At 68.3% G+C, this 230,686-nt stretch carries 189 protein-coding genes and 3 tRNA genes (2 of these 192 running past the window's edge); 103 read left to right on the forward strand and 89 right to left on the reverse strand.

Going from position 1 to position 230,686, the window contains the following annotated elements; translation table 11 throughout:
* The 4 genes in view from ACRWNM_RS00275 to ACRWNM_RS00290 are tightly spaced (each overlapping or abutting the next) and all read left to right on the forward strand, a layout consistent with a single transcriptional unit that may run on beyond the window.
* Positions 1 to 6,145, forward strand: the end of a protein-coding gene (locus ACRWNM_RS00275; RefSeq protein WP_431962188.1) for an amino acid adenylation domain-containing protein. It extends 7,598 nt beyond the left edge of the window; the window shows 6,145 of its 13,743 coding nt (coding positions 7,599-13,743); its start codon lies beyond the left edge, outside the window; it ends in the stop codon at positions 6,143 to 6,145.
* On the forward strand, positions 6,142 to 7,113 hold the full coding sequence (locus tag ACRWNM_RS00280) for an ATP-binding cassette domain-containing protein (protein WP_431962190.1): 972 nt from the start codon (positions 6,142 to 6,144) through the stop codon (positions 7,111 to 7,113). Before ACRWNM_RS00275 ends, ACRWNM_RS00280 begins: the two co-directional genes overlap by 4 nt.
* The gene (locus ACRWNM_RS00285; protein ID WP_431962192.1) at positions 7,110 to 7,928 is read left to right on the forward strand and encodes an ABC transporter permease; all 819 of its coding nucleotides are present in this window, start codon (positions 7,110 to 7,112) and stop codon (positions 7,926 to 7,928) included. Before ACRWNM_RS00280 ends, ACRWNM_RS00285 begins: the two co-directional genes overlap by 4 nt.
* The gene (locus ACRWNM_RS00290; RefSeq protein WP_431962194.1) at positions 7,928 to 8,740 is read left to right on the forward strand and encodes an ABC transporter permease; all 813 of its coding nucleotides are present in this window, start codon (positions 7,928 to 7,930) and stop codon (positions 8,738 to 8,740) included. The genes ACRWNM_RS00285 and ACRWNM_RS00290 overlap by 1 nt, the downstream gene beginning before the upstream one ends.
* A 68-nt stretch (positions 8,741 to 8,808) precedes the next feature.
* Here the strand turns inward: ACRWNM_RS00290 and ACRWNM_RS00295 are convergent, their stop codons facing one another.
* The gene (locus tag ACRWNM_RS00295) at positions 8,809 to 9,672 is read right to left on the reverse strand and encodes a helix-turn-helix domain-containing protein (RefSeq protein ID WP_431962196.1); all 864 of its coding nucleotides are present in this window, start codon (positions 9,670 to 9,672) and stop codon (positions 8,809 to 8,811) included.
* An 85-nt stretch (positions 9,673 to 9,757) separates the two neighbouring features.
* Here ACRWNM_RS00295 and ACRWNM_RS00300 point away from each other — a divergent pair, with 85 nt between their 5' ends.
* Positions 9,758 to 10,204 carry a hypothetical protein gene (locus ACRWNM_RS00300; RefSeq protein WP_431962198.1) on the forward strand — a complete coding sequence of 149 codons (447 nt, stop codon included), beginning with the start codon at positions 9,758 to 9,760 and terminating at the stop codon, positions 10,202 to 10,204.
* A 47-nt stretch (positions 10,205 to 10,251) separates the two neighbouring features.
* On the opposite strand, the gene ACRWNM_RS00305 is transcribed toward ACRWNM_RS00300, so the two are convergent.
* The 3 genes from ACRWNM_RS00305 to ACRWNM_RS00315 all read right to left on the reverse strand — a co-directional run bounded on the left by ACRWNM_RS00305 (position 10,252) and on the right by ACRWNM_RS00315 (position 12,248).
* Positions 10,252 to 10,476, reverse strand: a complete 225-nt coding sequence (locus tag ACRWNM_RS00305) for a hypothetical protein (protein ID WP_431962200.1) — start codon at positions 10,474 to 10,476, stop codon at positions 10,252 to 10,254.
* Positions 10,477 to 10,511: 35 nt separating this feature from the next.
* Complete coding sequence (locus ACRWNM_RS00310) at positions 10,512 to 11,276, reverse strand: HNH endonuclease family protein (RefSeq protein WP_431962202.1); 765 nt, start codon at positions 11,274 to 11,276, stop codon at positions 10,512 to 10,514.
* A gap of 300 nt (positions 11,277 to 11,576) precedes the next feature.
* On the reverse strand, positions 11,577 to 12,248 hold the full coding sequence (locus ACRWNM_RS00315; RefSeq protein ID WP_431962204.1) for a phosphate signaling complex PhoU family protein: 672 nt from the start codon (positions 12,246 to 12,248) through the stop codon (positions 11,577 to 11,579).
* A 177-nt stretch (positions 12,249 to 12,425) separates the two neighbouring features.
* On the opposite strand from ACRWNM_RS00315, the gene ACRWNM_RS00320 reads away from it, so the two are divergent.
* Positions 12,426 to 12,821 (forward strand): nitroreductase/quinone reductase family protein, encoded by a 396-nt coding sequence (locus ACRWNM_RS00320; RefSeq protein ID WP_431962206.1) that lies wholly within the window; start codon positions 12,426 to 12,428, stop codon positions 12,819 to 12,821.
* 3 nt (positions 12,822 to 12,824) lie between these two features.
* Positions 12,825 to 13,079 (forward strand): NUDIX domain-containing protein, encoded by a 255-nt coding sequence (locus ACRWNM_RS00325; RefSeq protein WP_431962208.1) that lies wholly within the window; start codon positions 12,825 to 12,827, stop codon positions 13,077 to 13,079.
* Here ACRWNM_RS00325 and ACRWNM_RS00330 read toward each other — a convergent pair.
* Positions 13,036 to 13,419 (reverse strand): DUF4377 domain-containing protein, encoded by a 384-nt coding sequence (locus tag ACRWNM_RS00330; RefSeq protein ID WP_431962210.1) that lies wholly within the window; start codon positions 13,417 to 13,419, stop codon positions 13,036 to 13,038. The genes ACRWNM_RS00325 and ACRWNM_RS00330 overlap by 44 nt on opposite strands.
* A 53-nt stretch (positions 13,420 to 13,472) precedes the next feature.
* Between ACRWNM_RS00330 and ACRWNM_RS00335 the strand changes: the two genes are divergently transcribed.
* The 10 genes from ACRWNM_RS00335 (at position 13,473) to ACRWNM_RS00380 (ending at position 23,708) form a co-directional block, all read left to right on the forward strand.
* On the forward strand, positions 13,473 to 14,564 hold the full coding sequence (locus ACRWNM_RS00335) for a calcium:proton antiporter (protein WP_431962212.1): 1,092 nt from the start codon (positions 13,473 to 13,475) through the stop codon (positions 14,562 to 14,564).
* Between the two features lie 197 nt (positions 14,565 to 14,761).
* Complete coding sequence (locus ACRWNM_RS00340; protein ID WP_431962214.1) at positions 14,762 to 15,607, forward strand: ABC transporter permease; 846 nt, start codon at positions 14,762 to 14,764, stop codon at positions 15,605 to 15,607.
* Positions 15,607 to 16,473 carry an MlaE family ABC transporter permease gene (locus ACRWNM_RS00345; RefSeq protein WP_357458190.1) on the forward strand — a complete coding sequence of 289 codons (867 nt, stop codon included), beginning with the start codon at positions 15,607 to 15,609 and terminating at the stop codon, positions 16,471 to 16,473. The genes ACRWNM_RS00340 and ACRWNM_RS00345 overlap by 1 nt, the downstream gene beginning before the upstream one ends.
* Positions 16,474 to 16,476: 3 nt before the next feature.
* Positions 16,477 to 17,511 (forward strand): MlaD family protein, encoded by a 1,035-nt coding sequence (locus ACRWNM_RS00350; RefSeq protein WP_431962216.1) that lies wholly within the window; start codon positions 16,477 to 16,479, stop codon positions 17,509 to 17,511.
* A complete protein-coding gene (locus ACRWNM_RS00355; RefSeq protein WP_431962218.1) occupies positions 17,508 to 18,512 on the forward strand; it encodes an MlaD family protein in 1,005 nt (334 codons plus the stop codon). Before ACRWNM_RS00350 ends, ACRWNM_RS00355 begins: the two co-directional genes overlap by 4 nt.
* On the forward strand, positions 18,500 to 19,546 hold the full coding sequence (locus tag ACRWNM_RS00360) for an MlaD family protein (RefSeq protein ID WP_431962220.1): 1,047 nt from the start codon (positions 18,500 to 18,502) through the stop codon (positions 19,544 to 19,546). The genes ACRWNM_RS00355 and ACRWNM_RS00360 overlap by 13 nt, the downstream gene beginning before the upstream one ends.
* A complete protein-coding gene (locus ACRWNM_RS00365; protein WP_431962222.1) occupies positions 19,546 to 20,649 on the forward strand; it encodes an MlaD family protein in 1,104 nt (367 codons plus the stop codon). The genes ACRWNM_RS00360 and ACRWNM_RS00365 overlap by 1 nt, the downstream gene beginning before the upstream one ends.
* Positions 20,646 to 21,713: an MlaD family protein gene (locus tag ACRWNM_RS00370; RefSeq protein ID WP_431962224.1), complete on the forward strand. Its 1,068-nt coding sequence runs from the start codon at positions 20,646 to 20,648 to the stop codon at positions 21,711 to 21,713. The genes ACRWNM_RS00365 and ACRWNM_RS00370 overlap by 4 nt, the downstream gene beginning before the upstream one ends.
* On the forward strand, positions 21,710 to 22,666 hold the full coding sequence (locus tag ACRWNM_RS00375; protein WP_431962226.1) for an MlaD family protein: 957 nt from the start codon (positions 21,710 to 21,712) through the stop codon (positions 22,664 to 22,666). The genes ACRWNM_RS00370 and ACRWNM_RS00375 overlap by 4 nt, the downstream gene beginning before the upstream one ends.
* 223 nt (positions 22,667 to 22,889) lie before the next feature.
* Positions 22,890 to 23,708 carry a hypothetical protein gene (locus tag ACRWNM_RS00380; RefSeq protein ID WP_431962228.1) on the forward strand — a complete coding sequence of 273 codons (819 nt, stop codon included), beginning with the start codon at positions 22,890 to 22,892 and terminating at the stop codon, positions 23,706 to 23,708.
* A 54-nt stretch (positions 23,709 to 23,762) separates the two neighbouring features.
* On the opposite strand, the gene ACRWNM_RS00385 is transcribed toward ACRWNM_RS00380, so the two are convergent.
* On the reverse strand, positions 23,763 to 24,317 hold the full coding sequence (locus ACRWNM_RS00385) for a TetR/AcrR family transcriptional regulator (protein WP_431962230.1): 555 nt from the start codon (positions 24,315 to 24,317) through the stop codon (positions 23,763 to 23,765).
* 226 nt (positions 24,318 to 24,543) lie between these two features.
* Between ACRWNM_RS00385 and ACRWNM_RS00390 the strand changes: the two genes are divergently transcribed.
* Positions 24,544 to 25,767 (forward strand): cytochrome P450, encoded by a 1,224-nt coding sequence (locus tag ACRWNM_RS00390; protein ID WP_431962232.1) that lies wholly within the window; start codon positions 24,544 to 24,546, stop codon positions 25,765 to 25,767.
* Position 25,768: 1 nt separating this feature from the next.
* Here the strand turns inward: ACRWNM_RS00390 and ACRWNM_RS00395 are convergent, their stop codons facing one another.
* Positions 25,769 to 26,149, reverse strand: a complete 381-nt coding sequence (locus tag ACRWNM_RS00395) for a DUF5313 family protein (protein ID WP_431962234.1) — start codon at positions 26,147 to 26,149, stop codon at positions 25,769 to 25,771.
* On the reverse strand, positions 26,146 to 26,625 hold the full coding sequence (locus tag ACRWNM_RS00400) for a MarR family winged helix-turn-helix transcriptional regulator (protein ID WP_431962236.1): 480 nt from the start codon (positions 26,623 to 26,625) through the stop codon (positions 26,146 to 26,148). Before ACRWNM_RS00400 ends, ACRWNM_RS00395 begins: the two co-directional genes overlap by 4 nt.
* A gap of 202 nt (positions 26,626 to 26,827) precedes the next feature.
* Here ACRWNM_RS00400 and ACRWNM_RS00405 point away from each other — a divergent pair, with 202 nt between their 5' ends.
* A complete protein-coding gene (locus ACRWNM_RS00405; RefSeq protein WP_431962238.1) occupies positions 26,828 to 27,850 on the forward strand; it encodes a DUF418 domain-containing protein in 1,023 nt (340 codons plus the stop codon).
* Positions 27,851 to 27,878: 28 nt separating this feature from the next.
* Here ACRWNM_RS00405 and ACRWNM_RS00410 read toward each other — a convergent pair whose 3' ends face one another.
* The gene (locus tag ACRWNM_RS00410) at positions 27,879 to 29,096 is read right to left on the reverse strand and encodes a cytochrome P450 (RefSeq protein ID WP_431962240.1); all 1,218 of its coding nucleotides are present in this window, start codon (positions 29,094 to 29,096) and stop codon (positions 27,879 to 27,881) included.
* A 357-nt stretch (positions 29,097 to 29,453) separates the two neighbouring features.
* Positions 29,454 to 29,648, reverse strand: a complete 195-nt coding sequence (locus ACRWNM_RS00415; protein ID WP_431962242.1) for a hypothetical protein — start codon at positions 29,646 to 29,648, stop codon at positions 29,454 to 29,456.
* A gap of 160 nt (positions 29,649 to 29,808) precedes the next feature.
* On the opposite strand from ACRWNM_RS00415, the gene ACRWNM_RS00420 reads away from it, so the two are divergent.
* From ACRWNM_RS00420 to ACRWNM_RS00430, 3 genes are read left to right on the forward strand one after another with little or no spacing between them, the layout of a single operon-like run.
* On the forward strand, positions 29,809 to 30,249 hold the full coding sequence (locus tag ACRWNM_RS00420) for a hypothetical protein (protein ID WP_431962244.1): 441 nt from the start codon (positions 29,809 to 29,811) through the stop codon (positions 30,247 to 30,249).
* 37 nt (positions 30,250 to 30,286) lie between these two features.
* A complete protein-coding gene (locus ACRWNM_RS00425; RefSeq protein ID WP_431962246.1) occupies positions 30,287 to 30,442 on the forward strand; it encodes a hypothetical protein in 156 nt (51 codons plus the stop codon).
* Between the two features lie 8 nt (positions 30,443 to 30,450).
* Positions 30,451 to 30,639 carry a CsbD family protein gene (locus tag ACRWNM_RS00430; RefSeq protein WP_431962248.1) on the forward strand — a complete coding sequence of 63 codons (189 nt, stop codon included), beginning with the start codon at positions 30,451 to 30,453 and terminating at the stop codon, positions 30,637 to 30,639.
* Positions 30,640 to 30,823: 184 nt separating this feature from the next.
* Here ACRWNM_RS00430 and ACRWNM_RS00435 read toward each other — a convergent pair whose 3' ends face one another.
* The 9 genes from ACRWNM_RS00435 to ACRWNM_RS00475 all read right to left on the reverse strand — a co-directional run bounded on the left by ACRWNM_RS00435 (position 30,824) and on the right by ACRWNM_RS00475 (position 46,028).
* Entirely contained in the window at positions 30,824 to 32,188 is a 1,365-nt protein-coding gene (locus ACRWNM_RS00435) for a hypothetical protein (RefSeq protein WP_431962250.1), read from the reverse strand.
* A 71-nt stretch (positions 32,189 to 32,259) separates the two neighbouring features.
* A complete protein-coding gene (locus tag ACRWNM_RS00440; RefSeq protein WP_431962252.1) occupies positions 32,260 to 33,549 on the reverse strand; it encodes a discoidin domain-containing protein in 1,290 nt (429 codons plus the stop codon).
* Complete coding sequence (locus tag ACRWNM_RS00445) at positions 33,549 to 37,001, reverse strand: hypothetical protein (protein WP_431962254.1); 3,453 nt, start codon at positions 36,999 to 37,001, stop codon at positions 33,549 to 33,551. The genes ACRWNM_RS00440 and ACRWNM_RS00445 overlap by 1 nt, the downstream gene beginning before the upstream one ends.
* A gap of 24 nt (positions 37,002 to 37,025) precedes the next feature.
* Positions 37,026 to 39,146, reverse strand: a complete 2,121-nt coding sequence (locus ACRWNM_RS00450) for a hypothetical protein (RefSeq protein WP_431962256.1) — start codon at positions 39,144 to 39,146, stop codon at positions 37,026 to 37,028.
* Between the two features lie 17 nt (positions 39,147 to 39,163).
* Positions 39,164 to 41,962 carry a DUF6603 domain-containing protein gene (locus tag ACRWNM_RS00455; protein WP_431962258.1) on the reverse strand — a complete coding sequence of 933 codons (2,799 nt, stop codon included), beginning with the start codon at positions 41,960 to 41,962 and terminating at the stop codon, positions 39,164 to 39,166.
* A gap of 389 nt (positions 41,963 to 42,351) precedes the next feature.
* Complete coding sequence (locus ACRWNM_RS00460; protein WP_431962260.1) at positions 42,352 to 43,023, reverse strand: phosphoribosyltransferase; 672 nt, start codon at positions 43,021 to 43,023, stop codon at positions 42,352 to 42,354.
* Positions 43,024 to 43,111: 88 nt separating this feature from the next.
* Positions 43,112 to 43,837: a VIT1/CCC1 transporter family protein gene (locus tag ACRWNM_RS00465; RefSeq protein ID WP_431962262.1), complete on the reverse strand. Its 726-nt coding sequence runs from the start codon at positions 43,835 to 43,837 to the stop codon at positions 43,112 to 43,114.
* A gap of 78 nt (positions 43,838 to 43,915) precedes the next feature.
* Positions 43,916 to 45,520: a GMC oxidoreductase gene (locus ACRWNM_RS00470; RefSeq protein ID WP_431962264.1), complete on the reverse strand. Its 1,605-nt coding sequence runs from the start codon at positions 45,518 to 45,520 to the stop codon at positions 43,916 to 43,918.
* Positions 45,521 to 45,629: 109 nt separating this feature from the next.
* Positions 45,630 to 46,028, reverse strand: coding sequence for a hypothetical protein (locus ACRWNM_RS00475; protein WP_431962266.1), 399 nt, complete (start codon positions 46,026 to 46,028; stop codon positions 45,630 to 45,632).
* A 287-nt stretch (positions 46,029 to 46,315) separates the two neighbouring features.
* Here ACRWNM_RS00475 and ACRWNM_RS00480 point away from each other — a divergent pair, with 287 nt between their 5' ends.
* On the forward strand, positions 46,316 to 47,032 hold the full coding sequence (locus ACRWNM_RS00480; protein WP_431962268.1) for a hypothetical protein: 717 nt from the start codon (positions 46,316 to 46,318) through the stop codon (positions 47,030 to 47,032).
* A 23-nt stretch (positions 47,033 to 47,055) separates the two neighbouring features.
* On the opposite strand, the gene ACRWNM_RS00485 is transcribed toward ACRWNM_RS00480, so the two are convergent.
* On the reverse strand, positions 47,056 to 48,060 hold the full coding sequence (locus ACRWNM_RS00485; protein ID WP_431962270.1) for an AraC family transcriptional regulator: 1,005 nt from the start codon (positions 48,058 to 48,060) through the stop codon (positions 47,056 to 47,058).
* Positions 48,061 to 48,130: 70 nt separating this feature from the next.
* Here ACRWNM_RS00485 and ACRWNM_RS00490 point away from each other — a divergent pair, with 70 nt between their 5' ends.
* The 3 genes from ACRWNM_RS00490 (at position 48,131) to ACRWNM_RS00500 (ending at position 51,288) form a co-directional block, all read left to right on the forward strand.
* Entirely contained in the window at positions 48,131 to 49,669 is a 1,539-nt protein-coding gene (locus ACRWNM_RS00490) for a flavin-containing monooxygenase (protein WP_431962272.1), read from the forward strand.
* Between the two features lie 86 nt (positions 49,670 to 49,755).
* Positions 49,756 to 50,178: a DUF7144 family membrane protein gene (locus tag ACRWNM_RS00495; RefSeq protein WP_431962274.1), complete on the forward strand. Its 423-nt coding sequence runs from the start codon at positions 49,756 to 49,758 to the stop codon at positions 50,176 to 50,178.
* A 27-nt stretch (positions 50,179 to 50,205) separates the two neighbouring features.
* A complete protein-coding gene (locus ACRWNM_RS00500; RefSeq protein WP_431962276.1) occupies positions 50,206 to 51,288 on the forward strand; it encodes a DNA glycosylase AlkZ-like family protein in 1,083 nt (360 codons plus the stop codon).
* A gap of 25 nt (positions 51,289 to 51,313) precedes the next feature.
* On the opposite strand, the gene ACRWNM_RS00505 is transcribed toward ACRWNM_RS00500, so the two are convergent.
* The 4 genes from ACRWNM_RS00505 to ACRWNM_RS00520 form a co-directional block, all read right to left on the reverse strand.
* Positions 51,314 to 51,805, reverse strand: coding sequence for a hypothetical protein (locus tag ACRWNM_RS00505; RefSeq protein ID WP_431962278.1), 492 nt, complete (start codon positions 51,803 to 51,805; stop codon positions 51,314 to 51,316).
* Positions 51,802 to 52,866: a MerR family transcriptional regulator gene (locus ACRWNM_RS00510; protein ID WP_431962280.1), complete on the reverse strand. Its 1,065-nt coding sequence runs from the start codon at positions 52,864 to 52,866 to the stop codon at positions 51,802 to 51,804. The genes ACRWNM_RS00505 and ACRWNM_RS00510 overlap by 4 nt, the downstream gene beginning before the upstream one ends.
* Positions 52,867 to 52,899: 33 nt before the next feature.
* Complete coding sequence (locus ACRWNM_RS00515; RefSeq protein WP_431962282.1) at positions 52,900 to 53,514, reverse strand: carotenoid oxygenase family protein; 615 nt, start codon at positions 53,512 to 53,514, stop codon at positions 52,900 to 52,902.
* Between the two features lie 138 nt (positions 53,515 to 53,652).
* Complete coding sequence (locus ACRWNM_RS00520) at positions 53,653 to 54,561, reverse strand: cation diffusion facilitator family transporter (protein ID WP_431962284.1); 909 nt, start codon at positions 54,559 to 54,561, stop codon at positions 53,653 to 53,655.
* Between the two features lie 426 nt (positions 54,562 to 54,987).
* On the opposite strand from ACRWNM_RS00520, the gene ACRWNM_RS00525 reads away from it, so the two are divergent.
* Complete coding sequence (locus tag ACRWNM_RS00525) at positions 54,988 to 55,797, forward strand: SAM-dependent methyltransferase (protein WP_431962286.1); 810 nt, start codon at positions 54,988 to 54,990, stop codon at positions 55,795 to 55,797.
* 49 nt (positions 55,798 to 55,846) lie between these two features.
* The gene (locus ACRWNM_RS00530) at positions 55,847 to 57,121 is read left to right on the forward strand and encodes a diguanylate cyclase domain-containing protein (RefSeq protein ID WP_431962288.1); all 1,275 of its coding nucleotides are present in this window, start codon (positions 55,847 to 55,849) and stop codon (positions 57,119 to 57,121) included.
* 13 nt (positions 57,122 to 57,134) lie between these two features.
* On the opposite strand, the gene ACRWNM_RS00535 is transcribed toward ACRWNM_RS00530, so the two are convergent.
* The gene (locus ACRWNM_RS00535; RefSeq protein ID WP_431962290.1) at positions 57,135 to 57,308 is read right to left on the reverse strand and encodes a hypothetical protein; all 174 of its coding nucleotides are present in this window, start codon (positions 57,306 to 57,308) and stop codon (positions 57,135 to 57,137) included.
* Between the two features lie 25 nt (positions 57,309 to 57,333).
* Here ACRWNM_RS00535 and ACRWNM_RS00540 point away from each other — a divergent pair, with 25 nt between their 5' ends.
* Positions 57,334 to 57,834 carry a CGNR zinc finger domain-containing protein gene (locus ACRWNM_RS00540; protein ID WP_431962292.1) on the forward strand — a complete coding sequence of 167 codons (501 nt, stop codon included), beginning with the start codon at positions 57,334 to 57,336 and terminating at the stop codon, positions 57,832 to 57,834.
* Between the two features lie 43 nt (positions 57,835 to 57,877).
* Here the strand turns inward: ACRWNM_RS00540 and ACRWNM_RS00545 are convergent, their stop codons facing one another.
* Positions 57,878 to 58,306, reverse strand: a complete 429-nt coding sequence (locus ACRWNM_RS00545; protein WP_431962294.1) for a hypothetical protein — start codon at positions 58,304 to 58,306, stop codon at positions 57,878 to 57,880.
* 355 nt (positions 58,307 to 58,661) lie between these two features.
* Positions 58,662 to 59,318, reverse strand: a complete 657-nt coding sequence (locus ACRWNM_RS00550) for a TetR/AcrR family transcriptional regulator (RefSeq protein WP_431962296.1) — start codon at positions 59,316 to 59,318, stop codon at positions 58,662 to 58,664.
* Positions 59,319 to 59,419: 101 nt separating this feature from the next.
* On the opposite strand from ACRWNM_RS00550, the gene ACRWNM_RS00555 reads away from it, so the two are divergent.
* The 4 genes from ACRWNM_RS00555 to ACRWNM_RS00570 all read left to right on the forward strand — a co-directional run bounded on the left by ACRWNM_RS00555 (position 59,420) and on the right by ACRWNM_RS00570 (position 63,770).
* The gene (locus tag ACRWNM_RS00555) at positions 59,420 to 60,889 is read left to right on the forward strand and encodes a cytochrome P450 (protein WP_431962298.1); all 1,470 of its coding nucleotides are present in this window, start codon (positions 59,420 to 59,422) and stop codon (positions 60,887 to 60,889) included.
* Positions 60,886 to 61,080: a ferredoxin gene (locus ACRWNM_RS00560; protein WP_431962300.1), complete on the forward strand. Its 195-nt coding sequence runs from the start codon at positions 60,886 to 60,888 to the stop codon at positions 61,078 to 61,080. The genes ACRWNM_RS00555 and ACRWNM_RS00560 overlap by 4 nt, the downstream gene beginning before the upstream one ends.
* A gap of 66 nt (positions 61,081 to 61,146) precedes the next feature.
* A complete protein-coding gene (locus ACRWNM_RS00565; protein WP_431962302.1) occupies positions 61,147 to 62,568 on the forward strand; it encodes a DUF1254 domain-containing protein in 1,422 nt (473 codons plus the stop codon).
* Between the two features lie 83 nt (positions 62,569 to 62,651).
* Positions 62,652 to 63,770 (forward strand): acyl-CoA dehydrogenase family protein, encoded by a 1,119-nt coding sequence (locus tag ACRWNM_RS00570; protein ID WP_431962304.1) that lies wholly within the window; start codon positions 62,652 to 62,654, stop codon positions 63,768 to 63,770.
* A gap of 27 nt (positions 63,771 to 63,797) precedes the next feature.
* Here the strand turns inward: ACRWNM_RS00570 and ACRWNM_RS00575 are convergent, their stop codons facing one another.
* Entirely contained in the window at positions 63,798 to 65,639 is a 1,842-nt protein-coding gene (locus ACRWNM_RS00575) for an alkyl/aryl-sulfatase (protein ID WP_431963538.1), read from the reverse strand.
* Positions 65,640 to 66,016: 377 nt separating this feature from the next.
* On the opposite strand from ACRWNM_RS00575, the gene ACRWNM_RS00580 reads away from it, so the two are divergent.
* Positions 66,017 to 66,634, forward strand: coding sequence for a TetR/AcrR family transcriptional regulator (locus ACRWNM_RS00580; protein WP_431962306.1), 618 nt, complete (start codon positions 66,017 to 66,019; stop codon positions 66,632 to 66,634).
* Between the two features lie 76 nt (positions 66,635 to 66,710).
* A complete protein-coding gene (locus tag ACRWNM_RS00585) occupies positions 66,711 to 67,217 on the forward strand; it encodes an Rv3235 family protein (protein ID WP_431962308.1) in 507 nt (168 codons plus the stop codon).
* A 13-nt stretch (positions 67,218 to 67,230) separates the two neighbouring features.
* Here ACRWNM_RS00585 and ACRWNM_RS00590 read toward each other — a convergent pair whose 3' ends face one another.
* Complete coding sequence (locus ACRWNM_RS00590; RefSeq protein ID WP_431962310.1) at positions 67,231 to 68,250, reverse strand: 1-aminocyclopropane-1-carboxylate deaminase/D-cysteine desulfhydrase; 1,020 nt, start codon at positions 68,248 to 68,250, stop codon at positions 67,231 to 67,233.
* A gap of 124 nt (positions 68,251 to 68,374) precedes the next feature.
* On the opposite strand from ACRWNM_RS00590, the gene ACRWNM_RS00595 reads away from it, so the two are divergent.
* Entirely contained in the window at positions 68,375 to 69,691 is a 1,317-nt protein-coding gene (locus ACRWNM_RS00595) for a hypothetical protein (protein WP_431962312.1), read from the forward strand.
* A 10-nt stretch (positions 69,692 to 69,701) separates the two neighbouring features.
* Positions 69,702 to 70,541, forward strand: a complete 840-nt coding sequence (locus tag ACRWNM_RS00600; protein WP_431962314.1) for a DUF72 domain-containing protein — start codon at positions 69,702 to 69,704, stop codon at positions 70,539 to 70,541.
* Between the two features lie 31 nt (positions 70,542 to 70,572).
* Here the strand turns inward: ACRWNM_RS00600 and ACRWNM_RS00605 are convergent, their stop codons facing one another.
* A complete protein-coding gene (locus ACRWNM_RS00605) occupies positions 70,573 to 71,211 on the reverse strand; it encodes a TetR/AcrR family transcriptional regulator (protein ID WP_431962316.1) in 639 nt (212 codons plus the stop codon).
* A gap of 324 nt (positions 71,212 to 71,535) precedes the next feature.
* Between ACRWNM_RS00605 and ACRWNM_RS00610 the strand changes: the two genes are divergently transcribed.
* The 3 genes from ACRWNM_RS00610 (at position 71,536) to ACRWNM_RS00620 (ending at position 74,704) form a co-directional block, all read left to right on the forward strand.
* The gene (locus ACRWNM_RS00610) at positions 71,536 to 72,228 is read left to right on the forward strand and encodes a hypothetical protein (protein ID WP_431962318.1); all 693 of its coding nucleotides are present in this window, start codon (positions 71,536 to 71,538) and stop codon (positions 72,226 to 72,228) included.
* Between the two features lie 149 nt (positions 72,229 to 72,377).
* Complete coding sequence (locus tag ACRWNM_RS00615) at positions 72,378 to 73,016, forward strand: TetR/AcrR family transcriptional regulator (RefSeq protein WP_431962320.1); 639 nt, start codon at positions 72,378 to 72,380, stop codon at positions 73,014 to 73,016.
* Between the two features lie 2 nt (positions 73,017 to 73,018).
* On the forward strand, positions 73,019 to 74,704 hold the full coding sequence (locus ACRWNM_RS00620; RefSeq protein WP_431962322.1) for an FAD-binding dehydrogenase: 1,686 nt from the start codon (positions 73,019 to 73,021) through the stop codon (positions 74,702 to 74,704).
* A 31-nt stretch (positions 74,705 to 74,735) separates the two neighbouring features.
* Here ACRWNM_RS00620 and ACRWNM_RS00625 read toward each other — a convergent pair whose 3' ends face one another.
* Together ACRWNM_RS00625 and ACRWNM_RS00630 are read right to left on the reverse strand one after the other, a co-directional pair.
* Positions 74,736 to 76,433 (reverse strand): GMC oxidoreductase, encoded by a 1,698-nt coding sequence (locus ACRWNM_RS00625; RefSeq protein WP_431962324.1) that lies wholly within the window; start codon positions 76,431 to 76,433, stop codon positions 74,736 to 74,738.
* 132 nt (positions 76,434 to 76,565) lie between these two features.
* Positions 76,566 to 77,174, reverse strand: a complete 609-nt coding sequence (locus ACRWNM_RS00630) for a TetR/AcrR family transcriptional regulator (RefSeq protein ID WP_431962326.1) — start codon at positions 77,172 to 77,174, stop codon at positions 76,566 to 76,568.
* A 101-nt stretch (positions 77,175 to 77,275) separates the two neighbouring features.
* Here ACRWNM_RS00630 and ACRWNM_RS00635 point away from each other — a divergent pair, with 101 nt between their 5' ends.
* Positions 77,276 to 78,415: an acyl-CoA dehydrogenase family protein gene (locus ACRWNM_RS00635; protein WP_431962328.1), complete on the forward strand. Its 1,140-nt coding sequence runs from the start codon at positions 77,276 to 77,278 to the stop codon at positions 78,413 to 78,415.
* 3 nt (positions 78,416 to 78,418) lie between these two features.
* Here ACRWNM_RS00635 and ACRWNM_RS00640 read toward each other — a convergent pair whose 3' ends face one another.
* Entirely contained in the window at positions 78,419 to 79,546 is a 1,128-nt protein-coding gene (locus tag ACRWNM_RS00640) for an esterase/lipase family protein (RefSeq protein ID WP_431962330.1), read from the reverse strand.
* Positions 79,547 to 79,829: 283 nt separating this feature from the next.
* Between ACRWNM_RS00640 and ACRWNM_RS00645 the strand changes: the two genes are divergently transcribed.
* Positions 79,830 to 81,068: a PucR family transcriptional regulator gene (locus tag ACRWNM_RS00645; protein WP_431962332.1), complete on the forward strand. Its 1,239-nt coding sequence runs from the start codon at positions 79,830 to 79,832 to the stop codon at positions 81,066 to 81,068.
* On the opposite strand, the gene ACRWNM_RS00650 is transcribed toward ACRWNM_RS00645, so the two are convergent.
* On the reverse strand, positions 81,044 to 82,345 hold the full coding sequence (locus tag ACRWNM_RS00650) for a diguanylate cyclase domain-containing protein (protein WP_431962334.1): 1,302 nt from the start codon (positions 82,343 to 82,345) through the stop codon (positions 81,044 to 81,046). The two genes, ACRWNM_RS00645 and ACRWNM_RS00650, sit on opposite strands and share 25 nt — an antisense overlap.
* Before the next feature lie 436 nt (positions 82,346 to 82,781).
* On the opposite strand from ACRWNM_RS00650, the gene ACRWNM_RS00655 reads away from it, so the two are divergent.
* A complete protein-coding gene (locus tag ACRWNM_RS00655; protein WP_431963540.1) occupies positions 82,782 to 85,244 on the forward strand; it encodes an MFS transporter in 2,463 nt (820 codons plus the stop codon).
* 10 nt (positions 85,245 to 85,254) lie between these two features.
* Here the strand turns inward: ACRWNM_RS00655 and ACRWNM_RS00660 are convergent, their stop codons facing one another.
* Positions 85,255 to 86,175 carry an STAS domain-containing protein gene (locus ACRWNM_RS00660; protein ID WP_431963542.1) on the reverse strand — a complete coding sequence of 307 codons (921 nt, stop codon included), beginning with the start codon at positions 86,173 to 86,175 and terminating at the stop codon, positions 85,255 to 85,257.
* A 104-nt stretch (positions 86,176 to 86,279) separates the two neighbouring features.
* Positions 86,280 to 87,830, reverse strand: a complete 1,551-nt coding sequence (locus ACRWNM_RS00665) for a metallophosphoesterase (protein WP_431962336.1) — start codon at positions 87,828 to 87,830, stop codon at positions 86,280 to 86,282.
* A gap of 95 nt (positions 87,831 to 87,925) precedes the next feature.
* Here ACRWNM_RS00665 and ACRWNM_RS00670 point away from each other — a divergent pair, with 95 nt between their 5' ends.
* The 4 genes from ACRWNM_RS00670 (at position 87,926) to ACRWNM_RS00685 (ending at position 91,123) form a co-directional block, all read left to right on the forward strand.
* A complete protein-coding gene (locus tag ACRWNM_RS00670) occupies positions 87,926 to 88,195 on the forward strand; it encodes a DUF2277 domain-containing protein (RefSeq protein ID WP_431962338.1) in 270 nt (89 codons plus the stop codon).
* Positions 88,196 to 88,311: 116 nt separating this feature from the next.
* Positions 88,312 to 88,923 (forward strand): methyltransferase domain-containing protein, encoded by a 612-nt coding sequence (locus tag ACRWNM_RS00675; protein ID WP_431963544.1) that lies wholly within the window; start codon positions 88,312 to 88,314, stop codon positions 88,921 to 88,923.
* A gap of 113 nt (positions 88,924 to 89,036) precedes the next feature.
* Positions 89,037 to 90,212 (forward strand): NAD(P)/FAD-dependent oxidoreductase, encoded by a 1,176-nt coding sequence (locus ACRWNM_RS00680; RefSeq protein ID WP_431962340.1) that lies wholly within the window; start codon positions 89,037 to 89,039, stop codon positions 90,210 to 90,212.
* Positions 90,209 to 91,123, forward strand: coding sequence for an RNA polymerase sigma-70 factor (locus ACRWNM_RS00685; protein WP_431962342.1), 915 nt, complete (start codon positions 90,209 to 90,211; stop codon positions 91,121 to 91,123). The genes ACRWNM_RS00680 and ACRWNM_RS00685 overlap by 4 nt, the downstream gene beginning before the upstream one ends.
* Positions 91,124 to 91,237: 114 nt before the next feature.
* Here the strand turns inward: ACRWNM_RS00685 and ACRWNM_RS00690 are convergent, their stop codons facing one another.
* The gene (locus tag ACRWNM_RS00690) at positions 91,238 to 92,383 is read right to left on the reverse strand and encodes an acyl-CoA dehydrogenase family protein (protein ID WP_431962344.1); all 1,146 of its coding nucleotides are present in this window, start codon (positions 92,381 to 92,383) and stop codon (positions 91,238 to 91,240) included.
* 131 nt (positions 92,384 to 92,514) lie between these two features.
* Here ACRWNM_RS00690 and ACRWNM_RS00695 point away from each other — a divergent pair, with 131 nt between their 5' ends.
* Positions 92,515 to 93,228 (forward strand): TetR/AcrR family transcriptional regulator, encoded by a 714-nt coding sequence (locus ACRWNM_RS00695; protein ID WP_431962346.1) that lies wholly within the window; start codon positions 92,515 to 92,517, stop codon positions 93,226 to 93,228.
* 8 nt (positions 93,229 to 93,236) lie between these two features.
* Here the strand turns inward: ACRWNM_RS00695 and ACRWNM_RS00700 are convergent, their stop codons facing one another.
* Both ACRWNM_RS00700 and ACRWNM_RS00705 read right to left on the reverse strand, forming a co-directional pair.
* Positions 93,237 to 93,959 (reverse strand): Mut7-C RNAse domain-containing protein, encoded by a 723-nt coding sequence (locus ACRWNM_RS00700; protein WP_431962348.1) that lies wholly within the window; start codon positions 93,957 to 93,959, stop codon positions 93,237 to 93,239.
* Positions 93,960 to 94,246: 287 nt separating this feature from the next.
* Positions 94,247 to 95,002, reverse strand: coding sequence for a PaaX family transcriptional regulator C-terminal domain-containing protein (locus ACRWNM_RS00705; RefSeq protein ID WP_431962350.1), 756 nt, complete (start codon positions 95,000 to 95,002; stop codon positions 94,247 to 94,249).
* A gap of 160 nt (positions 95,003 to 95,162) precedes the next feature.
* Between ACRWNM_RS00705 and ACRWNM_RS00710 the strand changes: the two genes are divergently transcribed.
* Together ACRWNM_RS00710 and ACRWNM_RS00715 are read left to right on the forward strand one after the other, a co-directional pair.
* Complete coding sequence (locus ACRWNM_RS00710) at positions 95,163 to 96,791, forward strand: acyl-CoA dehydrogenase family protein (RefSeq protein WP_431962352.1); 1,629 nt, start codon at positions 95,163 to 95,165, stop codon at positions 96,789 to 96,791.
* A gap of 34 nt (positions 96,792 to 96,825) precedes the next feature.
* On the forward strand, positions 96,826 to 97,869 hold the full coding sequence (locus tag ACRWNM_RS00715; RefSeq protein ID WP_431962354.1) for a crotonase/enoyl-CoA hydratase family protein: 1,044 nt from the start codon (positions 96,826 to 96,828) through the stop codon (positions 97,867 to 97,869).
* Positions 97,870 to 97,873: 4 nt separating this feature from the next.
* Here ACRWNM_RS00715 and ACRWNM_RS00720 read toward each other — a convergent pair whose 3' ends face one another.
* The 3 genes from ACRWNM_RS00720 to ACRWNM_RS00730 form a co-directional block, all read right to left on the reverse strand.
* Positions 97,874 to 98,086 (reverse strand): hypothetical protein, encoded by a 213-nt coding sequence (locus tag ACRWNM_RS00720; RefSeq protein ID WP_431962356.1) that lies wholly within the window; start codon positions 98,084 to 98,086, stop codon positions 97,874 to 97,876.
* A gap of 104 nt (positions 98,087 to 98,190) precedes the next feature.
* Positions 98,191 to 100,758 (reverse strand): LuxR C-terminal-related transcriptional regulator, encoded by a 2,568-nt coding sequence (locus ACRWNM_RS00725; protein WP_431962358.1) that lies wholly within the window; start codon positions 100,756 to 100,758, stop codon positions 98,191 to 98,193.
* Between the two features lie 439 nt (positions 100,759 to 101,197).
* The gene (locus ACRWNM_RS00730) at positions 101,198 to 101,629 is read right to left on the reverse strand and encodes a GAF domain-containing protein (RefSeq protein ID WP_431962360.1); all 432 of its coding nucleotides are present in this window, start codon (positions 101,627 to 101,629) and stop codon (positions 101,198 to 101,200) included.
* 627 nt (positions 101,630 to 102,256) lie between these two features.
* Here ACRWNM_RS00730 and ACRWNM_RS00735 point away from each other — a divergent pair.
* Both ACRWNM_RS00735 and ACRWNM_RS00740 read left to right on the forward strand, forming a co-directional pair.
* Positions 102,257 to 102,640, forward strand: a complete 384-nt coding sequence (locus tag ACRWNM_RS00735) for an ABC transporter permease (RefSeq protein ID WP_431962362.1) — start codon at positions 102,257 to 102,259, stop codon at positions 102,638 to 102,640.
* 422 nt (positions 102,641 to 103,062) lie between these two features.
* The gene (locus tag ACRWNM_RS00740; RefSeq protein ID WP_431962364.1) at positions 103,063 to 103,266 is read left to right on the forward strand and encodes a hypothetical protein; all 204 of its coding nucleotides are present in this window, start codon (positions 103,063 to 103,065) and stop codon (positions 103,264 to 103,266) included.
* Positions 103,267 to 103,290: 24 nt separating this feature from the next.
* On the opposite strand, the gene ACRWNM_RS00745 is transcribed toward ACRWNM_RS00740, so the two are convergent.
* Together ACRWNM_RS00745 and ACRWNM_RS00750 are read right to left on the reverse strand one after the other, a co-directional pair.
* On the reverse strand, positions 103,291 to 104,058 hold the full coding sequence (locus ACRWNM_RS00745; RefSeq protein ID WP_431962366.1) for a GNAT family N-acetyltransferase: 768 nt from the start codon (positions 104,056 to 104,058) through the stop codon (positions 103,291 to 103,293).
* A 227-nt stretch (positions 104,059 to 104,285) separates the two neighbouring features.
* The gene (locus ACRWNM_RS00750) at positions 104,286 to 106,331 is read right to left on the reverse strand and encodes a M3 family metallopeptidase (protein WP_431962368.1); all 2,046 of its coding nucleotides are present in this window, start codon (positions 106,329 to 106,331) and stop codon (positions 104,286 to 104,288) included.
* A 265-nt stretch (positions 106,332 to 106,596) separates the two neighbouring features.
* On the opposite strand from ACRWNM_RS00750, the gene ACRWNM_RS00755 reads away from it, so the two are divergent.
* Entirely contained in the window at positions 106,597 to 108,618 is a 2,022-nt protein-coding gene (locus ACRWNM_RS00755) for a TerD family protein (protein ID WP_431962370.1), read from the forward strand.
* Positions 108,619 to 108,680: 62 nt separating this feature from the next.
* On the forward strand, positions 108,681 to 108,842 hold the full coding sequence (locus ACRWNM_RS00760) for a hypothetical protein (protein ID WP_431962372.1): 162 nt from the start codon (positions 108,681 to 108,683) through the stop codon (positions 108,840 to 108,842).
* 70 nt (positions 108,843 to 108,912) lie between these two features.
* On the opposite strand, the gene ACRWNM_RS00765 is transcribed toward ACRWNM_RS00760, so the two are convergent.
* Positions 108,913 to 109,182 carry a DUF4143 domain-containing protein gene (locus tag ACRWNM_RS00765; protein ID WP_431962374.1) on the reverse strand — a complete coding sequence of 90 codons (270 nt, stop codon included), beginning with the start codon at positions 109,180 to 109,182 and terminating at the stop codon, positions 108,913 to 108,915.
* 441 nt (positions 109,183 to 109,623) lie between these two features.
* The gene (locus ACRWNM_RS00770; protein WP_431962376.1) at positions 109,624 to 110,508 is read right to left on the reverse strand and encodes a bile acid:sodium symporter family protein; all 885 of its coding nucleotides are present in this window, start codon (positions 110,506 to 110,508) and stop codon (positions 109,624 to 109,626) included.
* Between the two features lie 583 nt (positions 110,509 to 111,091).
* Between ACRWNM_RS00770 and ACRWNM_RS00775 the strand changes: the two genes are divergently transcribed.
* Both ACRWNM_RS00775 and ACRWNM_RS00780 read left to right on the forward strand, forming a co-directional pair.
* Positions 111,092 to 111,829 carry a glutamine amidotransferase gene (locus ACRWNM_RS00775; protein ID WP_431962378.1) on the forward strand — a complete coding sequence of 246 codons (738 nt, stop codon included), beginning with the start codon at positions 111,092 to 111,094 and terminating at the stop codon, positions 111,827 to 111,829.
* Between the two features lie 419 nt (positions 111,830 to 112,248).
* Positions 112,249 to 128,610: an amino acid adenylation domain-containing protein gene (locus tag ACRWNM_RS00780; protein WP_431962380.1), complete on the forward strand. Its 16,362-nt coding sequence runs from the start codon at positions 112,249 to 112,251 to the stop codon at positions 128,608 to 128,610.
* Positions 128,611 to 128,666: 56 nt separating this feature from the next.
* Here the strand turns inward: ACRWNM_RS00780 and ACRWNM_RS00785 are convergent, their stop codons facing one another.
* Complete coding sequence (locus ACRWNM_RS00785) at positions 128,667 to 128,915, reverse strand: hypothetical protein (RefSeq protein WP_431962382.1); 249 nt, start codon at positions 128,913 to 128,915, stop codon at positions 128,667 to 128,669.
* 314 nt (positions 128,916 to 129,229) lie between these two features.
* On the opposite strand from ACRWNM_RS00785, the gene ACRWNM_RS00790 reads away from it, so the two are divergent.
* A complete protein-coding gene (locus ACRWNM_RS00790) occupies positions 129,230 to 130,375 on the forward strand; it encodes a lipase family protein (protein ID WP_431962384.1) in 1,146 nt (381 codons plus the stop codon).
* A 23-nt stretch (positions 130,376 to 130,398) separates the two neighbouring features.
* On the opposite strand, the gene ACRWNM_RS00795 is transcribed toward ACRWNM_RS00790, so the two are convergent.
* The 3 genes from ACRWNM_RS00795 to ACRWNM_RS00805 all read right to left on the reverse strand — a co-directional run bounded on the left by ACRWNM_RS00795 (position 130,399) and on the right by ACRWNM_RS00805 (position 134,084).
* The gene (locus tag ACRWNM_RS00795) at positions 130,399 to 131,436 is read right to left on the reverse strand and encodes an amidohydrolase family protein (RefSeq protein WP_431962386.1); all 1,038 of its coding nucleotides are present in this window, start codon (positions 131,434 to 131,436) and stop codon (positions 130,399 to 130,401) included.
* Positions 131,437 to 131,625: 189 nt separating this feature from the next.
* Positions 131,626 to 132,564, reverse strand: coding sequence for an alpha/beta hydrolase (locus ACRWNM_RS00800; protein WP_431962388.1), 939 nt, complete (start codon positions 132,562 to 132,564; stop codon positions 131,626 to 131,628).
* Positions 132,561 to 134,084, reverse strand: a complete 1,524-nt coding sequence (locus tag ACRWNM_RS00805; protein ID WP_431962390.1) for a flavin-containing monooxygenase — start codon at positions 134,082 to 134,084, stop codon at positions 132,561 to 132,563. Before ACRWNM_RS00805 ends, ACRWNM_RS00800 begins: the two co-directional genes overlap by 4 nt.
* A 128-nt stretch (positions 134,085 to 134,212) precedes the next feature.
* Here ACRWNM_RS00805 and ACRWNM_RS00810 point away from each other — a divergent pair, with 128 nt between their 5' ends.
* The 6 genes from ACRWNM_RS00810 to ACRWNM_RS00835 all read left to right on the forward strand — a co-directional run bounded on the left by ACRWNM_RS00810 (position 134,213) and on the right by ACRWNM_RS00835 (position 140,876).
* Complete coding sequence (locus ACRWNM_RS00810; protein WP_431962392.1) at positions 134,213 to 135,460, forward strand: PucR family transcriptional regulator; 1,248 nt, start codon at positions 134,213 to 134,215, stop codon at positions 135,458 to 135,460.
* Positions 135,461 to 135,579: 119 nt separating this feature from the next.
* Positions 135,580 to 136,131, forward strand: coding sequence for a TetR/AcrR family transcriptional regulator (locus ACRWNM_RS00815; protein WP_431962394.1), 552 nt, complete (start codon positions 135,580 to 135,582; stop codon positions 136,129 to 136,131).
* Positions 136,132 to 136,458: 327 nt separating this feature from the next.
* Entirely contained in the window at positions 136,459 to 137,757 is a 1,299-nt protein-coding gene (locus tag ACRWNM_RS00820) for a saccharopine dehydrogenase family protein (protein WP_431962396.1), read from the forward strand.
* Positions 137,758 to 137,879: 122 nt separating this feature from the next.
* Entirely contained in the window at positions 137,880 to 139,415 is a 1,536-nt protein-coding gene (locus ACRWNM_RS00825) for a class I adenylate-forming enzyme family protein (RefSeq protein ID WP_431962398.1), read from the forward strand.
* Positions 139,394 to 139,846 (forward strand): SDR family oxidoreductase, encoded by a 453-nt coding sequence (locus ACRWNM_RS00830; RefSeq protein ID WP_431962400.1) that lies wholly within the window; start codon positions 139,394 to 139,396, stop codon positions 139,844 to 139,846. The genes ACRWNM_RS00825 and ACRWNM_RS00830 overlap by 22 nt, the downstream gene beginning before the upstream one ends.
* Positions 139,839 to 140,876 (forward strand): phosphotransferase family protein, encoded by a 1,038-nt coding sequence (locus ACRWNM_RS00835; protein WP_431962402.1) that lies wholly within the window; start codon positions 139,839 to 139,841, stop codon positions 140,874 to 140,876. Before ACRWNM_RS00830 ends, ACRWNM_RS00835 begins: the two co-directional genes overlap by 8 nt.
* A 67-nt stretch (positions 140,877 to 140,943) precedes the next feature.
* Here ACRWNM_RS00835 and ACRWNM_RS00840 read toward each other — a convergent pair whose 3' ends face one another.
* Positions 140,944 to 142,008: a hypothetical protein gene (locus ACRWNM_RS00840; RefSeq protein ID WP_431962404.1), complete on the reverse strand. Its 1,065-nt coding sequence runs from the start codon at positions 142,006 to 142,008 to the stop codon at positions 140,944 to 140,946.
* On the opposite strand from ACRWNM_RS00840, the gene ACRWNM_RS00845 reads away from it, so the two are divergent.
* The gene (locus ACRWNM_RS00845) at positions 141,964 to 142,116 is read left to right on the forward strand and encodes a cadmium resistance transporter (protein ID WP_431963546.1); all 153 of its coding nucleotides are present in this window, start codon (positions 141,964 to 141,966) and stop codon (positions 142,114 to 142,116) included. The two genes, ACRWNM_RS00840 and ACRWNM_RS00845, sit on opposite strands and share 45 nt — an antisense overlap.
* A 12-nt stretch (positions 142,117 to 142,128) precedes the next feature.
* On the opposite strand, the gene ACRWNM_RS00850 is transcribed toward ACRWNM_RS00845, so the two are convergent.
* Complete coding sequence (locus ACRWNM_RS00850; RefSeq protein ID WP_431962406.1) at positions 142,129 to 142,785, reverse strand: YcnI family copper-binding membrane protein; 657 nt, start codon at positions 142,783 to 142,785, stop codon at positions 142,129 to 142,131.
* Between the two features lie 327 nt (positions 142,786 to 143,112).
* On the opposite strand from ACRWNM_RS00850, the gene ACRWNM_RS00855 reads away from it, so the two are divergent.
* From ACRWNM_RS00855 to ACRWNM_RS00875, 5 genes are all read left to right on the forward strand, one after another.
* Positions 143,113 to 143,373, forward strand: a complete 261-nt coding sequence (locus ACRWNM_RS00855) for a DUF3263 domain-containing protein (protein ID WP_431962408.1) — start codon at positions 143,113 to 143,115, stop codon at positions 143,371 to 143,373.
* A 270-nt stretch (positions 143,374 to 143,643) separates the two neighbouring features.
* On the forward strand, positions 143,644 to 144,384 hold the full coding sequence (locus ACRWNM_RS00860) for a class I SAM-dependent methyltransferase (protein ID WP_431962410.1): 741 nt from the start codon (positions 143,644 to 143,646) through the stop codon (positions 144,382 to 144,384).
* Between the two features lie 316 nt (positions 144,385 to 144,700).
* Positions 144,701 to 147,457, forward strand: a complete 2,757-nt coding sequence (locus tag ACRWNM_RS00865; RefSeq protein WP_431962412.1) for an ATP-binding protein — start codon at positions 144,701 to 144,703, stop codon at positions 147,455 to 147,457.
* Between the two features lie 114 nt (positions 147,458 to 147,571).
* On the forward strand, positions 147,572 to 147,961 hold the full coding sequence (locus ACRWNM_RS00870; RefSeq protein ID WP_431962414.1) for a peptidase inhibitor family I36 protein: 390 nt from the start codon (positions 147,572 to 147,574) through the stop codon (positions 147,959 to 147,961).
* Between the two features lie 534 nt (positions 147,962 to 148,495).
* Positions 148,496 to 148,927 carry a hypothetical protein gene (locus tag ACRWNM_RS00875; protein WP_431962416.1) on the forward strand — a complete coding sequence of 144 codons (432 nt, stop codon included), beginning with the start codon at positions 148,496 to 148,498 and terminating at the stop codon, positions 148,925 to 148,927.
* Between the two features lie 26 nt (positions 148,928 to 148,953).
* On the opposite strand, the gene ACRWNM_RS00880 is transcribed toward ACRWNM_RS00875, so the two are convergent.
* Positions 148,954 to 150,372, reverse strand: a complete 1,419-nt coding sequence (locus tag ACRWNM_RS00880; RefSeq protein ID WP_431962418.1) for an MFS transporter — start codon at positions 150,370 to 150,372, stop codon at positions 148,954 to 148,956.
* A gap of 133 nt (positions 150,373 to 150,505) precedes the next feature.
* On the opposite strand from ACRWNM_RS00880, the gene ACRWNM_RS00885 reads away from it, so the two are divergent.
* The gene (locus ACRWNM_RS00885; protein ID WP_431962420.1) at positions 150,506 to 151,408 is read left to right on the forward strand and encodes a LysR family transcriptional regulator; all 903 of its coding nucleotides are present in this window, start codon (positions 150,506 to 150,508) and stop codon (positions 151,406 to 151,408) included.
* A gap of 60 nt (positions 151,409 to 151,468) precedes the next feature.
* Positions 151,469 to 152,437 (forward strand): NADPH:quinone reductase, encoded by a 969-nt coding sequence (locus ACRWNM_RS00890; RefSeq protein WP_431962422.1) that lies wholly within the window; start codon positions 151,469 to 151,471, stop codon positions 152,435 to 152,437.
* Positions 152,438 to 152,444: 7 nt separating this feature from the next.
* On the opposite strand, the gene ACRWNM_RS00895 is transcribed toward ACRWNM_RS00890, so the two are convergent.
* Positions 152,445 to 153,224 (reverse strand): enoyl-CoA hydratase-related protein, encoded by a 780-nt coding sequence (locus tag ACRWNM_RS00895; RefSeq protein WP_431962424.1) that lies wholly within the window; start codon positions 153,222 to 153,224, stop codon positions 152,445 to 152,447.
* A 141-nt stretch (positions 153,225 to 153,365) separates the two neighbouring features.
* On the opposite strand from ACRWNM_RS00895, the gene ACRWNM_RS00900 reads away from it, so the two are divergent.
* Positions 153,366 to 153,965 carry a DUF6892 domain-containing protein gene (locus ACRWNM_RS00900; RefSeq protein WP_431962426.1) on the forward strand — a complete coding sequence of 200 codons (600 nt, stop codon included), beginning with the start codon at positions 153,366 to 153,368 and terminating at the stop codon, positions 153,963 to 153,965.
* A gap of 60 nt (positions 153,966 to 154,025) precedes the next feature.
* Here ACRWNM_RS00900 and ACRWNM_RS00905 read toward each other — a convergent pair whose 3' ends face one another.
* Complete coding sequence (locus tag ACRWNM_RS00905; protein ID WP_431962428.1) at positions 154,026 to 154,862, reverse strand: helix-turn-helix transcriptional regulator; 837 nt, start codon at positions 154,860 to 154,862, stop codon at positions 154,026 to 154,028.
* A 101-nt stretch (positions 154,863 to 154,963) separates the two neighbouring features.
* Between ACRWNM_RS00905 and ACRWNM_RS00910 the strand changes: the two genes are divergently transcribed.
* Positions 154,964 to 155,677: an SDR family oxidoreductase gene (locus ACRWNM_RS00910; protein ID WP_431962430.1), complete on the forward strand. Its 714-nt coding sequence runs from the start codon at positions 154,964 to 154,966 to the stop codon at positions 155,675 to 155,677.
* 35 nt (positions 155,678 to 155,712) lie between these two features.
* Here ACRWNM_RS00910 and ACRWNM_RS00915 read toward each other — a convergent pair whose 3' ends face one another.
* The 4 genes from ACRWNM_RS00915 to ACRWNM_RS00930 all read right to left on the reverse strand — a co-directional run bounded on the left by ACRWNM_RS00915 (position 155,713) and on the right by ACRWNM_RS00930 (position 160,121).
* Positions 155,713 to 156,279, reverse strand: coding sequence for a GNAT family N-acetyltransferase (locus ACRWNM_RS00915; RefSeq protein ID WP_431962432.1), 567 nt, complete (start codon positions 156,277 to 156,279; stop codon positions 155,713 to 155,715).
* Positions 156,280 to 156,776: 497 nt separating this feature from the next.
* Positions 156,777 to 157,835, reverse strand: coding sequence for a hypothetical protein (locus tag ACRWNM_RS00920; RefSeq protein WP_431962434.1), 1,059 nt, complete (start codon positions 157,833 to 157,835; stop codon positions 156,777 to 156,779).
* A 35-nt stretch (positions 157,836 to 157,870) separates the two neighbouring features.
* Positions 157,871 to 158,791: an RNA polymerase sigma-70 factor gene (locus tag ACRWNM_RS00925; RefSeq protein WP_431962436.1), complete on the reverse strand. Its 921-nt coding sequence runs from the start codon at positions 158,789 to 158,791 to the stop codon at positions 157,871 to 157,873.
* Between the two features lie 139 nt (positions 158,792 to 158,930).
* Complete coding sequence (locus ACRWNM_RS00930; RefSeq protein ID WP_431962438.1) at positions 158,931 to 160,121, reverse strand: NAD(P)/FAD-dependent oxidoreductase; 1,191 nt, start codon at positions 160,119 to 160,121, stop codon at positions 158,931 to 158,933.
* 137 nt (positions 160,122 to 160,258) lie between these two features.
* Between ACRWNM_RS00930 and ACRWNM_RS00935 the strand changes: the two genes are divergently transcribed.
* The gene (locus ACRWNM_RS00935) at positions 160,259 to 160,396 is read left to right on the forward strand and encodes a hypothetical protein (RefSeq protein WP_431962440.1); all 138 of its coding nucleotides are present in this window, start codon (positions 160,259 to 160,261) and stop codon (positions 160,394 to 160,396) included.
* Positions 160,397 to 160,438: 42 nt separating this feature from the next.
* On the opposite strand, the gene ACRWNM_RS00940 is transcribed toward ACRWNM_RS00935, so the two are convergent.
* Positions 160,439 to 161,326, reverse strand: a complete 888-nt coding sequence (locus ACRWNM_RS00940) for an alpha/beta hydrolase (RefSeq protein WP_431962442.1) — start codon at positions 161,324 to 161,326, stop codon at positions 160,439 to 160,441.
* Positions 161,327 to 161,404: 78 nt separating this feature from the next.
* Between ACRWNM_RS00940 and ACRWNM_RS00945 the strand changes: the two genes are divergently transcribed.
* From ACRWNM_RS00945 to ACRWNM_RS00955, 3 genes are all read left to right on the forward strand, one after another.
* The gene (locus ACRWNM_RS00945; RefSeq protein WP_431962444.1) at positions 161,405 to 162,040 is read left to right on the forward strand and encodes a TetR/AcrR family transcriptional regulator; all 636 of its coding nucleotides are present in this window, start codon (positions 161,405 to 161,407) and stop codon (positions 162,038 to 162,040) included.
* 140 nt (positions 162,041 to 162,180) lie between these two features.
* Positions 162,181 to 162,771 carry a TetR/AcrR family transcriptional regulator gene (locus ACRWNM_RS00950; RefSeq protein WP_431962446.1) on the forward strand — a complete coding sequence of 197 codons (591 nt, stop codon included), beginning with the start codon at positions 162,181 to 162,183 and terminating at the stop codon, positions 162,769 to 162,771.
* Between the two features lie 129 nt (positions 162,772 to 162,900).
* On the forward strand, positions 162,901 to 163,788 hold the full coding sequence (locus ACRWNM_RS00955; RefSeq protein ID WP_431963548.1) for a haloalkane dehalogenase: 888 nt from the start codon (positions 162,901 to 162,903) through the stop codon (positions 163,786 to 163,788).
* A 97-nt stretch (positions 163,789 to 163,885) separates the two neighbouring features.
* Here the strand turns inward: ACRWNM_RS00955 and ACRWNM_RS00960 are convergent, their stop codons facing one another.
* Both ACRWNM_RS00960 and ACRWNM_RS00965 read right to left on the reverse strand, forming a co-directional pair.
* Positions 163,886 to 164,338 (reverse strand): PaaI family thioesterase, encoded by a 453-nt coding sequence (locus tag ACRWNM_RS00960; protein ID WP_431962448.1) that lies wholly within the window; start codon positions 164,336 to 164,338, stop codon positions 163,886 to 163,888.
* A 43-nt stretch (positions 164,339 to 164,381) separates the two neighbouring features.
* Positions 164,382 to 165,434: a zinc-dependent alcohol dehydrogenase gene (locus tag ACRWNM_RS00965; protein ID WP_431962450.1), complete on the reverse strand. Its 1,053-nt coding sequence runs from the start codon at positions 165,432 to 165,434 to the stop codon at positions 164,382 to 164,384.
* Positions 165,435 to 166,021: 587 nt separating this feature from the next.
* Here ACRWNM_RS00965 and ACRWNM_RS00970 point away from each other — a divergent pair.
* Complete coding sequence (locus tag ACRWNM_RS00970) at positions 166,022 to 166,324, forward strand: putative quinol monooxygenase (protein WP_431962452.1); 303 nt, start codon at positions 166,022 to 166,024, stop codon at positions 166,322 to 166,324.
* A 284-nt stretch (positions 166,325 to 166,608) separates the two neighbouring features.
* On the opposite strand, the gene ACRWNM_RS00975 is transcribed toward ACRWNM_RS00970, so the two are convergent.
* From ACRWNM_RS00975 to ACRWNM_RS00995, 5 genes are all read right to left on the reverse strand, one after another.
* Positions 166,609 to 167,499, reverse strand: coding sequence for a bile acid:sodium symporter family protein (locus ACRWNM_RS00975; RefSeq protein WP_431962454.1), 891 nt, complete (start codon positions 167,497 to 167,499; stop codon positions 166,609 to 166,611).
* Positions 167,500 to 167,566: 67 nt separating this feature from the next.
* Positions 167,567 to 169,894, reverse strand: a complete 2,328-nt coding sequence (hypF, locus tag ACRWNM_RS00980; RefSeq protein ID WP_431962456.1) for a carbamoyltransferase HypF — start codon at positions 169,892 to 169,894, stop codon at positions 167,567 to 167,569.
* 9 nt (positions 169,895 to 169,903) lie between these two features.
* Positions 169,904 to 170,920 carry a hydrogenase expression/formation protein HypE gene (gene hypE, locus ACRWNM_RS00985; RefSeq protein WP_431962458.1) on the reverse strand — a complete coding sequence of 339 codons (1,017 nt, stop codon included), beginning with the start codon at positions 170,918 to 170,920 and terminating at the stop codon, positions 169,904 to 169,906.
* Positions 170,917 to 171,501, reverse strand: coding sequence for a cysteine hydrolase (locus ACRWNM_RS00990; protein WP_431962460.1), 585 nt, complete (start codon positions 171,499 to 171,501; stop codon positions 170,917 to 170,919). Before ACRWNM_RS00990 ends, hypE begins: the two co-directional genes overlap by 4 nt.
* Before the next feature lie 78 nt (positions 171,502 to 171,579).
* The gene (locus ACRWNM_RS00995) at positions 171,580 to 172,590 is read right to left on the reverse strand and encodes a ParB N-terminal domain-containing protein (RefSeq protein WP_431962462.1); all 1,011 of its coding nucleotides are present in this window, start codon (positions 172,588 to 172,590) and stop codon (positions 171,580 to 171,582) included.
* A gap of 850 nt (positions 172,591 to 173,440) precedes the next feature.
* Between ACRWNM_RS00995 and fni the strand changes: the two genes are divergently transcribed.
* From fni to ACRWNM_RS01010, 3 genes are all read left to right on the forward strand, one after another.
* Positions 173,441 to 174,556, forward strand: a complete 1,116-nt coding sequence (fni, locus tag ACRWNM_RS01000; protein ID WP_431962464.1) for a type 2 isopentenyl-diphosphate Delta-isomerase — start codon at positions 173,441 to 173,443, stop codon at positions 174,554 to 174,556.
* 108 nt (positions 174,557 to 174,664) lie between these two features.
* Positions 174,665 to 177,928, forward strand: a complete 3,264-nt coding sequence (locus ACRWNM_RS01005; RefSeq protein ID WP_431962466.1) for a (Fe-S)-binding protein — start codon at positions 174,665 to 174,667, stop codon at positions 177,926 to 177,928.
* A 384-nt stretch (positions 177,929 to 178,312) separates the two neighbouring features.
* Positions 178,313 to 178,462 carry a hypothetical protein gene (locus ACRWNM_RS01010; RefSeq protein ID WP_431962468.1) on the forward strand — a complete coding sequence of 50 codons (150 nt, stop codon included), beginning with the start codon at positions 178,313 to 178,315 and terminating at the stop codon, positions 178,460 to 178,462.
* A gap of 427 nt (positions 178,463 to 178,889) precedes the next feature.
* Here the strand turns inward: ACRWNM_RS01010 and ACRWNM_RS01015 are convergent, their stop codons facing one another.
* A complete protein-coding gene (locus tag ACRWNM_RS01015; protein WP_431962470.1) occupies positions 178,890 to 179,750 on the reverse strand; it encodes a haloalkane dehalogenase in 861 nt (286 codons plus the stop codon).
* 690 nt (positions 179,751 to 180,440) lie between these two features.
* Here ACRWNM_RS01015 and ACRWNM_RS01020 point away from each other — a divergent pair.
* The 10 genes from ACRWNM_RS01020 (at position 180,441) to ACRWNM_RS01065 (ending at position 193,073) form a co-directional block, all read left to right on the forward strand.
* Positions 180,441 to 181,508 (forward strand): UbiA family prenyltransferase, encoded by a 1,068-nt coding sequence (locus tag ACRWNM_RS01020; protein WP_431962472.1) that lies wholly within the window; start codon positions 180,441 to 180,443, stop codon positions 181,506 to 181,508.
* Complete coding sequence (locus ACRWNM_RS01025; protein ID WP_431962474.1) at positions 181,508 to 182,602, forward strand: aminotransferase class I/II-fold pyridoxal phosphate-dependent enzyme; 1,095 nt, start codon at positions 181,508 to 181,510, stop codon at positions 182,600 to 182,602. Before ACRWNM_RS01020 ends, ACRWNM_RS01025 begins: the two co-directional genes overlap by 1 nt.
* A complete protein-coding gene (locus ACRWNM_RS01030) occupies positions 182,593 to 185,841 on the forward strand; it encodes a thiamine pyrophosphate-binding protein (protein ID WP_431962476.1) in 3,249 nt (1,082 codons plus the stop codon). The genes ACRWNM_RS01025 and ACRWNM_RS01030 overlap by 10 nt, the downstream gene beginning before the upstream one ends.
* 65 nt (positions 185,842 to 185,906) lie before the next feature.
* Entirely contained in the window at positions 185,907 to 186,596 is a 690-nt protein-coding gene (locus tag ACRWNM_RS01035) for a class I SAM-dependent methyltransferase (protein ID WP_431962478.1), read from the forward strand.
* A gap of 71 nt (positions 186,597 to 186,667) precedes the next feature.
* Positions 186,668 to 188,095, forward strand: coding sequence for a cytochrome P450 (locus ACRWNM_RS01040; protein ID WP_431962480.1), 1,428 nt, complete (start codon positions 186,668 to 186,670; stop codon positions 188,093 to 188,095).
* A gap of 35 nt (positions 188,096 to 188,130) precedes the next feature.
* Entirely contained in the window at positions 188,131 to 188,763 is a 633-nt protein-coding gene (locus tag ACRWNM_RS01045; protein WP_431962482.1) for a methyltransferase domain-containing protein, read from the forward strand.
* Positions 188,764 to 188,822: 59 nt separating this feature from the next.
* Complete coding sequence (locus tag ACRWNM_RS01050) at positions 188,823 to 189,545, forward strand: ABC transporter ATP-binding protein (RefSeq protein WP_431962484.1); 723 nt, start codon at positions 188,823 to 188,825, stop codon at positions 189,543 to 189,545.
* Entirely contained in the window at positions 189,542 to 190,708 is a 1,167-nt protein-coding gene (locus ACRWNM_RS01055) for an ABC transporter substrate-binding protein (protein WP_431962486.1), read from the forward strand. Before ACRWNM_RS01050 ends, ACRWNM_RS01055 begins: the two co-directional genes overlap by 4 nt.
* 83 nt (positions 190,709 to 190,791) lie before the next feature.
* Positions 190,792 to 191,514: an ABC transporter permease gene (locus ACRWNM_RS01060; protein ID WP_431963550.1), complete on the forward strand. Its 723-nt coding sequence runs from the start codon at positions 190,792 to 190,794 to the stop codon at positions 191,512 to 191,514.
* Between the two features lie 44 nt (positions 191,515 to 191,558).
* Positions 191,559 to 193,073: an MFS transporter gene (locus ACRWNM_RS01065; protein WP_431962488.1), complete on the forward strand. Its 1,515-nt coding sequence runs from the start codon at positions 191,559 to 191,561 to the stop codon at positions 193,071 to 193,073.
* 102 nt (positions 193,074 to 193,175) lie between these two features.
* On the opposite strand, the gene ACRWNM_RS01070 is transcribed toward ACRWNM_RS01065, so the two are convergent.
* Both ACRWNM_RS01070 and ACRWNM_RS01075 read right to left on the reverse strand, forming a co-directional pair.
* Positions 193,176 to 194,429, reverse strand: coding sequence for an FAD-dependent monooxygenase (locus ACRWNM_RS01070; RefSeq protein ID WP_431962490.1), 1,254 nt, complete (start codon positions 194,427 to 194,429; stop codon positions 193,176 to 193,178).
* Positions 194,430 to 194,534: 105 nt separating this feature from the next.
* Entirely contained in the window at positions 194,535 to 194,849 is a 315-nt protein-coding gene (locus ACRWNM_RS01075; protein WP_431962492.1) for a hypothetical protein, read from the reverse strand.
* Positions 194,850 to 195,153: 304 nt separating this feature from the next.
* On the opposite strand from ACRWNM_RS01075, the gene ACRWNM_RS01080 reads away from it, so the two are divergent.
* Positions 195,154 to 195,558, forward strand: coding sequence for a hypothetical protein (locus ACRWNM_RS01080; RefSeq protein WP_431962494.1), 405 nt, complete (start codon positions 195,154 to 195,156; stop codon positions 195,556 to 195,558).
* Positions 195,559 to 195,602: 44 nt separating this feature from the next.
* The gene (locus ACRWNM_RS01085; protein WP_431962496.1) at positions 195,603 to 196,178 is read left to right on the forward strand and encodes a dihydrofolate reductase family protein; all 576 of its coding nucleotides are present in this window, start codon (positions 195,603 to 195,605) and stop codon (positions 196,176 to 196,178) included.
* Positions 196,179 to 196,679: 501 nt separating this feature from the next.
* Here the strand turns inward: ACRWNM_RS01085 and ACRWNM_RS01090 are convergent.
* Positions 196,680 to 196,761 (reverse strand) — tRNA-Leu (locus ACRWNM_RS01090).
* Between the two features lie 388 nt (positions 196,762 to 197,149).
* Between ACRWNM_RS01090 and ACRWNM_RS01095 the strand changes: the two genes are divergently transcribed.
* Together ACRWNM_RS01095 and acpS are read left to right on the forward strand one after the other, a co-directional pair.
* Positions 197,150 to 206,506: a fatty acid synthase subunit beta domain-containing protein gene (locus ACRWNM_RS01095; protein ID WP_431962498.1), complete on the forward strand. Its 9,357-nt coding sequence runs from the start codon at positions 197,150 to 197,152 to the stop codon at positions 206,504 to 206,506.
* Between the two features lie 131 nt (positions 206,507 to 206,637).
* Positions 206,638 to 207,075 (forward strand): holo-ACP synthase AcpS, encoded by a 438-nt coding sequence (gene acpS, locus ACRWNM_RS01100; protein WP_431962500.1) that lies wholly within the window; start codon positions 206,638 to 206,640, stop codon positions 207,073 to 207,075.
* A 16-nt stretch (positions 207,076 to 207,091) separates the two neighbouring features.
* Here acpS and ACRWNM_RS01105 read toward each other — a convergent pair whose 3' ends face one another.
* A complete protein-coding gene (locus ACRWNM_RS01105) occupies positions 207,092 to 207,712 on the reverse strand; it encodes a TetR/AcrR family transcriptional regulator (protein ID WP_357455373.1) in 621 nt (206 codons plus the stop codon).
* Between the two features lie 411 nt (positions 207,713 to 208,123).
* Between ACRWNM_RS01105 and ACRWNM_RS01110 the strand changes: the two genes are divergently transcribed.
* Positions 208,124 to 209,329: a hypothetical protein gene (locus ACRWNM_RS01110; RefSeq protein ID WP_431962502.1), complete on the forward strand. Its 1,206-nt coding sequence runs from the start codon at positions 208,124 to 208,126 to the stop codon at positions 209,327 to 209,329.
* Between the two features lie 61 nt (positions 209,330 to 209,390).
* On the opposite strand, the gene ACRWNM_RS01115 is transcribed toward ACRWNM_RS01110, so the two are convergent.
* Together ACRWNM_RS01115 and ACRWNM_RS01120 are read right to left on the reverse strand one after the other, a co-directional pair.
* A complete protein-coding gene (locus ACRWNM_RS01115) occupies positions 209,391 to 210,179 on the reverse strand; it encodes an ABC transporter permease (protein ID WP_431963553.1) in 789 nt (262 codons plus the stop codon).
* Between the two features lie 17 nt (positions 210,180 to 210,196).
* Complete coding sequence (locus ACRWNM_RS01120) at positions 210,197 to 211,168, reverse strand: ATP-binding cassette domain-containing protein (protein ID WP_431962504.1); 972 nt, start codon at positions 211,166 to 211,168, stop codon at positions 210,197 to 210,199.
* A 174-nt stretch (positions 211,169 to 211,342) separates the two neighbouring features.
* Between ACRWNM_RS01120 and ACRWNM_RS01125 the strand changes: the two genes are divergently transcribed.
* Positions 211,343 to 212,074 carry a TetR/AcrR family transcriptional regulator gene (locus ACRWNM_RS01125; RefSeq protein ID WP_431962506.1) on the forward strand — a complete coding sequence of 244 codons (732 nt, stop codon included), beginning with the start codon at positions 211,343 to 211,345 and terminating at the stop codon, positions 212,072 to 212,074.
* A 71-nt stretch (positions 212,075 to 212,145) separates the two neighbouring features.
* On the opposite strand, the gene bcp is transcribed toward ACRWNM_RS01125, so the two are convergent.
* Positions 212,146 to 212,616 carry a thioredoxin-dependent thiol peroxidase gene (gene bcp / locus ACRWNM_RS01130; protein ID WP_431962508.1) on the reverse strand — a complete coding sequence of 157 codons (471 nt, stop codon included), beginning with the start codon at positions 212,614 to 212,616 and terminating at the stop codon, positions 212,146 to 212,148.
* Positions 212,617 to 212,756: 140 nt separating this feature from the next.
* Between bcp and ACRWNM_RS01135 the strand changes: the two genes are divergently transcribed.
* Positions 212,757 to 212,978 carry a DUF3618 domain-containing protein gene (locus ACRWNM_RS01135; RefSeq protein ID WP_357403066.1) on the forward strand — a complete coding sequence of 74 codons (222 nt, stop codon included), beginning with the start codon at positions 212,757 to 212,759 and terminating at the stop codon, positions 212,976 to 212,978.
* Between the two features lie 67 nt (positions 212,979 to 213,045).
* On the opposite strand, the gene ACRWNM_RS01140 is transcribed toward ACRWNM_RS01135, so the two are convergent.
* Both ACRWNM_RS01140 and ACRWNM_RS01145 read right to left on the reverse strand, forming a co-directional pair.
* Positions 213,046 to 213,339, reverse strand: coding sequence for an excalibur calcium-binding domain-containing protein (locus ACRWNM_RS01140; RefSeq protein ID WP_357403068.1), 294 nt, complete (start codon positions 213,337 to 213,339; stop codon positions 213,046 to 213,048).
* Positions 213,340 to 213,472: 133 nt separating this feature from the next.
* Entirely contained in the window at positions 213,473 to 214,450 is a 978-nt protein-coding gene (locus ACRWNM_RS01145; protein WP_431962511.1) for a pirin family protein, read from the reverse strand.
* A 79-nt stretch (positions 214,451 to 214,529) separates the two neighbouring features.
* On the opposite strand from ACRWNM_RS01145, the gene ACRWNM_RS01150 reads away from it, so the two are divergent.
* Positions 214,530 to 214,994: a MarR family winged helix-turn-helix transcriptional regulator gene (locus ACRWNM_RS01150; protein WP_431962513.1), complete on the forward strand. Its 465-nt coding sequence runs from the start codon at positions 214,530 to 214,532 to the stop codon at positions 214,992 to 214,994.
* Between the two features lie 3 nt (positions 214,995 to 214,997).
* Here ACRWNM_RS01150 and ACRWNM_RS01155 read toward each other — a convergent pair whose 3' ends face one another.
* The 3 genes from ACRWNM_RS01155 to ACRWNM_RS01165 form a co-directional block, all read right to left on the reverse strand.
* The gene (locus tag ACRWNM_RS01155; protein ID WP_431962515.1) at positions 214,998 to 215,312 is read right to left on the reverse strand and encodes a hypothetical protein; all 315 of its coding nucleotides are present in this window, start codon (positions 215,310 to 215,312) and stop codon (positions 214,998 to 215,000) included.
* Positions 215,313 to 215,392: 80 nt separating this feature from the next.
* On the reverse strand, positions 215,393 to 216,052 hold the full coding sequence (locus ACRWNM_RS01160) for a transglycosylase SLT domain-containing protein (RefSeq protein WP_431962517.1): 660 nt from the start codon (positions 216,050 to 216,052) through the stop codon (positions 215,393 to 215,395).
* 708 nt (positions 216,053 to 216,760) lie between these two features.
* A tRNA-Lys gene (locus ACRWNM_RS01165) sits at positions 216,761 to 216,833 on the reverse strand.
* 315 nt (positions 216,834 to 217,148) lie between these two features.
* On the opposite strand from ACRWNM_RS01165, the gene ACRWNM_RS01170 reads away from it, so the two are divergent.
* Positions 217,149 to 218,363 carry a L,D-transpeptidase gene (locus ACRWNM_RS01170; protein WP_431962519.1) on the forward strand — a complete coding sequence of 405 codons (1,215 nt, stop codon included), beginning with the start codon at positions 217,149 to 217,151 and terminating at the stop codon, positions 218,361 to 218,363.
* Between the two features lie 71 nt (positions 218,364 to 218,434).
* Here ACRWNM_RS01170 and ACRWNM_RS01175 read toward each other — a convergent pair whose 3' ends face one another.
* The 3 genes from ACRWNM_RS01175 to orn form a co-directional block, all read right to left on the reverse strand.
* Positions 218,435 to 218,824, reverse strand: a complete 390-nt coding sequence (locus ACRWNM_RS01175; protein WP_431962521.1) for a hypothetical protein — start codon at positions 218,822 to 218,824, stop codon at positions 218,435 to 218,437.
* Between the two features lie 129 nt (positions 218,825 to 218,953).
* Positions 218,954 to 219,026, reverse strand: a tRNA-His gene (locus ACRWNM_RS01180).
* 55 nt (positions 219,027 to 219,081) lie between these two features.
* A complete protein-coding gene (gene orn, locus ACRWNM_RS01185; protein WP_431962523.1) occupies positions 219,082 to 219,732 on the reverse strand; it encodes an oligoribonuclease in 651 nt (216 codons plus the stop codon).
* A 494-nt stretch (positions 219,733 to 220,226) separates the two neighbouring features.
* On the opposite strand from orn, the gene ACRWNM_RS01190 reads away from it, so the two are divergent.
* Positions 220,227 to 221,945, forward strand: coding sequence for a helicase HerA-like domain-containing protein (locus ACRWNM_RS01190; protein WP_431962525.1), 1,719 nt, complete (start codon positions 220,227 to 220,229; stop codon positions 221,943 to 221,945).
* 99 nt (positions 221,946 to 222,044) lie between these two features.
* Here the strand turns inward: ACRWNM_RS01190 and lysA are convergent, their stop codons facing one another.
* The 4 genes from lysA to ACRWNM_RS01210 form a co-directional block, all read right to left on the reverse strand.
* Positions 222,045 to 223,388, reverse strand: a complete 1,344-nt coding sequence (gene lysA, locus ACRWNM_RS01195) for a diaminopimelate decarboxylase (RefSeq protein WP_431962527.1) — start codon at positions 223,386 to 223,388, stop codon at positions 222,045 to 222,047.
* Between the two features lie 352 nt (positions 223,389 to 223,740).
* Complete coding sequence (gene cmrA / locus ACRWNM_RS01200; RefSeq protein WP_431962529.1) at positions 223,741 to 224,544, reverse strand: mycolate reductase; 804 nt, start codon at positions 224,542 to 224,544, stop codon at positions 223,741 to 223,743.
* A 22-nt stretch (positions 224,545 to 224,566) separates the two neighbouring features.
* Positions 224,567 to 226,597: an FAD-dependent oxidoreductase gene (locus ACRWNM_RS01205; RefSeq protein ID WP_431962531.1), complete on the reverse strand. Its 2,031-nt coding sequence runs from the start codon at positions 226,595 to 226,597 to the stop codon at positions 224,567 to 224,569.
* A gap of 22 nt (positions 226,598 to 226,619) precedes the next feature.
* Positions 226,620 to 227,177, reverse strand: coding sequence for a PadR family transcriptional regulator (locus ACRWNM_RS01210; protein ID WP_431962533.1), 558 nt, complete (start codon positions 227,175 to 227,177; stop codon positions 226,620 to 226,622).
* A 121-nt stretch (positions 227,178 to 227,298) separates the two neighbouring features.
* On the opposite strand from ACRWNM_RS01210, the gene ACRWNM_RS01215 reads away from it, so the two are divergent.
* Positions 227,299 to 228,621 carry an MFS transporter gene (locus tag ACRWNM_RS01215; RefSeq protein WP_431962535.1) on the forward strand — a complete coding sequence of 441 codons (1,323 nt, stop codon included), beginning with the start codon at positions 227,299 to 227,301 and terminating at the stop codon, positions 228,619 to 228,621.
* On the opposite strand, the gene ACRWNM_RS01220 is transcribed toward ACRWNM_RS01215, so the two are convergent.
* Both ACRWNM_RS01220 and ACRWNM_RS01225 read right to left on the reverse strand, forming a co-directional pair.
* A complete protein-coding gene (locus ACRWNM_RS01220; RefSeq protein ID WP_431962537.1) occupies positions 228,618 to 229,556 on the reverse strand; it encodes a hypothetical protein in 939 nt (312 codons plus the stop codon). The two genes, ACRWNM_RS01215 and ACRWNM_RS01220, sit on opposite strands and share 4 nt — an antisense overlap.
* Before the next feature lie 102 nt (positions 229,557 to 229,658).
* On the reverse strand, positions 229,659 to 230,279 hold the full coding sequence (locus tag ACRWNM_RS01225; RefSeq protein ID WP_431962539.1) for a TetR family transcriptional regulator: 621 nt from the start codon (positions 230,277 to 230,279) through the stop codon (positions 229,659 to 229,661).
* 195 nt (positions 230,280 to 230,474) lie between these two features.
* Between ACRWNM_RS01225 and ACRWNM_RS01230 the strand changes: the two genes are divergently transcribed.
* Positions 230,475 to 230,686, forward strand: the 5' portion of a protein-coding gene (locus ACRWNM_RS01230) for a ferredoxin reductase (RefSeq protein ID WP_431962541.1). The gene runs 847 nt beyond the window's last position; only the first 212 of its 1,059 coding nucleotides appear in the window; its start codon is at positions 230,475 to 230,477; the stop codon falls past the right edge of the window.

A 230,686-nucleotide genomic window follows, 5' to 3' on the forward strand; every position in this document is an offset into this window, starting at 1 on the left:
CCAGGTCAAGATCCGCGGCCTGCGCATCGAAGTCGGCGAGATCGACGCCGTGCTCGCGGCCGACGACCACGTGGAATACGCCGCGACCGTCGGCATGCCTGGCCCGGCGGGGGAGACCGTGCTCGTCTCCTACGTGGTGCTCAGCGACGTGGGCCGCGAATCCCTCGGCGAGGAGGCCGAATACGACACCGAACGGCTGCGCTCGCGCATCGCGGGCGCGCTGCCCGGCTACATGGTGCCCGGCTATCTCGTCGTGCTGGACGAGGTGCCGCTGACACCGGTCGGCAAGCTGGATCGCAACGCGCTGCCCGTGCCCGATTTCGCCGCGTTCCTGCGCCGGTACCTGGCCCCGCGCACGCCGGTGGAGCAGGCGGTCGCCGAGGTGTTCGCGGAAGTGCTCGGCGCCGAGCGGGTCAGCATCGACCACTCGTTCTTCGAACTCGGCGGCAACTCGCTCAGCGCGACCAAGGTGGTGGCCAGGGTCAACGCGGCGCTCGGCGCCACGATCGCGCTGCGGGACCTGTTCGACGCCCCTACTGTCGCGCAACTGTCGGCGCGGGTGGTCCCCGCCGCGCCGGGGGCGCGGGCCCGCTTCGCGCTGGCACCGCGCATCCGGCCGGACCGTATCCCGCTCTCACCCGCCCAGCAGCGGATGTGGGTGCTCAACCGGCTCGACCCCACCTCGCCCGCCTACAACATCGCTGTCGCGCTGCGGCTCACCGGTGAACTGGACGTTGCGGGCATGCGGCGCGCGCTGCGGGCCGTGATCGACCGGCACGAAAGCCTGCGCACCATGTACCCGGCCGACGCCGAGGGGCCGCGGCAGGTGGTCCTCGGCGCCGACGCCGTGGCGCCCGAGCTCCACGCGGTCGTCACCGAACCCGGTGCGCCGCTGCGTGATCGGATCGCCGCACTGGCCGGTGTCGGATTCGACCTGGTGACCGAGCCGGCGCTGCGGGTCGGACTGTTCCGGTTGCACACGGCCGACGGCAACGGGCGCGCGACGCCGGTGCACGTCGTGGTCCTGGTAGTGCACCACATCAGCGCGGACGGCGCGTCGATGGCGCCGCTGGCCACCGACCTGATGACCGCGTACGCCGCGGCCACGATGGGCCAGGAGGCGGCGTTGGCCGCGCTGCCGGTGCAGTACACCGATTTCGCGCTGTGGCACCGGGAACTGCTCGGCGACGAGTCCGATCCGGAATCGCCGGCCGCGAGCCAGATTCGCTTCTGGACCGAATCGCTCTCGGGCGCACCGGATCTGCTGGAGCTGCCCGCCGACCGGCCGCGCCCCGCGGTGCAGTCGATGCGCAGCGCCGACCTGGATTTCGCGGTCGAGCAGGGGCTGCACCGGGCCATGGCCGAGCTGGCCGCCGACGCCGACGTCAGCATGTTCATGCTGGTGCACGCCGCCCTCGCGGTGCTGCTCGCGCGGCTGGGCAGCGCCGAGGACGTGGTGATCGGCACCGCGGTCGCCGGGCGCGGGGAGGCCGCGCTGGACGAGATGGTGGGCATGTTCGTGAACACCCTCGCGCTGCGCACACCGGTCGACCCGAACCTGACCTTCCGCGAATTCCTCAGCGCGGTGCGCTCGTCGGATCTGGACGCCTTCGGCAACGCCGACGTGCCCTTCGAACGCCTCGTGCAGGTGCTGAACCCGACCAGGTCCACCGCGCACCACCCGATCTTCCAGGTCTCGCTCTCCTTGCAGAACTTCGTCGAACCGGCGCTCGAGCTGCCCGGCCTGCGCATCGACGTGGAGGATCTGGATCGCGACGCGGCACAGTTCGACCTGACGCTCGACCTGCGTGAGCGCTTCGACGGCGCTCAGCTCGATGAAACCCAGCTCGATGAAACCCAGCTCGATGAAACCCAGCCCGAGGGAACCCAGCCCGAGGGAACCCAGCGCGCGGGCATCGATGCCACGTTGACCTATGCCACCGACCTGTTCGACGCGCCGACGGTCGACACCCTCGCCCGCCGGTGGCTCGGGGTGCTCGCCGCGGTCGTCGCCGATCCGGGGCAGCGCCTCGGCGACATCGATCTGCTGGTGCCGCTGGAGCGCGCCGAACTGGCTCCCGCGCGCGGCCCGGAATCCGCCGGGGTGCGCACTCTGCCCGAGGTGTTCGCGGCGACGGCGGACGCGTATCCGGAGCGCGCCGCGGTGGTCGCCGCGGGCGCGACACTGACCTACCGCGAAGTGGCCGCCCGCGCCGCGCAACTCGCCCGCCTGCTGATCGAGGCGGGCGCGGGACCGGAGACGGTGGTGGCGCTCGGGCTGACCAGGGGCGCGGAGCTGCTGGTCGGCATGTGGGCGGCCGCCGCGGCGGGCGCGGCCTTCCTCCCGGTCGACCCGAAGCATCCGGTGGACCGCATCGAGCACATGCTCACCGATTCCGGTGCGGTGCTCGGGCTCACCGTCGCCGCGCACCGGCCGCAGCTGCCCGAGGACACGCGGTGGCTGGTCCTCGACGACGCGACCTTCGCCGCCCGCTGGCGCGCGGCCGACGACGCACCGCTGCGCGCCGACGAGCCGCGCGTGCCGATCCTGCCGGACCACCCGGCGTGGATGATCTACACCTCGGGCTCCACCGGAACGCCGAAGGGCGTGACGGTCTCACATCGCGGCATCGCCGATCTCGTGGCCGCGCAGCGCGAGTCGCTGGCGCTGGACGAGCACGCGCGCGTATTGCAGGTCGCCTCACCGAGTTTCGACGCGTCGGTGTTCGAGGCGATCATGGCCTTCGGCGCGGGCGGCGCCTCGGTGGTCGCGCCGCCGGAGGTGTTCGGCGGGGACGCCCTGGCCGAACTGATCGAGGCCGAACGCGTGACGCACGCGGTGATCACGCCGTCGGCGCTGGCCACGGTGGATCCGGCGCGGGTGTCGAGTCTGCGGGTGCTGGCGGTGGCGGGCGAGGCGGTCGGCGCGGAGCTGGTGGAACGCTGGGCGCCGGACCGGACCATGGTGAACCTGTACGGCCCTACCGAATCCACCATCTGGGCGACGGGTTCGGGTGCGCTGTCGGTGGACGCGCCGGTGACCATCGGCGGTCCCATTCGCGGCGCGTCGGTGCTGGTGCTGGACGGGCGGCTGCGCCCGGTGCCGGTGGGTGTCGCGGGAGAGCTCTATCTCGCCGGTCCCTCCCTGGCGCGCGGCTATCACGCCCGCCCCGATCTGAACGCCACCCGCTTCGTCGCGAATCCCTATGGGACGGAGGGGGAGCGGATGTACCGGACCGGCGACCTGGTGCGCTGGGACGGCGACGGTGAACTGGAATACGTCGGCCGCACCGATTTCCAGGTGAAGGTGCGCGGCCAGCGCATCGAGCTCGGCGAGATCGACGCTGTGCTCGGCCGGGCCGATGGCGTGGAATTCGCCGTGACGCTCGGCGTCCGCGGCCCAGCCGGCGGCACCGCACTGGCCGCCTACGTGGTCCACGAATCCGGCGTCGAGCTGGACGTCGAGGGGCTGCGCGCGCACGCCGCCGCGGCACTGCCCGGCTACATGGTGCCCGCGGCCTTCGTGGTGCTCGACGCGATTCCGCTCAACGCCGTCGGCAAGCTCGACCGGAAAGCACTGCCGGAACCGGTGTTCGCCGACGAACGGATCGAGTACGTCGCACCACGCACGCCCACCGAGGAGACTCTGGCGGTGGTCTTCGCGGAACTCCTGGGCCGCGAGCGGGTCGGCGCCGAGGACTCCTTCTTCGCGCTCGGCGGCGACAGCATCCTCGCCATCCAACTGGTCTCCCGCGCCAGGCAAGGCGGCGTGACCATCACCCCGTTGCAGGTGTTCGAGCACCGCACCGTCGCCGCGCTGGCCGCCGCGGCGGACGCCGCGGGTGAGCTGGTGGTGCTCGAGGAGCTGCCCGGCGGCGGGGTCGGCGAGATGCCGCTGCCGCCGATCGTGCGGTACATGATCGAACGCGGCGGCGACTACGACCGTTTCGCGCAGACCGCGGTATTGGAACTGCCCGTCGGCATCCGCGCCGAGCAGCTGGCGGCGACGATCGCGGCCGTGGTCGACCGCCACGACATGCTGCGCGCCAGGCTGCTGCACGACCCGGACGTGCGGCTCGAGGTGTCCGAACCGGGCAGCGTCGATGTGGCGAGCCTGATCCGCCGCATCGAGTTCGCCGCCGACGCGGACACGGTCGACCTGCGCGAATACGCGCTCACCGAACTGGATTCCGCGATGAACCGGCTGAACCCGGCGCGCGGTGTGGTGTTGCAGTTCCTCTGGCTCGATCCGGTCGGCGAGGCCGGTGATCGCAGCCGGTCCGGTCGCCTCATCGTGATCGCGCACCACCTCGTCGTGGACGGGGTGTCCTGGCGGATCCTGGTGCCCGACCTGATGGCCGCCTGGGCTCAGGTCTCGGCGGGCGCGACGCCGGTGCTCGCCGACACCGGCACGTCGATGCGGCGCTGGGCGCACGCGCTGGCCGAGGAAGCGCACAGCGCCGCGCGGGTCGCCGAACTCGACTACTGGCGCGACCTGATCGACGGACCCGATCCGCTGATCGGCGGCCGCGAGCTGGATCCGGCCGTGGATCAGGCGGGGCAGCTGCGCATGGTGGAGGCGGAGGTGTCCGAGGCGGTCACCGCCGCGCTGCTGACCACGCTGCCCGCGCTGTTCCACGGCGGCGTCGAGGACGCGCTGCTCACCACGCTGGCCCTCGCCGTGCACAAGTGGCGCGCGAGCCAGGAGCGCAGCGTCCTGGTGCGATTGGAAGGGCACGGTCGTCAGCAGGAAGTGATCCCCGGCGCCGACCTGTCCCGGACCGTCGGGTGGTTCACCAGCATCTACCCGGTGCGGCTGGACCTCGGGACGGTGGACGTCGACGAGGCATGGGCCGGTGGCCCCGCGCTGGGGCAGGCGATCCGCGCGATCAAGCACCAGCTGCTCGCGGTGCCCGACAAGGGCATCGGGTTCGGCCTGCTGCGCTACCTGAATCACCAGACCGCCGAACAATTTCCGCGTCGCCTGCCGGGCCGCGTCGCCTTCAACTACCTGGGCCGCTACGCCACCGGCGAGATCCCGCCCGGCCTGGAGGGACTCGGCTGGCTGCCCACCGAGGAGCTCGGCGATCTGCCCGCGACCGAGTGCCAGGACGTGCCGCTGCAAGCCGAGATCGACGTGAACGCGGTGGTCCTCGGCGACCGGCTGCGCGCCACCTTCGGCTTCCCCGCGACGCTGCTGGACCGCGCCGAAGTCGCCGAGCTCTCCCGCCTCTGGGTCGAAGCGCTCGGTGTCGCCGCCGCATTCGCGTCCACCCCGGAGGCGCGCGCGGCGGGCGCGGAAGAGGAGCGGGCCATGGCCGAACTCGCCGCCGCCGCGGCGCAACCCGCGCCGGGCACGGCCCTCGGTCTCGACGTGCTGCTGCCGATCCGCCCGGGCGGCGACGCACCCGCGCTGTTCTGCATCCACCCGTCGTCCGGAATGTCGTGGACCTACCTGGGTCTCGCGGAGGCGCTCGCGCCAGGCCGCCCGATCTACGGTCTGCAAGCGCCGGATCTGAGCGGCCGCGAACCGTCCGTGCGCAGCATCGAGGAATTCGCCGACCGCTACGTGCGCGAGATCCGCGCTGTGCAGCCGGAAGGTCCGTATCACCTGCTCGGCTGGTCGTTCGGCGGGCTCATCGCGCACGCCATGGCCACCCGGCTCGAACAGGAGGGCGCGTCCGTCGGCGTGCTCGCCCTGCTGGACGCCGACACCGCGGACATCGACGGCGACAGCATCGAGCCGCTCACCGCGGGCTCGTTCGTCAGCACCTTCGGCGCGGTGTTCGGCATCGACGACGTCCCCGCCGATGCCACGGCGCAGGAGGCGGCCGCGCTGATCGCCGAGCGGACCGGCGGCGTGGCCCTGGTGGACGCCGACACCCTCGAGCGAATGGCGGGCTCCTACAACGCCTCGGCGCGCACCAGAACCGGGTATCAGCGTCCCGTCTACCACGGCGACGCCCTGTATTTCAGTGCCACCGTGGACAGTTCGGACATCTTCGGCCCCGAGGGCTGGCGTCCGTACGTCACCGGTGCGATCACCAACTACGACGTCGAGGTCACCCACGACGAAATGACCGCACCACACGTGCTGCCGATCATCGCGCGTGTGCTCGACGAGCAACTTGGAGGCATGCAGTGAACGACAGCGGAGTTGTGGTGGAAGGCGTGGAGAAATCCTTCGGCCCGGTGCGCGCCCTGCGCGGCGTGGATTTCACCGCCGCGCAGGGTGAGGTGCTCGGCATCCTCGGCCCGAACGGCGCGGGCAAGACCACCATGGTGAACGTCCTGTCCACGCTCATCGCGCCGGATCGCGGCCGCGCGCAGGTCGCAGGCTACGACGTGGTCGCCGATCCGGCGGCGGTGCGCCGCTCGATCATGCTGACCGGGCAGTTCGCGGCGCTGGACGACATGCTCAGCGGCTACGAGAACCTGGTCATGTTCGGCAGGCTCATGGGACTGCGCAAACCCGCCGCGCGGGCGCGCGCCGACGAACTGCTCGCCGAATTCGACCTGGTCGAGGCCGCGGACAGGCGGGTGGGCACCTATTCCGGCGGTATGCGCAGGCGCATCGATATCGCGTGCGGACTCGTCGTGCGGCCCGACGTGGTGTTCCTCGACGAGCCGACGACGGGCCTGGATCCGCGCAGCCGCCAGGGCGTGTGGGATCTGGTGTCCGGCTTCCGCAAACACGGCATCACCACGCTGCTCACCACGCAGTACCTGGAAGAGGCCGACGCGCTGTGCGATCGGATCATCGTCATCGATCACGGCGTGGTCATCGCCGAAGGCACCGCCGACGAGCTGAAGTCGCGCACCGGAGGCAGCTACTGCGAGGTGGTCCCGCTGCGGCTGGAGGATCTGCCCGCCATCGCGGCCGCGCTGGGTTCACTACTGCCCGAGGAGAATCGGGCCGCCCTCACACCGGAGTCCGACCGCATCGCGATCCCCGCTCCCGAGGGCGCGAAGACGCTCGCCGAGGCGCTGCGCAGGCTGGACTCGTCGGGCATCCAGTTGGTCGACATCGCCCTGCGCCGTCCTTCCCTCGACGACGTGTTCCTCCAGCTCACCGGCCACCTGGCGGCCACGGAGACGGGAGCGGCCGGATGACCGCGGGCACCTGGCTGACCGAGACCCGCGCCACGCCGGTCCGCGTGCAACAGTGGTGGGTGCTCACCACCAGGCTGGTGACGCCCGCGATCAAGAGCGGCGAGGTGCTCAGCTCCGTCGTCGCGCCCGTCGCCTTCACCGCGAGCTTCTACATTCCGCTGAAAACGGTGATGACCTTCATCGGCACCGGATTCAGCAGCTACGCGCAGTTCATGATGCCCATCGTCATCCTGCAGGCCTGTGCGTTCACCGCGATCGGCGCCGCGTTCCGGTCGGCCACCGACGTCGTCGCCGGGATCGACCGCCGCTTCGGTTCGATGCCGATCGGTCCGCTCGTTCCGGTCGGTGCGCGCATGTCCGGCAATGTGTTCCGGCTGTTCATCGCGATAGCGGCGGCGCTGGTCTGCGGACACGTGATCGGCTTCCGCTTCCGGCTCGACGGCTGGCACACGCTCGGATTCCTGGCCTTCTCGTTGCTCATCGGCATCGTGTTCACGCTGGGCGGCGACGTCATCGGGACGCTGGCCAAGAGTCCGGAGGCGACCACGCAGGCGTTGGTGCTGCCGCCGTTGATCCTCGGCATGCTCTCGACGGGTTTGGCTCCCGCGGACCAATTCCCCAGCTGGATCCAGCCTTTCGTGCGCAACCAGCCGGTTTCGCAGTTCGTCATCGCGTTGCGCGCGCTGGCGGGCGACACGAAAGGCAATGCGGGCGAGGTGAGCTGGGCGCTGATGGGTCCGCCGCTGCTGTGGGCGGCGGCGATTCTGGTCGTCTGTGTGCCGACGGCGATCCGGCTGAGCTCGAGGAGGGCGTGATGATTGTGACGACCCAACACCCGACGCTGTCGCACGGCGAGAGCTCGCCGGTCTCGTTGCTGCGGCACACCGCGATCCAGACCCAACGCCTGCTGGTGCGCTGGTCCCGCAGTCCGGTGGCGCTGCTGGAGACGCTGATCATCCCGTGCCTGCTGCTGTTGATGCTCGACATCGTCATCGGCAATCAGATCGCGAAGTTCTCCGGCACCGACGCGCTGTACGGGTCCGTGCCGATGGTCGCCATCGTCGGCGCGCTGAGCGGCGCGATAGCGGGCGGGGTGATGCTCGGCCGGGAACGCGACGCGGGACTGCTCGCCCGTTTCTGGGTGCTGCCGGTGCACCGGTCCTCCGGGCTGATCGCCCGGATCCTGGCCGAGGGCTGCCGGATTCTGCTCGGCACGCTCGTGGTGCTCGTCGTGGGCTATGCGCTCGGCTTCCGCTTCCACCAGGGGTTGCCGGCCGGGCTGTTGTTCGTGTTCATTCCGGTGCTCTTCGGGTTGGCGTTCGCCACCATGGTCACCGCCATCGCGGTCTTCACCGCGAAAGCGGCGCTGGTGGAGGGAATCACGATCCTCACCTCGCTGCTGATGTTCTTCAGCACCGGCTTCGTCCCGCTGATCGCCTTCCCGCCGTGGATCCAGCCCGTGGTCCGCAACCAGCCGATGTCGGTAGCGGTGGACACCATGAAGGCGCTCTCGCTGGGCGGCCCGCTGGCCCACCCCCTCACGATGACCTTCGTCTGGTCGATCGGCGCGGTCGTCGTCTTCGCGGTGCCCGCGGTGATCGGCTACCGGCGCGCCAGCCGCCGGTGAGCCGTTCCCACGTACGCCTTTCCACGCGTCACAGGGTGGTGTGCGATGACCGTGTGGGGCGGCTGGCGTCAGCGGCGGTCGGCGCGGGCGCGGAGGACGGCCGCGGTGTGGTCGTCGGCGGGGAGGAAGGCCTCCAGGTGCAGTTCCGAGAGCGTGACGTCGACGGCGGTCGCGAAGGACGTGATGGTGGTGATCAGCCGCAGTTCGCCCTCCTCGCTGCGCAACCGCAGCGGGACGGCGAAACCGAGGTGGTCGGGGCCGGGCTCGGCGGCGGGCAGATAGCCCGTCAACTCGGCGATGAAAGCGTCCAGCTCGGGATCGGGACTGCGCAGCGCGCGCCCGCGCAGTGACTCGGTCACGTGCCTGCCCCACTCCGGCAGGTTCAGCACCCGGCGGGCGAGGCCGTCCGGATGCAGCGCCAGACGCAGCACGTTGATCGGCGGGGCGAGCAGCTCGGGCGCCGCATCGTCGGTGAGCAGCTCGAAAGCGGCGTTGGCGGCGACCAGCACGCCGTACGGGCGCACCACGACCGCGGGGTAGGGCATGTGGCCATCCAGAATGCGGTCGAGCGCGGCCCGGACCGGCGCCAATTCCGGCGTGTCCAACCGTGATTCGGCGAAGACGGGCGCGTATCCCGCGGCGAGCAGCAGACCGTTGCGTTCCCGCAGCGAGAGTTCCAGCGACTCGGCGAGGCGCACGACCATGGTGCGGCCGGGGCGGGAGCGGCCCTGCTCGAGGAAGCTGAGGTAGCGCTGGGTGGTGTCGGCGCGGATGGCCAGATCCAGCTGACTCACCCGGCGCATAGTGCGCCAGCGTTTGAGCTGATGGGCGAACGCTCCGGGTTGTGCGCCCGCGCCGGCAGGTGGCTCGGCCACGGTGCCGATAGGTGGCTGCGCCACGGTGTATCTGGGTGACTGCGCCACGGTGCTCATCGGTCCTTGATATCGAACCCGGTGCGGCCGCGCCATACCCTGCGGGGAATCGCGGCGTCGCACCGCGCTCGCCAGACTCGTTCCCATGAGCATTCACCACGATGACAAAGAACCGGCCCGCTTCGCCGAGCGGTACATCGCACTCTGGAACGAGCCCGACCCCGCGCTCCGCCGCGGCCTGATCGACGAACTCTGGGCCGCCGACGGTGCGCAGGTGCTGATCGATCCCCCCGAAGCCATCCGCGACGCCGCGACCGACCTGGCCTTCCCGATCCCGCCGCTGGAGGTGCGCGGCGCCGAAGCCTTGGAGCGGCGCGTGAGCCGCGCCTACGAGATGTTCGTCGCCCCCGGCGAGCACGTCTTCGAAACCCACGGTCCGGCCACCCGGCTCAGCACGAACCTGATCGGCTTCGGCTGGGCGATGGTGACCAGGGCCGACGGCGCCGTCGCAGGCGGCGGCTACGAGGTGATCGCGCTGGACGGCGAGGGCCGAATCCGCCTGGACCACCAGTACATCGGCATCGACGCCTAGCCGATCGCGTCGCAGCGGTTCCGGTCAGCGGGATGCGCGCGAACTCGTCACGCCTCGAAGAACACCACGTTGCCCGCCGCGTCGCGGGCGCCGAGGCCTGCTTCGATGGCGGCGGCGAGTTCGGCCGTCGTCGACCAGGTGCGCGGGGGGTCACCGTCGAGATTGCCGATGGTCAGCCACGTCTCGGTATCGCGGTAGCGGACCAGTCCCTTGCCCGTCGCGTCGACAGTGACATCGAGATCGCCGGACACCGTCCCTTCCTCTTCGGTCATGACGGCGGCCCTGGCGGAGATCTCGATGATGTCGATTATCTGAATCCTCCTCGGCTGACGCAGTCGTCGACTGCGGCGCGCAGCGCGGATTGTTCGGCAGGGTCGATGGTCAAGCCGTATTTTACTTTGATCTGGAGGTAGTGACCGATATAGCCACACCGGAAGTTTCCCGGCGGCAGATAGTTCGCGGCGTCCTGATCGCCCTTCGACCTGTTGGCCGATGGGTCGGAGGCGACGAGGTTGATCGCGTCGTTCGCGATGCGGCGGCGCGTGTCCTCGTCACGGGTGGCCGCCCCGGATCGCCACGCCTCGGCCAGCGGGACGATGTGCTCGGCGTCGACACCGGACGGGTCGGTGATCCACTTGTACTCTTTGAGCTGTCCGGTCTTGCTGTCCAGGACGCCGTACTGATCGCGCCAGCCCCCGTCGGAACCGATCGTGAGCTCACAGGTTTTGGGATCGAGCCGGACCGAGCCGACGGCGTCGCGCAGCATCATCACTTCCCGCGTGGTGCAGCGACTGTATTGCGTGAAGTCAGCGCCGAAACCGTGTTCGGGCTTGTTGGTATCCCAATGCGGGAACTTCTCGCGGCTGTACCCGGTCATCGGCGCCTCCGGCGCGACAGCGAGTTTCGCGAGCAGGTCGCGGACTTCCTTGGCGGACACCGAAATCTGCTGTCCGGGCGAGGCCGGTGGTTTGCTGTCGGTGCCGCGAGAAGCGGTGCATGCGGCGGTCAGCAAGAGAGTGCAGACGATCGGTGCGACAACGGCCACCATCTTGCGGGATGCGATCCACTTCACAGCGATCCCCCATCGCACGGGATCGGCGTGGTGCCGATGACTCTCCCGGCCACCGGTTGCCAGAGGGACGATTGCCGGGCCGTGAACTTCATCGAGTTGTTTCCTAACGCCTACCTCGTGCAATTATCGCGGGCGCCAAGGTACCTTGTCTCGGCTATGTCGGAATGCCAACGCCGCGTATGAGGTTCGGCACACTCGCCGCGACGGGGTCGTTCGGCTGCCAGCGTCACGCGTGGGTCGCCGTCCTCGCGCCGAGGTCATCGGGTGAGTGGCGTCGGTACGTGGACTATCTCGCTGTGCTCAGGCCTCGTCCGGCTCCGGGTCCGCGGGCTGTGCCATCGGCGGAACTCCGGTGTCGAGGAACCGGATCAGCCGCTCGATGCGCGTGGTGTGGTCGACGCAGCGCTCCAGGTAATTGCCGAGCAGTGCGAGGTCGATCGCGGCGGTCGCCGGCTGCGTGCGCTCCGGATCGATCAACGCCGCGTGCAGGCGCGTGCGCAGATCGGTGAGCGCCGCGGTGACCTGTTCGGCGTCGGCGGACTGGTGGGCGGTGGCCACGGCCTCCCCGGCGAGGGCGGTGCGGTGCGCCGCGAACGTTCCGAGCTCGGTCAGCACGTCCAGGATGGGTTGCGGTGCCACGTGGTTCGGATGACTTCGGTAGACCTGGTCGGCGACGCGGCTGGTGAGCCAGCCGATGCGGGACAGCTCGTTGGCGATCTGGATCGCCGTCACCACATGCCGCAGATCCCTGGCCACCGGTGCCTGCAGTGCGAGCAGCACCACCGTCCGCGCCTCGCACGCGCCATACATCTTCTGTAGCTGCTCGTCGAGGGCGAAAACCTCGTAGGTGACGGCGAGGTCGGCGCCCGCGATGGCGTCGGTGACGCGCTCGACGGTGTCGTGGGCGAGTCGGCACATCAGCGTCAGATCGTTCGTCAACGCGTTGAGCTCGTGGGTGAACTGGGTCCGCACGGGGCAAATTCTCGCTTATGCCGGGGCGAGCAGGGAAACGATTCGCACTGCCCGGTATGGCGATAGCGTACGCGTCGTATCGGATGATCCGCGAAAGTGGCGGTGTGCAGTGAAAATAGCGTATGCGTATCACGTGGCCTTCGTGTCGCTCGCCCTCTCCGGTGTTACGGTCGGCGTATGCCGAAGAGGGACGATGTGCAACACCGTCTGGTGACCACCTTCCAGCGCTGGGTCGGCAATCCGATTCTGCGCAGGCTGCCGAGCCAGCAGCTGCTCGAGACGACAGGCAGGGTGAGCGGCGAGCCGCGCATCACCCCGATCGGCGGCCGCCGGACCGGCGATCAGTTCTGGCTGGTCTCCGAGTTCGGCGAACGCTCGCAGTACATCCGGAACATCAAAGCCGACAATCGGGTTCGCGTGCGGCTGCACGGACGCTGGCACACCGGCACCGCCCACCTGCTCCCCGAAGACGACGCCCGCGCCCGCCTGCGCCAACTCCCGCGCGCCAACAGCGCCGCCGTCCGCCTCGTCGGCACCGACCTGCTGACCGTCCGCGTAGACCTCACCGACTGAGGCGTGGCCGACTACATTCGCTGGCTGCGCGAGCGGGTCGGCCACGACCACATCCAATTGGCGTACGCCGCGGCATGTGTGGTGGCCGACGGGCGTGTGCTCATGCAACGTCGCAGCGACGACGGCCAGTGGGGACTGCCGGGCGGCGCCATCGAGCTGGGCGAGTCGGCCGCGTCGGCCGTCGTGCGCGAGGTCGCCGAGGAGACGGGCCCACCTAAGCGGGCTGTTTGTCGAGCACTTCGACCAGGCGCCACGTGACCGATGGTGCGTCGGCGGGTGGGTTGTCCACGGGGGTCTGTTCGATGCGCAGGCGGTAGCGGTAGCCAGGCTGAAACTCGAAATCCGTGATCGAGCCGTAGAACAACTCCCACGGGCCGTTGTGGCCGCGGCGGATCTGGAGGCAGTCCATCGGTGCGACGCCGGTGCACCGCATGGTCTGTGGCGCGACATCGATCACGAAGGTTCCGTCGCGTTCCACGGATTCGCTGGTCGTGGCTGCGGCGAGGAATGGTTGGGCCTGCGGTGCGGTGGTGCACGCGGCCAGCAGCGGGGCGAGCAGGATGCTCGCGGCGACGGCCTTGTGGAGTCGTTGCTGCATCCCCCCGATGATACCGATCGGGGTGCGCGGAGATAGCTGGGACGATGGAAGACATGATCCGTGCGTTGACAACCCGCTGGACCTCGTTCGTCCCTCTCCTCGCCGCACTCGCCTTGGTCGCCGCCTGGGGCCGAAGCCTGCCGACAGCGGGAGTGATCGTGGTCGCACTGTTTCTCGCGGGATCGGTGCTCGCCGCCGTGCATCATGCCGAGGTCGTCGCGCACCGGGTGGGGGAGCCGTTCGGATCGCTGGTGCTCGCGGTCGCCGTGACGGTGATCGAGGTCGCGCTCATCGTGACGCTGATGATCTCCGGCGGCGAGAAGTCCGCCACCCTGGCCCGCGACACCGTCTTCGCCGCGGTGATGATCACCTGCAACGGCATCTTCGGCCTGGCCTTGCTGGTCGGCGCGCTGCGCAGGCGCATAGCGGTGTTCAACGCGGAAGGCACCGGCGCCGCGCTGGCCACGGTGGCGACGCTGGCCACGCTGAGCCTGGTGCTGCCGACCTTCACCTCGAGCGTGCCGGGCCCGGAGTTCTCGCCCGCGCAGCTCGCCTTCGCCGCGGTCGCCTCGCTCGCGCTGTACGGCCTGTTCGTGATGGTTCAGACGGTGCGCCACCGCGACGACTTCCTCCCGGTGGAGGGTGACGGCGTGGTCACCGGCGACGGCGCGCACGACGCGCGGCCCTCCGTCCGGGCGACGCTCGCCAGCCTGGGGTTGTTGCTGGTCGCGCTGGTCGGAGTGGTCGGTCTGGCGAAAGTGGTCTCGCCGACCATCGAATCGGCGGTGGCGAACGCGGGCCTGCCGCCCGCGGCGGTGGGTGTGGCGATCGCGCTGTTGGTGCTGCTGCCCGAGACGCTCGCTGCGGTGCGTGCCGCGCGCCGCGATCAGGTGCAGATCAGCCTGAACCTGGCGCTGGGCTCGGCGATGGCCAGCATCGGCCTGACCATCCCGGCCATCGCTGTAGCAACTATCTGGCTACAGGGTCCTCTGGTGCTCGGACTGGGTGCGACGCAGATGGTTCTGCTCGCGCTGACGGTGGTCGTCGGCGTGCTGACCGTCGTTCCAGGTCGCGCCACCCTTCTGCAAGGTGGTGTCCATCTGGCTCTGTTCTCGGCTTTTGTGTTCCTCGCCGTCAGTCCCTAGTCATAGTGATGCGTCTCACGGATAACCGGGAGCGTTTACCTGAACGGTTGATCAGTGGTCAGCGTCACAGCATCCGAATTTTGTTGTGACGCAGAGTACCGATTAGCTTGACGGATGTTGGCATTGACGCCGGATTCGGAGAGCGCCATGAATTTCGACATCTCCCGTGCGGAAAGCGCGGCACGCGGGTCTGGTCTATGACCCCGGAAATCCGCACCGCCGATCGCGAATCCGCGACCACGATCGTTCGCAAGAATTTCTCCGACACGATGGTGTCGTCGCTGCGGACGTTCGGTCGTGCGGTGGGTATCGCGCAGGAGTCGGTCACCGGAACGGTCGGTGATATCGCGCGCCGGGAGTTCCAGTGGCGTGAGGCGATCGTGCAGGCGTGGCGGTTGATCACGGTGACGACGGTGCCCGCGATCTTGATGGCGATCCCGTTCGGAGTGATCGTCTCGATTCAGGTGGGGAATCTGATTCATACGTTGGGCGCGGATTCGCTGCTGGGTGCGACCGGTGGTCTGGGCGTGATCAAGCAGGGTGCGCCGATGGCGACGGGGTTCCTGCTCGGCGGCGCGGGGGCGGCGGCGATCGCGGCGGATCTGGGTGCGCGCACGATTCGGGAGGAGATCGATGCGTTGCACACGATGGGGATCTCGCCGATCCATCGGTTGGTGATTCCGCGGATGGTGGCGATGCTGGTGGTCGCGCCGCTGTTGAACGTGTTGATCATTTTCGTGGGTGTGCTGGCGGGATACGCGGTGGCGATCGGCGGACAAGGGGTCACGCCGGGCAGTTATTGGGCGACGTTCGGTTCGTTCACCACGGCCGCCGATGTGTGGGTGTCGTTGGTGAAGGCGTTGATCTTCGGATTCGTGGTGGTGACCATCGCGTGCCAGCGGGGGTTGGAGGCCAAGGGCGGTCCGCGGGGTGTGGCCGACGCGGTGAACGCGGCGGTGGTGCTGTCGGTGGTGTCGATCGTGTGCGTGAATCTGCTGCTGACGCAGGTGACCGCGATGTTCCTGCCCACGAGGCTGGCGTGATGGCTGTCTCCTCCTACGTCCCGAAGGGACTCGCTCCCGTCGCGCGCTACTTCCGTCGCGGCAGCCGCGTGCTGCGGGCGATCGATTCGCTCGGCTTCGTCGCGGTGTTCGTCTGGCAGGTGCTCTCGTCCATTCCGCTGACGTTGCAGCGCTATCGCGCGGAGACCATGCGCGCCATCACGAACATGACGTGGGGCCGCGGCTCCATCGTGGTCGGCGGCGGCACGGTGCCCATGATGGTCGTGCTCGGCCTGGTGATGGGCGCCTCGGTCGGCGTCGAATCCTTCGCCACCCTGGACATGCTCGGCATGGGCCCGGTCACCGGCATCGTGTCGGCCTACGCGACGACCCGCGAACTCGCCCCGATCGCGGCCGCCGTCGGCTTCGCCGCGCAGGCGGGTTGCCGGATCACCGCCGAGATCGGCTCCATGCGCATCTCCGAGGAGATCGACGCGATCGAATCGCTCGGCTTGCGGTCGGTGCCGTTCGTGGTGACCACCCGGGTGATCGCGGGCGCGCTGGCCATCGTGCCGACCTTCCTGATCGCGCTGATCCTGTCCTACCTCGCCTGCCGCGGCCTCATCACGCTGGTGCACGGCCAATCCGCGGGCGTCTACGACCACTACTTCTTCCAATTCGTGTCCGGATTCGACGTGATCGCCGCGGTGATCAAGGTCGCCATCTTCGGCACCGTGGTGATTCTCGTGCACAGCTATTACGGCTTCTTCGCGAAAGGCGGACCCGAGGGCGTCGGCATCGCGTCGGGCCGTGCGGTGCGCACCAGTTTCGTGGCGATCATCGCCATCGACATGGTGCTGTCCATCGTGCTGTGGGGTTTCAACACGGCGATCAGCTTCACGGGGTGAACATTGCCTGAGTACGGCTTGCCCGGCGTCGCCGCGGACAAGAAACGTTCGCGCACGATCGGATTGGTGATCGTCGCGCTGATCGGGGTGGTCGCGCTGACCACCGCGCTCTACCGCACCGTGCGTTCGGAAGACGGCCTGCGCATCGCGCTGCGCACCGAGCAGATCGGCGACGGCGTCACCGAGGGCACCCAGGTGCGCCTGGACGGCGTGCTGGTCGGCGAGGTGGCGCGGATCGCGCCCGCCGAGCGCGGCACCCAGCGAATCACCTTGCGGCTGGACGACTCCCGGCTGTACGGCATCGACGACTCGCTGCTGGTCGACTACGCGCCCGCCAATCTGTTCGGCATCAGCGAACTCGAACTGCGCCGCGGGCCAGGCGGTTCGCCGCTGCGCCAGGATGCCGAGATCGACCTGACCGGACCGCGCGCCGCAGGCGTCTACGACGCCACGATGGGCAGCATCCTGCGCAGCCTGTCGCAGGTGAGCGCGTCGGTCTTCAGCCCGCAGCTGGCGACCGTCATCGCGCAGGTCTCGGCGGACTTCAAGGCGTTCACGCCGCTGGTGCAGGCGCTGATCACGGTGGCGCGCACCATCGCCGACAACCAGACCATGCCCGCCTCCGAGCTGATGGGCAGGCTGGGCCCGGCCTTCGACGGCGGCGGCGACTTCGCGGGCGCGACGATCCAGATCCTGGACCAGATCCACGACATCAGGATCGTGCAGACCGACAAGGACCGCTACGACATCGGCGTCGCCGCCCTCACCGGACAGATCCTGCCCGGCCTCGCCACCACGGTGAGCACCGCGGGCGGACAGCTGGCCGAGGCCACCGACATGCTGGCCCCGCTGCTGAGCGTGCTCGCCCAGATGGTGCCGCGGCCTCAGCAGTCGGCGGCCGAATTGCGCCTGCTGCTGGAGCGTTTGCGCGCGGCGATGCCGGAGTCGCCGGACGGGCCGGTGCTGAATCTGGAGGTCGACCTGCAGGGCGTGCCCGGTATCGCGGTGCCGCTGCTCGGCCAGGGAGGTGTGCGATGACGGTGCGCGGCGCGGCATGGCGCTTCGGTCTGTTCGCCGCGGTGATGGCGGTGGTGCTCGCGCTGGTGCTCACCGCGATCAAGCGGCCGGTGTCCGGCGAGACCCAGGCGCACGACGCGCTGTTCACCGACGCCAACGGCCTGAAGGTCGGCGACGACGTGCGCATGTACGGCGTGCAGGTGGGCAAGGTCGAGAAGATCTCGCTCGACGGGGTGAAGGCGAAGGTCCATCTCACCGTCCGGACGGCGACGCCGATCTACGACAACAGCACGCTGGCCATCCGGTACCAGAACCTGACGGGGCAGCGGTACATCGATCTCCAGCAACAGCCGAATCCCGGTGTGCGCCTAGCGGCCGACGCGCTGATCGGCGCCGACATGACGGTGCCGTCGTTCGATGTGACCAGCCTGTTCAACGGTCTGAAGCCGGTGCTCGCGACGCTGTCGCCGGAAGCGGTCAACCAGTTCGCCGAGAGCATGCTCGCGGTGATCGAGGGCGACGGCACCGGCATCGGTCCCGCGATGGAGGCGATCGGCAAGCTCAGCCAGTACGTGGGCGACCGCCAGCAGGTGATCGGTCAGCTGGTGAAGAACATGTCCGACATCGCCGACCGGGTCGGCGGGCGGGTGCACTACCTGGTGCCGCTACTGGCCAGGCTCAGCGACGTCTTCCAGTCCCTCCAGGCCAACATCGGCGGGCTCGCCGATTTCGCGATGTCCGCGCCCGCGGTGCTCGGTCCGCTGGACCGGCTGCTGGCCACGCTCGGGCTCGACCCGCACAGCGGCCAGGACATCGACGCGATGATCCGCGGCCTGTTCCCCGATCCGGAGCAAGCGGTCGAGGTTTTCGGCCGGCTGCCCGGCCTGCTCCAGTCGGTGGACAACGCACTGCCACGCACCGTCGCAGGCTGGCGGCCGGAGTGCAGCAAGGGCGCGGCCGAGCTGCCCGCGCCGGTGCGCGTGCTGGTAGCAGGACAGAAGGTGGCGATATGCCAGGCGTGATTTCCCGCTGGTTCGGCGGTGACCGGCCGATCCTCGACGACGCGGCCAAGCGGCACAAGGAGATTCGGCTCGGTGTCCTCGGCGCGGCGCTCGTCGTGCTCGGCATGGTCGCGGCGGGCGTGCTGTACGCGGTGCCGTTCGGCAAGACCACCTACACGGCCGAACTGTCGGAGGCGCAGTCGGTGAAGACAGGCGACGATGTGCGCCTCGCCGGAGTCCCGGTGGGTTCGGTGGATTCGCTCGAGCTGAAGCCGGACCGGGTGGTCATGAAGTTCACCGTGAAATCCGATGTGTTCCTCGGTGACAAGACATCCCTGGACATCCGCATGCTCACGGTGGTGGGCGGGCACTATGTCGCGCTGTTCCCCGCGGGAGACGCGCCGCTGGGCAAGAAGCCGATCCCCGCGGATCGAGTCCGCCTGCCCTACAGCCTGATCCAGACCTTCCAGGACGCGACGACGCCGCTGAACGAGCTCGACGGTGACACGCTGCGGCGCAACCTGTCCGCGCTGGACGACTCGCTCTCCTCCGCCCCGGACACCCTGCGCACCACGCTGGACATGGTCGGCGGCTACATCGACGCCATCGACCGCCAGCGCGCCCAGGTCTCCAACGCCATCGCGGTGGCCGACGAATACGTCACCATGTACGACGGCGCGAAGACCGACCTGGGCAGGCTGATGGACAACGTCAACCTGCTGGAGACCGTGCTCATCGACAAGCGCGCGGAACTGCGCGAGTCGATCGCGCTGCTCAACAGCGTGGTACAGCGGCTGGCCGCGCTCGCACCCGCCTGGGACGCCACCTTGAAGCCGAGGGCGCAGCAGCTGGCCGACGCGCTGCCGCGGCTCGAGGAGATGGGCGGCAAGCTCGAACCGATGATCGCGAGCACCCAGCAGCTCGGCGAGAAGCTGCGGTCGCTGGTGATCCCGGAGGAGGGCATCGTGCTCGACCGCTCGGAGACGACGGTGCCCGCTCCCTCTGGTCTGGATCTGTCGTCGGTGTGCGTGCCGGTGCCGGGGAAGGAGTGCTGATGCTGAAGAAGCTGCTCGGCACACAGGCGTTCATGTCGATCGCGGGCGTCGCGGTCATCGCGCTGCTCGGGGTGGCCGGTTACTTCGTGGTCTTCGATCCGATGAAGAAGACCGAATCCTATTGCGCGATCATGCCCGACAGCATCGGTCTGTACCAGGGCAACCAGGTGACCATGCGCGGCATCACGGTCGGCAGCGTCACCTCGGTGCGCAACCAGGGCGGGAACGTGCGGGTCGATTTCGAGGTCGACGCCGACCACCCGGTGTACGCCGACGCCTCGGCCACCACGGTGTCCGACACCGTCGTCGCCGACCGGGAACTCGCCGTGCTGGCCAGCGGAACCAACCTGGAGCGCTGGAACAGTGCGCAGTGCATCACCAAGACGCTGACCCCGAAGAGCCTCACCGAGACCCTCACGGCGCTAGCGCAACTTTCCGACCAGATCGTGGGGCCCGACCCGTCCCAGCCCCATTCGCTGGCCAACGGGCTCACGGCGCTGGACAGGGCGACGGCGGGCACCGGCCCGCAGATCAACGAGCTGATCCGCAAGCTGGGTTCGGCGCTGAAATCGCCGGACGCCGACATCGGTCACCTCGCAGGCATTTTCGACGCGTTCGCCTCGGTCTCGCAGAAGGTGAACCAGTACTGGGGCGACCTGCAGACCATGCTGGTGCGCGTCGGGCCCGTGCTGAATCAAGCGAGCGATGACCTGCTGATCCCCGGCGCGCAGCTGTTCGACGGCTTGGCCGAGGTGCTGCCGATGCTGAACGACATCACGAACTCGTTCGGCGACCAGATCCTCACCCTGCTCGACCGGGCGGTGCCGATGCTGAAGCTGCTGCGCGCCAACGTCGGCTCGTTGCGCGAGATCGTGCTCACCACACCGGTGTTCGCCTCCGCGCTGCGCAGCGTCGCCGATCCGGAGACCGGCGCGGCGAGCCTGACCTACGCCCCGCCGAAGGTGGCGATCCCGCAGCAGAACGCCGAGCAAGTGTGTGCGGCCCTGAACGCGGCGTCGCCCGGCCGGTGCGCAGGCGTCGAGAACGGCATGGTGAACGTGGAACTGGTGCAGCTGGTGCTGGGATTGGCGGGTGCCCGATGATCGAACGGCGGAAAACCGTGCGGCGCACCGGGATCGCGCTGGCGCTGGCGGCCTCGGTCCTGCTCGGCGGCTGCGCCTTCGACCCGTCCTCGGTGCCTGTGCCCGGCACCTCGGTGTCGGGGCCGACCTACCGCGTCCGGATCGAGTTCGCGAACGTGCTGAACCTGCCCGCCCGTGCGAAGGTCATCGCCAACGGCGCGCAGGTCGGCGCCGTCGAGAAGGTCACCGTGGTGCCCGCGGCCGAGGCGCGGCAGGGCCGCGGCGGGTACGTCGTCGTGGACATCGACCTCGCGAAATCGGTACGGCTGCCGTCGAACACGATCGCGGAGCTGCGCCAGAACACGGTGCTCGGTGACATCCACATCGCGCTGACCACCCCGCCGGACGGCTTCGGCTCGCTGCTCGAACCGGGCGGCACCATCGATCTGGATCACACGAAACCTCCTGTGCAGCTGGAGGACACGATGGCGGCGATGGCGTTCTTCGTACAGGGCGGCGCGGTCGGCCAGTTGCAGGACATCATCCACCGGTTCAACTCGGTGCTGCCGCAGGACCCGAAGGAGACCGCGCGGATCGCGGGCGTGATGGGCGCCGACGCCGCCGACCTGGCCGCCAACCTCGACCAGGTGGACAAGTTGCTCTACGGTCTCGCCAACAACGCCGAAGTGCTGCACAAGGTGCAGCCGGAGCTGGACAACATCCTCAGCGCGGCGTCGGTGGACCGCCTCGGCGCCGCGACGCAATCCATCGACGGCGTGACGAAGATCTTCCACGAGCTCGGCCCGGTCGGCCAATCGCTGGTGTGGCTCGCGCCGCTCGTACAGTCCGGCGACGCGGCAGCCATGGCGTTCGTGCCGCTGGCCACCGGCGGACCGCTGGATCTGCGCAACCCCTCGAATCTGGCCATGCTGGTCGCGCTGCTGCGGGACAAGATCATTCCGTTCGTCGAGCGCGGGCCGAAGGTGAACGTCACCGGCGTGCGGGTGGACGCGAGTCCCATCGCGGAGCAGGAGCAGGTCGACCGCATCGTTCAGACCCTGCGCATGATCGGAGCTGTCCGATGAAGATCGGTTCGCTGGCCTCGCTCGGCGGCATCGCCGCCATCATGATCCTCGGCGCGGCCTACCTGACCTTCGGCGTGGTGCGGTTCGATCCGTTCGCCGACTACACCCACGCCACCATGGTGCTGAAGAACTCCGGCGGGCTCGGCGTCGGTTCGCCGATCCTGTTGACCGGCATCGAGATCGGCGACGTCACCTCGGTGGACAACACCGCCGCCGGTGTCGAGGTCGGCTTCCGCGTCGACGCCGCGCACCGGGTGCCCACCGCGAGCGTCGTCACCATCGAACATCTGTCGGCGCTCGGCGAGCCGTACGTGCAGTTCGTTCCGAAGGGCGACAGCGGACCGTACCTGCGCGACGGCCAGCGCCTGGACACCGAGGACGTCCGGACGCCGCTGTCCGTCGCCGAGGTGGCGCGCATGGTCACCAAGACCATGAACCAGCTCGATCCGGCGGTGGTCGGTTCGCTGGTGGAGACCATGAGCAAGTCCGTCACCGGCACCGAATCCGTGATGCCCGAGCTCGCCAGGTCCGGTGATCTGCTCGCCTCGACCATCATGACCAGGGCGCCGAAGATCGCCGAGCTGATCAACAGCTTCCAGCTCGCCGCCGCCGACATCGAATGGGCAGGCCCGGCGACCGCGGCGGGCGCACCCGGCCTGGTGCGCTTCGGCCAGGCGCTCGACGAGCTCGTCGAGGCGGTCGGCCGCCTGGTCACCGCGCAGGGCAGTCCGGAGAGGTACCTCGAGGGCGGCGGTGTCGTGCCCTTCCTCGAAAAGCTCACGGCATGGCTCCGCGAAGCGGGCCCCGAACTGCGCGAACTCATCCCGGGCCTGCGACCGCTCGCGGACGCGGCGACCTCCGCCGCGCCCCAACTCGACCTGAGCACCCTGATCGGCCAAGCGCTGCACAGCACCGACGACGACGCGATTCAGGTTCGCGTCGCCATCAAATAACCGGCCTCGCAAGAGGTCTCGCAGAACCGACACACGCCTCGCAGCGCGGAAGCGTCTGGCAGTTCTGCGTGGCAACCGGTGAATCGTTTCATCGGATGGCTGTTGAGCAGAGAGAACACGGGCTTCGGGTGGTTGGACTTCGTGTCAGCGACCTTCGGGTAACCTGCCGGGAAAGATCGACTACTCGTGACGGTGTTCTCTGTTCGGCAGCGAAGGCGGTGCGATGGTGGAGTCCGGCGGCGGCCCTGCGCCCTATGGCTATGACGAAGGGTCGAACAACACTCGCGTTCTCGTGATCGCGGCGGCCATCGCCGCGACACTCGCGGTGGTGGTGGCGATCGGACTCGTGCTGCGTTCGGATCCGGAATCGGACGACGGGCCGACGCCGCTGACGCCCTCGTTCACCGCCAAAACGACGGCAGCCAGTCCCACCGCGCGCACCACGCCGATGGCCACGACCGCCCGTCCGACCGCCTTCGCGTCGGCGACCCCGCAGCCCGCTCGCCGGATCGGCGACGACTGCTCGGCGGGCGGCATCACCGCGCAGTGGGATCTGCGCGAGGGGCAGTGGACGTGCGTGCCGCAGGGCCAGGGTCACGAACCGCACCGCGTCGGCGACGATTGTTCGCACGACGGGATCACCGCGCAGTGGGGCCACGCCCCGGACGGCGAGTGGGTCTGCCTGCCGCAGGAGCAGGCGCGCGAGGATCACCAGGTCGGCGACGATTGTTCGCACGACGGCATCATCGCCCAGTGGGGCCTGTCCCCGGACGGCCGGTGGATCTGCGTGGCGCAGGAACAGGGCGTGGGCGGACCGGTGCCGCCGGTCGTCGTCCCCGCGCCTCCGATCGCGCCGGGACTCCCCGCGCCACCGGTCGCGCCCGGACCCGCCGCGCCGCCTTTCGCGCCCGCGCCTGCCGGGCCGCCGGTCGCGCCCGCTGGGCCGCCGGTCGGCCCCGTGCCTCCGGTCCTGCCCCAGTTCTTCCCGTTGCCGGTCCCGGCCGCGCCGCCGGTGGTGCCGGGACCGCCTGCAGGTGAGTGAGCGAGAACGCCGTCGCGGTGCGTCGTGGCGACGATGCCGCGGTGTGCGCAGCGGTTATGCCGTGGCGAAGACCGGCACGACGAATCGATCGACCAGGGCCCGCTCCGCCGCGTAATCGCCTGCTGGCCAGAACAACAGCGACAGGACCACCCGGACGATCCACTGCCCGGCGGCGGGGTCGTCGCCGGTGGCGGTGAGCGCGGAGGCGGCCTGCGCGAGCCGCGGGTTGCTCGCCAGGAATCGCTCGACCTCGCGCGGGGCGGCGCCGTTGAGGAAGGCGACCGCGACGCGGTCGGCGCGTACCGCGTCGAGCGCGGCGAGGATCGCGCCCGCGACGCGCTCGGCGCCCGTCGTCCCGGCGATCGCGGCGGCGATGGTCTCCCCGATGCGGGCCGTCGCACCGGCGAGGACCGCCTCGCGCAGCGCCGACTTCCCGCCGACATAGCGGTAGACGGTGGCGCGTGAGCAGCCCGCCTCCGTCGCGACGCGCTCGATGCTCAGCCCGGCCATACCGTCGCGGGCGATGAGATCGGCCGCGGCGGCGTGAATGCGTTCGACCGCCAGCGCGCGGCGATCGCCACCGGCCAGCCAGTCGGGTTGTCCGGACATCGCGACCTCGTTTCTCGGCGGATACGGTCGAAGAATTTTGTCTCACGGTGAGACATCTCGCCAAGTGCGACCACGCGGGGCCGCAGCTGGAGGAGGGGGCGCGAGACGGCTTCTGACCAGGCGTTTCCGGCCGCGAATCTCACTTTTCCCAAGCCATTGACGCGGGCTGCCGCGACGGCGAAACCTGGTGTGCGACATCGCTGTCGGAGTGCGAAAGGCGGAGCGGATGACCCGCGCAGTGGACGAGATCGACCTGTTCGACCCGGGGTCGCTCGACGACCCGTATCCCCTCTACGAGCGGCTGCGCCGCACGGCGCCGGTGCACCGGGTGGACGGCACCGATTTCTACCTGGTGAGCCGCTGGGATCTCGTCGTGGAGGCGACCACCCGCCCCGCCGACTTCTCTTCGCACCTGACCGCCGCGCTGGTGCACCAGCCCGACGGCTCGGCCGCCGTCTTCGACATGGACGGCGACGGGCAGGCGGTGCACGTGCTCGCCACCGCCGACGATCCGGAGCACCTGCGCCAGCGCAAACTGGTGCTGCCCGCGCTCGTCGCGAAACGCATTCGCGCACTGGAGCCCACGATGGCGGCGAACGTGCGCCGGCTGTGGGTCGAGGGAGTGGACGGCGATCGCATCGAGTGGATGGCGGCGATGGCCGACCGTCTTCCGATGACCATGGTCGCGGGTCTGATCGGGCTGCCCGACGCGGACGTTCCGCGCCTGGTGGAGTGGGGCTACGCCTCCACCGAACTGCTCGGCGGGGTGGTCACCACCGATCGGCTCGGGATCGTGATCACCGCGGCGACCGAGCTCGCCGGCTATCTGCATCAGGCGTTCACCGCGTCGTGCGCGGCGCCCGGCGACGATCTGCTCGGCGATCTGGCGCGAGCGTGCGCCGCGGGCGATCTCGAGCCGCAGGTCGCGGTGCTGATGCTGGTGCAGCTGGTCGGTGCGGGCGGGGAGTCGACCGCGGGCCTGATCGGCAATGCCGTCCGCTTGCTCGCCGCCGATTCGGCTCTACAACAACGGCTTCGGGAGGATCCGGACCTGCTGCCGGACTTTCTCGAGGAGGTGCTGCGGGTGGAGTCGCCGTTCCGCGCCCACCACCGGCACGTCGTCGCGGACACCACGCTCGGCGGCGTCGACCTGCCCTCGGGCGCGCACCTGCTCCTGCTCTGGGGCGCGGCGAATCGCGACCCAGCCGTCTTTCCCGACGCCGATCGGCTCCGCTTGGATCGCGCCGTCCAACGCGGTCATCTCGCGTTCGGCAAGGGCGTGCATTTCTGCGTCGGCGCCGCGTTGGCCCGGCTCGAGGCGCGGGTCGCGCTCGGCGCGCTGCTCGCCGGTACCGCGTCGTTCGAGCTGGCTCCGGAAGGCGGTGCGGCCCAGTGGGTTCCGAGCGTCTTCGTGCGCAGGCACGCGCGACTCGCGCTCGTCCTCCGTTGACTCAGTGCGGGTGCTGGGCGGCGTAGCGTGCGCGTTCCAGCGCGCGCCTGCGCGCCCGCTCCGGGTTCTCCAGATCGGCGGGCAGCCCGTGCTCGGTCAGACGGTGCGCGCGGTTCATCGGCATGAACGCGGCGGTGTAGAACAGCGCGAGCAGCATGGCGAGCAGCACCATCGACCCGCGCAACCACAGCTCGCCGGGGAAGAAAAGGAACACCGCGAACAGCGGCGTGAAGGGAACCATGCCGCGCACCAGATGGCGTGCGACGGCGTGCTTTCCGGTCAGGTCCTCGCGCACCCAGTCGTGCAGCGAATCGGGCAGCCTGCGCCCGAAGGCGTAGCCGATCCACTCGACGGGGTTGGGGCGGCGGCGGGCGCCTGTCATGCGTCGGCTCCTGTCGATGCGGGGTCGGCGAGCACCGACCGGCGGGCGGCCTCGTTGACCCTGGTCAGCACGTCGCGCAGTTCTTCGAGGTCGGCCAGGGTGACGCCGAGGCGCTGCACCACCGCGGGCGGAATGCGTTCGGCCTGCGCGCGCAGCGCGGCGCCCGCCTCGGTCAGGTCGATGACCAGGTTCCGCTCGTCGCGCGGGTCGCGCCCTCGGCTGATCAGTCCGGCCGACTCCAGGCGCTTGAGCAGTGGCGAGAGGGTCGGCGAATCGAGCTGGATGGCCTCGGCGATCTCCTTCACCGACATCGGCGCCTCGCCCCACAGCGCGAGCATCACCAGGTACTGCGGGTGCGTCAGCCCGAGCGGCTCCAGCAGCGGGCGATAGACGGCGAGCACCGCGCGATTGGCCACGGCCAACGCGAAACACACCTGCCGGTCCAGCCGCAGCGGGTCCTCGATCTCGGTCTCCACGGTTCCTCCTCGGGTCCCGGCTAGGTTAACGCACAAATAGTTAGTGCGTTAAGTGCATGTGCGGGACATCTCCCTCGGACGGCTCCGCCGCTGCTCCGACGGACTTCGCCCGACCCCGCACCGTCGACGCGCATTTCCGCCGCTCCGGCCGTCCGCAGGCCGGTTGACCGAATTCCGCCGACTCCGCCGCTACTGTCGGGGCATGTACGACGTCTCCCCGCGTGAGCGCATTCGCGAACTGGACGCCGTGCGCGGGTTCGCCCTGTGCGGAATGCCGGTGGTCATCATCTGGCAGATGACCGACATGACGGCCACCGTTCCCTCCGGCGAGGCCATGGACCCGCTCCGGCACGCTCTGTCGGTGCTGGTCGAGGGGCGCTTCTTCCCGATCTTCGCGTTCCTGTTCGGCCTGAGCTTCGCGCTGTTCCTGGACCGCGCCGCCGAGCGGACCGCGCGTCCGCGACTCGCGGTGGCGCGCAGGCTGATCGCGCTCGGCGTGCTCGGGCTGGCGCACCAGAGGTTCCAGCCGGGGGAGGCGCTGCTGCCGTACGCGGCCGTGGGAGCGGTGATCCTGCTGCCCGCGTCCGCTCTGCCGCTGTGGCTGATTGTGGCCGCGGGCCTGGTGGGCACGGTGGGCGTGGCGCTCACTCTCGGCGGCGGACTCGCCCTGGTACCCGGCCTGTTCCTGCTCGGCCTGGCCGCGGGCCGTCACGGTCCCGTCGTCGACCTGCGCGGCCGCACCTGGCAGCTCGCGGCGGTCTTCGCGCTCGCGCTGCCCGCCGCGCTGGTGGCTGCCGTATGGGAGTGGCGCACACCGTATCTGGAGCTGTGGACCAGCTCCATCGAGCCGATCGCGGGCCTGTTCGGCGCGCTCACCTACCTGACCGGCCTGTTGCTCGTGCTGCGCACCGGATACTTCGAGGTGCTCGCCGAGGTGCTCGAGCCGATGGGACGCATGGCGCTGACGAACTACGTGTCGGCCACGGCGCTGATCCTGCTCGCGGAGCCGCACCTGCGTCTGGGCGGCACCACCCGCTATCCCGCGCTGCTCGGTCTCGCCGCGGGCATCGTCGTCTTCCATGCCTTCGTCAGTTACCTGTGGCTGTCCTGGTTCCGATACGGCCCGCTGGAATGGGTGTGGCGGTGCGTCACCTGGTGGCGCATCGTCCCACTCGGCAAGACCGAGCCGGAAGGCGTGGCCGCGATCGGTCTGCCGCTCAGGTGACCCGAGATCGCGCCGGGAACACTCGCGCTCAGGCGAGCGTGACCGGCAGGATCAGCGGACCGCGATGCCGGAAACCGGAGCGCCACGGGATCTCTCGCGCGGGCGTGGTCAGCGTCGTCGCAGGCCAGCGATCGCAGAAGCGCGTGAGTACCGCCCCGGCGACGCCGTGCACCAGCGCGGTGCCGAGACAGGAGTGCGGGCCGTGGCCGAGGCCGAGCTGAGCGTTGCGGGCGCGGTTCGGATCGAACCGCTCGGGCCGGTCGAACGCCGCAGGATCGCGATTGGCGCCCGCCAGACACAGCAACACGGTCTGCCCGGCCTTGACGGTGTAGCCGCCGATATCCAGATCCGTTGTAGCGAACCGGGGTCCGGCGAGCACCTGCGGTGAGAGGTAGCGCAGCAGCTCGTCCACGGCGCGCCGCCGGTCGGTGGCGGCGCGGAAAGCCCTGCGGTGCGCGGGCTCGGCGACGAGCGTGAGCGCCGCACCCGCGATCAGGTCGGCGAGCACCTCGTACCAGACGAACAGCAGGTAGAACAGCACGCCGGTGAGCTCGTCGGCCGTCGGCGAACCGGTCTCGTCGCGCGCGGCGACCAGTCGTCCGACCGCGGTGTCGGCGCCCGCCCGCGCGATCACGGCGTCGACGAGTGTGCGCATGGTCGCGAGGGTGTCCCTGGCGCGCGGCACCGTCGCGCCGGGCAGCAGCGTCGAATTCGCCCAGGCGAGCAGGGCTTCGCGTTCCGCGTCGGCCAGTCCGAGCAGCTCACCGAGCACCGCGGCGGGCAGCGGGATCGCCAGCCGTGCGACCAGATCCACCTTCGGGTCCGTGTCGGTGTCCTCGAGCAGCGTGTCGACCAGATCGCTTGCGCGCTCGTCCCATTCGGCAGCCCTGCGCGGCGCGATTTCGGCCGTGATCAGGCGGCGCAGCCGCGCGTGGGCGTGGGCGTCGGCGACGAGCAGCGCGTCCATCGGGGGCGGGACGGCGAATCCCGTGTAGTCGGTCTGCCCGGCCCAGGTGACGTCGGCGGTCAGGCGCTCGTCCGACAGCGCGGCGCGCACGTCGGCATGCCTGGTCACCAGCCAGGCGGGCGGGCCGTCGGGCGTGCGGACGCGGTGCATGCCGCCCTCACGACGCAGCGCGCTCAGCACCGGCCACGGATCCGCCGCGAAACCGGCATCGAAGATCTGTCGCACCCCAGCCCCCATCCGCTTGTCCGCCAACACTTCTCGGTACCGTTCGGTCGGCACCAAAGTACTCCGCTCGGGCCGCGTGCGCCGCTCGGGCTGGTGGGGGGCGTCCGCCGCGGTTGCCGCGACGCGGGGCGGCGATCGGGCGGGGCGTCGCTGGTGTTGCCGCCGCTGCTGTACGCGGCCGCGCGATCAGTTCCGCGGGCGTTCGGCCTGCGCCGACCCGGAGGCCGCCCACGAGGACGCGAAAGAGCGGGCCGCGCGGGACCTGCGGGGTACTGCCTGCGGACCATCCGGGCGGAGATGATCGAGGCAGGCCGCGGGGAGGCGCTCGCGGCACGGCGCGAATCCGGCGTGCCGCCGGATCTGGTCGACCAGGGGACCAAGCGCCTCGATCTCGGCCCGACTCGCTGAGCGCTACTTGGCGGGAACGCCCGCCTGCCGGATCGCGTTCAGGACCTCGCCGTAGCTGAGGGTGGTGGAGTTCACCGAGATGGTCTCCGCCACGCGGTCGACGTCGACGGAATCGACGCCGCCGAGTCCGCGCAGCGCATTCTGGGCGACGCTGGCGGATGCGTCCGAGTAATCGGTGAGGTCGAAGGTGTAGGTCATGGTGTCCGATTCTCCTTGGTTGCTGATCGATCGGTCCGGTCAGTTCTGCGCATACACCGAAACCGGGGGGCGTAAACGTTCGCGATCGCGGTGAGTTTGATCCCGCCGGAACAGGGAATAGCGAACTCGTAATACAACTTTTCAACGCACCAGGATTGTCATGATCATTCTCATAGGGCTGATCGTCCTGATCGGCGCGGTGGTCGTCGGCGTCGCCGCTGTGGCGGCGAATACCGGCGAGCTACGCACGTCGACGGGCGATTTCGCCGTTTTCGACTATCACTTCACAGCGTCCGCGGGAGAGGTGTTCCTTTACGGCACGGTGATCGGCGCGGTGGCCGCGCTCGGGTTGCTCCTCGTGCTGACCGGGCTGTGGCGCACCTCCCGCCGCGGTAGCGAGGCGCGCAGGGAGCTGCGCAGGTCACGCCGGGAGATCGCGGCTACTCGCCGCGATGCTCCGCCTCCGCAGGCACCGCCGGTCGCGCCGCCGCCGGGCAACAAGCCCGCGTGGAGCGCCAACCGATTCCTGCGCCGACCGTCCGGAACCGCGCCGCTGGCGGGCCCTCCGGGCGGCAAGACACAGGCGCCTACTGCCGGCTGACAAGTCAACGGTTGACCAAGAGGAAAGGGATGAGACCGTGATTGTTCTCGGATTGATACTGCTGATCGTGGGCTGGCTGCTCGGGATCGGGTGGCTGACCACGGCGGGCATCATCGTGCTGATCATCGGCGCGGCGCTCTGGATCGCTGGTTCGGTGGGCCGTCCGGTCGGCGGCCGCAGGCACTATTACTGAGGCCATCGATGCACGACGAAAATTACCGCAGGAACGGTCGTTTCGACCACCGAATTCAGGCCGCGCGTGGCCGTATGAAGAAATTCCTCGGACGCGCGACCGATAATCCGCGGCTGTCGGCGGAGGGACGGCGGGACCAGTTCCTCGGCAACATGAAACAGGCAGCAGGCAAAGTGCGGGACGCGTTCCGGCGCTGACCGATCGCCGATGTCGGCCGAGGTGTGCACCCGGCCGACATCGGCATGCGGCTGGACTGCGACTACTCCATCGTCACTCGTTCCGGTACTGCCGAAGGACTGGCACAGCAGTTGAGATCACTGGACGCGGTGTCCCCAGCCAGAGAGAAGCGGCATGTTGCGGAGCCAGGGATCCCATGTCGCGCTACTCCGAAACCGGCTGCCCGACTGGCGTGTCGAAGCGATCCGTCATGTGCAAATCGGTGGCTGTGGTGGAATCGGTGGTCCCATCGGGCTCATGATGGACCGGCACTCCGAACACGCTGGATGTACTGGTCACTCGCAATCTGGGTAAAGGGGTGATCGAGAATGAACGGATGGCCAGATGACGGTCGGCCGAATCACCACGCACGAATATGAGCTGGAGGTAGCGTGCTGCCAGGCCTGAGTGCTCGGTGTAGTTGAGCTCTTTCGGACTGTGGGAGGCTCTTGTCAGGTGAAAGTATTTTTTTCTGTCTGCAGACCACTCCAATGCACAGGAATTCGGTAGATGGTTCCCCGATGGATCACCAAAGCGGAGCCTGATGGAGGTCAGCGGCGGCGCGTTCTCCCCTCTGTCCACCACGAGGTATCCAACAACGGTCGTAATAGGCGATTTGCTCAGGTAATAGGTGTCAGGCGAGCCGTCGAACATGTGCTCGAAGGGATGGTCCGGTGCCGGCTCGAAGTAGTCAGCGAACGACGGCACGGTTGCGGTTTCATGCCCGACGAACAGATCGCCGCGCACAGTCAAGTGTCCGACCTCCAGATCCGGCACCCGGACGGTGATGGTGACGGCCAGTGTCCGCTCGACGGTGTCGTTGCCCGCCTGGACGGTGCCCCGCAGGTAGAACACTGTCGTCCGACTGATGTTCGGAACCGTGTAGGTGGTCTTGTTCGTTACATCGATTTCGGCGACGTCGTACAGCAGTTTCAGCGACGACACGCCACCGGCCTCCCAGGTCAGCCGCGCCGAACCGCCGTTCTCGATGATCGGATCGTCGGTGGTCAGGTTGTCGAGACGAAAGTCCGGCGGAAACTTGCCGACGTTGATCGTGACGCTTCCGGTCTCCCAGGCGCCGTCGCCGTCTACCTCCCGCCACTCCATCGCGATGGCCAGCATCGTGCTCCCGACCACCGAGTTGATGCGCGCGTCCATCAACTGGATCGTGACGCCGTCGCCGCGGTCGATCACGGTGAATTCCGTTGTCGGCGTGAAGGTGATCGTCTTCGCCGCCGGGTCCGTGCGCGGCGTCCACTCCGCCAAACTGATCTGCGGGGCGATGCTGGTGATATCCGGTGTCAGATCGCCGGAGTTGGGTCCGGTCGGCACTGTGATGGTGATCTTGCGGCATTCGATCGCCAACCCGCTGCGGCGACTGCCGACCAACACGAAATCGGCGCGTTCCGGATCGCCGCTGGACGGCGAGATACGCACTGGATCCGGATCAGTGTGCAGCTCGAAATACAGTGGTGCGCTGGAGCTCACGTGAACACCATCGGTAGCGGCGTACTGGCCGATGATCGACATGCGTGGTTCTCCTCGTTCGTCGCTGGGATCGGTCGGACGGCATCGGACGTCAAGCGGTGAATCCGAATCGGTTAGGGCTCCGTGATTCCGGATCGGGCGATCACCGGCACACTGAACTCCGCCGCGTTGTCGTCGAGAATCAGCGGCGTAGCCGGTGGATCGACCTCGAGTGACCGAATGGCCACGCCGTCCCACGCCCAGTTGCTAATCGACTCGATACCGATGTACCTAGCGATCACGGACCCTCCCGCGGCGGCCTTCCAGTGGAATTCGGTCGCGTTGTCGCTCCACGCATCGAGGGCGTTCCATTCCTTGCCATCGGTGGACACTGCGACCCGTCCCATGCGCGGCCGAAAGTTTCCTGCGCGATCACCGAACCAGAGGTCCACCGACGTGATCAGCGATCGCGATCCCCGGTCGACGATAATCAGCGTGCCGCCGAAGATCCTGTTCTTGGTCAGGAAGTAGGTATCGAGCGATCCATCGAGAATGTCCTCCATCGGGTGTCCCGGCTCGGCTTCGATACCCTGTTTCAGGCTCACCGACTGCGGCCTGCTCATCCGCACCGAGCCGTGTATTTCGAGATTGCCGATCACCAGGTCCGGAATGCGGACGGTGACGGTGGTCATGAGCGTCCGTTCGACGGTGTTGTTGCCGACCTGGACGGTGCCGCGCAGATAGAACACCGTCGTACCGGTGACGTTCGGAACCGTCCACGTGGTCTTGTTTGTGACATCGACCTCGGCGACGTCGTACAGCAACTTCACCGACGAGGCGCCCTGCGCGACCCAGGACAACCGCACCGAATCACCGTTGTCGATGATCGGCTGCTCGGCGGTGAAGTTGTCGAGAACGAAGTCCGGCGGGAACTTGCCGATATTCATCGTGGCGAGCCCGGTCTCCCAGGGATCGTCGAAACCCGCTTCTCGCCACTCCATTTCGATACGCACCGGGGCACTGCCGACCTGGGTGTTGATCCGGGCGTCCATCAGCTGGATCGAGACGCCCTCCTCGCGGCCGATGACGCCGGCGCCCGACGACGGTGTGAAGGTGATCGTCTTCGCGGCAGCGTCGGTGCGTGGCGTCCAGTCCTCGAGGCTGATCTGCGGCGCGATGCTGTTGATGTCGGACGTGAGGTCGGGTGAGTTGTTTCCGGTCGGCACCGTGATGGTGATCTTGCGGCATTCGATGCCCAGTCCGCTGCGTCGACTGCCGACCAGAACGATATCGGCGCGCTGCGGGTCACCGCCGGACGGCGAGACACGCACCGGGTCCGGATCGGTGGTCAACTCGAAATACAGTGGCGCACTGCTGGTGACCTGCTCGGTCTCGGTGACGAGGTACTCCCGGACAATCGTCATTACCGTGCTCCTCGCTCGTTGCTGGTACGGCTGTATTGGGCGGCGTCTTCGAGAACCAGGAAACCGGAACGAATTTCGGGATCGACGCCGACAGGCAGCGAGGCCGGGTCGGGGACAACGATCGGGAACTCCGACCACTCCGCGCCCACGGCCTCGGTCCACGACCACGTGCCGGTGGCGGTGGTGGGCTGGGGGAGCGTGACCGCGCCGGTTTCGGTGCGGGCGATGAGCAGCGGGCCCGCGCGGAAGTTCACCGCCATGGCGGCCAGCGCGGCGTCGGTGAAGCGTTGCGGCACAACGACCGAGGACACCGGGAGGATGTCGGTGGTGGCGTGGACGGCGGCGCGGGGGTCGAGCAGCAGGGTGACGGTGGCGCTGCTGTCGCCTTCGAACGCCAGCTTCAGACGCTCGCCGACATCGATGGGCCGCAGATATCCGCCCGAGTCGTCCGGATTGTCCAGTACCGTTTCGAAATGCTCGTAGTCCTCGTCGATTACGCAGCCGATGAGCCCGTCGTCGGTTTGCATCGCCTCGCCTAGGCGGACATTCCACCGGTAGGAGGGCATGTGCGGCGCGGGGGGATTCACCACCCGCGGCCAGGTGACGTCGGTGCGGACCGGCCCGCACAACTCCAGGTCGAGCCGGGCGCGCACCAGGGCCAGCGGACGGCCGAGCAGGAAGCCGAGACTGTAGTCCTCCGGCCCGTCGGGGTCGATGGACACGAGGGTTCGGTCGATGAGATCGCGCACGGCGTCGAGGACGTCGGGGCCCTTCTGCACGATCACCGACAGGTACCGGTGGACATGCGGGTATTCCGCTGCCACATCGTCGAATTCGGCGACCGGTGAGCCGGGGAGAGCGGTCCAGGCGACGATCTGCTGGCCGGACGCCGACAGCACCCGCCGCAGATCGCCGAGCGCGTTGCCGTCCGGGTCGTACACGGCCAACGACCGATCCAGCCGATTGTGTATCAGCCACGCGCACACCGGATTCGCGCCGGGAGTGAGTTCGGCGTCGTCGTCGGACCGTGCGGACAGGAAGTCGAAGCGCAGCCGAGCGGGTTGCAGCAGCCGGGGCCCGAGTTCCACATAGCGGTCGACTTGGGTATCACCGACGGCGTACTTCGGCGTCATGGAATCGGGCTTGCACAGCTGATCGAAATGCAACGGATTGTCGATGAGGTTGATAGCGCGGCCGAATCGGTCCACCACCGACAGCCGGATGAACAGCAGCTGCCCGGACCGCAATTCCTGGAAGTCGGACTCCGGCCAGTCGTCCCATTCGAAGACCGGCCGCGCGCCGCCGTCCGGCGATGCTCCGGCACCGGTGCCGATCAATCCGGCGATGTCGCCGGTGGGGGCCCGGTTGACCATCGAAAGACGTTGCCCGACGGCGGTGCTCAGCCCGTCCAGCCGCTGCGACAACTGGTCCAGGTCGGTCAGTTGTTCGTGCATGGCGGCGAGCACGTCGGCGCGCAGGTCGGTGCGGCCGTTGGCGTAGCTGTCGAGCTGTCCGTCCTGGTCGTACCCGCTGGTGGGCATGAGGACCTGGCGGCCGCTGACGGTGATGGCGGGCTTCAGGTGGCCCTCGCCCTCCCAGCGGTAGTAGTTCCCGTCGAAGGAAAAGCGTTCCTGGCCGGCTTCGACGAACGGGATGGCGGTGTACTCGACCTCCCACTGCAGATACAGCGGCTGCCACGGCTGCTCCCACGGAGCGGTGCCGTACTCCGGCAATGTCCCGGTCGGATCATCGAGGCTCGCACCGGTTTTGCGGGCTTGATCGATGACGAAGAATTCGGTGACCAGCTTCGCCATCGGCCCCGGCAGGTCGGTGACATTCACCTTCGCGACCTCGGCGGCAACCGTGTCGGCGGTGATGGCGCCGATCTTGGTGACGACTCGTTCCTCGACCCGGCACGGCAGGTCGGAGTCGCGGGTCAGCGGGGCGCTCAGGTTCGCGCCCTGCATCATCAGCACCGGGTCCGCGTGCTGTTCGAACGGAGCCAGGGGCACACGTTGCAGCTCGAGGCCGGTACGCAGACCGTGTTCGGCGGCGTAGGCGCGGGCCTTGGCGGCCAGCGCGTCGGCCTTGGTGTCCCACGGTATCTCGTCCCGCAGCGCCGCGACCTCGTTCGACAGCTGCGCCACCCGCCAGGCCGCCGAGTTCTCTCGCGTCGGATCGAGTTGCCTGAGGATGCCCGGCGCATAATCCTCCGGTGGTTCCGGGTCGCACGACAGCGCCCACAGAACGTAGAGCCGCTGCTGCGCGCCCGCGAGTTCGCGTTCGAGGGTGTCGAGATCGCGTTGGCGGCCATTCAAATCGGCGGTGACCTCGGCGGCGAGCCGCTGTTCGGCGGCGAGTTCGGCGACCGACAGCGCGGCTCGCGCGTCCTCGCCGCCGCGGTCGACGGTGCGCCACACGAACCCGCCCGGCACCGGCCCGAATCCGGAATCGTGGGCGGCGCGTTCGGGGAACAGCTCGCCGTCGGCACGATCGTATTCGTCGAGCACACCGAGCGCGAACGCGCGGTAGAGCTGAGCATCTTTCTCGCTCAACGCATTCGAACCACCCGACTGCTCCTGGAGTTCGCCCGCGGCCTCGCCCGCGCTGTTGCCGATCGCCACCGCGATCTCATTGGCGTGCGGGCTCGCCGACGGGTACACGCCGCCGTTGGGTCGCCAGTCGACGCCGATCGCGCTGCCGGTGTAGACCGAGCGCCGCGGCTCACCGAAGGTCGCGGCCAGCTGCCACTCCAGCCGCGACATCAGGTCGGCGAACCGCTCGTCGGCATGGTCGCCGGCCACCAGGATGTCGCTTTTCGGTTCCGAATACCAGCCTGCGACAAAGTAGCTCAGCCGGTCGTCGTTGTCGGGATGGAGGTCGTCGAGTGTGTCGTGGATGGAGAAGACGTTTTTGTTGTACGGCTGGAACACCGAGAACGTCAGGAGCCCGGGCCCGATCGCGGTGAGGAACTGCTCGCCCCCCGGCTCCTGCCACGGGCTGCCGGTGGTGAGCTCGACCAGTCGGCCGATCTTGGTGGCGGTCGCGGTGTCGGTGGTGGGGTCGAGATACGACACCGCCCCCTCACGGGAGTCGAGGTAGTCGCTGTGCACGATCCACGCGCGCACACCGCCGTTGGAGCGGCGCACCACCAGCCAGCGATTGGGCACCAGCGGGAAGTCGCCGACCTCGCCGGTCTCCTCGTCCTGCAGGCCCTCGCTGAGTGCCTCCGGCAACTGCCAGTGCAAGTACACGCCGAGACGAGACGGGTCGCCCGTCCACTGCTCGGGCCCGGCGAACGGCGCGGGCTCCGGGGCGGCGTTGTCGTTGACGAACGGGACGAAGTTCGAGGTCCAGCGCTGGATGACATAGCTGCCGTCGGCGTCGCGGGTCCGGGCGTTCACCGCGAACGCCGCCACCTCGACCGGCACGATCAGAGTGTCGTTGGGCATGAGAATCCCTCCGGATAGCGTCGATCAGGAGCGGGCGAAGGTCTGCAGTTGCGGCGCCTTGAACATCTGCAGTGCGAACTGAGCGGGGGACAGAGTCGGCAACTCGTGGGCGGCGGCCAGCGCGGGCACCAGCGCGCCCTCGACGTCGAGCACGTCGTGGGAGGGCCGCAGGAATTTACCGAACCCGGGAGGGTCGGGGAACTCCTCGATGTACTCGCCGACGACGCCGCTGAGTTTGCGCAGGTCGATGGTGTGGAGATCGCCGATGCCGAAGTGGATGCCCTGCGGCGCTTCGGCGATGGTGAAGGTGTCGAGGGTGTCCGGGTACAGCAGCATGAGCACGTTGCTGCCGAACATCGCGCGGTGCAGTGGCTCCAGTTCCGTCTCACCGTGAAAGGCGGTGTAGCGGGTACGCGGCCAGTTCGGCACCAGCAGCGAACGGATCAGCACCCCGCAGGCGGGTGGATCCGGTACTGCGGCGGCCAGCTCGTTGAGGTCCTCGTCCAGCGCGTGACCGACCCCGACACTCAGCGCGCCGTCGACCGCGGCCCGCACCCATCCCGGATCGACGTAGAAGAACCGGATGCTCTCCGGCGGAAGCATTCTCGGGTCGGGGACGAGGTGATCGAAGGGCACCATCTGCAGTGCCGCGAGCCGGTTCAGCCACTCCTGCACCGGATCCAGTTGCTCGCGGACAGCCGACCGCAGCACCGCCCTGGTGTGGGTGTCGGACACCGTGACGCGTAGCGCGTCCGCCGACAGCGCCGACAGCGCGCCGTTGCCCCGTACCGCCGCGGCGGCGGGGCGGCGCGGCGCGGTGGCCAGCTCGGCCCCGCTGCGCGCCAGTGCCAACGGCAGCCTCGACTCGAGTAGGTGATCGAAGGCGGTGCGCACCCGGCTCTCGTGCAACGCCGCTCCCGCCTCGCTCACCGCGCGTCCCGCGATCAGCTCCGGATGCGCGGCCGCCCGGCGCGCGGCCCGCCTGGCCGCTTTGCGGAATTCCAGCAGCCGATTCCGGAACGGGGCGTCGGCCAAGGCCACTGTGCGGCCGAGGCTGAAGGCGCTGGCGTAGCCGGAGTCGAAGACACCGGACTGCTTCAGGTAGATCAGCGCCTCACCGCCGGAATCGAGCCTGGGTTCACGCGGGGGAGGAAGTGGCTGCGCGGGCGTGGCGGTGAACGGTCCGCGATAGAAGGCGATGGTGCGTTCCCCCGATTCCAGGCGCTGCGGGAGCACCGTCGCGCCACCCTGAATCCGTTGCCGCGCATCGGCATCCAGTTCACCGGGCGGCACCGGCAGGCACAGCTGGAGATCGGGTTCCGCCGCCAGGTTCGCCACCAGGTCACCGAACCCGATGCCGTTGTCGTCGAGGGTTTCGAATGTCCACGTGTGCAGCGACACCATCCGCAGGCCCTCCGACGGCGCCGCCGTGTCCCGCAGGTATGGCTCGAATCCTTCCACCGTGACCAGATGCGCTACGTGCCGTGCGGCGGTCGCGGCGGGGAAGCGATTGGCGACGACGACCGCGTTGCACTCGTCGAGATTCGGTTCCGGGTCGGCGCCGCGCACGTGGTCGGCGTCCGGCCGCCCACCCTCCCTCAGGTGGGCGAGCAGCGCCGCCTCCGCGAAGGTCGGGCGGAGCTTCGTGAACAGATCCGCCGGGATGTGGATGCTGCGGCAGGCCATTTCGGCTTCGCCGTCGAGCAGGCTGTCGGTGTCGATGGCGGGCGGTTTACCCGGTCCGGCCTGCCCGCGGAGCAGTTGGGCGACAGTGGAGACGGTGACCTCACCGATCGCATGGGGGTCGTCCGGAAGTTCGCCTTCCCGGAACACCAGCAGGAACATCCACGGGCTGCCGTCGTCCTCCCCTGCGGGCAGCATCGCCCACGGCAGGCCGGGGGTGTCGAGCGTGATGTGTGGCAGGAGCTGGCTGTATTTCCCGACACCGCCCGGCACCGGGTAGCAGGCCTGCACCTCGGAGTCGCCGAGCGCGAAACGCTGGGTGCGCACGTCGAATCGCTGGTCGCGGGCCGGCAGCGGGGCGACGGTGTCGATCTTCTGCTCAACGGCGAGGGCATAGCGGCCCGCGTAGAGCGACGGGATCCGGTGGTCGAGGAATCGTGTGCGGTGCGTGGTGGTTGGCATGTCGATCCCCTCTTGTCTCAGCCGACGAGCATCGGTTCGGCCGTGAAGGCCGTCTGGCAGGCGCGGGCGTAGGCGGACAGGTCGCTGTCGACCTCACCCAGGTCGAAGCCGAGTGCGGCCAGCTGTCCGGCCAAGCGGCGGCGAGCATCGGCCTGCGCCGAGGCGGCGACCGTGCTCGCGATGGTGGCGATGACGTTCCCCGGCCGCTGCGGCACGGCCCCGACCGGGCCCGCCGCGGGGTCGAGTGGCTGACTGCCGTCGGGCGCGACGGTATCGAAGTCGAGCGCCTCCTCGTCGATGAATCCGGTGGACGTGCCGTATCGCGGTGCGGGCGAGGTGAATTGGACGCCGAGCAACTGGTTCTTCACCAGGTGGTCGTCTCCGGCGGGCAGGTCGCCAGTGCTGCCGGAACCCCACAGTTCGGCCGACACCGTCGCCATCCGGCGGCTGCGGGTCCACTGCCCGAGGTCGAGGTCCGTATCGCCCCGCGTCAACTTCACCCGCTGGGTACTGGTGACACCGCGCCATGTGGTCGGCCGCAGGTCGACGGGACTGCCGTCCTCGACAGCGGTACTCGACGTGCCGAGGTACACCTTGGTGAGCGGCACGGTGGTGTCGGTGTCGAAGGTGAATCCGTTGGCCGACACCTCCCACGAGCCGTCTCCGCCGGTCTCGCGGTTCTTGTCCATGAGCAGCCCGGCCTGCGGCAGGACGCGTACGTTGTTGCCCGCGGGCGGCAGCATGGCGGAGAACCCGGCCCAGTCCAGATCGTTGCTCGCCCCGGCGCGTCCGTTGCCGAAATTGATGGTGAACGAGATGAACCACAGCTTCACCTTGGCCCGGCCGCCGGTGGGCGGTCCCCAAACCGTCAGTCCGACACCGACTTCCACGGTGATGGTGATCCTGACGAAGATGATCTTCACCGAGGCGGACACACCCATCGACACCCGGATGCCGACGTCGAAGTAGAAGGGGTTCCATTGGACGAGGGCGTCCATCTTCGCGTCACACCAGGCGCGGACCGGACCCGCGTGGAAACGCACGGCGAGCTGCCCGCCCGCCATCGCGGCGCCCGGGGTGAACGCCAGGTACGCCTTGCCGGAGATAGTGACCGCGCCGGTCAGATCCCAGTCGAAACCGACCCGCGGCACCGACGGATACCGCTGCGGGGCACGGTAATTCTTGTGGTATCCACCCACGGTGTAGACGAAGTCGCCCGCGTGCGGACTCGGCCCGAACCAGGTGCGGAAGGCCACGCCGCCGTGCAACCGGCAGTTCGGGTCGAGGACGAACGAGTTCGGGGCGAGCGCCATGGCGAAGCCCATCTCGCCCTCGCCGGGTTTGAGCACCGCTTGCAGATTCGCCGCTACACGGGCCAGTTTCCGGCCGCCCCCCTTGGGGAATTCCGCGGCCGCGGTGCCGAGCAGGGCGACGGTGAACTCGTCACCGACCTGCACGATCGCCATCGCGCGGCCTGAGACGAATTCGGCGAGGGTGAAGCCGAGCCCGGCCGCCACCCAGAGCTCGTTCTCCCTGGGCGAGATCCACGGGTTGTCGCCGCCTATCAGGGTGCGCAGCACCGAGACGGGCTTACCGGACCCCGCGCCGATCGAACCCGGATCGGCCAGCGCCTTGACGAACGGGAAGTTCGCGACCTGCGCGACCTCGGGTACGCGGATGTGGCTGTTCCATCCGAACCCCACCGACACGCCGGTCAGTCGCAGCGCGGGGATGCCGATGCCGGGATTGCCGCCGATGCCGGCGTAGCCGAAGAAGGAGGGCTCGGCGGCACCGGACTCCGGGACCACGTACGCGCCCATACCGGTGCCGTAGATACCCGACTTCCCACCCTTGAACGAGAACATCAGCACGCCGCCGATGACCGTCTTGTATGGGGATTCCGCCTGCGTCACACCGAGTTCGCCGACGATGTGCAGGGGGTTGCAGTCCAGGGCGAGACTCGCGACGGCGCCGTCCTCGCTGAGCGTCAGCCCGAACCGGCCGTTGCCCCGCTCGGACGACGACCTGGTACCTGCCAGCAGAGCGAAGCCGTCGCTGGTCGCCACCGCGCGCACCGGGCGGTACGGCGAACCGGTGCGCCGGACGTGGGTCGAGGCCGAGGGCATCGGTCGGCCCAACCCGTCCAGCCGCGAGGGATCCGTCGGCGTCTCGGGACGCGGGGTGTCCAGGCGTACCAGGAAGCGGCATGGCTGGGGACCTGGCCTCGGGAGCAGCAACCAGGCCCCTGGCGGCAGCTCGTCGGCGAACGGGTCGGGTAGTAGGGCGCGCGAAAGACCTTCGTCTTCCAGAACTGCCAGCTCGGCCAGCCGGGCGGCAGGCAGCGATCTGTCGGTGCAGATCACCTGCCAGCCGTCGGCGCTCGCGGTGAACATGCGCTCACCGTTCTCCCGGAGCACGACCGCCACGCCCGTGCCGGTCGCCCGCACCGTCGTGCCCGCATGCTCGTCGAGACGCAGCGTGAGGGTGTCGGACGGGCCGCACGGCAGGTCGGGTAGCTCGAACCCGGCGCACCGGGCCAGCAGTTGCGCCGACGCTCCCACCCCGGGGAGCTGGACATCGAGCGCGATGTCCGCGCCGTCGTGCGCGCGGCTCAGCCGTGCAGAAGCGGGTTGGTCGGCGTAGGACACCCGCGCGATCCCGTCACCTGTCTCGATTCCCGCCGAGAATTGCAGAGCGCCGTCGGGAAACAGCGCGCGCAATCCGTCGCCGAAGCCGAACGAATCGATCGGAATTTCGACCGATTCCCCGTTCGATTCGTCGAGAAGTTTATGGAGCCACTGGATTCGGACCGTCACGAATACCCCTCCTCCTCCGACGCCCACCCGCGGCCCGAGTGGACTGCTCGCGTTCAGCGTAGGGCTGATCATCTGAGGTTGGTGACGATTCGCAATTGCCGCTGCGCACCAAGCGGTTTCGTGAGCTATTCCGTCTTTCGTGCAATGGTCACACGGAAGCCGAATATATGGGAAAAACCATCGCTGAATGGGCGCCGAAAAATAGCGAATTGCGCAGCGGGTGCGCAACGCGCCGATGACCGCTGATGACACGTCTACGGCTGCCGGATGCATTCTCGAAAATCGGCGTCGAAAGCGGGTCCTGCGGCCGAAGCAGGTGGAGAGTCGCCAGCCTAGGAGCGGGCACGTGATCCGCGCCGTGGCTGGGACAGGTCAACCTCGGACACACCCTACGGCCGGCCCGATTCGCCGGAACGCTGGCGCAGGTCGGCCGCCGCGCTGTCCAGCAGATCGCACACCTGAGCGTCGTCGACCGGGGTGAAGTCCCCGTACCACCTGGCGATCGACGTGACCACTTCCGCGCCCTCCAGGCAGACGACCTGGTCGACCCGCCCGCCGAGCGCACGGATCGCCGAGGCCGCGCCGACGGGCGCGGCGAGCGCGACGCGGGCCGCTCCCGCCGCGCGCACCACCTCGACGGCCGCGCGGGCCGTGACACCGGTCGCGATGCCGTCGTCGACGATTACCGCTGTCCGGCCGTGCAGCGCGAGTCCGGACGCGCCGCCCCGGTAGCGAATGGCGCTGCGGGCCAGGTCTGCTCGCTGTTCCGCCTCCAGCTCGGCCCGGCCCGTTTCGGAGACGAACGCGCGCGCCAGAATCTTGTCGTCGATCACCCCGACCCCGCCCTCGCCGACCGCGCCGAACGCCAGGTCCGGCCGATAGGGCACCCGCAACCTGCGCACCATCGCCACCGTGAGCGGCGCGCGCAACGCGCCCGCCACCTCGTAAGCGACCGGAACGCCACCGCGGGGCACCCCGAGCACCACCGTGTCGGCGTCGCGAAAGTGGGCCAACCGCAGGGCGAGTCGCCGACCCGCCGCCCGGCGATCACGGAAGGGCATGCTGGGCCTCCGGACTCGGACTTCGGAAAGCACCGAAGTCTACGCCCGGCCGAAACCCCTGCGGCGGGTGGGAGACTCGAGCTTCCGTTCAGATTCCGGCGACGTCGGTCAGCTGCCCGATGCCGTAGGTGACCAGCATGGCCAGCGCGCCGCCGAGCACCACCCGCAGCATGGCGCGGACGGGATCGCTGCCGCCGAGCCTGGCGCTGATCGAGCCGGTGAGCGCCAGCGCCAGCAGCACCGCGGCGACGGTCACCGGGATGCGTGCGGTGACCGGCGGCAGCAGGATCGCCACCAGCGGCAGCAGCGCGCCGAGGGTGAACGCGATCGCCGAGGAGAACGCGGCCTGCCACGGATTGGTGAGTGCGCGCGGGTTCAGGCCGAGTTCGGCCTCGGCGTGCGCGGTGAAGGCGTCGTGCGCGGTGAGCTCCTCGGCGACCTTGCGCGCGGTGTCGGGGGAGAGTCCCTTGGCGCGATAGATGGCGGTGAGCTCCGTGAGCTCGTAGTCCGGCTCGTCGGCGAGCTCCCGGCGTTCCTTGGCGAGCAGCGCGCGCTCGGAATCCCGCTGGGTGCTGACCGACACGTACTCACCGACCGCCATCGACAGCGCACCGGCCGAGAGACCCGCGATGCCCGCGGTGAAGATCGCGCTCGTGGTGGTGGTCGCCGCGGCGACGCCGACCACGAGCCCGGCCGTCGACACGATGCCGTCGTTCGCGCCGAGCACGCCGGCGCGCAACCAGTTCAGCCTGGTCGCGAATCCGCCCCCGTGCGGCTCGTGCGGATGAGAACCGCTGATCGTCGAGTCCTCCATGCCCCGCACCCTAATGGACGCTGCCGGACGAAGTCCGTCGAAAACCTACGCATGGCCGGTGCGAAAGCGGAGGTACGCCTAAACGGCGGTGGTGACCTTCGTGCGGAGGCGATCGGCCAAGCGGACCGCGAGCGCGACGATCGTTAGCGTCGGATTGGCATGGCCCGTGGTGGGAAACACCGAGCTGCCCGCGACGAACAGGTTGTCCATTCCGTGCACCAGGCAGTCGGCGTCGACGACGCCGTCGCGCGGGGCGGCGGACATCCGGGTGGTGCCGGTCGGGTGCGCCCAGTCGGTGAGGGTCGGCGGCAGCGTGCTGTCCGGTGTGGCCCAGTCGAACAGGGTCGGTCCGGCGAATCCCAGCCTGGCGAATTCCTGGACCGCCAGCGCGGCGGCGCGGCGCACGGTGGCGTCCTCCTGGGCGTGCACCCGCCAGTCCACCCGCGCCGCCGGCATCCCGAGCCGGTCGGCGCGATCGGTCAGGGTGACACGGCTGTCTCGGTTCGGGGCCTGTTCGACCATGCAGCGCAACTCGATTCGGTCCAGCTTGTGCGGCAGCCCGGTGTGCTGGAGGAGTCGCCGTCGCGCGCCCGCGAGCAGCAGTCCGGAATTGGCCAGCGCGACTTTCGCGTCGTGCCGGTCGCCGCGCCCGCGCAGCAGTTGCTTCACCGAGTCCCACGGATCGTCCGCGGCGGGCACCTCCTGTAACCACAGTGCGCAGTTCAACAGACCCTCGTCGGCCTGGATCTCAGGGGCGAGGGCCACGCCGTGCACGAAAGTGTGGCGGCCGTGCGGCGTCTTCACCACGTACTTGCCGAAGCGGTGCGTGATCGCCTCGGCCGCAGCCGGTTCCAGCGCGCCGACCGCCCCGCAGCGGTGGTCCATCAGATAGCGCCCGACCTGGTCGTTCCGGTTGCCGAGCCCCTCGGGCCGCGCCCGGCGCGAGGCGAGCAGCAGGCGGGGATTGCCGATGCCGCCGGTCGCGAGCACCACCGCGCGGACACGGACGGTGCGCGGTCGTGGGTCGGCTCCCGCCACTTGCAGCGTCTGCACGTGCGTGCCGTCCGGATCGGTGTCGAGATGGGTGACGGTCGCGCCGACGATCACCAGAACATTGGGCGCGGTGAGGCTTTCGATGTGCGCGCCGAAGCGCTTGCAGTCGAACGGGTCGGCGGGGTCGCGGCTGATCTGCCAGAAGTAGGGGCGGAACCGCCGCGGGTCGAGCGCGTCGGCCGGGCGTGTTCGTCCGGCCAGTTCCCAGAAGCCGTCGTCGGTGAAGCCGCTGCCGTGTCCGATGCCGATGTGGCAGGCGGCGCGGGGCAGGTAGGGCTCCAGGTCGGCGGGGCCGATCGGCCATCCGGAGCCGGGAACCCAAGGGCGGTCACGGAAGTCGAGTTCGTCGAGCAGCGCGCAGCGCCCGCTCCACGAGTGCGAATTGCCGCCGAGGATCCGGTCGCCCGCGATCCGGTTCGGCTGCGCCCGGCGCGCGCCGACGTTGTCGTAGTCGTCGAGCGCGTTGGTCGTGTCCGAGGATTCGCGCCCGCCGCTCTCCAGGACCAGCACGCGCAGTGCGGAATTCGCCAACTCGGCCGCGATCGTCAGTCCGGCGGGGCCCGAGCCCACCACGCACACGTCGGCGGTCAGTTCCTCGTCCCGGACCGCTGCCAATTCTTCGATCCGCACGGTCGCCCTCCCGCAAGCCAGAAACCCCGCCCGGCGGGCCGTCGGCCGGTCCGCACGTCACGTTCACTGTACGAGGCGCGCGCCGATCACACGCCGAAAACCGTTGGCGTCAACGAAGTTCGGTGTGGTTTCCGGAACGGACGCGGCGGGCACGCCGGATGGGCACGGGGTGCGGGATCAGCTTGCGGTGTGCGAACTGCATACCGCCGAGCAGCGCGAGCGCGAGAAGTGCCGTGACATAGTCGCCGAGAGCGAGTGAGAGCACCGCGAAGCCTCCGAGTAGCGGTAGTTCCAACAGGGCGCACCAGCCGAGAATCCGTAGTCGAGTGGCATTGGCGTCCAGCCAGCGCACGCCGTCGTCGATGATCTCGCCCGCCGTGACCGAACAGATCATGCCGTCGCCCACCTGAACGAAGCGATGCACTGCGTCGTCGCGGGTGAGTTCGCCCAGCCAGGCCAGGTCGATGAGCCGCTTGCCCTCTTCGGCGACTTCTCGGACTGTGTCCATGCGACCCCTTCCGAGTCGATATTCGGCCGAATTCTATGTCGACGGAACCCGGCTTCCTAGAGGTGATTCCCGCCGCCTGACCTTGTCCGCGCCGCGCCGGGCCGACCCGAGTACCCACCGGCGGATTCCGTCGAATGTCCTGCGGCGCGTACGCCCACGTGCTGCCCGCGGAGCCGGCGAGCTGCGGGTGATGAGCGCGTGGCCGAGGGCGTTTCGGCCTCTTCGCGCGCGTAGCACGGGGTGGACCGGTGCGGACGTACGGCACGGTTCCTGGCATGCTGACCGGCATGATCACACTGCGGTACTCAGGGGCACGCCTGCTGGCGGGGATTTCGGCGGGCGTCATGCTGCTCGCCGGTTGCGGCGGGAACGACGAGGCAGCGACGAGTTCGGCCGCGCCAACCACCCCGCGTGACCAGCTACTGCTGTCGGAGTCCGAATTCCCGGCCAATACCAAGAAAGTGGACCTGCCCAAGGACCGCCTGGAGACCGCCGCCGCCGATCTGGCAGGCACGCAACAGAATTCCACCATCACCCCGGCGGACTGCGCGGGCACCCAGGAGGATCTGGGAACCGCGACCAAGAACCTGCTCTCGGACGCGGCGGTCGCGGGCGCGACCGACGACAAGGCCGGGCTGATGTTCGTGGAGTTCGTCGCGGGCCGCACCGCCGATCTGGCGCAGATCACCGCGGGAAACAAGAAGTGCGGTGAGGTGAGCGCGACCTCGACCGTGGAGGGCAAGCAGATCACCTCGGTGGTCAAGGTGGAGAACCTCGACGCTCCTGCGGAGCTGAAGGGCGCCGAGGCCATCGTCTACCGCTCGGTCAGCACCTCGACCGTCGGCACCGGCAAGCCGCTCACCTCCACCGCCTACCAGGGCATGGCCGTGCTGCGCGGCACCACAGTCGTCGTGCGCGTCGCCGCGCTGAAGGACTCGCTGGACGAGGCCGCGTTCGAGAAGTTCTTCGTGGACGCGGTGGAGAAGGTGCGCAAGGCCTCGTAGTCAGCGTTCCGCGCGGCCCGCGTTCAGCGTTCCGAACGACGCAGTGCGGTGGGCGTGCGTCCCCACCAGCGACGGGAGGATCGGGTGAAGGTCGCCTGTTCGGCGAAGCCGAGGAGCGAGGCGACCTGGCTCAGCGGCATGTCGGTGGTGGTGAGGTAGCGGTGGGCCTCCTCGCGGCGCACGTCGTCGAGCAGCGCGGCGAAGGTGGCGCCCTCGGCGGCCAGCCTGCGCTGTAGCGTGCGCGGATGCGTTCTCAAAATTCTTGCTACCACGGCGATTTCGGGTGGGGTCGTGCCGAGCAGCTGGCGAAGCGCGGCACGCACCCGTGGCGCGATCGAGGTGCCGATCCCCGCGGTCTGCTCGGCGAGGAAGGCCATGGCCAGCCGGTGCAGATTCTGGTCGCCGCCGGAGAGCGGGCGGTCGGCCAGACCGCACGGCATCCGCAGGATGGCCGCGGACCGGCCCACCCGCACCGGTGCGCCGAAGAATTCCTCATAGGCGCGCAGCGGGGCGGGCGGGTGGTACGGCAGTTCCACCGACCGCAGTCCGTAGCGTTCGCCGACCAGCCGTTGGATGGTGCGGTGCAGGAAGCCGAGGCCGAGATCGGTGCCTTGGACCGGGGCGGGCACGTCCGGCGGTCCGTCGTACCGCAGGGCGATCACGCCGGGGTCGCCGTACGGGTCGGCGGTCAGGCCGAGGCTGAGCGAGCGGGCGTGCACGAACAGGTAGCGCGAGGAGCAGGCGAGCGCGTCGGCCAGGGTGGGGGAGTTGCGGATCGCCAACGCCAGCGGGCCGAGCATGGCCAGGTCCTGGCGGTAGGCGATGCGCAGTCCGAGGTCGGGGCAGTCGAGGCGGTGGGCGGCCAGCTCCAGCGCCGCCGCCATGGCATGGTCGGGGACGAGCAGATCGTCGGCGTCCAGCGCGGCCGTGGGCAGGCCCACCGCGGTCACGTATTCCTCGGCGTCGCCGCCCAGCTCTGCCACCGTGGCGCGGAAGCCGCGCAAGCCTGCGGATCGGATGACGGACATGTCGTCCAGAGTCAAATACTTGTCGCCCGAAGTCAAGAATGCCGCCGGTCGGATCCGCACACTGGAACCCATGACCGCAGTAGCACCGGAGGACAGTGATGTCCGGAACCATGATGTCCGGGACCACCTCGACGTCGTGATCGTCGGGGCGGGCCTGTCCGGCATCGGCGCCGCGTACCGGCTCCAGACCGAATGCCCCGGCAAGAGCTACGCCGTGCTGGAGGCCCGCGACGCACTCGGCGGCACCTGGGACCTGTTCCGCTACCCGGGCATTCGCTCGGACTCGGACATGTTCACCCTCGGCTACCCCTTCCAGCCGTGGCGCGACGCGAAGGCGATCGCCGACGGATCCTCGATCCTGCGCTACCTCGAGGAGACGGCGGCCGAGCACGGCATCGACCGGCACATCCGCTTTCGCACCAAGGTGCTCTCGGCCGACTGGTCCAGCGCCGAGTGCCGGTGGACGCTGACTCTCGCCGAGCGCGACGCGGCGGGCCGCACCGTCGAGCGCACGCTCACCTGCGACTTCCTCTACACCTGCGCGGGCTACTACGACTACGATCGCGGCCACGCGCCGGAATTCGCCGGCGCGGACACCTTCTCCGGGCGGATCGTGCACCCCCAGTTCTGGCCGGAGGACCTCGACTACGCGGGCAAGCGAGTCGCGGTGATCGGCAGCGGCGCCACGGCGGTCACGCTGGTGCCGTCGATGGCCGATCAGGCCGAGCTGGTGACGATGGTGCAGCGCAGCCCGACCTGGATCAGCCCCGTCCCCGGCCGGGACAAGCAGGCCGACGCGATCCGCCGTCTGTTGCCGCCGCGCCTGGCGCACCGGGTGATCCGCGCCAAGAAGATCCTGTTCGGCATCGGGTTCTACCAGTACTGCCGCCGTTTTCCCGGCTCAGCGCGCAAGCTGCTCACCGGCCTGACCACGCGGATCATGAAGGACGAGCAGGCCGTCGCCGAGCACTTCACGCCCAGCTACGACCCGTGGGACCAGCGGTTGTGCGCGGTGCCGGACGCCGACTTCTTCAAGGCGATGAAGAAGGGCAAGGCGCAGATCGTCACCGATCACATCGACCGCTTCGTGCCCGAGGGCATCCGGCTGAAGTCAGGGCGGGTGGTGGAGGCCGACATCATCGTCACGGCCACCGGGTTGCGGCTGCTCGCGTTCGGCGGCATCACTCCGCATGTCGACGGCATCCCGGTCCAGCTGTCCGAGCAGTTCGTCTGGCAGGGCGCGATGCTCACCGGCGTGCCCAACTTCGCGGTCTGCGTCGGCTACACCAACGCCTCGTGGACGTTGCGCGCCGACCTCACCTCCCGGCTGGTCTGCAAGGTGCTGCGGCACATGGACGCCAACGGCTACGCGGCCGTCGTCCCGGAACCGGACGGCGAGCTCACCGAGCACCCGCTGCTCGATCTGGCCTCCGGATACGTCCAACGCTCCATCGGCGACTTCCCGCGCCAGGGCGGGCGTCACCCGTGGAAGGTCCGCCAGAACTATTTGCTGGATTCGGCCACGACGCTGCGCACCAACCTGCACAAGACGCTCAAGCCGACGCCGCGCGCGGACCTCCGCGCTCCGGTCTCCGCTGTGGCGCGCTGATCGCGAATCCTCACCCGAAACGGGTGAGGTATTCCGCGGGCGCACCGGCTGGGATGGACATTCAGGTTTCTCCTTCGCGGAAGGGAATGCAGATGACCACACCGACACCGGAAACCCAGCACCCGGTTCGCCAGGGCATCGCGGCGGGCACCTCCATCGGCGCCGCGATCCTGCTGCTGACCGTTGGTGTACTGCAGATCTTCGAAGGCATTTCGGCCATCATCGACGACGAACTGTTCGTCGTGGGGCCCGAGTACGTGTACCAGTTCGACATCTCCACCTGGGGCTGGATCCATCTCGTGCTCGGCATCCTCCTGGTGATCTGCTCGATCGGGCTCATGACGGGAAGCACCTGGGGCAGGGTCGCGGCCATCGCCATCGCGGCGCTCGCGATCATCGCCAATTTCCTCTCGCTGCCCTACTACCCGTACTGGTCGATCCTGATCATCGCCCTGAGCATCGTGGTGATCTGGGCGGTGTCGACTTGGAAGCCGACCGACGAATACTGAGGGCGGCTCGGTCGCTACGGTGGGCCGATGGCCGAGACGATCGCCGTCGCCCGCGCCCAGTGGCTCGGTCACCGCTGGCGCCGCCACGGCCTGAACGGGCGAACGAACGGCGGGGCGCTGGACGACCTGCTGCTGCTCGGACTCCAGGATGGGCGATTCGGCGGCGCCGCGTACTCGCTGCGTCAGCGCACCGAGCGGATCGGCTCCACACCGCTCGGCCGGGCGATCGATCCGGCCGGGCCGTTGGTGAGCTGGTGGTCGATGCGCGGCGCCCCGCACGCGCACCGGCTGGCCCAGCTGGACGTCGTGCGCGACGCGCTGGCGCCGCAGGTCTCGGACGAGGGCGGCGCGGCGCAGGCCGACGCCGTCGCCGAGGTCGCCGCGGCGCTGCGCGCTGTCGTCACCCGACCGATGCCGAAGGCCGAGGTCAGCGCGGCGGTGACCGCGCGGGTCTCACCCGCGCTGGTGCGCTGGTGCGAGCGCTGCGCAGCGGAGCATGTGCCGGACGGGCTGTTCCGCGCAGCCGGATGTCAGGCGCAGATCGTGCTCGGGCCGGAGGTGAACCGGGCGACGGTGCTGTATCCGACCCCGGATCATCCCGCCGTCGGCGTGCGACAGCCGCGCCTGGCGCTGTTGCGAGCCTTCTTCCGGGTGAACGGGCCGACCACCCGTCCGCTGTTCCGCGATTGGCTCGGCGCCGCCGCCGACGAGCCGTGGCGCGCGGTGGCGGGCACGCTGGTGCGAGTGCGGGTGGACGATCGACGATACGACCTGCCCGAATCGCTGCTGGACGAGGTGCGCGGCGCACCGCCGCCGGAGGGTGTGCTGCTGGTTCCGCCCGGCGATCCCTATCTGCGCCAAGCGGATCGGTCGCTGCTCGTCCCCGACCGCGCGAGGCGGGGACAGGTGTGGCGGGCGCTGTCCGCGCCGGGCGCGGTGCTCGTCGACGGTGAGGTGGCGGGTGTCTGGCGGTACCGCCGTGATCGGCACCGGATGGCGGTGAGCCTGTTCGCGGCGCTTCCGAGCGGACGCCGCGATGAGATGGAGCGGAATGCGCAGTGGCTGACCGGAGACGACCGGTTGCGCTTCGGCTTCGATGAAGTCGGCTAGCACGGGAGGTCGTCGGACGCGATGGTCAGCTGGGAGCGGGTGCTCGCGGTTCCGTACGTCCGTCCCGGATCGCTTGCGCCACCTCTTCCACGGCCGTGCGCACTGTCGCACCGTACTCGTCGTCACCGAGCGTGCGCAGGCAACCGCGGGCGGCTTCGATCTGACGCTCGGCGGCCTCGAACGAGGCGAGGCGGCGGTAGTTGTCGGCGAGGTTCAGGTGCAGCGAGGGGTAGAAACCGCGCACGTTCAGTCCCGCGTGGTGGCGGCGCACGCGCTCGTCGGTGAGGCTGTCCGCGGCGTCGAGTGCGCGGATGTCCCAGGTGAGGGCCTGCGCGGCGTCGTCGTGCAGGTCGGCGAGGTAGTGCGCGAGGGTGCAGCGGTGCAGTGGATCGCCCTGCGGGCCGAGTTCGGTCCACAGCTCGGTCAGCATGGTGCGTGCGGTGTCGCGGTCGCCCGCGCGGCCGAGCCCGACCGCGCGGGCGATGGCGTCCATGGTGGTGTCGGTTGGATCGGTCATCGGTCGTCCTCCGTGGTCGGTACGAATGTGGGCATGACGAGGGTGGTGAGATCGCCGTCGGTCGCCGAACGGACGACGACCGGTTGGTCGGGGGCGGCGAGGTCGAACATCAGGTCCGGCCCGATCGCGCTCGCGACGGCGGGGCGCAGCACCGTCGAACGGAACGCGAGATCCATCGGTGCGCCGGTGATCACGGCGGGCAGCCGGGTGGCGGTGACGGCGCCGGAGACCGCGAGCCCGGCCCCGTCGACGGCGCAGACGACGCTCTCGTCCGTGGCCGTCTCCAGCAGGTCGAGCAGCGCGGCGCGGGCAACCAGCACCCGGGTGCGCACGGTGGGCAGTCCGTCGAGCACCGCTCGGTACTCGGGGAAGGGCTCTCCGATTCCGGCGCAGTCGTGCTCGGTGTCGCCGGAGGTGAGCGCGAGGCCGGATTCGCGCGGCGCGAGGACGACCTCCTCGATCGAGTCCAGCCACGGGCGCAGCGACGCCAGCGTCGCGGCCCCGATCACCGCTGTCCACGCGCCGCCGTTCCGCAGCGGTGCCACGGTGCGCGTCGACAGCCGGTACCGGTCGGTGGCAGTGAGCGTCAGCGCGGTCGAATCCGCCTCCACCAGGATGCCGGTGAGTACCGGGGCCGAGTCGTCGACCGCCGCGGCCGCGCCCACTTGCGCGATGGCGCGCGCCAATTCGGCCGCGGGCACCGCCGTGCCGTGCCCCGCGCCGAGAGTCCGCTTGACCTGCGCCGCGACCCGCGCGGCCGCCTTCGCCCGCCGTTCCAGCACCGCGACGTGCGCGTCGAGCAACCGTTCGGCGCGGTCCGGGTCGGCCGCGAGCACCTCGGTGATGGCCTCCAGCGACAAGTCGATGCCGCGCAGCCGCCGGATCAGCACCGCCCGCTCGCACTGCGAGCGCGTGTAATACCGGTATCCGGTCGCCGCGTCGACCTCGGTGGGCGTGAGCAGCCCGCAGTCGGCGTAGAACCGCAGCGCGCTCGTGGTCAGGCCGCTGGCCCGCGCCAGCGCCCCGATGGTGATCAACTCCTCGACCCTGGAACTCCGCACCGGGCCATCATGGAGTCTCAACCAACGTGAAGGTCAACCGCGCCCAGCCAACCGGGTCGCCGTACCCGCTCGATCAGACCGGGTACGGCTCCCGACACGACCAGCACCGTTAGATGTGATCCTGCGGCCGAAGAACAACAGCTCCCCGGTCCTCGGGCAGATCTTGGGATGGGCGGTCATCGGAGTACGCAGCGCGTCCGCGAAAGTGAACGGTCCGACGGTCTCCAATTCCGGGCTGATCTCATAGGGAAAGCCGCCTTCCTCGAGCGCCAGCAGCCGGCCCGCGTGCGCGACCACGTGGGTGTTGGCAGTGGTGACGCGGTAGTCCAGCTTCCCGGTGTCGGCGTCGACGGTCAGCGCGAGCCTGGACTGCGCGGGATGCGCGAACAAGGGGGTTCGCACGTACCGGTTGCGATACCAGCGAGCCTGTCCGTCCCGCAGCGCCACCGCGTGGATCATGCCGTCGCCCGAGAAGTAGTGCGGCGACCAGCCCGTGCGCGGATTGGGGCCGTTGCGCAGATACACCCCGTTCAAATCTTCGGGAACGGTCCCGATCACCGTGGCCGGTTGCACTGTCACCTCGTCGGTGATCGGCGCATTGTTTCCCGAAAGGTGCAAGGGCGGATCGGTGTTGGGCGGGGTCGTCATGAGCTGCTCTCCTGTTCTCAGTAGGCGGCCCAAGCTTGCGGCGACGATCCGCGAAGAAACAGTCTTGTTCTTGCCGCCGCCCTCAGCCGGTCGAAGAAGACGCAGCGCAACGGCGATGAAATTGACACCGCGCCCGTCTCATGCCCGGTGCACCGGCCCGTGCGGCTCGGCGCAGTGCAGATCCGCGCGCGGCGCGGTCGGATCGGACACGTGGTCCACCTGCAACGTCGTGTGCTCCAGGCCGAACTCCGCCAGCAGCACCCGCTCGATCCCCAGCCGCACGGCGTGGCAGTCGGACCGGTCGTCGACCAGGATGTGCGCCGACAGCGAGGGCTCGCCCGAGGTGATCACCCAGACGTGCAGGTCGTGTACCTCGCTGACCTGCGGGATGGTGACGATGCGCGCGCCGATGGCATCGGGATCGAGGTGTGCGGGCGCGGCCTCCAAGAAGATCCGCCCCGATTCGCGGACCAGCGCCCAGCCTGCCTTCAGCATCAGCGCGGCGACCACCAGCGCCGCGATGGCGTCGGCGCGGGGATAACCGGCAAGCCACACCACCGCGCCCGCGATGGCCGTGCCGATGAAGGCGTACATGTCGTTGAGGATGTGCTGGAAGGCGCCTTCGACATTGAGGCTGGTGCGGTTGGCGCGGCTGATGCACCACGCGGCGACGACGTTGACGACGATGCCGACCAGCGCGGTGACGAAGACCAGCGGGCCTGCCACGTCCGGCGGGTGGATCAGCCGGTCCACGCCTTCGTAGACGAACCACGCCGCCAGCAGCAGCAGGGTGATGCCGTTGGCTTGCGCCGACAGGATCTCCGCGCGCTTGTAGCCGTAGGTGTAGCGGCCGCGCGCGGGGCGCTTGGACAGCCGGATGGCGATGAGCGCGAGGACGATCGATGCGGCGTCGGTGAGCATGTGCGCGGCGTCGGTGATCAGCGCCAGCGACTGCGCCAGCAGGCCGACCACCACCTCGGCCGCCATGAACGCGAGGATCAGGGCGAGCGCGATGCTCAGCCAGCGCGGGTCCGAGTCCGCGGACACGCCGTGATCGTGGTGGTGCCCGCCGCCGTGGTCGTGGCTGTGATCATGGGAGTGCCGGAGCTCATCGGCGCACTCGCGTTCCCGCGTCGTGCTGTCCGCCGGTCGCGCCGGGTGCCGCGGCGACACGCAGTGATCTCCCATGAGCGAACGTCCCTTCCACGTCGGATGGCTGCCGCGCCACAGCCTAGCCTATCTTGCAGACATGCGCATGTCTGCATTTATTTGGAGGTGTAGGAGGGTTGCCGGGCGGGTACCCGCATCCGGCGTACCGCCGCGGTGCGCAACTGTGATCATGTGCAGTGCACTGTCGTTCGGACCTGCGGTTACGATGCGGACGGCGCCTAGCGGGTGATCGGCGACACCACCCGTTCGGTGCGAGCCTTCCCGGTCGCGGAAGGCCGGCTCGTGGACACAAAGGGGTATGCGATGGACAGGCCGGCGTGGGCGCCCGAGGGCGTGGATATGCAGCAGGCGAGCCCGGCACGCATGTACGACGCGCTGCTCGGCGGCTCGCATAATTTCGAGGTCGACCGCAAGGCCGCCGACTTGGGCAAGCGGCTGGTGCCCGATCTGCCGCTGGTCGCGCTGAGCAACCGCGCGTTCCTGCGCAGGGCGGTGCGCTTCCTGGTGGACGCGGGCATACGCCAGTTCCTCGACATCGGCTCGGGCATCCCGACGGCGGGCAACGTGCACGAGGTGGCGCAGCGGCTCGACCCGGAGATCCGGGTGCTCTACGTCGACATCGATCCGGTCGCCGTCGCGCACTCGAAGGCGATCCTGCGCGACAACGACCGCGCCGCGGCGATCGAAGCGGATCTGCGCAAGCCGGAGGAACTGCTCGGCAAGGTCCGCGAGACCGGATTGATCGATTTCGACCAGCCCGTCGGGCTGCTGCTGGTCGCGGTGCTGCACCTGCTCTCCGACGAGGACGCGCCCGCCGCGAAGGTCGCCGCGATGCGCGCCGCCGTGCCGAGCGGTTCCTTCGTGGCGATCTCGCACCTGACCTCGGAGCTGCGGCCCGAGGACGCCGCGCAGCTCGGTGCGAACGCGGCACAGCAGAGCAAGGTCGGGATTCACTTCCGCTCCGCCCCTGCCATCGCGGCTATGTTCGACGGATGGGACCTGGTGGAGCCGGGTGTGGTGGAACTACCCGCCTGGCGCCCGGAATCCGAGCGCGATCTCCACGAGGCGCCCGGCCGATCACTCGGTCTGGCCGGACTCGGTCACAAGGTCTGAGGCCGGAACTGTCGAGGGCGCCGGTCGGACGGGCAGGAGGTCGCGGGTAGTGGGTCTGCGCGAGCTGGCGTTGCGATGGGCGGACGCGCTGGACGGCGTCGTCGCACCCACGCTCACGCGGACCGAGACCGAGGCGATGCTCGCCGACCTGTCCGAGCTCCTTGTCGCCGCCATCCGCGGCGACGGCGATCTGCGCGACGCCCACGACGCGGCCGTGGTGCTGGTGGCCGCGAACTACCGCGACCCGCTGATGGTCAGCCGTTCGATCGCGGTGATCTGCCACGACATGGTCGAGGAGATCTGCGCCCCCGGCGACGCGGACTACGACCGGGTGCGCGATCGCGCGGTGGCCGTGGCCGCCGAGTTCGCCTCCGGTTGCACCGGCGCCTTGCGTGCGGCCGCGCTGGTCGAGCAGGAGACGACCCTCGGCGCGGCGCTGGCCGCAGCACGGGACGCCGAAGCGCGGCGCCAGCTTTCGGAGGCGAGGTTCGAGGCCGTGTTCGCGGGCGCCTCGGTCGGCATCGGCACCGTCGACGTCACCGGGCGCGTGCTCGCGGTGAACGCCGCCTTCGCCGAGATGCTCGGCCTGCCGCAGGAGCACATGCCGGGGCGCGCGGTGGCCGAGCTGCTCGGGCCCGCCAACATCGGGCACGCCTACGGACGGTTCCGGAGCATGCTGGCGGGCGAGACCGATCGCTTCCGCCTGGAGACCACGCACGTGCGCCCGGACGGCGGACTTGCTCACATCGACCTGTCGATGTCGGCGGTGCGCGACGCGGACAGGCGCATCCAGTTCCTGATCGGCGTGGCGGTGGACGTCACCGAGCGCAAGCAGCTGTCCGACCGGCTCTGGCACGACGCTCACCACGACAATCTGACCGGGCTGCCCAATCGGCTGCTCTTCTTCGATCGGCTGGCGAGCGCGGTGCCGCCGATCGGTCTGTGCTACCTGGATCTGGACGGCTTCAAAACGGTCAACGACGAATGGGGACACACCGTCGGCGACCGGGTGCTGCACGAGGTGGCGCAACGCTTGCGTGCCGCCGCCGAATCGCTCGGCGGACTGACCGCCCGCATCGGCGGCGACGAGTTCATCGTGCTGGTCGAGCGCTGCGCGGGGGAGCCGCAGCTGACCGCGGTCGCCGACGAACTGCGCGCCGCGCTGGCGACGCCGTTGTGGGTGGCAGGTCATCCGGTGCACGTCGGCGCCAGCGTCGGCACCGTGTTCGTGGTGGACCGGCCGAGCGCGATCGACGCGCTCATGCACGCGGTGGACACCGCCATGTATCGCGACAAGACGGGCCGTTCGCCGCGCGGACCGTAGACGGCCTGACGTCTCAGGCGATGTCCGCGACGGGTTCGGCCAGCGAGCTGTCCCCGGCCGCGGCGATCACCGCGCCGTGCTCACTGATCAGCCAGCGCCCGCACACACAGCGCAGATAGCTGATCTCGCCGTGCGCGGACACGACCGTGGGGGAGGGCCAGGAGCAGGAAGGGCAGATGGCGGACATGCCCTCAGCCTGATGTAATGGCTTTGTGCATTTCAACCCTTACGGCGGCACGGCCGCCGAGCTGGCCGCACGCCTGGTGAACGCCGACCCGGACGCGGACCTGCTCGCGGTGCTGGACGCGGCGGGATACAAGCCGCTGGGGTCGCTCGACGCGCGGCAGACCGCCGAATTGCGCCGCTGGATCGCGCGGCTCGGCGAGGTCTTCGACGCGCCCTCGGTACCGCAGCTCAACGCGTTGCTGGCGGAAACGACCAGTCGCCCATACATTTCGACGCACGACGGCCGCGCGCCGCATCTGCACTACGCCCATGAGGACGCGCCGACCGACGAGCGGGTGAAGGCCTACACGGCCGCCGGGCTCGCGGCCCTGTTCTGCGAAGACCCCGACCGCATCGGCCGCTGCGCGCGGCCGGGCTGCGCGCAGGTGTTCGTGGACACCTCACGCAACGGGCGGCGTCGCTTCTGCTCGACTCGCTGCTCGAATCGAGTGCACGTGGCCGACCACCGTATGCGGCGCTCGGCGTGAGCAGGCCGATTCGCGCGACCGGATGCCGCGCGCGTCGTTGGGCTCAGTTGGTGACAACGGGTCCGTGCAGCCGGAAGTGCGGATGCTCCTCGGCGCGCATCCAGCGCCCGTAGGTCGCCTGGCCCGTGTCGTCGTCGCGCTGGATCGGGCTGACCCAGGTGCGGCGCGGAATCTGGCCGCCGCTGCGCGGGCCGTGCGCGACCAGCGGGACCTGCCTGGCCACCAGGTAGTAGTCCTCGTCGGAGTGGGTCTCCGGGAGGTATTCGCACAGTTGCTCGGCGGCGTCGCCGAGATCGGCGCCCGCCACCACGCCGTGGCGCGGACTGGGCCCGTCGGCCTCGACGACGACGGCCGAGACCGTCCACATGCGATTGCCCGGCAAACGGGCAGCGGGCCCGTCCGGGTCGGTGGCGGTGCGATGACGCGGTTCGGTGGTGTCTGCCGCCTCGGCCGCGTACGCGCTCTCGATCATCCTGCACCTCCGGGTGTGGGCCGCGGGTCGGCCGGACCGAAAGGGCTGTAATCGATCATCTTGCCTCCCAACGTAATCAGAAGAGAACAGCCGGTCATAGGTCGGGACATCTTGTGTCCGGGGTCAATTCGGCAATTCGGAGGAGAACTGACCTACAAAACAGTGTATAGCCCCCGCGCGGACGCCGTGGCCGAACCGTCCGGTTGACGTGGTGAAACACGTTCCCCGGCATGATGATTCAACCGTCGAGCGGCTTTCCGGCGTTACAGGCGGCGGGGGTGCGCCGAATCGGCAAATCGCAGGCAATTGGCGTGTGTGATCGAACGTGTTCGGTTCTCCGCGCGTTCGTGCGCGATTACGCGGTGCCGTTGAGCCGCCCGGCCACCGCGGGCAGTCGATCGATCATCGCGATGGTGAAATCCGCGAGCAGATCGATCAGGCCGTCTCGGTCGACGTCCAGTCCGCCGTCCAGCCAGACGAGCACCAGTTCGGCGGCTCCGCCGGTGATGAGCTGGGAGGTCGCCGCGACCGCGGCGTCCTGACCCTCGGGCAGGTCGAGGACGATGCGGGTTTGCTCGATGATCGTCGCGGCGACGCTGCGCATGCCCGCGAAACGGGTGCGCATCAGCACCTCGTCGCCGTAGGCCTGCGCGAAGACGATCTTGGCCCGGCGCGGGTCGTCGGTGAGTTCGGTGATCAGCGCGGCCACCCCGGCGCGGATGCGCCGCGCGGGCGCGCCCTCGGTCTCGGCGATGGCCGTGCGGGCCCGGTCGAGCGCCGAACGCTGCACTGCGAGCAGCAGTTCGGAGGCCAGCGCGCCCAGGTCGGGGAACGCCTCGTAGAAGAACCGGGGGCCGACTTTGGCCTGTTCGCAGACCCCGCGCACGGTCAGCGCCGCGAGGCCCTGGGTGCCGACGATGGCGAGCGCGGCGTCGAGCAGGCGCCTGCGCCGATCCTCGCGGCGCTCGGCGCTGGACACCCCGCGATAGGTGCCGGTGAATGCTCGGGTCACCCGGCCAGCTTGGCACAGCACAAGTTGGGAAACAAACGTATACGGAAACGTACGTTTCCTATATGGTCGATGCATCGCAGCGTCGCGAAGGGAATGGGACCATGAGTCTTCTCGTGCCACAACGAGTCAGTGCGGTGTCCGACGGGGCCCGGCAGCTGCGGACCCAGCTGTCGTGGCGGGTCCAGCGGGTCGGCGTCCGTTTCGTGCAGCACTATCCGACCAGGGTGCGGACGCTGGCCGAACCGCCCGCGGGCAGCGGGCTGCGGCCGACTCTCGGCGACTTCGGACCGCCCGGCATCGGATACACGCTGCACACCCTCGCGGACCCGATCGAGTTCGCGCGCAAGCGTTTCGAACGGTTCGGCCCGGTGCAGTGGATGGGCGTCCTCGGCAGGCCGGTGGTGACCGTCGGAAGCCCGGAGGCGTTCGAGGTCGTCATGCTGGACCGGGACAAGGTCTTCTCTGCGCAACGCGGCTGGGAGTTCCTCATCGGCCCGTTCTTCCGCGGCGGGCTGCTGCTGCGCGATTTCGACGAGCACATGTTCCATCGCCGGATCATGCAGCAGGCCTTCACCCGGCCACGCCTGGTCGGCTACCTCGACCTGACCACGCCGCTGCTGCGCGCAGGCATCGAGAAGTGGCGTCCGGCCCCGGATTTCCCGGTCTACAGCGCCATCAAGAAGCTGCTGCTGCAACAGGCCACCGAGGTGTTCGCGGGCGCCGCGCTCGGTGCGGAGGGCGACCGGCTCGAGCGCGCCTTCGAGGACGCGGTGCACGGCGGGAAGGCGCTGGTGCGCGCCAACCTGCCCGGCGGTGTGTGGGCGCGCGGGCTGCGCGGGCGCCGGGTGCTCGAGGAGTACTTCCGCCGCGAGCTCCCGGTCAAGCGCGCGGGCGAGGGCAACGACCTGTTCAGCGTGCTGTGCCGGGCCAGCACCGTCGAGGGCCACGCCTTCACCGACGAGGAGGTCGTCCAGCACATGATCTTCGTGATGATGGCCGCCCACGACACCAGCACCATCGCCTCCGCCATGCTCGTCCACGAACTGGGCAGGCATCCCGAGTGGCAGGACCGGCTGCGGGCGGAATCCCGTGCGCTGGGCAAGGTTTCGCTCGGCTACGACGATCTGGATCGGCTGCCCGCGCTGGACATGGCGTTCAAGGAGGCGCTGCGGATGTACGCGCCGGTCGCCCAGCAGGCCCGCGAGACCTTGCGCGACACCGAGATTCTCGGCCACTACGTGCCGCGCGGAACGCTGATCATGTGCGGCCTGTACGCGATGATGCGCACCGACGCATTCTGGCGCGACGCGCACGCGTTCGATCCCGAGCGGTTCGCGCCGGAGCGCCGCGAGGACAAGGCGCACCGCTTCGCCTGGTCGCCGTTCGGCGGCGGGGCGCACAAGTGCATCGGACTGTACTTCGGCGGGATGACGGTGAAAGCCGTGCTGCACCAGATGCTGCTCGAGTACCGCTGGACGGTGCCCGCCGGTTACCGGGTGCCGCTGGTGGCGGGGACCGGCCCGACGCCCGCCGACGGATTGCCCGTCCGGCTCGAACGGATCGGGCGGTGAGGCTCGCGGCCGATCGCGGCCGGTGCGAAGGGCACGGCATGTGCGAGGCGCTCGCGCCCGCGCTGTTCCGCGTCGGCGCGGACGGTGTCGTCGCGCCGCTGGTCGACTCGGTGTCCCCGGCGGACGCCGAGGTGGTGGCGCTGGCCGTCGACAGCTGTCCCGTCCAGGCGTTACGGTGGGCAGAGGATTGATTGTGATCGACGAACAAGTGGCTGAACTCGCGAAACCGTCCCTCGGAGGTCCGTACGAGGAGGCTCATGAGCGAGCCGGATGAAGCTGCGTCGTCGAGTGCCGGACGCGTGATCACGCGCCGCACGATGCTCGGCTGGGCGACCACGACCGCCCTCGTCCTTGCCGCGTGCGGCCGCGACGACGAGGGTGCCGCCGCCACGAGCGAAGCCGCCGTCATCGCGGAAGACGCCTACGCCTTCGGCTATCCGCTGGTGCTGATGCACGAGACGCGGGATGCGGCGCTGAAGAGCACACCGGTCAACCACTTCCAGCACTCCGACGCGCTGCCGACGCCGGAGCGGCGCGACATAGTGCGGTTGAACGTGGACACCCTGTACTCCAGCGCCTGGCTCGATCTCTCCCGCGGTCCCATGACGTTGCAGGTCCCGGCGGTGAACCCGGGCCGCTTCTGGCTGATGCAGGTCATGGACGCGTGGACCAACACCGTCCACAATCCGAGCAGCGTGCGCCCGCAGGTGCGGCCGGGGGCGCGCACGCCGCCGTTCAGCTACGTGATCACCGGCCCGAACTGGTCCGGCGCGCTGCCCGAGGAGTTGACCCCGCTGCCGATGCCGACGCCCACCGTGTGGGTACTCGGCCGCATCCAGGTCGACGGCGTCGACGACATCCCCGCCGTGCGCGCGATCCAGCGGGATTTGCGGCTGGCCTCGCTGGACGACTGGGTCGCGGGGCGGCCCGTGCCCGTCGAGCCGATCCGGCCCGCACCGTCGCGGCCGCCCGCCGAGCAAGTCACCGAGATGGACGCCAGGAAGTTCTACGACCGGCTCTGCACGCTGATGGACACCGATCCGCCCGCGCTCGCCGACGCACCGGCGATGGCGCGGTTCGCCGAGATCGGGATCGAGCCGGGCGGCCGGGTGACGGGACTCTCGGACGCGGCCCTCACGACCGCGGCCACCGATGCGAAACGGACGATCGGCGTCTATGTCGACCCGCAGACCCGGTTGGACAACGGCTGGACCTTCGATCCGACAGCGGGCGAGTACGGCACCGACTACCTGCACCGTGCCGCGACGGCGGACAAGGGGCTGGGCTCCAACCTGGCCGAGGACGCGATCTATCCCACCTTCTTCGAAACGGCGGACACCGACGGCACGCCCAAGCGGTTCCGGCTGCGTTTCGCGCCGGGACAGACCCCGCCCGTCGACGCGTTCTGGTCGCTCACCGCGTACGGTGCGGACGGCTTCCTGGTGCCCAATCCGGCGGGCATCTATGCGGTCGGCCATCAGGAGCCGGTCGTGCCGGGACCGGACGGCGCGGTCGAGCTGGCGATTCAGCACCGGAATCCGGGACCCGCGGTGCGACAGGGCAATTGGCTGCCCATCCCGGCGGACGGCGAGTTCTCGCTCATCATGCGGCTGTACGCGCCGCGGCCCGAGGCGATCGACGGTCGCTGGCAGCTGCCCGCCGTCACGACTGCCACGTGAGCGGAGACCGCTTCGCGCTGCATACCGTCCGGGCTGCGTAGGCTGGTCGAGACCCGCCCGCCGATCCGCGACCGGAGCGCCTCGTGACCGATCCCAGTCCCTTCCCGTTGCGTGCGAGCGAGCGTGCGGCGCTCGACCGAGTCACCGAGCTGGCCGCCGAATTCGCCGCCGTCGCAGCCGATTACGACGAACGCGCGGAGATCGCGGTCGCGCATCTCACGGCGTTGCACGAGGCCGGGGTCGATCGCGCGGCGCTGCCGGAGTGGGTCGGCGGGACGGGACTGAGCTACCGGGCGTTCGGGCAGCTGGTGCGCACGCTGGCGAAGGCCGACCCCTCCACCGCGACCATCTGGACCATGCACGCGGGCGCGGGCGTGGCGCTGGCCGAGATCACCGCGGACACGCTGGGCTCGTTCTTCGCCGAGGAGTTCCTGGCGGGCAAGCGATTCGCGAACGCGCTCTCCGAACCCGCCAGCGGCAACCGGTTCCTCCAGCCGCAACAGGAGGCCGTGCCCGCGCCGGGCGGTTGGGAACTGACCGGCGCCAAGCGCTTCGTCTCCGGCGCGGAGATCGCCGACTATCTGCTGGTCAACGCCCTGGTCGACGGAGCGCCGACGTTCTTCGGCCTGGCTCCGGACGCCACGGTGTCGATCATCCCGATCTGGGACACCCTCGGGCTGCGCGCCACCCGCAGCCAGCTGCTGTCCTTCGAGCGGACCGTGCTGCGCGCCGAATACCGCGGCCGTCGGCCCGACGCCGGTGATTTCGCGGTGATCCCCGCCGGGCTGCCCGCCCTCTCGCTCGGCATCGCCGACGCGGCGCTGGACGCCTTGGTCGAGCACGCCAGGTCGCGGGTGATTCTCGGCGCGCCGCTGTCGCACCAGCAGTGGGTGCAGCACGAGGCCGCCGACGCGCAGACCAGGCTGGCCGCGGCGCACGCGCTGTACGAGCAGGCACTGTGGCAGGCGGACAACGGGATTCCGGCCTTCCTGCCGACGCTGGGGCGGGCCAAGTACCTCGCCAACAAGGTGGCTGTCGACGTCGCGCAGCTCGGCGTCCGGGTCGGCGGCGCGTCCGGATATCTCAAGCGCTCGCCCATTCAGCGGCATCTGCGCGACGCCGAGGCGGGTCAGCTCATGGCGTACTCGACCGAGGTGCTGGCCGGCGTCATCGGCAAGGAAGTACTCGGCGTCACCGACTGATCCGCCTGCGCCCCCACCGGATTCGCGTCACGGGGTGACGATGGCGAAGCCGGGATCCGGCTTGTCGAACAGTCCGGGCAGCTGCGCGAGCGCCGCCGCGTTGCCCTCGATACCGATCTCGCCGTCGCGCACCGCCGCCCGCAGATCGCCGCCCGCCACGAACGCCCGCAGCAGCGCGGGGCGGGTGAGCGTGATGGTGGCGTCCGGCGCGGGCAGCCCGTCGTCGGGGCGCCGGTCGTAGTGCACGAGCACCCCGTTGCGCAGTTCGGAGCGGTGCGTGCGATCGCCCTCGTCGCGGAAACGCCAGTCGATGACCAGCCGGGTGTCCCACGCCTTCGGCCCGTCCAGGCGCAGCGACATCGCGTCGAACGCCTGCTCCACGCTGAGCGCGCTCAGCAGGCCCGCGGAATTCGCTTGGGTGGGCGTGCCGAACGGGCCGTTGCGCAGTTCGTGCGCGCCGCTGAGGAAGAAATTGCGCCAGGTGGCGTTCTCGGATCCGTACGCGAGCTGTTCGAAAGCGCTGGCCTGCAAGTGTTTCGCGGTCGTGTCGGCCGGGTCGGCGAAGAGGGCGTAGTCGAGCAGTTGCACCGCCCAGCGATAGTCGCCCGCATCGTAGGCCCGCTGCGCCTTCTTCAGCACTTCCTTCGCGCCGCCCATCGCCTCGACGTGGCGCTCGGCGGACTCGACCGGCGGATGCTGCCACAGGTGCGCGGGATTGCCGTCGAACCAGCCCATGTACCGCTGGTAGATGGCTTTGACGTTGTGGCTGACCGAGCCGTAGTAGCCGTGCGTCGACCAGGATTTCGTCAGGCCGGGGGGCAGCTGCATCATCTCGGCGATCTCGGCCCCGACGTAGCCCTTGTTCAGCAGCCGCAGCGTCTGATCGTTGAGGTAGCCGTACAGATCGCGTTGCACCGAAAGGAATTCGACGATCCGGTCGGTGCCCCAGACCGGCCAGTGGTGGGAAGAGAACACCACATCGCTGGCGCGGCCGTAGCGATTGATCGATTCGGTGAGGTACTTCGACCATACGTGCGGATCCCGGACAAGGGCCCCGCGCAGCGTCACGATGTTGTGCATGGTGTGCGTGGCGTTCTCGGCCATGCACAGCGCCCTGCGGCCGGGGAAGTAGAAGTTCATCTCCGAGGGCGCCTCGGTGCCCGGCGTCAGCTGGAAGACCATGCGGACACCGTCGATCGTCTCCTCCTGATCGGTGCGGACGATGTCGACGGTGGGCGTGATCAGGGTGACGGTGCCGAGCGAGGTGGTCTGGCCGAGCCCGGCGCCGATCTGCCCCTTCGGGCCGCGCGGCAGGGCGGCGCCGTACATGTACGCCGCGCGGCGCGCCATCGCCGTTCCGGCGTAGATGTTCTCGGCGACAGCGTGTTCCAGGAAGCCGACGGGCGCGAGCACCGGGCAGCGGCCCGCGGCGACGTCCTGTTCGGTCGTCACGCCGAGCGCCCCGCCGAAGTGGTCGACGTGGGAGTGGCTGTAGATCAACCCGGTGACGGGGCGGTTCCCGCGGTGCGCGCGGTAGAGCGCCAGCCCGGCGGCCGCGGTCTCGGCCGAGATCAGCGGGTCGATCACGATGACGCCCGTGTCGCCCTCGACCAGCGTCATGTTCGACAGGTCGAGGCCGCGGATCTGGTAGAAGCCCGGCGCGATCTCGTACAGCCCCTGCTTCACGGTGAGCTGGGCTTGCCGCCACAAGCTCGGATGCGCGGACTGCGGGCAGGGTTCGCGCAGGAAACCATAGGAGTCGTCGTCCCACACCACCTTTCCCTGAGCGTCGGTGACGACGCCCGGGTCGAGCGCCGCGCGGAAGCCGCGGTCGGCGTCGGCGAAGTCGGCGGTGTCGGAGAAGGGCATGGTTTCGGCGGCCTGCCGGTTCGCGGCCAGGATGTGGTCGCTGGGGTCGGTCGGTGTGGCCGAGGGGCGCACCGGGTCGTCGTCCGCGCAGCCGCCGAGGCCGACGCCGACCCCGGCGGCGGCGAGCGCCGCGGCGCCGACGCCGAAGACGCCGCGCCGGGACACCCGCCGGGCCGCGGTCTCCTCGTTCTCCCGCTCGACCATGCACGCTCCTCGCTCGTCCCGTCGGCATGTGCCCGACAGCCGCCGTCCGTCGGCGTTCGGTCGACCATACGCACTATTACAGTGATACTGCAATAGTGATCTCGCCGCCGACTGCCGCCGACACCTTCCTGCCCGGTCGCCGCCGCAAGGGCGATCTGTGATCGGATGCGGTCATGGGTGAGGGCACAACCGGCGCGCGACGGCGCCGCAATCCGGAGCAGACCCGGGGCGCGATCATCGACGCCCTGCTGGCCGCAGTGAAAGAGGGCGTCTTCGCGCCGACGGCCAAGGACATCGCGCAGCGCGCGGGCGCCTCCGAGCGCAGCATCTTCGTCCACTTTCCCGGCATCGACGAGCTGCGCATCGCCGCCGTCGACCGGCAGTCCGAACAGGTCGAGGCCCTGATCCGGACCATCGACCCCGAACTACCGCTGGATACCCGCATCGATCTGGTCGTGGAGCAGAGCGCCGACATCTTCGCGCTCCAGCGCAACCCGCGGGTGCTCGGCCTGCTGGAATCGCACAGCCTGCCCGCGCTCGACGCGCGAATGCGACTGACCGACAGGCGTATTCGCGCCGCGCTCGCGCAGGCCTTCCGCGCCGAGCTGACCCGGTCCGGCGAACCCGACGAGCAGCTGCTCGACACGATCGACGCCACCGTCGGCTGGCCGTTCCGGCATCACCTGGTGGAACGGCGCGGACTCTCCCGCGCGGCCGCGTCCGCCGCCGTTCGGCGCGCCCTCGCGGCGCTGCTGCACGCGGACCATCCTGGGCGGTCCGATTTCGGGTAGTCCACTACTCAAGCGATCGCGGCTCGGGTGAGCAGAATCGGCGAGTGACAAGCTGTCCGAGATCAGGGGGTGCCGGATGTCCGACGATCACCAGGCGTTGTCGCCTGCTCCGCACAACGAGCCGCCGCTGCGCGGCTTCCACGCGCCGCCGCGACCCCGGTCGTGCCGGGTGCGCCCGCGCGGCGCGACGCCCGCGGTCGCCGGGGCGGGAGTGCAGCGTGCCGTCCGCGAGTCGCACGCGGCGGACCGGGACGAAATGGTCGTCTCGGCACGAAAGTTCGCCGAGCGCGCGTTGCGCATGACCCTGGAGGTGCTCGATCAGCGCAGGCCGATCGGCCAGCTGGCGTCCGTCGCGGACGGCGCGGTGGTGTCGGCGGTGCGCACCCTGATCGCCGGGGAGCTCGCGCCGGGACGCGGTTTGGGCGTCGCCGTCTTGGCGCGCGTCGCCGTGACGCCGGTCGACGCGCGCACCGCCGAAGTCTTCGCCGGGTACGACCGCGGGCAGCGGCGCTTCGCGCTGGCCGGGCGCATCGTCCACAGCCGCGCCTCGGGGTGGCGGGTGACCGCGCTGCGCGTCCGGTGAACCGGCGGGATGCTCAGCGGGGACCGTTGGTGTTCAGGAACAGCACCGGACCCGCGCCGAAACCGCCGTCGGCATTGCGGGCGAGCAGCGCGGCGAGCGCCTTCGCGGTGTACACCGGCTCGAGGTCGAGTCCCTCGTTGTCGTGGGCGATCGCGGCGGCTTCGGCGGCCGCGGGGATCGGATGGCCGTAGCCGGGGCCGAGCCAGTCCTTGGTGAGCTCGAGATCGTCCGCCGAGATCGCGGGCGCGTCGAATCGGGCGCCGCGCTCGCGCAGCAGGGCGATGGTGCGGTCGGCCAAGCCGAGCAGCGCGGGTGCGTCGAGGCGCAGCGTGTCGTTGACGACGACGCCGAACACGCGGGTGCGCAGCCCCGCCAGCCGCAGGCCGACAACCAGCCCGGCCGCCGTCCCGCCGGAGCCGATCGCGGTGACGACGTGCGAAGGTTCGGGCAGGATGCCCGCGCGGACCTGGGCGGCGATCTCCAATCCCGCCTCGACGTAACCGAGTACGCCGAGCGGCGCGGAGCCGCCTGCGGGCAGGTAGTACGGCGCAGCGCCCGGTCGCCAGTGCTTGGCGTACAGCAGCGGAGCGGTGAGGACGGTCCGCGATTTCGTGTGCGTGCGGTGGATTTCCGCGCCGGAGGCCGCAAGCCGGACCAGCTGTGCCCGCACGTGCTCGTCGACCGGTTGATCGATGAGTGCGAGCACTGTGTGCAGTCCGAGGTCACGCCCGTACAGCGCGGCGGCCAGACCCCAGTTGGTGCCGATGCCGCCCACTGTGAGCAAGGTGCGGCGACCGGTGCGAATCGCCTCGGGTAGCAGCCATTCCAGCTTGCGCACCTTGTTGCCGCCCCAGCCGCCGTCGCCGTAGTCGCTCTCGTCCTTCAGCCAGACCGGAGCGACGCCGGTCGTCAGCCCGGGCAGCGGCCGGACCGGTGTCGGCGCGGCGCCGAGCCGGTGGAAAGGAAGGTTGTCCCCGACCTCGGGAAGGCGCGCGTGCAGCAGCGAGGATGTTGGTCGATTGTCCAGTTTCATGGCGTATTCAGCCTACGACGCGGTGGCCGTCGGTGCGGGTCGAATCGCGCCGCTCGGTCCACTCAGTGACACGCATACGCCGGTAATCGACCGTTTGCCCGTTGACTGAACTACCTTTGACCTGGTGCGACACTGCACGGGTGCGGTCGAGCTGATCACGGCGTTCGTCGCCGCCGTGGTGGGTGGACTTGCGCTCACCACACCGATCTCGCTGGCATTGGTGGCGCACGGGACAGCGACGGTGCAGATGCAGCTGCTGGCGCACAACATGCCGAGGGCGACCGCGATCGGCTTCATCGTCGCCGTGATGGCCGCGGTCTTCACCTACACCGCCGACTCGGCGGTGGTGGCGTGGCTGGTGGCGCTGTTCGGCACGTTCGTGCTACTGACGAATCACATGTTGGGCCGCAGCTTCTCCTCACTGGCCCCGTTGACCACGCTCAACGACATCGATTCGCTGGCGGGCGGGATGCTGCTCGGCGGTTTGATGACGGCGGCGCAGCGGCACATGGTGTACGCGGGCGCGGCCACCCTCGGCGCGCTCACCAGCATCGTCATCGGCGATTTGAGCGTGCCAGGCATCGGTCATCCGGCCGAGCCAGAGGAGCCCGCAGGCTTGGTGACGGACTCGCCGCCGCTGTGGCTGCTCTGGCCGACCGTCGCCCTGGTGCTGATATGCACTCTGCTGCACCGGCACCGGCGCCGCGAATCGGTGATCGCGGTCGAGCTGCCGCTGCGGCCGATCATCGCCGTGTTGCTGACCATGCTCATCACCCTCGGAAGCTCGGAGTGGCTGGTCCGCCGGGGCTCGACGCTGTTCGAGGTGCTGCTCGTCGCCGCCATCACGGTGGTCACGGTGCTGGTCGCGGCGCTGCTGCTGCCCGGCCGCGACGGAGTGATCGTCGTCCTCAGTGCGGCCATCGCGGCGGCCGGTGGCGCGATCCTGATGACCGGTCTGTCGGGGTGGACGGTGCCGTTGCTGATCGGGGCCACGGTGGGCGGCATGATGCTCGGTTTGTACCGCCCGATGCCGATGGCCGGGCTGGCGGCCACCGCGATCCTCAGCGCTTTCGCCACGGCCGCCGCGCGGCCCGAAGGCCTGACGCCCGCGGCAACCATCACCGGCTGTCTGGCGCTGGCGCTGATCACCGGATATTGCTTCGGTACAGCGCAGCCCATCCAGAGCCCGAGCAAGGTGCTCGCCCTCTCGCTGCTGTTCGTGCCCGGCGTGGTCGTCGCGCTCCGTGGCCGCATCTTCGGCGGTGAGCTGGACATCCCGCGCGGCTACGCCAATCCCGACCGGCTGCTCGCCACGGTGCCCGGCCTGACGGCGATCTTGATCACCGGTGGTTGCACGCTCGTGGTGATGCTGCTGTACCGGCTGCGCACCGAGGAGTCCGAGGCGGAGTCCGCCGACGCCGCCCGCCCCGCCGCGCGCTAACGTCGCTGCCATGCGGCTTCACGTGGGATGTGCGATGTGGACGCACGCGGCATGGCAGGAGCGGCAGCTGGGGCCCGCGCAGCGGTTGCGCTGGTACGCCGATCGCTGCACCGCGGTCGAGGGCAACACCACGTTCTACGCGACCCCGGCGCGCCACACCGTCGAATCCTGGGCCGAGCAGACCGCGCCCGACTTCCGTTTCGTGGTGAAGCTGCCCAAGCCGATCACCCATGAGCGCAGACTCGCAGGCGCCGACCGGGAACTGCGTGCCTTCCTCGCGGCGATGGAGCCGCTCGGGCCGCGCCTGCACACGCTCTGGGTGCAGCTGCCCGGCTCGTTCGGCCCGACCGATCTCGGCGCGCTCGCCGCCTTCCTGCGCGAGCTGGCTCCGGCGTACCGGTGCGGCGTCGAGGTCAGGCACCCGGCGTTCTTCGAGGACCATCGCGCGGGCCAGGCGCTGGAGCGCGTGCTCGGCCGCGTCGGCGCGGAGTGGATAACCTTCGACACCACAGTGCTTTTCGACGGCGTCGCGGCGGGCCCCGCGGAGCAGGAGGCACGGTCGAAGAAGCCCCGGGTGCCCCGGCGCACCGCCGCGCTCACCGAACATCCGATCGTGCGATACCACGGTCGCGACGACATCGATCGCACCGTGGCGGGGTGGCGTCCGTGGCTCGACATGGTGACCGCCTGGTTGCGCGAGGGCCGCTCGCCGACGGTATTTCTGCACACCCCGGACAACGCGGGGGCCTTGGACTTGGCCAGACGCTTCCACGACGAGGTTCGCGCCCGGCTCCCGGAACTCGACCCGCTGCCCGAACCGGTGGCGGACGAGCCGATGACGCTGTTCTGAATTCCGCTGCGTCAGCGACTACTTCGCCGCTTCAGGGGATACCGAGCACCGTGGACGCGAAATCCACGAACAGCGGCGCCAATTCGGGCACTCGCGCCGGTCCGTCCGAGACCATCCTGCGGCGGGTCCGCTCGCCGATCGCCTCCGGGATGAGCGCGATCAGCTCGTCCGCCAGCTCCGGCAGGGTGGGATCGGCCGCGCGCGCCTGGTTGTAGAAGACCCGGTAGAGCTCGGCGAAGCGGTCGACGGCGAGGTCGCGGTAGGCCACGGCGGCCTGGTCGACCTTGAACGATTCCACCAGCACGATGAAGGCGAAATCCGGTTCGGCGGCGATCATTTCGCAGTAGGTGTTCACGATCGAGCGGATCTTGATGCGGGCGTCGGCATCTGGAGGGAGCTGGGCCAGTTCCTCCGCGATACGCGTCGCGACGATGTCGATGCCGGTGTGCACGGCCTCGACGAAACACTCCTCCTTGTTGGCGAAATGCTCGTAGAAGGTGCTGCGCGAGACCCTGGCCCGGCCGACGACGTCGGAGAGCGTCGTGGCCGAATAGCCTTTGGCCTGCACGCTTTCCACCATCGCAGCGATGAGCCTGCCCCGCTGCGAGGCGAGGACCGCTTGGCGGGTCGCACGGTGCCGCTCGGCGAATCCGCTTCTCGGCAGCGTCATCGGACGCATGGTCGCCTGCTCTCGGCGCATGTGTGCCTCTCTGTCGAAACGATCGAGATCGGACACGGCCCCGCCGATCGTGTCGCCTCAGCTCCCACCCGGGCGGCGACAGTTCGTGAACCACCTTGTCCGCGACCACCGCCCGTGACCGGCACGCCGTTGCGACGACGCCAACCCCACCGGTGCAGCGAGGGTACCGGAACCGGCACACGGCGTGTGCCGTGTGGTCTTCAGCCCGTCTGCGCCATTCGGCCGTCATTTTCGGCGCATCTGTGCAATCTTGTTATTGCGCAATGGCATTGATACGGAGGGTGCGGCGGAGTCATGGCGTCGAACGCGTTCGATCTCGGCGGCCGCACTGTCGCGCGTCGCGGTGCGCTGCGCCGCGGGCGGGACGCGCCGACGGTGCCGTTGTGGCCAGGCATGATTCCGCCGCAACAGGTCGGGCAGCCGCTACGAGCGCCGAAGCGCCGCAGGCCGCCGCCGCGGCGTGGACGACCGCGAAACCGGCGCCGCCCGTGGCTCTTCGGCGGCGCCACCATCTGCGCGTCGCTCGCGGCGGTGGCGGTGGTGCTGGTGTACGCGGCGGAGGTGACCGAGCCGCGCCAGTCGGCCACGGTCGCCGACCCGGTGCTCGGCGGTGGACCCGGCTGCGAGCCGACCAGATCCGATCAGCTGGTGCGCGGCAACGGCACCGGCTCGCTCGCCAGCGGACCCGACGCGATCCTGGCCTTCCAGCACGCCTACTACGTGACCAAGTCCGGCGCGAAGGCGCGGGCGGTCACCACGCCCGACGCCGCCGTGTCCCGCGTCGACGTCATCGACGCGGGCATCGCCTCGGTCCCCCCTGGCGCGCGGCACTGCGTGCTGGTGCTGCCGCTGCCGGACGGCCGCTTCGACGTCGTGATCACCGAGACCCGCCCGGACGCCGTCGTGCGCACCTACCGGCAGTTCGTGACGGTGACCCCGCGCGGCGACGACGTCCTGATCAGCAAGATCGCCCCGCCGGACCGGTAACTCTCCCTCGGGACTTTCCGCGTCGTTCCCTGTTCTCGCGCGCTCGAGCGCTGATACATTCTCGTATCGAATACACTCCTGTATCGAATACGCTGACGTATCGAACCGCGCATTCGGTATCGAACCGCGCGTCGCCGAGAGGAGTCACCATGGCGTCGTCCCCCGGGGAGACATCGGCGCGTCCGGCCACTCGAAGACGGGTGGCGACCAGGAAACGGCTGCTCACCGCCGCGTACGAGGTCTTCGCCGAGGACGGGTTCGGCCGCGCCACGGTGGAGCGGGTCTGCGAGCGCGCTGGTTTCACCCGTGGCGCGTTCTACTCGAACTTCACCTCGCTCGACGAGCTGTTCCTCGCCATGTGGGAGGAACGCTCGGCGGCGATGCTCGCCGATGTCGGCACTGCTCTCGACGACATCTCGGTCGATGGCGTCGCCGACCTCCGCGACGTGGTGGACCGCCTGCTGCGTGCCGTCCCGCTGGACGATGCGTGGTACCGCATCACGGCGGAGTTCACCAGCCACGCGCTGCGCACACCGGCGCTGCGCCGGGTGATGGCCGCCCGCGAGGACGCGATCGTCGCGGCGCTGATGCCCGCCGTGGTCGGCACGCTCGCCCGGTTCGGGCGCGCCGTGCCCGACCCGGGGGCGCTCGGCCAGGCGATGGTGGCCGTACACGACGGCACCGCGGTGCAGGTGCTGATGGAACCGCGCAGCCGCACCGCCCAGCGGCGGCGCACCGATCTCTTCTGCCACGTCGTGCTGGCCTACAGCACGCCAATCGAAGGATGAACATGACCAATTGCAGTCCCGAATTCGCGCGCGAGGCCGATGTGATCGTGGTCGGCGCGGGCCTGGCCGGCCTGGTCGCCGCCTACGAGCTGGTCAAGGCGGGCCGCAAGGTGCACCTGCTCGACCAGGAGAACCGCAACAACCTCGGCGGGCAGGCCTTCTGGTCACTGGGCGGGCTGTTCTTCGTCGACAGCCCGGAGCAGCGCCGCCTCGGTATCAAGGACTCCTACGAACTGGCGCTGCAGGACTGGCTGGGGTCGGCCGGATTCGACCGCGACGACGAGGACCACTGGGCGCGGCAGTGGGCCGAGGCGTACGTGCGGTTCGCGGCCACCGAGAAGCGGGATTACCTGCACGCCTTGGGTTTGCGGGTGACGCCGCTGGTGGGCTGGGCCGAGCGCGGCGGCGCGCTGGCCGACGGCCACGGCAATTCGGTGCCGCGCTTCCACCTCACCTGGGGCACCGGTCCCGAGGTGGTGCGGGTCTTCCAGGAGCCGGTGCTCGAAGGGGAGCAGCGCGGGCTGGCCGGCTTCAGCTTCCGGCACCGGGTGGACGAGTTGATCGTCGAGGACGGCGCGATGGTCGGCGTGCGCGGCGCGGTCCTGGAGGACACCGACCTGGAGCGGGGTAAGGCATCCTCGCGAACGGAGGTGGGGGAGTTCGAGTTCCGCGCGAAGGCCGTCGTGGTCACCTCCGGCGGTATCGGCCACAACCACGAGATGATCCGGCGCAACTGGCCCACCGAGCGGCTCGGTCCCTGCCCGGAGACGCTCATCTCCGGCGTCCCCGCGCACGTCGACGGTCGCATGCTCGCCATCTCGGAGACCGCGGGCGGCGCGATCGTCAACCGGGATCGCATGTGGCACTACACCGAAGGCATCAACAACTGGGATCCGATCTGGCCGGACCACGCCATCCGGATCATCCCAGGTCCGTCCTCGCTGTGGTTCGACGCCAACGGAAAGCGTTTGCCCGCACCGTGTTTCCCCGGATTCGACACCAACTCCACGATGAAGGAGATCCTGGCCACCGGTTACGACTACTCCTGGTTCGTGCTGACCCAGTCGATCATCGAGAAGGAGTTCGCGCTGTCGGGTTCCGAGCAGAACCCCGACATCACGGGCAAGGATCTCAAGCTCACCCTCAAGAGCCGGGTGGCCAAGGGCGCGCCGGGCCCGGTGGAGGCGTTCAAGCAGCACGGCGTCGATTTCGTCGTCGCCGACACGCTGCGCGAGCTGGTCGACGGCATGAACAAGATCGCGCGCGGACCCCAGCTGGACTACGACGACCTGGAGCGTCAGATCGTCGCGCGCGATCGCGAGATCGGCAACAAGTACGGCAAGGACGCCCAGCTGATGGCGATCACCAACGCCCGCAAGTACTTCGGGGACAAGGCGGGCCGCGTCGCCAAGCCGCACCGCATCCTCGATCCCAAGGCGGGCCCGCTGATCGCGGTGCGGTTGAACATCCTGACCCGCAAGACGCTCGGCGGCTTGCAGACCGACCTCGACTCCCAGGTGATTCGGCCGGACGGCGCCCCGCTGCCCGGCCTCTACGCCGCAGGCGAGGTCGCGGGCTTCGGCGGCGGCGGCGTGCACGGCTACAACGCGCTGGAAGGCACCTTCCTCGGCGGCTGCATCTTCTCCGGTCGCGCCGCTGGCCGGGCGTTGGCGAAGAAGCTCGCCTGACGCCCGGCGGCGACCCGGTCACCGGTGCGGCTCAGCGCACTGGTTCGATCGGGAGCCGCAACGCCGCCGGTGCGCTCGGCGGGACCACCGGGCGGCGCGGCGGGATCGGGTCCATGCGCCGGTAGGGTGCGCCGAGCGCGGGTCGCGGGTCGGCCTCACCCTTGTTGGGCCACAACGAGACCGCGCGCTCGGCCTGCGCGGTGATGGTCAGCGACGGATTGACCCCGAGGTTCGCCGAGATCGTCGAGCCGTCCACGACGTGCAGCCCGGGGTGCCCGTAGAGCCGGTGGTACGGATCGACCACGCCGGTTCGCGGCGAGTCGCCGATCACGCAACCGCCGATGAAGTGCCCGGTCATCGGGATGTTCAGGACACCGGAGGTGGTGCCGAGGGGGAAGCCGTCGATCTTGTCGGCCACCCGCCGCGCCACCTCGTGCCCGGACGGCACCCAAGTCGGGTTGGGTTGGCCCGCACCCTGTTTCGTGGTCATCGTGCGGCGGCCGAACCAGTTTCGCTTGGTGTAGGTCGTGATGGAGTTGTCCACCGACTGCATCACCAGCAGGCCGATGGTCTGCTCCGACCAGTGCCGCGGGGTGTGCGCGCGCAGCACGTCGCGGCGGTTGCGCCACAGCGCGCGCACCCACAGCCCGATGCGCGGGGTGTCGCCGCTGACCATCACGGTCGCCATCAGCGAGAGGGCGTTGCTGCCTTTGCCATAGCGCACCGGTTCGACATGGGTGTCGTCGTCGGGGTGGATCGACGAGGTGATGGCGACGCCCTTGGTGAAATCGCTGTCCCCGCGGCGGCTGCGCGCCCCGAGCAGTTCCTCGGAGTTGGTGCGCGAGAGTTGTCCGAGCATCTCCGAGATCGCGGGCAGCGAGCCGGTGTCGCGCAAGCGATGCAGCAGGCGCTGGGTGCCGAGCGCGGCGGCGGAGAAGACCACCTGCTCGGCCGTGAACTCCCGGCGTCGTCTGCGCACCGTGCGCCCGGTGCGCTGCGTGGTGATCGTGAAGCCGCCGCCTTCGCGGGGACGCACGTCGGTCACCGTGGTGAGGGGATGCACCGTGGCGCCCGCCTTTTCCGCCAGATACAGGTAGTTCTTGACCAGGGTGTTCTTCGCGTTGTGGCGGCAGCCGGTCATGCACTCGCCGCAGTGCGTGCAGGCCCGCCGGTCCGGTCCGGCGCCGCCGAAGTACGGGTCGGGCACGTCCTGTCCCGGCCGGACGCCCGCACCGCCGAAGAAGACGCCGACCGGCGTGCTGCGGTAGGAGTCGGCGACGCCGAGATCCGCGGCGACCTCGCGCAACACCCGGTCAGACTGGGTCGTCGCCGGGTTGGTCGTCACGCCCAGCATGCGCTTGGCCTGGTCGTAGTGCGGCGTCAGTTCCGCGCGCCAATCGGTGATGTGGCCCCACTGGCGATCGGTGAAGAACCGCTCCGGCGGCTCGTAGAGGGTGTTCGCATAGACCAGCGAGCCGCCGCCCACGCCCGCGCCCGCCATCACGAAGGTGTCCTTCAGCAGCGCCAGGCGCTGGATGCCGAAGCAGCCGAATCGTGGCGCCCAGAGATATTTCCTGATGCGCCACGAGGTTTCGGCGAACTCTTCGTCGGTGAAGCGCCGGCCCGCCTCCAGCACGCCGACCCGGTAACCCTTCTCGGTCAGGCGCAGCGCGGTGACGCTGCCGCCGAACCCCGAACCGACGACCACCACGTCGTAGTCGAATGTCATGGACCCGCGCCTTCCTCGTTGCCGCTCACGTTCGTGCACCAACGCTAGGAGCGAGCGGCCCGGTGACAGGACAGACCTGCGGCCAAGAAATCGACATTTCCGGCCATCGGGTGTGCGCCCGCCCGATCGGGCCTAGGTCCGGCGCAGGGCCAGTTCGACGAGGTCGGTCCAGTCGGCGAGCACCTGTTTACGACGAGCGCGGTCGCGGCCGACCATTTCGTCCAGGGTGGCGCCGCGGACGAGGTTGATGGTGAGCCAGAAGGCGGAGTCGAGGCGATCGCGGGAAATGTCGGGGCCGACAAGGGCGGCGCAGCGGTCGAGCAGTTCGACGGTGAGATCGTGTTGGACGCGCAGCATTTCGCGGCGCAGCTCGCGGTCGTTGGCGATCCCGACGTAGAGCTCGACGCAGGCGCGGCCGAGTTTGCCCGCGAAGGTGGCGGTCACCAGCTCGACGAGCACGGCGCCGGCCGCCGTCTCCGCGGGCACGGTGCGCAGGCGGCGGTGCAGCGCCTGGCGCTGGCGCTCGGTGAGATGCCCGATGGTCTGCGCGAACAGCTCTTGGCGGGTGTGGAAGTGGTGCAGCTGGGCGCCGCGGGTGACGCCGGCGCGGGCGGTGATGTCGGCGATGGAGGCGCCGCCGTAGCCCACCTCGGCGAGGCTGTCGATCGCCGCGTCCAGCAGCTGCGCGCGGGTCCGCAGACTCTTCTCCTGGTGCTTGTTCGGCGGCAGCTCGGAAACCATTCGAGCAGTATAACCGGCAAAAAGTACATGCTGCCTTGCATGCAATTGGATGTTGGCCATAATGTGTTGGCAAGCCGACCACACGCCGCGGAGATGATGAGATGCCTGTCGACCGACTGCTGCCCACCGAGGAAGCCCGCGATCTGATCGAGCTCACCAGGGAGATCGCCGACAAGGTGCTGGAGCCGCACGCGGCGGAGTTCGAGAAGCGGCAGCAGTACCCCGAGGAGGCGTTCCGCGCGCTGGGCGCGGCCGGGCTGCTGAGCCTGCCCTACCCGGAGGAGTTCGGCGGCGGCGCGCAGCCCTACGAGGTGTACCTGCAGGTGCTGGAGGAGCTGGCGGCCCGGTGGGCGGCGGTGGCCGTCGCGGTCAGCGTGCACAGCCTCTCGTGTCACCCGCTGTTCGTCTTCGGCACGCCGGAACAGCGGCAGCGCTGGCTGCCCGAGATGTTGTCCGGCAACGTGATCGGCGCCTACAGCCTCTCCGAGGCGCACGCAGGATCCGACGCGGCGGCGCTGCGCTGCAAGGCCACCGCCGTCGAGGGCGGATACCGCGTCGACGGCTCGAAAGCGTGGATCACCAACGGCGGCAGGGCGGACTACTACACCCTGTTCGCCCGCACCGGCGAGGGCTCTCGCGGCGTCTCCTGCTTCCTGGTTCCCGCGGGCACCCAGGGGCTGAGCTTCGGCAAGCCCGAGGAGAAGATGGGTCTGCGCGCGGTGCCCACCACCACCGCCGCCTACGACGGCGCCTTCCTGCCCGCCGAGCGGCTGATCGGCGACGAGGGGCAGGGCCTCTCGATCGCGTTCAGCGCCTTGGATTCCGGACGGCTCGGCATCGCCGCCGTGGCGACCGGCCTCGCTCAGCGCGCCCTGGACGACGCGGTGGCCTATGCCAAGGAACGCGAGGCGTTCGGCCACCGCATCATCGACCACCAGGGCCTCGGCTTCGTCCTGGCCGACATGGCCGCCGCCGTGGACTCCGCCCGCGCGACCTATCTGGACGCCGCCCGCCGCCGCGACGCGGGCCTACCCTATTCGCGGCAGGCCAGCGTCGCGAAACTGGTCGCCACCGACGCCGCCATGAAGGTCACCACCGACGCGGTGCAGGTCTTCGGCGGCTACGGCTACACCCAGGATTTCCCGGTCGAGCGCTACATGCGCGAGGCCAAGATCACCCAGATCTTCGAGGGCACCAACCAGATTCAGCGTTTGGTCATCGCCAGAGACCTGGCCCGCTGATCCTCAGAGGCCGCCGCCACCACCGATCAACCACGGGTTGAAGGCGCACGCCAGCTCCGACTGCGCCGCCGGGTCGAGCGCGCGCAGCGCGATCGAGGTGGAGCGGGGTGAGTACATCATGGTCAGGTGGTCGGAGATGTCCTGCTCGCAGCCCGCCTGGAGGGTGATGTTGTCCACGGTGGCGTCCGGGCCCGCCGTCAGGAAGGTCCAGTCGTAGGGGTTGGAGATCTCGTCCCAGCGCGAGCCGACGGAGGTGTAGGCCACCCCGGGGACGGTGTCGCCCACGGCGTTCAGCGTGGCGTAGAACGACGAGCCGACCGCCTGCTGAATATTCGACAGCCCGACGATGGGCTCGTAGAAGCCGAGGATGTTCACGCCGAGGTTGTTGATCGCCCTGCCCAGCGTGGCGATGCCCATCAGCGAGGTGCCGTGGTGGGTGGCGCCGAAGCTGATCAGCTTGCCGACCTTGCCCTCACCGCCGTCGAACTTCAGGTACCGATTGGCCACCGTGCCGCCCTGCGAGTGCCCGATGATGTCGACCTTGTCCGCGCCGGTCGCGCCGCGCACCTGTTCGACGAATTCGGCGAGCTGGCGCGAGGATTCCTCCATCGGCCCCACGCCGAACCGGCCCGGCAGCACCGCGCCGAGACCGCCGCCTTCCATCAGCCCGGAGCGGCCGAAGTTGAAGGCGAACACGCAATACCCGGCGCGCGCCAGCCGCGGCGACATGTAGGCGAAGGTGTCGTAGGCGTTGAGCCAGGTGCCGTGCAGCAGCACCACCGGGTTCGGGTGTGCGGCGCTCGGCTTGCAGTCCCACCGGTTCGCGCCTGCGGGCGCGGCGTCCGGGTGGGTGAGACCGTAGGCGAACGCGGCGAGCGCCGCGGTCATCTCCGGCCCCTCGCCGATGGCCGCCGAGGAGGTGCTCTTGGCCCAGCCGGAGCCGGAGCCGGTGTCGACGATCGCCTTCGGCTGCCTGCCGTCGGCCGCGGGCAGCAGCCCGGCGTCGATGGCGTCGGCGAGCGCCTGCGCTGTCGACTCGACGCTCCCCTCGACGGCCGGGTTCGCGATCGTCACCCCCGCGCCCGATCCCTGCGCCAGCGCGAGCCCCGCGATCATCGCGGCGCAGGCCATGGCACGCCTGCTTCGTTGCCTCGTTGCAAACATCTTTCGTACTTCCCATCAGCTCGACTGCCGCCCCCCGAGGGAATTACTATGGCGCAGCTCACAATTGGACGTCGTCTGTGACGCGCGCCATCTCGCGACGGCGGTGATGAAAATGTAAGACCGGATGGTCTATCGCGTCACTGCACGCCAGGACGAAGAAAGTCGACGGGCCCTTGTCGCCTGCGACAAAGTTCTTGGCCGTGGCGACGGACGCATTGTCGTCAACCCTGTCGTGGGTAACAATCGGGCCATGGCTGTCGCTTCACCCCCGGTCACCGGGGACCTCCCGCTGGTGTCCCGATTGCTGACCAGGTGGCCGCAGATCGCGGAGCGCATGCTCGCCGCGGGTCTCGGCGCCACGCCGCCCGCGTCGGAATTGCCCGCGGGCCATTTCACCGCCGAGGTGTTGCCGACCATCTACGCCTGCGGCCGCGCCGTGCTCCAGGCCATCGGCGAACGACGCGAGTTCACCAGGGCCGAGGTCGCCGGGTTCGTGGTCCCCGTCGCCGAGCGGCACGCCGAGGACCGCTTCCCGCTGGGTCTCCTGATCGAGGCGATGCACGGCTCGGCGCAGTCGGTGCTCGCCGAGGCCGCCGCGCAGGCCAGGCCCGACGAGAAGGACGAGCTGGTCGTCGTCGGCTCGCGACTGCTCGACCTGCTGATGCACATCAACATCGTCGTCGTCGAGACCTACACCGAGGTCGAGCAGTCCATCTACAACGCCGAGCGCGAGGCGCGCCGCGAACTGTGTACGGCCCTGCTGCGCGGGCTGCCCGCCGACGAACTCGCGGCTCGCGCCGATACGCCGCTGACCGATCGCTACACCGTGCTCGCCATCCACCTGCGCCCGGACGAGCAACCGCATACGGTGGCCGACCTGGTCGCCCGCCGCCGCATCCGCGTCCTGCACCGCACGCTGGACACGCTCAGCAACGGCACCGCGCTGGTCACCTTCGACGGCTCGAGCGGAATCGCCTTGCTGCCCAACCACTCCGAATCCGCCAAAGCGGATGCCGCGCGCCATCGCGGCCTCGCCACCGAGCTCGCCGAGCAGTTCGGCACCCAGGTCTACCTCGCCGAGTGTCGCGGCGTGCCGCGCGCCGATCTCCCCGGCTCCGCGGAGCAGGCCGCCGAGGTGGCGACGCTGGCCAGGCTGCTCAACCGCCCGACCGGCCGCTACCAGCTCGACGATCTGCTCCTCGAGTACCAGCTCACCAGGCCGGGCCCGGCGCGCGACCGGCTGGCCCAGCGCATCGCCCCGCTGCTGCGCAATCCGCACCTGCTGGAGGCGCTGGAGGCCCATCTGGAGTACGGCTCGGACCGCAAGGCCGCCGCCGCGTGCCTGCACGTGCACCCCAACACGTTCAGCTACCGGCTGCGCCGCATCGCCGAGCTCACCGGCATCGACCCCGCCGAACCCACCAACTCGCGGATGCTCGCCGCGGCGCTCACCATCCACCGGCTCTATCCGGCGGTCGATCGCCCCTGAGCGCTCGCGGCGGCCTTCTCGCGGTACATCGCGGTGTCGGCGTCGTGCAGGATCTCGGTGGCGGTGCGCGGATCGCCCGGCGCGATCGTGGTGACCCCGATCGAGGCCCGCATCGCGAGCCGTTGTCCTTGGGCGACAATCGGTTCGGCGACCGAGGCGGCGAGCCGCCGGACGATCGGCCCCGGGCCGATCTCGTGTCCGCAGAGCAGGACGAGGAACTCGTCGCCGCCCAGCCTGCCGACCAGATCGCCGTGTCGCACGGCCCGCCGCAGGCGCTGCGCCACGACCTGCAGGACGACGTCGCCGACCACGTGTCCGTGCCCGTCGTTGATGGCCTTGAACCCGTCGAGATCGACGAACAGCACGGCCGACAGCGTGCCGCCCGCGGGATGGGCGAGGGCGGTGTCGAGGGCGGACAGGATGGTATTCCGGTTGAGCAGCCCGGTCAGCCCGTCGTGGGTGGCCTGATACTGCAGCTCGCGCTGGCTGGCGCGGGTGGCGGTGATGTCGGTGAACGAGCTCACCACCGGCGATGTCCCGTCGGCCGGATCGAGCAGCCTGCAGCTGCCCGTCAGCCAGCGGCGGTGATGATCGGTGCCGTCCACGCCGAAGACGAAGCGGGTGACCGGCTCGCCGGTCGCCATCGTCCGCGCGACCGGATGCCGGATGGCGGGTAGCGGGACGCCCTCGGTGTCGACCATGCGCAGCGGTAGCCTGTCGAACCGGGCGCCGACGAGTTGTCCACCGCGACAACCGAATATGCGCAGCGCGGCCGGGTTGATCGATTCGATCATGCCCTGCCTGCTGATCACGATGACGCCCTCCTCCAGCTGCGAGACGATCGCGCTGAAGTGCTGCTCGGCTCGGCGTTGGGCCTGCTCGGCCGCGTGCTGCGCGCTCAGATCGTGCAGCACCACCTGGTACGCGCGCCTGCCCTGCCAGACGGTGAGCACCGAGACGGTCTGCACCGGTACGCGGCCGCCGTCGGCGTGCAGCAGCGTGAGCACGGCTCGTTCGGACGCGTCGCCGTTGCCGCGCAACCCGTCGATCCTGGCCAGGGTCGAGGCGACGGAATCAGGTGCGATGAAATCGCTGACCGGGCGTCCGACGATCTCGTCCGCGGACCGGGCGCCCACCAGGCGCACGCCGGCCGGGTTGAGATACACGACGACGCCGCGTTCGTGCACGCAAATGGCATCGGGAGAGTGTTCGACCAGCGAACGGTACCGCTCGGCCGCCTGCTCCGGATCGCCCACCATGGTCTTCTTCTCGTCCATGCGAATCCCCGTTCGACGAACGACGCGCGGTCGGTGTCCACATCAATCCACAGTGCTTGGAACCCCGCCGGGTCCGGCGATCGCCCACCCTGCCGATCCGAACGAGGTAACGGTGCTGCCATCCACTAGCCGAGAGCGAGATTATGAGACTAGTTGGTATCGAAGGTCAAGGATACCGCCCGCGGTTAATGAACAGCAATCACCGAGCTCGCGTCGCGGGGCGCCCTGACCAGCGCGCTGCTTAGCCTCGTTAAAGAGGCCGTGCCGTTCACCGGTAAGCTCGCCGCGTCGCAGCATCCCCTTGATCTATCAGTACGACACAGCAGATCGCTTGTGGCGCATGGCTTGGTCGCGCGCGAGTGCGCGCGGCCGCCGGATGCGCTTTGTTCCGAACGCAAGATCGCAACCGTTGGACGATCAGAACCAGGGCATCTACATGACCAATACGACCATCCAGGCTCCGGCGCCGACGCCGGACCTGGCGGCCGAGGCAGGCACGCAGCTGTCGCATCGGCAGATTCTCACCATCCTCTCCGGCCTGCTGCTCGGCATCTTCCTGGCCGCGTTGGACCAGAACATCGTGAGCGTCGCGATCGTGCCGATCGCCAACAGCCTGCACGGATTCGACGAACAGGCCTGGGCGACAACGGCATACCTGATCACCGCGACCATCACCACGCCGCTCTACGGCAAACTCGCCGACATCTACGGCCGTAAACCGTGGTACCTCACCGCGATCGGGCTGTTCGTGGCAGGCTCGGTGGCCTGTACCTTCGCCACCTCGATGTACGAACTCGCCGCGTTCCGCGCGTTCCAGGGTCTCGGCGCGGGCGGCCTGATGTCGCTGGCCTTCACCATCGTCGGCGATATCGTCCCGGCCCGCGAAAGGGTCAGGTACCAAGGCTATTTCATGGTGGTGTTCGGCTCGTCCACCGTGCTGGGGCCGGTGCTCGGCGGACTGTTCTCCGGCTACGACGAGCTCGCGGGCCTGGAAGGCTGGCGCTGGGTGTTCCTGGTGAACGTGCCCATCGGCGTGGTCGCTTTCCTGGTGGTCGCCAAGGTGCTGAATGTGCCGCATCAGCGGCAGCCGCATCGCATCGACTGGTTCGGGGCGCTGACCCTCACGGTGTGCGTCGTCCCGCTGCTGATCGTCGCCGAACAGGGCAGGGAGTGGGGCTGGAGCTCGGATCGAGCGCTGCTCTGCTACGGCGTCGGCGCGGCCGGTCTCGTGCTGTTCGTGCTGGTGGAATTCCTGATGAAGGACGCGGCGCTGATTCCGCTGCGGTTGTTCCGCAACTCCACCTTCAGTGTGTCCATCGTGGGCGGCTTCATCGTCGGCGTCGCGATGTTCGGCGCGATCGTGCTCGTGCCGCTGTATTTCCAAGTGGTGCGCGGATATTCGCCGACCAAGGCGGGCTTGCTGATGCTGCCGCTGGTGGTCGGGATCATGGTCGGCTCGCAGATCGCCGGGATCATCACCAAGCTCACCGGCAAGTACAAGATCCTGCCGGTGGCGGGCTGCTTCCTGATCGCGCTCGGCGCGGTGCTGCACGGCGGGGTGCGCTACGACAGCCCGCTGTGGGAGCCGCTGCTGTACGGCGGTGTGATCGGCTGCGGGCTCGGCGCCTGCATGCAGACGTTGATCATCGCCGCGCAGAACGCGGGTCCGCGCACCGACATGGGCGTCTCGACCGCCGCGGCCACCTTCTTCCGGCAGATGGGCGGCACCCTCGGCGTCGCGATCTTCCTGACCATCCTGTTCAACCTGCTACCCGGCCGCATTGTCGACGCCTTCGGCGGGCGGCTGCCGGACGGTTTCGACGCCGCCAGGCTCGGCGAGTTGCAGAGCAACACCGGCGAGCTCGCCGCCATGCCCGCGGATCTGCGCGTGCCGATCCTGGTCGGTTTCACCGACTCCATGCAGGGCGTGTTCTACGTCGCCGCCGCGGTGGCCGTGCTCGCGGGCGTCGTGCTGATGTTCATGAAAGAGATTCCGCTGCAAGACGATCCGATCGTGCCGCCGGATGGCCCCGACGGCGCGAAGGGCTCGTCGAGCTGGGAGGAGGCGCAGGTGTGGGCTGGCGCCGCCGAGGTCTTCTCCGAACCGGAACCGGTGCTCGCCGCCGCGGCCGAGTCCCGCTCGTTGTTCGGCCGCATCCAGCACGAGGACGGGCACCCGGTGCCGGACGCGGCGCTGACGTTGATCGACAAGGGCGGGCGTCAGATCGCCAGGGCGGTGGGCGACACGAACGGCTCCTACGCCATCGACGTGCCGGACGCGAGCACCTACGTGCTGATCGCGGCCGCGGCCGGACATCAGCCGACCGCGGTCAGCATCGTGGCCGGTTCGTGGCCACAGGAACTCGACGTGAAGCTGAGTGGCTCCGGTGCGCTCTCCGGGACGGTCAGATCCGCGGGCAGCGGAAATCCGCTCGGCGGCGCGACCGTCACGCTGACCGATCGGCAGGGCGAGGTCGTCGGGGCCACCGTCACCGCGGACGACGGCGCCTACGTCTGCCACGGGGTGGTCTCGGGCACCTACACGATGGTCGCGCTCGCCGAGCACATGCGCCCGCACGCGACCACGCTCACCGTGCCGGACAGCGGCCTGCTGCGCCACGACATCGACATGGAGCCGAACGCGGTGCTGGCCGGGTCGGCGCTGGCCGACGGCAGGGCGGTGCCGGACGCGCAGATCATGCTGCTGGACTTGGCGGGCGATCTCACGGCGACGGTGCGCACCGACGCCAACGGCCGCTACGTCGTGCAGGACCTTGCCGAGGGCCAGTACACCGTGGTCGCGCGCGGATATCCGCCGGTGACGAGCCGGGTGACGGTGTCGGGCGGCGAGGCCGTGCACGACGTGCGGCTCGGCTACGGCCGCGACGGTGAGGACTGAGCGCGGCCGGTCAGTTCGCCGGTTCGGATCGCCGCGCCGGATCGCCGCCGCGGCTCACCTCGTAGCCGAGCAGGAGTTCGGCCTCTTCGATGCCGCCCTGGAGGTCGCCGACGGCGTTCATCTTCGACAGATCGAGGCCGATGGTGACCAGGGTCAGCGCGATCTCCGAGGACAGGCCGGTGATGATCACGCTGGCGCCCATCAGGCCGGAGGCGTCGACGGTTTGGACGAGGTGGTTGGCGACGGTGGAGTCGATGGTCGGTACGCCGGTGATGTCGATGACGACGACCTTGGCGCGGTTGTGGCGGATGGCGCGGAGCAGCTGTTCGGTGAGCTGGCGGGCGCGCTGGCTGTCGAGCACGCCGATGATGGGCAGGATCAGCAGCTGTTCGCGGACCTGGAGCACGGGGGTGGACAGCTCGCGGATGGCTTCCTGCTGCTGGCGGATGACGCGTTCGCGTTCCTGCACGAACGAGATAGCCACGGTGCTCGCGATGCGGTTGGCCGCGGGCTCGTAGGCGTCGAGCACCCGGTTCAGCAGGTCGAAATCGGACTGGTACTTCTCGAACAGCGAGCGGGCCAGCACATCTCGCAGCAGGAGCACGATGCCGAGCACCTCGTCGGTCTCCACCCCTCGGGGGAAGATGCGCTCGGACAGGTCGCGCGCGTAGGCCTGCAGCGCCTCGACGCTACCGGTCTCCAGCACCGCCACGTAGTTGTCGTAGACCGCGGTGACCTCGGAGAACATCTCCTCGGCTGTCATCGCGGTGAGCAGCTGCGCCTCGGTGATGAGCCGCGCCCACTCCTCGCGCAGGGCGGTCCGGTTCTGCCTGAGGTGTCGCACCAGTTCCGATAACAGACCGGCCCCGCCGCCGTTCACGCCGATTTCGGTCGCGACGGGGTCGAACACATCGGACACGTGGCCCTCCATCGATTTCGCACCGAGGGGCATCAGCGGTACTCGGGAATCGTATACCCGAGCGCGTTTCGGGCGCGGGGGTTTCACCGGTGCCGCGCCATCCTCCGGACGACATGTCAAGCCCGCGTCGCGGCCAGCTCCACGACGGTGATGTCGGAGGGCGCGCCGACCCGGACGGGCGGGCCCGCCGCACCGGCCCCGCGCGTCACGTACAGCTGTGTGTCGCCGTAGCGCTCCAGTCCGGCGAGCGTCGGATTCGCCAGCGCCGCAATGAAATTCCCCGGCCAGAGCTGGCCGCCGTGGGTGTGTCCCGACAGTTGCAGGTCGACGCCGTGCGCCACGGCGTCGTGAATCTGCACGGGCTGGTGCGCCAGCAGGACAGCGGTGCGCGCACGGTCGCGATCGCCGAGCGCCTTGGCGAAATCCGGTCCGTGCCCGGTGTGTTCGCCCTCCACGTCGTTGACGCCCGCGAGATCGAAACCGGGCAGCTCGGTCCGATCGTTGGCGAGCAGGCGCAGCCCGAGATCCTGCACGTGCTCGACCCATTCCTCCGCGCCGGAGAAGTACTCGTGGTTGCCGGTGACGAAGTACGCGCCGTGCCTGGCGCGCAGCCTGCTCAGCGGTTCCACGGCGGGGCGCAGGTCCTCGACGCTGCCGTCCACCAGATCGCCGACCACCGCGATCAGATCGGGCTGGGTGTCGTTGATCGTGCGGACAACTCGCTCGGCGAATCCCCTGCCGAGAATCGGGCCCAGGTGCACGTCGCTGACGACGGTGATCCGGAATCCGTGCGCCGAACGGGGAAGCTTGGCCAGCGGCACGGTCAGTCGTTTGACCTGCGGCCCGTTCAGCACGCCGTACGTGCCGACGCCGACGGTGGTCGCCGCGGTGAGCGCGGCGGTCCCGGCCACCGCGCGGGACACGAAGATCCGCCGCGAGATCGGCTTCGGCGTGGCGGTAACCGCCTGCGCCGCTTCGGTATCGCCACTCGTACCGGTGTGCTTCCGAGCGCTCGCAGCGTCGGCGGGATCTCGGACTTGCTGCGCCGGAGCTGCCGACGCGGATGTCCGGCCTCGATCTGTTGGTGTGCCTGCTATGTCGGTGGATGCCGCGTGGCTGGTGGCCGGAGTGGCTACGTCGGTGGATGCCGCGTGGCTGGTGGCTGGTGTGGTTGCCGCCGCGGTGGATGCCGCGTGGCTGGTGGCCGGTGCTCCCTCGGTGGATGCTGCGCGGCTCTTATCCGGAGTGGTCGGCATCTCTGCCGGTCCTACGCCGGGTTCGGCCGAAGCGCTTGTCGCGTAGGCGGATTCGTCCCGCCGTGTCGAAGTGCTTGTGCCCTCGGCGGATTTGCGCGCGAACCAGCGCAGCAGCAACGGCCGCATTGCCTCGCCGACCAGCAGCGCGAGCAACAGATACACCATCAGCGCGCCCCACAGATAACCCGGCCACGCGATGGCCCGCACCAACGGGAACGGCAGTCCGGCCGAGTCGCCGACGGACGCGCCGATCAGCAGCAGCGGACCCGCCACCAGCACCGCGGTCCCGATCCGCCGCGCCATCGTTCGCGGCGCGGTGGTGTCCCGCACCAAGCGCCGCCACAAGTACAAATGCAGCCCGGCGAACACCGCGAGCACCCCGACACCGACCAGTACCATCACAACGACCACCGCGCAGCCCTCTCCCGTACCGACCGTCCCGACCTTACGCGGGACCGCCGTGCGGAGCTCGCGACGATGTCGGACACCCTCGGTAGCCTCGAAGCATGTGCCGAAACATCACTGCCCTGCGCGGGCTGGAGCCCGCGGCGACACCGGAGGAGATCCAGGCGGCGGCGCTGCAGTACGTGCGCAAGGTCGCAGGTCTGTCCAGCGTCTCCGCGGCGACGCGTCCGGTGGTGGAGTCCGCGGTGGCCGACATCGCCGCGGTGACGACCCGCCTGCTCGCCGAGCTGCCGGACCGCAAGGTGCCGCCGAAGTCGGTGCCGCCGCTGCGCCGCCCCGAGGTACAGGCCAGGATCGCCGCGCGGAGCTGATCCGCCGCCGAAAAATCGGATGCGCCCGCGGACGCGTTTGGCTTACTGTCGCGCCCATGCGAATCGTGAGCGGCAAGCAGATCCGCGAGGTGGACGTCGGTTAAGCCCGAGAGCTGATCGGCCGCCATCCGGCGGTCCAGATCGACCTCGGTACGGGCGACGGACGCGCGGTGCTCGCCGCGGCGGCCGCCGTCCCGGAGCGGCTGGTGATCGGCGTGGACGCCCATGCGGCGGGCATGTCCGGGGCCTCCCGCAAGGCAGTGCGCGGCAAGCTCACGAACACGCTGTTCGTGGTGGCGGCCGCCGAGCGGCTGCCGCGGGAACTGGACGGCGTCGCCGACATCGTCACGGTGTATTTCCCCTGGGGTTCGCTGCTGCGCGGCGTAATCACCGCGGATCCGGTGATCGTCGCCGGGCTCGCGCGGGTGATGAAGCCGGGCGCGGCGCTGTCGATCCTCGTCTCGGTGACCGAGCACGACCGAGGTTCCGGCCTGCCGCCGATCGACGAGCACGCTCTGCACGGTCTCGCCGAACCTTGTGCGGCACAAGGTCTCACGATCACCGGAGTGACGCCCGCGACGGCCGCCGACATCGCGGCCACCGGTTCCTCGTGGGGCAAACGCCTCGGCGCGGGATCGCAGCGCAGCGCCTGGCGGATCACCGCGTACCGCTCGGACGGTCCAGGCGATCCGGAACCCGCCACCGAGCATCGGGCGGTGCCCGCGTGAGGGCGGTCCGGAAGGCCGATGTGGCGTGGATCACCCGTCCCGGATGTCACGACGGCGAGGACGGGATCCGTCTCGAGTCTGTCAGCGAAAGATCGACAGCGAAGGACGCGACGATGACCGAGATCCTGATCCTTGGCGCGGGCTACACCGGCATGACGGCGGCGATGAGCCTGGCCGCCCGCACCCGCAAGCGTGACGACGTGCGCATCACCCTGGTCAACCCGCAGCGGCGGTTCACCGAGCGATTGCGCCTGCACCAGACCGCGGCAGGCGAAGAACTGACCGATCTCCGGATTCCCGACATGATCGAGGGCATGGGCATCGACTTCGTGCAAGGCCGGGTGACGGCGATCGACGCCGCCGCGCGGACGGTGCTGGTCGACGGCGCCCGGACGCTGGGCTACGACACCCTGGTCTATGCCCTGGGCAGCGTCGCGGACACCGAGTCGGTCCCCGGCGTGGCCGACCACGCGCACACCCTCTACAACCTCGCCGAGGCGCAGCGGCTCTCCTGGCGGCTGCGGGGCCTCGACGCAGGCGCCCGGGTGGTGGTCTGCGGCACCGGGCTCACCGGCGTGGAATCCGCCGCCGAGATCGCCGACCAGCACCCCGGCCTGCGCGTCACCCTGCTCGGCCGGACGGAGCCGGGCGCGGCGCTGAGCGACAAGGCGGGGACGTATCTGCGCGACGGGCTGGCGCGGCTGGGCGTCACCGTGCGCGCGGGTGTGGAGGTCGCGAAAGTCGGGCCCGACACCGTCGAGTTCGTCGGCGGCGACCACCTGCCCGCCGACGTGGTGCTGTGGACGGCGGGCGTGCGGGTCTCGCCGCTGGCGGAGCAGGCCGGGCTGACGGTCGACGACCACGGCCGGATCGTCACCGACACCGTGCTGCGCTCGGTCTCGCACCCGAACGTCTACGCCGTCGGCGACGCGGCCGCGGTGCGGCAGAACTACGGCGTCATCCACGGCACCTGCCAGAGCGGCATGCCGACCGGAGCGCACGCGGCGCTGGCCATCGCCCTCGAGCTGAAGGGCAAGCGGCCCAAGCCTTTCCGGTTCGGGTACTTCCATTTCCCGATCAGCCTCGGCCGCGGCGACGCGGTGGTGCAGTTCACCAGGCCCGACGACAGCCCGAACCGGTTCGTGCTCACCGGCAAGCGCGCGGTGGCCTACAAGGAGGCCGTCAACGCCGCGCCGTGGGATGTGTTCGCCCGGGTCAAGAAGTACGGCGCGCTGGCTTCGGCCGTGTGGCGCAAGGGCGGTCGCAGCACACGAATCGAGGCGGCATGACCGACCGGGATCAGGAAATCTTCGCCGAGTACCGGAATCTGTTGTTCGCGGTCGCCTATCGGATACTCGGGACCGCCGCCGACGCCGAGGACATCGTGCAGGACGCGTGGTTCAAATGGTCGGCGGCGGACCGGTCCTCGGTCGCGGATGCCAAAGCGTATCTGGCCAGAATCGTGTCGAATCTGGCGATGGATCGGCTGCGGTCGGTGCGGCACAAGCGGGAAACCTATGTGGGCCCGTGGCTTCCGGAGCCGATTCTCACCACCGGCGACACCGCCGACGCGGTGGCGGGCGCCGATTCGGTGTCGCTGGCCATGCTGGTCGTGCTGGAGACGCTGAGCCCGTTGGAGCGCTCGGTGTTCGTGCTGAAGGAGGTGTTCGACTTCAGCTACGCCGAAATCGCCTCGGCGGTGGAACGTTCGGAGCCCGCGGTGCGGCAGGCGGCGCTGCGCGCGCGCAAGCACGTGCACGCCCGCAGGCCGCGTTTCGAGGAGGACAGCGCCACCAAACAGCAGGCCACCGAACGATTCCTGAGCGCGGCCACCGGCGGCGACATCAACGCGCTGATGGAGTTGCTCGCCCCGGATGTCACGCTGTGGACCGACGGAGGAGGCAAGGTGCGCCAGGCGCTGCGCCCGATCGTCGGTGCGGGCACGGTGGCGGCCTGGTTCGCCGGGCTGGCCCGCCCGCGGACCTACGAGGGCGTCGAGGTCTCCGAGATGACCATCAGTGTGCTGCCGATCAACGGCGGGCCGGGCATCGTGTTCACCGGAGCCGACCGGGTGATCGCGGTGATCACCCTCGATCTGGACGCGCACGGCCGGATCGTCGCGGTGCACAACATCGCGAACCCGGACAAGCTGGGTGCCATCGCGGGCGGCACCGCGCACGACGTCGGTCCGCACCGCTGATGCGGCACGGACGTCACGTCGCCGCGCCGACGGTCCTGCCGAGGCCGGATCGGGCGCGGCAGTGTCGAATACCGTTGTGCCGCAGTAGAGGCCAGGTGGCACAACGGACTTCGCTCACAGCGACCTTGCGATGATCTCCTTCATGATCTCGTTGGTGCCCGCGTAGATCATCTGCACCCGGTTGTCGACCCACATGCGCGAGATCGGGTATTCGCTCATGTACCCGTATCCGCCGTGCAGCTGGAGGCATTCGCTGGCCACCGACATGGCGCGCTCGGTGGTCCACCACTTCGCCATGGCCACGGTCGGGATGTCGAGTTCGCCAACGATGTGCTTGGCGATGCAGTCGTCGGTGAAGACGCGCGCGATCTTCGCCTCGGTGGCGACCTCGGCCAGCTTGAACTTGGTGTTCTGGAAGCCGAAGACCGTGCGGCCGAACGCCTCGCGCTCCTTGACATAGCGCAGCGTGTGCTCCAGCGCGGTCTCCATGCCCGCCACCGAGCCCACCGCGATGATCAGGCGCTCCTGCGGCAGCTGCTGCATGAGCTGGATGAAGCCCTGACCCTCCTGCGTGCCGAGCAGGTTGGCGACCGGGATGCGCACGTCCTCGAAGAACAGCTCGGAGGTGTCCTGGCCCTTCTGGCCGATCTTGTCCAGCACCCGGCCGCGCCGGAAACCGGGCCGGTCCGCCTCCACGAGCACGAGGCTGATGCCCGCCGCGCCCTGGGTGGTGTCGGTCTTGACCACGACGATGATCAGGTCGGCCTGGGCGCCGTTGGTGATGAAGGTCTTGGAGCCGTTGACGACGTACTCGTCGCCGTCGCGGACCGCCTTGGTCTTGACGCTCTGCAGGTCGGAGCCGGTGCCGGGCTCGGTCATCGCGATCGCGCCGACCACCTCGCCGCTGGCCATCTTCGGCAGCCAGTGCCGCTTCTGCTCCTCGGTGCCGTAGGCGAGCAGGTAGTGCGCGACGATGCCGTTGTGCAGGCTCTGGCCCCACGCGGTGTCGACCACCCTGGCCTGCTCCTCGATCAGCACGGCCTCGTGCGCGAAGGTGCCGCCGCCACCGCCGTACTCCTCCGGGATGGACAGGCAGAGCAGGCCGAGTTCGCCGGCCTTGTTCCACAGGTCGCGATCGACGTGGTGCTGGGCGATGTACTTGTCGACGTTCGGCGCGACTTCCTTCTCGAAGAAGGCGCGCGCGAGTTCGCGCAGCGCGTCCAGGTCGTCGTTCATCCAACACGACCGGTAGGCGGCCATCGAGACTCCTTAGGCTCGGTGTACTACTGGCGATACTTGTGACCAGTATTTACGGGTACAGTGTGTACCATCGGGTGCGCTGGGACAAGACGGAACTTCGAGCGCCGAGGACGTCGGATACGGTGAGCCGCGTGGGACGACAGCGCTGGACCGACACCGCCGAAACCCGCCGCTCGGGCGCGCGGGGACCGGGCGGCGTCGAACGCCGCCGCGCGTTGGTGGCGGCGGCCGTCGCGGCGATCGAGGAACACGGACCCGACGCCTCGATCGGGCAGATCGCCGACCGTGCCGGACTGGTGCGCACGCACGTCTACCGGCACATCGCGGGCAAAGAGGAACTCGACCGCGCGGTCGCGCGCCACGCGCACGCGGAACTCACCGCCCGCATTCGGGCCACCTTCGACGTCGACGGCACGCCGATCGACGTCATCCGCGCTCCCATCGCCGAACACGTCGCCTGGGCGGGGGAGCATCCGAATCTGTATCGCTTCCTCGTGGAGCGCAACTACCGCAGCGGCAACGAGGAGCCGCGCATCGGCGGCAGCGCCTTCGCCTCCGAGATCTTCACCGCCGCAACGCGATACATTCCGCGCTTCGGTTCGGACCGGGCCGCGGCGGAGCGGCTCATCATCGCGCTGCTCGGGTTGATCGACGCCTCCGTGCGCTGGTGGCTCACGCATCGGGAGAGCACGAGGGAGGCGCTGGTCGACCAGCTCACCGCCGAGGCGTGGCTGCTGATCGACCACCGGCTGCGCGCGCTCGGCATCGAGCTCGACCCCGCGGCGCGACTGCGGGACCTGCTGATCGCCGGAGAGGACTACCGCGGCGAGGCCGCCGTGATGTGAGGCCGCGATCAGGAACCGAACTTCCGCCGCGTGTGCGCGACGATCGCGTCGAGCCGGGCGTGATGCGCGCCCTTCCAATAGGTTTGGCCGCAGTCGACGCACTGCGCGAAGGTGTCGTAGGTCTGTTCGGTCTGGTCGGGCAGCCGCCCGCGCATGTCCGCCTTGTCGGCCTCGCGCAACAGGCCGTTGCAGGTGGTGCATCGCGTCCACGGGGCGAGGCCGGGTACGAAGCGGGAGAGCACGTCGTCGAGTTGTTCGGCGGGCTTGTGGCTGTAAACGTAGGCGCCCGAGTAGATTTCGCGTCGCCGTAGCAGTCCGCGATCGCGGGAGAGCAGGATCCGGCGCTCGGCCGCCGAGCGCGTGGCCAGGGCGGCGTCCCCGATGTCGGGGTTCTCGTAGGCGGCGTCGATGCCGAGCAGGCGCAGCCGCCGCGCCAAGGTGCCCAGGTGGATGTCGAGCAGGAAGCGCACCGGCTCGGGCATCCGCTGCGGACGCGTCACCGCCAGCACCGCGAGCGAATCCCCGTGGACGGGCACGTACGCGGGTCCCACCGTCTCGTCGTTCACCACCAACGCTCCCACCTCGGTGAGCGGCGTCCCGAGTGACTCGACCACGTGCCCCACGGTCGACACCCCGTCGACGCGCACGGTCGACGGACCCCCGCGCAGCCCCGCGGCGACGAACAACGTCAGCTCGGCCGCGAACTCGACCGTGATCTCCCCGGTACCCACCAGCCAAGCATGCCAGGCTGGGTACTGTGAGGCAGCCCGGCGAGCCCGCCGGTCGCGCACGTAGCCGACGTACCGTCTGCACTCGCGCTCGATCGGGATGCGTATGCCAATGCCTTGGGCGAGCGTCTGGCGATACCCGGCGCGGCGCTTGTCTGTGGCCTCGGCCCCGCGCTGTCCCGGCGCCGGCGTGCATCGGTGTCTCGGTGCGGCCCCCTTTCGGCGCCGTGGCGCTGCGCCTTTCGGTGTCGCTGCCGTGCAGAGCCGTAAGTCGTCTGAGGATCGGCGCCCTATCGCTGCCGTGGCACGGCGCTCCCCATCAGCGCCTCGGCGAACTCGGCGAACTCCGCGCGGAAATTCACATAGGACGCGCGAAGTTCGCGGCCCGGCCAGTGCGGGGGCAGGAGCTCGGCGGGCAGCATCGGGTCGTTGAGGATGTGGCGCACGGTCGCGGCGGCGACTTCGAAACGGTCGCCGATGAATTCCGCCTGCGCCATCGCGGACAACAGTAACCGGGCGTTCTCGGCCCAGGCGTCCGGCCGGAAAAGCCGTTCGGCCAGTTCGCCGTCCGGTTCACCGGGATGGCCGGTGAACGCGGTCAGGCGGCGTGCCGCGCCGGCGGGGAACTCGGTGCCGAGATTGTCCGGGCGAGTCCACACGCCCTCGCGCAACTCGCCGAACTTCTTGGCGCGCAACATTTCCCGGAAAGCAGCCCGGTCGGTGGAGTCGTCCGCACCGACGGTGACGATGGCCAGCCGCCAAGTGCCGTCCCATGCGCCGGTGGGCGGGTGCATGGCCTCGTCCTGGCGGTGCTGGCGTTCGATCAGCCGCGGCGCGAGGCGGTAGGCGCTGTCGCGGCGCTCCAGATCGCCGCCCGCCACCATCCTGGTCAGCGCCGCGCGCACCGCCGACTCCTGGAGCCCGAGCCCGACCGCCACCCGCACGATCCAGCTCACCGGCGCCTCGGCGGGATGCGCGCCGAGCAGCGCGCTCAGGATCGCCGACCGCGCGGTGAGCTTGCGCACCGGCGTCCCACGCGAATCCATGCCCCGATGCTAACCACTTCCGGTTCCCGCACATCTCGTGCACGCCTCGCACAGCCACCGCCTGTGTGAGGCGTGTGGACGGGTGTGGCAGCGGCAGGGTATTGCAAAGTTGTGGCGCGTGACGCAGGGTTGTAATAGTCGAGTTGGAGGACGGGGTGCGATGGCGACGCATGTGGTGACGAATCAGGTTCCGCCGTTGGTGGATTTCGACGCGGCCGAGCAGCCGGCGATTCTGGAGGCGCTGCGCAGGGCGGGGGCCGAGCGGGCCATCGAGGACGTGCGGTCGGTCGGGAGGCTGGCGGGCAGCGCCGAAGCCCAGGCGCTCGGCGACCTCGCGGAGGCGCACCCGCCGGTGCTGCGGACGCACGACCGCTACGGGCATCGGATCGACGAGGTCGAATACGACCCGAGCTATCACCGGCTGATGGAGTACGCGGTGGGCTTCGGCCTGCACGGCGCGCCGTGGGCCGACAGCGGTCCGAGCCCGCACCTGGTCCGCGCCGCGAAGATGAGCGTGTGGAGCCAGGTCGACGCCGGGCACGGGTGCCCGATCTCGATGACCTACGCCGTAGTGCCCGCGCTGCGCGCCAACGCCGAACTCGCGGCGCAGTACGAACCGCTGCTCGTGGCCAAGGAATACGATCCCGGCCTGCGGGTGCCGTCGACCAAACGCGGTCTTATCGCTGGCATGTCGATGACCGAGAAGCAGGGCGGCTCGGACGTCCGCGCGAACACGACGACCGCCGTGCCGGTCGCGGACGGCACGTACCGCCTCACCGGGCACAAGTGGTTCACTTCGGCGCCCATGTCGGACCTCTTCCTGGTGCTGGCGCAAGCGCCGGGCGGACTGTCGTGCTTCTTCGTCCCGCGCGTGCTGCCCGACGGCACCCGCAACACGTTCAATCTCCAGCGGCTGAAGGACAAACTCGGCAACCACTCCAACGCGAGCAGCGAGGTCGAGTACGACGACACCGTCGGCTGGCTGGTCGGCGAGGAGGGCCGCGGCGTGCCGACCATCATCGAGATGGTGAACCTGACCCGGCTCGACTGCACGCTCGGCTCGGCCTCCGGTATGCGCGCGGGCGTCGCCATGGCCGTGCACCACGCCACCCACCGCCGTGCTTTCGGCGCGCACCTGATCGACCAGCCGCTGATGCGCAACGTCCTCGCCGACCTGGCGCTGGAGGCCGAGGGCGCGACCACCGTCGGGCTGTGGCTCGCCGAGGTGACCGACCGGGCCGTCTCCGGCGACGAGACCGCCGATCGGCTTCGCCGGATCGCCTTGGCGGTCAGCAAGTACTACGTGTGCAAGCGCGGGCCGATGCACGCGGCCGAAGCGCTGGAATGCCTCGGCGGCAACGGGTACGTCGAGGAATCGCGGATGCCGCGGCTGTACCGGGAGGCGCCGCTGATGTCGGTGTGGGAGGGCTCGGGCAATGTGGCCGCCCTCGATACGCTGCGCGCGCTGGCCAAACAGCCGGAGACCCTCGGCGTCTTCTTCGACGAGGTCGAGTTGGCCCGCGGCGCGGACGCCCGGCTCGATGCCGCGGTCGACGACCTGCGCGGCCGATTCGCCGACTTCGACACGATCCAGTACCGCGCCCGCCGCATCGTCGGCGAGATGGCGCAGGTACTTCAGGCCTCGCTGCTGGTGCGCTACGGCCATCCGGCCGTCGCCGACGGGTTCGTCGTCAGCAGGCTCGGTCACGATCGCGGCGATGTGTTCGGAACCCTGCCCAACGGACTCGACACCGGGGCGATCATCGAACGCGTCACGCCCAAGTTCTGACCCGCACCCGTCCGATCCTCGAAGGGAATTCCCGTTGCCCGACTACACCGACCACGCAGGCACCCGTCCGGCCGCCTGGTACGAAGGCCTGACCGAAGGCAAGGACTCCTTGTTCGCCGACCGGGAGCAGGCGCCGTCCGACATCAGGTACCGAACACTGACCTACGAGGTCACCGATCGGGTCGCGCGCATCACCTTCGACCGTCCCGAACACGGCAACGCGATCACCGCCGACACCCCGATCGAGCTCGCCGCGGCGGTCGAGCGGGCCGACCTCGATCCGCGCGTGCACGTGATCCTGGTGTCCGGGCGCGGCAAGGGCTTCTGCGGCGGCTACGACCTGTCGATCTTCGCGGAGAACGGCTTCACGCCCGACGGCGGCGCGGCGCCGGTCGACGGCACCGTCCTCGACCCGGCAGTGCAGGCACGCAACCACAATCCCTGGGGCACCTGGGATCCGATGGTCGACTACCAGATGATGAGCCGCTTCAACCGCGGCTTCGCCAGCCTGCTGCACGCGAACAAACCGACCGTGGCCAAGCTGCACGGCTTCGCGGTGGCGGGCGGCACCGACATCGCGCTGTTCGCCGACCAGATCATCTGCGCCGACGACACCAAGATCGGCTACCCGCCCACCCGCGTGTGGGGCATCCCGGCGGCGGGCATGTGGGCGCACCGGCTCGGCGACCAGCTCGCCAAGCGGCTGCTGTTCACCGGCGACTGCCTCAGCGGCAAGCAGGCCGCCGAATGGGGTCTCGCCGTCGAATCGTGCCCGGCCGACGAACTCGACGAGCGCACCGAGGCGCTGGTCGCCCGCATCGCGCGGATGCCGGTCAACCAGCTCATCATGGCCAAGCTCGCGCTCAACAGCGCGCTGCTCGCGCAAGGCGTGGCCAATTCGGGCATGGTCAGCACCGTGTTCGACGGCATCTCCCGGCACACCCGCGAGGGCTACGCCTTCCAGTTGCGCTCGGCCACCGTCGGATTCCGCGAGGCCGTGCGCGAGCGCGACGAACCGTACGGCGACTGGAAACGCGCGCAGTTCCGCGCATCCGGTGAGGAGGACGCCGAGCACTGACCGTTCAATCCGGCAGCTGACGCATCTCCAGCAGGGTGAGGCCGAGATTGTCGATCATGGCCAGAATGGCGCGCATCGCCGTGGGATCGGACACCGGCCCGAACAGCGAGGTGGTGCCGCTGCTGGACGGCGCGGCATCGAGATCGGGGAAGGCGGCCACGGCGCGGTCGGACAGCTCGCCGTCGATGATGAACTGGTATCTGGTCGGGACCGGCATGGCTCTCCTCCCTGTGGTTGCGCGATGGTCGAGTCTGCCGCGCCGCGCGCGTGGCTCACCTCACACACCGCGGATGAGATTTCCGGAAAGGCGAGCGCGCGTGGTCAGAGCACGCCGCTGCGCCGGGCGTAATCGAGCGCCGCGACGCGGGAGTTCGCGCCGAATTTCGCGTAGATCGACCGCAGATGCGTTTTCACGGTATTGATCGAGACGCCGAGGTCGGCCGCGATCTGTTGCGCGGTCCGGCCCGAGGGAAGGTGTTTGAGCACGGTCATCTCGGCCTCGGTCAGCGCCGGGTGCGTCGAGTTCCTCGCGGCGTTGCGATTCTGCCGGACGATATCGCCGAACGCGTCGAGGCGACCGAATCGGCCCGCGTACACGTCGAGCAGTTCTATCGCGTTCGGAACGTCGAGGAAGGGACGGACCAGGTGATCGACCGCGGCGTCCCGCAACGCGTTCTCCAGACCGCTGTGCGCCTTCGCGCCGTTGCCGAGGCTGTGGTGTGCCGACGAGTACAGCAACCATCCGGTGATCCGGGTGGACGGCCGCACGGCGCCGGCGCACTCGAGCAAGGGCTCGAGCAGCGCCAGCGCGGCCTGGCTGTGCTCGGCCGTCTCCGCCACCGCGGCGCGGGCCACGACGACGTCGGGCAGGTCGCCCAGCAACTGCTGTGCCCGTTCGGCCAGCAGCTGCGCGGCCAAGGGTTCGTGCACGCTCAGCAGGGCCCACACCACGTGCGGAATCACGGTGGCGGTCACGCCGGGCACGCTGTTCTTGTCGAGCAGCAACTGCGTACTGCGCCGCAGGTCGTCGATGGCGGCGCGCTTGTCGGCGGCCTGATCGACGGCCAGTAGTTGTCCGATCACGTAACCGTGCCATCCGGCCAGCGGGCTCGCCGACCCGTCCTGCACCGCGTGACGGGTCAGCGCCGCCGCGACGTGCGCCCGATCGGGCTGCTCGCCGCGCAGGTAGGCGGCCACGCCTGCGGCCGTCATCGCCTGTGCCGCATCCGGTGTGTCGTTCAGGTCGTGCTCGGCGGCGACGACGAGCGCCTTGGCCGCCCTGTCCCGCATCGAGGCGGTGGCCTCGCGTCCGCAGGCGATGAAGGTGAGGCGGGTGAGCGCGCGCAGCGCCAGGCGCGGATGGCCGGTGTGCGATGCCAGCGCGAGACCGCGCAGCAGCACCTCCTCGCCTCGGTCGAGCTGTCCGCCGACCACCATCGCGGTGGCCGACTGAATCGCCAGGTAGCAATCGATATCGGGGTTGCCGGTCGGCGCGGCGTCCATGGCGAGATCGCCCGACACCGATCCGGTGGCGACGGCGGCATCCACCGTCGCGGCGAGGGTCAGCGCGTCGATCCAGTGTGCGGGCACGAACGAGGGCCGGTCCCGGCGCGAGCCCGCGACATCCAGGTAGGCCAGCGCGTCGGCGGCGCTGCCGTGGAAGAGCGCGTCGAGGACGCGCAACAGCCACACGAACGGGTCGTCGAGCAGGCTCGGCCGCGCGCGGTGCAGCTCACCGAACAGCGCCGCGCCGTCTCCGTCGAGGACCATCGTCGTCCCGCATTCGGCGAGGAACTCGCGCAGGTGCCGCGGATCGGCGACGGCGAGTAGATGCGTCAGCGCGTGACGCGGCAGCCCGGCGGCGCGCAGCGCGTTCGCGGTCCGCAGGTGCAGTTCGGAACGGGCCCGCGCGCCGAGGCGGTTCACCTCGGCGAGGAAGTACGCCCGGAGCATCGGGTGGAAGGTGAACCAGATGTCGTCGCCGCGCGCGATCGAGGTGAGCGGGAAGTTCATCCGGTCCAGTTCGTACAGCGTGAGTGCGGACCCGCCGCCGATCAGGTCGTCGGCCAGCCGCTCGGTGAACGAGTCGGGAACGCTGGTGTAGGTCAGGAACAATCGCACGTTCAGCGGCAGGGCGCCGATCAGTTCGCCGACCAGGAAGTCGGAGACGGCGCGCGGCGGCCGGGCCAGCACGGCCAGCGCCGCGGACCGGTCGGGATTGGCGGCCAAGTACATCGCGGCGATGCGGACGAGCGCGGCCCACCCGTGGGTCAGGTCGAGGACCGTGGCGAGTTCGGACTCGTCGAGTTCGCAGTGGTGTTCGCGGCACAGCGCGGCGATCTCCGCGCCGGACATCGCGAGGTCCGTTGCGCCCCAGCGGGTCGATCGCTCGGTCAGCCCGAGCAGATGCCAGCGCAGCGGCGGGGCGAAGCGGCCGGACACCACGGTGGTGACCGTCGGCGGCGCGTGCAGCAGGAAGTGTTCCAGCCCGGCGAGGGCGAGCGGTCCGGTGACGAGGTGGGCGTCATCGATGACGATCACGGTCGGTGTTCCACGTGCGGTCAGCGTCTCGACGAGCTGTGCCGCGTCGAAGCCGGGAGCCTGGACGGACGGGCGTTGCGGCGGTTTCGGCAGCCCCAGCTGGTCGCGCAGCGTCTGCCACAGTGCGGCACCGGGTTCGGGATGCTCGGACACCGAGACCCACCCGAGCGCCGGACGCCGGGCCGTCCGCGCCCGGAGCCGGCTCGCCCAGTCGGCGAGCAGGACGGTCTTGCCGCTCCCGGCGGGCGCGCAAACCACCAGCACCCGCAGTTGGTCGCCCGTGAGGAAGGCGTCGAGTCGGTCGATCAGCGTCGATCTGGCAATCGGCGCCGACGAGAACGTCGGCATTTCCGAAGGAATTCCGCTGTCGTCAGCGGAGATCGAACGTAGAGCAGGGCCGTGCGAGATGGTCACCGTGCCTCCTGGACCGACTGCCGACATAATTTTTCGCGCCTGGCTCAGGAATCTCTGTATTTCGGTTTTCATACTAAAGGTGTCCGGAAGGGAAATAGCGACGGCGCATCCGAATTTCGTGTGGCACGGATCGGAGCATGCACTGGCGTGTCATCGGAGAGATATCACCGCCCGGCATGCGAGGCTTGTCCGGTTGTACCCACGGAAAACGGAAAGGAGACACGATGACCCTCGGTTCCGCCGTGCTCGATCTGGTTACTACGGTGTTCGGAGTCCTCATGGATGTCATCGAGCTCGTCACCGGCTCAGCGGATTAAGAGTCCGGGCGAAGCTGGAGCGCGGGGAGGGGTGTGCGCCCCTCCCCGCGTCCGCGTCACCCCCGCGCGCGGAAAGCGTTCGTGTGGTGGGAGTACAGGTTCAACAGCCCGAGGACCTGCCCGTCCGAGACGAGCGGATGACAGTACAGCGACCGTATGTCGAGTTCGCGCAGGTGGGCGCAGTAGTCGCGCCAGCGCGTCTCCTCGGCCAGATCGGTGATCAGCATCCTCTTGCGCGTCCGGATGACGTCCATGCCAGGCGAATCCGGGAAGTCGGCGAGGGCCTGCTCCAGTTGCGCGGCCTGCCGACTCGACCAGCCGACGACTTCGAGGCCGTCGAGGCCCCAGGCCGTGATGCCGACCAGGGGGTGGTTGGGCAGCAGGCGCGCTATGTTCGCAGCGGCCTGCGCGGGTATCGCCGATGACTTGTTCGGGAAAAGACCGACTGAACCGGGGAAATTCGTCGAAATGGGTCGGGTATCGAGCATTCGGACACCTCACTCCACGGCGCGCACCGGCGGCAGGGCCACACGGGCCGACCTGCTGGTGTCTCCGGACGCGCCGACTTGCTACCACCTTGGAGCTGCCCTATCGGCAGCTTCGCCTCGCCCGTCCCCCGAACGGGCTCCTGCCACCCCGGTGTGACCGGTGGTGGCGTGAACGGTTGTGCGCCTGGGTCTCTCGAACCGCTGCCCAGGGCTTCCGGAGAGAACCGTTCACCTTCACGCGGGTCACATGCCACCGTGCGGCGATGTGACGGCCACCACATTAACACCGGGTGGTCGGTTCGGGTTCGGGTTTTCGCGGCCGAATCCGACCAACTGGCACGAGCATGTTTCGGTTTACGGCCGAGCGCAGTGTCGCAGCATCTGTCTCAGTCGCGCGTCGGTCAATTAGTAACAAGAACTGCTGATCCCTACGAAAATCGCGCCGAAAGGGTGGCGCGACACCCGATCGATTGTGACTGTCTGGGTCACACTTCTACGGTCGCGTAGGAAACAACTTCTACGCCCGAGTAAGTCACGGGAGACCTCGCCAACCAGTCGGTGGCCTGGCTTTCCGTGTGCTCCGACGAAGGGGACGCAGTCACGTGAGCTTGCCTGGACGTGCTCACCATGAGCCCGTTGACCGGCGCGATCTCGGGATTCGCCCCCACGAGGGAGCTGGCTCCGCTGCTGGCCACCTATGACCACTGCTTCCACCAGTTCCTCGACCCCGTCGACGTCGCGTTCTCGGCGCTGAAAGTGGCCGTGTTCGTGCTGCTCTCGACGTTCGTGCAGTGCTACTCCGGGTTCGTCGCCTCGGACGGCCCCGAGGGTGAACTCGCTGTCGGAGACGCTGGTCAGGCGGTCCAAGGCGACGGTGTCTCGCTCAGCGCGCTGATCACCCAGGCTGCGGATCTGGCGAATGGCCAGGGCGCTCGTCACTGGGTTGGACGAGCAGGGCGAGATGCTGAGGGTGGCCTTCGATCGGATCGCCGTCGACCGACCGGCTCGTGAGTCTGGTCGCGGAAATCCAACCGGGCATGGCCCGGGCCCAGCAGTACGCGACCACGGCCCGTGCCCGCGCTGCCACTATCCCGCACGCGCGTATCTGGTCACCACGGTCTTCGACGATGGCACGCACAGCGCGGCCACCGTCGCGACTTGCGATCTGACCTGCGGGTGGAGCGGCCCGGCCCCGCTGACCACCATGACTCCGATTCCGTGCGCGAAACAAGCTGCGCCACAACGAGAATCACATAATCCAGCGCGGAGGATACCTCCCAGCCGACCCCGATGAGGCGTATTGTTCCAGGTGACCAACTTTCCGTCCTTCTTTCTTCCGATTGCCCAGTGACATCGCGGCGCCGTCGCTCGATACTCGGCAGCATCGGTTGATAGCTACTGCACGGCAACGTCGCTGGCGGAACGGAGTGGACATGCTCGCACATCCCTGTCCGGACGGCGAACTGCTCGGCCAGAGCGGCGATGCCGGGGTCGTCGCGAAATTCACCGACCGCGCCTTGCGCCGGTTCGCCCAGACCGTCGAAGGTCTCCCCGAGGCCACCCTGGAAGAGATCCTCGCGGTGGTGGACCTCTTCCGTGTGGCCGAAGGCATTCACATCGGCGTCGGCGACGTCTGAAGCCGGTGCTGCCGCGCGTGTCCGCTACGACCGGCGGCGCGCGCGGTTCCCGGTGGACGCGCGGCGGCGTGCGCCCTCCGAGGAGGGCGGTCGGTGCTCGGCCGCCACGCGGTTGTCGGTCGCGTCACGGAACAGCGCGACGGGCGGACCGTCGCCGATCGCGAGGGCGGCGAGCCGTTCGCCGTTCGCCGGGTCCAGATCCGCGGGGACGCCGACGACGGGGGAGAGGTCGATGCCTTCGCCCGGCCCGAGCACGCGCAAGCCGCGGTCGGCGCAGAATCCGTCGAGATCGGCGTCGGCGGTGAACGAGCCGTACATCAGCCGGACGCGTCCGGCGGCCGCGCGGTCGGCGGCGCAGCGCAGCAGCTTCGCGCCGACGCCCGCGTTGCGGAACTCCGGCTCCACCGCGAGCACGCCCACCTTCATGAGGCCGACGAGGGCGCGGGCCTGCGCGGTGGTTCCCCAGGGCTGGAGGCGTTGCACCACAAACGCTTCCGGTCCCGCGTAGAGCCCGCCGATGACCTCGCGATCGCGCTGGGCGACCAGGACCAGGCTGCGCGCGGCGACCGCGCCCGTCAGCCCGCCCCGGCCCGCGGCCGCCGAGATCGCGCGGACACGCGAGGGCGCCATGCCGGAGGCGAGCAGGCCGCGCCGCTGCGCCTGCGCGAGCTCCTGGCCGTAGTCGCCCAGTGGCGTGTCGCCCATGCCTGCCATGGCGCACCACCGCCGGTAGTTGCCCTCGATCTCCGCCGCCGACGCGTACGAGATCGTCACTCGCTCTGGTGAACTCATGTGCACAACACCTCATCGCTACCGTGGGACCGGCCGTCGGCGCCGTGATCCCCCCGGGGCGGACTCGCGTCCGCCGAGCGCGCCGATCGTGCCCGCTCGATCGCGGCGATGACCGCCGCGTGCGCCACGGTTCGCCGTGGCGCCGACCTGGCGTCACTCAGTGTACAGTTGTGCACCGAATCTTGTGGTGTTCGGTAAGGGCGCCCGCCCCCGTCGGCACGGGTAGGTCAGCTCACCAGGCCTCGGCGAGCCAGCAGCGGTTCGATCTCGGGGGCGCGTCCGCGGAAGGACTCGAAGGCGGTGAGCGGATCCACCGAGCCGCCACGGGAGAGCAGTTCGCGCCGGAAGATCTCACCTTTCTCGCGGACGGGCGCTGCGCCGTCCTCGAACCACCGCACGGTGTCCGCGTCCAACACCTCGCTCCAGATGTAGGAGTAATAGCCCGCCGCGTAGCCGCCGGAGAAGATGTGGGCGAAATACCCGGTCCGGTACCGCGGCGGGATCGTCGCCATGGCCACGCCCGCTTTCTCGAGCGCCTGCTCCTCGAACGCCTCGGCGTCGACGTCGGTCAGCGCGTCGGGACCGGGGACGCGGTGCCACGCCCAGTCCAGCAGCGCCGCGGCCAGGTACTCGACGGTGCGGAACCCCTCGCCGAATCGCCCGGCCGCCGCCATCCGTTCGACCAGCTCGGCGGGCATCGGCTCACCCGTCTCGACGTGCTTGGCGTAATTGGCCAGCACCTCCGGCCTGCTCATCCACATCTCGTTGACCTGCGAGGGGAATTCGACGAAGTCGCGCGGCACCTCGGTCCCGGCGAAGAAGGGGAATCGAACATCCGAGAACAGGCCGTGCAGGGCGTGCCCGAACTCGTGGAAGAGCGTCCGGACGTTGTCCCAGGTGAGCAAGGCGGGCGCACCTTCGGGTGGCTTCGCGATGTTCAGGTTGTTGACCACCACCGGCCGCGTGCCGAGCAACCGGGACTGGCTGACCAGCTCGTTCATCCACGCTCCGCCGCGCTTCGACGGCCTGGCGAAGAAATCGGCGAGGAAGAGTCCCAGCGCGCCGCCGTCGGCGTCGAACACCTCGAAGACGCGGACCTCCGGGTGATAGCCCACCAGATCGTCGCGCTCCGCGAAGGTGATTCCGTAGACCTGCTCGGCGGCGAAGAAGACGCCGTCGCGCAGCACCCGCTCGAGTTCGAAGTAGGGGCGCAGCGCCTCGGTGTCCAGCGAAAACCGTTCCGCCCTGAGCTTTTCCGACTCGAACTGCCAATCCCATGCGCGCAGGTCGGCGTCCGCGTCGTCCGCGCGCATGGCCGCGGTGAGCTCCGCCGCCTCCCGTTCGGCATTGGCGATCGCAGGCGGTACCAGCCGCCCGAGCATGTCCTCCACCGCACCCGCGGTCTTCGCGGTCTGGTCCTCCACCGCGTACGCCGCGTGGTCCGGGTAGCCGAGCAGCGCCGCCCGCTCGGCCCGGAGGGCGGCGATGCGAACGGCCAGGGCGGCGTTGCGGCTGTCCGGGCCGAACCCGCGCCCGAGCGAGGCCGCCAGCATCCGGCGTCGCACGTCGCGGTCGGCGAGCTCAGCGAGAACAGGCTGGTTCGAGACGTTCTGGAGGGGCAGCGCCCACGCGTTCTCCCGGCCCAGCGAGCGGGCGTTCTCGGCAGCGGCGGACACCGCTGCGGACCCGAGACCGGACAGCTCCTCCTCGTGCTCGACCACGAGCGTCGCCGCGTTTGTCGCCGCAAGCAGGTTCTGGCCGAACTCGGTTGCCGCCGTGGCCAATTCCGCGTTGAGCTCGCGCAACCCGGCCTGCCCCTCGGTGTCCAGCCGCGCGCCCGCCCGGACGAACCGGATGTGGTACTGCTCCAGCAGTCGCGCTTCCTCGGCCTCCAGACCCAGCTCCGCGCGCCGCTGATACAGCGAGTCGATCCTGGCGAACAACTTCGGATCGAGGTACACGGCATCCCGGTGCGCGGCCAGCCGCGGGGAGATCTCCGCCTCGATCGCCTCGATCCGCTCGCTCGAATCCGAGCTCACGACATTGAAGAACACATTCAGCACCCGCGTCAGCAGCGCACCCGAACGTTCCAGCGCCACAACGGTATCGGCGAAGGTCGGCGTCCCTCCGTCCACCGTGATCGCCCCGATCTCGGCCAACTGCTCCGCCATCCCCCGCTCGAACGCGGGCAGATAATGCTCGTCGCGGATCTCCGCGAACGGCGGCAGCTCGTAGGGCAGCGCACTGCGCTCGAAGAACGGGTTGCTCGTCATGGGTGAACTCTATGCCCGCCCGGCACACCGCGGACAAGGGTTTCCCGCACGCCCGACCGAACGACGAGGCTGGGGCACACCGTCTGTCCTGACAGTTATACGGCCGCTTATCGAATGTGAGGCGTGTAACAAGCAAGCTGCTGCGGCCGAATAGCACTGCGTCGCCGCTCGATTGCGGTGCCGATGCAATGGGGGTCAGCATCTGGACCGGCTGAACCCGACTGACCGTGATCGCGTGTGCCGAATCGAAGAGGGGTTCTCAGCTGTGACATCTCCGATGCTGTCCAAGGGCCAGAATGTGCCGCTTCCGGACGATGTCGATCGCATCGACGTCGTCATCGGATGGACCGAATCGGAAGTCGAGGTCGACGCGTCTGCGCTGTTGCTCGGTGCAGGCCGGAAGGTCGGTTCCGACGCCGACTTCGTCTTCTACAACCAGCCCGAATCGCAGGACGGCTCGGTACGGTTTCTCGGTACCAGTGCAACCGAGGAGGGCGCGCAGGCACGGATCGCGATCGACTTGTCGTCCGTTCCGAACACCGTCCACACGGTTGCCCTCGCGGGCAGCGTCGGCACCGGAACGTTCGGGGAACTGGGCAAACTCGCGCTGCGGGTGGTTGACGCTGCTGGCTTGTCGCTGGCGGAGTATGTCACTGCGGACGCCACCACGGAGTCGGCCTTCGTCTTCGGGGAGATCTATCGCCGAGAGGGCGAGTGGAAGGTCCGTGCGGTCGGGCAAGGGTGGGAATCCGGTCTGGCAGGTTTGGCAAAGGACTTCGGTGTCGACGTCGACGACGCCGAACACGAAACAGCCACTGCGGAACCGGACGCGCCGAACGTGAGCGAACCGGTGCCATCCGCCATCGTCGCCGATCCCGTCAGCCGCGCTGAGCAGGCGCCTGCGTCGAACGGGCGGACTTCCGGGGTGAGGCGAGGCGTGCGCACAGCCAAGCGGGCCATCAAGAAGGCCAAGCCGATGGAGTTCGAGCTGGCAGAGTTGGACACCTGGCAACCGGCCCGACTGTTCTCGGTGGTCGGTGTCGGTGCTGGGGAGGAACAGGAGCGTCGCGCCACATCGGCCCTGATTGCCGCGATGCAGGCCGTCCGGCCGTTCGCGCGTGCGGTGTGCGCCAGGATGGGCGCTCCGGTCGGCGCCTTCGAGGGGTATGTCGAGGTGCAATACGAACGAGGCGAATCGAAGGTCATCCCGGACGCAGTCCTGAGGGTGTCGCGAGGCGGCAGGGTGTGGACCGCGCTGCTCGAGGTCAAGACCGGAAGCGGGAAGCTCAAGCGTGACCAGCTCGAGAGCTATCTCGATGTGGCGCGCAAGAAGAAGTACGACGCGGTGGTCAGCTTGTCGAACGATGTCCCGGCAAGTCCCGGCGAGCTTCCGGTCGAAGTCGACCGGCGCAAGCTGGCCAAGGTCGCCCTGCGGCATCTGTCGTGGGCGGAAGTGGCTCACGAGGCGCGAATGCTGCTCTCACACGGCGGCATCGACAACGAGCTGCACGCCTGGATACTGAGCGAGTTCCTGCGTTACCTCGACCACCCGCGTTCCGGGGCAGCCGAGTTCGTCGACATGGGACGACACTGGGTGTCGGTGCGTGACGCCGTGACTGCAGGCACCTTGCGAGCAGGCGACCAGAAGGCATTGGCCGTCGCCGACACCTGGGTCTCGTTGTCGCGGCACCTCGCCTTGCGGCTGACCGCCGAGCTCGGCGTCACGGTCAAGCACGTCTTGCCTCGTCGGCACCGCTCCGAGCCCGCTGTCCGCAACGCGGCGGTCGCTGAGCGGCTGGCGGCGGACGGAACGTTCGAAGCGGTGTTGCGCATTCCCGACACCGCGGGAGATCTGGTCGTGGTCGCGGACGTACGCACGAACAAGGTTCGCTGCCGCACCGTTCTCGATGCGCCGAACGAGGGATCGGCAGGTCGACGAATGTCGTGGCTGCTGAGGCAATTGGAGGACGCACCGGGGGACGTCCAAGTCGAGGCCGTCTTCTCGGAGCGCGGCAATGAAGCATGCGAGCACCTCGCGACGGTCCGTGCGAATCCGAAGGTGCTGACCGATGGTCGATCGGGCGTGATCGTGTCGTTCTCGTTGGAGCAGACGTTCCCGATGGGCAACCGGCGATCCGGAACGGCGGCTAGTTTCATCGCCAGCGTGACCTCGGCGACCGATACCTTCTACGGATCGATTGTGCAGCCGTTACGCGGGTGGGTGCCCGCCGCGCCGAAACAGCCGGAGTCGGCGCAGTCCGATATCGCAGTCTCCACGGACGCATGACATCTCGAGATGCGGGGAATGCCCACGTCTAGTCAGCCGGGGCGCGGGGCTATCGTGGAGGTGTGGGCGTCATCGGTGAGCTGTTCCCGAGTAAGAAGCTGACCGACGAGGGCAGTGCGGACAGCGATGGACAGGTGTACGAACCGCGGGTCGACGTGGATCTGGACGCGGGCGTGGTGCGGCTGTCTCGCCCGGCACGTGTGGAGGACGAGCTGAGCGAGTGAACTCGCGTCGCCCGGCGGGTAGTTGCGTCGTATCACTTCGCCTTGCGCGATCAGGCTGTGACCTCGGGACTCATGTTCGACCGGTGGTCCACACTGCGCTGATCGGCAGGCAGGACAGGCCGTCGCCGAATGGAAGTTGCTGGTCACCGCAGTAGAGGACGAAGCCGGCGTGAAAACGTTCGCCCAAACGACGTTGCAGCACGCGTAAGCCTCGGAAGTCGTCGGTTCGAATTGTCTCGGCTGCTTTGACTTCTATGGCGACGATCCGCCCGGCATCGTCCTCGAGAACAGCGTCGACTTCGTAACCGTCTCGGTCGCGGTAGTGATGAAGCGGAGCCATGGTCTGGCTCCAAGTGAGCCGACAAGGTTGCTGTCGATCTGCCGAAGGTTTGGGCGTTGTTTTGCCGAGAGGTATGCCGTCGATCTGCCGAAGCGAGTGCCGACGATCTGCCGACCGTATTGCCGTCGATCTGCCGATCGCTCGTCGGCCGCGAAAGCGCGAGATCGACCGCGAGCGGGTGCCGAAGGAGTGACGCGCGGAGGACGAGCCGAGCGAGTGAATTCGCGCCGTCGGCGGTCGAGTTGCGTCGTATCACTTCGCAGTGGTCCGACCGGGCCGTGACCCCGGCTGGGACGTCGATCAGCCGTCGGTCTGCCGATGGGTGGACGCGCTTCGTTTGCGGCGGAGGGCGGCGGACGAACGAGCGGACAGCTATCGTCGTCGGCGGAGCCGGTTTTCGGGCGCCGGCCCGGTTCGATGAGGGCCTGGCTCCCTTGCGCCTCAGGCGGTTTCGGCGAGGGCGGGGCGGGGTTGGCGTCGGGTGAGGAGCCAGCCGACGATGGTCGCGAGCGGGAACATCAGGACGCCGTAAACGGCTGCGGGTACGGCCATTTCGGTGCTGTCGAGGACGCTGATGGCGATGGTGATCGCGATGGTGCTGTTGTGGATGCCCACCTCCATGGAGCAGGCGATGGCCTGGCGGTCGTCGACGCCGAGCCACCGGGGGACGAAGTAGCCCGCGGTCAGGCTGACGAGACAGAACAGCGTCGTGACCGCGCCGACGTCCAGGGCGTAGTCGACCAGGTTGTCCCGCTCGGCGGCCATGGTGCCGACGATGACGAGCAGGAGCGTCAGCGCGGACCCGATGCGCACCGGCCGATCCATGCGATCGGCGAAGTCGGTGGACAGCCGCCGCACGGCCATCCCGATCGCGACCGGAACCAGCACGATGGCGAACACCTGGACCACCTTGCCGAATTGCAGGCCGACGGTGCCCGCGCCCTGCTCGGGTTCGAAGTAGTCGATCGCGAAGTTGGTCGCCAGCGGCACCGTGACCACCGCGATGATCGAATTGACCGCGGTGAGCGACACATTGAGCGCGACGTCACCGCGGAACAGGTGGCTGAACAAGTTCGCGGTGGTCCCGCCCGGCGAGGAGGCGAGCAGCATCATGCCGACCGCGAGGATCGGCGGCAGATCGAACAGCAGCACCAAACCGAACGCGGCGACCGGCAACACCAGCAGCTGACAGGTGAGCGCGATCGCGACGGTCTTCGGGTTTCGTGCGATCCGGGTGAAGTCCGCGACCGTCAGCGACAAGCCGAGGCCGAACATGATCACCGCCAAAGCGAGCGGCAGGGCGACGGATACGAGCGGAGAGTCCATATTCTTCCTCGACATTCCGCGGGTAGGGCCCGCATCTGAGACCAATTCGTCTCAGAATGAATGGAGGGTAGCGGGATGTGACCTACGTCGCAACCAGTTCGGAGCGAATCGGGCCGCCTGGGAACGAGAAACCCCTTCCGGGCGAGCGGAAGGGGTTTCGGCATCCGACCCCGGGGTCGTCGGAGATTCCTACTTGCCGGAACCGCTCGCCGACAGCGAGCTCAGCAGGCAGCCCCAGTGCGGAGCGCCGCCGGGGCAGCCCGGATTGGCGACCTGCTCGGACTGCTGGGCCGGTTCGGCGGGGCTCCAGCGGGATGGCCGACGCGGGCACGGCTGTGGCCAAGGGGGCCAGCAGGATGGCGCCGGTGAGCATGCCGGCGCGAAGGTACTTGCGCATCGAGAGATTCCTTTCGAGCGGCGAGGGGTGGCCGCTGCCGGAGACGCTATCGATGGCGATGGTCGCGGACAGACGAGGAAAGGTGGGCCACCGAAACTGGGGTCGGCGTACCAGCGTCTTCGCGCGATGCGTCCATCGACCGGGCATTACCGCTTTTCGCGGCCACCGATCTTGCACAATCGGTATATGGCCAAGCCCTGCTTGCTCTTGCAGTTGCGGCCCGAGCGTGCCGCGGCGGACGACGAGTATCGCGCGATCCTGCGCGCCGGCCTGCTCGACGCCGGCGATGTGGTGCGGGTGCAGATGGACGAGGAGTTCCCGCATATCGAGCTGGACGACTATTCGGCGGTCATCGTCGGTGGCGGGCCGAGCAACGTCAGCAGCCCCGACGCCGACAAGTACGACTATCAGAAGCGCTTCGAGCCCCGGCTGAAGAAGCTGATGATCGAGATCATCGGCCGCGATTTCCCGTATTTGGGCGCCTGCTACGGGCTGGGCATTCTCGCCGACGCGCTCGGCGGGAAGGTCGGCGACGACCGCTACGGCGAGACAGCGGGCGCGCAGACCATCGAGCTCACCGAGCACGCCGATGACGACCCGCTGCTGCGTGATCTCCCGCAGTTGTTCCGCGCCTTCGTCGGGCACAAGGAGGCCTGCCAGGAGGTGCCCCCGGAGTCGACCTTGCTGGCGGGCTCGTCCGGCTGCCCGGTGCAGATGATCCGGACCGGGCAGAACGTGTACGCGACCCAGTTCCACCCCGAACTGGATGGCGAGGGCCTCGCGATCCGCATCGATGCCTATCGCCACGCCGGGTATTTCGCGCCGGAGGAAGCGGACTACCTCACCGAACTCGGCCACCGCGAATCGATCACGGTGCCGCCCGAAATTCTGCGCCGATTCGTCACCCGATACCGCAGCGACTAGGTGAGGCGCGGCTCGGCGTCGAACCGGAGATTCGCTCCTAGGCCGTCCGAAGCTACCTCCAGGCGATCCACCACGGTCTGTGACCTGCATCGCCTCCGAGATCGGCGTGGATGTCCCGACGCCGCGGCTGCGTCTCGACCGCCTCGTCGCCGACCGCCCCGTGCCGGTCGGGTGTCTGGGTCACGTTGCCCTGTGGCTAAGATCTGGCAATCGTTGAGGCAGGCCCCTGCCTGGGCATATGTCGCTGACACGTCACGACGTCGCGACCTGTGGTCTGATAGGGGCCGAAATTGCCCCGACAAATCGATTCCTTCTTGCTTTGTTCGACACCGGGCCGCCCGACGGCGGACCGGATCCGGCCGGGTTCGTGGGTCTCGACGAAACCCGTCGGCTGGATGTGAGAAGGATGTTGTACTCGGATGGATGGAGTTCGTCGTGCTGTTCGGGGTCGAATTCGTCGCAGGTCGAGTAATCCGCTCTTCGTTCAGCTGCTGACGGCCACGGTCGAGTCCGCGCCCGATTCGATAGCAATCTCCTATGACCCCACCGGTGCACCGGGCGCCCGGCGCGAACTCAGCTACACCGGGCTGGACCAGGCTTCGTCGCGGCTGGCGCGTGAACTGATCGACCGCGGCGTGGGTCCCGGCGATGTCGTCGCCGTCGGCTTCACCCGTTCGATCGAGTCGGTGCTGGCCGTCTGGGCCATCGCCAAGACCGGGGCGGCCTACGTGCCGGTCGACCCCGCCCTGCCTCCGGAGCGGATCGCCTATCTCGTCGCCGACTCCCGCGCCGTGCTCGGCCTCACCGACTCCACGCATCGCCCGCGGCTCGGTGACGGCGTCGAATGGTTCGAGCTCGACGATCCGCAGCACGCGGAGCAGATCGCGGCACGGCCCGCACACCCGATCTCCTACGTCGACCGGGTGCGCGCGCTGAGCCAATTGCATCCGGCCTACGTCATCTACACCTCCGGCTCGACCGGTCGCCCGAAGGGCGTCGTCGTGACGCACGCCGGTCTCGCGAGCCTCGTCACCGCCGTCCGGGAGCGCTACGCGGTGGACGCCGGTGCGCGGGTCCTGCACGTGTGCTCGCCGAACTTCGACGTCTCGGTGCTCGAACTGCTGCTCGCCTTCGGCTCGGGCGCCACGCTCGTGGTGTCGCCGCCGACGGTGTTCGGCGGCGCCGAGCTCGCCGACCTGCTCCGCCGCGAGCGCGTCACCCACCTGCTGATCACGCCCGCCGCGCTGGAGTCGGTCGATCCGGCCGGGCTCGACGCGTTGCAGGTGGTGGTCGTCGCCGGTGACGCGTTCGGTCCCGCGCTCGTCGAGCGGTGGGCGGTCCCCGGCCGGTCGTTCTACAACGGCTACGGCCCCACCGAGGCCACCATCCTCGCGACCGGAAGCATCGCGCTGGAGCCGGGCCGTCCGATCACCATTGGCGCCGCCCTGCCCGGCGTCGGCGCGATGGTGCTCGACGCGCGGTTGCGTCCGGTGCCACCCGACGTGACCGGCGAGCTGTACCTGTCCGGTCCCGCGCTGGCGCAGGGCTACCTGGGGCGGGCGGCGCTCACGGCGGAGCGATTCGTGGCCGGTCCGTTCGGCGGGGAACCAGGCGCGCGCATGTATCGCACCGGTGACCTGGTGCGCCGCACCGCGGACGGCGACTTCGAATACCTGGGCCGCACTGACTTCCAGGTGAAGATCCGCGGCTTCCGCATCGAACTCGGTGAGATCGACGCCGCGCTCACCGCCCACCCCGATGTCGACTACGCCGCGACGCTCGGCAAGGTCGCACCCTCGGGCGCCACCGTGCTGGTTTCGTATGTGCTTGCCAGGGAAGGCGTTTCGCTGGACTTCGGCGAACTGTCCCGCTTCGCGGGGGCCGCGCTGCCTGGCCACATGGTGCCGTCCGCGTTCGTGACGCTCGACGCGATCCCCTTGACTCCCAACGGAAAACTCGATCGGCAGTCCTTGCCCGAGCCGGTGTTCGAGGCGGTGTCGCGTGCACCGCGGGGTGAGGTGGAATCCCGCATCGCCGAACTGTTCGCCCAGGTGCTCGGTGTGCGGCGGGTCGGGGCGGAGGATTCGTTCTTCGCCGCGGGCGGCGACAGCATTCTGTCCATTCAGCTGGTGTCGCGGGCCAGGGCGGCGGGAATCTCCTTCACCCCGCAGGATGTGTTCGAACACCGCACGGTCGCCGGGCTGGCGCGCGTCGCGGTGCTCGGCGCCGAGTCCGCTCCCGCGCTCGCCGAATTGCCGGGCGGCGGGGTCGGAGAGATTCCGCTGACGCCGGTGCTGGCCGCCTATCTGGCAGACGGCCAGTCGTTCGGGCGCTTCACCCAGCACATGGTGCTCGCGCTGCCCGAGCACATCGATCGTGCGGGCCTGGTGGCCACGCTCGCCGCGGTGCTGGACCACCACGACATCCTGCGCGCCCAGGTCCGGTCCGTCGACGGGCACTGGCGGCTGCGCACTCTCCCCGTGGGCGCGATGGACGTGGACGCGCTGATCACCCGCGTCGACGTCCCCGCGGGTCTCGGCCTCGAAGAGCTATGCGAAACCGCCAGCACCGCAATGGATTCCGCCATCGACATGTTGGAACCCGCGGCGGCCCGGATGATCGCCTGCACCTGGCTGTCCCGCCCGGACGGCCGTGACGCGCTGATCATCGCCGCGCACCACTACGTGATCGACGGTGTGTCGTGGCGAATCCTGATCGCGGACCTGGTGGCCGCGTGCGCGCAGCACACCGGCGGGCACCGGATCACCCTGCCCGCCGTTGGCACGTCGTTCCGGCGGTGGGCGCACGGCCTGGTCGAGGCGGCCGCCGACCGCGCCGACGAATTGCCCTACTGGCGGCGAACTCTGGCCGTCGCCGACCCGCCGCTCGGCGCGCGGGCGCTGAATCCGGCCGTCGACACTTCGGACACGGTGCGGCGCTTCACGATTGCCGTGCCCGCCGACGTCACGCGCGCGGTCCTGACCGAGCTGCCGACGGTGTACCGGGCCGGGACCAACGACGGTCTGCTCGCCGCGCTGGCGCTTGCAACGCGCGTCTGGCGGGCGAACAGGGGCGTCGACGCCGCGGCGACAAGGGTGCGGCTCGAGGGGCACGGCCGCGAGGAGGCCACCGTCGCGGGCGCCGATCTGACCCGCACCGTCGGCTGGTTCACCACCATGTACCCGGTGGCGCTCGATCTGTCCGGTATCGACGCCGAGGCCGCTTGGCGCGGCGGTGAGGCGACGGCGGCGCTGGTCAAGGCGGTGAAGGAGCAACTGCTAGCGGTGCCGGACAAGGGCATCGGTTTCGGCATGCTGCGGTACCTGAACCTGGACACCGCGCCCGAACTCGACGGTGCGCTCGGCCAGATCGGCTTCAACTATCTCGGCCGGATCTCCGCGGGCGACCTGCCGGAGGCGCTGACCGATCGGAGCTGGCTGCCGACCGACGACTGGGGCGCTCCGGACGCCGCGCAGGACGCGGCCATGCCCGCCGCCGCGGTGGTCGACATCAACGCGCTCGTCACCGACACCGACGCGGGCGCGCAGCTGACCGCGTCCTTCGCCTATGCGTCCGAGATCCTCGACGCGGACGCCGTCCGGGAGCTGGCCGAGCACTGGGTGGCCGCACTCACCGTCCTGGCCGGGCACGTGCGCGATTCGTCCGCGGGCGGTCTGACCCCGGCCGACGTCCCGCTGGTGCGGGTCGAACAAGCGGAGCTCGACACCTGGCGGCGGGAGCGCCCCGGGCTGGTCGACGTGCTGCCGCTCTCGCCGCTACAGCTCGGATTGCTGTTCCTCACCCAGATATCGCCGACCGCGGACCCCTATCTGCTCCAGCTGGCGGTGGAACTGTCCGGCGACATCGATCTGGAGCGCCTCCGGCGGGCGGCGCAGGCGGTGCTGGATCGGCACCCCATCCTGCGATCCGCGTTCGGGTCCTCGGCCGCGGGCGCCCCGGTCCAGTTCGTCTGCGAGGAACTGGAGGTGCCGTGGCGGGTCGTCGACACGCCGGACACCGATCCGGCGGCGTTCTTCGCCGCCGAGCAGCGCCTCGGATTCGATCCGGCGCGGGCGCCGCTCGTGCGATTCACGGTGTACCGCGGCGATTTCGGGCGCACGCACCTGGTGCTGACCGTGCATCACATTCTGCTCGACGGCTGGTCGATGCCGTTGCTGATGAAGGATCTGCTGATTTCCTATGCCGCGGACGGTGTTTCGTCGCCGCTGCCGGTGGTCCGGCCGTATCGCGACTATCTCGCGTGGCTCTCGCACTACGACCGGGACGCCGCCCTGCGCACGTGGGGCCGAGCGCTGGACGGCCTGACGCCGACCAGGCTGGCCGCCTCCGTCGCACCGCCCGTCCACCCCGCCGAGGGCTACGGCGTGTGCGCCGCCGACCTGTCGCGGGACGAGACCGCGGCCCTGACGGCGTTCGCCGCGGCGGCGGAGGTCACCGTGAACACGGTGGTGCAGGCGGCGTGGGGCCTGGTGCTCGCGGCCTGTGCCGGACGCGACGACGTGGTCTTCGGCGCGGTGGTGTCCGGGCGGCCGCCACAGCTCGACGGCGTCGACGCCATGGTCGGCCTGTTCGCCAACACCGTCCCGGTCCGGGTCCGGTTCGACGCGGACACCTCGCTACGGCAGCTGCTGACTCGGCTTCAGGCCGAACAGGTTTCGCTGCTCGACGGTCATCACGTCGGGCTGGCCGACATCCAGCGTGCCGCCGGTGCGGGCGAGCTGTTCGATTCGCTCCTGGCCTACGAGTCGTACCCCGTCGACGCCGACGGCCTGCGGCAGGCCTACGGGACGATCGACGGCCTCGAGATCGTCGACCTGCAAGCCGTCAACTTCACCCACTACCCGGTGGCCGTCCAGGTCGACATGGGCGCCGAGCTGCGGCTGCAAGTCCAGCACCGCCGCGACACGATCACCGCCCCGGCCGCACGGGCCCTCACGGACCGATTGCGGACGCTGATCGGCGAATTCGTCACGACGCCGGAACGCACGGCGACGGAAACGCTCGCGCTGCTGGACGATGGCAACGATCTGATCGCGCAGACGAGGTACTGGCGCGACGCGCTCGCGGACCTGCCGGACGAGCTGAACCTGCCCACCGATCGCCCGAGGCCCGCGGCGCCCACCGCTGCGGACGGCCGGATCGGCTTCTCGATCGATGCCGACCTGCACCCGCGACTACACCAGGTCGCGCGGACGGCCGACACGACCGTGTTCACCGTCGTCCACGCGGCTTTCGCGGTCCTGCTGGCCCGACTATCCGGCGCCGACGACATAGCGATCGGCACACCGGTCGCCGACGGATCGGGCAACACCCTGGTGTTGCGCACCCGGGTGCCGGGTGACCTCCCCTTCGACCATCTGCTGGCGCACACGAAAGACGTTGCGCTACAAGCCTTCGCGCGAACCGATTTGCCTTTCGACGGCCTGGCGGCGCTGCTGGATTCGGACCACCCGCTGGTGCGGACGATGTTCTCGGCCGGAGATCGGGCTCCCCATGCGGCCGAGCCCTCCGGTTCCGGTGACCCTCACTCGAAATACGACCTTTCCCTGCACATTCGGGAGCACGCGGCAGGTGTCGCGGCCGACTTCACCTTCTCGCGGGCGCTGTTCGACGAGCGCACCGTTCAGGTGTTCGCCGAGCGCCTCCTCCGGCTGCTCGCGGCCGCCGTGCGCCGACCGGAGGTTCCCGTCGGCGACCTTCCGCTGCTCGACGCGCACGAGCAGGCGCTGCTGACCCGAGTCGCCGCCGACGACGTCATGGCCACCGGCCTCTTGCCCGACCTGTTGACCAGCGGCGTCGCGCTGGGTCGCGATCGCATCGCGGTGCGCGACCGGAACCGTTCGATCGGCTACGGCGAACTCGACGAGCGCACTTCGCGATTGGCACGCTTGCTGATCCGCCGCGGCGTGGGCCCCGAGCGATCGGTCGCCGTCGCCCTGCCTCGCTCGGCCGACCTGGCGGCCGCGGTGCTGGCCATCGCCAAAGCCGGTGGCGCGCACGTGCCGATCGATCCGGGGTATCCCGCGGAACGGGTACGGCACATGGTGTCCGACTCCGGCGCGGTGCTCGGCATCACCAGCGCCGAGTACGCGGATCGGCTGCCCGGCGGCGTGGACTGGCTGGTGCTCGACGACCCGGCTACCGAGCGGGAATGCGCCGCTCAGTCGCACGACCCGGTGACGGACGCGGATCGCCTTGCGCCGCTGCGCATGCGACACCCGGCGTACGTCATCTACACGTCCGGTTCGACGGGTGTGCCCAAGGGCGTCACCGTGACCCACGCAGGTCTGGGCGGCATGCTGGACGAAACGGTGAAACGCTATCGGCTGGAGCCGCATCACCGGTTCCTGCAGGTCTGCTCGCCGTGCTTCGACCCTTCGGTGCTCGAGTGGCTGTGCGCGTTCTCCGTGGGCGCGACGTTGGTCGTCGTGCCGCCCGGTGTGGTCGGCGGGGCCGAGCTCGGCGACCTTTTGCGCGACGAGGCGGTCACGCACACGATCATCACCCCGGCGGTCCTCGGCACCGTCGACCCGGCCGGGCTGGACGCGCTGGCGGTGGTGGCCGTCGGCGGCGACGTGACGACCCCGGAGCTACTGGCGAAGTGGCAGCCGGGCCGGCGCTATCTCAACGCCTACGGCCCGACCGAGGCGACCATCGTCTCGACGTTCGCGGAATTGTCGGCCGGACAGCCCATTACGATCGGCACGACGGTACACGGCCTGTCCGCGCTGGTCTTGGACGCGCGGCTGAACCCGGTGCCGCCGGGTGTGGCGGGCGAGCTGTATCTCGCGGGCGGCGCCCTGGCCCGCGGCTACCGCAATCGGGCCGGCTTGACCGCCGAGCGTTTCCTCCCCAACCCGTGGGGCGGACCCGGCGCGCGGATGTACCGCACCGGCGACGTGGTGCGCCTGCGTCCGGCATCCACCTGCACCGCCGCGGGATCGCACTCGGCGCCTTGGGATCTCGACTACGTGGGCCGCGCCGATACGCAGGTCAAGGTGCGCGGCTTCCGCATCGAGCTCGGCGAGATCGACGCGGTGGTCGCCGGACACGACGACGTCGACTTCGCGGTCACGATCGGACGGACGATGGCGTCGGGATCGACGGCGCTGGTGTCGTACGTGCTCGCCGCGCCGGGCCGCACGGTGGATCCGGCGCTGGTCACCGAGCACGCGGCGAGGATTCTGCCGCCGCACATGGTGCCTTCGGCGATCGTCGTCCTCGACGAACTCCCGCTGACCACCAACGGCAAACTGGATCGAAAGGCGTTGCCGGAGCCGGTCTTCGAGACCGCGCCGACTCGTGCGCCGCTCGGCCCCCTCGAATCGCGCCTCGCCGAGCTGTTCGCGCAGGTGCTCGGTGTGCAGTCGGTCGGGGCGAACGACTCGTTCTTCGCGGTCGGCGGCGACAGCATCATGTCGATCCAGCTGGTGTCGCGGGCGAAGGGAGCCGGAATCGTCTTCACGGCGCGCGACGTGTTCGAACACAAGACCGTGGCGGGACTGGCGCGCGTCGCGACGGCCGGCGCGGACGCGGCGCCGACGGTGCTGGCGGAGTTGCCCGGCGGCGGTGTCGGGGAGGTGCCGCTGACACCGGTGCTCGCCGAATTCCTCGCCAACGGTTCCTGCGATCGCTTCGCCCAGACCGTCGTGCTCGCACTGCCCGATGGCATCGACCGTGCCGGACTCGTCGCGACGATCGCTGCGGTACTCGACCGGCACGAGGTGCTGCGTTCCCGGGTGTGGCAGGACGACGGCCGGTGGCGGTTCGAAACGCTGACGCGCGACGCGGTCGACGCCGACGCATTGGTCATCGAGATCGACGCGACTGCCGTGGCCGACTCCGAGTTGACCCGAACAGGTAGTGCGGCAATGGCTTCGGCGCTGGCCGCGCTGGATCCGGCCGCCGCCGAGATGATCGCCTTCGTGTGGGTGCGCAGGACGGGCGCGCGCGACGTGCTGGCCGTCGCGGCACACCACTACGTGATCGACGGGGTGTCCTGGCGCATCCTCATTCCCGATCTGGCGCTGGCCTGGGCGCAGCGTGCGGCGGGGCAGCCGATCGCGCTGCCCGCGGTCGGCACGTCGTTCCGGCGCTGGGCGCACGGCTTGGCCGACGCGGCCGCGGGCCGGGCCGCCGAAGCCGGTTACTGGCAGCGGGTGCTGGCCACGCCGGATCCGCTGCTCGGCGCGCGCACCGTCGACTGCGCGATCGACACCGAGCCGACCATGCGATCGATCACCGTGCAGGTGCCGGTCGAGGTCACCGAGGCCATGCTGACCACGATTCCCGCGCTGTATCGCGGCGGCGTCAACGACGGACTGCTCGCCGCGCTGGCGCTGTCCGTGCGCGCCTGGCGTGCGCGGCGGGGTGTCGACGCACCGACGACCCGAATCCGGCTCGAAGGCCACGGACGCGAGGAAACCGCCGTTCCCGGAGCCGATCTCACGCGCACCCTCGGCTGGTTCACCAGCATCTACCCCGTCGCCATCGATCTGTCCGGCATCGACACCGAGCAGGCGCTCGCCGACGGCGCGGTACTCGCCACCGTACTGAAGACGGTCAAGGAACAACTGCTCGCGGTGCCGGACAAGGGCATCGGCTTCGGCATGCTGCGCCATCTCGATCCGGGCACCGCCGGACGCCTCACCGGCGACATCGGACAGATCAGCTTCAACTATCTCGGCCGCGCCTCGGCGGGCGGCGCAGTCGACCAGATCGACGGAAGCTGGCTGCCGACAGCCGATCTCGGCGAGATCGAGATCGAATACGATCCCGCACTGCCCGCCGGGGCGGTGATCGATATCAACGCGATCGTCGCCGACACCGCGACCGGCCCGCGGATGGAGGCGAGCTTCCGCTACCCGAGCGGAATCCTCGACGAGGCGGCGGTGCGGGAACTCGCCGACGACTGGACGGCCGCGCTGGCCGCGGTCGCCGGGCACGTGCGGCACCCGGCCGCGGGCGGTCTCACGCCCTCGGATGTGCCGCTGACGCGGGTCTCCCAGGCCGAACTGGACGGCTGGCGCCGGACGTATCCCGGCCTGTCGGACGTGCTGCCGCTCTCGCCGTTGCAGTCCTCGCTGCTGGTGCTCATCGAGCTGCTCGCCGGGACGGTCGACGCCTACATCATCCAGTTGGCGGCCGAGCTGACCGGGGAGCTGGATACGAACCGGCTGCGCAGGGCGGCCCAGACCATCCTGGACCGGCACGCGAACCTGCGCTCCGCCTTCGTCGCCACGGCCGACGGGACGCCGGTGCAGCTGGTGATCGACGGCATCGAGATGCCGTGGCGGATCGTCGACGGCGTCGCCGATTCGGATCTGCCCGGCCTGCTGGCGGCCGAACAGCGCACCGAATTCGATCCGGCGGTGGCGCCGCTGCTGCGATTCACGCTGTACCGCACCGATTCCGGGCGCGGCCACCTGGTGCTGACCGGCCACCACATTCTGCTCGACGGCTGGTCGATGCCGCTGCTGATGAAGGAGCTGCTCGTTCTGTACGCGACCGGCGGCGACGCGTCGCCGCTGCCGCCGGTCCGCCCCTACCGCGACTACCTGCGGTGGCTGTCGCAGCAGGATCGCGCGGCCGCGGAGCGGGCCTGGTCGGAGGTGCTCTCGGGTGCCACGGCGACCATGCTCGCTCCCGAGCTGACCTGGCCCGCGGCCTCGGGCGACGGATTCGGCCTCTGCGAATTCGAGCTGTCCGCCGCGCAGACCGCCGAACTGACCGCGTACGCGGCCGCGACCGAGGTCACCGCCAATACGGTGATGCAGGTCGCGTGGGGTCTGGTCGTCGCGGCGGGCACCGGACGCGACGATGTCGTGTTCGGCGCGACCATCTCCGGCAGGCCCGCGGAACTCGACGGCATCGGCGAGATGATCGGCCTGTTCGTGGACGCGATCCCGGTGCGCGTCCGGTTCGATCAGGGCACGACGACCCGTTCCCTGATCGACGGCGTGCAGGCCGAGCAGGTTTCGCTGCTGGATCACCACCACCTCGGGCTCGGCGCCATTCAGCGCGTCGCGGGGCAGGGCGAGCTGTTCGACACGATGCTGGTCTTCGAGTCGTACCCGGTCGACGTGGAGGGCCTGCGGCAGGCGAGCGGCGCACTCGACGGAATGCGGGTGGACGGACTGAGCGGGGCCGACTACACCCACTATCCGATCACCGTGCTGGTCTTCCTCGGCAGCCGCACGCTGGTGCAGCTGAAGTACCGGCGCGACGTCGTCGCCGACACGACGGCGCAGGCCGTCGCCGACCGGCTGCGTCGCGTGCTCGGCGATCTGGTCGACGCACCCGACCGCCGCGCCGCCGAGACCGCGCTGCTGCTCGACGTCGAATCGGACGACGCCATCACCCGATCCCGGTACTGGCGCACCGCATTGGCGGGCTTGCCCGAACTGGAGTTGCCCGCAGCCGGGCCGACCACAACGCATTCGAATGATCGTGGGCGAGTGGACTTCTGGCTATCCGACGAGACGCAGCGTGGTCTGCGCCTGCTCGCGGACGCGGAAGGGGTGACCTGGTCGGCGGTCGTGCGCACGGCATTGGCGGCGCTGCTGGCACGGCTGTCCGGCGTCGACGACATCGCGATCGGATCGCCCGTGCGGGACGGCCGGTGCGCCGAACTGGTGTTGCGCACCAAGGTGGATCGGCGCGCGCGTTTCGTCGACCTCCTGCCGGACGCGCACCGGGTCGAGCTGGAGGGCTTCGCGCACTCGGGCATTCCGTTCGACGACCTGGTCGATTTGCTCGGCGTGCGGCGGTCGTCGGCTCGGCATCCGCTGTTCCAGGCGGCGCTGTCGTTCCACGGACCCGCGGAAGCGGTGGGGGATCTCGCCCTCTCGCTGACGGACGACGCCTTCGGAGTCCGTGGCGAGATGTGCTATGCCCGTGATCGTTTCGGCGACTTCGACGCGGATGCGTTCGCGCAGCGGTTCGTTCGAGTGCTGACCGCACTCGCGGACCGGCCCTACTTGCCGGTCGGTGATCTGCCGCTGCTGGCCGCGGACGAGTACGAGCGGTTGACCCGGATGGGTGGCGGCTGTCCGGCCGCGGTCGGCACGCTGCCGGAACTGCTGGTCCGTGGCGTCCGCTTCGGTCGTAACCGGATCGCCGTGCGCGACGCGGGGCGGTCCTACACCTACGGCGAACTCGACGAGTCGTCCTCGCGGCTGGCGCGCGTCCTGATCGAGCGCGGCGTCGCGCCGGAAACCGTTGTCGCGTTGGCGATGCGGCGCTCCTACGGGATGGTCGTCGCGGTGTGGGCCGTCGCCAAGGCCGGTGGCGCGTACCTGCCGGTCGATCCGACCTATCCGGTGGAACGGGTGCGCTACATGGTCGCCGATTCCGGTGCGGCGATGGGCATCACCGTCGCGGACGAAGCCGCCGGCCTGTCCGGCACCGTGGACTGGCTGGTGCTGGACGATCCCGCGGTACTAACTCGCTGCGCCGCGACTTCGGCCGCGGCGCTGAACGACACGGACCGGCGCGCGCCGCTGCGCATGTCGCATCCGGCGTATGTGATCTACACGTCGGGATCGACGGGTCTGCCCAAGGGCGTCGCCGTCACGCACGCCGGGCTCGGCGGACTGGTCGGCTACACGGTCGACATGCTCCGGCTCGCGCCGGAACACCGGATGCTGCATGTGTGTTCGCCGAGTTTCGACCAATCGGTGGAGGAGCTGTCCAGCGCCTTCCACAGCGGGGCCACGCTGGTGATCGCGCCCCCGGACACCGTCGGCGGCGCGGAACTGCGCGAACTGCTGCGCGCCGAGCGGGTGACGCACACGATCATCACGCCCGCCCTGCTCGGCACCGTCGACCCGCGCGGGCTGGACGACTTGGCCGTGGTGTCCGCCGGTGGCGAGGCCACCACCCCTGAACTGGTGGCCAGGTGGCAGCCGGGTCGCCGATTCATCAACGGCTACGGCCCGACCGAGGCGACGATCGGCGCTACCTACACGACTCTGGCCGCGGGACAACGCGTCACGATCGGCCGCCCGGTCCCGGGCGTGGGTGCCATGGTGCTCGACGAGCGATTGCATCCGGTACCGGCGGGCGTTGCGGGCGAGCTGTATCTGGCGGGTCCGGCGCTCGCGCGCGGCTATCACGGACGCGTCGGTGCGACGGCGGAACGTTTCGTCGCGCATCCGTGGCTGCCCGGCCACCGGATGTACCGGACCGGCGACCTGGTCCGGTGGGTGCCCGCCGCCGAATCGAGTGGCTGGGAGCTGGAATGCCTGGGCCGCACCGACTTCCAGGTGAAGATCCGCGGCTTCCGCATCGAGCTCGGCGAGATCGACGCGGTGCTCGCCGGTCATCCCGATGTCGAGTACGCGGTGACCGTGGGGCGTGAGAATTCCAGCGGAGCAACGGTTCTGGTCTCGTACGTGACCGGTCGCGACATCGAATCCGACCGGCTGGTGGGGTGGGCCGCGCGGACGCTTCCGTCGCACATGGTGCCCGCGGCGGTTGTAGTGCTCGACGAGTTTCCGCGGACCGCGGTCGGCAAACTCGACCGAAATGCCCTTCCGGAACCGGAGTTCGCGGCCCGCGCCTACCGGGAACCGGCCACGGAACTGGAGCGGACGGTCGCCTCGGTGCTCGCCGAGGTGCTCGGCGCCGACCGGATCGGCGCGGACGACGACTTCTTCGAGCTGGGCGGCAACTCGCTGCTGGCCACCAGGGTGACCGCGCGCCTCGGCGCGGCGGTGGACGCCAGGGTTCCGGTGCGGCTGCTGTTCGCCGCACCCACCGTCGCGGGTTTCGCCCGCGAGGTGGCGAAGCTGACCGGCGCCGGAGGCCGTCCCGCCCTGGTGGCGGGCCAGCGGCCGGAACGTGTTCCGCTGTCGCCCGCCCAGCGGCGGATGTGGTTCCTCAACAGGTTCGACACGGCGTCGGCCGCTTACAACATTCCGGTCGCGATCCGCCTGACCGGCGACCTCGATGTCGACGCGTTGCGGCGGGCGTTCGCCGATCTCGTCGCGCGACACGAGATCCTGCGCACGGTGTATCCGCAGCTCGAGGGCGGACCGGTGCAGGTCGTCCTGCCACCCGACCACCCCGATGTGCCGCCGCTGCGGGTACGGCCGGTCGCCGATCTCGAATCTGCTGCGGCGGAGGTGCTTTCGACGGTCTTCGACGTCACCCGCGAGGTGCCCGTACACGCCGTCCTTCTCCAGGCAGGCACCCGCGAGTTCGTCTTGGCCATGGTGATCCACCACATCTCCGGCGACGGTTTCTCGGGCGGCCCGCTGACCCGTGATCTGGCGGCCGCCTACGCGGCCCGTGCGCTGGGGCAGGAACCGCGGTGGGCGCCGCTGGCGGTGCAGTACGCGGACTACGCGCTGTGGCAGCGCGCGTTGCTCGGTCGCGAGGACGAGCCGGGGTCGGTGGCGGCCGAGCAGATCGCCTACTGGCGGCAGGCGCTCGCCGACCTGCCGGATCAGCTGGAACTGCCGAGGGATCGGCCGCGGCCCGCGGTGCAGTCCTTCGCGGGCGGCCGCGTGCCGCTGCGCATCGAGCCGTCCACCCACGCGGCGCTCGCGGAGCTGGCGCGGGCGCGGGGCGCGACGCTGTTCATGGTCGTGCACACCGCGTTGGCTGTGCTGCTGGCCCGGCTGTCGGGCACCGACGACATCGCGATCGGCACGCCGGTGGCGGGTCGCGGTGACGCGGTGCTGGACGATCTGATCGGCATGTTCGTCAACACGCTGGTGTTCCGCACCCGGGTGGACCCGGACGCGAGCTTCACGGAATTGCTCGAGCGTCAGCGCGACGCCGATCTACAGGCCTTCGCCCACGCGGACGTGCCGTTCGAGCGCCTGGTCGAGGTGCTCGATCCGGCGCGTTCCACCGCCCGGCATCCGCTGTTCCAGGTGGGTCTGTCGTTCCAGAATCTGGCCGAGGTCCGCATGGAACTGCCGGGCTTGACGGTCGCCGCGTGGGAAACGGATCGGCGGCTGTCGCAGTTCGATCTGCACGTCATCGTGGCGGACGGCTATGACGAGCAGGGCGCGCCCACGGGTATCGGCGGCTTCCTGACCTACGCCGCGGATCTGTTCGACGAGGCGACGGTGCGTGGTTTCGCGGACCGGTTCGTCCGGCTGCTGGGCGCGGTGGTCGCGGACGCGACGGCGCCGGTCGGTGCGCTCGAGCTGCTGGTGCCGCGCGAGCGCGCTCGGATTCTCACGGCCTGGAACGACACCGCCCATCCGCTGGACACGAGCGCCACGCTGGTGTCCCTGCTCGACGCCACCGTCGCCGCAGCTCCGGACGCGGTGGCGCTGGTCACCGCCGACGGTATGCGATCGAGCTATGCGGAACTGGATGCGCGCGTCAATCGTCTTGCGCGGCATTTGATCTCGCTCGGCGTCCGTCCGGAATCGCGGGTGGCGCTCGCCATCCGGCGTTCGGTGGATCTGGTCGTCGCGATGTACGCGGTGAGCAAGGCGGGCGGCGCGTACGTGCCGGTGGATCCGGATCAGCCCGCGCGGCGTTCGGAGTACATCCTGGAGACGGCGGCCCCGATCTGCGTACTGACCGATGCCGACACGGATTTCGCCACCTCGGTCGCGCCGGTGGTGCGTCTGGATCGGGTCGATCTGTCCGGGGTGGACGCTTCGGTGATCACGGACGCGGACCGCATCGCGCCGTTGCGCGCCGAGCACACGGCGTATGTGATCTTCACATCCGGCTCCACCGGGCGCCCGAAGGGCGTCGCCGTGTCCCACGGTGCGATCGTGAACCAGTTGCGCTGGAAGACAGCCGAATTCAAGATGACCGACGACGACGCGGTGCTGTTGAAGACGGCGGCGACCTTCGACCTGTCCGTGTGGGAGTTCTGGTCGGCGGCGACGTGCGGCGGCCGGTTGGTGATCGCCGCACCCGATGGTCATCGGGACCCGGCGCACCTGAACGGGCTCATGGCGCGCGAGGGCGTCACCACGCTGCACACGGTGCCGTCGATGCTGGACGCCCTGCTGACCGGCCCGTTGCCGGATTCGCTGCGCCGGGTGCTGGCCATCGGCGAGACCTTGCCCGCCGCACTCGCGCGCCGGTTCGCGGCGGCGGCGCCGGGAACCGCGTTGTTCGATGTGTACGGTCCGACCGAGGCGGCGGTGTCGATCACCAGCCACGCGGTGTGCCCGGCCGACGAGGCGGACGTGCCGATCGGCGCTCCGGTCTGGAACAGTCAGGTGTACGTGCTGGATTCGCGATTGCGGCCGGTGCCGGTCGGTGTGCCGGGCGAGCTCTATGTGGCGGGTGCGCAGCTGGCCCGCGGATACTTCGGCCGGGTGGATCTGACGGCGGAGCGATTCGTCGCGAACCCCTTCGAGCCGGGTGCGCGGATGTACCGCACCGGTGACCTCGTCGCGTGGAATGCGATGGGGGAGTTGGAGTATCGAGGCCGCACCGATTTCCAGGTGAAGATCCGCGGCTTCCGCATCGAGCTGGGGGAGATCGACGCGGTGCTCGCCGAGCACGCGGACGTGGACTTCGCCGTCACCGTCGGCCGGGAGAATTCCGCCGGGGCAACGGTTCTGGTGTCGTACGTGGTGGCGGCTCCTGGCCGGGCCATCGATCCGGATCGGCTGACCGAATGGGCGGCGCGAATCTTGCCCGCGCACATGGCGCCCACGGTGATCGTCGTCCTCGACGACGTGCCGTTGACGTCGGTGGGCAAACTCGACCGCGCGGCGCTGCCGGAACCGGAATTCGCCGCCCGCGCCTATCGCGCACCGTCGACGGCGCTGGAGACCACCGTCTGCGCGGTGTTCGCGGCCGTGCTGCGCCGCGATCGGATCGGGCTGGACGACAACTTCTTCGAGCTGGGCGGCAACTCGCTGATCGCGACCGCGCTGACCGCGCGGCTGAGCGAGGCGGTCGGCACGACGGTCCCGGTGATGTGGGTGTTCACCGCGCCCACTCCGGCGGGCATCGCCGCCGAGCTGCGCGCGGGCGGCGCCGACAGCGCGGGCGCGGCCTTCGATGTGCTGCTACCGCTGCGGACCTCCGGCGCCGCCGAGCCGCTGTTCTGCGTCCACCCGATCGGCGGCATCGCCTGGTCGTTCGCCGGACTCGCCGCGCACGTGGACGCGGACCGGCCACTCTACGGACTCCAGTCACCCGCCTTGAGTTCCGCCGACCCCCTTCCCGATTCGATCGAGGACTGGGCACGGCTCTACGTCGAGCAGATCCGCGCCGTGCAGCCGGAAGGGCCCTACCACCTGCTGGGCTGGTCGCTCGGCGGCGTGCTGGCGCACGCCATGGCCGTGCGGCTCCAGGGCGAGGGTGAACGGGTGGCGCTGCTCGGCATGCTGGACAGCCACCTGCGCATGGGCGCGGACCTGTCCGGCGCGGTGCCGGTGCCGGAACTGCTCGGCGGACTGCTCGGCGATGGAGTTGTGGATTTCGACCTGGACGACACGGTGGATCTGCCGCGGCTGGCCGAGCGGTTGAGCGCCATGCCCGAACCGTTCGCCTCCTTCGGGACCGCGCGGATCGAACGAGTGGTGGACGCCGCCGGTGCGTCGGCGGCCGTGGCCGCGGCCTACCGCCCGCGACCGTTCGAGGGTGACCTCGTGTATTTCACCGCCGCCCAGGACGATTCGACGGGATCCGACGGCGCGTCGACCTGGCACGGGGCGATCACCGGCGCCGTGCACAACCACACGGTGGACGCCACGCACTGGCGTATGACCACCGACGGTGCGCTGCGACGGATCGCGGAGGCGCTGCGCGTCTGGCTGTGAGGATCGGCGGGATCGGCCGGGGTGCGTACCCGTCCGCCGATCCCGCCGCCCACGGTCTATCGTCCGGCCTTCAGCGCGGCGCCCCGCGCCCGGAGGTCGTCGGCCAGCTGCTTGCCCTGCGCCCGCGCCTCGGCCCGCACCTGCGCGATCTCCTGCTTGGTCGGCCGGACGAAACCCTGGGCCTCCTCGATCCGCAGACCGGATCGCGCCTGCGCCGCCTCCGCCGAGGCCATCCGCTGATCGGCCTTCGCGCCGGCGGTCTCCATGCGGGCGGCGACCAGGTCCGAGAGGGTGTTGTGCGACATCGTTCTTCTCCTTGTGTTGGCGCCGGATCTCGTTGTTTCCGGCTGACAAGAAAGACAATGACCGCCGCCGCTGACAGCGCACCGACAGTCCGCTGACAGCCCCGCGGGCTCAGTAGTCGCAGAGCATGATCCAGCACGTCAGGGGTCGGCGCCGGGCAAACGCTGAAGAAGTCCTTGCAGCGTCGTCGAGTGCGATCGCTGTGGGAACCGGCACACGCATGCATCGTCGAGTAACGCTGGGCGGGTCCGTATTTGATATATCCATCGCCGCAGTCGACCTGCCGGAGCGATCGGAGATCACGACAATGCCAGTCATGCCAAGAACTTTCGGTCAACGCGAACCAACCCTCCGCGCGTCGACGAGGCGATTCGCCGTCATGCTCGCGTCGGCGTTGGCGCTCGCGGCCCTGCCGGCGATCGCGACGGCCGATACGCCGCCGTCCCCCGGCTCGGTCGTCGCGACCGAGCTGCTCCCCGAATCCCAGCGGCTCCCGGGATCGGCGGCGTCGACGAAAGTCACCTATTGGACAGCTGATTCGCGCGACCGGCCTCGGCTGAGCTCCGGGGCAGTCTTCGTCCCCGAGGGTTCGCCTCCGCCCGGTGGCTGGCCGACGATCTCCTGGGGACACGGCTCCAACGGCCTGGGCGACCAGTGCGCGCCCACCGTCTTGGGACGGCCCGCACCGGAGTCGGCCTACCTCGCCGGCCTGCTGGCCGACGGCTTCGCGGTGGTCGCGAGCGACTACATCGGGCTCGGCACCGAGGGGCTGCCGAACTACCTCGACAGCGGCGGTGAAGCGAACGCCGTGATCGACATCGTGCGTGCGGCGCGCGAGCTCTATCCCGCGATCGGCCCAGTCTGGCTGGCGCAAGGCCATTCGCAGGGCGCGCACGCGGCATTGAACACGGCGCCGCGGGCGAAGAGCTATGCGCCAGAACTCGACTATCGCGGCACAGTCGCCACCAGCGCGCCGCCCCAGATCGACGCGGTCGTCGGCCTGATCGGCCCGCAGATGCCGCCGATCCCTGCTCCCACTTCGCTGTTCGTGATGGCCATCGCCGGATTCCGCGACCTGCGACCCGACCTGGACGTCGACGGTTACCTCACCGAACTCGGGCGCCGCACCGTCGCGCTCGCCGAAACCCTGTGCAGCCCAGAGCTCGACGAGCGGACCGAGCACCTCTCGATCAGCGAGCTCGTCTCACAACCCCTCGGTGAGCTGACCGCACCGTTCCAGGACTATCTGCGGCTGCCGGTAGCGGGCTACCACGGCCCGCTGTTCCTCGGGCACGGAACGCACGACGAGACCCTGCCGTATCCGCTCGTCTTCACCCTGCTCACCGGTCTGCTGATCAATGGCGTTGAGGTCGACTTCCACAGCTACGACGCCGGTCACGACAGCATCATCCCGATCGCCGCCCCCGACGTGCGCGCCTTCCTCGCCGCTGCCGTGGACTAGCCGAGGTCGCGCACCGGTAGGACTCAGCGCTTGGTCGCGGCCCGCGCGACGGCGCGGAACGCGCGTTGCTTCAGGTGCCGCCGCGCCCTGGTGAGCAATGGCGCTTCCGGCAGCGGCGCCGCACCACCGAGCCGGGGAAACAGCGCGGCCGCGTTCGTGCGCTCGATGCCGCGGCGGGCGGTCTCGTCGAGGTGCGGGTATTCGTGGAGCCCGGCATTGAAGTAGTGCACCGCGGGTGCGGGGGCGAACGGCCAATCGCTGCCGTACAGGACGTGCCCGGGCTCGGCGAAGGCGAGCAGGCTCGGCAGCGCGGCGGCGCTGGCGGACAGCGCGGTGTCGAAATAGAAGCTCGCGAAGTCGTCGAGGACGTCCACGGGACTCGCGCCGGTCTGGTTGACGATGCTCAACGCCATGCGGTGGGAGGCGAACGGGACGAAGCCGCCCGCATGGCCGAGGATGAAGCGAATGTTGGGGTAGCGGCGGCGGATTCCGTTGCGCACCAATAGATACGCCGCGCGCGTCGTGTCGAGCAGGAAGTCCGCGGCGAAGGGTGGGATGCCGGGCACCGTCTCGGCGGGCAGGTCCGCGGGATGGACGAGGACCACCGCCGAGCGGTCGTCGAGGACGCGGAACAGCTCGTCCTGCCCTTCCGCGCCGAGGTAGGTTCCCCGTGCATTGCCCAGGAGGACGACGCCGTCGGCCGCCAGATCGTCCAGGGCCCGTCGGGCCTCGGTGGCGGCCGCGGCCACATCGGGCATCGGCAGCGTGGCGAAGAAGCCGAAGCGCTCCGGGTGATCGGCGGCGAGTTTCGCGGTGTAGTCGTTGACCGCGCGGGCGAGTTCCGCGGCCTCGGCGGTATCGGCGAGGAACGCGGTGCCGGGAGTCGACACCGAGAGAACGGCGGACGCGATGCCCGCCTCCGACATCAACCCGAGCGCCGCCTCCGGCGTCCATTCGGGCAGCTCACGGCCGCCGGCCGCGTCGATGCCGTGCGCTCGCAAGGCCGCTAGGTAGACGGGCGGGATCAAGTGTTGATGCACGTCGATGCGGTTGCTCGACACGTCGATTCCTTCCTGCGCTGCCGACGAGCGAGGCGACGTGGTGCCTGCACGACTCCGCGACGCTACAGGTGCCGGGCCCTCGGCCGGAACTGCCGAGGGTGCCGTCGGCCGACATGTCCCAGGTCACACCGCCTCTCTTTGTGACGATATCATCAATAAAGACGAATCTCTAGATTCATGATGAAAGAATCAAATGACTTCGCGGTACCGCACCCGCGCTCCGGTGTACGACGGATCGAGGACGCGCGTGAGGAAATCGAGCTGGTCGGCCAGGACTCGCTGCTGGAACGGACCTTGGTAGACGTCGAAGTGGTCGACGGGGTACTCGCTCAGTTGGGCCAGCTGTCCGGCCTTCGCGGCGGTCCGGCGGGCCGCGTCCGGCGGCGCGACACGATCGTTCGTGCCGACCTGCATCAGCATCGGGCACGGCACGCGGCGCGCGAAGGTGGTCGGCCGGTTCAACCCGACCTCGAGCGCGGTGCGCGCGCACACCTCGTTGCGCCAGGTCGGCCCGGCCATCGAGAGGCAGGCCTCCTCGGCGCCGGGGGTGCTCATCATCGCCGCCGACCCGGGCTGCCCGACGATCGGTACGTGATGCGGTGACAGCTTCACGAGGACACGGGCGACATCGAGCAGCCCGTGTCCGGCCGCCCGCGCGAGTCGGCCGACCCCTCCCTGACGCACGAGATGGGCCAAGGTGGCGAGTCCGTCCGTCGCCGGTGTCAGCGAGACGATCGCGGCGATACGCCGGTCCTGCGCCGCGACCGCGATGGCGTGACCGCCGGAGTACGAGGTGCCCCACAGCGCGATCCGGTCCGGGTCGACGCCGGGCAGATGCCGGGCCGCCGCGATGGCCGCGTGATAGTCCTCGCGCTGCCGACGGACCGAAACATCTTGGCGCGGTGTGCCTTCGGAGTCGCCGAAGCCCCGGTAGTCGAAGACGAGCACGTCGAAACCGGCGTCGGCGAAGGACTCGGCATAGCCGAGCAGGCCGGTGTCGCGGGTGCCGCCGAAGCCGTGTGCCATGACCACGCAGGGGCGACCGCCCGCGGTGTCTCTGCCCGCGGTGAGATGCCAGGCCGCACAGCGGACGCCGTGGCTGGTGAAGGAGATCTCGTTCTTCTTCATCGCGTTCCTTCCTGGGCGGACGCCGACAGAGCGGGCGCGGCGGCGGTGAATCGCAGCGCGCTGTCCTCGACCGGACCCTCACGCAGCCGCTCGGCATCGTCTTCGTAGGCCATCTCGACCGTCCACGAGCCTTTGGTCCCGGCCTTCGGGAACTGCGCGATTCCCCGCTGGACATAGCCCGAGCTCAAGTCGTGCACGAGCGGTACGCGCTCCATGTGCGGGTCGGTCAGGACCGGCTCGACTGTGCGGTAGCCGTGGGAGTCCATGTGATCGAGCAAGCGGCAGAAGTGCTCGCAGACCAGATCGACCTTGAGTGTCCAGGAGATATTGGTGTAGCCGACGACGAATGCGAGGTTGGGCACCCCGGAGAGCATCATCGACTTGTAGACGGTCGTGTCCGGCAGATTCACCTGCCGTCCGTCGACCTCGAACCGGATCTTGCCAAGGGGCGACATGGAGAAACCGGTTGCCGTCACGACGATATCGGCGGCCAATTCCTGGCCCGACTCCAGCAGAATGCCCGTCTTGGTGAACCGGGCGATCCGGTCGGTGACCACCGAAGCCCGTCCGGTCGAGAGCGTCTTGAACAGGTCGCCATTGGGCACCATGCACAGGCGCTGCTCCCACGGGTTGTAGCGCGGGGTGAAGTGCGTGTCGACGTCGAAATGGGCGGGCAGCTGCCTGCGCACGGCGGCGATCAGCAGCTTGCGCGCCAACCTCGGAGCGCGGTGGCACGCCTTGTAGATCGCGCGGGAGATCATGATGTTCTTGCGCCGGATGATCCGGTAGGCGCGCTCGTGGCCGAGCGCCTTGTTCAGCGCGCCGGCGGTGACGTCCTCGGCCGGAAGCGAGAACACATAGCTCGGCGAGCGTTGCAGCATGGTGATGTGGCTCGTCTTGCCTGCCATCGACGGGATGAGCGTCACGGCCGTCGCGCCGCTGCCGATCACGACCACGCGCTTACCGGTGTAGTCCAGATCTTGCGGCCAATGCTGGGGGTGGACGAGTCGGCCGTCGAAGTCCTCGACACCGGTGAACTCGGGCGTGAAACCCGTCTGGTGGTCGTAGATCCCGGTGCCGAGGAGCAGGAATCGTGCGGTGAATCGCGTCGTCTCGTCGCTGCCGGAGTGCTGTGCGGTCACGGTCCACAGCCCGGTGGCCGAGGAGAACTCTGCGCCGATCACCCGGTGGCCGAAACGGATATGGTCCGTCAGCCCGTTCTCGGCGACGGTCTCCCGCAGGTAGTCCAGGATGAGGTGCCCGTCGGCGATCGACTTGCGATGTGTCCACGGCTTGAAGCTGAAACCGTAGGTGGGCATGTCCGAGTCCGATCGGATGCCGGGGTACTGGAACAGGCTCCAGGTGCCGCCGATCGAGTCGCGGCCCTCCAGGACGGCGAACGACGTGCCGGGGCGGCGGGTTTTCAAGTGATAGGCAGCGCCGATACCGGAAATTCCGGCGCCGATGATCAACACATCGAAATCGGCGGTCTGGGTATGGCTGATGGTCGCGATCGTCACTGATCTTCTCCTGGCCGCGGGAAGGGCGGGGTTGTGATGCGGTTCACGCTAGGTCCGGAGACGTCCCTTCGGTATGTCACTTCGCCTAGGCTTTGTTTCGAAATATGTGCGGTGGCACACTGAAGGTCATGAGCGATCCGACGTTGCCGCCCGAGATCGTCGAGCTCATGGGCGACGTGGCCGAGTTGATGCTGGCCGACGTCGACGAACTGGTCGCCGAGATGGACGCCGCGGAAATCGAACTGACGCCGATGGTGGGCGCCGACGCGGCGCTCATCGCGGACATGTCGGCGAGCAATCGCGCCAACGCCGTACGCCTGCTGACCACGTTCGCCCGCCGCGACGCCGGGCCGTTGCCGAGCGACGTCCCACCCGAGGCGCTCGACGTCGCCCGCACCGTCGCCCGGCGCGGCATCGACCTCGACGTGATCTTCCAGTCCTACCGGCGCGGGCAGAACATCGCCTGGCGGCGGTACATGGCGCACGCCACCCGCGTCGTCCCGTCGGGCCCGCTGCTCGTGCAGCTCCTGGAGATCTCGTCGCAGCGCATGTTCGAGTACGTCGACCGCGTCATAGGCCGGGTCATCGCCGCCGCGCAGCGCGAGCGCGAGGAGGTGCTCGGCGGTGCGCTCGCGCGGCGCACCGAGACCGTCCGGCTGATCCTCGACGGCGCGCCGATCGACAGCAGGCGGGCGGGCGAGCGGCTGGGATACGAGCTCGGCCGTCTGCACACCGCGCTCGTGCTGTGGGCGCAGCCGCCCGGTGAGATCCAGGGTGCGCTGGAGTCCGCCGCCACCGGGCTGGCGCGTTCCGCCGGGGCGCGGACTCCGCTCACGATGTCCGCCGGTGCTTCCGCGCTCTGGGCCTGGCTGGGTACCGACTCCGATCCCGTGGTCGACGCGCTGCGCGATGCGCTCGACCGAGTGCAACCGAACATTCGCGTCGCCGTCGGCCCCACGCGTCCTGGCATCACCGGGTTCCGCCGCTCGCACGACGCGGCTCTGGCCATCCACAATCTGCTCGCGGGGCACCCGGGCGGCGCTCGGCTCGCGCTCTACCGTGACCTGGAGGTCACCGCGCTGGCCGCGCAGAACAATGATCGCGCGGCCGAATTCGTCGCGGCGACACTCGGCCCGCTCGCCGCGGACACACCGGGCGCGGCGCGCTTGCGCGAGACCCTCCGGGTCTTCCTCGACGAAGCCGAGAACGGGCCTCGCGCCGCCGCTCGCCTGCACACGCACCGCAACACGGTGTTGCAGCGCATCGCCCGCGCGACCGAGCTGCTCGGCCACCAGCCCGGCGAGCGCAGGCTGGCGGTCGAACTGGCTCTCGAACTCGCCCATCAGATCGGTCCCCGGGTTCTGACACGGGTTTGATCAGCGCGAACGCGATCTCGTTCGCGCGACTGTTACGATTTCGAATCGTGTTCGATAACCGGCCGACGTCGCGGGCATCCGCTCGCCCCGCTCCAGTGCAGCGGCGCGGAGTCGAGCGCGTGCAGGCCATCCTGGACGCGGCCGAGGCGCTGCTCGTCGAACAGGGCTACGAGGCCGCCACCCTCAAGGCGATCGGCGAGCGGGCGGGCATCCCGATCGCGTCCGTGTATCACTACTTCGCCGACCGGCATCAAGTCGACGCCGAGCTCGCGCAGCGCTATGTGCGCGAGCTCGACGAGCGCCTCGCCGCGACACTGGACCGCGCCGAGTCGCGTACTGTGCGCGAGGCTTGCGACGCGGTCATCGACGTGCTGCTCGCCTACTTTCGCGAGCACCCGAGTTTCGTCGAGCTCTGGTACCCAGGACGCAGCTCGACACTCAGCGAACTGGCACGCGCGTTCGACGTGTCGCAGGCGGCGCAGCTCTGGCGCTTGCTCATCGAGCGGAACCTGATCCGTGCCGACACCCCGCAGTTCGTCCTGGAGCTGGCCTTCGAGGCCGGTGACCGACTCTTCGACGTGGCGTTCCGGCGTTCCCCGACCGGGGACGATGCGACGATCGACGAGGCGCGACGACTCGTCACCGCCTACGTCGAGACCTACGCGCCGTAAGACTGACGTGAGGCCCTACGCGTCGCAGGGCTGACGCGAGGATCCGCTCGCCGCGTGCATTGATGGGGATCAGCGCCCGGCGCTCATGAGTGCGAAGTGTCCGGGCCTGCACCGTCGTCCGGGCCTGAACCGACAACTGTTGACAGCGTCACGCATTTTTCCTAAACTCGAACTCTATTCGACATCGAATTCTCTCGCGCAGGCCGTCGAGCCGATCGCAATTCGACAATCGCCTTCTGTACGGCGATGCCAAAGAGAACGGAGCGGGCCAATGGCCAACTGTTATGACAATGCGCTGACCGGTCGCGGCCTTGCCCAGGTGATCGCATGACCGCGCGCAAGGGCCGACGCGCGGCGGCGGAGCAGGGTGGCGGCGCGGCGCCGCGGCGGGTCGTCTTCATCGGCGCCGCGGGCGAGATGTGCCGGGTGGCCATCGAGCGCTTCGCCAAGGCGGACGGCGATGGGGAGTTGGTCCTCACCGATATCCGGCCCGAGATTCTCGAGCCGCTGGCCAAGCGACTGCCCGCCGGGCGTGCCACCATCCGGCGGCTGGATCTGTTCGATCAGAAGGACCTCCGCGCGGCGATCGACGGCGCGGCGCTCGTCGTGCTGGGCGCCGGGCCTTACATCCGGACTTCCAGCCCGGTGATCGAAGCGTGCCTCGAGGCCAAGGTGCCGTACCTCGATTTCGACGACGATGTCGAGAGCACCGAGCACGCGCTGTCGCTGCACGAGAAGGCGAAGGCGGCGGGCATCCCGATCTACGTCGGCTGCGGCGCTTCGCCGGGGATGAGCAACGTGCTGGTGGCCGACGCCGCCGCCGAGCTCGACACCGTCGAGAACATCGAGGTGGGCTGGCTCGTCGGCGACGAGCGGCCCGATGTGGGCCGGGCGGTGCTCCATCACCTCATGCACATCTCCGCCGGGCCGTGCCTGACCTGGGAGAACGGTGGCCCGGCCACGCACGAGAGCTACGTCGAGACCGGCATCGTGCAGATGGGCGGCATCGGCGAGGTCCTGCTGTACGAGACCGCGCACCCAGAGCCCGTCACCCTGCCCCGCCGCTATCCGGAGGCCAAGCGCATCCGCTGTATCGGCGGCCTCGCGCCCGCACCGTTCAACGGCATTGCCCGCGGTCTGGGCCTGGCCGTGCACGAAGGCAAGCTGACCGCGGACGAGGCGGTCGACTTCATCCTGGACATCCTGAAGAACCGCTACTTCACCAATGCCAAGGCCTTGCGTTACGCGCTGGGCGGGATGCTCGGCCAGGTCCGCCGCAAGGAGAGCGGGGCGGGCACGTTGGTCGAGTTCCTCCTGAAATCGGCCGTGCGGCGCACCTATCGTTGGGAAGGCGGCCTGCTGGCCCGCGTCACCGGTACCCGGAACGGGATGCCCGCGGTGGCTGTCCGGCGCACGCCGATCAGCGGCCCGGAAACGTACGCCGTGCGCAGCATGGGCGCCTTGACCGGGACTGCCTGCGCCGCGTTCATGGTGCTGGCGATCGACGAGAACGGCACGCGCGCAGGCGCGTTCGCCCCCGAGGACTGGGCCGACCCGAAGGCGTTCTACAACGCCCTCGAGCGTGTCGGCACTCCACGCTCCGAGATCGTCGAGGCCGTGCTGTAGCCCGGCATTCCTGACAACGCCAGGGGTCGGTGACCTCCGGCGCCCCCAGATCCCGAAGTTTCCAGAGGAAAGACCATCACGATGCTCGTAGCCACTCCGCGCCGCCGCACGGAGGCCGCCCAATGACCGGTGCAGTCATCGAAATCACGCGCTCGCGCAATCCTTTCGAGCGATGGGGTTCGACGCGAGACGCGAACGGCGTCACGCACTACGCGGGTGTGCCCGCGACGCTGCTCGACATGGTGCGGGCGCACGTCGACGCGCGACCCGATGCCGAGGCGATCGCCGAGATCGGCGGTGATCGGCTGACCTACGCGCAGCTCTGGGAGCGCGCGTCGCGAGTGGCCGGTGGGCTGCGGGCCCTGGGGATTCAGCGCGGAGACCGGGTGGCCCTGCGGTATCCGGCGGGGACGAACTGGGTTCTCGCCTTCTGGGGCACGATCATGGCGGGCGGCATCGCGGTGCCGGTCAATACGCGGTCGGCGCAACCGGAGGTCGAGTTCGTCCTCGACGACGCAGGCGTGACAGTCGATCTGGCGTCCGGCACCCCACTGCCGGACGGCGACCCCTATGTGGCAGAGGGTCTGCGCGCCACCGATGTAGCCGCCCTCTTCTACACCTCGGGCACGACCGGACACCCCAAGGGCGTTCCGACCACGCACGAGGCCTTCGTCACCAACGCCGAGAACATGATTCGGTCCCTCGGCATGTCCCGCGAGGTCGGGCCTGCCCTGCGCACGCTGATCTCCGTGCCGCTGTTCCATGTGACGGCGTGCAATTCGCAACTGCTGGTCGCCGCGTACGTCGGCGGCGCCTCGGTGATCCTCCCCGCGCTGGACCTGCCGACTGTGATCGAATCGCTTGCCGCCGAACATATTTCCTTCCTGGTGACGGTACCCGCGGTGTATTCCCTGCTGCTTCGTCACCCCAGGTTCGCCGACGCCGACGTGTCCGGGGTCCGCACGGTCGGATACGGCGGCGCCCCGATCGCGCCGTCGCTGGTGCGATCGCTGAAAGCGGCGTTCCCGCGGGCGACGGTGATGAACGGGTACGGCATGACCGAGACGGCGTCGCTGATCACCGTCCTGCCGGACCAGGACGCGGTCGAGCACGCGGATTCCGTGGGGTACGCGGTGCCGTCGGTGGACCTCGGCATCGTGCCGATCGACGACGACCCGAACACCGGCGAGCTGGTGGTCCGTGGCGCCAATGTGGCGGCCGGATACTGGAATCGGGCGCAGGCCACGGCGGAGACGATCGTGGACGGCTGGCTGCACACCGGCGATGTCGTCCGGGTCGACGACGCCGGACGTGTCCACATCGTCGACCGGATCAAGGACATCATCAATCGCGGCGGCGAGAACATCTCCAGCGTCGAAGTCGAGGCGGTGCTGCTCTCGGCTCCCGGCGTCGCCGACGCCGCGGTGCTCGCCGTACCCGACGACGTGATGGGCGAGAAGGTCGGCGCCGTCCTCTACGGCGACCAGGCGCCGATCGATATCGACGGCGTCCTGGCACACTGCCGAAACCACCTCGCCGACTTCAAGATTCCGCAATATGCCGCGGTCGTCACCGAGGCATTGCCGCGTAACGCGGGCGGCAAGCTCCTCAAGAACCACTTGCGCCGGCAAGTGCGGTGGGGCGCACCGCTGCGATAACGACCGATTTCGAGTCAGAGACAAAGGATCAACGTGCAGGTTCACAGCAAGCTCGGTGCGCATCGCCATCGAGAGTTCGAGCAAGTGTCGCGACACCGTGCCGGTGTCTCCCGACCGCGTCGAAGGCCGCGTTGATCCACCTCACCGAGCAACTGGCGCTCGAACTGTCGTTGTGGGTGCGGGTCAATGCCATCGCGCCGGGTGTCGTGCGCACGAAGCTGGCCGAGGCGCTGTGGAAAGACCAGGAAAGCCAATTGAATTCGGCCATAGCGTTGTCGCGGATCGGGGAACCCGAGGACGTCGGCTCCGCCATCGCCTTCCTCGTCTCCGATGCGGCGAGCTGGGTGACAGGGGAGACGTTCGTGATCGACGGCGGCCAGCGCCTCGGCGACGCCGAGCTTTTCCGGACGGAGGCGATCGCGCATGCTTGAGACCGGGGAAGTCGTCGGCGTCGACGCCGAGGCGGTGTCGCGGTGGTTCACCGAACTCGGCATCGAATACGCGGCGCCACTGCGTTTTCAGCGGATCGGTCTCGGTCAGTCGAACCTCACCTACCGCGTCACCGACGCCGCTGCCGGAGCCTGGGTGCTGCGTCGCCCACCGCTGGGTCATCTGCTGGCCTCGGCCCACGATGTGGTGCGTGAGGCGCGGATCATCGCGGCGTTGGCAGGCACCGGCGTACCCGTCCCTCGAATCATCGCTGTGACAGAGGATTCCGAGTTCGCCGAGGTGCCTTTGGTGTTGATGGAGTTCGTCGACGGTCCGGTCGTCGACACGATGGATGCCGCCGAGGAGCTGACACCGCCGCAGCGTCGGCAGATCGCCCTGACACTGCCGCGCGCCCTGGCGAAGATCCACGCCGTCGACCTCGAGAAAGTGGGTCTCGACGGATTGGCGAGCCACAAGCCCTATGCACAGCGCCAGCTCAGGCGATGGGCGGGGCAATGGGCCGTGTCCAAGACACGGGACCTGCCAGAACTGGACGATCTCACCCGTCGACTCGCCGCCGCCATTCCCGAGCAACGCGAAATCAGCCTGGTGCACGGCGACTTTCACCTGCGCAACCTCATCTTCTCCCACGCGACCGGCGAGGTGGCGGCGGTACTGGACTGGGAACTGTCGACGCTGGGTGACCCGCTCGCGGACATGGGCAGCCTGCTCACCTACTGGCCGGAGCCCGGTGAGACGACAGGCGGCGACTTCGCGCCGTCGACCCTGGACGGGTTTCCCGATCGCGCGGAGATGGCGCGGCTGTACCTGGCCGAGACAGGCCGCGACGCAGCGGCTTTGCAGTACTGGCACGCACTAGGGCTGTGGAAACTGGCGATCATAGGCGAGGGCGTCATGCGCCGCGCGATGGACCGGCCGCAGAACAAAGCAGCCGCGGGCACACCCACCGCCGCCCGAATAGACGCCCTGGTGCACAAGGCGCGGGAAATCGCCGACACCGCGGGGATTTAGGCGATACCTTCTCGACCGCGGATTACCACGAACCTCCGGTAGCCCGCTCCTCCCGACGGCTGCACTCCTAGCAAAAGGACCCTGTGCACGGTGGCGGTGGAGTTGTGGTCGGCGGCGGTATCTCCACGATGTCATTCGCGTCGACCGCGATGAAGCCGTCGGCGACTTCTGGTGCTGAGCTCGAGACGGTGAAGGCTACCGAGTAGGTCTTGCCGCTCGCCGAGACGATCGTGAGATGGTGCTCGCCTTCGCCGATGTCGGTCGGCACCGTGAATCGTACTGCGCCGATACGGCTCTCGTCTGTCGTGAAGGTGCCGACCTCGACCGGAGTCGACTGGAGGACGCACCGATGCTCGCTGTTCGGCTCGGTGAGTTTGCCGATGCAGAACACTTCGGCGCCTGGACGGAAGGCTCGTACGGCGGGCGCGGGTGATGGTTCGGGAAAGCTTCCCGAAGGCACCGGATAGCCGAATGCGTTGAGCGCCAGCGCCGCCGCGCAATCGGTCGCGGTGATGGTCAGCCCTGCGGCGGGTAGCCCCTGGGCGTGACACGACATATCGCGACTCGAGTAGCCGTTGTGGATGGACACGCCGATCGAAACATTGAAGACATTGTTCGGTCCCAGGAACGGCGCCAGTTTCAGGTTTGCCGAGGTATCGCACACGACGTCGAAAGCAGCGCAGAACGACGTGACCATTCCCGGGTGCGTCGAGATCCACGTATCGGTGGCGGGATCGACCGCCAGCGGCGCACCTGTCTGCCTGCGTATCCCCAGTCCGTCGGTGTTGAGTACCTCCGTCGTCTGGCCACCGATCCGCGCCGGATTCCCGAAATAGAACACAGCTTTCACGTTCTGGAAGGCGGCCGAGCCCGCGAGAACGATCCGCACCGATTGCCCTACGCAGGCAGCGTTGATGCGCTCCAACTCGCCTCGCAGGTTGGCGGCGCCGTGCTCGATCGAGTTCTGGTAGTCCTCACCGTATTGGCCGAGATTCAATGGGTTGGCGTCGACCGGTATCGCTCTGTACACCACCCCGCCACCACGGGCAACGGCGGGCTGATCGTGTTCTCCAGCGTTTTCCTCGTGATGGTCGCCGTGTGGTGCTTCGCCGGGCGCCTGTTCGCTTCGCACCCGCTGATCGCGCGGTCGCTGTCGCGGTGGGGACACGTCATCGTGCCGATCGTCCTGATCGGACTCGGTCTGATCATCCTCGTCGAAGGCGGCGCGTTCGGGCTCTGAGCCGAACTGCGATCACGACCTTCCGCGCACCGCCATGCCGAGAACCGCGAGGATGCCCAGCGCGCCGAGCACGATGCCGATCCCGGCCAACCAGCGGGCGGTCGTGTCGTGCTCGGATGCGGTATCCGAGCCGGTCGCCTGGATGTCGCCGTGGTCGTGCGGGCCCGCGCCCTGCCCGTCCCGCAGCGTCAACGAGGGCGCCGGAAACTCGGGTTCGTCGCCGGAGGCAGGGTCCTGATCCCAGCGCACGACCTGCCCGTCGGCGTAGGTCTGCACGGCGGGCATGGTCAGTTTCTCGGTGTCGGGCAGGCCGTTGGCCAGCACAGAGAACTGCCCGAACTGCTCCGACCCGATGCCCGTGCCGGGATCCGCGGTCCAGGTGACGGTCGTGACGTTTCGGCCGGAGTCCTTGTTCACCGCGGACTTCCACCCCGGCGTCGCCTCGGTATCGACGGTCGTGACGCCGGGAATCTCCACCGCCAACCCGACGGTCGGGCTGCCGCCGGCCGACTCGTTCGGTACCCGGAACACCAATACCGCCGATCCGCCCCTGGAAGCGTCCGACGCCGACACCGTGACGTGGGCGAGGGCTGTGCCGGTGGCTCCGGCGACGGCGATCGCGGCCGCCACGGCCGCCACCGCGCTACGCGCAAATGCAGAACCGTTCATCGATCAGCCTCTCCTTCGACATGAGGAAACGAACACAACCGATGCGGACCGACAATAGGCCATCGCCGGGTTCTACCTGCGGATATCGCCCAAGATGCCGGACTGCGTCAGCTGGGACCAATAGTGGTGCGCCCTGCCCGGCGACGCAGGTCAGCGGACTGTTCGGCCATGCCGAAGTATGTGCCGGCGAGCTGTTGACAGCATCGCTCCCGACTTCTAAAGTCGAAACTCGATTCGAAATCGAATCTCTCTCGCGGAAGCCGTCGAACCGGCCGCGATTCTGAAGTCGCCCGGCGTGCGGTGACGCCAAGAGAATGGAGTGGGCCTATGGGCAACTATCAGATGTCGGCAGCGACGAACCCGTACGAGAACGACATCCTGGAATTCGCCACCGAGTGGGCCCCTTACGGCGGCAACGACGACGAAGCCTTCGTGCGATTCGGCCTTTCTTCGAAGGAATTCCACACTCGCCTGATGCGCCTGCTCGGTTCACCGGCCGCTCGCGCGCTGAGCAAGTCGACCGTCGTCGAACTTCGTGACCAGTGCATCGATCGATTGACCCGAGCCGGCGTCCGGTTCGATCGCTGATCGGGCCTGCGGGCACATCGAACATCCGGCATTCCTCGCCGATCGTGCAGGTCCAGGGTTTGTGAAACGGTGACACTGCGATCCGGCGAGTGCGAACGCGGGATCGGCCGAAACCTGTGTACTGTCCCTGCCGAGATCCGCTTCGATGTCCTTTCCGGCGGCGAGTCGCGCGAGATAGTCGAAATTCCGTCGGCCACTGTTCGGCGGCTGCGTCCGCGTTTGTGCATACCACCTGTTCGGCAGACCTTTGCTCTGGAAAACGGAGGCGTTGTGGACTGGGAATCGTGGCAGTGCAGTTGGGATCGGCAGCAGGAGCTGTATCTACCCGAACGCGAGGAACGGTTCCGGGTGATGATGGATGTGGTGGCGGCCGCGGTCGGGCCGACGCCCCACGTGCTGGATCTGGCGTGTGGGACGGGCACCATCAGCCGACGGCTTTTGGAGCGAATGCCGCGAGCGAGGTCGGTCGCGGTCGACGTGGATCCGACGATGCTGGCGATCGCCCGTGGATCGTTCGCCGGGGATTCGCGGATCACGGTCGTGACGGCTGATCTGGCCGATCCCGCCTGGACGGAGTCGTTGCCGATCGAGCCGTTCGACGCCGTGCTCACCGCGACTTCGTCGCATTGGATGACGAGCGAATCGGTGACGCGGCTGTATACCGATCTGGCGAAGCTGGTTCGACCGGGCGGAGTGTTTCTCAACGCCGATCACATGCCCGATCCGGAGACGCCGATGCTCAACGCCATCGACGAGGTCATCCAGAACGCACACCAGGAGCAAGCCCGCGTCGAGGGTGCGCTGGATTGGGAGCAATGGTGGGCGACGGTGGCCCGCGACCCGGGCTTGGCCGAGGAACACGCGGGCAGCCGAGCGATTTTCGACCGGCACGGTGGCGGCGAGGAACATCCGATCGGGTGGCACTGCCTGCGGTTGCGGGAAGCCGGGTTTCTGGAGACGGGCGTGGCGTGGCGGTCGATCAACGACGCGATGGTCGTCGCGATCAGGTGACTTCCGCCGTACGCACCGAGTGTGCGGCGGTGTGAGCGCGCGGATCGTCGACCAGCGCGGCGAGTTCGGCATCTGCCCGAGATCTCCTGGCTCACCGTGAATTCGCGCCGCGATTGCTGATCCGGCGCTGAATTCGCGTCCCTGCCTTTCGCATCGCCCAGCGCAAGGGCGCGGACTGTGAACCGCTGCGCCGAGATTCGACACCTGCGCCCGAAGACCCTTTGGGCGACAATGGATCCTGCGGTGCGGCAGCGTTGCGCGTCATCCGCGCACGTGGCCGTCGCCGGAACGACTGGTCGGCTATATCGTGCCGTGCATGGGTGATTTCGTCGGACGGGTGCGCGAGTCGGAGTTGCTCGCCGCCCGTCTCGACCAGGCGGTCGCCGGTCACGGTCAGGTGGTCCTGATCGCCGGCGAGCCGGGAATCGGCAAGACCCGCCTCGCCCAGGAGATCGCGGCGCGCGCCGAGGCGGCCGGTCTGCCGGTTTCCTCGGGACGGGCGAGCGATGACGAAGGCAGTCCGCCGTACTGGATCTTCCACCAGGCCGTCCGCGCGCTCGATGCCGGGCTGCCGCCCGCGCTGACCGGCGGTGGCACCGAAAGTGGTTCGGCCACTGCACGATTCGAGGCATTCGAAGCGTTCGCCGAGCGGCTGCGGGAGATCGCCGAGCCGTGCGGGCTGCTCGTCGTGCTCGACGATCTGCACTGGGCCGACGCCGGGTCGCTGGGACTGCTCGTTCACCTGGCCCGTGGTATGTCCGGATCCCGCCTGATGCTGGTGGCGACCTATCGGGACACCGAGCTCGGCGACCGTGCGGCGCTGACCGCGGCATTGGCCGCGCTCACTCACGAGGCGGGGCAGACCCGGATTCGCCTGACCGGGCTCCCTCCGGCGGATGTGCGACGCAGGCTCGAACTCGTCACCGGCCGCGATGTATCGGCCGATATCGCCGCCGAGGTGAGCCGCCGCACCGGGGGCAACCCGTTCTTCGTCGACGAACTCGCTCCATTGATCGGCGCGGACGCGAGCACGCTGCCCGGCGGTGTGCTCGACAGCGTCCGGGCGCGCTTGGACCGGCTCAGCGAACCTTGCCGCGAATTGCTCTGCACCGCAGCCGCTCTCGGAGACGATCTGGACTCGTCGGCGCTTGCCGCAGTGACCGATCATCCGGTCGCGGCGGTGCTGAGCGCGCTCGACGAAGCGGGCGCGGCGGGTCTGCTGACCCACGCGACAGGCTGGCGCTTCCGGCACGACCTCATTCGCGAAGGGGCGCGGGCGAGCCTGCCGGCAGCGGCGCGAGCCGTCGCCCACGCGCGGTTCGCGGCCTGGCTGACCGACCGGTCCGATGCCATCGAGCGGGCCGCCGAAATCGCCCATCACTGGTTGACCGCTCTTCCCGTCGGCGAGCCGCGGCAGGCCGTGGAATGGGCCGAACGGGCGGGCGACCGGGCGCTGGCGGGCTTGGCCTGGGAGCAGGCCGCCGACTTCTACCGACGTGCCTTGGAGGTGGAGGCGAAGCTGGCCCCTGGCGACCGGGCACGCTTGCTCCTCCGCCGCGGCACCGCGTTGCTCCGCAATGGCGACATCCGCACCGCCGCAACGCTTCTGGCCAGATCGGCCGAGACAGCGCGCGCTGCGGGCGACCCGTACGCGCTCGGTGCGGTCGCGTTGGCGATGGAAGGCATGTCCGACCCTTGGGACACCTTCAGCGGCGAACAGCTGGCGGCCGAGGCGCTGGCCCGACTGCCCGACGGGGACAACCCGATGCGGGTGCGGCTGCTGGCTCTACAGGCGGGCGAGACCGGATTCACCGGCGGCGCAGACGGCGATCGGATCTCGGACGAGGCGCTCGCGATGGCGCGCAGGCTCGGCGATGCCGCGGTGCTGCGTTCGGCGCTGCGGTCCCGGCAGATGGCCCGCTCCGGTCCGGACGGGGTGCACGAACGGCTCGGTCTCGGCGACCGGATGCTCGTCCTCGGCGCGGCCGAGCGCGACGACGACACGCTGCTCTGGGGCCGAATGTGGCGCTTCGACGCGCTGATGATGCTCGGCAGGCTGGACGAGGCGGAAGCGGAACTCGCACCGATGCGGCAGTTGGTGCGACGCCTGCGCACGCCGCTCGCCCGATGGCACTACCTGCGCTGTACGGCGGCCACGGCGATCTCGCGGGGCCGATTCGACGAGGCCGTCACGGACACCCGCGAAGGATTGCGCCTGATCGAGGGTCGCTCGCACGAATCGCTCGTCGGCACTTCTGTTTTCGCGCTGATCATCATCGACGGCCTCACCGGCCGCGGCCTCGTCGACGTTGAGCAGTTCGAGGAAAACGACCGCAACGTACCGGGATTCCTCGTGCCGGCCCACGGCGTCCACTGGGCTCGGCGCGGTGACGTCGAACGTGCCCGTCGGCTGTTCCGCGCCGCCCCCGGCATCGAGACGGTTCCGCCGCCGGCGCTGCTGACCGCCCTGGCGACCAGGATCGAACTCGCGGCGATGTTCGACGCCCCCGATGCCGCCGCGGACCTGGCGGCCCGGCTGCGCCCGCATGCCGATCTGTTCGTCACCGGCGGAGCCTCGACACTGGTGAACTTCGGCTCGGCTCGCGCCTACCTCGGCATCGCGCTCGGTGCCTGCGGGCGCCTCGACGAAGCCGTCACCGAACTCCGGAAAGGCGTGGCCGCCAACGACAGTGCCGACACTGCGCCGTACGCGGCGCTCGCCAGATTCGAGCTGGCCCGAATCCTCGCCCGCCGACGTCGGCCCGGCGATGGCGACGAGGCCGCCGCACTGTGCGCGAGCGTCGGCTCGGCGGCAGCGCAATTAGGCATGGCACCGCTGCGGGGCCGCGCCGACGAGCTCGCGACCGCCCTCCGCGGCGATCCTCCGAGCGGACTGACGCGTCGCGAGGCCGAGGTCGCGACGCATGTCGCGCAGGGCCTCACCAACCGGCAGATCGCCTCACTCATGCGTATTTCCGAGCGCACGGCCGAAAGCCACGTCCAGCACATCCTCACCAAGCTCGGATTGGTCAACCGCACCCAGATTGCCGCCTGGGCCGCGCGGCAGCGCTGAACCTCCGTACCGCTCCTCCGTGGCTGTACGGATTTCCCGCTCGCGCGATTCGGACACGATTGATCGCGGCGAGGCGTTCGGGCGTCGCCGGAACCGAAATCCGAGGGGACAACCATGAATTCACCATCCATGCCGCGCCGCCTGGTATCCGTCGCGTTCGCCGTCCTGGCCTGCGCGGCGATCGGCACCACCATCTCGGCCGCTCCGGCATCCGCGGGATACGGCTACGGCTGTCCGGGCGGAACATTCTGCGGTTGGGACGATCCCGACGGCACGGGCAGCATGATCGTGCAGGTCGATGCGAACTGCGTACTGCACGACATCGGCAACGGCGGCGTCGGCGACCGCCTGACCTCCTACTGGAACCGCACCCGCAAGACCGTGGCGGTCTACAACTGGACCGGCGATCACTGGCAACTGCTCGTATCCATCCCGGACAACGGCCGGGGGAACATGCCACGTGGCACCGACAACACCGCCGACGCGGTACGTGTCTGCGCCTGAACCTCGGACCGGTGATGCTCCAGGACTTCTCGGCTCTCGCGCCGAATTCCCGGGGCATCGCCGGATCGTGCTGGGGTGCAAGGACTATTGCCGTCCGGCATCTGTCGAACTGCCGTGCCGTGGAGGAACTCGAACACAAGCCGGTCGTCTTCGTTGCCGCTGATCTCGGTAAACGCCACACATTGATCGGGTACGCAATGCGCGGGCCGATTCACGCGTCCGGCTGTGGATCTGGTGGCAGTGGCGCACAGCGACAGCCGCCGAACCCATTGTGAGCGGAAGGTTCTTCGTCGGAGACCGACTGCCTTTGCCTGTCCTCGAGGAGATTCCAGGATGCCGATAGCCGCGAGTGGTCGCTGATACCCCCGATCGACACGGTCAGGGAACTGGAAACGGCAACGGTCTGCGGTGCAACCGGATGTCGATACACTCGTCGCCGCGGTGACCGGCTGTAGCGCGGCGACCGGCGACGACGAGGTGAACCCTGTGAACAATCAACCTGTGCCCGTAGTGCAGACCTTGGATTGCCGCACCGTGTCCGAGCTGATCGGCGACCATCTCGCCGGCCTCCGGGTGTGGCAACGGGACACCGAGCCGGATCGAATCGAGGGCACGGTCGCGTGCGCGTGGGAGGAGGACGGCGGGCCGCGCAGCATCCAGGTGACGATGGTGCCGACAGAGACCTCACAGGATGAACTCGGCCGTATCCGCGCGGGACAGGTCTATGCCGGAAACTATCCGCCCTACGAGATCATCGACACCGAACGGCTCCGCGCCGCCGATGCCGTGGGCGCCCTTGTGGTGGACGCGGATTCCGGTGACACGCCCGAGGAGATCGCCAGCATCCGGCTGATCACCATCCACAACCCGCACACGAAGATCGTGGTGGTCGGCTGGAAAGCCGCCCAGATCATCGAGATCGGTACCCGGGTGGCTGAGAAGCTCCAGCAAACGCGGCCGCGCTGAGACTTACGGGAACCGGCGACCGGGCGCTACGGAGAAAGTAGCCTGCGCCGTAACCCCAGAACCAACGCCAAACCGGCACCCACCAGCAGTGCGGCGACCGCGAAAGCCCAGTGTGTTCCCCGCGCCATCTCGGTGGGTGTGCCCGTGGCGACATCCCGCGTCCCCGCGGCGCGCGCGAAGACGGCGCCTATGACCGACGCGCCGGTCATCAGCCCTAGGTTCCGGGAGAGGTTCAGCATCCCGGACACCAGCCCGCGTTCTTGTGCGGCAACGTCTTTCATGACGGCGGTGTTGTTGGCCGCTTGGAATGTCGCGTAGGAGGCGGTGCAGACGATCAATGGCAGGACGTAGCCGAGCACACCCGCCGCTGTGGGCATTACCGACAAGGTCAGCGCGGCGCCGATGATGCCGACGAGTCCGACGATCACCATGGTCCTCGATCCGAAACGGTCGGTGACGCGCCCCGCAGGGACGCCGGTGAGCGCCGACACCGCCGGACCCGCCGACATCACGAGCCCCACCATGGCAGGCCCGAGCCCCAGCGCCCCGGCGAGGTGGAACGGGCCGACGATCAGGGTCGTCATCATGACGGCGGAGACCACGGTGCTCGTCGTCAGTCCAACGGCGAGCACCGGATCGCGCAACATGCCGAGGGTCAACAGCGGGTACGCGACCTTGCTCTCGGTGACACCGAAAAGCACCAAGCCCGCACCGGCGACGCCGAGCAAGCCGATGGAGAGCGGCCCGAAGGCCCCGACCGTCATGGCGAGCGCATAGGCGCCCAGCGTGACGGCCAGCAATGCCGTGCCCAGTGTGTCGAAACGCCGTGGCGTTGACCCGGCCGCTGTGTCGGCCGACATCGGGAGGGTGAGCGTCAGCGCGAGCACGCCGATCGGCACGATAGCCAAAAAGATTGCCCGCCAACCGAAAGTCGCGATCAGCACTCCGCCGAGCGAAGGCCCGAGCGCCGTTCCGACGGCCGACATCGTGCCGAGCAATCCCATCGCGCTACCCGTGCGATGTTCGGGCACGACCGCGCCGACGGAGGCCATCGTCAGCGCCATCATGCAGGCGGCACCGACCCCTTGCAGCGCCCGCGCGGCGATCAGGAGGAACAGATTCGGGGCGAGACCGCACAGCAGCGTCGCGACCGTGAACACGCCGATACCGATCACCAGGAGGCGACCGCGGCCGACCAGGTCGCCGAGCCGACCGACCCCGACGATCAGCGTCGTGATGGCCAGCAGGTAGGCGATCACGACCCACTGCACCTCGTTGAAGGACGCGCCCAGTGCCGCCGCCATCGACGGCAGGCCCACGTTGGCGATGCTGATGCTGAGCGAAGGCAACAGCATGGACAGCGAGAGTGCGGTGAGCACCCAGGTCGGTGAGCGACGGCCCGCAGGCTCGAACCCGACGCCGGGAGGCGCTGCTGATCTGGACATGAAGGTCTTCCTCCTGGCCTCGACGGTAGGTATCGACCGTAAATTCCGTTCTGACCTGGCGGAAGACGCAAAGAAGTAAATGTAATTGTGCACTGGACGCCATATTTTGGCGCCTCTGTGCGATCCTGTGCGCATGGCGCGGCCCGATCTGAACTTGCTCGTCACACTGGATGTCCTGCTCGAGGAGGGCAGCGTGACGCGGGCGGGTGAACGGCTCGCGCTGAGTCCGTCCGCGATGAGTCGCGCGCTCGCGCGGCTGCGGCGCGCCACCGGCGACCCGTTGCTCGTACGCGCGGGACGAGGTCTGGTGCCCACGCCTCGCGCCGTCGAGTTGCGCGCACGCGTGCGCGGGCTCGTCCAAGAGGCCGAAGCGGTGTTGCGGCCGGTCGAGAAACTCGATTTGGCCACGCTGCAAAGGACTTTCGCGCTGCGTGGCAGCGACGGATTCGTGGAGAGATTCGGGCCCGCGCTCGTCGCCGAGGTCGCCGCCGCGGCGCCGGGCGTGCGATTGCGGTTCCTGCAGAAGACCAAGAAGGACACCGCCCCCCTGCGCGAGGGCGTCGTCGACCTGGAAACCGGCGTGATCGAGGACGCGCTGCCGCCGGACGTGCTCAGCACACCACTGTTCACGGATCGCTTCATCGGCGTGGTCCGCGACGAGCATCCCCTCGGTACCGGCGCGATGACCGCCGCACGGTACGCCGCGGCGCGGCACGTGCACGTCTCCCGTCGCGGACTGACCGCCGGTCTGGTGGACGAGGCGCTACAACCGACCGGCCACCGACGCGACGTCGTGACGGTCGTGGACGGCTTCGGTGCGGCGCTGGCCCTGGCGCGAGCCACCGATCTCGTCGCGACGGTCCCGCGGCGGCACACGGCGAACCTGCGAGAGGGACTGCGCTCCTTCGAATTGCCGTTCCGCGCACCCGAAGTGACGATCTCGCTGCTGTGGCACGTCCGGCTCGACGCTGACCCGGCGCACCGGTGGCTGCGTGATCGCGTGGCGGCGGTGTGTCACTTCGACGACGCGGACTGACATGACAGACTGAACCCGCTCCGCACGCACACTCGAAGGGAAACAATCGGAGGACATCGGGTGCGAGCCGCATACATCGAACGAATCGGGGCGCCGGAGTCGATTGTCTACGGCGAGTTGCCGCCGCCGGTGTGCGGACCGGACGACGTTCTGGTCGAAGTCGCGGCCACGTCGGTGAACCACGTCGACACGTTCGTACGCTCCGGGCGATATCCGACCGCGATGGAGTTTCCTTTCGTGATCGGCCGCGATCTGGTTGGAAAAGTCATCGGATCGTGTTCGCCGGAATTCCTCGCCGGCGACCGAGTCTGGTGTAACAGCCTCGGGCACGAGGGGCGGCAGGGGGCGGCCTCCGAACTCGCTGTCGTTCCCGTCGATCGCCTCTACCATCTGCCGCACGGGGTGTCTCCCACGCAGGCAGTGGCCCTCGTCCATCCGGCGGCCACCGCCTATCTCGCCGCGTTCACGCACGGGGATCTCCGGTCCGGCGACACGGCGCTGATCGCGGGCGCGGCAGGCAATGTCGGCAGCGCGCTCGTCGCCATGATCGCCCGCGCCGGGGGTACGGTCATCGCGACCGCTCACCCCGGCGACCACGATTACTGTCGGCGCATCGGCGCCGCGCACACGATCGACTATCGCACGCGGAAAATCGTCGAAGAAGTGCGTGAGATCGCCGAAAAGGGAGTCGACCTCTATATCGATACCTCGGGCCGGAACAACATGGTGGACGCCGTGGAATTGCTCGCGGTCGGTGGCCGGGTCGTCATCGTCGCGGGCACCGGTTCTCGCACCGAACTGCCCACGGGAACGCTGTATCTGAAGGACGGTTCCATTCGCGGTTTCGTGATCTCCCGCGCGACCACCGCGCAATTACGGGACGCCGCGACCGTGATCAATCGCCTTCTACTCGACCGGGCGCTGCGGCCGCGAGTGGTCGAAGTTCTTCCGCTCGCCGCCGCTGCCGAGGCGCATCGCCGAATCGAGACGGAGCAACTGCACGGCACGCGTCTCGTGTTGGAAATCTGAGGCGGCGCTAATCGGGCCAGACGGGCGGGCGCTTCTCCAGGAAGGCCGCCATCCCTTCGCGGGCGCCGGGAAGTTGCGCGGCGGCGGCCATCACTTCCAGGGCGAGGGCGTAGGCGTCTGCTTCGGGGCGGTCGAGCTGGGCGTAGAGAGTGCGTTTGCCGAGCGCCTTGTTTGCCCGGCTGCCCCGGGTAGCGCGGGCCAGCAACTCGTCCACGGCGGTGTCCAGCTCGGCGTCCGGCACCGCTCGGTTGATCAAGCCCCACTGTTCGGCGGTGCGGGCATCGATCGGGTCGCCGGTGAGGGCCAGCTCCATCAGGCGTTTACGGCCCACGGCGCGGGCCACCGGCACCGCCGGGGTGTGACAGAACCAGCCACCCTTGCCGCCGGGGAGCGCGAAACCGGCCGATTCGGCGGCGACGGCCAGATCGCACGAGGCCACCAGCTGGCAGCCCGCGGCCGTGGCCAGACCGTGCACCCGGGCGATCACCACCTGCGGCACCGACTCGATGGTCGACATGAGCTCGGTGCACAGCGTCAGCAACTCCCGCACGCCGAGCAGGTCGCGCGCGGCGACGTCGGCGAAATCATGTCCCGCGGAGAACACCGGACCGTGCGCCCCGAGCACTATCCCGGTGGCGTCGGTCTCGCCCGCGGCCCGGAACGCGGCGAGCAGTTCGCCCAGATGCTCGCCCGACAGCGCATTGCGCCGATCCGGCCGGTTCATGGTGATGCGTACCGTGTCGCCGTCCCGCGCGACGAGCACGTGCCGATACTCCAAGGCGGTCATATCTCCACCGTAGATCTCAACGGGCAACGACACGACACCTCTGGAAATAAGCGACTTCCGGCTCGCCGGCTGCGGCGGTGACGGCGGCGGGCTGGTCGTGACGATGCGCGGTCGATCGCGCTTGGGCAATACGCTCGGGCGGTGACAAGTATCGAACTTGCCGACCGAAACCTTCAGCTTGCGCTGCTCGACGAGGTTTACACCGATCGTGTCGATGATTACTACTGGCTGTCGTCGCTGCGCGAGGAATACACCGCCTATCAGGCGTCGGCCGGGGGCCCGGTCTGGGACGAGATCTGCGGTCGCCTCGGTATCGACCGCTTGCCAGAGCTGGAGAATTTTCTGCTCACACTCCCGTTGACCTCGGAAGACCTGGCACAGGTGGAGAATCTGTGCCTGGACGGCGATCGGGAGATCTACACGCTCTACCCCGGGTGGTGGCACTTCGGTCGGCACTTCTCGATCACGAGTCTGGACGGGATCGGTCGGTGCACGGCGCTGGTCGATCTCGATCTCAACTCGATGGTCGAAGCGTGCAGTCTTGCCCCACTCGCCGGGCTGACCAGGCTGCGGCGCCTCGGAGTGGATGCAGTCCAGCAGTATTCCGACATCGATGTCATCCTCGGTCTTCCCGCCCTGACCGAGCTCGTGGTCTTCAACAAAGCCATCTCAGAAGACAAAGGGGAGTGGATCGACGTCATGAGTGCGCTGCGGGCGCGGGGCGTAGCGGTGCACGGGTAGTCGCGCATCACCGCGCCCATCAGCAGGCAGCGGGGTCGACGGGGTTCGGGCCGGTTATCGCTATGGGGCGCCTGCGTTTTGAGTGGCCATGGCCAGCAGTATCAGAGCGTCGTGTTCGGCTGTGCCGGGCGGAGCCTGGTAGAGCAGCACTCGCTGCCCGCCGCCTGCGTGGTGGAGTATTTCGTTCGCGAGGGTGACCTGGCCGATCAGCGGATGCCGGAATGCCGTCTCGCCGCCGCGCTTGACCAATACTTCGTGCCGTCGCCACAGCGCGGCGAATTCATTACTGGCCGCGGATAGTTCGTCGACCAGCGCGGCGACGGGGACCGGAGAAGTCGGTTCGGCGGAGTGCAGGTGCGCGACGCAGTTGCGGGCCACCCGGTCCCAGTCGGCGAACAGTGTCCGGGCGGCGGTGTGCAGAAAGGTGTAGCGGATCGTATTGCGTACCGCGGGAGGCCAGTCGCCGAGCCCCGGCATCAGCGCCAGCCCCTCCGGGTTGGCGGCCAGGACATCATTGACCTCGTCGAGCACGTACGCCGGGCTGGGCCGGACCGAATCCAGCAGCAATCGCAGGCCCGGGCGGACGGGCTCGGGGTCGGCGGCGCGCCCGCGCGGCGAACGACCGGCGGTCCGGTCGGCGAGGGCGAGCAGATGAGCGTGCTCGTCATCGGTCAGCCGCAAGGCCCTGGCCAACGCGCCGAGCACCGCGTCACTGGGTGCGGTTTCCCGGCCCTGCTCGATGCGGGTGTAGTAGTCCACGCTCACCCCGGCCAACGCGGCCAGCTCCTCACGACGCAGCCCCGCGGTCCGTCGAATGCCAGGTCCGGTCGGCAGGCCCACCTCGGCAGGGCCGATCGACCCGCGCCGGATCCGAAGGAACTCGGCCATCGCGTTCATCCGTCGAGTGTGCCAGCGGCCGAGCGACTCTGGGTGGCCGTGTCGCACCCAGGAACCGCGCGGCCTTCAACGATCTTCGGCGAGGGCGCAGTTTTGGAGCCATGACCGAGACAATGATCATCGGCGGCGGTTCCGGGATGGGATTCGCCCTCGCCCGTGTCCTCGTCGCCCAGGGTGAGGATGTGACCATCGTCGGCCGATCCGTCGACCGGCTCGACGCGGCGCGTGCGGAGCTGGAGCAAGCCGGGAACGGCCGGGTGCGGACCAGACGAGCCGACATCGGTCGGGAGGACGACGTCGCCGAACTGTTCGCCGGGGACCAGCAGATGGATCACGTGGCTGTCACCGCGGCCGATGCCACCGGTGTGTACGGCCCGACCGCTCGGGTCTCCACCGACATCGCCCGTTCCGTCCTGAACACCAAGCTGCTGGGCGCGTGGCTGGTCGGCAAGCATGCGGTCGGGAAAGTGACCGGATCGCTCACCTTCACTTCGGGCATCAACGCGTATCGACCGAACGGATCGAACACGATCATGGCCGCGGCCAACGGCGCGCTGGCCTCCCTGGTCTCCGGGCTGGCGATCGAAATGGCGCCGGTGCGGGTGAACGCGATATCACCCGGCTGGGTGGACACTCCCATCTGGAACCAGCTCGGCATGGACAAGCAAGCCGCATTCGCCGAACTGGCCCAGCGACTGCCCGCCCGCCGCATCGGCACTCCCGACGACATCGCCCAGGCGTTCCTGGCGGTGATGCGCAACCAGTTCATCACCGCGACCGTGCTCCATGTCGATGGCGGTCACCGTCTCACCTGATCGGCCATCCGAACCGGCCAGGTCGATGTGGGTGTTCATGCCGTGGAGCGCCAGTGGTCGCTGGTGATCGCGTACTCGACTTCGCCCTGCTCTGCCCCAGGGATCGGGTGCTCCCACTGAAGGTGGAAGGTGCGGACGTATTCCATCCCGATGGATGCCATGGTGGCACGGAATGCCGTGTTGATCATCATCGTTTCGGCGAAGATTCGTGTGAGTCCGAGGTCCTCGAAGCCGTGTCGGAGCAGTTCCCGGGCTCCTTCGCGGGCCAAGCCCTGTCTCCAGTGCTGTGGCAGCAATCGGTAGCCGAGTTCGGCCTGTCCCTCGACGGGCCCCTGGTCCGGTCGTTCGGGAGCTGCGAGAACCCACCATCCGACGAAGTGGTCGTCGACGAGCCCGATCCAGTACCCGAGGCCGGGCGTGAGTGCCGCAGCGGTGAGCCGACGGCGGTGGGCCTCTTCGACCTCCGGGTGGGACCGCGCCGTGCCGTTGCCGAGATAGCGCATCACCTCGGGGTCGGAGTCCAACTCGACCTCGTAGTCGAGATGTTCGTCGGCGAGCGGAACCAGCGTGATCCGGGGTGAGCGCAGCGCGGCTTGTGGCATGGGCCGATCCTCGGCCCCCGTGTGCGGAGTTGTCCACGACGTGTGCGTGACGTCTGGCTGTGTATTGGGACCGGGGTTCGAGCGGAAATCGGTTGCGCATGAATATCGGACTGCGCGACGCTGCGTGACGTGGACATGCACCCCGACCAGATGGTCGGTGACCGTCAGGACCGGCGCCCGCGCCGGTGGTGGTGATGGCGGTGTCGATCCAGTTGACGCCGGAGGCGATGGCGTGCCGGATTGCCGCGACCGACTCGGCATCGTCGGTGGCGCCCAGCCGAAATGCCAGCCCGAACCCGAGACGGCCCAGGAGCCGAAACCGAGTCGGGTGATGTCCATCCCGGTGCCGCCGAGCGGACGGGTAGGCAGTGCGGTGTTCTCGCACATGTTCCTCTTTCATTTGTACTTCTGTTGTCCCACATGCACGTCGGTGTCCGGTGGCGTCGGAAATCGAGATGCCGTACGCCGCAATCGATCCAGGCGCAAGATCGTGTGGATCAGCTCCCGAGGAGTGCTGACGTGATATCGGCCGGTGATGTGCGGATCGTCCGATGTCCCGCTGCGGCATCGGCGGTTCGGCGTGCGCGGAGGCCGCCGATCAGGCAGAGCACTGCGCCGAGCGTGACCCAGGCGACCAGGACCGCGACGGCGTGCGTGGCGCCGCGGCCGTCGAAGAAGGCGGTCGACCGCAGCAACCGGCCACCGGCGCCTGGCGGCAGTAACTGGCCGAGGTCACCGGACCAGCCGGGCAGCATCTCGGGCGCGGTCGCCGTACCGGAGAAGGGGTTGCCGATGAGCATCATGACCACGGCGCCGATCCCGATTCCGGCGTATCCGAGTAGGGATTCCAGTCCGAGCACCGTCAGGGAGGTGGCCGCGATACTGAGGGCGACCGCACCGGCGTTGGCCGGGTAGGACCCGCTGAGCGAGCCGAGCCAGAACTGCAGGATCGCTGCCACGGCCAAGCCCCCGGTCGCCGCGAAGGCGAGAGCCCCGGTGACCCGGCGTGCGGTTCCGCGAACGAGCCTGGTCAGCAGCACTGCGGACAGCAGACCGCCCATGACCAGTGGCAGGGCGCCCGCGGCCAGGCCCGCGCCGCGCGGATCGTCGGCGGGGAGGGCGGCGAGGTCGTGGACAGCGACCGGTGCGCGGAGTTTCTCGGTCTGGCCGAGGCCGGTCGCCATGGTCTGCAAGGTCTGCGCGATCGCGGTGCTTGCGGCGGAGGCGAGGATGACTTGCGGTGTGCCGGAACTGAAGTCGATCGCCCCGTACACCTGCCGGTCGCGGACGAGTTGTTCCGCGGCGGCGGTGTCGGCGACTTCGGTGATCTCGAAGCCGCCCGGCAGACGCTGATCGAGTGCGGTGCGGATCTGCGCGACCGCGGTGGTCGGCCCGGCGACGGCGATCGGCACATCGTGGACCGACGACCGCACCGATGGCCAGGCGAAGGCGATGAGCAGGCCACTGACGATCGCCGTGAGCAGGGCGACGGCCGTGGCCACCGTCTGCCATCGCGACGGAAGCGCATCGGTGGCGAGCGGGGTCCGCGTGCTCATGTCTACTCCTCGAACAGTGGGGTTGTGGCCGGTGTTCATCGCAGCGTGAGTGGGGTCTCGGATTCGATGTGGCTCAGTTTGTGCGGGTTGCGCACGTAGTAGAGGCCGGTGATGCGGGTGTCCTCGACACACATCGCGATGACGCCGTCGAGTTGTCCGTCGACGTGCAGAGCCAGCGCGGCGCTGCCGTTGACCGTGGTCGGCTCGACGGACAACGCGACGCCGTTCTTGGTGAGACCACCGACGATGAACCGGGCCACCTTGTCGGCGCTCATGATCGGCCGCGGTGTGGCCTGCTTGATGCCGCCGCCGTCGCTGATCGCCACGACGTCGGGTGCGAGCACGTCGAGCATGCCCTGCAGGTCGCGGGTCTCGAGCGCACGCCGGAACGCCTCGACAGCCGCCTCGGCCTGGCGCGCGGTGACCGTGCGGCGCGGCCTGCGGGCTTCGACGTGGCGGCGGGCGCGGTGGGCGATCTGATGCACGGCCGCAGAGGTTTTGCCGACCGCGGCCGCGATCTCGTCGTAGCCGATCCCGAATGCTTCGCGCAGCACGTACACCGCCCGTTCGGTCGGGGTCAGTGTCTCGAGCACGAGCATCAGCGCCATCGAAACGCTTTCGGCGAGTTCGACGTCGGCGGCCACATCCGGAGTGGTGACCAGTGGTTCCGGCAGCCAGGAGCCCACATATTCCTCCCGGCGGCGTTTCATCGAGCGCAGCCGGTTGAGCGCTTGGCGGGTGGTGATCCGAACCAGATAGGCGCGCGGGTCGTCGACGTGCGCCGCGTCGACCTCGACCCAGCGCAACCAGGTTTCCTGCAAGACGTCGTCGGCGTCGGCCGCCGATCCGAGCATCTCGTAGGCGACGGTGAACAGCAGCCTGCGGTGGGCGACGAACGTCTCGGTCGCCTCGACGGTGGCGCGGTCGCTGCCGGTGGATTCAGGTGGGGTGTCCATGGGGCCCTCTCCCGTGCGTTGTGAGGTCCGAGTTCGGGTCGCCGATGACGCACGATGCGCGGCAGCGTCCGAGGGGATCCGGGCGATGACGCACATCGTGCGGCCGAGATCACTGACAGCCAACAATGGTTTCGGTGTTCTACGCGACCGGTGCCACCGCGTCGGCGCTCTGGGCCAGCAGCAGCGCCGGCCGGTGCTTGCCGTCCTTGGGCCAGTGGTGCGAACCGGGCTTACGGGCTTCGTTCACCAGATGTTTCACGCTGGCGGCGCAGGAGAACTCCTTGAGCTTCTTGCCCGCGAACCCGCTGAAGTACAGCCGCATCGCGGTGTCGTCTTTGTGGCCGAGCTGGAAGATCCCGGCGCCCCTGCCGAAGCTGATGCACATCGCGGGGAACGACAGGTCGATCGCCGACGGCTGCTCTTCCGCGATTCGGCTCAGCACCGTGTCGGCGGCGTGCGCGCCCAGGCATCCCGCGGCGTAGGCGCTCATCCGGAATGGCAGGCCCGAGGGCGCCGACGAATCGCCCGCGGCGACGATGCGGTCGTCATCGAGGCTGGTCAGAGTTTCGTCGGTGAGCAGACGTCCGGCGGCATCGGTGCGCAATCCGCTACGGTCGGCCAGATCGGGCACACCGAAGCCCACCGTCCAGATGGTGACCTCACTCGCCAGAACGCGACCGTCAGAGAGTCCCACGGCCGCCTCGGTCACCTCGGCGACCGAGGCGTCGGGGCCTTCCAGCACCGTGACGCCCAGTCTGGCAAGGTATTTGCGGGCGGTGCGCCGCGCCCTCGGGTGCAGGTACGGACCGAGGAGACCGCCGCAGACCAACGTGACCGCGCGCCCCTGCTCCGCCAGTTCGGTAGCGGTCTCGATGCCCGTCGGGCCGCCACCGACGACCGTCACCGGGGCCGACATCGGCGTGTCGAAGAGCGCCGACCGCAGCCGCTGGGCCGCCTCCAAAGTGGCGACCGGGTAGGAGAACTCGGCCGCGCCCGGCACCTGCGGGCCCGCGCTGCCGCTGCCCACCGCGTAGATCAGGTAGTCGTAGCCGATCGTGCCGCCCTCGGCCAGGGTCACACTGCGCCCGGCCGCATCGATCCGCGTCACGTTGTCGACGACCAGCCGCACACCATCGGCCAGCACTTCCGCATAGTCGACGACCGCGTCGTGCGTCCCACCCACCAGCTGATGCAGACGCAGCCGCGGAACGAAGACCGGGCGCGGATTGATCACGGTCACCGTCACGTCCTCGCGCTGCGTCAGACGATTGGCCGCCATCACACCGGCATATCCGCCGCCGATCACGACCACATCGATGTTCTTGCTCATGGTGTCTCCTTCGCTCCGAGAGGCTCGAGAACTAGACACCGCAGCGCCGAAGAACCTGACATCCTGTGATGCAGGTCACTGAATGGCTCGCGCGATCGCCGACCGGAAAGCGGACGCCCGGACCGGTCGTGAGGCCGATGCCGACCGGTACGCCGAGGCTGGCGCAGTGGTTCGAGCACTACCTCGACGACACCGGGTGGTGGGTCGCGGCCGAGGAGGGTGAAGACGTCGACGAGATGCCGCGGTGGCCGCACGCGCGAAAACGCGCCGGCTGAGCACAGCCCACGCGGACGCGCCGAGACTCGAGAGCGTGGTGGTTACGCGTTCGGGGTGAGGTGTGTGGTCAGGAAGTCGATCTGGTCGGCGACGATCTGCTCGACCGCGGGCGGGTGATAGACGGTGAAGTGGTCGGCCTCGTAGTGCTTCAGGACGGCCCCCGGCGCGGTGGCGGCCACCCGTCCGGCGATGGCGGGGTCGATGAGGTTCTCGTGCTCGCAGGCACACACCAGCAGTGGGCAGCGTACGCGTGGCGCGGCGGATGCGGCGTTGTAGAACAGCATGCCGAGGCCGGAGGCCGCCGTGATCCGATTGTCGAAGCGGTAACCGGGGGGCGTCACCGACTGCCACCCTTCGAGGGCGCCGGGTTGGGTCACGAACGCCGGTTCGCCGGGCTTTCCGACCAGTGGGACGTAGCGGCGTGGCCGTCGGAGTGCGGCGCGTGTCAGGTCGGCGGCGATCGGGACCGTGAACCGCAGTAGATGCCGTACTCCCGCTCGGGACACGACCGCGCGTCCGCTGAAGACCGGGCACTGGACGACCGCGGCACACAGGTCGTGGTGGCGGGCGGCTGCGGCCAGGACGTGGCTGGCGCCGAAGGAGGTGCCCCAGAGTGCGATCCGGTGCGGATCCAGTTCGGGCCTGGAGCGGGCGAAGGCCAGTGCGGCGTCGACATCCTCGGCGTAGCGGCGCTGGCTCACCAGCTGGCGCGGGTGACCACCTGATTCGCCGAGGTGCCGAAAGTCGAAGGCCACCACGGCGAATCCGGCCTGTGCGAACCACTTCTCGTACTGCGCGAGCATCATCTCGTGTGTCGCGCCGCCGCCGTGGACGAGAACGACACCGGGGTGCGGGCCGGGGCGCTCGGGCAGCGTCAGCCACGCCGCGCATTCGTCTGATCCGGACGGGAACGTGGTGCGTATGGTCATGCGAACCTCCATTTAGGTACGTTGTACGTGAACGATCGCCAGTTAATCACGTACGACGTACTTGAACAAGGGAGGGTCATGCCGGCACCCAGAAAGTTCAGCCGGGAACAGCTCCAGACGGCCGCACTGGCATTGGTGGACGAGCAGGGGCTCGCCGGTCTCACCATGCGCAACCTCGCCGCCGAACTGGGGACAGGGGCGATGACGATCTACAACTACGTCGACGGTCGCGACGGTCTCGAAGAATTGGTCACCGAGGCCGTGATGGCCGAGACGCAGTGGACGGACGAGGGCGGCGATTGGGAGACGCGCGTTTTCGCGATCGCCGAGGCCATGTGGCGGGCGGCGCGCGCGCACCCGCACGCCATCCCATTGGTCCTCACTAGGCGCACCTTCGACATCCCCACTCTCGCACCCGCAGAGGTGCTGCTGCAGGCACTCGCCGACTCGGGAAGATCGGGGCTCGATCTGCTGGTCGCCTTCCGTGTGGTGTCCGGCTTCGTGACCGGCTTCGCCCAAGCCGAATTCGCCAACCCCCTCTCGGCACCCGCTGGCAGGGACCGCGCCGCTGCCACCGATCGCGTCGCGCAACTACCCGCCGACCGATTCCCCAGACTGATCGAGATCGCCCACGCGGCCGCCGCTGGAGATCCGGAAATCGAATTCCGCGACGGACTGGAAGTCGTCCTGGCCGGACTTCGGGCCAAGCTCTGAGATCGGATTTCGGCGACGCAGCCCGCCCGGCCGACGCATTGACATGACGGACATCATGCGAGAGTGTAAGTCGCATGACGGTCAACATGCGAAAGTCAGCCAGTGGGGAGGGGCAGCGAGCGCAACAGAAACGAGAGTCATTGACCCGTATCCTCGACGCGGGCGCCGCACGGCTGCGGGCGGATGGTCCCGATGGCGGCGCCATCGGCAAGGTCATGCAAGACGCGGGACTGACGCACGGAGCCTTCTACTCGCACTTCGCGAACAAGGACGAGCTGGCCATCGCGGCCTTCCGGCACGGGCTCGCCGGAACCAGGCCGCGCTGGATCGGTAAGACGCGGGACGCATCGTGGGGCGCCCGTGCCGCCCGGCTCGCGCGTGGCTATCTCAACCGGACGCACCGCGACGATCGCGCCGATTCGTGTGCGTTCTCGGCGGTCGGGTCCGACGCCGCGCGCATGCCCGCCGAGTTCCGGGTTGCCTACGAGGAGGAGTTGCGCAAGACCCTCAACGCGATGGGCGGACGCCCGGTGGACGATGCGTGGGAGCACGAGTTCTACGACGAGGCCATCGCGACGCTGGCCTTGTGCATCGGTGGACTCGTGTTGTCGCGGGCGGTGGAATCCGAGTCCTTCTCGACGCGGATTCTCAGAGTCTGCCGGAATGCGGTGGCGCAGATGGGTGCTGCGGTCGACGAACACACCGGCCGCGGACATGGGGCAGAGGCATGAGCTGTCAACGCGAGGCACAACAACTCGTACGAGCCAGCCGAAGCCATGACGGCCGCGAAGGTGTTCAGGCCTTCGTGCAGCGGCGTCGACCTGCCTTCGCAAGGCACTGATCAACTAGGAGAATTCTCGATGTCCTACAGCACAGAGCCTTTCGCGCCGAAGAAGTTCGCGGATGTTCGCGGGCAACGTATGGCCTACATCGACGAGGGGCAGGGCGACGCCATCGTCTTCCAACACGGCAACCCCACCTCCTCGTACCTGTGGCGCAATGTCATGCCCCACTGCCAGGGGCTGGGGCGGTTGGTCGCCTGTGACCTCGTCGGCATGGGCGATTCCAGCAAGCTTCCGGACTTCGGCCCCGACCGTTACACGTATGCCGAGCACCGTGACCATCTCTTCGGCCTGTGGGATGCGCTCGACCTCGGCAACAACGTGGTGCTGGTCCTGCACGACTGGGGGTCGGCACTGGGATTCGATTGGGCGAACCAACACCGCGACCGGGTCCGGGCGATCGTCTACATGGAAAGCATCGTCATGCCGGTCACCTGGGAACAGTGGCCGGAGGGTGCGCGCGGTGTGTTCCAGGGCTTCCGGTCGACTGCCGGTGAGGGAATGGTGCTGGAGAAGAATATCTTCGTGGAGAGGGTACTTCCCGGATCGGTGCTGCGGCCACTGAGCGACGCGGAGATGGCCGAATACCGGCGGCCGTTCGCGTCCCCGGGTGAGGACCGCCGACCCACTCTGAGCTGGCCTCGCCAGATACCGATCGACGGAGAGCCGAAGGATGTCGTCGAGGTGGTCGAGAACTACGGACGATGGCTGAGCACAAGCGAAATCCCGAAGCTGTTCGTCAACGCGGAACCGGGTTCCATCCTCACCGGCGACCAACGCGAATTCTGTCGCACCTGGCCCAACCAGCGCGAAATCACCGTCTCCGGATCACATTTCATCCAGGAGGACAGTCCGGATGAGATCGGCTCTGCCATAGCGGGATTCGTCAGGGAACTGCGCCGCTGAGGTAGCCGGACAATCCTTCGAGATGGGGTGCGATAGTCGTAGCGTCGTCCTGGCTACGAGGGTGGCGGCGACCGGTCGCCGCCACCCCCGGGCGGGTCTAGCGGGGGAGGAAGATCATGCAGGTTGTGGTGGCGTGCGCGACGAGTTTGCCGTTCTCGTCGAGAGCCTTGCTCTGGGCGGTGGCGACCGTGCGTCCGACGTGGATCACCGTGCCCTCGGCGGTGATTCGTCCGGCGTCGAGCGCGACGGCGCGGATGTAGTTCACCTTCAGCTCCAGGGTGGTGTAGCGGGCTCCGGCCGGAAGGGTGGTGTGTACCGCGCACGCCATGACCGAGTCGAGCAGGGTGGCGGCAATGCCGCCGTGGACTTGGCCGAGCGGGTTGGAGAAGTCGGGCTGGGTTTGTATCGACATGGCCGCGTACCCCTTTTCGACCTCGTCGATCCGGATGCCGATGAGCCGGCCGATGGACGGTATGTCGGCGGGCCGTTCCCGCTGGGCCCAGCGAATCAGCTCCAGCCCGCTCATCGAGGTGAAGTCCGAAGTGCTCATGGTTGTTTCCTGTTGATGTCGGCGAAGCAGGCCGTCGGCTGGCTCACGGTTGCTCGGTGGCGATGGTGGCGGGGCGAACGAAGACGGGTTTGTATCCGACCTCGAGGATCGCTTGGTCGGCGCTGTCGAACGGGATCACGTCGCTGATGATCAGTTCCGGACGCAGGCGGCCGCCCGACAGCAGGTTCAGCACCTCGGGCATGTGCGCGCGGGCGTTGCTGAGCGCGCTGCAGAAGTGGATGCCCTTCATATGCATCGCGGGTACCGGCAGTTCGACATCGGTGAAGTAGAACGAGCTGCTCTCGACATGACCGCCGGGAGCTGTCGCCGAGATCGCGTCCCGGAAGGCGCGGCGTGATCCGCCGGAGTGGTTGAGGGCGATCTGATATTCGTGCTCGCCGGGCTCGAACTCCTCGGGAGCGCTGGTCCGGGCGCCCAGCTCGGCGGCGATGCGGCGTCTGTCAGCGTCGCGGTCGACATAATGCACGAGACCGGCGCCGCAGGCACGAGCGACGTCGGCGCTGTAGAGGCCGATGGCGCCGCCGCTCATCACCAGCACGTCGGCGCCGGGATCGCGGCGTAGATGCGGAACCACCGAGCGCCACGCGTCGGCGAGGTTGTCGCCCGCCGAAACAGCCTGGACCGGTGACACGTTCGGTGGTAGCGGCAGTAGTGAATAGTTCGCGAACGGGATTCGCACGAGTTCGGAGAACAAACCGCCGTAGCCGCCGCCGAACGGGATTCCGTAGGCCGCCACACCGTGAGCGGCGGTTGCCCGGCAGTAGAGCGGCAGACCCGCCAAGCATCGGTCGCAGCTGCCGCAGGACACGTGGTAGGGGATCGCGACCAGGTCGCCGGGGGCGATGCCGGTGACCGCGTCCCCGACCTCGACGACTTCGCCTACGCCTTCGTGACCGAGGGCGAACGGTGCGTCGACACCCGGCAGGGGCACCGAGCCGCGGATCACCCGCTGATCCAGGTCACAGGTCGAGACCGCGACGGGTCGCACCAAGGCGTCGGTCCGGCTTCGCATCACCGGCTCGGGATCGTCGCGCCATTCCAAACCTCCGGCACCGTTGTAGTAGAGCGCTCGCATGCTTGCTGCTTTCGTCTCGGTCCGGCGGCACTGCCGGACTGGTTGGGGTATGTCATTCGGTCATGCTCGATGGGTGATGATCGGCGGATGCCCGACATCGACAGGTGTCGCGGATTGTTCGAACGACTCCGGCGCTGTGGTTGTGGCACTGCTGCTCACCCTCGATCGACCGGCGAGTCTCGCTTCGGCCACCGGTGCAGCGCGTGCGGATGCTCAGGCGCAGAACTGTGCCGTTTCGAGAAGCCATAGTGAATGAGTTGATTATTCTTTGGTGCATTGTCACGTTTGCGACGCTAACCATCGGCAGGGATGGGATTGCGACAACGAGACCAAGGTTTGCGACAGAATGTGTGGCCTACGCTGCTGAGAACTGTCCAAGTCGGTGTTTCGACGGGTTGTGCGTAGCCTAGTGCGCTAGATAGCGTCTTGGCCTCGGCTATCGTGGCCCAAGTAGTAAGAATGTTGACTTTGTTGTTAGTCGAGTAGACGCCCGGAGAGGGCTTGCCATGGCCGTCCGGCACGCCTTGCCGCGCCGCCGAATTCATCCCGTGCCCGAGGGCGTCGTACGCAGCAAGGAGAGAAATCCGTTGGCTCAGAGTTACTTCCAAGTGATCGCGCACTACCACGTGCAACCGGAGCACTTGGCGGCCGTGCTCGAACTGCTGGCCCGGTTGCGCGCCGCCAGTCGCGAAGAACCGGCCAACCTGTCCTACGACTACTTCCAAAACGTCGACGACCCAGCGCATGTGGTGATCCTCGAGCGCTACATCGATGCCGAAGGCTTCGCCGCCCACCGCGAATACGAGCACTTCCGGACGCTTGGAATCGACGGAATCATTCCGCGCTTGGACCGCAGGCAGGTCGACGCCTATCCGGTCGTGGCCGACTGACACCGCATTCCGGCACTGCACCGCAGAAGCCGCGCGGGAACAGCGGTGCAACGCTCGGTTGATCCGGCTGCATCCGGCGTCAGTCCGACGTCGACGACCCGCATTCCTGGTGGAGCGTTAGCTGCACCAGGAATGCGGGTCGCCATAGCAGGACGTCCACCGACTTGGACACCTTCACGAGGCGCGTGGCCGACAAAACAGCACATTCACGCGCGCACTCCATCGGAGGCCCTATCGGCTGTGTCCCGCGCGGGCGTCGCGTGCCGAGGGGGCCGGATCCCGGCTCAGGCGCGGGCGAGGGATGCCGTCCGATCCACGGTTGATTTCGCTTGCCGTGCAAGCAGATACGCCGCGATCGCGGCCGGGCCGGCCATGACGATGCCGTAGGTCGCGCCCGGCACGGCCATGGTTTCGTTCCCGAGCGCCGACACCGCGACCGCAATGGTGAGCGTCGCATTGTGGATGCCGATCTCCATGGACGAGGCGATGGCCTGGCCGGTGCCGACCCCGAACAATCGCGGCACGAAGTACCCGATCGACAGGCTCAGCACCGACAGCGTCAGCGTGATCGACCCCAGTCGCCCGAAATTGTCACGCAGCGTGTCGAATTCGGACATCACCGCTGCGATGATGGCCATGACCAGCACCACCACGGAACCGGCCTTCACCGGTCTGCGCATCCGCTCGGAAAACCTGGGGAACGCGCGATCGACCCACATACCGATCGCCACCGGCACGAGCACGATCACGATCACCTGCACGAACTTGGCCGGTTGCAGCCCGACGGAGGCGTCGTCGTCCATGAACTCGGCGACCGACAGCGCGATCACGATCGGCATCGTGAACGCCGCGAGCACCGAATTGATCGCGGTGAGCGTGATGTTCAACGCCACATCCCCACCCGCGAGGTGACTGAACAGATTCGCCGACGTGCCCCCCGGCGAGGCGACCAGCAACATCATGCCCACGGCCAGCGCTCCGGTCAGCCCGAACAGCTTGACCAGCAGCAGACAGAGGGCGGGCAGCACCACCATCTGACAGCCAAGCGCGATCAACGCCGCCTTCGGATACCGCACCACCCGGTGAAAATCTCCGGGTGTCAGCGTCAGACCCAACCCGAACATCACCAGCGCCAGTGCGGCCGGTAAGAGGATCGTGAAAATCGAGAAACCCATCATCACTCCCGTTGCGCCCAGTCACCCACCCGGGCAACAAATCTGTGGGTTTGCCTCTTCGACTCCGTCACACGCTGTCACCGGTTTCGTGAATCGACGAGGACAACGCGTCTGCGACCATCAACTGGCCTAGGGCAATACCTCCGTCGTTGGGGGGGACTTGGCGGTGGCTGTAAACCTCGAAGCCCTCTCGTTCGAGCATCGTGATGCAGTTGACCAGGAGGAATTCGTTGAGGAACACACCGCCGGAAAGCACGACCCGCCGTATGCCGGTTTCGCGGGAGATCTCGCCGCACTGCCGTCGCACCATGGCGACCACGCCGGAATGAAACCGACGGCTGATCTCGGCGAGCGATATGTCGGCAGCGAGGTCCGCCGCGATCGCACGGATCACAGGTCTGAAGTCGACTTCGGTTGTGTTGTGCTCGAATTCGTATCCGTCGACCAGGTCGAGGTCGCGGTTGAGCAAGCCCTCCAACTCGATCGGGCCTTGGGCTTCGTACTCGGCATGCGAGCACACACCCAGCAGGGCAGCCACTCCGTCGAACAGCCGACCCATGCTCGACACTTCGGGCGAGTTGATGCCTCGCGCTCGCATCGTCGAATACGCATGTCGGCGGTCCCGTTCGAGGCGACCGATTTCCGGGAAAGCCTTCACTGCCACGTCGATGTCGCCGAACGTGTCCAAAGCAATGGATACCCCGGTTCGAATCGGTTGGCGTACCGCGTGGTCACCGCCGATCAGCGCCAAGCGTCGCAGATGCGTTGCGCGCTCGAACCGTTCGAAGCCCCCGACCAGGAATTCCCCGCCCCAGATGGTGCCGTCGGCGCCGTAGCCTGCCCCGTCGAAGACCACGCCGATGGTCTCTCCGGCGAGTTGATTCTCCGCCATGCACGAGGCCATATGAGCGTGATGGTGCTGGACGAACATCGGATCGCCCTGTTCGCCGATACCTTCGTGCGCACCACTGCCGCGGAACTCCGGGTGCATGTCGTAAACGCCCGCCGAGGGGTGTAATTCATAGAGCGAAGCCAGGTGTGCCGCGGTCTTTCGATGAGAGGCAAAGGTTTCGTCGTTCTTCAGGTCGCCGATATGTTGGCTGAGGTAGACGCGGGAACCGGCGGACAGGGCCACCGTCGTCTTGAGTTCGGCACCATAGGCGACGAGAGGAGCCAGTGGACGGCCGACTTCCACCGGATACGGTGCGTAACCGCGCGCTCTCCGCAGGAATGTCAGTAATGGGCCGTCCAATTCGGGATGTGAGGACAACCGGACCACGGAATCGTCTACTCTGATCTCGATTTCACGGTCGTGGTAGAGGATCACATCAGCGATCTCGAAGAGCTGGTGAAGGGCATCCTCGTTCCGATGGACGATCGGATAGCCGGAGATGTTTCCACTGGTCATGACCAGTACGTCCAAGCCGGATTCGTCCAGGAGCAGGTGATGATGCGGTGCCGAGGGCAGCATCAGACCCAGATTCGGATTCCTCGGAGCGACACTTTCCGGGAGCGAACCGGGGCGCTTGCGAGCGAGCAGGATCGGCCTCGCAGGCGACCGCAGCAGTTCTTCCTCCGCCGCGGATAGTTCCACGATCCGATGGGCGGTGGCCAGATCCCGAACCATGACGGCGAAGGGTTTCGAATCCCGGCGTTTGCGCCGGCGGAGCAAGGCCACCGACTCGGCGCTCCGCGCATCCACGGCGAGGTGGAAGCCGCCGACACTCTTGACAGCCGCGACACGTCCTGCCATCAACTCCCGTGCGCACTGCCGCAATGCCGCCTCGCCTTCGAGGACCGTTCCGCGCCTGTCGGCAAGAAACAGACGAGGTCCGCATTCCGCACAGGCATTGGGCTGAGCGTGAAAGCGCCGGCTTTCCGGATCCCGATACTCCTTGTCGCACCTCTCGCACATCACGAAGGAATGCATTGTGGTTTGCGACCGATCGTAAGGTAGCGCGCGAACGATCGAATACCGTGGGCCGCAGTTCGTGCAGTTGATGAACGGGTACCTGTAACGGCGGTCGGTTGGATCGCGCAACTCGGCGAGACAGTCGGCACACACGTGCGTGTCAGCGGGCACCAGGGCCACTTTTGCCCCGGTGTGTTCACTGTTCACGATTTCGAAACTGGTGGCCGCCGACTGCCCCGCCGACGTGCTGAGGGCTGCCACGTGATCGACTCGGGCCAGCTCCGGAGCCTCGCTTGCCAGCTCCTCGCAGAAAAGGTGCAGCGCCGACTCGCGGCCACTCGCCTCGATGAGCACGCCCTCCGGATCGTTGCGAACCCATCCAGCCAGTTGCCGCTCACGGGCAAGCTTGTAGACGAACGGGCGATAGCCCACTCCCTGAACGACGCCGGTAACCCTGATCTGCCAGGTTGCTTGTTCGGTCATGACGATGGGTCAGCACAGCCGGGGCAGCTCTGCGCCCCGGAGAGGTTGCAGCGTCGACTCGTGGCCCTTGGAATCCCGGAGAACTACCGCGGCGCCATGTCGGGAAGTTACTTCGCCGATCGCTGCGGCGTGCCTGCCGTACTCGTGCCCGTGCAGTGCGGCGAGCACGTCATCGGTCGCGTCGGGATCGACAAAAATCGCCAGGCAACCTTCGTTGGCGCAGTGCAGAGGATTGATCCCCAGCATGTCCGCCGCCATCGCGGTCTCGTGCTGGATGGGCAATGCCGGTGCCTCGATCACGATGGCTTTGTCCAATTTGCCTGCGTACTCGTGCAGTACAGCGGAGAGCCCGCCTCGCGTGACATCACGCATCGAGTGAACCGACCCGGCAGGCACGGCGGAGAACAATCGGTCGATCATGGTGTTGAGCGGTGCGCAGTCGCTGAGGACGCGGCTTTCGAAGCCGAGACCTTCCCGGATCGACAGCAGATGAACCGTGTGGTTACCGAGGGGGCCGGACAGGATGACCGCATCTCCGGGGCGCACAGAATCCATCCGCAGGGGTTCCCGTGCGAAGAAGCCGACCCCACTTGTGTTGAGGTACAACTGATCCGCTTCGCCGGCGCGGACGACCTTCGTATCGCCGCACACAATCTGCACACCTGCTTCTCGCGCAGTCTCCCGAATGGAGGTCAGCACACGGAACAAGTGGTCGAACGACAGTCCCGTCTCGAGGATCATTCCGAGCGTGAGATAGCGGGGGGATGCTCCTGATACGGCGAGATCGTTGACGGTCCCGCAGACCGCGATCTTTCCGATGTCGCCGTTGCCGAAGAACGGCGGGTCGACCACGAAGCTATCCGTAGTCATCGCGATACGGCTGCCTTCTACAGGGAGGACCGCGCTGTCCTCCATCTCACCCGCATAGACATCGCTCAATGTCTCCGCGATGAAGTCCACGAGCTCGTTGGACAGTGCCGCACCCGTGCCGTGGTCGAGTTGGATCTGCTGGGTGGTGAGAGTCATGGTGTCTTGGTCTCCTTCCGAGGGAGGCCGCCGTTCTCATCTATCGTCCGAAGGATCTCTTCGGAACTGGCAACCGTGGCGCAGTAACCGTCGAGCCATTCGAGTGCACGCTGACGGTCGGCTTCGAGAGCGGAGAACACGCAGTCGCTCGGCACCCCGACGATGTATCCACGAAAGAATGCGTCGGCTGCCGTCGTCTGAATACAGATCTGTGTTTGCAGACCGACGAGTACCAAGGTCTCGACCCCCAAAGCTTGGAGCCTTTCGTGCAGGTCGGTCTCGTAAAAGCCGCTGTCTTTGCTCCTCTCCTGAACAACATCCTCCGAGTCGAGGAACTGGCGAACCACGTCGGCGCCCGCTGTGCCTCGCAGGGCAGGGACGCGGCCGTCGTACCTCTCGGCGAGGGGATCGTCCGGTTCGTTGAGGAGTTGCAGGTGAAACACGGGATGGCCGCGTCGCCGCATGGCGGACAAGAATCCTGACAAATGCGGAGTGGCCGCGACAATTGCCGCCTCACGCTCCGGATTCTTTCCGACGATATCGTACTGCAGGCCGCTGGTTATAACTGCAATTTTTGACATGCCGACTCCACTGGTAAATGTATGAGCCCGTCGCCGAGCCCTTGGTGAGTGGTTCCAAAAGGAAGTACTTTGCAGATCTCAAGCCGACATGGAATTCGGCGAGCTGTTCTTCGCGGTATGCGGGCCAGTTTGCAGGTCCTGGGCGATCCTCGACCAATTGGCGGCGCATTGTTGCGCGAATTCGATCATATGGTCGCGGGAATGGGGCCGAATGGTGTCGGCTATCTTCTGGGCATCGTCGCTGTTCACTGCGCGCTGATGCAGCCAGCGAAGGAGTTCGCGACCGCTGGCGCTCATCCGTAGCGCTGGGTCACGTGAGAGCAACGCCAGTAGGGCATCGAGATCAGCGGTCTTCTTGGGATAAGGAGAGGGCGTACATCGATCGGCCGCGTCCGATAGCTCGCTCTCTGACGCCGATCGTGTACGGGGGGCCTTGTTTTCGTCTGACTGGATGAGCGGATCCTCCCCGCGTTTGAGCCTGGCGCGTACGTCACGAACGGTTGACGGAGAGAGACCCACCTCTTGGGCAATGCTACGCAGGGACGCATCGGGGCGGGCGATGATGAGCTCGGCGGCAGCTTGCCGGGCCGAGTTGGTGTCTACGGGTCGTAGTCGGCCATCACTACCCAAGCGATGGCTCGACCGCGAATTGTCGTCGATAGAGCTCCGGATCGATGCCACCGTCTTGGCGGACAAGCCCGCAGTAGTCGCGATCGAACGGTCCGACCAGTGCGGATGCGTTCTGATAATTCGCTCGGCGGCGGTACGCCGATCGGCCAAGGACAACGGCAGGCCGTGGGTTACGTTTTCTTGGACCCCGACGATGAATGCGAGTTCCTCGGAGCCATCCACCAGATAGGCATCAATATGTGTGAATCCCTTCAGTCGCGCGGCGACTGTGCGGTGAAATCCGTCGATCACTCGCATTGTGGGCCGATGGACGAGAATGGGTGGCAAAGGCCATTCGGCCTCGATCAACCGTTCTATGTGCGACTGATCCTCACCCTCGGATCTGGGGGAGCCGATAGTTAAAAGCGATGCGATCTCTAGAGATTGTTTGACGCGATTCAATTTCGAGGAATGATTCAAGTGCTCAGTCCCCCTACCTTTCGAGATCAGATCTGCTTTCGCAAATTACCGCAGGCGCATCCGTCGGGCAAGTGACTGGCATCGTGGTTGGCGTAGCAAAGATTTGTCTATGGTCCGCGGGGTGAGTCTCAGACGCCCGGATGCATTTATTGGGTCCACAACCTGCTCTGTCCGGGCCCGCAGCGCCGACGCGCTCGGTGCGCTGCGAGGCTGTGCCGATCCACCCGTGGGTGACGTCCACCCGGGTGCTGTGCAACTGGGTGGAAGCCGCAGTTGCACAGCATGATTCCGCCCATCGCCGCAGGTCACCTACCTAGCGTGGGTGCACAGACGTACCGGCCTCGCGGCTGGGTAGTCCGGTCGGGCCTTACTGATAGCACCGCTCAGCCGGTAGGGGAACGAATAGTTCGAATTGTTCGAATTGTTCACGGGAGCATCCGGGTGGCAATTGAATTCGTAGAGGGAGTTACGTTTCTGGGACAATCATCGGTCCTGCTCGAATAGGGCCCTCGGTGTACGCTCCATCGGGGCGGTCGGCGGCACGGTATGCGCATCGGCGGAATCACTTGTGGCAGAGCCCGTTCCGGCAGCCTCTCGCGGAGGCAGTTCTCGAATCTCGTCCGATACCGAAGTGTCGGACGCTCGCTGAGTCGCCGAGGTCGACACACAAAAAGTTGGATCCGCAAGCGGAGGCGTTGCTCCGCAAGGCGAGTCGCGCCGAGTACCGCCCGCGGTTGCTCCGTGACCCGGCCGCTGTGCCCGGTATGGCCATCGAGAGCCCTGCGCTTTCGATTGTGCTGTCTCGCTGAGGAACTCGGTGCAGGGTCCATGAAAGGAAAGAGGGCACCAGATGAGCTATGCCAGCCGCAAGGACGATCATGTCCGTCTGGCCGTCGCGCAACAACGCGAGTCGATGACGGGGCGTCGCCCGTGTCCGTTCGACGAAGTGGCGTTCGTCCACCACGCCCTACGGGGCACTGCGGAGCGCGCTGTTTCTCTTGTCACCGAGGTGGGCGGCGCGACCTGGCCCGTGCCGTTGTACATCAACGCGATGACCGGCGGCAGCTCCCGCACCGGCGAGGTGAATCGCGGGCTGGCGATCGCCGCCCGTGAGACCGGCTTGGCCATCGCGTCGGGCTCGATGAGCGCGTACCTGGCAGACAGTTCGGTCGCCGAGACATATCGCATACTGCGCCGCGAGAATCCGGACGGTTACGTCATCGCCAATGTCAACGCCAATGCCACACCGCAGATGGCGGCGCGGGCGGTGGAGCTGTTGCGAGCCGATGCGCTGCAGGTGCACGTCAATGCGATCCAGGAGATCGTGATGCCGGAGGGGGACCGGGACTTCTCGGCCTGGCCGCGCAATATCGCTCGCCTCACGGAGACGCTCGGTATACCGGTGATCGTCAAGGAAGTCGGGTTCGGGATCAGCGCCGACACGGTCCTGCAACTGGCCGACCTCGGCGTGCGGATCGTCGACGTATCCGGCACCGGCGGAACGAATTTCGCGTTGATCGAGAACGCAAGGAGGCAACGAGCCGACTTCGACCTTCTTGCCGACTGGGGCTTGTCCACCCCGGCCTGCCTGGTCGACGCAGCCGAGGTGGCCCTTCGGCGCGGGCTCACACTGCTCGCCTCCGGTGGGGTGCGAACCCCGCTCGATGTCGTTCGCAGCCTCGCGCTCGGCGCCCGGGCGGTGGGGGTATCCGGACATTTCCTGTCGATTCTCGAAGCAGAGGGCATTGATGCGCTGATCGCGGGGATCAACACGTGGATCACTCGGATCCGGCAGCTCATGGTGCTGCTCGGCGCCGAAACCGTTGGCGCCCTTGCGGACACCGACGTGCTGCTGACCGGCCGACTCGCCGAGATCTGCCGACTGCGCGGAATCGACCCGGCCGCCTACGCCCGGCGCTCCCGGAGTTCATTGCGGCCGATCACGACGACGAACCGCGTCCTCTGACCTACTGGCGGGTAATATGGCTTAAGTTACCCGTGAGTAACTTAAGCCATATTATGATGCGGCGAAGACGAGCGACGCAGCGTCGCCTCGGGAGGGAAAGGTCACTGCATGAGCCCCCTGGTAATAGCGTTGGGTGTCATCTCTGTACTGGTCGGCGTCTTCGCGTGGTCTGGGTTCGTGTTGGCGGTGCGCGATATCGTGCGCACCATCCGGCTGGGCCAGCCGGCCCCGGACCGGTTCGGGCCGTTCCTGCCGCGATTCGCCACCATGGTCAAGGAATTCGCCGCGCACACCCGCATGGTGAAGTTCCGGACCGTCGGCTGGGCACACTGGCTGGTGATGGTCGGCTTCATGATCGGCTTCGTCACGGTCTTCCAAGCCCAGGGGCAGATCTTCAGCCCCACCTTCACGTGGCCGTGGGTCGGTAATACCTTCGTTTATCACCTCCTAGACGAGCTGTTGGCCCTGGGCACCATCGTCGGTGCTGTGGCGCTGATCATCATTCGGCAGGCGAACCACCCGCGTCGGCCCGAACGGCTCTCGCGGTTCTCCGGCTCCAACTTCCTGGCGGCCTACTTCGTCGAATCCGTCGTGCTCATCGAGGGCATCAGCATGCTGGGTGCGAAGGCATTGGTGCTGGCCTACACCGGTGAGCACCATGCCAGCAGCGACTTCGTCAGTATGCATATCGCCGAGCTGCTGCCCGCGAGTGCCGCGCTGGTGTCGGTCTTCGCCTTCTGCAAGCTGATGGCGGCGCTGGTGTGGGTGATCGTGGTCAGCCGCAACATCAACTGGGGTGTTGCGTGGCACCGTTTCTCGGCCTTCCCGAACATCTATTTCAAGCGTGAGGACGATGGCGGGGTTGCGCTGGGTGCGGCCAAGCCGATGATGTCGGGTGGTAAGGCGCTGGATATGGAGAACGTCGACCCCGATACCGACACTTTGGGTGCGGGTCGGGTCGAGGATTTCTCGTGGAAGGGCATTCTCGACTTCACCACGTGTACTGAGTGTGGTCGTTGTCAGTCGCAGTGTCCGGCGTGGAATACCGGTAAGCCGCTCTCGCCGAAGTTGTTGATCATGTCGCTGCGTGATCACACCTATGCCAAGGCCCCGTATCTGCTGGCCGGTGGCCGCACGGACATGGGTGGTGAGGAGGTCGGTCTGGTCGACGCCGAGGGCAAGCCGGACGAGGCCGCGCTGGCCAGGATCTCCGAAGCGGCTCGGGCCGAGGCGGCGCGTCCGCTGGTGGGTGGTGAGGACGTCGGCGGCATCATCGACCCGGAGGTGTTGTGGAGCTGCACCACCTGTGGTGCGTGTGTGGAGCAGTGCCCGGTGGATATCGAGCATGTCGATCACATCATCGACATGCGCCGCTACCAGGTGTTGATCGAGTCGGAGTTCCCCTCCGAGCTGGCCGGTCTGTTCAAGAACTTGGAGAACAAGGGCAACCCGTGGGGGCAGAACGCCAAGGACCGTCTGAACTGGATCAACGAGCTCGACTTCCAGATCCCGGTGTTCGGGCGGGACGCGGACAGCTTCGACGGTTATGAGTACCTGTTCTGGGTCGGTTGCGCGGGTGCGTATGAGGATCGTGCGAAGAAGACCACCAAGGCCGTGGCCGAGTTGCTGGCGACCGCGGGGGTGAAGTTCATGGTGTTGGGTCAGGAGGAGACCTGCACCGGTGACTCGGCGCGCCGCGCGGGTAACGAGTTCTTGTTCCAGCAGCTCGCGCAGCAGAACATCGAGTTGTTGAACTCGGTGTTCGCCGGTGTGGAGGATCGCCGCAAGAAGATCGTGGTGACCTGTGCGCATTGCTTCAACGCGCTCAACAACGAGTACCCGCAGGTGGGTGGCAGCTACGAGGTGGTGCACCACACGCAGTTGCTGAATCGTCTGGTGCGGCAGAAGAAGCTGATCCCGGTGGCGTCGGTGACCCAGAACGTCACCTACCACGACCCCTGCTACCTGGGCCGGCACAACAAGGTCTACAACGCGCCGCGTGAGTTGATGGAGGCTTCGGGTTCGACGCTGGTGGAGATGCCGCGTCATGGTGAGCGGTCCATGTGCTGTGGTGCCGGTGGCGCGCGGATGTGGATGGAAGAGCAGCTCGGCAAGCGGATCAACATCGACCGGGTCGATGAGGGTCTGTCGACCCTGGCGGCGTCGAACGGTGGTTCGGGTGCGGGGAAGATCGCGACCGGTTGCCCGTTCTGCCGGGTGATGCTCAACGACGGTGTCACCGCGCGTCAGGAGAAGGGCGAGGGCGAGGGTGTCGAGGTCGTCGACGTCGCACAGCTGATGCTCGATGCCATCACCCGTGTCGAGCCCGCCACGCTGACCCAGAACCTGACCGTCATCCAGGAGCCCAAGACCGAACCCGAACCCGAGGCCGAGCCGGAGCCTGTCGCGGTGGCGACCGAGACCCCGGCACCGGCCAAGGCGGCTCCGGCTGGTGGTGGCCTGGCGATGAAGGGCCCGGCCAAGGCACCCGGTGGCGGTCTGGGCATGAAGGGCGCCGCCAAGGCACCCGGTGGTGGTCTGGGCATGAAGGGTGCCGCGAAGGCGCCCGGTGCCAAGGCCGCGGCCGACGAAGCGCCCGCCGCGGAAGCTTCGGCCGCTTCGGCCGCGCCTGCCAAGGGTCTGGCCATGAAGGGTCCGGCCAAGGCACCCGGCAAGGGACTCGGGATGAAGGGTGCTGCCAAGGCACCCGGTGCGAAGGCGGAAGCGGCTCCGGCCGCCGAAGCTTCGGCCGCGCCTGCCGCGCCCGTCAAGGGTCTGGCCATGAAGGGCCCGGCCAAGGCACCTGGCAAGGGACTCGGGATGAAGGGCGCCGCCAAGGCACCCGGCGCGAAGACGGAAGCAGCTCCGGCCCCCGAAGCGGCTCCCGAATCCGCGCCCGCCGCCGAAGCGCCCGCCGCCCCGCCCGTCAAGGGACTGGGCATGAAGGGTGCGGCCAAGGCACCCGGCACCAAGGCACCCGGCACCAAGGCACCCGAAGCCGCGGCTCCCGCCACGGCAACGGCCGCTCCCGCGACCGAGTCGGCTCCCACCGCCCAAGCGCCTGCCGCCGAGACGGTTTCGGCCCCCGCCGAAGTCAAGCCGACCATCGCCGCCAAGGGCCTGGCCATGAAGTCCGGCTTCAAACGCCCCGGCCCCAAGGCTCCAAGCGCCGGGACGCCGGTCCCGGGCTCGGAACCAGCTGAGCCTGCCGTCGCCGTTCCGGCGGCCGAGACCGACTCGGCTCGGCCGGAATCGGCACCGGCCGAGACCAACGGCAAGAGCGGGAGCAGCGGCACGGTCCAACCGCCGTCTGCGAAACCCGGCGGCATGGGCTTCAAGCCGGGTGCCAAGGCCCCAGGCCGCACAAACTAAGCGGGTCCTGCCAGGAGTCGACGCGTGCCCACTCCGACCGCACCCCGTGTTGGAGTGGGCACCTAGCAGGAACATTGCTGTCGTGTGTCGCGCCAGCCGTTCACCCCGCTGCTGTGCCCACGCCCTGCCGTCCAGTCGTTCTCGATCGTCAGGTCAGCCACAAGCGAAAAGGGCTGACACGCAACAAGGATGGCTAGATCGGCGCGCACAAGCGCACTCACACCGCCGTCGCCGGCGAACTCGGACGCGCAAACTCCCGACCTGAAGCGTCGGAACGACCGGCAAGATCCCCTGTCGCTGCTGAAATAGGTTCGGGCGCAACCAGATCCCGAATGACTGGGGCAGTCGAGGACCGCCGCCGCAACACGATCTGGCGTCTCGAACGTGACCGATCACCGTCAGCGCATCCTTGCCGTGATCCGGGACTGGTTCGTCGAATACGGGTATCCGCAGAACACCAGGCTCGGTGAGCGCGTCGTGTGTTCCGCCGAAGCTGATGGCACACGCGCGGAATTCAGCGCGCGCCTGCGATAGGTCCGACCCCATCGACGCACTCGCCATCGCTCGCGCCGCATTGCGTGCGTCCGATGCGCCAGCGGCGCGGTTCAACGGTGTCGAGCGCGAGATCTGGCTACTGACCGACCACCGCGAAGACCTTGAGAGCGATGCCGCCGCTCTACCGTCGAGATCGGCCAGCTGACCGAAGAGATGGACAGCACCGCTTTCGGCGACAGACCGGCACGACATTGCCTGTCCTGCAACGGAAATCGGCAACGCTGCCCTGCGCGCATCGCTCTCACTCGGGTGCGGTGCTATCCCGAGCCCAAGGCGTTGCTGTCCAGACCCAAGCCCGTCGGCGACGGCGGCAGCAATTTACCGACCCGCTGATTCGAGAGCCTCCTGAGGGCGAAGCGGGTTCAGCAGGGTCAGATTCGAGTCGTGGTGTTGTGGTCCACTGGATTCACGGGAACCGCTTGGCGATCGCCTCCGCGATCGCGTCCGGTGCGTGTTCCTGAATGAACTGACGGGCGCGTGGGAGCTCGACTACTTCGACATCGGTGAAGGTAGTGCGCATGCGCGGGATATGGGCGTTCGGGCGGTACACCATGTCTCGCATTCCCCACACCAACAGGGTCGGCTTGTCGCCGAGTATGGCGGGCACGTCTCGGGAAAGTTGGTCCAGCAGCGGGGTCGCGTCACGAATTTGTCTGGCGATCACGCCGAGTCCCCGCCGGGCTTCCGTGGTGGGCTGCACCATGCGATAGTGATCGACCTCGGCCGCGCTGAGCTTGCGCCCCAGCTCCGAGAGCAGGACGCGCTCGACGAGGAAGTTCTGCTCGAGCACCCGCCGCTGCATCGGACGGGTGCGCATGACCATACTGAAAACCCGATTCGCCCTCGCTTCGAGTGGCCAGAACAAGGTATTGCCCAGCACGATCCCTCGCACCCGGTCTGCGCGCGCGGTGACCGCGCCCAGGCCGATGGGTCCGCCCCAATCATGTCCCATCAGGACGAAGCCGTCGAGCTGCAGATGATCGATCAGCTCGCCGAGGACCGAGGTGTGCTCGGCAACCGTGTAGCCGAAATCCGCAGGTCGTTCGGACAATCCGAAACCCAGATAGTCGACGGCGATACAGCGGTACCGGCCACGCAGTTCCTTCACGATGTGGCGGTAGAGGAAACTCCACGTCGGAACGCCATGGCAGAACAGGATCGTCGGTCCGGACCCCTCGTCGATGTAGTGAACCCGGCCGGCGGACGAGTCGAACCATCGGGACTCGAAGGGGTACAGACTCCTGTCGGGAACGAAGTCGATCAGCATTGGAACCCTCTCTGCGATACAAGACGACGTCTGATATACCCCGCCCACACGGAATCACGTGAATCGCAACAGGTTTGGGGCGGACCGGAGCCTGTGCAACCGATGGAAATTCGCGGTTGGACAGGCTCCTCGATCTTTCCCCACCCGAAGGGCGCTCCTCGATCATCGATACTCGACCATAGATGAGTCGAATTACCGCAGTTCGGAGAGCCTTTCTCTCAATTCTGGACTCGTAGGCATCAATTACCATGACCGGACGAAGCTGTGTGCGCAAGCGGTCTGTCGGCCGCAGTGGACGACACGAACCCTTGCCTGTCCCGAATTTCATTGTATGCTCACTCGGACCAGGACTTCGAAGACACGACGGACTTCCTTCTCGATTCGGAGTCGAATGCGGTCGTTGCGCGTGGGGAGGCGTGACGCCTATTACCGAGCACGAAGGAATCTTGACAATCGCCCGCGGACTGCGGGTCATCGAGTAACGAACCCGAAAAGCACGGCCACAACAGCGTGAATCAGCTAGGCGAGCCGTCGGTTTACATCCTGCTCTTATGAGCAAAACTGTCGATGGGACGAGCGCTGCCTGGTGGGCGCCAACGGAAATGCGAATATTACAAACGGGGATATGGAATTACTGCAGGACTGAGGTCCGGAGCGGGCAACATTGTAACTGCGCATGACGAGTGAGCTGTGATCGTGACTGGAACAATTTCGAAACCGACACTTGACGAGTTTCTGGACAAGTCGGCAGAGGCGAGAATCGACTGGGTGAATTCGTCCGAAGGATGCACGACAAGCATTCTGGGACGACTCGAGCTGTTTCTTTCGTTCGCGCGGCCGCGCACATGCTTACCGGGAATGTTGGCGTTCTATCTGTCCTGCAAGATGCTTGGGTTGCCGATCGACCTGGACGTTTTGATTGGCTTCGCCATCACGTTCCTGTACAGCGCGGTAGCAAACCTGTTCAACGCCTACTCGGACATCGCAGAAGACAACCAGAACATACCGGCACGGTTGTACCTTCTCGGTCTTTACGGTCGGCGGCGGCTGCTGCGGAGTGCCTATGCGGTGTGTGGTGTCATGCTGGCATTGGCGGCTCTCGTGAGCGTCAGTTTTATCGGGATGACAGCGATCTGCATCATCATCGCGCACCAATATTCGTTGCCGCCATTCCGCGTGAAGGCGAGACCGGTGTTGTCGATCGGCCTCTTCGCCTTGGATGTTGCATTTCCATTCCTGATGGCTCCGGCCATAGCGAAGCACGGACCGGCGGTGCTCGGGAATTGGCAATTCATCATCATGGCTGCGTATTTGTTTGTATGGTTCGCGGCCAAAGGGCTGGTGAAGAACCTGCCCGACTACGACGGCGATCGAAATGCCGGTCTGTCGACCTCGGCGACAATCAGCGGAACACGACAGCGAGCAGCGATAGTGGCATCGGTAGCGACGGCAACTGTCTACTTGGGGCCACTGTTCCTGGTGGCGAGTGGTCAGTTCGCGGAGAAGTATCTGATCGCCCTCGCGTGGTTCCCGGTCGTATGCATTCAGTGCGCGCGAATGATCCTTCGTGATGACAGCCGCTCGGCGAACAACATGCTTCGTTTCGACATGGTGGTGTCGACGGGGTACCTGTCGACTTGGATCTTGCTGGTAGATCCGTCCGTTTCATCGATCAGCATCGTGTCGGGGTCACTGATGATCATCTTTCTCATGGATGCGATGAAACTCGACACGCGCAAAAAAGAGGACATTGTGTGATGGAGGCGGTGGAAAGGTTGACGGTGGTGCGTGAAGCAGTCTTGTTGAATGAGTACCGCTCGGGCGAAGACAGCGATTCCTCGGCCGCCGCGATAGATCTTTCGAACAATGCATTGCCTTTTGCTCCATTGCCGAGCGTTCGCAAAGCAATAGAGGCCGAAGTGGAGCGTGCAGCAGACTACCCTTCTGCGTCGTACGGATCGCTGCGGCGGGCTATCGCCGAGTTCGCCGGCTGTGGACCAGATCAAGTCGTCGTCGGACCGGGCAGCGTCGGCGTGCTGGGATACCTTGTGCAACGGGTTGCCGGCGATGGCGGCCGAGTCGTTTTCGCAGTTCCGGCTTTCGACGCGTACGAGAGAGTCGTGGTCGGTGCCGGCGGCACGGCAGTGCCGGTGCCGGGCACGGAGAATCGGTGGCAGCCGCTGGAGTCGATGGTGGCAGCGGCGGGGGAGGACGCGGCCGCGATCCTGATTTGTGCGCCGCACAACCCTACGGGCGAGCATGTCAGTCCTGCCGAGGTCGAGATGGTTCTTTCGGCAGTTCCCCGACACACGGTCGTCGTGGTGGACGAGGCGTATATCGAGTTCGATCGAACCAACGATGCTTCGGCAATTGTGCGCATGACTCGCCGGCATCCCAATCTGGTCGTCATGCGGACCTTCTCGAAGGCCTATGGCCTGGCGGGCCTCCGCGTAGGGTATGCCGTCGGCCATAGCGACCTGATCGGCGCCTGTCGAACTCTTGCGATGCCTTTCGGTGTGAATCGGTTGGCGGTAGCGGCGGCCATTGCGTCGCTCGAGGTGAGCGATGAGCTCGCCGGCCAGGTGGATGCGGTCGTTCGTTGCCGATCGCTGTTCACCGAATCAGTTCGCGCGCGTGGAATTGATGTCCCCGATTCGTACGGCAACTTCATCTGGGTGCCGATGCATCGCCCGACTCCGCTGGCCGAGTATTTCGCCGAGTCGGGGATTGTGGTTCGTGAATATCCGGACATCGGCGTCCGGATCACCGTACCTGCAATGGAATACCTGGCTGATGTCGTCGACATACTTGCAGATGGATACAGACAAGTGGAGGCAAGTTCATGCAGATGAATTCGCACCTTGGGGCCGACTTGTTGGGGCGTCCACGGTTCGCAGATGTCCTTGTGGATCGTTTGATCCGAAACGATGTGCGCTATATCTTCGGGATGCCCGCAGAATCAGTCAATTGCCTTGTCGATGCGATCGGGCGGCGCTCGGAGATCGGACTGATCGCGGTTCGCCATGAAAGTGCGGCGTCCTGGATGGCCGTCGGTTACGCACGGGGGTCGGGCACTGTCGGCGTGTGCTTCGGTACGGCAGGCCCCGGTGCGACTCATTTGTTGCCCGGCGTTTATGACGGGCTGTACGACCGCCTGCCTGTGCTGGCAATATCCGGACAGGTCGCACGGGCAGGTATCGGTACGAAGTCGTTCCAGGAGATCGATTCGGCGCGGCTGTTCAGAGACGGTACATGGCGATCGTCGGACATCATGTCGGCCGACCAGATCAGTGTCTTCGAGCAGATGGTTCTCGCGGTACGACTCGAGCAGACGTCCGCGCATGTTGCCATTCCGTCGGACGTGTTGAACGCGCCGGTCGGTGAGATAGCACAGGTAAGCCCGTATCGGTTGGACCGTCGGACTGCCGCGGAGGCCGACAAGAAGCGCATCGCCGACCTCGCGGACTATCTCTGCGCGAAGCCGACAGCGATCGTGTTGGGCGCGGGCAGCAGGGAAGTCACTGATTGCGCTCGCCTTCTCGCGGACGCGCTGGATGCTCCACTCGAGGCGTTGCCCGAGTCGGGAATCCCGGAGGCACTGGTATCGCCGGTGAAGGACGCCGCCACATCGGCAGCCGAAGACACTGTTCTTCTGATTGGACGTCCAACCGCCGGAGTAGCGCGATACTTCCCATCGGCGAATACCCTGATAGAAATCACCGATGTCGCTACGTCCGGATTCGATGCCGGATGCCAGAGGGTTGGAATTGCCGGCGATATTTCATCGATTCTGCAGTCCCTGACCTCCGCCGTGTGGAGCCGCACCGGCGCACCATCTGAAAAAACATCGGAGCATTCGTCTGGAACGCCGCGAAACCAGGATGCGCCCGGTGGGTGGGCGGTACTCGCGCAACGGCTGGCTGGTGCATCGGTCGCTGTCGACCCCGGATCGATACAGCGACTGTCACGCAGATTCCTGAGCGAACACGCGAATATCCACAGTGCGTGGAATCTGGAGGCTGAAGGTTCGGCTCTCCCGATGTCGATCGGTCTCGCATTGGCGACCAGCGATCGGTGCTACGTGCTGACCGAACTCGAGTCTCTGGACCAATACGTCTCGGAGCTGTCCACCGCCGTACGATACGCGGTGCCGATAACCGTTGTCTGCCGAGCGGAATCTGGTGCAACGGTGCGCGATCTGGCCCGGGCCTTCGGCCTCCCGGCGTTCTGGGCGGGAGACGCAAGTGAACTGAATTCGAGGCTGCATGAGGCTGGTCGGGAGCGTGGGCCGGCTGTGATTCTGACCTCGGCGTTGGACGTGGAATCGGCACCGCTCGACCGAACGCCCCGCGCCGATGTCGTCGACTTCGCGAGTGATCTGCTCGATGCGATAGCGCGCCAGGGGATCGACTCGGGGTACCTATCGAGAAACAGCTGCGAGCGGCTGGGATTGACGAGCGACTGTGCTGACCTCGACTTGCGTGTCGTCGCCGATACCCAGGCGGCTGCCATGCGAGCGACCGCGGCATTCAAGGCTTCGGGGAGTCCAGCCTGTGCTCTGGTGACTTCTCCCGCTGAACTGCTCGCGCAGCTGAATGGGCTGTACGACGCATCGTTCGACAACGCGTCGGTGCTGCTGATCTCCTTCGAACTCGACCGTTGGCTCATGGACCCGGTGGACGTGCTGAGTGAGATCGCGGCGATATCGGTTGTGCTGGACGGCACAGACAAGGATGCGGCGCGCCTTCGAGACGCGTTGGCGACTGTCGCCGGCGGGGGTACGGGGGTGACGCACATTCACGTGTCCAGCTCCGCGATTGCCGCCGGCAATAGTGCAGCGCTGGTGGAAAGCTCGAGCGCGCTCAGTATTCCGACTTCGTTGATCGGACTTCCCGGTAGTGCGATGGCCGCACACGAAGAGATAGTGCGGGCCGCGGAACTTCTCAAAAAAGCGGAGAATGTCTCGATTATCGTCGGCCGTGGTGCATCGGGCGCACGACGTGAACTCATCGAGTTGGCGTCGCGCGCGGGAAGTCCTCTCTACTGCACGATGGGTGCATTGGCCGCGGATGTCGTAGGGGACCACTGCGACGGCCTGGTGGGGACATCTGGCCATGACGAAGCAATGCACAATGTCCGTCAGAGCCAGTTGGTCCTATTGGTCGGTGTGTCATGGCGAGGTTCGGCGTTCGGGATGGTCGGAAACAGTCCAGTGATTTCCATCAACGCCGACCCGCTGACATTCCTTCGGCTCCCGCCGGACTCGATCGGCTTGCTCGGTGACGCGCGGGAGACGCTGGAGGCGCTGGTTGGATGTTTCAATGACGACGTCGCTGTAAGCAGCATTGCCCGTACCGGCACGCCCCGGCGAAAAGGGCCGCGGGAAAGTGCGCGGCAATTGCGGGCGGCGACGGCCGCGCAGATCATCGATCACGAGCTCGCGCGAGCCGGTAGGGCATCTACCTTGAGCGTGGATGTCGGTATCAATACATTGTGGGCGTACCGCTATGTCAGGTCGGCATCCAGATATCTGTGGACCGCATCGTTCGCTACCATGGGATTCGCCGTGCCTGCGGCAGTGGACGCCGCCGTGCGTAATCCGAAGGACATCTCCGTGGCGATCGTGGGAGATGGCGGGATCGGCATTACGTTGGCCGAGCTTCGAAATGCGGCAAAGGTCGAATCGACGACGGTGATAGTGGTATTCAACAACGGTGCGCTCGCCGCCATCAAATTCGAGAGTTGGATAATGGGGTGGCCGGATAGGTCGTCGGAATTCGCGGCGTTCGACTTCGCAAGCTTTGCGCGGCATTGCGGGCTGCCCGCGGTGACGGCGCGGACATCCAAGGAATTCGGGATCGCATTTCGATCTGCGCTTCGCAACGACGGTCCGATGCTCATCGACGCGCGCATCCCTGCGGTGGAGGCTCCCGCCCTGGCGGGGCGCATACATGTTCGTCAGGTAGTGGGACTTCTGTCGGGCTGGCTGCGTGACGGTAAGGCCGCGAGATCCGGTGCCTGGTCGATGGTGAAGGCGGTTGGCGCCGACGCAGCTGGTCGAACTGTTCGCCGTATAGGGCGCCGCGAATGAAGTGTCGAGGCACAGAGAGAGGAGGGATTTGAATGGTCGGGACACGTCCTGCTACGCCTCAGGCAATGTTCACGAAAATAGCTCCCCGCTATGACCTGGTCAATTCGATTCTCACATTGGGTGGCGACAAGAGGCTCCGCCGCAGAGCGGTTCGCATGCTGAGACTCGAACCCGGTGCCAGGGTGCTCGATGTCGCTGCGGGTACGGGCGAGATCGGCTCCGCATTGGCCGCCGTATATCGCATGCCGATCTCCTACTGCGCTGTCGACCTCAATGAACAGATGCTGGAGGTCGCGGAACGCAAGCTCGTGCGCCTTCGGCAAGAGCGGCCGGAGAGTGAATGGGACCTCTTGTGTGGAAGCGCGGAGTCTTTGGCATTCGAGCCGTCGAGTTTCGACGCTGTCGTTATGTGTTTCGCGCTCGATGACATGGACGATCCATCGGCCGCGCTGGCAGAGACGGCACGGGTTCTCCGCAACGGTGGGCATTTCCTGCTGATCGAACTCGCAATGCCGGACGGTGGCCTGTTGCGTCAAGTTCTGAAGTTCCGCCTGTGGATTGTTCGTAATATCGCGGGATTGTTCGGTTTGGATCCCGTCGCTCACATGACCACGGAGGTGGAGATGGACCGCGGCGCGGAACATTCGATAGCGCGCTGCGAAAGCGCTGGCCTGATGTTGGAGGCCCGAGCGCGATACCTCAGTGGAATGGTTCGTGCGTACGTGTTCCGCAAGGCGACGGCGTTCCCGGCATGAGCGAAACCTTCGCGGAAACAGCCTGACATTGATTATTGCCGAGATATCCTGAATTCAGATGGGAAAGACTCTTGACATCCGATAAATGCCCGCACGCGGCGGCGCCGAAGGTTCACTCCGAGACCGGCATAACCAGCCGCCGTTTCTCGAATCGGCACGTGCCCGGACCGCCGGGACATCGTTTCATGGGTTCATACCCTGAGTATTCGAAAGATCGCAACAAGTTCTTGCGCGATGCGGTCCGGCAGTACGGCGATGTCTGCCGAATCAAGCTCCCGCTCCGAGACCTGGTCGTACTGGGTAACCCAGAAGATGCCCACGTGGCAATGGGGGACACCTCTGGCGACTACAGCAAGTTCGGAAACTATCATCCTATGCTGCAGAAGCGGCAGAACGGGCTGTCGTTCATCGAGGGTGAGATCTTCCGGGAAAGACGCCGGATCGTCAGTCCGCTGGTCACGCGAGACGGCCTGAAGAATACGTTCGCTGCCAACGTCGAAGCCTACCTCGACAGCCTCGAGTCGAACATTGCCGCGGCGACCGACTCCGACGGCGTGACCGATATGCAGGAAGCGATCTTTCAGACACTTTTGCGAGGAGTGCTGAAGCAGACGTTCACGGAGCCTTTTACTGCCCAGGAGATCGATGAGTTGCACAATGGTCTCGCGACCTTCACCAAGTTCCTCGGATCGACTCTGAAGATCGCTGATCCGCCTAATCTGGTACGCCCGTGGGGTCCGTACAAAATCCGGCCGTGGGCGGTGTACTCCGCGGCGATGATCGTCAAGAATCGCGTTGTCGAGCGACAGAACTCACCGTCTTTGGGAACCTATGGCGATGTCTTGGACGGCATGGTGCTGGGGTACAAGAAGCTGAAGACCCCCATGACTTTCTGGGACCTTTGTTTCGACGTAGCCACTATGACCAGTGCATCGTACGGCACTACTGCCGGCGCCATCACCCAAACGGTCGTTCGCACCCTCCTCGACAACGAAGCGACGGATCGCGTGGTGGACGAGTGCGGCAGTGTCGATATTTCACAGCCGACCATCGAGTCGGTTCGCAGCCTGCATTGGGTGAAATCCTGCTTCGAAGAATCGATCCGAATGCAAGGGCTTCCGCTCCTTCTCCGATTCACATCCAAAGGAGCGAACTTCCAAGGGTTCGACATTGCACCGAACACTATGCTTGGGATTCCGATCTCGACGATCCACCGTGATCCACGCTGGTGGACCGATCCTGACAAATTCGATCCGAATCGGTTCTACGACAAGAGCAAACGAGTGGATCAGCCTCGACTGTTGCACTATCTCGCGTGGGGTGCAGGTCCGCACCGATGCACCGGCGCTCAACTGGGGTACCTGATTGCGCCGTACCTCGTGGCCTTGATCTTCAGCCGGTACAAGATCGAAGTTCCCGCGAATTGGTCGCTTCGCGAGGATCCCGGCCTGGCGCCGATGATCAAGGGCGGTTTCAAAGTTCGAGTGACTCCACGATAGCTGTTTCGACCGACGACAACCTGAGAGAGTGTTGAATGAAATTCGCAGAGCGGTATGATATTGCGGCGCCCATTTACGACAGAACTGCATGGGTACTGTCGCTTGGCGGAATCGACAAATTGCACCCGGGGCTGGTCGACGGACTGGACTTGTCCGGCAAGACCGTGGCCGATCTCGGATGCGGTACGGGCCTTGCCTTCCCCGCGCTGCTCAACGCAGTCGGCCCCACCGGTCATGTCATTGGCGTGGACAACAATGCGTCCATTCTCGCCAAGGCCGAGCAGCGTGTTTCGGCGAACAAATGGAACAATGTCTCACTCGTGACCGATGACATCGCGACGCTGGCCATGCGCCGAGACGTCGATGTGGTTGTCAGTTGCATTGCGATGAGCTGCGTGCCGAATCCTTCGAAGAAGTTGGAAGAACTGCTCGTGAACCTCGAGCCCGGCACCATGGTGCGCATCATCGATGCGCTGCCGCGGACATCTGGGCGCTGGCGTCAGGCCATCAATTCGTACAACTTTGTGAAGTCGGGCATTGTCGGCTCTCATTTCAGGGAACTTGCACCGTTCGAACAGGTATTTCGCGATCAACTGAGCGGCGTAGTCGTCGACAGCCTGCACGGCGGAATGTATACGCGGCTGACCGGCGTAAAAGGCGCGAAATAGCGGCGGGCCTGTTCACGGTTCGTGCCTGAATTTATTTTGCGTGTTGGGAGGTGGTCGACATGAGTGCGTGTGAACTGGCAGTCGATTGGGGTAGCAAGAAGTTCGGCGACAGTCTCGTGCTGGACAACGTGGACATCTCGATCGATCGCGGTGAGTTTCTTGCTGTGCTCGGCCCGAGCGGCAGCGGCAAGTCGACGCTCCTGCGGGTCTTGGCGGGGTTGGAGCATCTGACTGCCGGAACGATCAGTTGGAGTGCGGATGGTGCCCGCCCGCGCACCGGCGTGGTGTTCCAGCAATCTTTGCTGCTGCCATGGCTCACGGTGATCGAGAACATCTCGCTGGCAAGGCGATTCACCGCGCACCGTCACGAATTCGACCACCAGTACCCCGATACCTTGTTGCGGCGTTTCGGGTTGGATCGCCTTGCCGAGCGATACCCGAGCGAGCTGTCGGGCGGCCAGGCGCAGCGCGTAGCTGTGCTGCGCGCGGCTGCGACACGGCCACGGCTCCTCTTGCTCGACGAGCCGTTCAGTGCTTTGGACCCGGCCACTCGGATCGACTTGCAGCAGTGGCTGGCAGAGCTCGTTGCCGATATCGAGGCAACGGTTGTGCTTGTCACGCATGACGTCGACGAAGCAATCGCGCTGTCGGATCGGATCGTCCTGCTCGACCAGGGAAGGATTCGTCGTGAATGGCGGGACGTACGGAATGGCAGTGATACGTCCTCGCTTCGCGAGGACATTCTCCAGCAGTACCACCCGGACGAGGTCGTAGTTCCGTGACAGCGTTTTCGAGACGACACCTGTTGGCAGGGGCGACGGGACTCACCGTCGCCGCTGGTCTCTTCGGCTCGGCCGACCTCGCCCACAGCGCGGCAACCGCTGGGCAGCGGCGGGAGAGTGCCCTTCGCATCGGCTACCTGCCGATCACCGACGCGGCGCCATTGTTGATCGCGCATTCGGCGGGCCTGTACCCAGCCGGGACGGTCAGTAGCGGCAAGCCTGTGCTGTTCCGAAGCTGGGCCGGGCTGGCGGAGGCGTTCGTATCTCGTCAGATCGACGTCGCGCATTTGTTGATGCCGATGGCCCTGCAACTCCAGCGCGCACTGGGCGCGGGGGTGCGAGTGCTGGGCTGGAATCACACCAACGGTTCGGCACTCACCGTCGCTCCGGACATCGCTGATCTGGAACAGCTGGCCGGGACTCAGGTCGCCATCCCGTTCTGGTGGTCGATTCACAACATCGTCCTCCAGCAGCTCCTGCGAGCGCACGACATCACACCGGTTGTTCGACGTAGTGCGTCGCGGTCCAAACGCACCGTCGAACTGGTTGTCATGAGCCCGTCGGATATGGTTCCCGCCCTGGCGAACCGTTCGATTTCGGGGTACGTAGTGGCGGATCCGTTCAACGCCATCGCGCAGATCAAGAAGATCGGGCGAATCCATGTCTTCTTGGGCGACGTGTGGCGCGAACATGCGTGTTGTGTCCTGGTTACCAGGGACGACGTGATCGCAGAGCGGCCGTCCGCAGTGCAGGAGGTCACCGATGCGGTGGTTTCCGCACAATTGCACATCAATATGGACCGGAATCGAGCTGCGGGTGCCCTGACGTCCGGCAGCTATCTTCCGCAGCCGCTGCCTGCGGTTCGCACTGCGCTCGCTTATCCGGCGCCACCGTATCAGTTGCGACGCCCTGAGTGGGCGCCGCAACTGGTGGGATTCCAGCCATACCCGTATCCCAGCTTCACCCGACGGCTTGTCGAAGCAATGCATGACACGGTGGTGGACGGGGATCGGGGCTTTCTGGACAACATAGATCCGGCCAGTGTGCACAACGAGCTGGTTGACGACACCTTCGTACTGAAGTCGATTGGTGCACACGGTGGCACACAAGCTTTCGGGCTGCCCGCCGACCTCGAGAGAACCGAACAGGTGCAACTGCTGTGACTTCGACTTCCGTTCGATCAAAACCCGCCCCCCACAACGCAACCCGGTCAGCAGCCGCCAAGATCTGGCCCGCCGCGGTGGCGATGGTTCTGACGGTTTGCCTCTGGTGGATGGCGACGACGGTCCTGTCGCCGGAGCACTCGCTCCTGCGTCAGACCGCGCCGCAACATGTGCTCCCCGCAATCGCTGATCTGCATCAGCGTGGGGTGCTGGTATCCGATGCGGCGATAAGCCTGTGGCGGTTGCTCATCGGCCTGGCCATCGCGATGGTGATCGGTGTTCCCATGGGTCTGCTGATCGGTCTGAGCACTCGGATCGAACAGGCGACGACGCCGGTCGTGCAATTCTTGCGAATGATCTCTCCATTGTCATGGACGCCGATTGCGATAGCGCTGTTCGGGATCGGTAATCAGCCGGTCTATTTCCTCATCGCAGCTGCCGCTGTGTGGCCCGTCATGCTCAACACCGTATCCGGGGTTCACGCCATCGACCGCGGATTCCTGGACGTGGCGCGGTCTTTCCACGCGACCCGCGCCGAGCAACTGAGGGTCGTGATAATTCCGGCCGTACGCGATCATATTCGGACCGGCCTGCGACTGGGTCTCGGTACCGCCTGGATTGTTCTGGTTCCCGCGGAGATGCTCGGCGTGAGGTCGGGGCTGGGCTATCAGATCCTCAACGCCCGCGATCAGTTGGCGTACGACCAGGTCGTGGCCATCATCCTTGTCATCGGTGTGCTCGGATCCGCCGTGGATTTCGTGGCGAGCCGCCTTCCGGGGCGAACCCTCAATAACCGCGCGGTGTGATGAAAGCAGATCGGCGGTAGCCAAGAGTTCATTCGATCGCGCGGGTGTCTTCCTGCGCGTTCTGCGACCACTTCCCAAGTCGAAGGGTGAGGTTCATGTCCGAAGTCCGTGTGGCGTCCGATCGTCGCTGGTGGGCGCTGTCGGTACTGTCGATTACACAATTGATCGTCGTCCTGGACGCGACGATCGTGACGATCGCGCTGCCCTATGCGCAGGCCGACCTCGGCATCAGAGATGCCGACAAGCAATGGGTGTTCACGGCCTACACGCTGATGTTCGGTGGCTTGCTGCTACTGGGCGGACGCTTGGCAGACTATGTCGGGCGGCGGCGGATCCTCCTGATCGGTTTGGTCGGATTCGCGGTGGCCTCGCTGGTGGCCGGTGCGGCGGTCAGTGGTGGCATGCTGTTCGCCGGCCGGGCGTTGCAGGGCATGTTCGCGGCGTTGCTGGCGCCATCGGCGCTGTCGCTGGTGTCGGTGACATTCACCCAGGCGCACGAGCGGGCTCGCGCTTTCGCCGTCTTCGGGGGCGTGTCCGGAGCGGGGTTCGCGATCGGGCTCATCGGCGGCGGAGCGTTGACGCAGTTCGTGTCCTGGCGCTGGTGCTTGCTGGTGAACACTCCGATCGTGCTCGCCACCGCGGCGGCGGCCCTTGCGGTCGTGGTCCGGGACGTGCCGGTCCGGCGGGTGGGCGGCTATGACCTGCCCGGTGTGGTCTTCGTGACCGCGGGACTGGCGAGCGTCGTTTATGGGTTCAATCGTGCGGCGCAGGCGGGATGGGGTGCGGCCAGCACGGTCACGCTGCTGGTGACCGGTGTCTGCCTGCTGCTGGCCTTCGTGGCCATCGAGGCGCGGGTCGCCAATCCACTACTGCCCCTGCGGATTCCGGGCGAGATCAATCGGGGTGGCTCGTTCCTGGTCGCTTTGCTGATCCCGATCGCGATGTATGCGGTGTTTCTGTTCCTCAGTTACTACTTCCAGGAGACGCTGGGCTATTCGCCGTTGAAGGCCGGAATCGCCTTCCTGCCCTTTCCAATCGGCATCGTCGTTTCCGCGGGTGTCGCCAGTCGCTTGTTGCCTCAGGTCGGACCGCGGGTGCTGATGCTGGCCGGTGCGCTGCTCGGGGCGGGTGGCTTGATCTATCTGGCGCAGTTGCGGGTCGGTGACACCTACTGGGCTGCTGTCCTGCCGGGCGAGATCGTCATAGCGCTCGGCATGGCGCAAATCTTCGTGGCTATGCAAGCCACCGCGCTGTACGGGATCGACGATCACGACGCCGGTGTGGCCAGTGGTCTGTTGAACGCGGTGCAGCAGATCGGCGCCTCGATCGGAACCGCGCTGCTCACTACGATCGCGGTGCAGGTCTCGGAGCGATACGTGCTCAGCCACCCGCCGTCCCCTGATCTGCCTGCACACGCGGCGATCCACAGTTTCGACATCGGATTCTATTGGGGTGCAGGGTTTTTCGTGATATCTGCGATCGTGGTAGCGGTCACGATTCGGGTCCGGAGGTTGGATTTGGTGACCGAGTCGGATAGGCAGGCGGCGATGCCGGTCTAGGTGCTGGGCGCGCCGGGATAGGGCGAACCGTATTTCGGCGCCGGCTCATCGGGTGGGGGCTGGTGCGGCGGTGGCGAACACGGTGCCCGGCTTGTGCGGGGATCAGGGCGTCGACTGATCGGTCGGGATCGGTTCGGGTGGGCGACGTAGCGAAGGCAGTGCCATCGCGAGTTCCCCCCGTCGGGCCGCCCGCCGCCACCGCTGTCCGGAGTCGATAGCACGCCGGATCTTTCGCACGGTGGGTACCTGTGTGAGCAGGTGTAGCTGATATTGCCACGGCATTTGTAGCCCGTGCCGAGCCGCCATCGCATAGGCGAACTGCACGGCGCTGCGGTCGAGATACCGGTCGGCGTGTTCGAACCAGACCATGCTGGCACGGGCGGCGGCCTGTATCGGGCGCAGTGCAGCGCGCCGCTGCGCATCGTAGTTCTTCAGCGCGTCGGCGAGTTCGGGATGCTCGTACAGGTTCTGTGCGAGCACGACGGCGTCGATGATGGCCAACCGGGTGCCCGAGCCGATGGTGAAGTGCGTGGTGTGCGCTGCATCGCCGAGCAGTACCACCTTGTCGTGATACCAGGTCTTGTTGGTCACCTCGGGAAAGCGGCTCCACCTTGCGAATTCGCCTCGTGTCTTGCTGATCAACGAGTGACCGTCGAGATGGCGCGTGAACATGTTCTCCAGAACACGCACGTTCTCCAGGTTGTCCAGGGAATCGAATCCCAGTCCATGCCAAGTCTGCGGTTGGCACTCGACGATGCAGGTGCTGATCTTTTCGGCAACCGACGGGTAGGCATGGAACCAGATCCAACCGGCCGGGGTGTGTTCGAAGGCGAAGGTGAATCGGCTGAACACCTTGTCCGTACCGAGCCAGATATATCGATTCTCGCCGAGTGTGACGGACGTGCCGAATCGATGATTACCCAGCTGCCGTACCCGGCTGTTCGCGCCGTCGGAGGCGACGATGAGATCGGTGTCGTCGAAGCCGGACAGATCGTGGACCTCTCGCTCGTGCTGGACATTTACGCCCAGGTCGCTCGCCCGTCGGGAAAGTACGTCGAGCAATGCCGCGCGCCCCATGCTGAACCCGTAGCCCCCGAAATGTGCGGTCTGGTCGTCGCGCACATGGATCGCCTGTTCACGCCATAGGACCGACCCGGCACGCACCGCTTGGGCGCTGTCGGGGTCATTCCGATACAGAATGTCGAGCAGGTCGTCCCAGTACACGACGCCCCAGCCATAGGTGGACCCGGGGGGATCGCGGTCGATCACGGTGATGTCATGGGCCGGGTCGCGCCGCTTCATCGAAATAGCGAAGTACAACCCGGCAGGCCCGCCACCGATACACACGATCTTCATCTCGTCACCAGCTCCAGCCCGGTTGGTCGAACCTGGCTTCACACGATCGGTACTCGATGCAGTTGAGCCCGGCACGCTGTGCGTGTCCGGGCTCAGTCACCGGCGCTAGCGGCCCCAGCCCCAGCCGCCCCAGCCACCCCAGCCGCCCCAACCCCAGCCGCCCCAGCCGCCCCAACCCCAACCGCCCCAGCCCCAGCCGCCCCGACCCCAGCCACCCCAGCCCCAGCCCCAACCACCCCAGCCAGGGCCGTGACCCCAACCGGGGCTGTCGACGAGTTGGGTTGCAGACGTGGGCGTCGTTGCGTGCGCGGTAGGCGCTTGCGTCGCGGCTGCGACGACCGGAATCGCGGCAACTGCGGCTATACCGGCGGCCGCCGCCAACCGGGCGAACTTCGTGTGTGAATTCTTTCTGTTGATCATGATAGGACTCCGAAATGCTGTCCCGACCTGCTCGAAGTCTACGCGGTTTCGCCGAACTCTAGAAGTCGCCGCGTCGACCAATCTATAATGCCCGCCACCTTCCCCACTGTTGCTCAATCCGAGGATGCCCCGCGTACTCCGTGGCGGAGGGGGCCGCGCATATCGAGGCGCGGTGTCAGTGGGGGTGTCAGGTCTGTGTCAGGTCGGTGTCAGTCGGCCCGGCGAGGGTGTGTACATCGAACACAACGACCGGCGCCGACACCGTTCCAGTCGGTGCCACAACCGATTTCGAGGAGTACACGACATGTCCATCACCATCACCTTGACCGACCAGGACAAGAGCACACTGCGCACCGCCGCCTACGGCGCCGTGTCGCTGATGGCCGCCTCCGGTGCGCCGCACAAGGGCATCGCGCACGGCTCCATCGCCCTGACCTCGGCGACCGGGCTGGTCGGGCATGTGCTCGCCGCCAAGTCCAAAGACATCCACCTGCACGGCAAGTCCGTCGCCGAACTCGCCGACCAGGTGCTGCCTGCCCTGACCGCAGCGATGAGCCTGCTCGGCAAGCAACATCCGGGCGAGGCCGACAACTTCCGCGGCACCGTCCTGGTCGCCGTCGAAGCCGCCGCCGGGTCCCGCAAGAGCGAGCCCAGCCCCGCCGTTGCTGCGATGGCCCGCAAGATCACCGCGGCCCTCGACGCCGCCTGACGGATGCGGGGCAGCGGCACAGTTTTCAGATCTCAGGAGGAATTTTGACGCGTGAACTGGTCTACACGGGCTTCATGTCACTCGACGGTGTCGTGGACTCGCCGGGAGGTAAGGAGGAGGGGCACCGCAGCGGCGGTTGGGTGATGGACACCGAGTTCGTGCCCGAGGCCTACTCGCTCAAGGGTGAAGAACTCGCCGACACGACGGCACTGATGTTCGGCCGTCGCAGCTACGAGGCGTTCGCCCCGATCTGGCGCGACTCTGCGGATCACGCCGCGTACAAGGAACTTCCCAAGTACGTGGTCTCGACCAGCCTCGAAGACGACGCCGTGATCGAGGGATGGGGTCCGATCACGATCCTGCGGTCGATCGACGATATCGCCGAACTGAAGCGGGGCGATGGCGGCGCCGTCTTCATTCACGGCAGCGCCGAGCTGGCACGGCGTCTGGCGGACGCCGATCTGATCGATCGGTACAACCTGCTCGTCTTCCCGGTGCTGCTGGGGGAGGGCAAGAGTCTGTTCAGCCGGGCGGACCGGGACAAGCGGCAACTGCGCCTGAAGGAGTCCGCGACCTACTCCAATGGAGTGGCCAAGCTCGTCTACGACGTCGTGCGCTGAGCGGGATCGAGCGCGATCACGCCTCCGCGGTCCTCATGCGAGGTGCCGAGGGATGTAGAGCTCGCGTTTCGATAGTCGCGTCGCCGTGGGCGCCGTTTCCTTGGGAAACACTCGTGCGCCCTCGGCGACGCGCTCGACCGCGGCCACGATCGCCGCGGTTGACAACTGTTTCGGCAGCGAGGCCACCGCACCGGATCGGTCCCGCGTCGCCGACGGTGCACGTGCCGTAGACGATGGTGTCGTCGGCGACGCGCATGGTGGGGCCCGTGGGCATGGGACCGTGGCTGAGTTCCTGAAGCGGGGATTGCGGCGGAACGACGGGTGCGATCATCGCCGATCACCCCGGCCGGCAAACTCCGAGTGTGTCATTGATAACGCGGATTTTGGCAGATCTGCCAGATGTTTCCGCAGGTCAGGGCGAGTAATCGCAGGTCGCCTCTGTGTGCGCGAGCGCACTCGAACGCACGGATACCGAAAAGTGACATCAATGACGTGAATTTGTGCGCGAGAGGGGACTTGAACCCCTACGTCCGTGGACACCAGAACCTAAATCTGGCGCGTCTGCCAATTTCGCCACTCGCGCTTGATGGTACGACCGTCCAAACTCTACCGGGCTTGACCGGGATCGCGAAGCTTCTGTGAGGAGTGTCGTACTGGCCGGTAACCCCACCAGGGATTATAACGATTCAATAACGGTCAACATGAGGGGCACTCATGTTTCATACGTGTTGGTAACCCGGTAGACCAGCGCGTTCAAACATGAGGACGAGTCATGTTTTTCGTCATTCTGGTACGGACGTACGGAAATACTCGGGCGTACGGACCCCTCGGCGGACCAAACGTGAGGATTTCCTCATGATTTTGTGCCATCCTCGCCCGTATCAGGCCTAGAGGTCGAAGACGACCCGCGCACCGGAGGAAGCGGCGTGTCGACATCGGGCATGTCGCCAGGAGAAGGAAGTCGAATCGTCTTGACGATCAACGAGAGCACCGAGACCGGGACCGGAGCGAGCGCCAAGGTGGTCAGGACGGCCGGGCAGGCAGCCGGCGTGCGATCGCCCCTGCTCGATCGTTTGCTGAACGGGACGCCGTACGCGCTGGCCTTCGGGGGGCAGGGCGCGCAGTGGCTGGGCGAACTGGAAGAGATCGGGCGCGACAGCGCGCTGGAGCCGGAGCTGACCGCGTTGGTCAACGAGGCGGCCGCGCTGCTGGAGCCCGTTGCGGCACAACTGCTCGTGGTGCGGCCGGTCGGATTCGACCCGGTCGCGTGGATGCTCGAGGACGAGCTGGTCGACACCGATCAAGGCGAGACCTCGGCCGCGCCGTCGGATCAGGTGTTGCGGTCGGCCGCGGTGTCTATGCCTGGCGTGCTGCTGACCCAGCTGGCGGCGCTGCGGGCGCTGCGGTTGCAGGGCCTCGATCCGGCCGAGCACGAGCCGGTCGCCGTGGTCGGGCATTCGCAGGGCCTGCTGGCCGCCGCCGCGGTGCGGTCGGGCGGCACGCAGGACGCCGAGTTGCTGGCGATCGCGCAGCTGGTCGGCGCGGCGGGCAATCTCGTCGCGCGGCGGCGCGGCCTGATGCCGGTGGGCGAGCGCTCGCCGATGGTGGCGGTATCGAATGTCGATCCCGAGCAGTTGCGCGCGGTGGTCGCGGAGGTTGCCGAGGGTGTGAGTCCGGATGCCGCGGCCGTGGTCGCGATCCTCAACGGGCGGCGTAGGGCGGTGCTCTCGGGCATCCCGACGCAGCTGGAGCGGGTGCGGCAGCGCTGCGCGCAGATCTCCGACGAGCAGACCCGCGCGCGCGACGCGAAGGTGCGCGGCGGTGCGGTGTTCGCGCCCGTCTTCGAGGACGTGTCGGTCGACGTCGCGTTCCACCACCCCGCGCTCGCCGACACGGTCGAGATGGTGTCCGGCTGGGCCGCGCAGTGCGGGCTGGACGAGGAGCTGGCCGGTTCGCTCGCGAAGGCCATCCTCGTCGATCCGGTGGACTGGGTGCAGTCGGTGGACGACGTGATCGCCGCGGGCGCGCAGTGGATTCTGGATCTCGGCCCCGGTGATCTGCTCAGCCGGGTCACCGGCGGATCGCTGAAGGGTAGCGGCGTCGGCATCGTCGCCGCCGCGACCCGTCCCGGCCAGCGCAGCCTGCTGACCCCCGGCGCCGCGCCCGAGCGGGCGCGGCCGTGGTCGGACTACGCGCCGCGTCCGGTGCGGCTGCCGAACGGCCGGATCGTGGTGGAGACCTCGTTCACCAAGCTGACCGGTCGCTCGCCGATCCTGCTCGCGGGCATGACGCCGACCACCGTGGACGCCAAGATCGTCGCGGCCGCGGCGAACGCGGGCCACTGGGCCGAGCTCGCGGGCGGCGGCCAGGTGACCGAGCAGATCTTCGCCGACCGGGTCGCCGAGCTGAAGCAGCTGCTGCACCCGGGTCGCGCGGTGCAGTTCAACTCGCTGTTCCTCGATCCGTACCTGTGGAAGCTGCAGCTGGGCGGCAGGCGCCTGGTGCAGCGGGCCCGCAGCGCGGGCGCCCCGTTCGACGGCGTGATCGTCACCGCGGGTATCCCCGAGCTCGACGAGGCCGTCGCGCTCATCCAAGAGCTCACCGAGGTCGGCATCTCGCATGTCGCGTTCAAGCCGGGCACCGTCGCGCAGATCCGCGCGGTGCTGCGGATCGCCGACGAGGTCCCCGACTACCCGGTGATCATGCACATCGAGGGCGGCAAGGCGGGCGGTCACCACTCCTGGGAAGACCTGGACGACCTGCTGCTGGAGACCTACGCCGAACTGCGCAACCGCGCCAACGTGGTGGTCTGCGTCGGCGGCGGCATCGGAACCCCCGAGCGCGCCACCGAATACCTCACCGGCGTGTGGTCGGCCGCGCACGGCTACCCGGTGATGCCGCTGGACGGAGTGCTGGTCGGCACCGCGGCGATGGCGACCCTGGAGGCCACCACCGCGCCCGAGGTGAAGCAGCTGCTCGTCGACACCCCCGGCACCCCCGACTGGGTCGGCGCGGGCACCGCGTCCGGCGGAATGGCGTCGGGCCGTAGCCAATTGGGCGCCGACATCCACGAGATCGACAACGCCGCCTCGCGCACCGGCCGCCTGCTCGACGAGGTCGCGGGCGACGCCGACGCGGTCGCCGCCCGGCGCGACGAGATCATCGCGGCGCTGAACGGCACCGCCAAGCCGTACTTCGGCGATCTCGGCACCATGACCTACCTGGACTGGCTGGAGCGCTACGTCGAGCTGGCCGTCGGCTTGGACCGCCGCAAGGATTTCGACTGCGGCAGCGATCTCGGCGACGCCATCCTCGACGCCACCCGCTCGGTGTGGCTCGACATCACCTGGCGGGACCGCTTCGCGGAGATGGTGCGGCGCACCGAATCCCGGTTGCATCCGGCCGATCGCGGCGAGATCCCGACGCTGTTCGCCGACGACACGGCGTTCGAGCGTCCGGTCGACGCGCTGTGCGCACTGAAGCAGCAGTACCCGGCCGCCGCGCAGACCCTGCTGCACCCGGCCGACGTGCCGTTCTTCGTCGCGCTGTGCAAGATCCCCGGCAAGCCGGTCAACTTCGTGCCGGTCGTCGACGCCGACGTGCGGCGCTGGTGGCGCTCGGATTCCCTGTGGCAGGCGCACGACCCGCGCTACTCGGCCGATCAGGTGTGCATCATCCCCGGCACCGTGGCGGTCGCGGGCATCACCCGGATGGACGAGCCGGTCGGTGAGCTGCTCGACCGCTTCGAACAGGACACCGCCTACTCGCTGGTGCGTGCGGGCGTGGTGCCGACCCCGGTCGACGCGCGCCGCGCCGCGGGCGTGACGAACGGTCCGATCGACGCGGTGCTGGCCGCCCCCGACGTGCAGTGGTCGGGCCGCACCACCGTGAACCCGGTGCACCGGCTCGGCGACGTCGCCGAATGGACCGTGGACGGCAGGGGCGCGGTGCACCCGCGCACCGGAGCCACCCTGGTCGAGACCACCGGTCCCGAGGGCGACGATTCCTACGTCGAGCTGACCGTCCCGCTGCTGCGCAGCGACGCGGTGCGCATCCGGATCACCGTCCCCGTCTCCACCTACAACGGCGGCGCGCCGGTGATCACCGAGGACGACGCCGAGGCCGCCATGGCGGAGCTGCTCGCGGTCGCCGCGGGCCAGTCGCTGCCGGAGGTCAAGGGCGGGGTGGCGCACGTCAACCTGGCCTGGACCCCGGATCTCATCGCCGACCACGCAGGCGTCACCGGCTCCGGTCTGCCCGCTTCGCTGAGCACGCTGGGCCGCACCGTGCCCGACGTGCTGGTCGGCGCCTGCTGGCCCACGGTGTTCGCGGTGCTCGGCGCGACCCGCACCGGCGACGCGCGTTCGGTCATCGAGGGCATGCTCGACCTGGTGCATCTCGACCACCAGATCGAGCTGCTGCGCGAACTGCCTTCCACCACGAGCATTCTCGTGGTCCGCGCGGAGTCGAAGTCGGTGCTCGACACCGACATGGGCCGCGTGGTCGAGGTGGAGGTCACCGTCGGCGAGATGCGGGACAAGGGCCTCGACGTGGTGCCGTTGGCCCGGCTCAGCGAGCGGTTCGCCATCCGCGGCCGCAACGGCGCGGGCGAACTCGCCGATCCCCCGCGGGCCGGAGGCACGGCCGCGCAGGCCGCCGACACGCCGCGCCGCCGTCGCCGTGACGTCACTCTCGTCGCGCCGCGTGCCATGCACGCCTTCGCGACGGTGTCCGGCGACCACAACCCGATCCACACCAGCGACAACGCCGCCAAGCTCGCCGGGCTGGGCAGCCCGATCGTGCACGGCATGTGGCTGTCGGCCGCCGCGCAGCACGCGGTGTCCGCCGTGGATCCCGAAAGCTCGATTCCCGCACGCACGCTCACCGCGTGGACCACCCGCTTCCTCGGCATGGTGCGTCCCGGCGCGGAGATCGATGTGCGAGTCGAGCGGATCGCCGTCGACGCGGGCAGCGAGATCGTCGAGGTCTCCTGCCGCACGGGCGGCGATCTCGTGATGACCGCGACCGGCCGCACGAAGGCGCCGAAGACCGTGTACGCCTTCCCGGGGCAGGGCATCCAGCGCAAGGGGATGGGTCTGGACGCCCGGTCGCGGTCCAAAGCGGCCAAGGAGATCTGGGAGCGCGCCGACAAGCACACCCGCGAGGCGCTCGGCTTCTCCATTCTGGCCGTGGTGCGTGACAACCCGACCTACCTCAAGGCGCGCGGCGTCGAGCACCGGCACCCGGACGGCGTGCTGCACCTGACGCAGTTCACCCAGGTCGCGATGGCGACTCTCGGCGTCGCCCAGGTCGCCGAGCTGCGCGAGGCGGGTGCGTTCGTCGAGGGCGCCATGCTCGCGGGCCACTCGGTCGGCGAGTACAACGCGCTCGCCGCCGTGGCGGGCGTGCTGCCGCTGGAGGCGGTGCTCGAGGTGGTGTTCCAGCGCGGTTCGGCGATGCACGAGCTGGTGCCGCGGGATGCCCAGGGCCGCAGCGACTACCGGATGGCCGCCATCCGGCCCTCGCAGATCGGTCTGGCCGACGAGGACGTGATCGGGTTCGTCGGCGACGTGTCCGAGCAGACCGGCGAATTCCTCGAGGTCGTCAACCTGAACCTGCGCGGCTCGCAGTACGCGATCGCGGGCACGGTCGCGGGCCTGGAGGCGCTGGAGGTCGAGATCGACCGCCGCCGCGCCGAATTCGGCGGCAAGCGGGCCTTCATCCTGGTGCCTGGCATCGACGTGCCCTTCCACTCCACCGTGCTGCGCAAGGGCGTGCCGGAGTTCCGGCAGAAGCTCGCGCAGCTGCTGCCCGAGGACCTGCACCCGGAGGTGCTCCTCGGCCGCTACATCCCGAACCTGGTGCCGAGGCCGTTCACGCTGGAGCGCGCGTTCGTCCAGGAGATCGCGGATCTGGTGCCGTCGGAACCGCTGGTCGCGGTGCTCGCCGACTTCGACAGCTGGGCGGCCCGGCCTGCCGAGCTGTGCCGGGTGGTGCTGATCGAGTTGCTCGCGTGGCAGTTCGCCAGCCCGGTGCGCTGGATCGAGACCCAGGACCTGCTGTTCACCGATGCCGCGCACGGTGGCCTCGGCGTCGAGCGGTTCGTCGAGATCGGTCTCGGCGCGACGCCGACCGTGGCGAACCTGGCCAGTCAGACCCTGAAGCTGCCGAGCTTCGGCACCGCCACCGTCGAGGTGCTCAACATCGAGCGCGAAGCCGGGGTCGTCTACGCGACCGACACCGATCCCGCGCCGGTCGACGAACCCGACGAGACTCCGGCCGAGACCGCGGCTCCGGCCGCCGCCGCGCCCGCCGCGGTGGCCGCCCCCGCCCCGGTCGCGAGCTCCGGCGGACCTCGCCCCGACGACATCGTGTTCACCGCCGCCGACGCCACCCGGGTGCTCATCGCCCTGTGGACCAAGCTGCGGCTGGACCAGATCGGGCCGGTCGACACCATCGAGGGCCTCTGCGACGGCGTCTCCTCGCGGCGCAACCAGCTGCTCGTCGACCTCGGCTCGGAGCTCTCGCTCGGCGCCATCGACGGCGCGGCCGACGCCGACATGGGCGCGCTGTCGGCCACCGTGGAGCGGCTGGCGCGCACCTACAAGCCGTTCGGCTCGGTGCTCTCCGACTCGATCAACGACCACCTGCGCAAGGTGTTCGGCCCGTCCGGCAAGCGACCTGCCGCGATCGCCGAGCGCGTCAAGAAGGTGTGGGAACTCGGTGACGGCTGGGCCAGCCATGTCACCGCCGAGGTCTCGCTCGGCACCCGTGAAGGGGCCAGCGTGCGCGGCGGCGATCTCGGCGGACTGGTCGCCGGCGCGCTGAGCGACGGAGCCTCGGTCGACGCCGCCATCGACGCGGCCGTGCAGGCGGTCGCCGCCCGGCGCGGTGTCGCGGTGTCGCTGCCCGCGGCAGGCGGTGGCGGCGGCGCCACGGTCGACGCGGCGGCGCTCGGCGAGTTCACCGAGCAGATCACCGGCCGCGGCGGCGTGCTCGCCTCGGCGGCCCGGGTGATCCTCGAGCAGCTCGGCCTCGCCGAGCAGGTGTCCGCGCCGGAGGCCACCGAGGACACGCTGGTCGACCTGGTGTCGGCCGAATTGGGTTCGGACTGGCCGCGTTTGGTCGCGCCCGCGTTCGACGGACGCAAAGCGGTGCTGATCGACGACCGCTGGGCGACCGCGCGCGAGGACCTCGCGCGGCTGTGGCTGCTGGACGACATCGCCTCGGCCGACGGACCGGTAGACGGCTTCCTCGGCGCGGGCGAAGCGGTTGCCGCGCAGGCCGAATGGTGGCGCGAGCAGGCCAAGCACGAGGCACGCTCGGTGCTCGCCGGGCTGTACGAGCGCATCGCCGAGGCCGCGCGTGGCGGCGAAGAGCCGGGTCTGTGGTCGGACGACATCGCGGTGATCACCGGCGCGAGCAAGGGTTCCATCGCCGCGGCGGCGACCGGACGCCTGCTCGGCGGCGGCGCGACCGTCATCGTCACGACCTCGAGCCTGAGCGACGAACGGATGGCCTTCTACAAGAAGCTCTACCGCGAGAACGCCAGGCACGGCGCCGCCCTGTGGGTCGTGCCCGCCAACATGGCCTCCTACCAGGACGTCGACGCGCTGATCGACTGGGTCGGCAGCGAGCAGGTCGACACCGTCGGCGGCGCGAAGGTCAAGACCAAGGACGCCATGACTCCGACCCTGCTGCTGCCGTTCGCGGCGCCGCGGGTCGCGGGCGACCTCGCCGACGCGGGCGCGCGCGCCGAAATGGAGATGCGCGTGCTGCTCTGGTCGGTGGAGCGCCTCATCGGCGGGCTGTCCAAGCTCGGCGCCGACCACGACGTGGACGCGAAGCTGCATGTGGTGCTGCCCGGTTCGCCGAACCGCGGCATGTTCGGCGGCGACGGCGCCTACGGCGAGTCGAAGGCCGCGCTCGACGCGGTGGTCGCCAAGTGGCGGGCCGAGAAGTCCTGGTCGACGCGGGTCACCCTGGTGCACGCGCTGATCGGCTGGGTGCGTGGCACCGGTCTGATGGGCCACAACGACCCGATGGTGGAGGCCGTCGAGAAGGCGGGCGTGCAGACCTGGTCCACCACCGAGATGGCCGACGAGCTGCTCAAGTGGTGCACCTCGCGAGCCCGCCAGGTGACCGCCACCGGTCCGCAGCAGATCGATCTGACCGGCGGGTTGGCAAGGGCCAAGCTGGATCTGCCCGCGCTGGCCAAGGAGGCGGCCGAGCGGGAAGCGGACGAGACCGCGGAAACCGCCGCGGCCGCGACCATTCCGGCGCTGCCCGCGCCGCCGGCCATGACTTCGGCGCTGCCGGTGCCGGAATGGGGTGAGGTCACCGCCGATCTCGCCGACATGGTGGTCATCGTCGGCGCGGCCGAGCTCGGCCCGTACGGTTCCTCGCGCACCCGCTTCGAGATGGAGGTCTCCGACGAGCTCTCCGCCGCGGGCGTGCTCGAACTCGCCTGGACCACCGGGCTCGTCACCTGGGAGAACGACCCCAAGCCGGGATGGTACGACGCCGAATCCGGCGACTACGTCCCGGAGTCCGAGCTGGCCGAGCGCTACCACGACACCGTGGTCGCCCGCTGCGGCATCCGCCGCTACGAGGACGACGGCGCCATGCTCGACAACACCGCGCCGCTGATGACCTCGGTCTTCCTCGACCAGGATCTGTCGTTCACGGTCGGCGGCGAGGCCGAGGCCCGCGCCTTCCACACGGCCGACCCGGAGCACACCGTCATCGCGCCGGTGCCGGACTCCGGCGACTGGACGGTGACCCGCAAGGCGGGCACCGAGATTCGGGTGCCGCGCAAGGCCAAGCTGTCGCGCACCGTCGGCGGCCAGATCCCCACCGGCTGGGATCCCACCATCTGGGGCATCTCCGCCGATATGTCCGCCTCGGTGGACCGGGTCGCGCTGTGGAACATCGTCTGCACGGTGGACGCGTTCGTCGGCTCCGGCTTCAGCCCCGCCGAGCTGATGAGCTGGGTGCACCCCTCGCTGGTGGCCAACACCCAGGGCACCGGCATGGGCGGCATGTCGTCGATGCGCTCGCTCTACGTGGACAACCTGCTCGGCGAATCGCGGCCCAACGACATCCTGCAGGAGGCGCTGCCGAACGTGGCCCTCGCGCACGTGGTGCAGTCCTACGTGGGCAGCTACGGCGCGATGGTGCATCCGGTGGCGGCCTGCGCCACGGCGGCGGTGTCCGTCGAGGAGGGCGTCGACAAGATCCGGCTCGGCAAGGCCGAGGTGGTCGTGGCGGGCGGCTTCGACGATCTGGGCATCGAGGGCATCGTCGGCTTCGGTGACATGTCGGCCACCGCGGACTCGGCGGCCATGAGCGCCAAGGGCATCAGCGATCGGTACTTCTCCCGCGCCAACGACCGCCGCCGCGGCGGCTTCGTGGAATCGCAGGGCGGCGGCACCGTGCTGCTGGCCCGCGGTGACGTGGCGCTGGAGATGGGCCTTCCGGTGCTCGGCGTGGTGGCCTACGCGCAGTCCTTCGCCGACGGCGTGCACACCTCGATCCCGGCGCCCGGCCTCGGCGCGCTCGGCGCGGGTCGCGGCGGACGCGAGTCCCGGTTCGCCGCGGAGCTGCGCAAGCTCGGCGTCACGCCGGACGAGATCGCGGTGGTGTCCAAGCACGACACCTCCACCGCGGCCAACGACCCGAACGAGTCCGAGCTGCACGAGCGGCTGGCCACGGCGATCGGTCGTTCGGACGGCGCGCCGCTGTTCGTCGTCTCGCAGAAGAGCCTGACCGGACACGCCAAGGGCGGTGCTGCCGCGTTCCAGCTGATCGGCCTGTGCCAGATGCTGGAAACCGGTGTGGTGCCGCCGAACCGGAGCCTGGACTGCGTCGACGAGAAGATGCAGGCCTACCCGCACCTGGTGTGGCCGCGTGAGGCGCTGCGCTTCGGCGAGCGGTTCCCGCTCAAGGCCGGTCTGGTGACCTCGCTCGGCTTCGGGCACGTCTCCGGTCTGCTCGCGGTGGTGCACCCGCAGGCGTTCCTCCAGGCGATCGAGCCGGTGCGGCGCGACGAGTACCAGCGCCGAGCCGAGCAGCGGCAGCTGGCCGGACGGCAGCGGATGGTCGAGGCCATGTGCGGCGGTGCGCCGCTGTACGAGCGGCCCGCGGACCGACGGCTCGGCGGAGAAGGCACGCCCGCCAAGCGGATTCGTCAGCTGGAGGCGGACATGCTGCTCTCGCCGCAGGCCCGCCTCGGCGCGGACGGCGCCTACCGCGCCGACGGATTCGGTTGCGGCACGGGCGCGGTCATCGTCGGACAACTCGAGGGTGACGGATCTTTGGCTGAGTGACTTCGGCCACTACCCTTCACTCAGGCCGTCCGGTGCGGGCGGCCGGGACCCGGCCGGTTCGCCGGGTCCGGTGAACGGAGTGCGGTCGCGCGAGCGGCCGCACTCCACGAGGGTTGAGGAGCTGCGACGCATTGACCATTCTGGGGATCGGCCTGGACTTGGTGACCATCTCCGAGTTCGCCGAACAGCTCGAAAAATCCGGAACCACCATGCTCAGGGAGAGTTTCACCGCGGGCGAGCGGCGCTACTGCCAGAGCAAGGGCACCGACCCCGCGCGCAGTTTCGCCGCGCGCTGGGCGGCGAAGGAGGCGGTGCTCAAGGCGTGGGCGTCGTCGCGCTTCGCACGACGCCCGCAGATCGGCGACAACCCGTACCCGCTGATCGAGGTGGTCAACGACGCCTGGGGCAGGCCGAGCATCAAATTGCACGGTCTGGCGGCCGAATTCCTGCCGAGGGCAAGGGTGCATCTGTCGTTGACCCATGACGGCGACACGGCGGCGGCGATGGTCGTGCTGGAGGATCCGGGCGAGCTCGCCGATCTGATCGAGGGGCGCGAGACTTCCGGGTGAGCCGGGCCCACCGCGCTCAGCGCTCGCTGGCGGTGCGGGATTCCTTCTCCGCGACAAGCAGATACGCGACCATGAGCCGCTTGAGCTCGGCGACGGCCTCCGCGTGCGACTGCTCGTCCTGCACCGAGAAGTTGAGCATCGAGTACACGACGTGCACCAGGACCTCGGCCATCATGGTGCGCCGCACCCGCGGCGTGCGCGGGGTGAGCGGACGCAGCATCTGCGAGACGACCTCGGCGAACTGCTTCTCGTGGATCGCGCCGGTCGCCCGGGTGGACGGCGTCGACTGCATGGCCAGCCACACCTCGCGCCGGGACGGGTCGGTCATCCACAGGTTGGCCAGGTGGTCGACGAACTGGTTCATGTGCCGCAGCCAGTCCAGCGAGGGCACCTCGCCGTGGAAATCGGCCAGTTCCTGGGAAACGGCAACCAGATCTTGGCGATTCAGCTCGCAGACGATCACATACTTGTTGGCGAAGAACTGGTACAGCGTGCCGATCGGGACCTCGGCCCGCGCCGCGACTTCTTCACAGGTGAACGATTCGAAACCGACCTCGACCAGCAGTTCGCGGGAGGCCTGGAGCAGCGCGTCGAACTTGCGCTTACTGCGTTCCTGAGTCGGCCGCTTGCGCGGCATCAGCTCTTGCGGGTCGTCTTGCAATTCCAACGCGGGGTCCAGGTGTCGCTTCGACGGCTTCGACCTGGCCTCCGTGTTTACTTCCACGTATCCAGGCTAGCGGTACCGACACGCACGCGACACGCGCACTTGGTCTGCGTGTCCAGGTCTGTCACATTTCACCACCCATCCGTAGCGGTTGTGGCAGCGAACACTAACCGAGCGTGCGTGCATCCGCAGGCACGTTTTGCCAAGGGTGTTCGCCCACCTCGGCGCACCTCCGCCTTCGCTACGGCCGTGCGCGGGCTGGGGACGGACTCGGTCCGGACGCGTCCGCCGGTCGGGCGATCCATTCCGGAAAGTCACTGGGAGGGCGTATCTGTGGTAGCTCGATCTGTGGTAACTCTCGGCGTTTCCACCGAACGTGGCGCTGTGCACGCGGTAGCGCTCGCCGACACCGGCGAGAAGTTGCTCGACCGCGTGCTGGTCCACCTGGTGGCGAAGACGTACGGCGACACCAAGGCGCATGTGGCGGCAGCGGTCGAGACCGCGATGGACGAAGTCGCCGCGGAGATCGGACCGGAATGGGAGATCGCGGGCACCGCGGTCGCGTACCGTGACGCCGCCGAGCGCCGGGCCGTCGTGACCCAGCTGGCATCCGGTCCGTGGCGCACGGCGTCGCTGCTCTCGGCGAAATCCGCGCACCTGAGCGCGGCAGGGGCGATGACCTGGCTCGGTGAGTTCGACGATCTGCTGGTCTGCGAGGTGGTCCCGGGTCACCAGGCGTTCACGCTGGTCGATCGCGGTCGCGATCGGGTGCTGGCGGCGATAGCCCAGACCGGCCCCGCGAGCGAGGAGTCGCTCGGCGTCGCGGTGACCGCGGCGTGGGACCAGTTCGAAGCGGCCGCCGTCCGGCCGGACGCGGTGGTGCTGATCGGTTCCGCCGCGCACGCGCCCGCCGTGCGCGCGGCCGCGGACCGATTCGGCGCACCCGTGCTGCCCTGCCGGATCGCCTCGTCTGCCGCGGCCCTCGGCGCCGCGATGTTCGCCATGGACGACGTGCCGGAACTGGTGGACACCGTCGAGGAGCCGCGCGGCCGCCGGAGCACGCCCGCGGTGTTCGTCGCGGCCAGCGTGGTGGCCGCCGGTCTGGTCGCCGGCGGTGTGTACACGCTGAATAACTCCACGCGGTCGGTCGTGGCCGACGCGCGGACCACCGCCGACGCGCACGTGGTCTTCGACACCGGGTCGTCCAGCGGGATGATCATCGGTTCCTCGGTGCAGCCGGGACAGTTCCACCCCGACGGCGCGCGCCAGGATCCCGACCCGGAATCGGCCCCGCAGGCCTTCGACGTGACGGCTGTGTCGCAGCAAGTGACGCAGTACTGGGGCGGTCGCATCGGTCCGCTGACCCTGGAGGAGTACGAAGCAGCGCAGGAGTCCGAGCCCGCGGCCGCTCCGGTCCTTCCCGGCACCGGCATACCGTCCACCACCAGGGTCGGAGCGCCCAACGACGCCATGCTGTTCCCCGGCGAGGCGCCCCCGCCCGCGCCCTTCACCGCGGAGTTCTACCAGTGGTGGGACAACCACATGCGCCTGCTCGCGCAGTGGGCGTCGCAGCAGGTGACGCAGGCCTGACGAAGGACGAGAAGCCCGAAAGGCCCGGCGCCGCAGTGGCGCCGGGCCTTGTCGTTCGTGATCAGCCGCGGGTGCGCCGCCGGAAGAGTGCGCCCGCCGCCAGATAGCCGACCGCGGCGATGCCCGCACACCACAGCACCGCGAGCAGGGCACTGTCGCCGATGGGGGTGCCCATCAACAGGCCGCGCAAGGTCTCGATGACCGGCGTCACCGGCTGGTTCTCGGCGAACAGGTGCAGCCAGCTCGGCATCGAGCCGGTCGGCACGAACGCGCTGCTCACATAGGGCAGGAACATGAAGAAGAAGGTGAAACCGTTGGCCGCCTCGGGGTTTCGCGCGAGCAGGCCGATGGCCGCCGCCAGCCAGGAGAGCGCGAGCACGAACATGGCGATCACTCCGAGCGCGGCGAGCCAGCGCAGCGGGTCGGCGGTGGGGCGGAAACCCAGTGCGACCGCGACCACGATGACCAGACCCGTGGTGATCAGGTTGCGGATCAGGCTCTCTGCCACGTGCCCGGTGAGCACCGCCGACCGCGCGATGGCCATGGTGCGGAACCGGTCGACGATGCCCTCGGCCACGTCGGTGGAGATGCTGACGGCGGTGGTGGCGGCGCCGAAACCCGCGCACAGCAGGATGATTCCGGGCACCACGTAGTCGATGTAGGCGCCGGGTCCGACGTCCATGGCGCCGCCGAAGACGTAGACGAACATCAGCAGGATCATGACCGGCAGCGCGATCGTCATGATCATGGTGTCGGGGCTGCGCAGCGTGTGCCGCAGGTTCCGGTCCAGCATGGTCCCGGAGTCCTGGACGGTGCGCAGCACGCGCAGGGCTGGGGAGGGGGTGATCATGGGCGTGGTCTCGTTTCTCATGCGGCCGATTCGGTGCGGCTCTGGTGGCCGGTCAACGCGAAGAAGACGTCGTCGAGGTCGGGGGTGTGCACGGTCAGTCGCTCGACGGCGATGTCCAAGTCGGCGAAGCGGTCGAGCAGGCGTTTGACCTCGGCTGCGCTGCCGTCGGAAGGAACCTGGAGGGTCAGCTGCTCCGGATCCATCTGGCCGATCGTGGCCGGCGAGTGCTCGTCGACGGCGCGGGCGGCGGACGCCAGCAGGTGCCGGTCGGCGAAGCGGAGCAGGATGTGGCCGCCGGGGGCGAGGCGTTTGAGTTCCTCGGGCGTGCCTTCGGCGACGATGCGTCCATCGTCGAGCACGGCGATGTGGTCCGCGAGCTGGTCGGCCTCCTCGAGGTACTGCGTGGTGAGGAAGATGGTCGCGCCGTCGGCGGCGAGTTCCCTGATAGCGGACCACAAATCGCGGCGGCTGCGCGGGTCGAGGCCGGTGGTCGGTTCGTCGAGGAAGACGATGCGCGGCTCGCCCATCAGGCTCATGGCGAGATCCAGGCGCCTGCGCATGCCGCCGGAGTAGGAGCCGACCGGCCGATCGGCGGCGTCGACCAGGTCGAACCGTTCGAGCAGGGCGGCGGTGCGGTGGCGTGTCTCGGCCGCGCCCAGGTGCAGCAGCTTGCCGGTGAGCCGCAGGTTCTCGGTACCGGTGAGCACGCCGTCGACCGCCGCGTACTGGCCGGTGACGCCGATCAGCCTGCGGATGGCGTCGGGTTCGCCCGCCAGGTCGTGCCCGAAGACGCGGACCTCGCCGCGGTCCGGCTTGCTCAGCGTGGCGAGGATGCGCACCAGGGTGGTCTTGCCAGCCCCGTTCGGCCCGAGCAGCGAGAAGACCGTTCCCGCGGCGACTTTCAGATCGATGTCGGTGAGCACGGTGTGCGCGCCGAAGGACTTGCCGAGCCGGCGCACCGCGAGGGCGGGGAGTGGTTCGGGGGACATGGGATCTCCGATCCGAAAACTGTTTATCGAATAAACGTAGTTTATATAGTAAACAGTTCTTGGGCGCAAGAGGGATGCGGTGCAATGCGGAGTCCGTCGATAGACCCGCGCATGGCCGGAGCGAAGGCGGAGGTACGCCTAGAGTCGAGGCGAGCGAAGGAGGCTGAAGCGCAGATGACGACGTCGGACGACGCGGCGCTACCGAAGTCCGTGGAACTGTTGTGGCGGCTCGATCAGCCGGGTGGGCGCGGTCCGAAGCGTGGGCTGACGCTGGACCAGATCCTGGAGGCCGCGATCGAGGTGGCCGACGCGGAGGGCTACGCGGCGCTGTCGATGAATCGGGTCGCCAAGCAGCTCGGATTCACCGCCATGTCGCTCTACCGGTACGTCGACAGCAAGAACACCCTGGTCGAATTGCTGCTGGATCGAGTGGTGGGCGCCCCGCCGCGCATCCCGCCCGGCACACCGTGGCGGACAGGGCTGGAGTTCTGGGCGCGCAGCGAGTTCGACGTGGTCGGACGGCACCCGTGGTGGCTGGACATCCCGCTCAAGACGCCGCCGATGGGCCCGAACAACATGGCCTGGCTCGAGGCGGGACTCGCCACGCTCGCCGACACCCCGGTGCCCGAGCCCGTGCGGCTGCAATTGGTGATGAACCTGTCGCTCTACGTCATCGGCAGGCGCTGGGCCGCCAGGAACATCGCGGGCGGGACCGACGGTGAGGAGGACTTCACCGCGGCGCTGCACCGAGTGCTCGATCCGCAGCGATTTCCCGCGATAGTGTCCGCCCTCACCCACCGCGCCTTCGAGCAGGACGACATCGACTGGGAGAAAGCCGATTTCGAGTTCGGCCTGGCGCGCATGCTGGACGGCTACGAGACCCTCATCGGCTCCTTCGAGCGATGAGGTCCGCTCATGCCTGCGCCTCGCTGGCGCTCGGCTCCGGCATGCGCGATGCGCGCCGGCACACGATTCGCTCACACCGACAGGTCGCGGCGCAGCTTGGCGACGTGGCCGGTGGCGCGCACGTTGTACTGCGCGACCTCGATCTTGCCCTGCTCGTCCACCAGGAAGGTGGAGCGGATGACACCGGTGACGGTCTTGCCGTACATCGTCTTCTCGCCGAAGGCGCCCCACGCGGTGAGCACCGCGCGTTCCGGATCGGACAGCAGCGGGAAGGTCAGCCCTTCCGCGTCGCGGAACTTGGCCAGCTTGGCGGGCTTGTCCGGAGAGACGCCGAGGACGTCGATGCCCGCGTCGTTCAGTTCGGCGAGGTTGTCGCGGAAATCGCAGGCCTGCTTGGTGCAGCCGGGCGTGCTCGCGGCGGGGTAGAAGTAGACGATCACCTTGCGGCCGCGGTAATCGGCGAGCGAGACCTCCTTGCCGTCGGCGTCGGGCAGCGTGAACGCGGGGGCGGTATCGCCGGGGGAGAGTCGTTGGTTGGTCACGTCCTGCACGGTAACCGAACCGCCGTCGAGCGGGCGGATACACTCGTCCGCGAGCCCTGGTGACTCGCGAACGGCCGGTGGGAACGTCGTCCCCGGCCCGGTTCGCGCCCGGCGGCACGCCCATCGACAGGAGGACATACGTGGCGAAGGACACCGAGCGGATCGAGCGGGAGATCGAGGCGGCCCGCACTCGGCTGGCGAGCACTCTCGACGAGATCGCCGTGCGCGCCGATCCGCAGCGGATCGCGGACGACACCAAGAGCCTGGTCGTCGCCAAGCTGAACGAACCCAAGGTCAAGTACAGCTTGATCGGCGCCGGTGCGGTGATCGTCGGCCTCGTGCTCGTGAAGCTCTTCCGCTGAGTTTGCGGCAAACGAAAACACCCGGTGCGGCACTGCCACACCGGGTGTTTTTCGTCTATCGGCGGTATCAGACCGTCGGGCAGGCGAATCCGTCGCCGTCGGGATCCAGGTGCGGGCCGAAGCCCGGCTCGCCGCGGAAAATCGGTGCGCGACCCGCCGCGCGGGCGTCGTCGCAGTTGGCGAAGGCGCCACCGGCCGAGCCGGTCTGCGACACTCCCGCCGAACCGGTCGCGGCGGAACCGGTATCGATGGCGGAGGAGCCGGTTCCGCTGGAACCGGTCGGGGCGGCCAAGGCGGCGGGCGCCGCGAGGATGGTCAGTCCAGCGACGGCGGCGCTGACGGTAAGCCGGCGAACGTTCATGTATTCCTCTGTGTTCTGCGGTGGATGTGGCGCCTTGACGAGCGACGCCGCACCCACTGTTGCGATGGGCCGCCCAGTTGTCAACCGCGCGACACCCGAATTAGGGCCATTAGGGGCTATAGGGCGGCCTGGCTCAGTGTGTCGGAGGGGTGACCGACAGGTGTTCTGCCGGAATGTTGCCCATCCGTCCGGACTGGAAGTCCTCGATGGCCTGAATGATCTCCGCTCGGCTGTTCATGACGAAGGGGCCGTACTGAACGACGGGTTCGCGGATCGGTTGCCCGCCGAGCAGCAGCACTTCGAGATCGCCGGGGCGCTCGTGCTGCTTCGAATCCGCCTCGACGGAAATCGAATCGCCTGTCCCGAACACCGCGAGTTGGCCCGCCTCGATCGGCCTGCGCTCGGCGCCGACCGTCCCGCTGCCTGCGAGCACGTACGCCATCGCCGAGAAGTGCTGCGGCCAGGGTGTTTCCACACGGCCGCCCGGGCTGATCGACGCGTGCGCGTAGGCGATCGGCGTGTAAGTCGAACCGGGACCGGCGAATCCGCCGACCTCGCCCGCGATCAGCCGCACCAGTGCGCCGCCGTCGTGCGAGCTGACCAGGGTCAGTTCGCTGCCGCGCAGATCCTGATAGCGCGGTGCGGCGAACTTCATGGCGCGCGGCAGGTTCACCCAGAGTTGCACGCCGTGGAACAGCCCGCCGGTGACCACCAGCTCTTCGGGCGGCACCTCGTCGTGCAGAATGCCGGAGCCCGCGGTCATCCACTGGGTGTCGCCCTCGCTGATGACACCGCCGCCGCCGTGGGAGTCGTGGTGGGCCATGGTGCCGTCGAGCATGTAGGTGACGGTCTCGAAGCCGCGGTGCGGATGCCAGGGAGCGCCCTTGGCCTCGTGCGGTTCGTAGGTCACCGGGCCCATCTGATCGAGCAGGATGAAGGGGTCGGCGGTCCGCAGGTCGATGCTCGGGAACGGCCGGGTGACCTCGAATCCCGCGCCTTCGCGCTGCTTGTGCGCGGTGACGATCTGCCGGACCGGTCGTTCGCGCATGGTCTCGTCGGGGCGGGGCAGGCGCAGTAGCACCAGGATGTTGTCGGCGGCGATGGCGGGCATGGGGAGCACCTCCTGTGCGGCTGGCCAGTCTCGGCCTGTTGGTGTCCATGTCAACCAAAGGGGGATTAGGATCATTCCCGTGGTGCGATGGCTGAGCGACGACGAGCAGGAGACCTGGCAGGCCTACATCCGGCTGCGCCAGCGGATGGACGCGGCGATCATGGCCGGGCTGGCCCGCGACGGACTCTCGCTCGCCGACTACGAGCTGCTCGTCCCGCTCTCCGCCGCGCCGGACGGACGCCTGCGCGCCAAGGAGCTCGCGGCGGAGGTGTGCTGGGAGAAGAGCAGGCTGTCCAAGCACCTGGCCAGGATGGCGGCGCGGGGGTTGGTCGAGCGGCGTCCATCGGAGGAGGACGCGCGCGGGATCGTCGTCGAGTTGACGGCGGCGGGTCGCACCGCACTCGAGCACGCCGCGCCCAACCACGTGGATCTGGTCCGTCGTGTCTTCATCGATCCGCTGACCGACGCGGAGGCGGGCGCGCTCCGGTCGCTGTCGGACAAGGTCAGCGCCACCGCGCAGCGCGTCACCGATCTTTCGATCTGATCGCTACGACCACGGCGTGATCGGGGGCTTCACCCACAGCAGCTTCTCGTCCACGTGCGCGCGGTGTGCGGCGGGATGGTTCGGATTGCGAGCGGCCCATGCGTTCTTCTCGTCGAGCAGGCGGGCGACGGCCAGCCAGGTCTCGTCGGTGCTCGGCGGATTCGACTCGGCGGCGCGGGCCAGTTTGCGGCGGGTCGCCGCGGGCATGTCGAGCAGTTCGGACCCGCTGACATCGCGGTCCCATAAATAAACGGCCAAGCGGCGGGCCTTCTCGGCCCTGCGGCTGACCGACGCGTCGGAGTGCGCGTAATCGGCCACGCGGGCATCCTACGACGAACGCCCCGCACCCGGTCGTGGTGACCGGAGGCGGGGCGTTCGTTCGTGGTGCTGGAGCCGGATCAGTACGCGCTGTTCACGTTGTCCATGCTGCCGTAGCGGTGCGCGGCGTAGTTGCAGGCGGCGACGATGTTGGCCACCGGATCCCAGACGTCGAACGGGGTGCCTTCGACGTGGTAGGCCGCGAAGGTCGGGTCGATGACCTGGAGCAGACCCTTGGACGGGATGCCCATGGCGGCGTTGGAGTCCCACAGGTTGATGGCCTGGGGGTTGCCACTGGACTCGCGGATGATGTTGCGGTGGATGCCCTCGTAGCTGCCGGGGATGTTGTTGGCGTGCATGATGTCGAGGGCCTGGCGGATCCAGCCGTCCAGGTTGTTCTCGTACACCGGCGGGGCCGGGGCGGGCATCGGCGCCGGAGCGGGCGCGGGCGCGGGCTCGGGCATCGGCGCCGGAGCGGGCAGCGGCACGACTTCCGGCACGGGAGCCGGGGCCAGGGCCGGAGCCGGGACGGCCTCGGGCATGGGGGCGGGGACCGGGGCGGGAGCGGCGGCGGGCTGCTCCTCGGCGACCATGGCGACGCGGGCCGGAACGCTGTCATCGGCCACCGACACCGCCGACGAAGCGGCGACGGCCACGATGCCGGCCGCTGCCACGGCGAAGGTCAGGCCCTCGCGGAGGGTGGTGCTGCGGCGCAGGGTGGAAAGGCGGCTGTGAGGCATTTCTGAGTTCCTTGTTAGGGGACAGGGGGGTCCGGCCGCACTCAGGCAGCGCGGATCCGGCGGCGGACGCTCATGGTGTTCGCCGAGAAAGTTCGATGTGCTGTTGTGGATTTGGTTGTGGAGGACACTCCGGTCCTCGGAACGCGACGAGCTGTATGCGGGTACCGGACGGATCGGGCCCGGGCCGCGGCGTCGCGCGGAACTCCACAGCGCGTGGAGCGATATGCGGAAGGTTGGCGATCGGGATTTGTTGCGGCTTCGCACCCGGGGGCCGGAGTGAACCTTGATCGGGTCCGTGCGGCCGTTTTCCGAATGCGTGTAAACAACACCTCGGTCTAACCAAACCTCAGGTCTCTTTGCGACCTGATTGCAGAATGGTCACGGAAGGTGAACGGAAGGTGAACGAGAGCTGAATGATAGAAGCTGTCGATCTTGGAACCGACAGGTCGTCGTTACCTAAACGCGATGTATGCAGGGAGTTTGCTCTTAAACGCGTTGTGCCCGAGGTCACAAAATTGATGTAGTGACGTGGGTCTATTTGCCTGTTCCAGGCCCGATTCGGGCCGATTTCGGGTCCGGGTAACTGCCCAGATCACGGCGTCGTTACCTTCGCGGGACCGCTCGCCGAACAACGTTTGGACACTGTTCGGACAAGAAAAGACCGTGCCCTTGCCCAAACGTAGCTGGGACCTGGCACGGTCTGTACTGTGCGCCATCAGGGACTCGAACCCCGAACCCGCTGATTAAGAGTCAGCTGCTCTGCCAATTGAGCTAATGGCGCCTGCCCCGGTGTTCCGGTGCGGGACAAACATTAACAGGCCCGACCCGAAAGAGTGAAATCGCCTGGTGAGGGGCTGTTTCGCGTGGTCGGCGACAGATGTTAACACCGGGCCCTTCAAACCTGATCTATCCGGTGGAACTCGGCCCGGTCGCGATGGTGTTCGCGTTGGATCGGTCTTCGACGGACTGGCAGAATGGCAGGACGTGGTCTCGACCGATCCCGCCGGCGCGGTGGGTTGAGCTTCTGTAGTCGGTTGGATCCGAAGCCATCGGCGCATGTCTGGACCACGCGCCGGGACTTGAAACGGGGTTGATTATGAGCATTTGTCGAGGTCGGCGGCGTTCGATACGAATACTCAGCGCACCTTTGGTAGCGCTCGCCGTGATCGCACTGGGATCGACAGGATGCTCGTCCTCGTCCGGCACCGCGGACGCCGCCGTCGCTATCGACCGTAACCCGATCACCGAATTGATCAAGCCGAAGCTGCTCGCCCCCGTCAAGGACGGTGACAAAGGTGTATCGCCCGGCATGCCGCTGACCTTCAAGGTCGATGACGGCAAGTTCACCACTGTGACGTTGGTCAATCAGCAGGGTTCTCCGGTCGCCGGCAACCTGGCCGCCGACGGCCGGACCTGGGAGACCGCCGAGGTGCTCGGCTACGGCAAGACCTACCGGCTCACCGCCGACGCGATCGGTCTCGGCGGCGCCAACACCACCACGCTGAGCTTCACCACCAGTTCGCCGAACAATCAGACCAAGCCGTACCTGATCCCGGGGGAGGGTGAAGTCGTCGGCATCGGCCAGCCGGTGGCGATCCAGTTCGACGAGAACATTCCGGACCGCAAGGCGGTCCAGGATGCGATCAAGATCACCGCCAACCCGCCGGTGGAAGGCGCGTTCTACTGGGTGAACAACCGCGAAGTCCGTTGGCGGCCAGAGCATTTCTGGGCGCCGGGCACCAAGGTCGACATCCAGGTGAACGTCTACGGCAAGAATCTCGGCAACGGGCTGTACGGCCAGGACAACATCACCTCGCACTTCGTCGTCGGCGATGCTGTGATCTTCACCGCGGACGACAACACGCACCAGGTGGTCGTCGAGCAGAACGGACAAGTGGTCCGCACCATGCCGACCTCGATGGGCAAGGACAGCACGCCCACCGACAACGGCGTCTACATCGTCGCCGACAGGCACGAGAAGATCATCATGGACTCCTCGACCTACGGTGTCGCGGTGAACTCCTCGGACGGCTACCGCACGCCAGTCGACTTCGCGACCCGAATCTCCTACAGCGGCATCTTCTTCCACTCGGCTCCGTGGTCGGTGGGCGCGCAGGGCTACTCGAACACCAGCCACGGCTGCCTGAATCTGAGCCCCGCGAACGCGCAGTGGGTGTTCAACTTCGCCAAGCGCGGTGACATCACGATCGTGAAGAACACCGTGGGCGGCACGCTGTCCGGTACCGACGGCCTCGGCGACTGGAACATCCCGTGGTCGGAGTGGAAGGCGGGCAACGCGGACGTCGGCTAGCGCGTCGGCGAGTCCGCCATGGCAGCGAAAAGGCCCCCGGTTGAGCGCCGGGGGCCTTTTTCGTGCGTGGGCTAGGGGATGTTGGGCCCGGGGGTGCCCGCGCAGGTGAGGTTGGCGTTCATCGCGCTACCGATGGCCGCGCAGAGCAGCGGGCCGCCGAAGATGATCCGCTCCAGCTGGGAGCCCGAGCCGGTGGTGGTCGCGCCGCCCGACGATCCGGTGCTGGACGAGGATCCGCTGGTGATGCCCGCGGAACCGGAGTCGGCGGGCAGGTCGATCGGAGTCGCCTCGCGCGCCGCCGAGGCGGTGCCTCCGGACCCGCCGAGCAAGGTGGCGCCGACGAGGGCTGCGAGAACGGCGGAACGCTTCACGTAGTGCTTTTCTTTCTCCTCGACCGGGTGATGCCACCGCGGCACACCCTGGTGCCGCAGTTTACGACCGCGCGGGGAGATCCGGGACACATTTGGAACCATCTGTGTTTCAGAACGCATTCCAGTGCTGTGCGCTCCGGTGAGTTGCTCAGGGGCGACGTGCGTTCCGCTTGAAAACGCGAAATGCGCGAGCCCTTAGGACTCGCGCATTTCGCTCGGGGTGAGTGACGGGACTCGAACCCGCGACATCCAGGATCACAACCTGGTGCTCTACCAACTGAACTACACTCACCATCGCCGGTGAAATACCGGCGCGCTAGATACTAGCGTGCCGTACCCGCGATTCCCTAATCGGCTTCCAACATGCCGTTTCGCGGCGCCGCGGCCGCGGGCTTGGCCCCGCCGCTGAGCTGGGCGGCCACCGCGGCGATCTCCGTGGTGGACGGGCCGGGCGGCGTAACGAACGCGGTGCGCCGGTAGTACTCGAGTTCGCGGATGGATTCCTTGATATCGGCGAGGGCGCGGTGGGTGAGGCCCTTCTCCGGCTGGCCGAAGTAGATGCGCGGGTACCAGCGGCGGCACAGCTCCTTGATGGAGCTCACATCGATCATCCGGTAGTGCAGGTGGCTGTCCAGCGCGGGCATGTCGCGGGCGATGAAACCGCGGTCGGTGGCGATCGAATTGCCTGCCAGCGGAACGGTTCCCGCGACGGGAGCGTACGCGCGGATGTAGTCGAGCACTTGCTGCTCGGCCTCGGCGAGGGTGACCGTGGAGCGGCGCACCTCTTCGGTCAGCCCGGAGCGCTCGTGCATGTCGGCGACCACCGGGGGCATGGCGGCCAGCGCCTCGTCATCGGCGTGGATGACGATGTCGACGCCGTCACCGAGAATGTTGAGGTCGCTGTCGGTCACGAGAGCGGCCACCTCGATCAGCTTGTCGCTGTCCAGGCGCAGGCCGGTCATCTCGCAATCCATCCACACCACAAGTTTGTCGCTCACTGGACACACCGTAGCCCTATGGTCGTCGTCGATTGGCGCATCGGGTCGCGCTGTATCGCAAGCGCCAAATTTGACACCACAAGTTTGTCGGACACTCCGGCAACCTTACTGCCATCGTCGCGCCCAGCCTCCGCGAACAAGCGCGTTCGCCTTCCGCGCGCCGACACCACCGCGCCACGCACGCCGAAACAACCGTGCCGTGCGTGCCCGGACCGCTGTGCCGTGCGTGCCCAGACCGCCGTGCCGTGCGTGCCCAGACCACAGTGCGGTGCGCCGACACAACCGCGCTGCGCGACGTCGGAACGCCGTCGGCGGGGATACAGTTTCCGCAGAGATCGGTGAGGCGTACCTTCGCCTTCGCTCCGGCCGTGCGCGGGCTCTCGACGGGCGCTGTGCCCGGTGGGCGCACCTCCGCGCTCCGGCCACGCGGGCTTCCGGCGAGCTACGTCCGGCCGGCCCAGTGGCGTTCCGGTGCGACAGATGGAGGACGTGCGATGACCACTCCCCAGGAGAAGGCAGCAGCGGCGCGCAAGGCCGCCGACGAAGCGGCCCGGGTGGCGGCCGAGGCGGCAGCGGCCGCGGAAGCCGCCGAACGTGAGCTGGCCGAGCAGCAAGAGCCGGCCGCGGGGAAGGCGCCGGATGCCGATGCCCCGAAGCCGGTCGGCGAGACCTCCCCGGACGCCACCCAGAACGCGACCGCGCAGGAGATCGCCGCGGGATACGCCGTCGAGGGCGCTGCTTTGGAACTGGGCGCCGTTGTCGTCGACGGAGCCGTGGATTCCGCTGCGCGAGTACGCATTCCGATGCGCATGATGAATCGGCACGGCTTGGTCGCGGGCGCCACCGGCACCGGAAAGACCAAGACATTGCAAGGCATCGCCGAACAGCTCTCGCGCGCGGGCGTTCCGGTGGTGCTCGCCGACATCAAGGGCGACCTGTCCGGTTTGAGCAGGCCGGGGGAGTCCAACGACAAGATCAGCGCGCGGGCGCGGGAAACCGGCGCGCCGGACTGGGCGCCCAGCGGCTTCCCGACCGAATTCGTCTCGCTCGGCACCGGCGGGATCGGGGTGCCGATCCGGGCCACCATCACCTCGTTCGGTCCGGTGCTGCTGAGCAAGGTGCTCGATCTCAACGAGACGCAGGAATCGACCCTCGGCCTGATCTTCCACTGGGCCGACCAGCAGGGGCTCGCGTTGCTCGACCTGAAGGACCTGCGCGCCGTCATCACCCATCTCACCAGCCCCGATGGCAAGGAGGACCTGAAAGGCATCGGGGGTGTGTCGGCGCAGACGGCGGGCGTCATCCTGCGCGCGCTGGTCAACCTCGAGGCCGACGGCGGCGACACCTTCTTCGGCGAACCGGAGCTCGATCCGGCCGACCTGCTCCGGCTCGCGGGCGGGCAGGGCGTGATCACGCTGTTCGAGCTCGGCGCGCAGGCGGCCCGGCCGGTGATGTTCTCCACCTTCCTGATGTGGGTGCTCGCCGATCTGTTCCAGACGCTGCCCGAGGTCGGCGATGTCGACAAGCCCAGGCTGGTGTTCATCTTCGACGAGGCGCACCTGCTGTTCGACAACGCTTCGAAGGCGTTCCTCGACCAGGTCGAGCAGACGGTCAAACTGATCCGTTCCAAGGGCGTCGGGGTGTTCTTCTGCACCCAATTGCCCACCGACATACCGAATCCCGTGCTGTCCCAGCTGGGCGCGCGCATCCAGCACGCGCTGCGCGCCTTCACCCCCGACGACCAGAAAGCGCTGTCCAAGACCGTCCGCACCTATCCGAAGACCTCGGTCTACGACCTGGAGAAGGCGTTGACCTCGCTCGGCACCGGCGAGGCCGTGGTGACGGTGCTCTCCGAGCAGGGCGCGCCGACCCCGGTGGCGTGGACCAGAATTCAGCCCCCGCGTTCGCTGATGGACACCATCGGCGCCGATGCCATCAAGTCCGGGGCCCTGTCCAGCGCGCTCGCCACGAAGTACGGCCGGACCATCGACCGCGAATCGGCCTACGAACTGCTGACCGCCAAGCTGGCCGCGGCCCAACCGGAGCAACCGGAAGCCGCCCCCGCGCCCGGCCGGTCTCCGCGCCAAGACGAGGAGTCGGCCGCGGAACGCATCATGAAAAACCCTGCGGTGAAAAGCTTCCTGCGCTCGGCCGCGACCGCGGCGGGCCGCGAGATCAGCCGCAGCCTCTTCGGCACCCGCCGTCGCCGCTGAGCCCACTCGAACAGCGGCGCGTTTCCAGCTGCCGAGGCCATCGCGCGGTGCCGCGGTCCTCGTGCGGTGTGGGCAGTCGCCGGTCGGTGGGCGTTGCCGTCAGACGCCCACCTCGCGGGCCATGAGATCTTCGACCGTTTCGCGGCGGACGAGGGTCCTGGCGCGGCCGTCGCGGACGGCGACCACGGGTGGACGGCCGATGCTGTTGTAGGTGTTGGCCAGGCTGTGGTGGTAGGCGCCGGTGCACGGGACCGCGAGGATCTCGCCGGGGCGTAGGTCGGCGGGGAGCCGGACGTCCACGGCGAGGACGTCGCCCGCCTCGCAGTGGCGGCCCGCGATGGTCGCGGTCATGTGCGGCCCGCACGGGTGGCGGTTGGCGAGCACCACGTCGTAGCGGGCGCCGTACAGCGCGACCCGCGGGTTGTCGCTCATGCCGCCGTCGACGGTGACGTAGGTGTGCCCGCCCTCGATGTGCTTGACCGAAAGCACCCGGTAGAGCGTCACGCCGGCGCGCGCCACGATCGCGCGACCCGGTTCCAGCGCGAGCCGGGGCCGCGGGAAGTGATGCCGGGCGCAGCCCGCGTCGAGGGCGTCCTCGAGGATCTCGCCCAGTTCGTGCAGGTTCATCTCGGCGTCGCCGCCGCGATAGGCGACGGCATGCCCGCCGCCTAGGTCGAGCTCGGTGAGGATGCGTCCGTGATCGTGGCGCACCCGCGCCATTTCGCCGATCATCCTGCGGATCGCCTCGCCGTAGTGGTCGGGGTTGTAGATCTGCGAGCCGAGGTGGCAGTGGAAGCCGACCAGCTCCAGGTTCGATCTGCGCAGAATGCGCTCGACCGCTTTGTCGGCCAGTTCGCTGCCCAGCGGGAAGCCGAACTTCTGGTCGGTGACGCCGGTCTTCACCGCGGGATGCCCGTGCACATCGATGCCGGGCGACAGGCGCACCAGCACCCGCTGGCGCGTCGTGGCGAGTGCGGAGAGCAGGGTGATCTCGGTGAGCGAGTCGACCACGATCCGGCCGACGCCGCAGCGCACCGCGGTGCGCAGTTCGTCCGAGGATTTACCGTTGCCGTGCAGGATGATTCGCTCCGGATCCACCCCAGCGGACAGCGCGATGGCCAGCTCGCCCGCCGAGCACACGTCCACCGAGAGGCCCTCCTGGGTCACCCACTCGGCGACCGCGCGGATCATCAGCGCCTTGCCCGCGTAGATGATCTCCGCCTCGGGGAACGCCCGCCGGTACGCGCGGCAACGCGACCTGACCTCCTGTTCGTCCAGCACGTACGTGGCCGTCCCGTATTGGTCGGCGATGTCGGCCAGTGCCACACCGCCGACCGTGATCCGGCCCTCGCTGTCGTAGTGCGTGTCCCGTGGCCACACCGCCGAATCGAGCCGCGAAGGCATCCCCGACCGCAGCGACGGGAAGATTTCGAGCAGCGTCACAGTGTTCTCCTGGGGTGCGCCCCCGCTTTCTCCTCACTGCGGGGCCGATGCCAGGACTACCCCTCCCCGCACCCTCCGGACGCGCCCCTTACACCTCCTTGACGCCCACCCCACCGTTCCTGACGGCCCCCTGACACTCGCGTCAACCCAGCTCACACACACTCTTGGTACGCCTCACACAGCCAGCAGTGCTGTGCGGCGTCAGAACACTCTGTGATGTACCGAGGCCGCCAGGCGTTGGTGCTCCCGGGTCGATGACGTGCGGGTCCGGTGATTCATGGCCGCACAGAAGCTTCGTACGCCTCGCACAGGTGGTGCGCTTGTGAGGCGTCGGCACGGTGTGTGGGACGGGTCAGCCGCCGAGTTTCCGGTAGAAGGCGCCTGCGATGGGGGCGGTGAGGGCGCGGGGGCCGTATTGGCCCGCGACGCTCATGCCCTTGGAGATGAGGCCGGGGACGACGCGCATCTTGTTGCGGGCGAGGGCGTCGATGGAGACCTTCGCGGTGTACTCCGAGGAGACCCACATGAAGTCCGGCACCATGCGGTCCACGATCGAGGCCTCGGACGGGTCGGGCAGTTCGGTGCGGACCGGGCCGGGTGCCAGCAGCGTGACGTGTACGCCCGAATCCTTCAGCTCCCCGCGCAGCGATTCGCAGAAAGTGTTGGCGAACGCCTTGCTGGCGGCGTAGGTCGCGTTGTTCGGGATCGGCATGTTACCCGCGGCCGAGCCGCTGATCAGGATGCCGCCCGCGCCGCGCGCGATCATGCCCGGCAGCACCGCCAGGGTGAGATCGTGCACGGCGACGGCGTTGAGCTCCATCTGGGCGCGCTCGTATGCCATGTCCAGTTCCGCGACCGGCCCGAACGTCGCGATTCCCGCGTTGTTGCACAGGATCGAGATGTTGCGCGCCGACAACTCCTCGACCAGCGGGCCTCGCTGCGCGCGGTCGGACAGGTCGACAGCGCGCACCTCGGCGGTGATGCCGTGCGCCAGGGTGAGGCGCTGCGCGAGCTCGTCGAGCAGGTCGCCGCGGCGGGCGACCAGGATCAGCGAATAGCCGCGTCCGGCCAGTTCGGCGGCCAGCGCGGCGCCGATGCCGGAGGAGGCTCCGGTGACGACGGCACGGTTCTCGGAGGTGGGGGAGGGCAGGCTCACCTGAGCGATGCTAGCGAGGGGCTCAGAGGCGGGCGGCCAGCCGGGTGCCCTGATCGATCGCGCGCTTGGCGTCGAGTTCGGCGGCCAGCTCGGCGCCGCCGATCAGGTGCGGGGTGATGCCCGCCGCCCGCAGCGGCTCGGCCAGCTCGCGCACCGACTCCTGACCCGCGCAGACCACCACGTTGTCCACCGGAATCAATTGCGGGCGTTCGCGTTTCTCGCCGAAGCTGATGTGCAGGCCGCTGTCGTCGATGCGCTCGTAGTTGACACCGCCGATCTGCTCGACACCCTTGGCCTTCAGCGCGGCGCGGTGCACCCAGCCGGAGGTCTTGCCGAGGTCCTTGCCGAACGACGACGTCTTGCGTTGCAGCAGAACGACATCGCGGGCCGCGGGGGAGGGCCTGGGGGTGGTGAGCTGGCCCGGCGCCTGCTCGTCGTCGGCGTCGACGCCCCACTCCTCTTTCCACTCGTCCAGTTTGAGCGCGGGATGGCCCTCTACGGTGAGGAACTCGCTCACGTCGTAGCCGATGCCGCCCGCGCCGATCACCGCGACGCGCTTGCCCACCGGCTTCTCCTCGCGCACCAGTTCGGCGTAGGAGAGCACCATCGGGTGGTCGATGCCGGGGATGTTGGGAATGCGCGGCCGCACGCCGGTGGCCAGCACCACCTCGTCGTAGCGGCCCGCGATGAGCTCGTCGGCGGTGACGCGCTTGTTCAGGTGCAGATTCACCCGGCGCAGCTCGATCATCCGGCGGTAGTACCGGATGGATTCGTCGAATTCCTCCTTGCCAGGAATCCGGCGAGCGATGTCGAACTGGCCGCCGATCTTGTCGTCGGACTCGAAAAGGTCTACGCGGTGGCCGCGTTCGGCGAGGCTCACCGCCGCGGAGAGCCCGGCCGGGCCCGCGCCGACGACCGCGATGCGCTTGGCGCGCCGCGTCGGCAGCAGCTTCAGCTCGGTCTCGTGGCCCGCGCGCGGGTTGAGCAGGCAGGACACCGTCTTGTGCTGGAACGCGTGGTCGAGGCAGGCCTGGTTGCAGGCGATGCAGGTGTTGATCTCGTCGACGCGGTTCTGCTCGGCCTTGTTCACCCATTCCGGATCGGTGAGGAACGGGCGCGCCAGCGAAACCAGTTGCGCGTCACCGCGGGTCAGGATCTCCTCGGCGATCTCCGGCATGTTGATGCGGTTGGAGGCGCAGACCGGGATACCGACCTGCTCGGTGATCTTCGCGGTGAACTCGACGAACGCCGCCCTGGGGACCGAGGTGACGATGGTCGGCACCCGCGCCTCGTGCCAGCCGATATCGGTGTTGATGATCGTGGCGCCCGCCTGCTCCAATTCCTTGGCGAGCGCGACGATCTCGTCGAAGGTCTGGCCCTTCTCCACCAGCTCGGCCATGGACAGCCGGAACACGATGATGAAGTTCGGCCCGACCGCGGCGCGGACCCGGCGCACGATCTCGAGCGGCAGCCTGCGCCGGTTCTCGGCCGAGCCACCCCACTTGTCGGTGCGCTTGTTGGTGCGCGGCGCGAGGAACTGGTTGATGAAATAGCCCTCACCGCCCATGATCTCGCAGCCGTCGTACCCGGCGAACTGGGCCAGCTTCGCGCAGCGCGCGTAGTCCGAGATGGTCTGTTCGATGCCGCGGGCGGAGAGGGCACGGGGCCGGAAAGGGTTGATGGGCGCCTTGATCGAGGATGCGGAGACGCTGGCAGGCCAGTAGGAGTACCGGCCCGCGTGCAGGATCTGGATGGCGATCTTGCCGCCCTCGTCGTGCACCGCCTTGGTGATCCTGCGGTGCCGGTAGGCCTCGGTCTTGTTGGTCAGCTTGGCGCCGAAAGGCAGCAGCCAGCCGGTGCGGTTGGGCGCGTAGCCGCCGGTGATGATCAGCCCGACACCGCCGCGGGCGCGCTCGGCGAAGTAGGCGGCCAGCTTGTTGGTGTCCCAGGCGCGGTCTTCCAGGCCGGTGTGCATCGACCCCATGACCACGCGGTTGCGCAGGGTGGTGAAGCCGAGGTCCAGCGGCTCGAAAAGGTGGGGGAAGGAGCTCATTACCGAGTCTCGCCTTTCTCCATCAGGCCGGATGCGGGGCTGACGCATCCGGTCGCAGTGCTTGCAGTACTTCGTCGCACCATTCGACGAACCCGGACTCGACGCGGATGCCGCCGCGCAGGACCAGGTATTGGTGCAGTGCCGTGCCGGAGAGCTGATCCGGCGCGGCGAAGTCCTTCTTCTCGATGAGCCGGTAGACCTCGAGCCGCTGGGCGTGCTGGTCGCGGTGCCGGACGACCTCCGCGCACAGCGCGTCCAGGTCGCCGTAGGCCGCGCCGCGGATCTTGACCCCGAGTTCGCTGCGGGGCAGGTCGGTGTTGGAGGGCTCGGCGATCCAGCGGGCCAGCTCGGCGCGGCCCGCCTCGTTCACCGAGTAGACCTTCTTGTCCGGCTTGCCCTCTTGCGCCACCGATTCGCCGTCCAGCCAACCGGATTCCTCCATGCGCTTGAGCACGCGGTAGATCTGCTGGTGGGTCGCGCTCCAGAAGAAGCCGATGGACTTGTCGAACCGGCGCGCCAGCTCGTAGCCCGAACCGGCCCGCTCGGTCAGCGATACCAGCAACGCGTGCTCGAGAGCCATGCGGTCACGGTACTCGGTACAGCCGGTACTATGCAACTGGGTGCATAGGACGCGTCGCCTTCGATCGGCACGCGTCGGCTTTCGCCGGACTTCGTCCGGCCGGTCGGGTTACGCTGCGCGCATGACCGAGGTGGACGCGCGCGGCACGATCGGGGACGCCGCCGGGCGCGGGCAGATAGCGGCATGGGGGTTGTGGGATTGGGGCTCCTCGGCGTTCCACGCCGTGATCCTCACGTTCGTGTTCTCGGTGTATCTCACCGATACGGTGGGCGACGATCTGCCCGGCGGCATCTCGGCCAGCGCCTGGCTCGGCTGGTCGCTCGGGATCGCCGGACTGGTCGTCGCGCTCACGGCGCCGATCAGCGGGCAGTGGTTCGACGCGGCCGCGAAACGTAAACGCTCCCTTGGCGTGTTGAGCGCACTGACCGTCCTTGCCATGGCCGGGATGTTCTTCGTGCACGACGACTACCACGATCTGTGGCTCGGGCTGACGCTGCTCGCCTTCGGCTCGGCCGCCTTCGAACTGGCCAACGTGCCGTACAACGCGATGCTGCGCCAAGTCTCCACGCCGGAGACGGTCGGCCGGGTCTCCGGATTCGGCTGGGCGATGGGCTATTTCGGCGGCATCTTCCTGCTGCTGATCTGCTACTTCGGCTTCATCTCCGGGAAGGGGGACAACCGGGGACTGTTCGGCATACCGACCGACGACGGGCTCAACATCCGGCTCGTCGCCGTGCTCGCCGCGGTGTGGTTCGCCGGATTCGCGCTGCCGGTGCTGTTCGCGGTGCCGGAACTGCCGCGCACCGCCGCCGATCCCGGCGCGGCGAGCGCGGGGTTCTTCGGTTCCTATCGGGTGCTGTGGCGAGATCTGCGCGAGCTGTGGGAGACGGACCGGCACACCGTCTGGTTCCTGTTGGCCAGCGCGATCTTCCGGGACGGACTGGCAGGTGTGTTCACCTTCGGTGCGGTGCTCGCGGTGCGCGTCTACGGCATCGATGATTCCGATGTGCTGCTGTTCGGCGTCGCCGCGAATGTGGTCGCCGCGCTCGGGGCGATCGTCGCGGGCCGATTCGACGACAGGGTGGGGCCGAAGGCGGTGATCGTGGCGTCGCTGGCCGCCATGCTGGTCTGCGGGCTGGCGCTGCTCGTGGTGTCGGGTCCACTCATGTTCTGGGTGTTCGGACTGCTGCTGACGATTTTCGTCGGGCCCGCCCAGGCCTCGGCCCGGTCGTTCCTCGTCAGGGTGGCCCCGCCGGGGCGGGAAGGACAGCTGTTCGGCCTCTACACCACGACCGGCCGGGCCGTATCCTTCCTCGCCCCCTCGCTTTTCGGCTTGTTCGTCTGGGTGTTCGATGCCGACCGCGCCGGGATGGTCGGACTGGCCGTCGTCCTCGCCGCGGGGTTGGCGGTGCTGCTCCCGGTGCGCGCGCCCGAGGCGCGCTAGTTGATCCGGCCTTCCATGCCGCTGTAGATCTCGGTGGCCTCGGCGAAGCCGCCGCCGATCAGATCCGCCAGCGCCAGCGCCTCGTCGCACTTGCGCAGCGACAGGCGCGTCCGGTCGTCGCCGCCGGACAGCGCCTCGGCGTTGGCGGCGAGCCAGTCGCGTGTCGCGGACGCGTCACCCGGGCCGACGAATCCGCCCACCGAGTAGTTCGCGGTGATGGTGTCCTCGGTGCGCCAGGCGATCTCGGGGAACAGGGTCGGCACGTCGCCGAGCAGCGGACCGTTGCCGCCGAAGCCGGTGGGCCAGCCGATTCCGGCTTCCTCGGCCAGCGCGGTCGGCCAGACGACGCCGCGGTCCATCCAGCCGGGCAGCAGTCGCGCGGTGAATTCGACCAGGCAGAACTGGAGGTTGTTGCGCAAGAGGTCGGCGGCGTCGTGTGTTTCGGCGCTGTGCGGGTCGTCGACCGTCGGCTGTCCGGAGCGCAGCGCGAGGGCGGCCTGGCGCAGCAGGCGAATCTTCCACGCGATGTCGATGGCCAGATCGTCGGCGCCGGGCAGCGTGCCGCTCATGTCGGGTTCGGTGCGGGCGGCCAGCGCGGGATCGAGCAGGCCGAGCTGGGCGCGCGCCAGCTCGTCCACCGTGCCGACGGTGCAATCCCGGTACCGCACAGCGGTTTCCGCGACCTCGGCGGGCGTCTCGGCCGTGATCAGGTACGGCCTGCCCCACACGTAGAGCGAGTCGTCGAACTCGTCGTCGGCGACCTTCAGCGCGCCGAGCGCCCACGCCTTGGCCCGGAAACGCACGCGGGCCTGCTCGACCGCGGTGGCGATCAGGTCGTCCAGATCGCCGTCGCCGCCTAGCCCGGCCAGGTACGGCAGGATCCGCTCCTCGACGAGTCGCATATCCAAGGCGTGAAAGCTGGTGTCGTAACCCATGTTCGGCACCCTACTGGCGCGACCGGGCGAAGTCCCTCGTCGGCTCGCGCACGACCGCGGCGAATGCGGAAGTCCGCCCCGTGGGAATCGGACGGTCGCCGCTCACCGATCCTTGGGCGGCCACCAGTTGTCCATGCCGAGGGCGATCAGGCGGATCTTCTGGACCGTGTGGTCGATGATGGTCCGCTGATCGCGCTCGGGGGCCGCGACGTAGGCGGCGATCCCGTCGGCGACGGTGCCGACCAGCAGGTCGGCGGCGATCTCCAGATCGCGCGGGCTCCAGTCGTCCAGCGCGCGGACCCGGGACAGATCGGCGACCAGCTCGCGCACGATCAGCTGGAGTTCCAGCGCGATGGCCTTGCGCAACGCCGCCGAGCCGCCGTGGCGCTCGCGGGTGAGGAAGCCGAACAGCGCGCGTTTGGCCGCCACCTGATCGAAGACGAACCGCACCGTGTCGGCCACGCTGGCCTCGGGGTTGCGCCTCACCTCGCGCAGCGCCAGCCGCAGCGCGGTCACGCCCTGGTCGACGAGGGTGGCGCCGAGGTCGTCGAGCGAGGCGAAATGGCGGTAGAAGGCGGTCGGCACGATCCCGGCCGAGCGCGCGATCTCACGCAGGCTCAGCGCGGCGAAACCACGGTCGGCGGCGAGTTCGAGGGTGCCGTCGACCAAGGCCTGCCGCGTGCGCTCCTTGCGCTCGATTCGGGTCGCTGCCTGCTCGCTCATCACGGTGAGCATACATCCGTTCACCATTCACTCATCCAGTAGGTGTTGTTCGTGTCACACGAATTGCCGGTTGACACTGGGCCCTGCCTATCCGTCACACTGGATGAGTGTACAGGCGTGCACTGAAATTTGATCGAGTGACAGTCGGCACGCCACAGCCCTGATCGACCGACAAGCAGAGGCACGGAGAACCGAATGGTGGATCTCATCGACCTGGTGCAGACCCTGACCACGCCCCATCCGCTCGACCGGTACCTGGAACTCGTGCGCCCCACGCTGACCGTCCGGCAGATGCGGGCCGAGATCACCCACGTGCGCCGCTCGGTGCCCGGCTCGGTGACGCTCACGCTGCGCCCGACCCGGCATTGGCGCGGCCACGCCGCGGGCCAGTACGTCCAGATCGGCGT

Origin of the sequence: Nocardia sp. bgisy134 (assembly GCF_965341865.1) — a bacterium.
Lineage (GTDB): Bacteria > Actinomycetota > Actinomycetes > Mycobacteriales > Mycobacteriaceae > Nocardia.

Coding starts and splice junctions, on each gene's coding strand:
- ACRWNM_RS00450 (WP_431962256.1), bottom strand. CDS start 39,146: ATGCCAACCACCACGCACCGCACACGATTCCTCGACCACCGGATCCCG.
- ACRWNM_RS00640 (WP_431962330.1), bottom strand. CDS start 79,546: ATGGCCTGCGCCGCGATGATCGCGGGGCTCGCGCTGGCGCAGGGATCG.
- ACRWNM_RS01215 (WP_431962535.1), top strand. CDS start 227,299: ATGACCGAGGTGGACGCGCGCGGCACGATCGGGGACGCCGCCGGGCGC.
- ACRWNM_RS01080 (WP_431962494.1), top strand. CDS start 195,154: ATGTCCATCACCATCACCTTGACCGACCAGGACAAGAGCACACTGCGC.
- ACRWNM_RS00765 (WP_431962374.1), bottom strand. CDS start 109,182: ATGGCTCCGCTTCATCACTACCGCGACCGAGACGGTTACGAAGTCGAC.
- ACRWNM_RS00650 (WP_431962334.1), bottom strand. CDS start 82,345: ATGGACGAGAAGAAGACCATGGTGGGCGATCCGGAGCAGGCGGCCGAG.
- ACRWNM_RS00770 (WP_431962376.1), bottom strand. CDS start 110,508: ATGGACTCTCCGCTCGTATCCGTCGCCCTGCCGCTCGCTTTGGCGGTG.
- ACRWNM_RS00305 (WP_431962200.1), bottom strand. CDS start 10,476: ATGACCGAAGAGGAAGGGACGGTGTCCGGCGATCTCGATGTCACTGTC.
- ACRWNM_RS00910 (WP_431962430.1), top strand. CDS start 154,964: ATGACCGAGACAATGATCATCGGCGGCGGTTCCGGGATGGGATTCGCC.
- hypE (WP_431962458.1), bottom strand. CDS start 170,920: ATGACTCTCACCACCCAGCAGATCCAACTCGACCACGGCACGGGTGCG.
- ACRWNM_RS01015 (WP_431962470.1), bottom strand. CDS start 179,750: ATGCTGATCGACTTCGTTCCCGACAGGAGTCTGTACCCCTTCGAGTCC.
- ACRWNM_RS01115 (WP_431963553.1), bottom strand. CDS start 210,179: ATGATCACCCCCTCCCCAGCCCTGCGCGTGCTGCGCACCGTCCAGGAC.
- ACRWNM_RS00345 (WP_357458190.1), top strand. CDS start 15,607: ATGGCTGTCTCCTCCTACGTCCCGAAGGGACTCGCTCCCGTCGCGCGC.
- ACRWNM_RS00965 (WP_431962450.1), bottom strand. CDS start 165,434: ATGCGAGCGCTCTACTACAACGGTGCCGGAGGTTTGGAATGGCGCGAC.
- ACRWNM_RS01050 (WP_431962484.1), top strand. CDS start 188,823: ATGAGTGCGTGTGAACTGGCAGTCGATTGGGGTAGCAAGAAGTTCGGC.
- ACRWNM_RS00485 (WP_431962270.1), bottom strand. CDS start 48,060: ATGTCCGTCATCCGATCCGCAGGCTTGCGCGGCTTCCGCGCCACGGTG.
- ACRWNM_RS00385 (WP_431962230.1), bottom strand. CDS start 24,317: ATGTCCGGACAACCCGACTGGCTGGCCGGTGGCGATCGCCGCGCGCTG.
- ACRWNM_RS00445 (WP_431962254.1), bottom strand. CDS start 37,001: ATGCCCAACGACACTCTGATCGTGCCGGTCGAGGTGGCGGCGTTCGCG.
- ACRWNM_RS00370 (WP_431962224.1), top strand. CDS start 20,646: ATGATCGAACGGCGGAAAACCGTGCGGCGCACCGGGATCGCGCTGGCG.
- ACRWNM_RS00375 (WP_431962226.1), top strand. CDS start 21,710: ATGAAGATCGGTTCGCTGGCCTCGCTCGGCGGCATCGCCGCCATCATG.
- ACRWNM_RS00390 (WP_431962232.1), top strand. CDS start 24,544: ATGACCCGCGCAGTGGACGAGATCGACCTGTTCGACCCGGGGTCGCTC.
- ACRWNM_RS01005 (WP_431962466.1), top strand. CDS start 174,665: ATGAGCCCCCTGGTAATAGCGTTGGGTGTCATCTCTGTACTGGTCGGC.
- ACRWNM_RS00645 (WP_431962332.1), top strand. CDS start 79,830: ATGGCTGTCGCTTCACCCCCGGTCACCGGGGACCTCCCGCTGGTGTCC.
- ACRWNM_RS00460 (WP_431962260.1), bottom strand. CDS start 43,023: ATGCCCTTCCGTGATCGCCGGGCGGCGGGTCGGCGACTCGCCCTGCGG.
- ACRWNM_RS00545 (WP_431962294.1), bottom strand. CDS start 58,306: ATGATCGAGAGCGCGTACGCGGCCGAGGCGGCAGACACCACCGAACCG.
- ACRWNM_RS01075 (WP_431962492.1), bottom strand. CDS start 194,849: ATGATCAACAGAAAGAATTCACACACGAAGTTCGCCCGGTTGGCGGCG.
- ACRWNM_RS00690 (WP_431962344.1), bottom strand. CDS start 92,383: ATGGCCGCCTACCGGTCGTGTTGGATGAACGACGACCTGGACGCGCTG.
- ACRWNM_RS00775 (WP_431962378.1), top strand. CDS start 111,092: ATGGCCAAGCCCTGCTTGCTCTTGCAGTTGCGGCCCGAGCGTGCCGCG.
- ACRWNM_RS00820 (WP_431962396.1), top strand. CDS start 136,459: ATGACCGCGCGCAAGGGCCGACGCGCGGCGGCGGAGCAGGGTGGCGGC.
- ACRWNM_RS00915 (WP_431962432.1), bottom strand. CDS start 156,279: ATGCCACAAGCCGCGCTGCGCTCACCCCGGATCACGCTGGTTCCGCTC.
- ACRWNM_RS00945 (WP_431962444.1), top strand. CDS start 161,405: ATGCCGGCACCCAGAAAGTTCAGCCGGGAACAGCTCCAGACGGCCGCA.
- ACRWNM_RS00580 (WP_431962306.1), top strand. CDS start 66,017: ATGGGTGAGGGCACAACCGGCGCGCGACGGCGCCGCAATCCGGAGCAG.
- ACRWNM_RS00515 (WP_431962282.1), bottom strand. CDS start 53,514: ATGACGACCCCGCCCAACACCGATCCGCCCTTGCACCTTTCGGGAAAC.
- ACRWNM_RS00475 (WP_431962266.1), bottom strand. CDS start 46,028: ATGGACACAGTCCGAGAAGTCGCCGAAGAGGGCAAGCGGCTCATCGAC.
- ACRWNM_RS00845 (WP_431963546.1), top strand. CDS start 141,964: ATGGTCGCCGTGTGGTGCTTCGCCGGGCGCCTGTTCGCTTCGCACCCG.
- ACRWNM_RS00575 (WP_431963538.1), bottom strand. CDS start 65,639: ATGCCCTTCTCCGACACCGCCGACTTCGCCGACGCCGACCGCGGCTTC.
- ACRWNM_RS00925 (WP_431962436.1), bottom strand. CDS start 158,791: ATGGACACCCCACCTGAATCCACCGGCAGCGACCGCGCCACCGTCGAG.
- ACRWNM_RS00500 (WP_431962276.1), top strand. CDS start 50,206: ATGGCCGAGACGATCGCCGTCGCCCGCGCCCAGTGGCTCGGTCACCGC.
- fni (WP_431962464.1), top strand. CDS start 173,441: ATGAGCTATGCCAGCCGCAAGGACGATCATGTCCGTCTGGCCGTCGCG.
- ACRWNM_RS00405 (WP_431962238.1), top strand. CDS start 26,828: ATGTACGACGTCTCCCCGCGTGAGCGCATTCGCGAACTGGACGCCGTG.
- ACRWNM_RS00610 (WP_431962318.1), top strand. CDS start 71,536: ATGGCGTCGAACGCGTTCGATCTCGGCGGCCGCACTGTCGCGCGTCGC.
- ACRWNM_RS01160 (WP_431962517.1), bottom strand. CDS start 216,052: ATGCCTCACAGCCGCCTTTCCACCCTGCGCCGCAGCACCACCCTCCGC.
- ACRWNM_RS00355 (WP_431962218.1), top strand. CDS start 17,508: ATGACGGTGCGCGGCGCGGCATGGCGCTTCGGTCTGTTCGCCGCGGTG.
- ACRWNM_RS00660 (WP_431963542.1), bottom strand. CDS start 86,175: ATGGAGGGCCACGTGTCCGATGTGTTCGACCCCGTCGCGACCGAAATC.
- ACRWNM_RS00630 (WP_431962326.1), bottom strand. CDS start 77,174: ATGGTTTCCGAGCTGCCGCCGAACAAGCACCAGGAGAAGAGTCTGCGG.
- ACRWNM_RS00800 (WP_431962388.1), bottom strand. CDS start 132,564: ATGAAGAAGAACGAGATCTCCTTCACCAGCCACGGCGTCCGCTGTGCG.
- ACRWNM_RS00635 (WP_431962328.1), top strand. CDS start 77,276: ATGCCTGTCGACCGACTGCTGCCCACCGAGGAAGCCCGCGATCTGATC.
- ACRWNM_RS00495 (WP_431962274.1), top strand. CDS start 49,756: ATGCAGATGACCACACCGACACCGGAAACCCAGCACCCGGTTCGCCAG.
- ACRWNM_RS00525 (WP_431962286.1), top strand. CDS start 54,988: ATGGACAGGCCGGCGTGGGCGCCCGAGGGCGTGGATATGCAGCAGGCG.
- ACRWNM_RS01070 (WP_431962490.1), bottom strand. CDS start 194,429: ATGAAGATCGTGTGTATCGGTGGCGGGCCTGCCGGGTTGTACTTCGCT.
- ACRWNM_RS00855 (WP_431962408.1), top strand. CDS start 143,113: ATGGGCAACTATCAGATGTCGGCAGCGACGAACCCGTACGAGAACGAC.
- ACRWNM_RS01220 (WP_431962537.1), bottom strand. CDS start 229,556: ATGGGTTACGACACCAGCTTTCACGCCTTGGATATGCGACTCGTCGAG.
- ACRWNM_RS00940 (WP_431962442.1), bottom strand. CDS start 161,326: ATGACCATACGCACCACGTTCCCGTCCGGATCAGACGAATGCGCGGCG.
- ACRWNM_RS00725 (WP_431962358.1), bottom strand. CDS start 100,758: ATGCCGACGTTCTCGTCGGCGCCGATTGCCAGATCGACGCTGATCGAC.
- ACRWNM_RS00555 (WP_431962298.1), top strand. CDS start 59,420: ATGAGTCTTCTCGTGCCACAACGAGTCAGTGCGGTGTCCGACGGGGCC.
- ACRWNM_RS00655 (WP_431963540.1), top strand. CDS start 82,782: ATGACCAATACGACCATCCAGGCTCCGGCGCCGACGCCGGACCTGGCG.
- ACRWNM_RS00505 (WP_431962278.1), bottom strand. CDS start 51,805: ATGACCGATCCAACCGACACCACCATGGACGCCATCGCCCGCGCGGTC.
- ACRWNM_RS00285 (WP_431962192.1), top strand. CDS start 7,110: ATGACCGCGGGCACCTGGCTGACCGAGACCCGCGCCACGCCGGTCCGC.
- ACRWNM_RS01145 (WP_431962511.1), bottom strand. CDS start 214,450: ATGCCCGCCATCGCCGCCGACAACATCCTGGTGCTACTGCGCCTGCCC.
- ACRWNM_RS00420 (WP_431962244.1), top strand. CDS start 29,809: ATGATCATTCTCATAGGGCTGATCGTCCTGATCGGCGCGGTGGTCGTC.
- ACRWNM_RS01045 (WP_431962482.1), top strand. CDS start 188,131: ATGAAATTCGCAGAGCGGTATGATATTGCGGCGCCCATTTACGACAGA.
- ACRWNM_RS00295 (WP_431962196.1), bottom strand. CDS start 9,672: ATGAGCACCGTGGCGCAGTCACCCAGATACACCGTGGCGCAGCCACCT.
- ACRWNM_RS00990 (WP_431962460.1), bottom strand. CDS start 171,501: ATGTCAAAAATTGCAGTTATAACCAGCGGCCTGCAGTACGATATCGTC.
- ACRWNM_RS00320 (WP_431962206.1), top strand. CDS start 12,426: ATGCCGAAGAGGGACGATGTGCAACACCGTCTGGTGACCACCTTCCAG.
- ACRWNM_RS00785 (WP_431962382.1), bottom strand. CDS start 128,915: ATGTCGCACAACACCCTCTCGGACCTGGTCGCCGCCCGCATGGAGACC.
- ACRWNM_RS00435 (WP_431962250.1), bottom strand. CDS start 32,188: ATGTCGATCATCGGCCAGTACGCCGCTACCGATGGTGTTCACGTGAGC.
- ACRWNM_RS01035 (WP_431962478.1), top strand. CDS start 185,907: ATGTTCACGAAAATAGCTCCCCGCTATGACCTGGTCAATTCGATTCTC.
- ACRWNM_RS00730 (WP_431962360.1), bottom strand. CDS start 101,629: ATGCTCGATACCCGACCCATTTCGACGAATTTCCCCGGTTCAGTCGGT.
- ACRWNM_RS00395 (WP_431962234.1), bottom strand. CDS start 26,149: ATGACAGGCGCCCGCCGCCGCCCCAACCCCGTCGAGTGGATCGGCTAC.
- ACRWNM_RS00565 (WP_431962302.1), top strand. CDS start 61,147: ATGAGCGAGCCGGATGAAGCTGCGTCGTCGAGTGCCGGACGCGTGATC.
- ACRWNM_RS01025 (WP_431962474.1), top strand. CDS start 181,508: ATGGAGGCGGTGGAAAGGTTGACGGTGGTGCGTGAAGCAGTCTTGTTG.
- ACRWNM_RS00720 (WP_431962356.1), bottom strand. CDS start 98,086: ATGCCGGTCCCGACCAGATACCAGTTCATCATCGACGGCGAGCTGTCC.
- ACRWNM_RS00415 (WP_431962242.1), bottom strand. CDS start 29,648: ATGACCTACACCTTCGACCTCACCGATTACTCGGACGCATCCGCCAGC.
- ACRWNM_RS00615 (WP_431962320.1), top strand. CDS start 72,378: ATGGCGTCGTCCCCCGGGGAGACATCGGCGCGTCCGGCCACTCGAAGA.
- ACRWNM_RS01105 (WP_357455373.1), bottom strand. CDS start 207,712: ATGCCGCGCAAGCGGCCGACTCAGGAACGCAGTAAGCGCAAGTTCGAC.
- ACRWNM_RS00740 (WP_431962364.1), top strand. CDS start 103,063: ATGCTCGCACATCCCTGTCCGGACGGCGAACTGCTCGGCCAGAGCGGC.
- ACRWNM_RS00340 (WP_431962214.1), top strand. CDS start 14,762: ATGACCCCGGAAATCCGCACCGCCGATCGCGAATCCGCGACCACGATC.
- ACRWNM_RS01125 (WP_431962506.1), top strand. CDS start 211,343: ATGACGACGTCGGACGACGCGGCGCTACCGAAGTCCGTGGAACTGTTG.
- ACRWNM_RS00905 (WP_431962428.1), bottom strand. CDS start 154,862: ATGAACGCGATGGCCGAGTTCCTTCGGATCCGGCGCGGGTCGATCGGC.
- ACRWNM_RS00625 (WP_431962324.1), bottom strand. CDS start 76,433: ATGACATTCGACTACGACGTGGTGGTCGTCGGTTCGGGGTTCGGCGGC.
- ACRWNM_RS00680 (WP_431962340.1), top strand. CDS start 89,037: ATGACCGAGATCCTGATCCTTGGCGCGGGCTACACCGGCATGACGGCG.
- ACRWNM_RS00365 (WP_431962222.1), top strand. CDS start 19,546: ATGCTGAAGAAGCTGCTCGGCACACAGGCGTTCATGTCGATCGCGGGC.
- ACRWNM_RS00490 (WP_431962272.1), top strand. CDS start 48,131: ATGACCGCAGTAGCACCGGAGGACAGTGATGTCCGGAACCATGATGTC.
- ACRWNM_RS00825 (WP_431962398.1), top strand. CDS start 137,880: ATGACCGGTGCAGTCATCGAAATCACGCGCTCGCGCAATCCTTTCGAG.
- ACRWNM_RS00535 (WP_431962290.1), bottom strand. CDS start 57,308: ATGTCCGCCATCTGCCCTTCCTGCTCCTGGCCCTCCCCCACGGTCGTG.
- ACRWNM_RS00430 (WP_431962248.1), top strand. CDS start 30,451: ATGCACGACGAAAATTACCGCAGGAACGGTCGTTTCGACCACCGAATT.
- ACRWNM_RS00735 (WP_431962362.1), top strand. CDS start 102,257: ATGAGCCCGTTGACCGGCGCGATCTCGGGATTCGCCCCCACGAGGGAG.
- ACRWNM_RS01170 (WP_431962519.1), top strand. CDS start 217,149: ATGAGCATTTGTCGAGGTCGGCGGCGTTCGATACGAATACTCAGCGCA.
- ACRWNM_RS00685 (WP_431962342.1), top strand. CDS start 90,209: ATGACCGACCGGGATCAGGAAATCTTCGCCGAGTACCGGAATCTGTTG.
- ACRWNM_RS00810 (WP_431962392.1), top strand. CDS start 134,213: ATGAGCGATCCGACGTTGCCGCCCGAGATCGTCGAGCTCATGGGCGAC.
- ACRWNM_RS00600 (WP_431962314.1), top strand. CDS start 69,702: ATGCGGCTTCACGTGGGATGTGCGATGTGGACGCACGCGGCATGGCAG.
- ACRWNM_RS00790 (WP_431962384.1), top strand. CDS start 129,230: ATGCCAAGAACTTTCGGTCAACGCGAACCAACCCTCCGCGCGTCGACG.
- ACRWNM_RS01210 (WP_431962533.1), bottom strand. CDS start 227,177: ATGGCTCTCGAGCACGCGTTGCTGGTATCGCTGACCGAGCGGGCCGGT.
- ACRWNM_RS00605 (WP_431962316.1), bottom strand. CDS start 71,211: ATGACGCTGCCGAGAAGCGGATTCGCCGAGCGGCACCGTGCGACCCGC.
- ACRWNM_RS00745 (WP_431962366.1), bottom strand. CDS start 104,058: ATGAGTTCACCAGAGCGAGTGACGATCTCGTACGCGTCGGCGGCGGAG.
- ACRWNM_RS01060 (WP_431963550.1), top strand. CDS start 190,792: ATGGTTCTGACGGTTTGCCTCTGGTGGATGGCGACGACGGTCCTGTCG.
- ACRWNM_RS00670 (WP_431962338.1), top strand. CDS start 87,926: ATGTGCCGAAACATCACTGCCCTGCGCGGGCTGGAGCCCGCGGCGACA.
- ACRWNM_RS00870 (WP_431962414.1), top strand. CDS start 147,572: ATGAATTCACCATCCATGCCGCGCCGCCTGGTATCCGTCGCGTTCGCC.
- ACRWNM_RS00335 (WP_431962212.1), top strand. CDS start 13,473: ATGATCCGTGCGTTGACAACCCGCTGGACCTCGTTCGTCCCTCTCCTC.
- ACRWNM_RS00880 (WP_431962418.1), bottom strand. CDS start 150,372: ATGTCCAGATCAGCAGCGCCTCCCGGCGTCGGGTTCGAGCCTGCGGGC.
- ACRWNM_RS00710 (WP_431962352.1), top strand. CDS start 95,163: ATGGCGACGCATGTGGTGACGAATCAGGTTCCGCCGTTGGTGGATTTC.
- ACRWNM_RS00780 (WP_431962380.1), top strand. CDS start 112,249: ATGGATGGAGTTCGTCGTGCTGTTCGGGGTCGAATTCGTCGCAGGTCG.
- ACRWNM_RS01225 (WP_431962539.1), bottom strand. CDS start 230,279: ATGAGCGAGCAGGCAGCGACCCGAATCGAGCGCAAGGAGCGCACGCGG.
- ACRWNM_RS01190 (WP_431962525.1), top strand. CDS start 220,227: ATGACCACTCCCCAGGAGAAGGCAGCAGCGGCGCGCAAGGCCGCCGAC.
- ACRWNM_RS00590 (WP_431962310.1), bottom strand. CDS start 68,250: ATGAAACTGGACAATCGACCAACATCCTCGCTGCTGCACGCGCGCCTT.
- ACRWNM_RS00585 (WP_431962308.1), top strand. CDS start 66,711: ATGTCCGACGATCACCAGGCGTTGTCGCCTGCTCCGCACAACGAGCCG.
- ACRWNM_RS01120 (WP_431962504.1), bottom strand. CDS start 211,168: ATGTCCCCCGAACCACTCCCCGCCCTCGCGGTGCGCCGGCTCGGCAAG.
- ACRWNM_RS00750 (WP_431962368.1), bottom strand. CDS start 106,331: ATGACGAGCAACCCGTTCTTCGAGCGCAGTGCGCTGCCCTACGAGCTG.
- ACRWNM_RS00850 (WP_431962406.1), bottom strand. CDS start 142,785: ATGAACGGTTCTGCATTTGCGCGTAGCGCGGTGGCGGCCGTGGCGGCC.
- ACRWNM_RS00960 (WP_431962448.1), bottom strand. CDS start 164,338: ATGAGCACTTCGGACTTCACCTCGATGAGCGGGCTGGAGCTGATTCGC.
- ACRWNM_RS01140 (WP_357403068.1), bottom strand. CDS start 213,339: ATGAACGTTCGCCGGCTTACCGTCAGCGCCGCCGTCGCTGGACTGACC.
- ACRWNM_RS00380 (WP_431962228.1), top strand. CDS start 22,890: ATGGTGGAGTCCGGCGGCGGCCCTGCGCCCTATGGCTATGACGAAGGG.
- ACRWNM_RS00920 (WP_431962434.1), bottom strand. CDS start 157,835: ATGAGCACGCGGACCCCGCTCGCCACCGATGCGCTTCCGTCGCGATGG.
- ACRWNM_RS00290 (WP_431962194.1), top strand. CDS start 7,928: ATGATTGTGACGACCCAACACCCGACGCTGTCGCACGGCGAGAGCTCG.
- ACRWNM_RS00935 (WP_431962440.1), top strand. CDS start 160,259: ATGCCGACCGGTACGCCGAGGCTGGCGCAGTGGTTCGAGCACTACCTC.
- ACRWNM_RS00975 (WP_431962454.1), bottom strand. CDS start 167,499: ATGGGTTTCTCGATTTTCACGATCCTCTTACCGGCCGCACTGGCGCTG.
- ACRWNM_RS00835 (WP_431962402.1), top strand. CDS start 139,839: ATGCTTGAGACCGGGGAAGTCGTCGGCGTCGACGCCGAGGCGGTGTCG.
- ACRWNM_RS00955 (WP_431963548.1), top strand. CDS start 162,901: ATGTCCTACAGCACAGAGCCTTTCGCGCCGAAGAAGTTCGCGGATGTT.
- ACRWNM_RS00330 (WP_431962210.1), bottom strand. CDS start 13,419: ATGCAGCAACGACTCCACAAGGCCGTCGCCGCGAGCATCCTGCTCGCC.
- hypF (WP_431962456.1), bottom strand. CDS start 169,894: ATGACCGAACAAGCAACCTGGCAGATCAGGGTTACCGGCGTCGTTCAG.
- ACRWNM_RS00620 (WP_431962322.1), top strand. CDS start 73,019: ATGACCAATTGCAGTCCCGAATTCGCGCGCGAGGCCGATGTGATCGTG.
- ACRWNM_RS00465 (WP_431962262.1), bottom strand. CDS start 43,837: ATGGAGGACTCGACGATCAGCGGTTCTCATCCGCACGAGCCGCACGGG.
- ACRWNM_RS00865 (WP_431962412.1), top strand. CDS start 144,701: ATGGGTGATTTCGTCGGACGGGTGCGCGAGTCGGAGTTGCTCGCCGCC.
- ACRWNM_RS00300 (WP_431962198.1), top strand. CDS start 9,758: ATGAGCATTCACCACGATGACAAAGAACCGGCCCGCTTCGCCGAGCGG.
- ACRWNM_RS00885 (WP_431962420.1), top strand. CDS start 150,506: ATGGCGCGGCCCGATCTGAACTTGCTCGTCACACTGGATGTCCTGCTC.
- ACRWNM_RS00895 (WP_431962424.1), bottom strand. CDS start 153,224: ATGACCGCCTTGGAGTATCGGCACGTGCTCGTCGCGCGGGACGGCGAC.
- ACRWNM_RS00440 (WP_431962252.1), bottom strand. CDS start 33,549: ATGACGATTGTCCGGGAGTACCTCGTCACCGAGACCGAGCAGGTCACC.
- ACRWNM_RS01205 (WP_431962531.1), bottom strand. CDS start 226,597: ATGAGCTCCTTCCCCCACCTTTTCGAGCCGCTGGACCTCGGCTTCACC.
- ACRWNM_RS00705 (WP_431962350.1), bottom strand. CDS start 95,002: ATGGATTCGCGTGGGACGCCGGTGCGCAAGCTCACCGCGCGGTCGGCG.
- ACRWNM_RS01030 (WP_431962476.1), top strand. CDS start 182,593: ATGCAGATGAATTCGCACCTTGGGGCCGACTTGTTGGGGCGTCCACGG.
- ACRWNM_RS00480 (WP_431962268.1), top strand. CDS start 46,316: ATGATCACACTGCGGTACTCAGGGGCACGCCTGCTGGCGGGGATTTCG.
- ACRWNM_RS00930 (WP_431962438.1), bottom strand. CDS start 160,121: ATGAGCAAGAACATCGATGTGGTCGTGATCGGCGGCGGATATGCCGGT.
- ACRWNM_RS00360 (WP_431962220.1), top strand. CDS start 18,500: ATGCCAGGCGTGATTTCCCGCTGGTTCGGCGGTGACCGGCCGATCCTC.